Annotated in this window: 150 protein-coding genes, 1 tRNA gene and 1 pseudogene (1 of these 152 only partly in view); 98 read left to right on the forward strand and 54 right to left on the reverse strand. The window is 69.6% G+C overall.

The genetic code is table 11. The features are described 5' to 3' along the window. Nucleotides 1-604: the 3' portion of an alpha/beta hydrolase gene (locus BLP95_RS07830; protein ID WP_089677974.1), read on the forward strand. 296 nt of this gene lie to the left of the window's left edge; 604 of the gene's 900 nt are visible here — the last part of the coding sequence; the start codon falls outside the window, past its left edge; the stop codon is at nucleotides 602-604. A gap of 134 nt (nucleotides 605-738) precedes the next feature. Here BLP95_RS07830 and BLP95_RS07835 read toward each other — a convergent pair whose 3' ends face one another. The 5 genes from BLP95_RS07835 to BLP95_RS07855 are packed head-to-tail and all read right to left on the reverse strand — an operon-like array spanning nucleotide 739 to nucleotide 5295. After that, nucleotides 739-1419: an ABC transporter ATP-binding protein gene (locus BLP95_RS07835; RefSeq protein ID WP_089677976.1), complete on the reverse strand. Its 681-nt coding sequence runs from the start codon at nucleotides 1417-1419 to the stop codon at nucleotides 739-741. Between the two features lies 1 nt (nucleotide 1420). Continuing rightward, nucleotides 1421-2164: an ABC transporter ATP-binding protein gene (locus tag BLP95_RS07840; protein WP_089677979.1), complete on the reverse strand. Its 744-nt coding sequence runs from the start codon at nucleotides 2162-2164 to the stop codon at nucleotides 1421-1423. Continuing rightward, nucleotides 2157-3176 carry a branched-chain amino acid ABC transporter permease gene (locus BLP95_RS07845; RefSeq protein WP_089677981.1) on the reverse strand — a complete coding sequence of 340 codons (1020 nt, stop codon included), beginning with the start codon at nucleotides 3174-3176 and terminating at the stop codon, nucleotides 2157-2159. Before BLP95_RS07845 ends, BLP95_RS07840 begins: the two co-directional genes overlap by 8 nt. Beyond that, nucleotides 3169-4089, reverse strand: coding sequence for a branched-chain amino acid ABC transporter permease (locus BLP95_RS07850; RefSeq protein WP_089677983.1), 921 nt, complete (start codon nucleotides 4087-4089; stop codon nucleotides 3169-3171). The genes BLP95_RS07845 and BLP95_RS07850 overlap by 8 nt, the downstream gene beginning before the upstream one ends. 60 nt (nucleotides 4090-4149) lie before the next feature. Next, complete coding sequence (locus tag BLP95_RS07855; RefSeq protein WP_089677985.1) at nucleotides 4150-5295, reverse strand: ABC transporter substrate-binding protein; 1146 nt, start codon at nucleotides 5293-5295, stop codon at nucleotides 4150-4152. A 229-nt stretch (nucleotides 5296-5524) separates the two neighbouring features. On the opposite strand from BLP95_RS07855, the gene rsd reads away from it, so the two are divergent. After that, nucleotides 5525-6025, forward strand: coding sequence for a sigma D regulator (rsd, locus tag BLP95_RS07860; protein ID WP_089677987.1), 501 nt, complete (start codon nucleotides 5525-5527; stop codon nucleotides 6023-6025). A gap of 101 nt (nucleotides 6026-6126) precedes the next feature. Here rsd and BLP95_RS07865 read toward each other — a convergent pair whose 3' ends face one another. Continuing rightward, a complete protein-coding gene (locus BLP95_RS07865) occupies nucleotides 6127-9189 on the reverse strand; it encodes an efflux RND transporter permease subunit (protein ID WP_089677989.1) in 3063 nt (1020 codons plus the stop codon). A gap of 1 nt (nucleotide 9190) precedes the next feature. Then, nucleotides 9191-10330: an efflux RND transporter periplasmic adaptor subunit gene (locus BLP95_RS07870; RefSeq protein ID WP_089677992.1), complete on the reverse strand. Its 1140-nt coding sequence runs from the start codon at nucleotides 10328-10330 to the stop codon at nucleotides 9191-9193. A 404-nt stretch (nucleotides 10331-10734) separates the two neighbouring features. Here BLP95_RS07870 and BLP95_RS07875 point away from each other — a divergent pair, with 404 nt between their 5' ends. Beyond that, complete coding sequence (locus BLP95_RS07875; RefSeq protein WP_089677993.1) at nucleotides 10735-11712, forward strand: malate dehydrogenase; 978 nt, start codon at nucleotides 10735-10737, stop codon at nucleotides 11710-11712. 149 nt (nucleotides 11713-11861) lie between these two features. Here BLP95_RS07875 and BLP95_RS07880 read toward each other — a convergent pair whose 3' ends face one another. Further along, nucleotides 11862-12518 (reverse strand): histidinol-phosphatase, encoded by a 657-nt coding sequence (locus tag BLP95_RS07880; protein WP_089677995.1) that lies wholly within the window; start codon nucleotides 12516-12518, stop codon nucleotides 11862-11864. A gap of 161 nt (nucleotides 12519-12679) precedes the next feature. On the opposite strand from BLP95_RS07880, the gene BLP95_RS07885 reads away from it, so the two are divergent. Next, a complete protein-coding gene (locus tag BLP95_RS07885) occupies nucleotides 12680-13171 on the forward strand; it encodes an RNA pyrophosphohydrolase (RefSeq protein ID WP_023005566.1) in 492 nt (163 codons plus the stop codon). A gap of 136 nt (nucleotides 13172-13307) precedes the next feature. Beyond that, nucleotides 13308-15566 (forward strand): phosphoenolpyruvate--protein phosphotransferase, encoded by a 2259-nt coding sequence (gene ptsP / locus BLP95_RS07890; protein WP_089678000.1) that lies wholly within the window; start codon nucleotides 13308-13310, stop codon nucleotides 15564-15566. On the opposite strand, the gene BLP95_RS07895 is transcribed toward ptsP, so the two are convergent. Then, on the reverse strand, nucleotides 15556-16317 hold the full coding sequence (locus BLP95_RS07895; RefSeq protein WP_089678002.1) for an NRDE family protein: 762 nt from the start codon (nucleotides 16315-16317) through the stop codon (nucleotides 15556-15558). The genes ptsP and BLP95_RS07895 overlap by 11 nt on opposite strands. Nucleotides 16318-16425: 108 nt before the next feature. Between BLP95_RS07895 and BLP95_RS07900 the strand changes: the two genes are divergently transcribed. From BLP95_RS07900 to BLP95_RS07935, 8 genes are all read left to right on the forward strand, one after another. Then, entirely contained in the window at nucleotides 16426-17412 is a 987-nt protein-coding gene (locus BLP95_RS07900) for a response regulator (protein WP_089678004.1), read from the forward strand. Continuing rightward, nucleotides 17409-18203: a sulfite exporter TauE/SafE family protein gene (locus BLP95_RS07905; RefSeq protein WP_089678005.1), complete on the forward strand. Its 795-nt coding sequence runs from the start codon at nucleotides 17409-17411 to the stop codon at nucleotides 18201-18203. The genes BLP95_RS07900 and BLP95_RS07905 overlap by 4 nt, the downstream gene beginning before the upstream one ends. Nucleotides 18204-18212: 9 nt before the next feature. Next, on the forward strand, nucleotides 18213-19010 hold the full coding sequence (gene lgt / locus BLP95_RS07910; protein WP_089678007.1) for a prolipoprotein diacylglyceryl transferase: 798 nt from the start codon (nucleotides 18213-18215) through the stop codon (nucleotides 19008-19010). A 111-nt stretch (nucleotides 19011-19121) separates the two neighbouring features. Next, nucleotides 19122-19895 carry a thymidylate synthase gene (locus BLP95_RS07915; RefSeq protein ID WP_245678717.1) on the forward strand — a complete coding sequence of 258 codons (774 nt, stop codon included), beginning with the start codon at nucleotides 19122-19124 and terminating at the stop codon, nucleotides 19893-19895. After that, the gene (locus BLP95_RS07920) at nucleotides 19892-20434 is read left to right on the forward strand and encodes a dihydrofolate reductase (protein ID WP_089678011.1); all 543 of its coding nucleotides are present in this window, start codon (nucleotides 19892-19894) and stop codon (nucleotides 20432-20434) included. Before BLP95_RS07915 ends, BLP95_RS07920 begins: the two co-directional genes overlap by 4 nt. Before the next feature lie 103 nt (nucleotides 20435-20537). After that, complete coding sequence (locus BLP95_RS07925; protein ID WP_245678711.1) at nucleotides 20538-21620, forward strand: ProQ/FINO family protein; 1083 nt, start codon at nucleotides 20538-20540, stop codon at nucleotides 21618-21620. A gap of 399 nt (nucleotides 21621-22019) precedes the next feature. Next, the gene (locus BLP95_RS07930) at nucleotides 22020-23171 is read left to right on the forward strand and encodes a porin (protein WP_089678015.1); all 1152 of its coding nucleotides are present in this window, start codon (nucleotides 22020-22022) and stop codon (nucleotides 23169-23171) included. A 102-nt stretch (nucleotides 23172-23273) separates the two neighbouring features. Beyond that, entirely contained in the window at nucleotides 23274-24323 is a 1050-nt protein-coding gene (locus BLP95_RS07935) for a hypothetical protein (RefSeq protein WP_089678017.1), read from the forward strand. A gap of 138 nt (nucleotides 24324-24461) precedes the next feature. Here BLP95_RS07935 and BLP95_RS07940 read toward each other — a convergent pair whose 3' ends face one another. Both BLP95_RS07940 and BLP95_RS07945 read right to left on the reverse strand, forming a co-directional pair. Then, complete coding sequence (locus BLP95_RS07940) at nucleotides 24462-25637, reverse strand: hypothetical protein (RefSeq protein ID WP_089678020.1); 1176 nt, start codon at nucleotides 25635-25637, stop codon at nucleotides 24462-24464. A 388-nt stretch (nucleotides 25638-26025) separates the two neighbouring features. Beyond that, nucleotides 26026-27177, reverse strand: a complete 1152-nt coding sequence (locus tag BLP95_RS07945; RefSeq protein ID WP_089678022.1) for a DcaP family trimeric outer membrane transporter — start codon at nucleotides 27175-27177, stop codon at nucleotides 26026-26028. A 445-nt stretch (nucleotides 27178-27622) separates the two neighbouring features. On the opposite strand from BLP95_RS07945, the gene BLP95_RS07950 reads away from it, so the two are divergent. From BLP95_RS07950 to BLP95_RS07975, 6 genes are all read left to right on the forward strand, one after another. Beyond that, the gene (locus tag BLP95_RS07950; RefSeq protein ID WP_089678024.1) at nucleotides 27623-28963 is read left to right on the forward strand and encodes a tyrosine-type recombinase/integrase; all 1341 of its coding nucleotides are present in this window, start codon (nucleotides 27623-27625) and stop codon (nucleotides 28961-28963) included. A gap of 190 nt (nucleotides 28964-29153) precedes the next feature. After that, entirely contained in the window at nucleotides 29154-29351 is a 198-nt protein-coding gene (locus BLP95_RS07955; protein ID WP_089678027.1) for a helix-turn-helix transcriptional regulator, read from the forward strand. Continuing rightward, on the forward strand, nucleotides 29348-29710 hold the full coding sequence (locus BLP95_RS07960; protein WP_089678029.1) for a hypothetical protein: 363 nt from the start codon (nucleotides 29348-29350) through the stop codon (nucleotides 29708-29710). The genes BLP95_RS07955 and BLP95_RS07960 overlap by 4 nt, the downstream gene beginning before the upstream one ends. Nucleotides 29711-29916: 206 nt before the next feature. Continuing rightward, nucleotides 29917-30204, forward strand: coding sequence for a hypothetical protein (locus BLP95_RS07965; protein WP_089678031.1), 288 nt, complete (start codon nucleotides 29917-29919; stop codon nucleotides 30202-30204). Continuing rightward, the gene (locus tag BLP95_RS07970; RefSeq protein WP_089678033.1) at nucleotides 30201-32390 is read left to right on the forward strand and encodes a helicase RepA family protein; all 2190 of its coding nucleotides are present in this window, start codon (nucleotides 30201-30203) and stop codon (nucleotides 32388-32390) included. The genes BLP95_RS07965 and BLP95_RS07970 overlap by 4 nt, the downstream gene beginning before the upstream one ends. A gap of 478 nt (nucleotides 32391-32868) precedes the next feature. Beyond that, nucleotides 32869-33096 (forward strand): hypothetical protein, encoded by a 228-nt coding sequence (locus BLP95_RS07975; RefSeq protein WP_089678035.1) that lies wholly within the window; start codon nucleotides 32869-32871, stop codon nucleotides 33094-33096. 14 nt (nucleotides 33097-33110) lie between these two features. On the opposite strand, the gene BLP95_RS07980 is transcribed toward BLP95_RS07975, so the two are convergent. Continuing rightward, complete coding sequence (locus BLP95_RS07980; RefSeq protein WP_089678037.1) at nucleotides 33111-33320, reverse strand: hypothetical protein; 210 nt, start codon at nucleotides 33318-33320, stop codon at nucleotides 33111-33113. Between the two features lie 179 nt (nucleotides 33321-33499). Here BLP95_RS07980 and BLP95_RS16830 point away from each other — a divergent pair, with 179 nt between their 5' ends. Both BLP95_RS16830 and BLP95_RS07985 read left to right on the forward strand, forming a co-directional pair. Continuing rightward, nucleotides 33500-33667, forward strand: coding sequence for a hypothetical protein (locus tag BLP95_RS16830; protein ID WP_176760248.1), 168 nt, complete (start codon nucleotides 33500-33502; stop codon nucleotides 33665-33667). Continuing rightward, nucleotides 33664-34680 (forward strand): hypothetical protein, encoded by a 1017-nt coding sequence (locus BLP95_RS07985; protein WP_089678038.1) that lies wholly within the window; start codon nucleotides 33664-33666, stop codon nucleotides 34678-34680. Before BLP95_RS16830 ends, BLP95_RS07985 begins: the two co-directional genes overlap by 4 nt. Nucleotides 34681-34917: 237 nt before the next feature. Here the strand turns inward: BLP95_RS07985 and BLP95_RS07990 are convergent. Continuing rightward, nucleotides 34918-34994 (reverse strand) — tRNA-Arg (locus BLP95_RS07990). A 175-nt stretch (nucleotides 34995-35169) separates the two neighbouring features. Between BLP95_RS07990 and BLP95_RS07995 the strand changes: the two genes are divergently transcribed. Further along, a complete protein-coding gene (locus BLP95_RS07995) occupies nucleotides 35170-37188 on the forward strand; it encodes a TonB-dependent receptor domain-containing protein (protein WP_176760249.1) in 2019 nt (672 codons plus the stop codon). A gap of 114 nt (nucleotides 37189-37302) precedes the next feature. On the opposite strand, the pseudogene BLP95_RS17250 reads toward BLP95_RS07995, so the two are convergent. Further along, nucleotides 37303-39241: pseudogene (locus BLP95_RS17250) on the reverse strand (FUSC family protein). A gap of 157 nt (nucleotides 39242-39398) precedes the next feature. Between BLP95_RS17250 and BLP95_RS08005 the strand changes: the two are divergent. Beyond that, nucleotides 39399-40226: a methyltransferase domain-containing protein gene (locus BLP95_RS08005; RefSeq protein ID WP_089678042.1), complete on the forward strand. Its 828-nt coding sequence runs from the start codon at nucleotides 39399-39401 to the stop codon at nucleotides 40224-40226. Beyond that, nucleotides 40226-41281 carry a methyltransferase gene (locus BLP95_RS08010; protein WP_089678044.1) on the forward strand — a complete coding sequence of 352 codons (1056 nt, stop codon included), beginning with the start codon at nucleotides 40226-40228 and terminating at the stop codon, nucleotides 41279-41281. The genes BLP95_RS08005 and BLP95_RS08010 overlap by 1 nt, the downstream gene beginning before the upstream one ends. Nucleotides 41282-41293: 12 nt before the next feature. On the opposite strand, the gene greB is transcribed toward BLP95_RS08010, so the two are convergent. Next, entirely contained in the window at nucleotides 41294-41833 is a 540-nt protein-coding gene (gene greB / locus BLP95_RS08015) for a transcription elongation factor GreB (protein WP_089678046.1), read from the reverse strand. Nucleotides 41834-41971: 138 nt separating this feature from the next. On the opposite strand from greB, the gene BLP95_RS08020 reads away from it, so the two are divergent. The 7 genes from BLP95_RS08020 (at nucleotide 41972) to BLP95_RS08050 (ending at nucleotide 48002) form a co-directional block, all read left to right on the forward strand. Beyond that, nucleotides 41972-42619: a tetratricopeptide repeat protein gene (locus BLP95_RS08020; RefSeq protein WP_089678048.1), complete on the forward strand. Its 648-nt coding sequence runs from the start codon at nucleotides 41972-41974 to the stop codon at nucleotides 42617-42619. 71 nt (nucleotides 42620-42690) lie between these two features. Continuing rightward, a complete protein-coding gene (locus BLP95_RS08025; RefSeq protein ID WP_089678051.1) occupies nucleotides 42691-43332 on the forward strand; it encodes an NUDIX domain-containing protein in 642 nt (213 codons plus the stop codon). Nucleotide 43333: 1 nt separating this feature from the next. Next, the gene (locus BLP95_RS08030) at nucleotides 43334-43783 is read left to right on the forward strand and encodes a DUF1249 domain-containing protein (protein WP_089678053.1); all 450 of its coding nucleotides are present in this window, start codon (nucleotides 43334-43336) and stop codon (nucleotides 43781-43783) included. Nucleotides 43784-43787: 4 nt separating this feature from the next. After that, nucleotides 43788-44531 (forward strand): phosphodiesterase, encoded by a 744-nt coding sequence (locus BLP95_RS08035; RefSeq protein WP_089678055.1) that lies wholly within the window; start codon nucleotides 43788-43790, stop codon nucleotides 44529-44531. Between the two features lie 96 nt (nucleotides 44532-44627). After that, nucleotides 44628-45599, forward strand: a complete 972-nt coding sequence (gene cysD / locus BLP95_RS08040; RefSeq protein WP_089678057.1) for a sulfate adenylyltransferase subunit CysD — start codon at nucleotides 44628-44630, stop codon at nucleotides 45597-45599. A gap of 164 nt (nucleotides 45600-45763) precedes the next feature. Continuing rightward, nucleotides 45764-47188 carry a sulfate adenylyltransferase subunit CysN gene (gene cysN / locus BLP95_RS08045; RefSeq protein WP_089678059.1) on the forward strand — a complete coding sequence of 475 codons (1425 nt, stop codon included), beginning with the start codon at nucleotides 45764-45766 and terminating at the stop codon, nucleotides 47186-47188. A gap of 139 nt (nucleotides 47189-47327) precedes the next feature. Continuing rightward, nucleotides 47328-48002, forward strand: a complete 675-nt coding sequence (locus BLP95_RS08050; protein WP_089678061.1) for a zinc metallopeptidase — start codon at nucleotides 47328-47330, stop codon at nucleotides 48000-48002. On the opposite strand, the gene cmoB is transcribed toward BLP95_RS08050, so the two are convergent. Together cmoB and cmoA are read right to left on the reverse strand one after the other, a co-directional pair. Next, on the reverse strand, nucleotides 47999-48991 hold the full coding sequence (gene cmoB, locus BLP95_RS08055; protein WP_089678063.1) for a tRNA 5-methoxyuridine(34)/uridine 5-oxyacetic acid(34) synthase CmoB: 993 nt from the start codon (nucleotides 48989-48991) through the stop codon (nucleotides 47999-48001). The genes BLP95_RS08050 and cmoB overlap by 4 nt on opposite strands. Nucleotides 48992-48994: 3 nt before the next feature. Next, the gene (gene cmoA, locus BLP95_RS08060; RefSeq protein ID WP_089678065.1) at nucleotides 48995-49789 is read right to left on the reverse strand and encodes a carboxy-S-adenosyl-L-methionine synthase CmoA; all 795 of its coding nucleotides are present in this window, start codon (nucleotides 49787-49789) and stop codon (nucleotides 48995-48997) included. A gap of 92 nt (nucleotides 49790-49881) precedes the next feature. Between cmoA and pgi the strand changes: the two genes are divergently transcribed. The 7 genes from pgi (at nucleotide 49882) to leuA (ending at nucleotide 60727) form a co-directional block, all read left to right on the forward strand. Further along, complete coding sequence (gene pgi / locus BLP95_RS08065; RefSeq protein WP_089678067.1) at nucleotides 49882-51546, forward strand: glucose-6-phosphate isomerase; 1665 nt, start codon at nucleotides 49882-49884, stop codon at nucleotides 51544-51546. A 28-nt stretch (nucleotides 51547-51574) separates the two neighbouring features. Continuing rightward, nucleotides 51575-52222: a YqiA/YcfP family alpha/beta fold hydrolase gene (locus BLP95_RS08070; protein ID WP_089678069.1), complete on the forward strand. Its 648-nt coding sequence runs from the start codon at nucleotides 51575-51577 to the stop codon at nucleotides 52220-52222. Further along, nucleotides 52219-54099, forward strand: a complete 1881-nt coding sequence (gene parE, locus BLP95_RS08075) for a DNA topoisomerase IV subunit B (protein WP_089678071.1) — start codon at nucleotides 52219-52221, stop codon at nucleotides 54097-54099. The genes BLP95_RS08070 and parE overlap by 4 nt, the downstream gene beginning before the upstream one ends. Nucleotides 54100-54313: 214 nt before the next feature. Next, nucleotides 54314-56575: a DNA topoisomerase IV subunit A gene (parC, locus tag BLP95_RS08080; RefSeq protein ID WP_089678073.1), complete on the forward strand. Its 2262-nt coding sequence runs from the start codon at nucleotides 54314-54316 to the stop codon at nucleotides 56573-56575. Between the two features lie 58 nt (nucleotides 56576-56633). Continuing rightward, on the forward strand, nucleotides 56634-57863 hold the full coding sequence (gene serB / locus BLP95_RS08085; protein WP_089678075.1) for a phosphoserine phosphatase SerB: 1230 nt from the start codon (nucleotides 56634-56636) through the stop codon (nucleotides 57861-57863). After that, nucleotides 57860-58684, forward strand: a complete 825-nt coding sequence (locus tag BLP95_RS08090) for an ion transporter (RefSeq protein ID WP_089678077.1) — start codon at nucleotides 57860-57862, stop codon at nucleotides 58682-58684. The genes serB and BLP95_RS08090 overlap by 4 nt, the downstream gene beginning before the upstream one ends. Nucleotides 58685-59020: 336 nt before the next feature. After that, the gene (leuA, locus tag BLP95_RS08095) at nucleotides 59021-60727 is read left to right on the forward strand and encodes a 2-isopropylmalate synthase (protein WP_089678079.1); all 1707 of its coding nucleotides are present in this window, start codon (nucleotides 59021-59023) and stop codon (nucleotides 60725-60727) included. 127 nt (nucleotides 60728-60854) lie between these two features. Here leuA and epmB read toward each other — a convergent pair whose 3' ends face one another. Continuing rightward, on the reverse strand, nucleotides 60855-61940 hold the full coding sequence (epmB, locus tag BLP95_RS08100; protein ID WP_089678081.1) for an EF-P beta-lysylation protein EpmB: 1086 nt from the start codon (nucleotides 61938-61940) through the stop codon (nucleotides 60855-60857). Between the two features lie 119 nt (nucleotides 61941-62059). On the opposite strand from epmB, the gene efp reads away from it, so the two are divergent. Together efp and epmA are read left to right on the forward strand one after the other, a co-directional pair. Further along, entirely contained in the window at nucleotides 62060-62626 is a 567-nt protein-coding gene (gene efp / locus BLP95_RS08105) for an elongation factor P (RefSeq protein ID WP_023005599.1), read from the forward strand. Between the two features lie 193 nt (nucleotides 62627-62819). Then, nucleotides 62820-63806 (forward strand): EF-P lysine aminoacylase EpmA, encoded by a 987-nt coding sequence (gene epmA, locus BLP95_RS08110; RefSeq protein WP_089678083.1) that lies wholly within the window; start codon nucleotides 62820-62822, stop codon nucleotides 63804-63806. Nucleotides 63807-63825: 19 nt separating this feature from the next. Here epmA and asd read toward each other — a convergent pair whose 3' ends face one another. The 3 genes from asd to rsgA form a co-directional block, all read right to left on the reverse strand. After that, entirely contained in the window at nucleotides 63826-64668 is an 843-nt protein-coding gene (gene asd, locus BLP95_RS08115; protein WP_089678085.1) for an archaetidylserine decarboxylase, read from the reverse strand. A gap of 39 nt (nucleotides 64669-64707) precedes the next feature. After that, nucleotides 64708-65538: a sulfurtransferase gene (locus tag BLP95_RS08120; protein WP_089678087.1), complete on the reverse strand. Its 831-nt coding sequence runs from the start codon at nucleotides 65536-65538 to the stop codon at nucleotides 64708-64710. A gap of 66 nt (nucleotides 65539-65604) precedes the next feature. Further along, entirely contained in the window at nucleotides 65605-66633 is a 1029-nt protein-coding gene (gene rsgA, locus BLP95_RS08125; RefSeq protein ID WP_089678089.1) for a small ribosomal subunit biogenesis GTPase RsgA, read from the reverse strand. A gap of 95 nt (nucleotides 66634-66728) precedes the next feature. Between rsgA and orn the strand changes: the two genes are divergently transcribed. Next, nucleotides 66729-67334: an oligoribonuclease gene (gene orn / locus BLP95_RS08130; RefSeq protein ID WP_089678091.1), complete on the forward strand. Its 606-nt coding sequence runs from the start codon at nucleotides 66729-66731 to the stop codon at nucleotides 67332-67334. Nucleotides 67335-67560: 226 nt separating this feature from the next. Here orn and queG read toward each other — a convergent pair whose 3' ends face one another. After that, nucleotides 67561-68664, reverse strand: coding sequence for a tRNA epoxyqueuosine(34) reductase QueG (queG, locus tag BLP95_RS08135; protein WP_089678093.1), 1104 nt, complete (start codon nucleotides 68662-68664; stop codon nucleotides 67561-67563). A gap of 137 nt (nucleotides 68665-68801) precedes the next feature. Here queG and BLP95_RS08140 point away from each other — a divergent pair, with 137 nt between their 5' ends. The 11 genes from BLP95_RS08140 to BLP95_RS08190 all read left to right on the forward strand — a co-directional run bounded on the left by BLP95_RS08140 (nucleotide 68802) and on the right by BLP95_RS08190 (nucleotide 81743). After that, nucleotides 68802-70334: an NAD(P)H-hydrate dehydratase gene (locus tag BLP95_RS08140; protein ID WP_089678095.1), complete on the forward strand. Its 1533-nt coding sequence runs from the start codon at nucleotides 68802-68804 to the stop codon at nucleotides 70332-70334. Beyond that, nucleotides 70315-70821 carry a tRNA (adenosine(37)-N6)-threonylcarbamoyltransferase complex ATPase subunit type 1 TsaE gene (gene tsaE, locus BLP95_RS08145; RefSeq protein WP_023005607.1) on the forward strand — a complete coding sequence of 169 codons (507 nt, stop codon included), beginning with the start codon at nucleotides 70315-70317 and terminating at the stop codon, nucleotides 70819-70821. Before BLP95_RS08140 ends, tsaE begins: the two co-directional genes overlap by 20 nt. Continuing rightward, nucleotides 70818-72260 (forward strand): N-acetylmuramoyl-L-alanine amidase, encoded by a 1443-nt coding sequence (locus tag BLP95_RS08150; RefSeq protein ID WP_089678098.1) that lies wholly within the window; start codon nucleotides 70818-70820, stop codon nucleotides 72258-72260. The genes tsaE and BLP95_RS08150 overlap by 4 nt, the downstream gene beginning before the upstream one ends. Before the next feature lie 23 nt (nucleotides 72261-72283). After that, nucleotides 72284-74221: a DNA mismatch repair endonuclease MutL gene (gene mutL, locus BLP95_RS08155; protein ID WP_023005609.1), complete on the forward strand. Its 1938-nt coding sequence runs from the start codon at nucleotides 72284-72286 to the stop codon at nucleotides 74219-74221. 4 nt (nucleotides 74222-74225) lie between these two features. Next, a complete protein-coding gene (miaA, locus tag BLP95_RS08160; RefSeq protein WP_089678100.1) occupies nucleotides 74226-75164 on the forward strand; it encodes a tRNA (adenosine(37)-N6)-dimethylallyltransferase MiaA in 939 nt (312 codons plus the stop codon). A 98-nt stretch (nucleotides 75165-75262) separates the two neighbouring features. Further along, nucleotides 75263-75511 carry an RNA chaperone Hfq gene (hfq, locus tag BLP95_RS08165; protein ID WP_023005611.1) on the forward strand — a complete coding sequence of 83 codons (249 nt, stop codon included), beginning with the start codon at nucleotides 75263-75265 and terminating at the stop codon, nucleotides 75509-75511. 8 nt (nucleotides 75512-75519) lie between these two features. After that, nucleotides 75520-76851, forward strand: coding sequence for a ribosome rescue GTPase HflX (gene hflX / locus BLP95_RS08170; protein WP_089678102.1), 1332 nt, complete (start codon nucleotides 75520-75522; stop codon nucleotides 76849-76851). Nucleotides 76852-76938: 87 nt separating this feature from the next. Beyond that, a complete protein-coding gene (hflK, locus tag BLP95_RS08175) occupies nucleotides 76939-78162 on the forward strand; it encodes an FtsH protease activity modulator HflK (protein ID WP_089678104.1) in 1224 nt (407 codons plus the stop codon). Beyond that, complete coding sequence (gene hflC / locus BLP95_RS08180) at nucleotides 78163-79047, forward strand: protease modulator HflC (RefSeq protein WP_089678106.1); 885 nt, start codon at nucleotides 78163-78165, stop codon at nucleotides 79045-79047. Nucleotides 79048-79210: 163 nt separating this feature from the next. After that, nucleotides 79211-80386 carry an ATP phosphoribosyltransferase regulatory subunit gene (locus BLP95_RS08185; protein WP_089678107.1) on the forward strand — a complete coding sequence of 392 codons (1176 nt, stop codon included), beginning with the start codon at nucleotides 79211-79213 and terminating at the stop codon, nucleotides 80384-80386. A gap of 61 nt (nucleotides 80387-80447) precedes the next feature. Continuing rightward, on the forward strand, nucleotides 80448-81743 hold the full coding sequence (locus BLP95_RS08190; RefSeq protein ID WP_089678112.1) for an adenylosuccinate synthase: 1296 nt from the start codon (nucleotides 80448-80450) through the stop codon (nucleotides 81741-81743). Between the two features lie 79 nt (nucleotides 81744-81822). Here the strand turns inward: BLP95_RS08190 and BLP95_RS08195 are convergent, their stop codons facing one another. The 8 genes from BLP95_RS08195 to BLP95_RS08230 form a co-directional block, all read right to left on the reverse strand. Beyond that, nucleotides 81823-84546, reverse strand: a complete 2724-nt coding sequence (locus BLP95_RS08195) for a tetratricopeptide repeat protein (RefSeq protein WP_089678114.1) — start codon at nucleotides 84544-84546, stop codon at nucleotides 81823-81825. 49 nt (nucleotides 84547-84595) lie between these two features. Then, nucleotides 84596-85849 (reverse strand): alginate lyase family protein, encoded by a 1254-nt coding sequence (locus tag BLP95_RS08200; protein WP_245678713.1) that lies wholly within the window; start codon nucleotides 85847-85849, stop codon nucleotides 84596-84598. Between the two features lie 38 nt (nucleotides 85850-85887). After that, nucleotides 85888-86775 carry a polysaccharide lyase gene (locus tag BLP95_RS08205; protein WP_089678116.1) on the reverse strand — a complete coding sequence of 296 codons (888 nt, stop codon included), beginning with the start codon at nucleotides 86773-86775 and terminating at the stop codon, nucleotides 85888-85890. A 58-nt stretch (nucleotides 86776-86833) separates the two neighbouring features. Further along, on the reverse strand, nucleotides 86834-88351 hold the full coding sequence (locus BLP95_RS08210) for a PilZ domain-containing protein (RefSeq protein ID WP_089678118.1): 1518 nt from the start codon (nucleotides 88349-88351) through the stop codon (nucleotides 86834-86836). Beyond that, nucleotides 88344-90302: a glycosyltransferase gene (locus BLP95_RS08215; protein WP_089678120.1), complete on the reverse strand. Its 1959-nt coding sequence runs from the start codon at nucleotides 90300-90302 to the stop codon at nucleotides 88344-88346. Before BLP95_RS08215 ends, BLP95_RS08210 begins: the two co-directional genes overlap by 8 nt. 12 nt (nucleotides 90303-90314) lie before the next feature. Further along, on the reverse strand, nucleotides 90315-91661 hold the full coding sequence (locus BLP95_RS08220; RefSeq protein ID WP_089678122.1) for a UDP-glucose dehydrogenase family protein: 1347 nt from the start codon (nucleotides 91659-91661) through the stop codon (nucleotides 90315-90317). Nucleotides 91662-91964: 303 nt separating this feature from the next. Then, complete coding sequence (gene cobO, locus BLP95_RS08225) at nucleotides 91965-92564, reverse strand: cob(I)yrinic acid a,c-diamide adenosyltransferase (protein ID WP_089678124.1); 600 nt, start codon at nucleotides 92562-92564, stop codon at nucleotides 91965-91967. 67 nt (nucleotides 92565-92631) lie between these two features. After that, complete coding sequence (locus tag BLP95_RS08230; protein ID WP_089678125.1) at nucleotides 92632-94128, reverse strand: RimK family protein; 1497 nt, start codon at nucleotides 94126-94128, stop codon at nucleotides 92632-92634. Between the two features lie 175 nt (nucleotides 94129-94303). On the opposite strand from BLP95_RS08230, the gene BLP95_RS08235 reads away from it, so the two are divergent. The 4 genes from BLP95_RS08235 to pepN all read left to right on the forward strand — a co-directional run bounded on the left by BLP95_RS08235 (nucleotide 94304) and on the right by pepN (nucleotide 98495). Continuing rightward, complete coding sequence (locus BLP95_RS08235) at nucleotides 94304-94789, forward strand: GNAT family N-acetyltransferase (RefSeq protein WP_023005621.1); 486 nt, start codon at nucleotides 94304-94306, stop codon at nucleotides 94787-94789. 48 nt (nucleotides 94790-94837) lie between these two features. Further along, a complete protein-coding gene (locus BLP95_RS08240; protein ID WP_023005622.1) occupies nucleotides 94838-95323 on the forward strand; it encodes a YajQ family cyclic di-GMP-binding protein in 486 nt (161 codons plus the stop codon). A 102-nt stretch (nucleotides 95324-95425) separates the two neighbouring features. After that, complete coding sequence (locus tag BLP95_RS08245; RefSeq protein ID WP_023005623.1) at nucleotides 95426-95797, forward strand: YbaN family protein; 372 nt, start codon at nucleotides 95426-95428, stop codon at nucleotides 95795-95797. Between the two features lie 67 nt (nucleotides 95798-95864). Next, on the forward strand, nucleotides 95865-98495 hold the full coding sequence (gene pepN, locus BLP95_RS08250; protein WP_089678127.1) for an aminopeptidase N: 2631 nt from the start codon (nucleotides 95865-95867) through the stop codon (nucleotides 98493-98495). Between the two features lie 213 nt (nucleotides 98496-98708). On the opposite strand, the gene BLP95_RS08255 is transcribed toward pepN, so the two are convergent. Both BLP95_RS08255 and BLP95_RS08260 read right to left on the reverse strand, forming a co-directional pair. Then, nucleotides 98709-98996, reverse strand: coding sequence for a hypothetical protein (locus BLP95_RS08255; RefSeq protein WP_089678129.1), 288 nt, complete (start codon nucleotides 98994-98996; stop codon nucleotides 98709-98711). Nucleotides 98997-99073: 77 nt separating this feature from the next. Further along, nucleotides 99074-100672: a cation:proton antiporter family protein gene (locus BLP95_RS08260; protein ID WP_176760251.1), complete on the reverse strand. Its 1599-nt coding sequence runs from the start codon at nucleotides 100670-100672 to the stop codon at nucleotides 99074-99076. Between the two features lie 216 nt (nucleotides 100673-100888). Between BLP95_RS08260 and BLP95_RS08265 the strand changes: the two genes are divergently transcribed. The 3 genes from BLP95_RS08265 to BLP95_RS08275 all read left to right on the forward strand — a co-directional run bounded on the left by BLP95_RS08265 (nucleotide 100889) and on the right by BLP95_RS08275 (nucleotide 104264). Beyond that, nucleotides 100889-101485 (forward strand): LemA family protein, encoded by a 597-nt coding sequence (locus BLP95_RS08265; RefSeq protein WP_089678132.1) that lies wholly within the window; start codon nucleotides 100889-100891, stop codon nucleotides 101483-101485. Between the two features lie 10 nt (nucleotides 101486-101495). After that, on the forward strand, nucleotides 101496-103424 hold the full coding sequence (locus BLP95_RS08270; RefSeq protein ID WP_089678134.1) for a M48 family metallopeptidase: 1929 nt from the start codon (nucleotides 101496-101498) through the stop codon (nucleotides 103422-103424). A 69-nt stretch (nucleotides 103425-103493) separates the two neighbouring features. After that, nucleotides 103494-104264, forward strand: a complete 771-nt coding sequence (locus tag BLP95_RS08275; protein ID WP_089678137.1) for a hypothetical protein — start codon at nucleotides 103494-103496, stop codon at nucleotides 104262-104264. Between the two features lie 122 nt (nucleotides 104265-104386). Here the strand turns inward: BLP95_RS08275 and BLP95_RS08280 are convergent, their stop codons facing one another. Then, the gene (locus tag BLP95_RS08280; RefSeq protein WP_023005630.1) at nucleotides 104387-104593 is read right to left on the reverse strand and encodes a cold-shock protein; all 207 of its coding nucleotides are present in this window, start codon (nucleotides 104591-104593) and stop codon (nucleotides 104387-104389) included. A 274-nt stretch (nucleotides 104594-104867) separates the two neighbouring features. Between BLP95_RS08280 and BLP95_RS08285 the strand changes: the two genes are divergently transcribed. Both BLP95_RS08285 and BLP95_RS08290 read left to right on the forward strand, forming a co-directional pair. Further along, nucleotides 104868-105284 (forward strand): NINE protein, encoded by a 417-nt coding sequence (locus tag BLP95_RS08285; protein WP_089678139.1) that lies wholly within the window; start codon nucleotides 104868-104870, stop codon nucleotides 105282-105284. Between the two features lie 4 nt (nucleotides 105285-105288). Next, nucleotides 105289-105933 (forward strand): LysE family translocator, encoded by a 645-nt coding sequence (locus BLP95_RS08290; protein WP_089678141.1) that lies wholly within the window; start codon nucleotides 105289-105291, stop codon nucleotides 105931-105933. Here BLP95_RS08290 and BLP95_RS08295 read toward each other — a convergent pair. Continuing rightward, nucleotides 105930-107894 carry a transglycosylase SLT domain-containing protein gene (locus BLP95_RS08295; RefSeq protein WP_089678143.1) on the reverse strand — a complete coding sequence of 655 codons (1965 nt, stop codon included), beginning with the start codon at nucleotides 107892-107894 and terminating at the stop codon, nucleotides 105930-105932. The two genes, BLP95_RS08290 and BLP95_RS08295, sit on opposite strands and share 4 nt — an antisense overlap. 175 nt (nucleotides 107895-108069) lie before the next feature. On the opposite strand from BLP95_RS08295, the gene BLP95_RS08300 reads away from it, so the two are divergent. From BLP95_RS08300 to sixA, 8 genes are all read left to right on the forward strand, one after another. After that, complete coding sequence (locus BLP95_RS08300) at nucleotides 108070-108414, forward strand: YkvA family protein (protein ID WP_089678145.1); 345 nt, start codon at nucleotides 108070-108072, stop codon at nucleotides 108412-108414. A gap of 40 nt (nucleotides 108415-108454) precedes the next feature. Beyond that, the gene (locus BLP95_RS08305) at nucleotides 108455-108958 is read left to right on the forward strand and encodes a PaaI family thioesterase (RefSeq protein WP_089678147.1); all 504 of its coding nucleotides are present in this window, start codon (nucleotides 108455-108457) and stop codon (nucleotides 108956-108958) included. Further along, a complete protein-coding gene (locus BLP95_RS08310; RefSeq protein ID WP_023005636.1) occupies nucleotides 108951-109421 on the forward strand; it encodes a PaaI family thioesterase in 471 nt (156 codons plus the stop codon). Before BLP95_RS08305 ends, BLP95_RS08310 begins: the two co-directional genes overlap by 8 nt. Nucleotides 109422-109517: 96 nt before the next feature. Further along, nucleotides 109518-111425, forward strand: a complete 1908-nt coding sequence (gene htpG, locus BLP95_RS08315) for a molecular chaperone HtpG (protein ID WP_089678149.1) — start codon at nucleotides 109518-109520, stop codon at nucleotides 111423-111425. A gap of 230 nt (nucleotides 111426-111655) precedes the next feature. Then, the gene (locus tag BLP95_RS08320) at nucleotides 111656-113227 is read left to right on the forward strand and encodes a Re/Si-specific NAD(P)(+) transhydrogenase subunit alpha (RefSeq protein WP_089678152.1); all 1572 of its coding nucleotides are present in this window, start codon (nucleotides 111656-111658) and stop codon (nucleotides 113225-113227) included. Nucleotides 113228-113243: 16 nt separating this feature from the next. Further along, nucleotides 113244-114686: an NAD(P)(+) transhydrogenase (Re/Si-specific) subunit beta gene (locus tag BLP95_RS08325; protein ID WP_089678154.1), complete on the forward strand. Its 1443-nt coding sequence runs from the start codon at nucleotides 113244-113246 to the stop codon at nucleotides 114684-114686. Between the two features lie 111 nt (nucleotides 114687-114797). After that, a complete protein-coding gene (locus tag BLP95_RS08330) occupies nucleotides 114798-115877 on the forward strand; it encodes an NAD(P)H-dependent glycerol-3-phosphate dehydrogenase (protein WP_089678156.1) in 1080 nt (359 codons plus the stop codon). Continuing rightward, complete coding sequence (gene sixA / locus BLP95_RS08335; protein ID WP_089678158.1) at nucleotides 115870-116346, forward strand: phosphohistidine phosphatase SixA; 477 nt, start codon at nucleotides 115870-115872, stop codon at nucleotides 116344-116346. Before BLP95_RS08330 ends, sixA begins: the two co-directional genes overlap by 8 nt. A 76-nt stretch (nucleotides 116347-116422) precedes the next feature. On the opposite strand, the gene BLP95_RS08340 is transcribed toward sixA, so the two are convergent. Then, a complete protein-coding gene (locus BLP95_RS08340; RefSeq protein ID WP_089678160.1) occupies nucleotides 116423-117370 on the reverse strand; it encodes an AEC family transporter in 948 nt (315 codons plus the stop codon). Nucleotides 117371-117569: 199 nt separating this feature from the next. Between BLP95_RS08340 and BLP95_RS08345 the strand changes: the two genes are divergently transcribed. Genes BLP95_RS08345 through BLP95_RS08355 form a run of 3 tightly spaced genes read left to right on the forward strand, consistent with a single transcriptional unit; the run spans nucleotide 117570 to nucleotide 120393 of the window. Further along, nucleotides 117570-118382, forward strand: a complete 813-nt coding sequence (locus BLP95_RS08345) for an alpha/beta fold hydrolase (RefSeq protein WP_089678163.1) — start codon at nucleotides 117570-117572, stop codon at nucleotides 118380-118382. Next, nucleotides 118379-119293, forward strand: coding sequence for an alpha/beta fold hydrolase (locus BLP95_RS08350; protein WP_089678165.1), 915 nt, complete (start codon nucleotides 118379-118381; stop codon nucleotides 119291-119293). Before BLP95_RS08345 ends, BLP95_RS08350 begins: the two co-directional genes overlap by 4 nt. A gap of 50 nt (nucleotides 119294-119343) precedes the next feature. Further along, a complete protein-coding gene (locus tag BLP95_RS08355; RefSeq protein WP_089678167.1) occupies nucleotides 119344-120393 on the forward strand; it encodes a patatin-like phospholipase family protein in 1050 nt (349 codons plus the stop codon). Nucleotides 120394-120406: 13 nt separating this feature from the next. On the opposite strand, the gene BLP95_RS08360 is transcribed toward BLP95_RS08355, so the two are convergent. Continuing rightward, nucleotides 120407-120979: a Smr/MutS family protein gene (locus BLP95_RS08360; protein ID WP_089678169.1), complete on the reverse strand. Its 573-nt coding sequence runs from the start codon at nucleotides 120977-120979 to the stop codon at nucleotides 120407-120409. Nucleotides 120980-121088: 109 nt separating this feature from the next. Here BLP95_RS08360 and prmB point away from each other — a divergent pair, with 109 nt between their 5' ends. From prmB to phaC, 5 genes are all read left to right on the forward strand, one after another. Continuing rightward, complete coding sequence (prmB, locus tag BLP95_RS08365; RefSeq protein WP_245678714.1) at nucleotides 121089-122042, forward strand: 50S ribosomal protein L3 N(5)-glutamine methyltransferase; 954 nt, start codon at nucleotides 121089-121091, stop codon at nucleotides 122040-122042. A 27-nt stretch (nucleotides 122043-122069) separates the two neighbouring features. Continuing rightward, nucleotides 122070-123155, forward strand: coding sequence for a chorismate synthase (gene aroC / locus BLP95_RS08370; protein ID WP_089678173.1), 1086 nt, complete (start codon nucleotides 122070-122072; stop codon nucleotides 123153-123155). A gap of 130 nt (nucleotides 123156-123285) precedes the next feature. Next, the gene (locus BLP95_RS08375; protein ID WP_089678175.1) at nucleotides 123286-123741 is read left to right on the forward strand and encodes a hypothetical protein; all 456 of its coding nucleotides are present in this window, start codon (nucleotides 123286-123288) and stop codon (nucleotides 123739-123741) included. 140 nt (nucleotides 123742-123881) lie between these two features. Then, a complete protein-coding gene (locus tag BLP95_RS08380) occupies nucleotides 123882-124331 on the forward strand; it encodes a phasin family protein (protein ID WP_023005651.1) in 450 nt (149 codons plus the stop codon). 123 nt (nucleotides 124332-124454) lie between these two features. Continuing rightward, the gene (gene phaC / locus BLP95_RS08385; RefSeq protein ID WP_089678177.1) at nucleotides 124455-126275 is read left to right on the forward strand and encodes a class I poly(R)-hydroxyalkanoic acid synthase; all 1821 of its coding nucleotides are present in this window, start codon (nucleotides 124455-124457) and stop codon (nucleotides 126273-126275) included. Nucleotides 126276-126397: 122 nt separating this feature from the next. Here phaC and lnt read toward each other — a convergent pair whose 3' ends face one another. The 5 genes from lnt to miaB form a co-directional block, all read right to left on the reverse strand. Continuing rightward, nucleotides 126398-127867 carry an apolipoprotein N-acyltransferase gene (lnt, locus tag BLP95_RS08390; protein WP_089678179.1) on the reverse strand — a complete coding sequence of 490 codons (1470 nt, stop codon included), beginning with the start codon at nucleotides 127865-127867 and terminating at the stop codon, nucleotides 126398-126400. 23 nt (nucleotides 127868-127890) lie between these two features. Next, nucleotides 127891-128769 carry a CorC family transporter gene (locus BLP95_RS08395; RefSeq protein ID WP_089678181.1) on the reverse strand — a complete coding sequence of 293 codons (879 nt, stop codon included), beginning with the start codon at nucleotides 128767-128769 and terminating at the stop codon, nucleotides 127891-127893. An 8-nt stretch (nucleotides 128770-128777) separates the two neighbouring features. After that, on the reverse strand, nucleotides 128778-129260 hold the full coding sequence (gene ybeY, locus BLP95_RS08400; RefSeq protein WP_089678183.1) for an rRNA maturation RNase YbeY: 483 nt from the start codon (nucleotides 129258-129260) through the stop codon (nucleotides 128778-128780). Continuing rightward, on the reverse strand, nucleotides 129257-130342 hold the full coding sequence (locus tag BLP95_RS08405; protein WP_089678185.1) for a PhoH family protein: 1086 nt from the start codon (nucleotides 130340-130342) through the stop codon (nucleotides 129257-129259). The genes ybeY and BLP95_RS08405 overlap by 4 nt, the downstream gene beginning before the upstream one ends. 341 nt (nucleotides 130343-130683) lie before the next feature. Then, entirely contained in the window at nucleotides 130684-132027 is a 1344-nt protein-coding gene (miaB, locus tag BLP95_RS08410) for a tRNA (N6-isopentenyl adenosine(37)-C2)-methylthiotransferase MiaB (protein WP_089678188.1), read from the reverse strand. A 436-nt stretch (nucleotides 132028-132463) separates the two neighbouring features. Between miaB and BLP95_RS08415 the strand changes: the two genes are divergently transcribed. Both BLP95_RS08415 and BLP95_RS08420 read left to right on the forward strand, forming a co-directional pair. Beyond that, the gene (locus BLP95_RS08415) at nucleotides 132464-133102 is read left to right on the forward strand and encodes a TIGR04211 family SH3 domain-containing protein (RefSeq protein WP_089678190.1); all 639 of its coding nucleotides are present in this window, start codon (nucleotides 132464-132466) and stop codon (nucleotides 133100-133102) included. A gap of 22 nt (nucleotides 133103-133124) precedes the next feature. Continuing rightward, on the forward strand, nucleotides 133125-133772 hold the full coding sequence (locus BLP95_RS08420) for a thiopurine S-methyltransferase (RefSeq protein ID WP_089678192.1): 648 nt from the start codon (nucleotides 133125-133127) through the stop codon (nucleotides 133770-133772). Between the two features lie 9 nt (nucleotides 133773-133781). Here BLP95_RS08420 and BLP95_RS08425 read toward each other — a convergent pair whose 3' ends face one another. Then, on the reverse strand, nucleotides 133782-134372 hold the full coding sequence (locus BLP95_RS08425) for a YajG family lipoprotein (RefSeq protein ID WP_089678194.1): 591 nt from the start codon (nucleotides 134370-134372) through the stop codon (nucleotides 133782-133784). Nucleotides 134373-134485: 113 nt separating this feature from the next. On the opposite strand from BLP95_RS08425, the gene BLP95_RS08430 reads away from it, so the two are divergent. Beyond that, nucleotides 134486-134911 (forward strand): GNAT family N-acetyltransferase, encoded by a 426-nt coding sequence (locus BLP95_RS08430; RefSeq protein ID WP_176760252.1) that lies wholly within the window; start codon nucleotides 134486-134488, stop codon nucleotides 134909-134911. 9 nt (nucleotides 134912-134920) lie between these two features. On the opposite strand, the gene BLP95_RS08435 is transcribed toward BLP95_RS08430, so the two are convergent. From BLP95_RS08435 to cysP, 4 genes are read right to left on the reverse strand one after another with little or no spacing between them, the layout of a single operon-like run. Then, nucleotides 134921-136024 carry a sulfate/molybdate ABC transporter ATP-binding protein gene (locus tag BLP95_RS08435; RefSeq protein WP_089678198.1) on the reverse strand — a complete coding sequence of 368 codons (1104 nt, stop codon included), beginning with the start codon at nucleotides 136022-136024 and terminating at the stop codon, nucleotides 134921-134923. Next, nucleotides 136021-136848 carry a sulfate ABC transporter permease subunit CysW gene (cysW, locus tag BLP95_RS08440; RefSeq protein WP_089678200.1) on the reverse strand — a complete coding sequence of 276 codons (828 nt, stop codon included), beginning with the start codon at nucleotides 136846-136848 and terminating at the stop codon, nucleotides 136021-136023. The genes BLP95_RS08435 and cysW overlap by 4 nt, the downstream gene beginning before the upstream one ends. Continuing rightward, nucleotides 136848-137717, reverse strand: a complete 870-nt coding sequence (gene cysT, locus BLP95_RS08445; protein WP_089678202.1) for a sulfate ABC transporter permease subunit CysT — start codon at nucleotides 137715-137717, stop codon at nucleotides 136848-136850. Before cysT ends, cysW begins: the two co-directional genes overlap by 1 nt. 18 nt (nucleotides 137718-137735) lie before the next feature. After that, complete coding sequence (gene cysP, locus BLP95_RS08450; protein WP_089678204.1) at nucleotides 137736-138746, reverse strand: thiosulfate ABC transporter substrate-binding protein CysP; 1011 nt, start codon at nucleotides 138744-138746, stop codon at nucleotides 137736-137738. A gap of 181 nt (nucleotides 138747-138927) precedes the next feature. On the opposite strand from cysP, the gene rpe reads away from it, so the two are divergent. Both rpe and BLP95_RS08460 read left to right on the forward strand, forming a co-directional pair. Then, nucleotides 138928-139629, forward strand: coding sequence for a ribulose-phosphate 3-epimerase (rpe, locus tag BLP95_RS08455; RefSeq protein WP_089678205.1), 702 nt, complete (start codon nucleotides 138928-138930; stop codon nucleotides 139627-139629). 4 nt (nucleotides 139630-139633) lie between these two features. After that, nucleotides 139634-139933 carry a GIY-YIG nuclease family protein gene (locus BLP95_RS08460; protein WP_245678715.1) on the forward strand — a complete coding sequence of 100 codons (300 nt, stop codon included), beginning with the start codon at nucleotides 139634-139636 and terminating at the stop codon, nucleotides 139931-139933. On the opposite strand, the gene BLP95_RS08465 is transcribed toward BLP95_RS08460, so the two are convergent. Further along, nucleotides 139934-141232: an NAD(P)/FAD-dependent oxidoreductase gene (locus BLP95_RS08465; protein WP_089678207.1), complete on the reverse strand. Its 1299-nt coding sequence runs from the start codon at nucleotides 141230-141232 to the stop codon at nucleotides 139934-139936. Between the two features lie 140 nt (nucleotides 141233-141372). Here BLP95_RS08465 and BLP95_RS08470 point away from each other — a divergent pair, with 140 nt between their 5' ends. From BLP95_RS08470 to trpC, 5 genes are all read left to right on the forward strand, one after another. Beyond that, nucleotides 141373-142104 carry a phosphoglycolate phosphatase gene (locus BLP95_RS08470; RefSeq protein ID WP_089678209.1) on the forward strand — a complete coding sequence of 244 codons (732 nt, stop codon included), beginning with the start codon at nucleotides 141373-141375 and terminating at the stop codon, nucleotides 142102-142104. A 252-nt stretch (nucleotides 142105-142356) separates the two neighbouring features. Further along, nucleotides 142357-143853, forward strand: coding sequence for an anthranilate synthase component I (gene trpE / locus BLP95_RS08475; protein WP_089678265.1), 1497 nt, complete (start codon nucleotides 142357-142359; stop codon nucleotides 143851-143853). Between the two features lie 16 nt (nucleotides 143854-143869). Beyond that, a complete protein-coding gene (locus BLP95_RS08480; RefSeq protein WP_023005672.1) occupies nucleotides 143870-144478 on the forward strand; it encodes an anthranilate synthase component II in 609 nt (202 codons plus the stop codon). Between the two features lie 16 nt (nucleotides 144479-144494). After that, nucleotides 144495-145514 carry an anthranilate phosphoribosyltransferase gene (gene trpD / locus BLP95_RS08485; RefSeq protein ID WP_089678267.1) on the forward strand — a complete coding sequence of 340 codons (1020 nt, stop codon included), beginning with the start codon at nucleotides 144495-144497 and terminating at the stop codon, nucleotides 145512-145514. A 25-nt stretch (nucleotides 145515-145539) separates the two neighbouring features. After that, nucleotides 145540-146343, forward strand: coding sequence for an indole-3-glycerol phosphate synthase TrpC (gene trpC, locus BLP95_RS08490; protein WP_089678211.1), 804 nt, complete (start codon nucleotides 145540-145542; stop codon nucleotides 146341-146343). A 71-nt stretch (nucleotides 146344-146414) separates the two neighbouring features. On the opposite strand, the gene BLP95_RS08495 is transcribed toward trpC, so the two are convergent. Continuing rightward, the gene (locus BLP95_RS08495) at nucleotides 146415-148496 is read right to left on the reverse strand and encodes a TonB-dependent receptor family protein (protein WP_089678214.1); all 2082 of its coding nucleotides are present in this window, start codon (nucleotides 148494-148496) and stop codon (nucleotides 146415-146417) included. A 289-nt stretch (nucleotides 148497-148785) separates the two neighbouring features. Between BLP95_RS08495 and BLP95_RS08500 the strand changes: the two genes are divergently transcribed. Both BLP95_RS08500 and BLP95_RS08505 read left to right on the forward strand, forming a co-directional pair. Beyond that, nucleotides 148786-150066: a PQQ-dependent sugar dehydrogenase gene (locus tag BLP95_RS08500; RefSeq protein ID WP_089678216.1), complete on the forward strand. Its 1281-nt coding sequence runs from the start codon at nucleotides 148786-148788 to the stop codon at nucleotides 150064-150066. A 49-nt stretch (nucleotides 150067-150115) separates the two neighbouring features. Next, on the forward strand, nucleotides 150116-150442 hold the full coding sequence (locus tag BLP95_RS08505; protein WP_089678218.1) for a c-type cytochrome: 327 nt from the start codon (nucleotides 150116-150118) through the stop codon (nucleotides 150440-150442). 79 nt (nucleotides 150443-150521) lie between these two features. Here BLP95_RS08505 and BLP95_RS16840 read toward each other — a convergent pair whose 3' ends face one another. From BLP95_RS16840 to BLP95_RS08515, 3 genes are all read right to left on the reverse strand, one after another. Beyond that, complete coding sequence (locus BLP95_RS16840) at nucleotides 150522-150674, reverse strand: hypothetical protein (protein WP_176760253.1); 153 nt, start codon at nucleotides 150672-150674, stop codon at nucleotides 150522-150524. Nucleotides 150675-150686: 12 nt separating this feature from the next. Then, nucleotides 150687-152486, reverse strand: a complete 1800-nt coding sequence (locus tag BLP95_RS08510; RefSeq protein ID WP_089678220.1) for a cation:proton antiporter — start codon at nucleotides 152484-152486, stop codon at nucleotides 150687-150689. A 116-nt stretch (nucleotides 152487-152602) separates the two neighbouring features. Further along, on the reverse strand, nucleotides 152603-155836 hold the full coding sequence (locus BLP95_RS08515; RefSeq protein WP_089678269.1) for an FAD-binding and (Fe-S)-binding domain-containing protein: 3234 nt from the start codon (nucleotides 155834-155836) through the stop codon (nucleotides 152603-152605). 173 nt (nucleotides 155837-156009) lie between these two features. Between BLP95_RS08515 and serS the strand changes: the two genes are divergently transcribed. Beyond that, nucleotides 156010-157287 carry a serine--tRNA ligase gene (gene serS, locus BLP95_RS08520; protein ID WP_089678221.1) on the forward strand — a complete coding sequence of 426 codons (1278 nt, stop codon included), beginning with the start codon at nucleotides 156010-156012 and terminating at the stop codon, nucleotides 157285-157287. Nucleotides 157288-157414: 127 nt separating this feature from the next. Next, nucleotides 157415-158515, forward strand: coding sequence for an AI-2E family transporter (locus BLP95_RS08525; protein WP_089678223.1), 1101 nt, complete (start codon nucleotides 157415-157417; stop codon nucleotides 158513-158515). A gap of 98 nt (nucleotides 158516-158613) precedes the next feature. Here BLP95_RS08525 and trxA read toward each other — a convergent pair whose 3' ends face one another. Next, the gene (gene trxA / locus BLP95_RS08530; RefSeq protein WP_089678225.1) at nucleotides 158614-158937 is read right to left on the reverse strand and encodes a thioredoxin; all 324 of its coding nucleotides are present in this window, start codon (nucleotides 158935-158937) and stop codon (nucleotides 158614-158616) included. A 244-nt stretch (nucleotides 158938-159181) separates the two neighbouring features. On the opposite strand from trxA, the gene cysB reads away from it, so the two are divergent. Next, nucleotides 159182-160153, forward strand: coding sequence for an HTH-type transcriptional regulator CysB (gene cysB, locus BLP95_RS08535; protein WP_023005680.1), 972 nt, complete (start codon nucleotides 159182-159184; stop codon nucleotides 160151-160153). Nucleotides 160154-160231: 78 nt separating this feature from the next. Here the strand turns inward: cysB and BLP95_RS08540 are convergent, their stop codons facing one another. Continuing rightward, a complete protein-coding gene (locus tag BLP95_RS08540; RefSeq protein WP_089678227.1) occupies nucleotides 160232-160852 on the reverse strand; it encodes a phosphoadenosine phosphosulfate reductase domain-containing protein in 621 nt (206 codons plus the stop codon). A gap of 119 nt (nucleotides 160853-160971) precedes the next feature. After that, nucleotides 160972-162351 carry an aminodeoxychorismate synthase component I gene (gene pabB / locus BLP95_RS08545; RefSeq protein ID WP_089678229.1) on the reverse strand — a complete coding sequence of 460 codons (1380 nt, stop codon included), beginning with the start codon at nucleotides 162349-162351 and terminating at the stop codon, nucleotides 160972-160974. 241 nt (nucleotides 162352-162592) lie between these two features. Between pabB and BLP95_RS08550 the strand changes: the two genes are divergently transcribed. The 6 genes from BLP95_RS08550 (at nucleotide 162593) to BLP95_RS08575 (ending at nucleotide 170787) form a co-directional block, all read left to right on the forward strand. Further along, on the forward strand, nucleotides 162593-163303 hold the full coding sequence (locus BLP95_RS08550; RefSeq protein ID WP_023005683.1) for a GntR family transcriptional regulator: 711 nt from the start codon (nucleotides 162593-162595) through the stop codon (nucleotides 163301-163303). Nucleotides 163304-163335: 32 nt separating this feature from the next. Further along, complete coding sequence (gene prpB / locus BLP95_RS08555) at nucleotides 163336-164241, forward strand: methylisocitrate lyase (protein WP_089678231.1); 906 nt, start codon at nucleotides 163336-163338, stop codon at nucleotides 164239-164241. 48 nt (nucleotides 164242-164289) lie between these two features. Further along, on the forward strand, nucleotides 164290-165417 hold the full coding sequence (gene prpC / locus BLP95_RS08560; RefSeq protein ID WP_089678233.1) for a bifunctional 2-methylcitrate synthase/citrate synthase: 1128 nt from the start codon (nucleotides 164290-164292) through the stop codon (nucleotides 165415-165417). A 2-nt stretch (nucleotides 165418-165419) separates the two neighbouring features. Next, a complete protein-coding gene (gene acnD, locus BLP95_RS08565) occupies nucleotides 165420-168035 on the forward strand; it encodes a Fe/S-dependent 2-methylisocitrate dehydratase AcnD (protein ID WP_089678235.1) in 2616 nt (871 codons plus the stop codon). Continuing rightward, entirely contained in the window at nucleotides 168032-169210 is a 1179-nt protein-coding gene (gene prpF / locus BLP95_RS08570) for a 2-methylaconitate cis-trans isomerase PrpF (RefSeq protein WP_089678237.1), read from the forward strand. Before acnD ends, prpF begins: the two co-directional genes overlap by 4 nt. A 95-nt stretch (nucleotides 169211-169305) precedes the next feature. Continuing rightward, a complete protein-coding gene (locus BLP95_RS08575; protein WP_089678239.1) occupies nucleotides 169306-170787 on the forward strand; it encodes a bifunctional 2-methylcitrate dehydratase/aconitate hydratase in 1482 nt (493 codons plus the stop codon). The last annotated feature ends 217 nt before the right edge of the window (nucleotides 170788-171004 follow it).

Below are 171004 nucleotides of genomic sequence, written 5' to 3' on the forward strand. Positions count from 1 at the left end.
CCTGGTGGCAAGCGGCATCGGCGTGGCGGTGGTCAACTACGCGCTCTGTCCCGGGGTGCGCTTCGCCGAGATCGTGCGCCAGGCCCGCGCCGCCCTGGCCTGGGCCTACCGCCATGCCGAGCGCCTCGGCTTCGACCCGGCGCAGATCAGCGTCTCGGGCCACTCCGCCGGCGGGCACCTGTGTGCCATGCTGCTGGCCACCGACTGGCAGGGCGACTACGGCCTGCCGGCAGACCCGATCCGGGGGGCGCTGTGTGTCAGCGGCCTCTATGACCTCGGTCCCTTCCCCTGGTCCTGGCTGCAGCCCAAGCTCAGGCTCGACGGCCGCGACGTGGCCGAGTTCAGCCCCGCCTTCCTGCCCTGCCGGTCACAGGCCAGGGTGAGCCTGGTGGCGGGCGGCGCGGAGTCTAGCGAGTTTGCCCGCCAGATGGCCGACTACGCCGCCCACCTGGACGAGCAGGGCGTCGAGGTCGAGCAGGCCCTGCTGCCCGGCGACGACCACTTCTCGATCCTCGAGCACTTCCTCGATGGCAGGCGCCTGGCCGCGACGGTCAAGGGTCTCCATGATCGGCAAGATACGAGCAGTAAGGGGCGCCGGGGATAGGCCGAAAGGGAGGTCCGAGGACCAAGGATGGCCGAGGTAGCGTACAGGGATGTATTTACAGCGCCTCCCTGACGGTCCGGCGCCCCGGGGCCTGTCGCCGGATCAGCCCCGACCAGAAAGCGGCATGCAAGCCATCACACCCCCAGGTAGCGGTCGCGCAGCGACGCGGTCAGCGCCTCGGCGGGTCCCGTCCAGGCGCTGACGCCCTTCTCCAGCAGCACGCAGCGGTCGGCCAGGGGCAGCAGCTCCGAGAGGCTCTTGTCGACGATCAGGATCGCCTGGCCCTGGGCCTTGAGGCGGCGGATCGCCTGCCAGATCTCCTGGCGGATCACCGGCGCCAGCCCCTCGGTGGCCTCGTCGAGCACCAGCAGGCGGGGGTTGGTCATCAGCGCCCGGCCGATGGCCAGCATCTGCTGCTCGCCGCCGGAGAGGGTGGCGGCGGCCTGGCGGTCGCGCTCGCCCAGGCGCGGGAAGAGCGCCTCCACCGCCGCGAGGGTCCACGCCCCGGGCCGGGCCGCCACCAGCAGGTTCTCGCGCACCGTCAGGTTGGGGAAGCAGCGCCGCCCCTCGGGCACCAGTCCCAGCCCCAGGCGGGCGATGCGGTGCGGGGGCAGGCGCATCAGCTCGCGCCCCGCGAAGGTGATGCGCCCCGCCCGCGGCGGCGTCAGGCCGAAGATCGAGCGGATGGTGGTGGTCTTGCCCATGCCGTTGCGCCCCATCAGCGCCACCAGCTCGCCGGCCCCCACCTCCAGGTCGACGCCGAACAGTGCCTGGGAGGGGCCATAGCAGGTCTCGATGGTTTCCACCTTGAGCATCTCAGTCTCCCAGATAGGCGTCGCGAACCTGCGGGTCGCGGCGGATGGTGTCGCCGTCGCCGTGGGCGATGATGCGCCCGGCCACCAGCACCGAGATGCGCTCGGCCAGGCGGAACACCGCCTCCATGTCGTGCTCGATCAGCAGGATCGGCACCTCCGCCTTGAGGCGCTCCAGCAGCTCGGTGAGGTGCGCTGAGCCCTCGGGGCCGAGCCCCGCCATGGGCTCGTCGAGCAGCAGCACCCGGGGCCTGAGGGCCAGGGCGCAGGCCACCTCCAGGGCGCGGCGCTCGCCGTGGGAGAGCTCGGCCACCGGCGTGGCGGCGCGGTGGCCGAGCCCCATGCGCTCGAGCGCCGCCATGGCCGGCTCGACCAGCCTTGGGTCGCGCGCCACCGGTTTCCAGAAGCGGAAGCTGTGGCCGGCCAGGGCCTGGACGGCGATCATCACGTTGCGGATCGCCGGCAGCGGCTCGGCCAGCGACGACACCTGGAAGCTGCGCCCCAGGCCGCGGCGAGCGCGGGCGGCGACGCTCTCGCCGGTGACGTCGACGCCGCCGAGCAGCACGCGTCCGGCATCGGGCCTGAGGCTGCCGGCGATCTGGGCGATCAGCGTCGACTTGCCGGCCCCGTTGGGGCCGATCAGGGCGTGGATCTCGCCGGGCCTCAGGGTCAGCGAGACATCGTCGGTGGCCGCCAGGGCGCCGAAGCGCTTGTGGAGCCCCTCCAGGGCCAGCACCGCCTCAGGCATGGGGCTCCCTCCCTGCCAGCCAGCCCATCACCCCCTGGCGGGCGAAGAGCACCACCCCGAGCAGCGTGAGGCCCAGGAACAGCTGCCAGTATTCGGTGAGCCCGCCCAGCAGGGTCTCCATGCCGATGAACAGCGCCGCCCCGACCAGGGGGCCGTAGAGGCGACCCACGCCGCCCAGGATGACGATCACCATCAGCTCGCCGGAGAGGTGCCAGCTGAGCATGCTGGGGCTGACGAAGCCGTTGAGGTCGGCGTAGAGGGCGCCGGCGAGCCCGGTGATCATCGCCGAGATGACGAAGGCCACCAGGCGGATGGGGGTGGGGCTGATGCCGGCAGTGGCCAGGCGGGTGTCGTTGAGGCGTGCCATGGTGAGTGCGGCGCCGAAGCGCGAGCCCATCAGCCGCGAGGTGAGTGCCATGGCGAGCACCAGGCCGACGAAGCAGATCAGGAAGAAGGTCAGCGGCTCCTGGGTATCGAGCCCCGGCAGCTGGTTGCGAAGATAGATCGGCAGGCCATCCTGGCCGCCGTAGGTGGGCCAGGAGTTGGCGAAGTAGTAGACCATCTGGGCGAATGCCAGGGTGATCATGATGAAGTAGACCCCGGAGGTGCGCAGCGACACCGCGCCGATGGCCAGCGCCAGCAGGCCGCAGGCGAGCATGGCGATGGGCCACAGCACCAGCAGGTTGTCGCTGCCCGGGATGCCGCCCAGGAAGGGCGTCATGTCGAAGGCGTGGAAGGCGCCGATGCCGGCCACGTAGCCGCCCAGGCCGAAGTAGGCGGCGTGGCCGAAGCTGATCATGCCGCCGTAGCCCAGCGCCAGGTTGAGCCCCACCGCGGCCATGGCGATCAGCGTCAGCCGCGAGGCCAGCGTCACGTAGTAGGGGTGGCCGGTGAGGTCGGCGGCCACCGGCAGTGCCAGCAGCAGGGCGAGCAGCAGCAGCTGCACCAGGCCCTGGCGGCCGAGGCGGCGCGAGGGCCGGCGAGCGGAGAGGGCTGGGGTCGGGTCAGTCATGGGCGGCGAAGAGTCCCCTGGGCTTGAAGGCGAGTATCACCGCCATGAGGATATAGATCAGCATCGAGGCCAGGGCGGCGCCGACGTCGGTGGCCTCCGCCGGGGGCAGCACGGCGCGGAAGGCCAGCGGCAGGAAGACCCGCCCCAGGGTGTCCACCACCCCCACCAGCACGGCGCCGAGCAGCGCCCCCTTGATGGAGCCGATGCCGCCGATCACGATCACCACGAAGGCCAGGATCAGCACCGGCTCCCCCATGCCCACCTGCACCGACTGCAGCGCCCCCACCAGGGCGCCGGCGAGGCCGGCGAGCCCCGCCCCCAGGGCGAACACCGCGGTATAGAGCCGCGAGATGTCGATGCCCAGCGCACCGATCATCTCGCGGTCGCTCTCCCCGGCGCGCACCCGCATGCCCAGCCGGGTGCGCGTGATCAGCCACCACAGCCCCACGGCCACTGCGATACCCACGCCGATGATCACCAGCCGGTAGAGGGGGTAGCGCGCCCCGCCGGGCAGCGGCACATGGCCGGCCAGCCACTCGGGGGTGTTGAGCCAAAGGGGCGAGGAACCGAACAGCCAGCGGGTGCCCTCGGAGAAGATCAGGATCAGCGCGAAGGTGGCCAGCACCTGGTCCAGGTGGGGGCGATGGTAGAGCCGGCGGATCACCACCAGCTCCACCACCGCGCCCACCGCGGCGGCTCCCGACAGGCCGGCCGCGAGGCCGAGCAGGAAGGAGCCGCTGGCGGCGGTGACCGCGGCGGTGAGGTAGGCCCCCACCATGTAGAAGGCGCCGTGGGCCAGGTTGATCAGCCCCATCACCCCGAACACCAGGGTCAGGCCGCTGGCCATCAGGAACAGCATGGTGCCCAGCTGCAGGCCGTTGATCAGTTGCTCGAGAAGCAGGGTCGCCGACACGTCACGCTTCCTTGGTCGGGGCGGGAGAGAGGGGCCGGGCGCTAAGGCCCGGCCACGGCGTCACATCTTGCAGTCGGGGTAGTAGATGTCCTGGATCTCCTCCACGGCGATGCCCAGCAGGCGGTTGGTGGGCTCGCCGTCCTCGCCCATGACCACCTCGCGCACGTAGACGTCCTGGATGGGGTGGTGGTTGGGGCCGAAGCGGAACTCGCCGCGTACCGAGTCGAAGTCGGCCTCGCGCAGCGCCTCGCGGAAGGCGTCCTGGTCATCGGGGTGGGCACTCTCCAGGGCGGCGAGGATCAGGTTGGCGGTGTCGAAGCCCTGGGCGGCGTAGAGGGTCGGCGTACGGCCATAGGCCTCGCGGAAGCTCTCCACGAAGGCGTGGTTGGTGGCGTTGTCGAGGTCGTGGGCCCACAGCGAGGTGTTGCGGGCCCCCACGGCGGCCTCGCCCACCGCCTTGATCAGCACCTCGTCGAAGGAGAAGGCGGCGCCGAACACCGGCAGCTCCACCCCCGAGCCGGCCCACTGCTTCATGAAGGAGATGCCCATGCCGCCGGGCAGGAAGAAGAACAGGCTGTCGGCGTCGCTGGCGCGGATCTGGGCGATCTCGGCGGCGTAGTCGGTCTGGCCCAGCTGGGTGTAGAGCTCGCCGGCCACCTCGCCCTCGAAGAGGTGCTTGAAGCCGGCCAGGGCGTCGGTGCCCGCCGGGTAGTTGGGGGCCAGGATGATCGGGTTCTGGTAGCCCTGCTCGCGCATCCAGGCGCCCATGGCGCCGTGGAGGTTGTCGTTCTGGTAGGCGACGTTGAAGTAGTTCTGGTGACACATCCGCCCGGCCAGGTCCGAGGGTCCGGCGTTGGGGGAGAGGTAGAAGGTCCCCTGGCGCACCACCGAGGGCACCACCGCCATGGCCAGGTTCGACCAGATGATGCCGGTCATGATGTCCACCCGGTCGCGCTGCAGGAACTCGTTGGCCAGGCTGCGCGCCAGGTCGGGCTTGCGGGCGTCGTCCTGCACCAGCACCTCGATATCCTCGCGGCCGGACTGCTCGATGGCCAGCAGGAAGGCGTCACGCACGTCGACCCCCAGGTGGGAGCCCCCGCCGGAGAGGGTGGTGATCATGCCGATCCTGACGTCTTCCTCGGCGTGTGCGGTGGCGATACCGGCGGCGAGCAGCAGGCCGGCGCCCAGGCGAGCAATCTGTTTCATCGAGCACCTCGGGGAGGGTGGGGTGTTGTTGGTGTGGCCATAGACTACCAAGGAAACGCCGCCGCCAGGGAAAGGAAAAGGCCCCGATGGTCCTCTTGACGCCGCGGCCTCTCCACGTTCGCGCCGGCAGGATTGACAGCCGTCGGCGGGGGCGCGACTCTGAGCCTCAACCGGGCGCGGGACGCCCCCGAATCCACTAGTCGGCTCGACCACACGAAGGGAGGCCCCCATGCTGGAAGACTGCAAGAGCGCCCTGGAGCGCTGGGGTGGCGTGCACAGGCTGATCGATCGCTGGCTCGACGAGCGCCGTGACCTGCTGGTCAACTTCGTCGAGCTCAAGGAGGCCTGCGACGCCGAGCTCGAGGCGGTGACCAAGGAGCGCATCGACGCCTTCAGCGAGCTGCTGATGGACTACATCAGCGCCGGGCACTTCGAGGTCTACCCCCAGCTGCGCGAGGAGGCGCGCGCCTTCGCGGACGAGGAGGCGTTGACCCTGGCCGACCGCCTGCTGCAGCGCCTGGAGATGTCCACCGAGCTGGTGCTGAACTTCGATGCCGACTACGCCAGCCCCGGCCGGGTGCGCCAGCACCTCGGCCGCCTGCCCGCCTGGCTGGAACGGCTGGCCCACGGCCTCACCGAGCGCTTCTCCCTGGAGGACGAGCTGATCGGGCGGATCCACGCCCGTCACGCGCCGGATGCGGCACGCGCCGAGCTGCGCTCGGAGCTGTAAGGGCCGGGCTTCGCCCGGCGCTGTAAGCTATACGCTGTAAGAAAACCCCATGTCGTGGTTTTTGGTGGCGATATCATGGCTTACGGCTTACGGCTTACGGCTTACGGCTTACGGCTCCTCCGGGGGTCCAGTACCAGCATGCAGGGGGTCAGAAGCAGGGTCAGGCCGGTGGCGAAGGTCAGGCCGCCGGCGATGGCGCTGGAGAGCTGGGTCCACCACTGGGTGGAGGGGGCACCGACCCCCAGGCTCGGCTCGAGCAGGTTGATGTTGACCCCCAGCACCATGGGCGTGAGGCCCAGCACCGTGGTCACCGCGGTGAGCAGCACCGGTCGGAAGCGCAGGCAGCCCGCCTCCAGCGCCGCCTCGAAGGGGGCCAGGCCCTCGCCACGCAGCTGGTTGTAGGTGTCGATCAGCACGATGTTGTTGTTCACCACGATCCCCGCCAGGGCGATGATGCCCATCCCCACCATCACGATGCCGAAGGGCTGGGCGTTGGCCAGCAGCCCCAGCAGCACCCCCGCGGTGGAGAAGACGATCGCCGAGAGCACCAGCCCCGCCTGGTAGAAGCTGTTGAACTGCGTCACCAGGATCACCGCCATCAGGCCGATGGCCACCAGGAAGGCGCTGGCCAGGAAGCGGCTCGCCTCCTGCTGGTCCTGCTGCTCGCCGGCCACGTTAACCTGCACCCCCTCGGGCGGCTCGCCCGCCGCCTCCAGCAAGGCGCGCAGCCGCTCGTCGGCGTTGAAGCCCTCCTCGACATCGGCCTCCAGGGTGATGGCGCGGCGCCCGTCGATGCGGTGCAGGGTGCCCACCTTGGGCGCCGGCTCGACGCTGACGAAGTGCGACAGCGGTACCCGGCCCCGCGAGGTGGAGAGGCTCAGCTGCCCCAGCTGGTCCAGGGTGCGGTCGCCCTTAGGCAGGCGCACCCGGATGTCGACCTCGTCGTCGACCCCCTCGGGACGGTAGCTGGCCACCTGCACCCCGGTGGTGAGGAGCTGCACCGCGCTGCCTACGCTAGTGACGTCGGCCCCGAAGCGACTCGCCGCCTCGCGGTCGACGATCACCCGCCACTCCACCCCCGGCAGGCTGCGGTTGTCCTCCACGTCGCGAAAGCCCGGAAGCTCGGCCATCACCTCGCGCAACCGGTCCACCGCGCGTTCGGCCTGATCGGGCGTGCGGCCGCCGATCTCCAGCGCGATGGGCTTGCCCTCGCCGGGGCCCATCTGCTGCTCGCGGAACTCCAGCACCAGGCCGGGCAGGTCGGCGGTGCGGCTGCGCATGGCGGCGAAGATCTCGGTCAGCGGCCTGCGCCGGTGCCAGTCGATCAGCTGGAACTGCAGCACGCCGATGACGTCGGCGCCCAGCTGCTCGCTGGGGGTGGCGAAGGAGCGTGCGTAGAGCGCCTCCACCTCGGGCATGCCCGCCAGGCGCGCCTCCACACGGCGCACCATGGCGTCCTTCTCCTCGATGGAGAAGTCGCCGCGGGTGCGCACCATCACCTGGGCGGTGTCGGGCTCGACGCTGGGGAAGAACTCCACGCCGTGGTTGAAGCGCGCGTAGGCGGTGTAGATCAGCGCCATCAGCGAGAGGGCGAAGAGCAGCGTCAGTGCCGGGTGGGCGAGCAGGCGCGCGAGCGCCCCGCGATAGAGCCGGCCCACCGCGGTGGCCTCCACCGCCGCCGCACTCGGGGCGGCGTGGCGGGCGCCGAACACGCTGCCCAGGGTGGGCAGGAAGAGCAGTGCCATGGCCAGGGAGGCGAGCAGGCAGATGATCACCGTGGCCGGCAGGTACTTCATGAACTCGCCCACCATGCCCGGCCAGAACAGCAGCGGCACGAACACCGCCAGGGTGGTGGCGGTGGAGGCGATCACCGGCCAGCTCATGCGGGTGGCCGCCTCCAGCCACGCCTGGCGGGGCGTCATGCCCTGGTGCAGGTTCCGGTCGGCCAGCTCGCTGACCACGATGGCGCCGTCCACCAGCATGCCGGCGACGAGAATGAGCGCGAACAGCACCACGATGTTGAGGGTGTAGCCCACCGCCCAGATCATCAGGATGCCGGAGAGGAAGGCGCCGGGGATGGTCAGCCCCACCATCAGCGCGCTTCTCACCCCCATGGCCGCCAGGATCACGATCAGCACCAGCACCACCGCGGTGACCACGTTGTTCAGCAGTTCCGAGAGCATGTCTTCGACGAACTCGGACTGGTCGGTGATGGTGGTGACCTTGAGGCCCTCGGGGAGCATCCCGGCGGCCTGGTCGAAGAGCGCCTCGACCTGCGCCACGGTGGCGATGATGTTGGCCCCGGCGCGCTTGGAGACCTCCAGCACCAGCGCCGGCTGGCCGTCGATGCGCGCATACCCCTCGGGATCCTTGAAGGTGGGGCGGATCACGGCCACGTCGCCGAAGGTGACCACCCGGTCGCCGTCCACCTTCACCGGCATGGCCATCACGTCCTCCAGGGTCTCGATCACCCCGGGCACCTTCACCCCCAGGCGGCCGGCGCCGGTATCCAGGCTGCCGGCGGCCACCAGGCGGTTGTTGCGGCTGACCAGGTTGAAGAGGGTGTCGAAGTCGACGCCGTAGCTCGACAGCACCAGCGGGTCCACCACGATCTCCAGGAGCTCCTCGCGGTCGCCGCCGATGTCCACCTCGAGCACCTCGGCGATGCCCTCGATCTCGTCCTGGATGCGTCGCGCGATGGCCACCCGCCGGGCCTCCTCGACGGGCCCGGAGAGGCCGATGGAGAGCACCGGGAACTCGCTGACGTTGACCTCCACCACCCGCGGCTCCTCCGCCTCGCTGGGCAGCTCGGCCTTGGCGATGTCGACCTTCTCGCGCACGTCGGAGAGCGCCTGGTCGGCATCGAAGCCGGCGTCGAACTCCAGGGTGATGGAGGCGTGGCCCTCGCTCGACTGAGCGGTCATCTTGCGCAGCCCCTCGATGGTGCGCAGCTCTTGCTCCATGGGGCGCACCAGCAGCCGCTCGCCATCCTCGGGGCTGACCCCCTCCAGGCTCATGGCCACGTAGATCATGGGGATGGCGACGTCGGGGTTGGCCTCCTTGGGGATCGCCTGCCAGGCGCCGAGCCCGGCCAGCAGCAGGCCCACCAGCAGCATCAGGGTGGTGCGGGCGTGGGACTGGGCGGCCGCGATCAGCCGACGCATCTCAGGGGGCCTCCGCGTCGGCGGCGCCGAACGGCGCGGCGGGCGTGGCGTCGCTCGCCTCGTCCTCCTCGGCCGGCACCGGCTCGACCCGCTCGCCGACTCCCACCAGGCCGGCGCCCAGGGGGATCAGCCGCACCGGATCGGGCAGGCCGGTGACTCGGGCCTCCTCCAGGCCGGCGTCCACCAGGGTCACCGGGCTCTCCACCACGCGGTCGTCGGCGTCCAGGTGCCTAACCGCGAGCCCGCCCGCGTCGTCCAGCACCAGCAGGGCAGGGGAGAGGCGGTGGACCCGGCGCTCGGGGAGGGCGATCGCCAGGGTGGCGGAGGCGCCGGCCAGGCGGCGGCGCTCGGGGTTGTCGGCGCTGACCTCGACCCGGAAGCTGCGCGTCGCCTCCTCGGCCTGGCGCGCCACCAGGCTCACCCTGCCGGAAAGCCGCGAGCCGTCCAGCAGCTGCAGCTCGGCGGGGAGTCCCTCGGCGAGGGCCAGGGCGTCACGCTGGGGCGCCCAGGCCACGGCGGTCAGCCTGGAGTCGTCCACCAGTCGCCCCCAGCTCTCGCCTACCTGCACAAGGTCGCCCGTCTCCACCTCGAGGCGGTCCAGGGTGCCGGCGAAGGGCGCCTGCGGGCGTGTGTCGCCGAGCTGGCGCTCCAGGGCGGCGAGCTCGGCCTCGGCCCGGCTGACGCCCGCCTGCAGGCGCAGGTACTCGGGGCGCGAGATCAGCTCGCGGCGGCGCAGCGACTCGGCGCCGGCGAGCTCCGCCCGGGCCAGGGTCAGGTCGTCCCGTGCCTGGGCCAGGCGTTGGGGTAGCTCGTCCTGGGCCAGTTCCAGCAGCACATCGCCGGCCTCCACACGGCTGCCCTCGGCCACCGGCAGTGCCGCCACCCGGCCGGTCTGGCGCGCGCGCAGCTCCACCACCCGCTGGGCAGCCAGCTCCCCCTGAAGGGTCAGGGTCGGGGCGTAAGGCTCGGCGTGGCGCGTCGCGACCTCCACCCGCGGAGGCTGCTCCTCGGCGGCGGGCGTGGCCTCGGGTGGCTCGGCCCGGAAGCCCTGGATATCGCCGAGCAGCAGCCAGGCCAGCAGCAGGATGACCAGTCCGATGGCGAGCAGCGGTGGCAGGGGCGGGAGGCGACGGCGGGGCATGCGGCGTGATCCATCAGCAGGGCATGAAGGCGCCAGCATACTATTCCCGGCCGGCATCCTCATACAGCCGTTTGTCGTCGCACCCCTCACCCTATCCCCTTTACCCCTGACGGCACTAGAAGATGGAAACACTGCTCAAGGCTTTCCCGGCGACAGGCCTTCGAGGGGGCGCTGTGAACCCGTCCCTGGGCGCTACCGATGCCATCCCTGGCATAGGACCCCCTCTTCGACCTGTCCCCGGCGCCTTTCGCTATCGCTGCATGGCTAACTCCGATAGCCCGGCTTCACCCCTATGTAGAATTGAGTTTTGTGCAATGCACGAATACCATCTTGGCGGTTTGCACGGCGGTCCGGCTGGACCGCCCATCGGTGACAACGACGCGTTGACAACCCAAGGAGCCCCCATGAAAGCCCCCGTTCGCATTGCCATCACCGGCGCCGCCGGCCAGATCAGCTACTCCCTGGCGTTCCGCATCGCCTCCGGCGACATGCTGGGCAAGGACCAGCCGGTCATCCTGCAGCTGCTCGAGATCACCCCGGCCATGGACGCCCTGAACGGCGTGGTCATGGAGCTCAACGACTGTGCCTTCCCGCTGGTCCAGGACATCGTCGCCACCGACGATGCCAACGTGGCCTTCAAGGACGCCGACTTCGCCCTGCTGGTGGGCGCACGTCCGCGCGGCCCGGGCATGGAGCGCAAGGACCTGCTGGAAGCCAACGCGGCGATCTTCTCCGCCCAGGGCAAGGCGCTGAACGACAACGCCAGCCGCGACGTCAAGGTGCTGGTGGTGGGCAACCCGGCCAACACCAACGCCCTGATCGCCTCCTGCAACGCGCCGGACCTGGACGCGGGCCAGTTCACCGCCATGACCCGCCTGGACCACAACCGCGCCCTGACCCAGCTGGCCCAGAAGACCGGCAAGCACGTCACCGACGTCGAGAGCATGATCATCTGGGGCAACCACAGCGCCACCCAGTATCCCGACATCGCCCACTGCAAGGTGGATGGCAAGCCGGCACCCGAGCTGGTCGAGCGTGACTGGTACGAGAACGACTTCATCCCCACCGTCCAGCAGCGCGGCGCGGCGATCATCAAGGCCCGTGGCGCCTCCTCCGCGGCCTCCGCGGCCTCGTCTGCCATCGACCATATGCGCGACTGGGCGCTGGGCACCGACGGCAAGATCGTCAGCATGGCGATCCCCGCCGACGGCAGCTACGGCATCGAGCCGGGCATCATCTACTCCTACCCGGTGACCTGCCAGGGCGGCAAGTACGAGATCGTCCAGGGCCTCGAGCTCGACGACTTCAGCAAGCAGAAGATGAAGGCTACCGAAGACGAGCTGCGCGAGGAGCGCGCCGCGGTCGAGCACCTGCTGGGTTAAACCCCAGCTGTAAGCCGTAAGCGTTAAGCCGTAAGAAAACCCCGCCAGGCCATGCCTGAGCGGGGTTTTTCATGTTCTCAAGGCACGAAGCGCCTTTACTTACAGCTTACGGCGTATAGCTTACAGCGCTGAGCTGGCCGAAGGCCGGCTCAGTCCCTCAGGCTGATGATGCGCCAGCCGCGGGCCTCGGCCACCTCGCGCAGGCTGGGGTCGGGGTCCACCGCCACCGGGTACGCCACGAGCTCCAGTAGTGCCAGGTCGTTGTGGGAGTCGCTGTAGAACCAGGCGTCATCCAGGGTGTGCTCCTTGTCGGCGAGCCACGCCTCCAGCCGCACCACCTTGCCCTCGCGGTAGCTGGGCGTGCCGCTGACGCGCCCGGTATAGCGGCCGTCGACGATCTCGGGCTCCACGGCGATCAGGTCGTCCACCCCCAGGCGCTCGGCGATGGGGCCGGTGATGAAGCGGTTGGTGGCGGTGACGATCAGCAGGGTATCGCCGCGGGTGCGGTGGCGGGCCAGCAGCTCCTCGCCCTTGGCCAGGATATGCGGCTCGATCTTGCTGGCCATGAACTGCTGGTGCCAGGCGGCGAGCTGCTCAGGGCTGTTCTCGGCCAGCGGGCGGAGCGCCACCTCGAGGAAGGCATGGATGTCCAGGGTGCCGGCCTCGTAGTCTGCCAGGAAGCGGTCGTTGGCCTCGCGGTAGGCCACCGGGTCGACGGCGCCCTGCTCGAGCAGGAACTCGCCCCAGGCATGGTCGCTGTCGATCGACAGCAGGGTGTTGTCCAGGTCGAAGATGGCCAGGCTCACGGCGACTCCAGGGTTGCGATGACGGATGAAGGAAGGTGGCGAAAGCCGGCGATTATGGCAGATGCCGTGGCCCCCTGCATCCTGCGCCGGAAGGCGTATTGATGCGCTTCGCGCCCTTGTGGAAGAATGGCGGTAATACTGTTTCAGACAAGGTGAAGTCCGTGATCGACGCTGACGGCTTTCGCCCCAACGTTGGCATCATCATCGCCAACGACGCGGGGCAGCTGCTCTGGGCGCGTCGGGTAGGGCAGAACGCATGGCAGTTTCCCCAGGGAGGCATCAAGGCGAGCGAGACACCCAAACAGGCGCTTTTTCGAGAGCTGCATGAGGAGATCGGCCTGACCGCCGATGACGTCGAGATACTCGCCTGTACCCGGGGCTGGCTGCGCTACCGCCTGCCGCGACGCATGATACGCACGCATTCCCGGCCGGTATGCATCGGCCAGAAGCAGAAGTGGTTCCTGCTGCGGATCCGGTGCCAGGAGAGCCGCATCTGCATGGACCTCTCCGGCAAGCCGGAATTCGACGGCTGGCGCTGGGTCAGCTACTGGTACCCGCTAGGGCAGGTGGTGCCCTTCAAGCGCGAGGTCTACCGGCGCGCCCTGAAGGAGCTCTCGCCCCGGGCCCAGCGCCTGGCGCTGGGCCATGGCTGAGCCCGACACGCCGTCGGGCCGAACCCCGGCCGGGTGAGGGAGTCACATGGCCGGGCACGGCGTTTCCGTCGTGGCCTCTGCCGCTACCACCACGCCGCACAACACACGTCGCATAACAACAGGAAAAACGCGCGCCATGCTCGAGGTCCTGCGCCGCATCATCCAGGAAGTCAACGGGGCCCGCAGCCTGGAGGCGGCGCTCTCCACCATGGTGCGTCGCATTCGCAAGGCGATGCAGACCGATGTCTGCTCCTTCTACCTGTTCGACGAGGAGCTCGATCGCCTGGTGCTGATGGAGACCATCGGCCTGCGCGCCCAGGCGGTGGGCCAGGTGGCCCTGCCCATCGGCGAGGGGCTGGTGGGCCTGGTGGCCCGCCGCGAGGAGCCCCTCAACCTCGAGGATGCCCAGGCGCACCCCCACTTCCGCTACTTCGAGTCCACCGGCGAGGAGCGCTACTCCAGCTTCCTCGGCGTGCCCATCATCCACCAGCGTCGCATGCTCGGGGTGCTGGTGGTGCAGCAGGCCGAGAAGCGTCGCTACGGCGAGGAGGATGAGGCCTTCCTGGTGACCATGGCGGCGCAGCTGGCCGGGGTGCTGGCCCACGCCCTGGCCACCGGCAACCTGACCCGCCCGAGCCTCGAGGGGCAGGTGCGTTTCAAGGGGGTGGCCGCCTCGCCGGGCATGGCCATCGGCGAGGCGGTGGTGATCGCCCCGCCCGCCGACCTCGACAGTGTGCCGGACCTGATCCCCACCGACGTCGACTACGAGATCGCCCGCCTCAAGGAGGCGATCGGTCGCGTGCGCGAGGAGATCCGCGCCGCCGGCGAGCGCCTGGCCAACCGCATCTCCGCCCAGGAGCTGGCGCTGTTCGAGGTCTACCAGCAGATGCTCAGCGAGGCGGCGCTCTCCCAGGAGGTGGAGAAGCGCATCCGCGAGGGGCAGTGGGCGCCGGGGGCCCTGGCCGACGTGGTCAAGCGCCACGTGCAGTACCTCGAACGGGTCGACGATGACTATCTGCGTGAGCGCTCCGCCGACGTGCGCGACCTGGGCCGCCGGGTGCTGGCCCACCTCCAGGAGGAGACCCCCCAGACCCCGGACGTCTATCCCGAGCGCACCATCCTGGTGGGTGACGAGCTCAGCGTGGCGCTGCTTGGCGAGGTGCCGCGGGACAGGCTCGTCGGCCTGGTCTCTGTGCGCGGCTCCAGCACCTCCCATGTGGCGATCCTGGCTCGCGCCATGGGCATCCCCACGGTGCTGGGCATGGTCGACCTGCCGCTGCCGCGCCTCTCCGGCGCGCGGGTGATCCTCGATGGCCACCGCGGCCGCCTCTTCGTCCGCCCCGGCCCGGAGCTGCTGACCCACTACGAGGGGCTGATCGCTGAGGAGCAGGCGCTCGCCGAGGTGCTCGAGCACGAGCAGCACCTGCCCAGCCGTACCCCGGACGGCCACGACATGCCGCTGATGGTCAACACCGGCCTGGCGGTGGATGCGGTGGCTCAGCTCAAGCCGCGCATCAGCGGGGTGGGGCTCTACCGCACCGAGGTGCCCTTCATGGTCACCGAGCGCTTCCCCGGCGAGCAGGAGCAGACCCGCCTCTACCGCGACCAGCTGGAGAGCTTCTCACCGCTGCCGGTGGTGATGCGTACCCTGGACATCGGGGGCGACAAGGACCTGCCCTACTTCCCCATTGAGGAGGCCAACCCCTTCCTCGGCTGGCGCGGCATCCGCGTGACCCTGGACCATCCCGAGGTGCTGATGGTGCAGCTGCGCGCCATGCTGCGCGCCTCCCAGGGGCTCGACAACCTCCAGGTGCTGCTGCCCATGGTCACCAACGTCGATGAGGTCGACGCCGCCCAGCGCCTGCTGGAGCGCGCCATCGTCGAGCTGGGCGAGGAGGGGGTGACGGTGCCGCGGCCGCGGGTGGGGGTGATGATCGAGGTGCCGGCGACCCTCTATCAGCTCGACGCCCTGGCGGCGCGGGCCGACTTCTTCTCGGTGGGCAGCAACGACCTGACCCAGTACCTGCTGGCGGTGGATCGCAACAACCCGCGGGTCGCCGACCTCTACGACGCCTGCCACCCGGCGGTGCTCTCCGCCATGGCGACCCTGGCCCGGGAATCGAAGCGGCTCGACATGCCGATCTCGGTGTGCGGCGAGCTCGCCGGCGACCCGGCCGGCGCCCTGCTGCTGATGGGCATGGGCTTCGATGCGCTCTCCATGAACGCCCCCAGCCTGCCCCGGGTGCGCGCCGCCATCCGTCGCGTCACCCGGGAGAGCGCCGAGGCGCTGGTCGCCCAGACCCTGCGCCTCGACTCCCCCGGCGAGGTGCGTCGCCACCTCGAGGCGCGCATGGCCGAGTGGGAGCTGGCCCACCTGTTGCCGCCTAGAGACTGAGCCGGGTCTCTCCGAGCGCGATTCCCCCCGGCCCGAAGCGTCGTTCGCCGATCTCCATGCGCCCGCTTTCATGCCAGCCGAGCCAGGTCATGGCGCGGGTGCCGTACTGCTCGCCGACGATGAAGGGAGAGGAGAGGGTGCGCTCCAGCGCCAGGCCGACGCCGGTGTCCGGCAGGGCGTGGTCGTCGGCGGGGTGCGGGTCGGCCAGGGGCGCCAGGGCATCCTCAGGCCAGCGGCCATGGCGCAGGGCGGCGCCGAGCCCCTGGCGGGCCTCGATCAGCTTGGGCCAGGGGGTGTCGAGGCTGGCGTTAGAGAGGCCATGGGTGCCGGGTGGCACCTCGTGCAGGGCCACGCCCTCACGCCCGCGGTGCAGGTGCCAGAGCCGCTCGCCGTCGCCGGCGAGCAGGTTGAAGCCGGCGTAGCGGAGCGCCTCGCCCCGTTCCAGGCGCGTCAGCCAGGCGGCCAGGTCGGGGTGGGTGAGGGCGTCATACACCAGGCCGCCGCGGCTGGGGGCGCCGTCCGGCACGCGCAGTTCGGGGTCGCGTACGTTGGTCACCGCGGCGAAGCGGCCGCGGCGATGCACCGCCAGCCAGGTGCCGCCGGCCTCCAGGTCGCGCCCGCCGATGATCTCGGGGGCGTCGTCCCAGGCGGCCAGGGGCGCGGCGGGGCGGGCGTGGAACTCGTCGCGGTTGGCCACCAGGCGCAGCGGCCAGGCGTCGCCGGGGCGATGGTCGAAGGCGATCAGGCACATGCGGCCAGCTTAGCGGCTCGTCCCCGGGCGGGGAAGGGCGCGCGATGACAGCGCGGGCGGGCCGGCGTACACTCGAGCTTCGACCTCGTTCACGGCCAAGGATGACGGATGCGAGACGAGCCTCGGCGCCCCCGGCGCCTGCCGCCCCTCATCGCGCTAGCCCTGCTGGTGCAACTGCTCCTACTACTGGCAGGGGCCTTCCTCATGCTGTTCTCTGCAGCCCCCGAGGGGTGGCTGATGGCGTTGCTGCTGGCCTCGAGCCTCAACGTGGTGCTGGTGGTGTTGCAGCCCTGTCGGCTGCCGCGCGGCGGTGACGAGGCGCTTGGTGCCCCCGGCGCGGGGCAGGCGCCGCCGCCGGTCGACGATGGCGCCGAGGAGGAGCGGCTGCGTCGCCAGGTGGCCGAGCTGCAGGAGAGCCTGGAGCAGCGCGAGAGTCGGGTCTCGCGCCTGGCCGCCGGCCGCGAGCGGGCCCGCGAGGAGTCGCGCCTCAAGTCCGACTACCTGACCCTGATGGGGCGTGAACTCCAGCGCCTGCGCCTGCGCCTGGACGAGCTCACCGCCGAGGGTGTGGCGACCCCCGAGGCGGGGCGCTGCATGGCCGACGAGCTGCGCGAGCGCCTGGCCGACCTCGGCGAGCTGCTCGAGGGGCTCGCCGGCGATGGCGAACCGGCCACGCCCGCGGCGGCCGGGCGGCACGGGCGGGTGCTGATCGTCGACGACGGCCCGGTCAACCTGATGCTGGCGCGCCAGGTGCTGGAGCGCGAGGGCCTCGAGGTCACCACCGCCACCTCCGGGGCCGAGGCGCTCGCCCTGCAGGCGAGCCAGCGCTTCGACCTGGTGCTGATGGATATCTTCATGGAGGGCATGGACGGCATGGAAGCGAGCCGGCGCTGGCGCGAGCAGGAGCGCGCGGGCCAGGTCGCCGCCGGCAGCGTGCTGGTGGCGCTGACCGCCAACGCCAGCGACGCCGACCGCCGTCGCTTCGCCGAGGCGGGCCTCGATGACTTCCTGGCCAAGCCCTATCGCCCCGACGAGCTGGTCGAGCGGGTGGCCCGCTGGCTGCCCGAGCGGCTGATGGAGCCCGGTTCCCCATGAGCATGCTGCTGCTCTTCCTCGGATATATGGCGCTGGGGGCGCTCGCCGGCACCATGGCCGGCCTGTTCGGCGTCGGTGGCGGGCTGATCATCGTGCCCGCGCTGGTGGCCGCCTTCGGCCTGCAGGGGGTGGCCCTCGAGGTCACCATGCACCTGGCGGTGGGTACGTCGCTTGCCACCATCGTGGTCACCGGGGCCTCCTCGGCCTGGGGGCACCACCACCGTGGCAGCATCCATCGCCAGTGGTTCCTGGCGTTGCTGCCCGGCCTGCTGGCGGGTGCGGTGGCCGGGGTCTTCATCGCCGACGGGCTCTCCGCCGGCAGCCTCGGCACCCTGTTCGGCGTCTTCGTGCTGGTGATGGCCGCGCGCATGGCGCTCTCCCGCGGGCCACGCCCCGGCAGCCAGGCGCCGGGGCGGGCGGTGATGGCCGCCGCCGGTGGGGTGATCGGCGGCGTCTCGGCGCTGTTCGGCATCGGCGGCGGCACCCTCTGCGTGCCCTGGTTGACCCGCTGCGGCGCCTCGCTGACCCAGGCCGTGGGCACCTCCGCCGCCTGCGGCGTGCCCATCGCCCTGTTCGGTGCCGCCACCTTCGCGGTGGTCGGCTGGGGCCACCCGCAGCTTCCCGCCGGCGCCACCGGCTTCGTGATGTGGCCCGCCCTGGTCGGCATCGTGCTGGCCAGCGTCCCCTGCGCGCGCTTTGGCGTGCGGCTCGCCCACCGCCTGCCGGCCAAGGTGCTGCGCCTGGCCTTCGCCGCCCTGCTGGCCGCCGTCGGCCTGACCTTCGTGATTTAAGGACTCCGCATGCTCAGCTATCCCGATATCGACCCCGTGGCGATCTCCCTCGGCCCCTTCCAGGTGCACTGGTACGGCCTGATGTACGTGGTGGGCTTCGTCGCCGCCTGGTGGCTGGGGCGGCGCCGTGCCTCGCGCATCGGGCTTTCCCGCGACGACATCGGCGACCTGCTGTTCTACGCGGCCCTGGGCGTGGTGCTGGGCGGCCGGCTGGGCTATGCGCTCTTCTATGGCCTCGACCAGTGGCTGGCCAACCCACTGTGGATTGTGCGGGTGTGGGATGGCGGCATGAGCTTCCACGGTGGCCTGCTCGGCGTGCTGGTGGCCGCCTGGTGGTTCGCCAGGAAGAAGCAACTCGCCTTCCTGACCCTTACCGACTTCGTCGCCCCGCTGGTGCCCATCGGCCTGGGCGCCGGGCGCATCGGCAACTTCATCAACCGCGAACTTCCCGGGAGAGTCACCGAGATGCCCTGGGGCATGCCGTTCCCCGGCCTCGGGCCCGAGCCGCGTCACCCCAGCTCGCTCTACGAGGCGCTGCTGGAGGGCGCGGTGCTGTTCGTGGTGCTGTGGTTCGTCACCGCCACCCCGCGCCGCCGTGGCCTGGCCTCGGGACTCTTCCTTGCACTCTATGGTGCCTTCCGCTTCCTGGTCGAGTTCTACCGCCTGCCGGATGCCCATATCGGCTACCTGGCCTTCGGCTGGTTCACCATGGGGATGCTGCTGACGCTGCCGATGATTGCCGGTGGCCTGGCGCTGATCGCCTGGTCGCGCTGCCAGCCCGTCGATGCCCGTATCGGCACCCCGTAGCAGCGCGATTTATCGCGCGATACGCTAGAATTCGCTCCCTGCATTCATCAGCCAGAGAACACCGTGACCGACGAAACCCTGCCCGCCCTGGAACAGCCCTACCTCGACCTGATGCGCCAGGTGCTCGACCATGGCGTCGAGCGTGACGACCGCACCGGGGTGGGCACGCGCTCGATCTTCGGCCACCAGATGCGCTTCGACCTGGCCCGCGGCTTCCCGCTGCTGACCACCAAGAAGCTGCACACCCGCTCGATCTTCCATGAACTGCTGTGGTTCCTGGCCGGTGATACCAATATCGCCTACCTCAAGGAGCATGGCGTGCGGATCTGGGACGAGTGGGCCGACGAGAACGGCGACCTCGGCCCGATCTACGGCTACCAGTGGCGTAGCTGGCCCGATCCGCGCGGCGGCCATGTCGACCAGATCGCGGGTCTGCTCGAACAGCTGCGGGTGAATCCCCGCTCGCGGCGGCTGATCGTCTCCGCCTGGAATCCCGCCCAGGTCGACGAGATGCAGTTGCCGCCGTGCCACTGCCTGTTCCAGTTCTACGTAGCCGAGGGGCGGCTCTCCTGCCAGCTCTACCAGCGCAGCGCCGATATCTTCCTGGGGGTACCCTTCAATATCGCCAGCTACGCGCTGCTGACCCAGATGATCGCCCAGGTGGCGGGCCTCGAGCCCGGCGAGTTCATCCACACCCTGGGTGATGCCCACCTCTACCTGAACCATCTGGAGCAGGCCGAGGAGCAGCTCGCCCGCACCCCTCGACCGGCCCCCCGGCTGGTGCTCGACCCGAGCATCGATGACCTGTTCGCCTTTGGCATCGAGCATATCGCCATCGAAGGCTACGATCCCCATCCGCATATCAAGGCCGAGGTGGCGGTATGAACCAGTCAGACCTCCTGAGCGATGACACCCTCGTTCCAGTGGCCATGATCGCCGCCATGGATCGTCGGCGGGTGATCGGCGTCGATAACCAGCTGCCCTGGTACCTGCCCGAGGACCTCAAGTTCTTCAAGCGCATGACCCAGGCCAAGCCGCTGGTGATGGGGCGCAAGACCTTCCAGTCCATCGGCCGGCCGCTGCCCGGGCGGCTCAATATCGTGGTCACCCGCGACACCGGGTTCGCCCACGACGGCGTGCGGGTCTGCCACGACCTGCCCTCCGCCCTGGTCCTGGCCGACCAGCAGGCGATCATCGATGGCGTCGAGGAGATCATGGTGATGGGCGGTGCCGACATCTACGCCCAGGCCCTGCCTCACGCCAGCCGCCTCTATCTCACCGAGGTGGATATCGAGGTGGAGGGCGACGCCCGCTTCCCGGAGATCGATCCCGCGGAGTGGGAGGAGGTCCAGCGCGTGCCGGGCACTCCCGCCGAGGGGCAGCCCGCCTACGACTTCGTCGAGTATCGTCGTCGCGAAGGTTAGCGCCGCGAGGATGTCGGCACCCGACGACATTTGTCATGGGCACGCATCTGGCACAGACTTGAAGGCGATGCCTGTATCACAGAGCTTGCGGGAGGAGACCGGTTTGGCCGAGCAACGCGTACACTCGCTGCTGGACGCCCTGGATGGGCGCACTCGATCGCTGCTGGAGCGCCTGACCCTCGAGCGCGAGGCGCGCCGCCACGCCGAGGCCGTGCAGGGCGAGCTGGCCCAGCGCCTCGCCGAACTGGAGCGGCAACTGGCCGAGGCCGAGGCCACACGCCTGGAACTCATTGAGGAGTGCCGCGAGCTCGACGAGCAGAACAGTGAGCTGGAGGCCCACAACCGCCATCTCCACGAACGCCTGGCCGCCGGCGAGCCCGCCGAGGGCGGTTTCCGCCCCGGGCGTCGCTCCCAGGGCCTCTCCGCGCTGATCGGCCGGCGGCCTGTGGCACGCCAGGAAGACGGTGGCGCATCGCAGATATCGCCGGATAAATCCGGCTCCTACGGCAGTCATGTTGCTGCTTCGGCTGCTGATGATGACGCGAGATATATCGCGACCGCATCGCCGGATAAATCCGGCTCCGATGTAGGAGCTCGATTTATCGAGCGATCAGCCAATTCAGGCGCCACCCAAAGCGAGGCTCCCTCTCCTCAGGCCCTGCTCGATGAATGGTATGCACGCTATCCCGCCGCCTTCTTCAAGGGCCATACTCGCCCGCTGATGGTCGGCATCCACGAGGTGCTGGCCAGCCGTGAGCCCTGGCCCGAGAAGCTGGTGCGCAGGGCGCTGGCCTGCTACGTCAACCTGCCACGCTATCTCAAGGCGGTGCGCGAGGATGCCGAGCGCATCGATCTCGACGGCCAGCCCGCCGGCAAGGTGGATGCCCAGTCGGCCGATCACGCCCACCGCAAGCTCGACCGCCTGCAGGGCGAGAAGCGGAACACTCAAGGTCGCAAGGCCCAGGGGCGTCAGAACGAGCGCCATAACACCAAGGGGCGCGGCAAGCCGGCCAGGGCAGGCTCTCAGGACCGAGCCCACGGCAAGCCGAAGGATGGCGCCAAGGGCAGGCCCTCGTCGCAGGGGCCGGGCACCAGCGCCGGGCCCGTCCGCGAGCGTGCCGAGCCGGCACCCGCCACCATGGAAGAGAAACTCTCGGCCCTGCTGGCCAAGCATAACGGCCGCTAACACCCTGCCAGGCAAGTCTTTTTTCAATCCTCAACGCTCGCCATGCCGTTATCGAACGGCGTTGGTGGTCGTTGACTTGTGTTCGTCATATCGGCAAGGCATGATGCAGCAACTGCCGTGAGGCGAGTGTTTGCGTAGGCAGGGGAAAGTTCCATGGGATGGGTTCATCGCGAAGGAAAACAGTGTTTTTTCTTCTTGCGTTCCCCCAGAACCCGGTATAAGGTTCCTCTTGCGAGCATTGGACTATAACAAGGCTTCGTCGAAGTCGGCTCGCATCGGCGCCCTCCGCGAGGAGTCCTGCCGCTACGAACCGGCGCAGACCGGCAAAGCCCGCCGAATCGCCCCAGAGCGGTCGGCATAAAACGATCGAAACAGACTGCTAGTCAAAGGAACGTCATCATGAAAAAGACACTGTTAGCGACTGCTATTGCTGCCTCCATGGCCGCCACCGGCGCCCAGGCCGCCACCGTCTATAACCAGGACGGCACCAAGCTGGATCTGTACGGCAACCTCCAGATTGCCTACAAGTCAATCGAGACTGCTCAAGCCGATGGCTCTGTCGACTCTGAAGGCGAAGTCTTCGATAACGGCTCCACCTTGGGTGTCTCCGGCGAGCACATGATCAACGAAGGTCTGGCCGGCTACTTCAAGTACGAGTTTGAAGGCGACGCAGACGAAGCCAAGAATAACGGTGGCCTGAACAGTGGTGACCAGGCTTATATGGGCCTGAAGGGCACCTTCGGTGATGTGCGCCTGGGTTCCTGGGATCCGCTGATCGACGACTGGATCCAGGATCCGATTACCAACAACGAGTACTTCGACGTCTCCGACTCCAATGGTCGTATCGTGGGCATCGAAAACACTCGTGAAGGCGACAAGCTCAGCTATATGTCTCCGGTGCTGAATGGTTTCCAGTTTGCCGTGGGCACTCAGTATGAAGGTGATGCCGAGGACAATGATGGTATTGAATCTATTTCCCCCTCTACCGGTGGCAGCGCAACTGTCACTCAGGATAGTGGCAGCAACGCGTCCTTCTTCGGTGGTGTGAAGTACACCGCTGGCGCCTTCTCCATCGCCGCGGTCTATGACAACCTCGACAACAACGACGGTAGCTTTAGCGGCACTGATAGCGATGGCAACGCCATCGGTGGTGACTTCGACGCCGGCGAGCAGTACGGTATTACCGCCCAGTACACCTGGAACACCCTGCGTGTTGCCGCCAAGCTCGAGCGTTTCGAGTCCGATAACGATCTGCTGGCAGACACCAACTACTATGGCCTGGGTGCGCGCTACGGCTACGGCATGGGCGACATCTACGGCGCCTACCAGTATGTCGACGTGGGCGGTGACAACTTCCTCGATACCGCCGACGATGCATTCACCAGCGGTGACTGGCCCAGCGAGCGCGAGGACGAGAGCTACAACGAGGTCGTGATCGGCGCCACTTACAACATCTCCGATGCCATGTACACCTTTATCGAGGGTGCCTGGTACGATCGCGAGAACGACGAAGACGACGGCGTTGCCGTTGGCGCGGTCTACATGTTCTAAACGTCTCGGTCGCAGGGTTTGACCCTGCCCCGATGGGTTTCGACATCGAAAGCCGATCCTCCGGGGTCGGCTTTTTTTATTCCACGTGATCAGCGAGGTTCCATGAACAAGCCTATCTTGACCGCAGGCCTGCTGACCCTGGGGCTCGCCCTGGCCGGTTCCCAGGCGCTGGCCAGCGAGATGCAGGATCGTTTCCGCGAGTCGGGCAAGCAGCTCGACCTGACCGGCTTCCTGCAGGCCGATAACGACGCCCGCAGCCGCAGCTTCCTCTACGGCGGCGTGCAGGAGCACGACTTCACCGTCAAGGAGGCCGGCAGCTACCGCTTCGAAAGTCGCGTGCCGACCGGTGAATCCGAGGAGTACCGCATCGAGGCACTGCTGCTCGATAAGCAGGGCAACGTGCTGGCCCGCAGTGAAGGGCTGGGCCAGGATGGTGGGCTGAGTTTCGAGCAGCGCCTGGAGCCCGGCGACTATGTGCTGCAGGTGCAGGGGCACAAGTTCGGCACCGTGCGGCGCGGCGGCAACAGCTTCTCGGTGAGTGTCTCCGGTGTGAATGTCGAGGAGGACGTCTCCGCCGGCGAGGGGATCGCCTTTACCGGCACCGGCCGAGAGGGAGGCCGTAGTGCCTTCGTGCGTCGTCCGGATGTGGTGGCCGCCATCGCCGCGCCTGCGGCCAGCGAGTACGCCGATGCGCCGCAGCCGGCCCAGGCGGATGCTCCGTCATCCGCAGCCGAGCCTGCCACGCCGGCAACGGAGGTAGCCGATAGCCAGGCAACCACTGCCGAGAGCGATGCTTCCGTGGCCTCAGCGCCCGAGCCCGACAAGGGTTTCGAGCGGATCGTCACCGATGTGAAGATCCGTGCCCGCGGCGAGGTTCTGAGCTTCGAGGTGCTGGAAGCGGGTACCGTGGCCATCGCGACCTCCACCTTCCCCGGTAACGAGGGCACCTACCGCATCGAGGCCGAGGTGGTGGACGAGCAGGGACGCGTGGTGGCACGCGATGCCGGTGAAGGCTTCGACGGTGACGTCGACCTGCGCACCGAGCTGGAACCGGGGCGTTACACCATCCGCGTCAACGGCCAGAAGTTCGGCTCGGCGATGAGTGGTGTCAACAACTACGAGCTCGAGGTACGGCAGCTGGATCGCCGCTAGGACTCGGCTCTAGGGTCCCGCATACCCCCATTCGATCGGGACCACCAAAAAGCGCCCCGGCCAGTCTCTGGTCGGGGCGCAATCGATCGAACCTTCTCTTCTGTTCAGGCCGTCATCATCGGGCCGTCATCCGACAGCTCAGAAGCTGTACTTGACCATGCCCTGCAGGCGTACCGCGTCGCCGTCGCGACCGTCGACCACCTCACGGGTATGGTAGGCGGCTTCGATGCCGTAGCTGACGCGCTGGATTGGCGACCAGATGTAGTTCAGGTGCACCGCCTCGAACTGCTCGTTGGCGCCTTCCACCCCGGCAATACCGGCATCGCGGGCATCATCCAGGTCCGCCTTGGATATGCCGTAGCCCAGGTTGATGGCGCCGGGGCCGACAGCCAGGCTCATGCCCACGTTGGCACCCCAGGCCTCGATGATCTCGATGCTGTCGCCATCCAGGTAGGCCGGCGCCGAGGGGTTGTTCTGCATATATTCGCCGATGCCGTCGCCCCAGGTCAGCGCGCCGCGCAGGGTCAGCGCCTCGGTGGCGGGATAGCGGGCCGCCAGGTTGAGGCCATAGCCGGTGGCGCTGTCATCGACGCCGTTGACCTCTTCGACTTCCAGCTGGCGGGCCATGGCGGAGGCAGAGTAGTGCAGTCCGGCGGCCTGGTTCTGATAGCGCAGGGTCAGATCGGGCAGGCCGGTCTTGGCGCCCTCATGCTCAGTGTAGATCCCGCGGTTGGGGTTGAAGCGGGCAGCGACGCCGTCCCGGTAGTCTTCCGGATCCGGGTTCTCCAGGGCGATATGCCAGTTGTTCAAGGAGTAGCGCAGCTGCGCCTTGCGGCCCACCTTGCTCTGGCCCGGCTGGGGCGCCAGGTCGATGGTCGGGGTCTTGCCCAGCAGGCTACCGAAGTTGGTCCAGGTCTTGCCCGCCGTGATGCCGTTCCAGCTGCCGAAGGCGTGGCGCAGGCGCAGGTCGCCGCCTTCCGGGGCGTTGTTGAACCAGTCCACTTCGACCATGGTGGTCAGGTTGCTGCCGCCCATGGGGGTGGCAGTCTTGAAGCCCAGGCGGCTCTCGTAGGCGTGCATGGTGGTATGGCCGTCGCTGCCTTCCTGACCGTCGATCAGGATGCGCGGACGGGCGGCGAGGTCGCCGAGTTCATTGTCGACGTCGTAGATCATGTCCAGCTTGGCGTAGCCGTAGACGCTGGCCTTGGTGTCGCCGACCTCGAAGTCGACGGCGTGGGAGGCCGAGGCGATGGCCAGCGCCAGGGTGCTGCCGGCGAGCAGCGTGGCGTGCTTGAGGCGGATGGGAGCAGTCATTGGCTTTTCCTTCTTGCGGGACGCCCATTGGGCGGAAGCGACTCGGCGACGCCTGCGGGTTCCCTTGATGATTCCGCTTGCCGCCGATGGTTGTCATGCTAACCACCCCGACGCTCTGGGCCCACAGTCGAGGCGCAGGAAAAGCTTGATATGAGTCAAGATGTAGAGGGATCTAGCGATTCAGTCTAAACAGGCAGATAATTCAGCTGAAACAAAAGATTAAGAAAGAATTAACGTCCTGTTTAGAGTCATCCTTGCGGCGGAAAGTTGCCGGCTGGGCGCAAAAAGCCCCGGCCACTGGCCGGGGCGTAAAGATCGAAGCATTCTGCTTGTACCGTCGGGTGCTATCGCCAGCATGGCGGGGCGGGCCCCGCCATCGGTCAGCTCCTTAGAAGCTGTACATCACCATACCCTGGAGGCGAGTGGCATCGCCATCGGCTCCACCTTTCTCTTCACGGCTCGCCCAGGCAGCTTCGATGCCGTAGCTGATGCGCTCTGCCGGTGACCAGATATAGTTCAGGTAGGCAGTCTCGAAGGTGTCATTCCCGCTGAGTTCCTCGTCATCGAGATCGACGGTAGAAACGTTATAGGAGGCGTTGATGGCACCCGGACCGGCCTTGATGCTGGCGCCGATGGTGCCGCCAGTGCTCTCCAGTGTCTCGAGATCGCCGTTGTCGGCCAGGTAGGCAGGTGATTTCTGGGGGCTGACGTTCATGTAGCCGCCGATGCCGTCGCCATGGGTCACGCCGGCGCGAAGGGTCACGGCCTCGGTGACATCCATGGCCGCTTCCAGGGCAACGCCCCAACCGAAGGCAGAATCGTCATCAACGGCAGCTGACGGGTAAGCCTCAGCATCATATTCGAGTTGACGCAGTACCGCAGAGGCCGAGTACTTGAAGGGGCCGGAGGTATCGGTATAGCGCGCGGTCACGTCCGGCAATTCACTCTTGGCGACATCTTCTTCGTCTTCAACAGTGTCAACCAATGCCGTTTCGGAGCCACCCAAGGTGTCCGGATCTTCGATGGACATGGAGAAGTTGCCAGTGGTGTAGCGCAGCTGCGGCTGGCGAGCCTGGTTGCCGACCCCGGGAGGACCAGTGAAGTCGATGGTCGGGGTGCCGGCGACAAAGCCGTAGAAGTTGGTCCAGAACTGGCCGGCCAGGATGCCGTTCCAGGAACCGTAGGCGTGACGCAGACGGAAGTTGTTGTCTGAGCCGTAGAAGTCACCCTCGATCTGGGTCACCAGATCGCTGCCAGAGACCGGGGTCACGGTCTTGAAGCCGATGCGGCTCTGGTAGGCGTGCATATTGAAGTGCCCGTCCTGACTCGGCGCGTCATCCAGTGCAATATTGCTATGGCCAATGGCGTTGCCCAGGTCGGCATCCACGTCATAGATAATATCCAGCTTGGCGTAGCCGTAGACGCTGGCCTTGGTGTCGCCGACCTCGAAATCCACGGCGTGGGAGGCGCTGGCCACTGCCAGTGCCAGGGCGGAAGCGGTGAGAACGGATGCCTGCTTCAACTTGTTATAGGTTGTCACGTGTGCTGTTCCTTGAATACTGGGGCCGCTGTCTGGGCCTTGTTGTTTGCTTACGCTGACGTAAAAGTCAGCCAAACGCTGACGTAAACGTCAGAGGCAACTTAACGAGACCCTGCGTTGATGACAACGCCATGAACGCTTGAGGCGACCAAAGTTGTAGGAACTTTCTGGCCGTGACTGCCGGGGATAGGAAGGCGGTGTGATATGGCGCCCCCATCAGGATTCGAACCTGAGACCTTCCCCTTAGGAGCACTACGATAGGCAGTTTCAGGGTATTTCACCAAGTTTCAATTCACTGGAAAATCCGTAAAAATTCAATATTTTGTGGCTATTTCTAGTCCTATGGTGTCTCGTCTAATATTATCCTATACTGGTTCGGTGTGGGGGCGTGTGTGGGGGCGAAAATCCCCCGCCCCCACACACGGATAACAGAGGACACGACGCCATGACCGCACGAAAACCCATCAGCACGGATCGTCAGGTTGCCGCCTTCGCTCCACCCGAGGGGCAGGACAAGGCCCGTTGTGCCGTCACCAACAAGGCGGCCGGGGGGCTGTCCCTGTATGTCCGTACCGACCGGCAGGCTAAGGCATGGGTCTACCGCTTCCGGCTGGGCGGCAAGCTAATCGAGATGACCCTGGGGCGCTATCCTGCAATGAAGCTGGCCATGGCCCGGGAAGCCCACGCGAGGGCCGCCGAGCTGGTAGAGCAGGGGATCGACCCCCGGAAGCACCGCGAGGCGGAGAAGGCGCGCAACGAAGCCGCCTGGACGATGGGGGAAGCGTTCGAGAGGTGGGCCGCGTTCTATGCGGAGGCGCCAACCAAAGGCGGCCACCCGCCGACCCCGCGGACCGTTGCCCAGCATAGGAGCCGCTGGCGCCTACACTTGGCCCCCCGCCTGGCCAAGTTCTACGTTCGAGACGTGACCCGCCGGCTACTCATCGAGGTCCTGGAGCACGCCGCTAGCGCGTCAAAGGAGGAGGCGCGAAAGTGTCTCAACCTGCTGCGGCAGATGCTGGACTATTGCGAGGACCGCGAGCAGATAGACGACAATCCTGCCGCCGGCCTGACCCCAGCAAAGATCAAGGCGCGACCCGGCAAGCCCCGAGACCGTCACCTTAGCCTGTCGGAGTTGCGTGCCCTTTGGCAGGCCATCGCAGACGCCCGCCACACCCCGGAGGGGCTGGCCGCTACTGCTGTCCTGAGCGCCAGCACTGCCAACGCGATCCGGTTATTGATCCTGACGGGGTGCCGCCGGACCGAGGTCGCCGCGATGCGCTGGGAGGAAGTGTCGCGGGATTCCTGGACGATTCCACCTGAGCGCGCCAAGTCTCGTCGGGCGCATCGTGTATACCTGGCCCCGCTGGCGCTGGAGATTCTGCGCGAACAGCGCCAGAACACCGCAAGCCCCTTCGTGTTCCCCAGCCTGACCGACCCGAACAAGCCGATCCACCCGGACAGCCTGAGCACGGCCGTTGCACGGTTGCAGGGGAGAAGTCGGAAAGAACACGACGAGACCGCCCCGCTGTACAGCCTGCCCCCGTTCACGACGCACGACCTCCGCCGGAGTGCCGCGACTCGCTGGACCGAGGACCTGCTGGTCGAGCCGTTGCTGGTCGAGCAGATGCTAGCGCACGCCCCGCCCAAGCTGGTCGCCACATACAACCATGCCGCCCGCTGGCCAGCGCAAAAGGATGTTTGGAAACGGTGGGCGGAGCTTGTCGCAGACCGGATCGCGTCTGACCCGGGGGAAAATGTGGTGGTGTTTCGCAAATCCGGGGCCTGACCCCGGCTCGGCTAACCCATTGCAGCCGCGACGATTTTTCGGGGAGAGTCAACCATAGGTTGACGCATACTATTGATTCGCAAAGGGATTTTAGTTTTATACGGGTTGCAGCCTTCCCCCATTGCTCCCTAACCTATCCCATGCAAGCCAAACCACGCTTGCTGTCGTGTGAAACGAAAGGGGATAGACGATGACTGACCACACCAAGGAACGCCCGTTCCTGACCGACCGGGAAACCGCCGACCGCTACCGCGTGAGCCCGTCAACCGTCTGGCGCTGGGTTCAGGCTGGCGCGTTCCCGAGGCCGTTGAAGCTGGGCGCGGGCTGCACCCGCTGGCGCCTGGAGGACCTGGAGGAGTTCGAGGCGTCCCGGGAGGTGCGGGCATGATGGACGTTAAGGCGAAGATCAGGGCGCGCAACGCCTTTATGGAGGAGCTGCTGGCGAAGCCGCGCGCCGAGTGGACTCCCGAGGACGAGGCGGACGCCGCCCTGCTGTTCGCGGACTCCCTCGCTCTCGATTTGCAGCACGCCAGCATTGTCGAGACGGGATCACCCGCCGAGGGGCGGAAGCTGGCCGATTTTGTTCAGCAGTGGGCCTGGTTCGTATCGCTGCCGGATGACAGCCGGGACAAGGCGCACGCCTGCGAGGCCGCAGTAGCGACGGCGCTGGGGCTGCTCAACTCCCCTACGTTCCGGGTTATCTCGAGCCCCTACGCGAAAACGCCCGGCACCACCCCGAGGGGCTAAACCGAGCGTTTTGGCGTGTTCTGACGGTTCAAGGCGTCGTGTCGGCAAACTCTCCGCCTTGACCTAAACCCGCGCCAGCACTGGCCACGGGATACCGAAAGCCTAACCCACGCCCGGCAGCCGTTCAACCAATAGTTGATAGCCTGTCGGGGGTGGGGGGCCCTAACCCCGGGCCGTGCTGGCGCCTCCAACCTGGAGGACCGGCAATGCCTACCATTGCACCCCCTTCACCCCGGCAGCGCCGCCTGCTGGAGGCCCTGGCCCGTGGCCCCATATCCCGGGAGGATGCCGACCGGATCGCCCCGGCCAGCAATGGCCCACACCATATCGGCACCCTTCGCCGCGCCTATGGGCTGTGGCTGCCCTGCGAGCGGGTCCCCTGCGTGACCATCGACGGGGAGCCGACTACCCGCGGGGTCTACCGGCCCACGCCTGCGGATCGCCGGAGGATCGCCCGGATTCTGTCCGCCATCGACACGGAGGGCGCCGCATGACCGCGACCGTCGTTCCCCTCCGCCCGGCAGGCATCGACCCGGATGCCCTGGGGCTGCCCCGGGCCTTCCTCGATGCCCGTTTTTGCTCAGGTGTGGGCCAGTATCATAGCCCCGACAACAAGCGCGACCCGCGCGCGCTGGAGACCATCACGGGCGCCGCCATCGTGGCGATGATGAACCGCCCCCAGCAGGTCCCGAAGGCCCGCGCCCGCTGGGTCATCCTCTCCGACCACCTGAGCCGCCGCGCCGAGGATCAGCGCCAGCATGGGCGCTTCTACGCCCTGTGGGCGGACCTGGACCGCGACCCGCCGACCTTGCAGGACGCCGCCGACCGCCTGGCCGCTGACCTGGCCGCCCCCGTGCTCGCCTATACCAGCGCCAGCGCCACACCCGACCGGCATAAGGCCCGGCTGGTGGTCCCCCTCGCCACCGCCTGCCCTGGCCACCGGCTCGAGGCGTGCCAGCGCATCCTGAATGACCGGCTCGAGGCGCTGGGGATCACCCCCGACCGGGCCACCGAGCGTGCAAATCAGGTTTGCTACCTGCCCAACCGTGGCGAGTTCTATGCCGCGACCGCCGGGGAGGACCTGCTGGCGTTGGGCGGGTTCGAGTGGGCGGAGACCTTCGTCGCGGAGCTGGCCGCCCACGACCGGGCCGAAGCCGAGGCCCTGGAGGCCCTGGAGCGCCGGCAGGCGGAGGCCCGAGCCAAGATGGCGGAGCGGCAGGCCACCGGGCAGGCTAGCCCCATCGCCGCTTATAACGCCGCCTTCCCGCTGCCGCTGGTCCTCGAGGCATACGGCTACACGCGCCACGGGGATCGCTGGTTGTCGCCGCTGTCGGAGTCCGGGGCGCCTGGCGTGACGACCACCGGGACCCGCTGGCATACCGCCCACGAAAGCGACCGGGATGCCGGGCTGCCGGAGTGGGGGGACGCCTTCGACCTTTACTCTCACTGGGCACACGACGGCGACCGGGATGCCGCCCTCCGGGCCGCGGGCGCGATGATGACCACGGACGACGGGCGCACCCTGACGGAGTTAAATCAGGACCGCTACCGGGAGGCCCGGCAGGGGGAGGCGCTGGACGCCCTCGAGGACCTGGGCGACCCGGAGGACGGGGAGCCCGGCACCCCGGGAGCCGAGGACAGGCGCCAGCGGGGAGCGTTTGGCTTCATTCATGCCGCCGAGCTGGTGGCCAACCTTCGCCCCCCGTCGTGGCTGCTGCGGGGCTATCTCGAGGCCGACTCGCTGGCGCTTGTCTACGGGGAGCCGGGCCACGGGAAGTCCTTCCTGGCTATCGACATGGCCGCCAGCATCGCCACCGGTACCCCCTGGCACGGGGCGGAGACCAAGCCGGGGGCCGTGTTCTATATCGCCGGGGAGGGCCGCAACGGGCTGTCGCGCCGCCTCAAGGCATGGGAGATGACACGCGGGGTTAGCCTGGCGGAGGGGGGCTTGTTCGTCTCGCAGCGGGCCGCGCCGCTGGATGACAAGGCGAGCGCCGCCGAGGTGCTGCGGGCGGTGGAAGACCTGGCCGCCGAGGCCGGGCAGGCCCCCGCCCTTATCGTGGTGGACACCCTGGCCCGTTGCTTCGGTGGCGATGAGAACAGCGCCACGGACATCGGCGCTTTCGTCGCCAACCTTGACGCCTTGCGCCACCGCTGGAACGCGACCGTGCTGACGATTCACCACAGCGGCAAGGACGCCGCACGGGGCGCCCGTGGATCGACGGCGCTGCGGGGGGCCGTCGACGCCGAATACAAGGTGGTCAAGGACGCCGCCGGGGTGGTGACCCTGGAGGCCGGCAAGATGAAGGACGCCGACCAGCCCGAGCGCCGGGCCTTCCGGCTGGCGTCTGTCGAGCTGCCGCTGGTGGATGACGACGGGGAGCCGGTCGTGTGTTGCGTGCCGGAGCCGACCGAGGCCCGGGTAGGCGGGCCGAAGCGCCCGACCGGGAAGCACCCCCGCCGCGTGCTCGAGGTGCTGGAGAACCTGGCCGCCTTCCCCGAGGACGGGGAGGCCCGGGAGGACGGTTGCCGGGTTCCCGCCGAGACCGTGCGCCGCGAGTTAGACAAGCAAGGCGTCGACCGCCGCCGGGTATCGGATGCGCTCAAGCGGTTAGCCGAGCTGGGGTGGCTTCTCACCGAGGATGATGGCGAAACCATCCACCTGCTGCACTCCCCCTGACCTGCCGGAAACCCGGTCCGACCTGCCGCCGGGTTGCCGCCCCTTATAGGGGGGGCGGCAAACCCGGCAAACGGTGCAAGGCGGACAAGGCGGACGAAAGGTGGACGAAAGGCGGACGATACCCGGACAAAATGTCCGGGTAACCAACCCGGCACCGCCTGGCTAGCCCCTCCCCGTAGCGGGTCCTTCCTGGCCGTGTCGCCGCCCGCGAGTGGCGCTGAGCGCGAGCAAAGAGAGTTCGGGATTTTTTCGGAGTTAACTCCGGGATCCCTCCGGGTTTACAGCACTCCCCGCCGAATCAGGAAAAAACCCAGATTCAGGGGCCAACCGCCGGTTGACGGTTGCCGCCCTGCGAATCAGGAAAAAACCGGGATTCAGTCACCTGGCGCACCAACCGCTGGTTGAAGGCGTTATTTGTGCGTGGCCCGGTTCCCCGGCTGCCGGGCGCGTGGCATACCTGACCTGACCGGGCGCCAGCATGGCCGCCCACCGCCACCACCTGGAGGAGATCAACGCGATGACCGACCACCACAGCACCATCACCCCCGACGCCGCCGAGCTGGTCCACTACCTGCGGGGCTATGTCGAGCGATACCAGCGCCAGCACGGGCGCCCACCTGCCGGGGTGGTGCTAGGCCGTGCAGAGTGGGAGGCCCTTGGCCGCCCGGAGATGGCCGCCGGGGTGCGGATCAAGCCGAGTGCATAGCCCCGCTGGGGGCGTTACGGATCGTCGGCGGGGTCACGCTTCGGCTTCGGGGTCAGTGTCTTACCAATATCGAGGACCGCGTTCATGGCCCAGCTAAAGCCCCCCGTCATGAGGGCGGCGACGATCCAGTGGCCGTCGAGGAGGATGGGCAGGGTGGTGTAAATCCATGCGAGGAACAAGAATCCGCCACCGACGGCAACGACAAACTCGGCAAAGTGTTTCATTAGTGGCCCTCCCCGGTTCTGTTCTCAACCAACCATAGGTTGACCCTTCGAGATACCGCCAACCGACCGCCCACCCGGGCACAGTCCCCGAGCCCCTGGACGGATCATGCCGCCGACCCGCTGTCACCTTCCTGACGACGCGCGCTGACAAGATCAGCCCGAATCAGGGGGGATCAGCCATGCCAGACCACCACCGCCGCCGAGGCAGACAGCAGCGACCCACCCGGCAGGACGAGGCCAATTATTGGCGCCTGCTGCGCGACCTGGCCGACCACGGGGACGCCCACGCCGCCGGGCTGCTGCTGATGCTGCGAGAGATACGCAACCTGAAAGAGGGCCGCACATGACCATCACCAACGCCGCCGACCTGGCTGCGACTATCATCCGGCAGGCCGAACGCCGCGACGCCATTGCCACCCGCTTGGCTAACCTGGCCGAGAGCGACACCCACGAGCGCCTGACCCACGCCGAGGCCGTGGAGCGTGACGCCGCCGAGAGGCTTTGGCGGGCCTTCGCGCCCTCCGAGCAATGGGCCAACGTCCCCGAGGTGGAGGAGGTGCGGGCCGCTGCCGAGCGCCGCACGCCCCGGGGGCTGGATAACCTCGGGACCGACCGGGATGCCCACTTCAACGGCTGCCGCGACCACCTGGAGCGCGCCACCGGCACCGTCGCCGAGCTGTCGGAGGCGTGGCAGGCGGAAGCCGAGGAGCGGGCCGCCCTCGAGGAGGAGCTGGCGGAGGTCAACGCCGCCGGCCATGGGGTGCCGACCACCCGTAAGGGGCTGGCCCGCCTGACCGACGCCATTGCCGGCCAGCGTGCCGAGCTGGCGCGGGTAAATCAGGCCCTTGCCGACCTAGAGACGGGCGAATCCGACGCCGGAGCCGCTGCCGCCGAGCTGGAGGCCGCCCAGCAGCGGGTAGACGACCTGGCCGCCGCCGAGGCCCTGGGGGAGGTCGATGAAGCCGAACAGCGGGCCGCCGCCACCGCCCTGACCAAAGCCCGGCAGCGGGCGGCAGGCCCCGGAGAATCGCGCAAGCTGGGCGAAGCAGCCCATCGGGGGCTCGAGCGGAAGGCGGAGGCGCTGGCCGCGGGTATCGACCACCTGGAGCACGCCGCCCGGGAGGTCGAGGCCGATGTCTGCCGGGATGAATGGGCGGAAGCCGAGCGCCGGTTGGTGGAGCTGCTGGAAGGGGAGGAGCTGGCCCACACCATGGAGCGGCTCAGGGAGGCCCGGGCCGCTTATAGCCGTGCGTGCCGGGCTGCCGACCGTGACACCCCCGCGACCGTGGGCGGGGATCGCCTCGAGATCAGCGGGCCGCTGTTGACCCATCACCGGATGCGCTGGCCCCTGCGGGTCTAGCGGTGCCTCCTCCCCGGGTATCGCGGGCCTTGTGCCACGGGGGAAGGGAGCAAAACGCCCGCCGCTGGTCTGCCCCGCTTGGCTCCTCCACGGGCGCCAGCACTCAAGGCCCTTCGGGGCCTTGTTTCGTTGGGGCCGCCCGGCCCATACCTTGCAGAGTGTGGGGGCGTGTGTGGGGGCGGGAGCGTGTTTTCAGTCGAGCCCCCTGCGGGGCTAACCGCAAGGCATTGATTTTCCTGGCGCCCCCATCAGGATTCGAACCTGAGACCTTCCCCTTAGGAGGGGGACGCTCTATCCAGCTGAGCTATAGGGGCGCTGCGGGGCAGCATTATAGGGAAACCGGCCGCCGAGGGGAACCGCTGGCGCCAGGGGCAGCCGCCTTCTTGACCTCGCTCACCGCTGCGGCAACCTGCCCCATACCGTGCCTCATAACAGCCATTTAATATTCCTGTTGCTTATAAACCTACATCAGCAATGAGCACGGGATCCATGACACGCCAACTACCTCGCCGCCTGCCGCTGGCGGCCTTCGTCGCCGCCGCGGCCTGGGGCTCTCTTGCCCAGGCACAGGACACCGAGACCCTCTCCACCATCGTGGTGGAGGGCACCCGGCAGGTGCCGGGTGAGCTGTCGCTCTCGCCTCAATCCTCGCCTGCGCCGGCGGCCGATGCCGGTGAATGGCTGCGGCGGCTCAATGGCGTCGAGGGCATTCGCATGGGCGGCCATGGCCTCGACCCGGTGATCCGCGGCCAGCAGGGCAACGCCCTGAATGTCCTGATCGACGGCGGCTATGTGTTCGGCGGCTGTCCCAATCGCATGGATCCGCCCACCGCCTATGCGCCGCTGCACAGCTTCGATCGCGTGACGGTCAGCAAGGGTGTGACCACCCTGCAGCATGGCGCCGGCGGCAGTGGCGGCACCGTGCTGTTCGAGCGCAGCGTGCCGGAGTTCGAGGGCGACGTGGTCGGCCAGCAGGGCAGCGTGGGTGCCAGCTATGATGACAACGGCGAGCGTGTCGGCATGTATGCCAACCTGGAGGCCGGCAACCGCCAGGGTTACCTGCGGGTGTTCGGCGAGCACCAGAACGTCAGCGACTATGAGGACGGCGACGGAAAGCGCATCCACAGCGGCTTCGAGACCACCAGCGGCGGCATCACCCTTGGGCTGACACCCAGCGAGAATACCGAGCTGGCTCTGGGCTACGAGGCGGTGCGCGAGCGCGACGTCAAGTTCGCAGGCGCCCGCATGGACTCCCCCGAGAGCGACAACGACACCCTGCGGCTGCGCCTCGACCATGCCTTCTCCGATAGCCTGCGCATGGAGAACCGGCTGCAGGTCACCACCATCGACCACGTGATGGACAACTACTCGCTGCGTGCCGAGCCGATGATGAGGATGCGCTCGCCCACCGAGTCCGACACCTTCACCTGGAAGAGCATGTTCGTGCAGCGGCTGGCCGACAGCGACCTGCGCTACGGGGTCAATGTGCTGCAGAACCAGCGCGACGCCGACATCATCAACGATTCCACCGGCAAGCTGATGTTCAACTCCTGGCCGGATGTGACCACCCGCCAGGCCGGCGCCTTCGCCGAGCTGGACCGCTACCTGGGCGAGCACACCGTGGTCAGTGGCGGCCTGCGCCTCGACTACTCCGAGGCCAGCGCCGATGCGGCCCATCAGGCCAGCGACAGCGGCGTGGTGGCGGCCGATCTCTATGCGCGCGAGTACGGGGTCGAGGGTGACCTGGACCATGACGCCTGGCTGGTGGGCGCCTTCCTGCGCGGCGAGCAGCGCCTGAGCGATACCGACAGCATCTTCGCCAGCGTGAGCCGCGCCGAGCGCGATGCCGATGCCACCGAGCGCTACTTCGCCAAGAGCGACTGGGTCGGCAATCCGTCGCTGGACCCGGAGGTGCATCACCAGCTGGATCTGGGGTTCGAGCGCCGTCTGGAGACCGCTGGCTTCGAGGTGGTGGCCTTCGCCGACCGCGTCGACGACTACATCTTCCGTGACAGGAATACGGCGGGTATCAGTACCTATCGCAACATCGACGCCACTCTCTATGGCCTGGAACTCTCCGGTGACCTGCGCTGGGCCCACCACTGGGAGACCCGTGGTCAGCTGAGCTGGGTGCGCGGCGACAACCTCGACGATGGCGGTGCCCTGTCGGATATCGCGCCGCTGCGTGGCCAGCTCTCCCAGTTCTACGTGGCCGATGCCTGGGAGGCGGGCCTGACCGCGCGCTTCTCCGACGATCAGGACCGCCTGGGGCCGGATGAGGTCGCTACCGCCGGTTACGTGGTGCTGGATGCCGAGGCCGCCTGGCAGTGGCAGGCGCTGACCCTGCGCGCCGGCGTCAGCAACCTGCTGGACAAGACCTACAGCGACTTCCTGAATCGCAACCGGGCCAGCAGCGATCCCTTCCTGAGCAGCGACCCCGAGAGCCTGGATCTGCCACTGAACGAGCCGGGGCGCAGCGTCTGGCTGGCGGTGGACTACGCCTTCTGACATCGACACCACGGACCGCACGGGCCCTTCGCCCGTACCCCCGGCATGCAGCGCCGCCCGCCTTCGCGGGCGGCGCTTGCCTGTGGGGCGTTCGGACGGGGCTTCCGGGCGCTGCTAGCGGGAAGCCGGTGTGGCCTGGTGGGCGCCCGAGCCGAAGAAACCCTGGTTCTCGCGCAGCAGTCCGGCGGCGTGGCGGGCCTGGCGGGCGAGCTCCACCCGCTGGCGGCGTGCCAGGGTGTGGGCCAGGCGCTCCAGTGCCGCGGCGGCTTCCTGCGGCGCCTGGCGCAGTCGGGCGACTCGTCGCAGGCTCGCGGCCAGGCGGCGCCGGGTGCCAGGGTCGCGCTCGTCGCTCGCGAAGCGGTGCAGTGCCTCGAGGGTCTCGCCGAGGGTCAGGACGGCCAGGCTGGCGTCGACCACCCGGTGGGTCGCGTCACCCTGCAGGTGGCTCCAGTGCACCAGGCGCATCACGCGGTGGTAGAGGCGGGCCTGCCACAGCGTTTCGCGCCGGCTGTCGCCGCGGGAGGCGAGGGCCTCCAGCTCGCTCAGCATCATCCTCTCCAGGTGGCGCCGGCGGCGTCGGGCGTTGGTGGGGAAGACCAGGCGGAAGGCGATCAGCGCCGCCAGCGGGCCCGCCACCACCGCCAGGGAGTGGCCGATGCTGCCGGTGAGCGGCAGGGCCGGCTGCGAGAGCAGCAGCAGGATCATCACGTAGTCCATGGAGCCGTTCTGGGTGCGGCGGTGTAAGAAGGGCACCACCGTCACCAGGATCAGCGGCAGCATCAGGGCGACCAGCTGCCACTCGGCGTCGGCCAGGGGCCACAGCAGCCAGCGCAGGGCCAGGGCGCACAGGGCGCCTGCCGCCTGCCAGGCGAGGATGCGGCGCATGATCCAGGCGGGGTTCTCGAAGGTGGAGAAGAGGGTCACCATCACCGAGGTGCCCAGCATCACGTAGGCACCGGCGGACCAGCCGGTGGCCACCCACACCAGGCCGATCAGCAGCAGCACGCCGGTGGTGCGCAGCATGGCGTGGCGGGCGTGGATCCAGTCGCGGTGGCGGGGTCACCTGGTGCCGGCTCGCCTCACGGTCGGTGCGGCCGGTGTCACGGAAGCGCTGACGCTGGGTCAGGGCGTCGGCCAGGCGCGCGAGCACCCTGGCCAGGGTGGGGTCCTGCGCCTCGGCGCGGTCCCGGGCACGGGCTAGATGGGCGGCGACCACCGGCAGGGGCTCGGCGTTGTCCATGGCGAGCGCCGCCTCGACCACGCCTGCACGAACGGCGCTTGCGGGGCGCTGGCCATGCTCGCGGCGGCGAACCCATAGCAGGGTGGCCGTCAGGGCGCCGAGGATGGCCCGTTGGGAGCGCGCGGAGTGTCGTGCCCGGCGCGAGCCGGCGGCGCTGGGCTCGAGCTCCGCCTCGAGCACGGCGATATCGGCGAGCAGCTCGTTGGGGGGCACGCCGGCAACGCGACGCCGCTCGCCCAGCCGTTCGGCCAGCAGGTGCAGCACCCGCGCTGTACTGCGTCGCCCGCGCTCCTCGAGCTCGCTGCGCCGTGCCCTCGGGGCGAGTGCCAGGCCTACCGCCAGCGCCATCACCACCCCCACCAGCACGGTCAGCAGGCGGTCGGCCCCCAGCGCCAGGATGTCCTGGCCGTCGGCGATCCCCAGCAGGGCGACCATGGAGGCGGAGTAGCCCGAGAGCAGCGTGGCGTAGGCGATCATGCTGTGCAGGGCGTTGCCGATGCCGGCGCACAGGCCGACCCAGAGCGCCAGGCCGATCACCAGCCAGGGCAGGCTGTCGCCGCTGGCCGCGAGCAGCGCCAGCCCCACCGTGGTGCCCACCAGGGTGCCCAGCATGCGGTAGAGGCTCTTCTCGACGAGCAGCTCACGCACCGGCTGGGAGGCGGCCCAGACGGTCATCGCCGACCACTGGGGGTGCTCCAGGCCGATCGCCCAGGCGACGATCAGGGCCAGGCAGGCGGCCAGGGCGGTGCGCAGGGAAAAGCGCAGGCGTTCCAGGTCGAAGCCGGCGGCGGAGAGCCGACGGGAGAGGGGCATGGGCGGTCCTCGTGGCGTGGTGGTCGAGATAATAAGGCGCAAAATGATTAGTCGACGATTTTATCACGCGCCCCCAAGGGTGGCGCAGGGTGGACGCGGACATGAGCCTGGCGTGGCTTGCGGGTAGAATGCCGGCATCTCCGTTCAAGGTAGCCCCATGACCACGCCCGCGTCCCCGTTCTCCGCCCATGGCGATCGCCACTTCGATGGCCTGGCCGACAAGTTCGCCGCGAGCCTCTACGGCGGCGCGCGGGGCGAGCTGCGCCTGGCGCTGCTCGATCGCCTGCTGCCGGAGATGCTCGCCCTCGAGGGCCAGCCCGTGCTCGACGTGGGCGGCGGCCTGGGGCAGCTGGCGGCGTGGTTCGCCGGGCGCGGCCACCCGGTGACCCTGGCCGAGCCCTCCGCCGAGATGCTGGCGCGAGCCCGGGAGGCGCTCCAGGAAACATCGGGTGAGTGCGAGGTCACCTTCCTGCCGGTGCCGCTGCAGGCGCTGCCCGAACAGGCCCCCGGCCCCTGGTCGCTGATCGCCTGCCATGCGGTGCTGGAGTGGCTGGGCGACCCGCGGGGTGCGCTTGCCACCCTGGCCGGGCTGCTGGCGCCGGGCGGCCAGCTCTCGCTGATGGTCTTCAATCGCGACGCGCTGCGCTTCTCCAACGTGATCAAGGGCAACCTGGAGAAGGCCCTGGCCGACCGCCTGGAGGGCAAGGGGCTGCGCCGGCGGCTGACGCCGATCTCGCCGCTGACCCATGCCCAGGTCATGGCCTGGTGCGACGCGCTGGGCCTGGAGGTCCGCGCCGTGGCCGGCGTGCGGGTCTTCCACGACTACCTGCGCCAGCCGCCGGAGCGCGACGACGAGCGCGACAGGCTGCTGGAACTCGAGTGGCGCTACTGTCGGGCCGAGCCCCACTGGCGGCTGGGCCGCTATCTGCTCTACACCCTGGTGCGCCCCGACGCATCGCCTTTCCCCGCCGAGGAGCCCCTGTGATGACATACCCGACCCCGCCTGCCGAGAGCCCGGTCTGCCAGCTGCTGGAGCGCCAGCCTGCCGACTATCGCGGCTGGTGGTGGGTGGCGCCACCCCATGATGCCTGGCTGGCCTCTGGGCAGGGCGTGGCGGTCAGCGCCGACCTGTCGGTGCGCCAGGCGTGGCAGGCCGCCGGTAGGCCGGCGCTCTCTCCCCTGGCCGCCGGGTTGCCGGCCGGCGAGGCCTCGCCACCCGGGGCGGTACTGTTCTGGCCCAAGAGCCATGCGCTGGGCGAGTGGTGGCTGCTGTGGCTCTGCGCCACCCTGCCGGAGGGCTCGCCCCTGCAGCTGGTGGGGGAGAACCAGGGGGGCATCAAGCGGGTACTCAAGGTGCTGGCCGCGCTGGGGCTGGGGTGTCGCAAGCTCGACAGCGCCCGGCGCTGCTCGCTGTTCGAGACGCGTCTCGGCCGCGTGGGCATCGACCCCGAGGCGGCCTGGACCTCCTTCGAGGTCGAGCTGGACGGCGAGCGGCTGGCCCTGGCGAGCCACCCCGGGGTATTCGGCCATGGCAAGCTGGATGACGGCACCCGGCTGCTGATCGAGACCCTGGCGGGGGAGGGAAGGTCGTTCGGCGATGTACTAGGCGATGTTCTCGATATGGGCTGCGGCGACGGCATCCTGGCCGCCTGGCTGGCGCGGCGCGGTGCCCGGGTGACCGCGGTGGACGTCAACGCCTTCGCGGTGGCGGCGACACGGCGCAGCCTGGCGGCCAACGGCCTTGCCGGCGAGGTCTTGCCTGGGGAAACGCTGGAGAGCGATGTCTTCTCGGCGCTGGGGGAGCGCACCTTCGAGGCCATCGTCAGCAACCCGCCGTTCCATCAGGAGCGCGCCATCGACTACGGCCCCGCGGCGCGGCTGATCGAGGAGGCCCCGGCGCATCTCAAGCCCGGCGGCCGGCTGATCATCGTCGCCAACGCCTTCCTGCCCTATCCGGATCGGCTGGAGCGCGCCTTCGGCGGCTTCGAGGTCCTCGCCGACGACCGCCGCTTCCGGGTCTATCGGGCCGTGAGGCGCTGAAAGGGCGGCCCCTCACTGCGTCGGGTCGCGGTATTCGATCTCGGTGATCACGTAGCTGGTCTCGCCACCCGGGGCGGCCACCGTCACCTCCTCGTCAAGGGGCTTGCCGAGCAGTGCCCTGGCCAGGGGCGAGTCGACGCTGATCCAGCGCTTGTCCGGGGCGATCTCGTCGTGGCCGACGATGCGGATCCTCATCTCCTCGCCTTCCTCGTCCTCCAGGGTGACGAAGGCGCCGAAGTAGACCCTGCCGGTATCCGCCGGCAGGCGGTCCACCACCGTCAGCTCGTCGAGGCGCTTGGTCAGGTAGCGGATGCGGGCGATGACCCGGTTGAGCTCCTTCTTGTTGTGGGTGTAGTCGGCGTTCTCGGAGCGGTCGCCGAGGGCGGCGGCCTCGCCCACCTTGGCGGAGAGGGCGGGGCGCTTGACCCGCGAGAGATGGTCGAGGATGCCGCGCAGCCGCTCGGCGCCCTCGGCGGTGATCAGGTGGCTCTTGGGTTCCTGGCGCGGGTCCTTGGCCGGGTCGCGCCAGCGGGTCATGTTACGGCCTTTCATACTCTTCCTTTTTGATCCGGGCTCTGGCGGCGAACATACGCCATGGCGGCCAGGCGGCCAAGTCGCTGGCGCATCATTCAAACGTTCGTTACATTCCGGGGCGGGAGCACAATACCAACACCCCGAAGGAGAGCCGATATGCCGCGTCGTCGTCTGCTGAATACCACCATGGGCCTGGGGTTGAGTCTCGGCCTTGCCGTCCTGCCGCTGGTCGCCGCCCACGCCTGGGAGGCCCGGGTGGAGGGCATGAAGAACCACTGGGAACGTCTGGTGACCGAGCAGCCCGAGGGCGAGCGCGAGGATGGCCTCGCGGCGCTGGCCGGCCAGGCCGAGCGGCTGGTGGAGGCCAACCCCGGCGAGGCGGTGCCGCTGGTGTGGCAGGGCATCATCGAGGCCTCCTGGGCCCGGGAGCGTGGCGGCCTGGGGGCGCTCTCCAGCGCCAAGCGTGCCCGGGAGGCGCTGGAGCGCGCCGTCGAGCTCGACCCCACGGGCCACCACGGCTCCGCCTACGTGACCCTGGGCGCCCTCTACGATCGGGTGCCGGGTGGTCTGCTGGGCTTCGGCGACAGCGAGGTCGCCGAGGCGATGTTCCAGCAGGCGCTGGCGATCCGCCCCGACGGCATCGATGTGCACTTCTACTACGCCGCCTTCCTCGAGGAGGAGGGCCGCCTGGAGGCCGCCCGCGAGCACGCCCGCCGTGCGGTGGAGGGGCAGGCGCGCCCTGGCCGCCAGGCTTCCGACGAGGCGCTGCGCGAGCAGGCCCGCGAGATGCTCGGCCGGCTCTGACACCCCTCACGCGGTTGGCATCCTCGTCCCGGGTCACGATAATGGGCGTCTTTGCGCCAGCGGAGACCGCCATGAGTGACACGCCAGAGGTGCCCGACCTGGCCGCGGCGGCGCCCTTCACCGCCGCGGACGTCGAGCTGCTGGAGCGGCGCTGCCTGCACCAGGGATTCTTCCGGCTCGACGCGCTGCACCTGCGCCATCGCCTGTTCGAGGGTGGCTGGAGCCAGCCCATGGTGCGCGAGGTGCACCATCGCCATGACGCCGTGGGGGTGCTGCTCTACGACCCCGAGCGCGACGCCGTGGCCCTGGTGGAGCAGTTCCGCGCCGGCGCCCTGGAGGACCCCGACTCGCCCTGGAAGCTCGAGGTGGTGGCGGGGCTCGTCGAGCGTGGCGAGAGCCCCGCCGAGGTGGCGCGCCGCGAGGCGCTGGAGGAGGCCGGCTGCGAGGTGGGTGAGCTGATTGCGCTTCACACCTACTACCCGAGCCCCGGTGCCTGCGACGAGCGGGTCACCCTCTACTGCGGCCTGATCGACAGCCGCGGCCTCGGCGGGGTGCATGGCCTCGACGAGGAGCACGAGGACATCCGCGTGCAGGTCCTGCCGTTTCTCCGCGCCTGGGAACTCCTGCAGGCGGGACGACTCGACAATGCCATGTGTCTGATCGCCTTCCACTGGCTGGCGGGCGAGCGGGCCTCATTGCGAGCAAGGAGGTAGCGTGCCGAATCGAAGCGCCTACGTGACCGACCTGAAGGGCCTGCAGGGCGAGTGCAGCGCCAACTACCTGCGCCTGACGCGCCTGCTGGGCGCCCTGGAGGCCGGCGAGACCCGCGAGGTGGAGCTGGTGAGCCACGGCCGCCGGGTGGGGGAGCTGTGCCTGAAGCTGCAGGAGCGCGCCCCCTACACCAGCATCGTGAGGGTCTCCCAGCGCGGCATCCTGGATGCCTACCTGGAGACGCCGCGCATGCGGGTGCATCTCTACCACGACGTGCGCATGGCCGAGGTCACCGATTTCCAGCGGCGCCGCCACTTCCACGGCCGCTACCGCTACCCCAACGCCCAGATGCACCAGCCCGACGAGAAGCTGCAGCTCAACCGCTTCCTCGGCGAGTGGCTGGAGCACGGCCTGGCCCATGGCCACTCCCTGGACCTGCCGGAGCTGCGCTGACGCCATGCCTCGCCTGATCCAGATCAGCGACTGCCACCTCCATGCCGACCCTGCGGCGCGCTCGCGCACCGGCGTGCCCTGCCGCCAGCTCGAGGCGGTGGTGGCGGCCGCCAACCGGGAGCGGCCGGATCGGGTGCTGGTCACCGGCGACATCAGCCACGACGACAGCGCCGCCTCCTATGCCCTGGCCGCCCGCCTGCTGGATCGCCTCGAGGCCCCCTGGGACTGGCTGCCGGGCAACCACGATGTGCTCGCCCCCATGGCAGCGACCCGCCCCTTGCCCGCGGAGCTGACCCTGGGGGCCTGGCGCCTGCTGCTGCTGGATACCCATGTCCCCGGTGCCGAGCATGGCGAGCTGGAGTCTCCTGCCCTCGAGGCCCTGGCCTCGCGCCTGGCCGCGGACCCGCGTCCGACCCTGATCGCCATGCACCATCCGCCCGTGGCGGTGGGCTCGGCCTGGCTCGATGCCATCGGCCTGCACCACGCCGAGGCCTTCTGGGCGACGCTCGCGCCCTTTCCCCAGGTGAAGGCGATCCTCTGCGGCCATGCCCACCAGGCCTTCGCCACTCGCCGCGCAGTGGGGGAGCGCTCCATACCGGTCTACGGCTGCCCCTCGGTCACCGACCCCTTCCTGCCCGGCAGCGAGACCTTCGCCGTGGACGCGGTCACCCGGCCCGGCCTCCGGGTCCTCGAACTGGGGGAGGGCGAGGTCGAGACCCGGGTAGAACGCGTCGATATCTCCAAATAAGTTATAAAAAGATAGATATTAATTCTTTTGGGTTATTATAGGCCCGGCGTTACCCTGCTGGCATCACGTACTCCACGTCATGCGAGGTAGCCGGCCATGACCCTGCTTCACGCCCCCCGACGCACGGCGTCGCTCCAGGCGAACGATGCCTCGGTCGCCGCCGATCCGCGGCGGCTGACCCACCTCAAGCAGCTCGAGGCGGAGTCGATCCATATCATCCGCGAGGTGGTCGCCGAGTTCGACAACCCGGTGATGCTCTACTCCATTGGCAAGGACTCCTCGGTGATGCTGCACCTGGCGCGCAAGGCCTTCTACCCCGGCCCGCCGCCCTTCCCGCTGCTGCACGTCAACACCACCTGGAAGTTTCGCGAGATGATCGCGTTCCGCGATGCGATGGCCGCGGAGTCCGGCATGGAGCTGATCGAGCACATCAACGAGGAGGGGCGGGCCGCCGGCATCAACCCCTTCGACCATGGCTCCAGCGGCTACACCGACGTGATGAAGACCCAGGCCCTCAAGCAGGCGCTGGACAAGTACGGCTTCGACGCCGCCTTCGGCGGGGCGCGCCGCGACGAGGAGGCCAGCCGCGCCAAGGAGCGGGTGTTCTCCTTCCGTGACAGGTTCCACCGCTGGGACCCCAAGAACCAGCGCCCCGAGCTGTGGAACCTCTACAACGCCCGGGTCAACAAGGGCGAGTCGATCCGTGCCTTCCCGCTCTCCAACTGGACCGAGCTGGACATCTGGCAGTACATCCACCTCGAGTCGATTCCCATCGTGCCGCTCTACTTCTCGGCGCCGCGTCCGGTGGTGGAGCGTGACGGCATGCTGGTGATGGTCGACGACGAGCGCCTGCCCCTCGAGGAGGGTGAGGTGCCCGAGGAGCGCTCCGTGCGCTTCCGCACCCTGGGCTGCTACCCGCTCACCGGGGCGGTGGAGTCTACCGCCGCCACCCTGCCCGAGATCATCCAGGAGATGCTGCTGACCCGCACCAGCGAGCGCAGCGGCCGCGCCATCGACCACGACCAGGCCGGCTCCATGGAGAGGAAGAAGCGCGAGGGCTATTTCTAGCCGCTGGCGAAACCTTGCTGCGCTCGGCCATACGGCGTTGAACAACGGCTCAAGATGCTCATTTATTACCGTAAACTCCGCTCTTTCGCCGCTGTTCGCCTTGTCTGGCCATTGCTCGCAGACGTTTCTCTCAGCGCCTGTTTACCGTTTTCCGGGGTATCGACATGGCTCATCAGTCAACGCTTATAGCGGACAACATCGAGCAGTACCTGCACGAGCACGAGAACAAGGACCTGCTGCGCTTCATCACCTGCGGCAGCGTCGACGACGGCAAGTCGACCCTGATCGGCCGGCTGCTGCACGACTCCAAGATGATCTTCGATGACCAGCTGGCGGCGATCACCCAGGCCTCGAAGAAGAGCGGCACCACCGGCGAGGCGGTGGACCTGGCGCTGCTGGTGGACGGCCTGCAGTCCGAGCGCGAGCAGGGCATCACCATCGACGTGGCCTACCGCTTCTTCTCCACCGACCGGCGCAAGTTCATCATCGCCGACACCCCGGGGCATGAGCAGTACACCCGCAACATGGCCACCGGCGCCTCCACGGCGAGCCTGGCGATCATCCTGATCGACGCGCGGCACGGCGTGCAGACCCAGACCCGCCGGCACAGCTTCATCGCCGACCTGCTGGGCATCCAGCACCTGGTGGTGGCGATCAACAAGATGGACCTGGTGGACTACTCCCGGGAGCGCTTCGAGGCGATCGTCGCCGAGTACCGGGAGCTCGCCGAGAAGCTCGATGCCCGCGATATCCGCTTCGTGCCGATCTCGGCGCTGGAGGGCGACAACGTGGTCAACCCAAGCCAGCACACGCCCTGGTACGAGGGACCGCCGCTGCTCGAGCTGCTGGAGACGGTGGAGGTGAGCCGCGACCGCAACCTCACCGACTTGCGCCTGCCGGTGCAGATCGTCAACCGGCCCGACCTGGACTTCCGTGGCTACGCCGGCACCCTGGAGGCGGGCCTGCTGCGTCCCGGCCAGGCGATCAAGGTGTTGCCCTCGGGCCAGCGCTCCCGGGTCGAGCGCATCGTCACCTGGGACGGCGACCTGGAGGAGGCCTTCCCCGGCCAGGCGATCACCGTGACCCTGGCCGACGAGATCGATATCTCTCGTGGCGACTGGATCGTCGCCGATGACGCCGAGGTGGCGCTCTCCCATGCCTTCGAGGCGGACATCGTGTGGATGCATGAGACGCCGCTGGTGCTGGGCCGTCAGGTCGACATCCGCCTGGCCGGCCGCTCGGTGGCGGGACAGGTGAGCGCCATCGACTTCCAGGTGGACGTCAACAGCCTGGCGCGGCACCCGGCCGAGCGCCTCGAGCTCAACGCCATCGCCCGCTGCCGGGTCGAGCTCACCGCCGAGGTGCCGCTGGACGAGTACGCCACGAGCCCTGGCACCGGCAGCTTCATCGTCATCGACCGACTCTCCAACGTCACGGTAGGGGCGGGCATGATCCGCAGCGTGGTCGAGGAGGACGCGCCGCGCGTCGGCGAGGTGGATTGGGCCGGCTTCGAGGTCGAGCTCAATGCCCTGGTGCGCAAGTATTTCCCCCACTGGGAGGCCAGGGACCTGCGCAAACTGCTCAAGTAGGCCGATTTCCTCGGCCCCCCACGACCCCGGCGACCTCGTCGCCGGGGTCGTTATCGTTTTGGGGCAGGACGTCCACCGACGAGGAAACCGGCTCTGGTAGGCTGTGTCCAATGCCTCATCCCCTTCGGAGCCGCCTTCGATGCTCGTGATCGCCGTCGTCCTGCTGCTGGCTATCTTTCTGTTGCCCAATGTCTGGGCCCGCTGGGTGCTCAGGCGTCACGCCCGTGGCCGCGACGACTATCCCGGCACCGGGGCGGAGCTGGCCGATCACCTGCTGCGCCGGCTGGGCATCGAGGGGGTCAGGGTGGAGCGCACCGGTCAGGGCGACCACTACGACCCCGAGGCGCGCCGGGTACGGCTCTCGCCGTCGGTGCATGATGGGCGCTCGCTCACCGCGGTGACGGTGGCGGCCCACGAGGTGGGCCACGCCATCCAGCATCACCACGGCTATGCGCCCTTGCTGGCCCGCTCTCGGCTGGTCGCGGTGGCGCAGAAGGCCGAGAGGCTCGGCGCGCTGCTGATGATGGCCGCCCCCTTCCTGTTCCTCCTCACCCGCCTGCCCGGCGGGCTGGCCATCGTGGTGGCGGCGGCGGTGGTGAGCTTCGGCACCGCCGCCCTGGTGCACCTGGTGACCCTGCCGGTGGAGTTCGACGCCAGCTTCCAGCGCGCCCTGCCGCTGCTCAAGGAGTACATCCCGCCCTACGACATGCCCGGCGCCCGCCATGTGCTCACCGCCTGCGCCTTCACCTATGTGGCGGCGTCGCTGGCCAGCATCCTCAACCTGGGCCGCTGGCTGGTGATTCTGAGGCGCTAGCGCGGCCGATTGGCGATGACCACCGCGCGGCGCGGGGCGGGATAGCCCTCACGGGTCCGCGTCGGATCCGCGGGGTCGAGGAAGTCGGCCAGGGACTGGAAGGTCATCCACTCGGTGGCGCGTTGCTCGTCCGTGGTGGTCTGCGCCTCGTCCACCACCCGCACGTTCTCGAACCCGCAGCGTTCTAGCCACCCGCAGAGGGCGGCGGAGGAGGGCAGGAAGAAGACGTTGGGCATGGCGGCGTAGCGCTCCCCCGGCAGCAGCACGGTGGTGTCGTCACCCTCCACCACCAGGGTCTCCAGCACCAGCTCGCCGCCGGGGCGCAGGGCGTCCCGGAGCTGCTGGAGATGCTCCAGGGGCGAGGGGCGATGGTAGAGCACCCCCATGGAGAACACCGTGTCGAAGAAGCCCAGCCCCTCGGGTACCGCCTCGATGCCCACCGGCAGGAAGTGGGTGCGATGGCCGTCGGCGTCACCGACGAAGTGACGCACCGCGCGGAACTGCCAGAAGAAGCGCGGCGAGGGGTCGATCACCAGCACGAAGGCGGCGCCGGCCCCGGCCATGCGCCAGCCGTGGTAGCCGCTGCCACCGCCCACGTCTAGCACCTTCCTGCCGGCGAGCGGGGCCAGGTGCGGCGCGACGCGCTGCCACTTCCAGTCGGAGCGCCATTCGGTGTCGATGTGGATGCCGGCGAGCGAGAAGGGCCCCTTGCGCCAGGGGGCGAGCTTGCGCAGCAGGTTCTCGGCCTGGCGGCGCCGACTGTCGGACAGTGCGACCTCGACGCTGATGGTGTCGGCCTCCAGCCGCACCCGGCGTTCGTCCGGCAGCGGGGGCAGCTTGGCCACCGCCTTCTCCCAGGCGGGCAGGTCGCCGAAGCGCCTGCGGTCGAGGCCGCTGGCGAGCTGCTCGGGCAGGCGCGCCAGCCAGGTCTCCAGGCCCTGGTCGAGGAGGGCACGGTAGAGGTCGCGGTGCTCGGCGGGGATCGGCATGGCTCAGGCCTCCCTCGGCGTCGACGGGGCGTCCTCGAAGGCGGCGTCCTTGAACGCCTCGCTCTTGAAGGCGACGACGGAGGCGAAGTTGAGCAGCTGGCACCAGGTGTAGCTGCGCGAGAAGCCGGCCCGGGCCAGGCGGGCGTGATGCGTCGCCAGGGTGTCGGGTACCAGTACGTTCTCCAGCGCCGTGCGCTTCTGGCTGATCTCCAGGTCGCTGTAGCCGTTGGCGCGCTTGAAGTCGTGGTAGCGCTCCACCAGCCAGGCGTTCTCCTGCTCGTCCTCGGCGCGGATCTTCTCGGAGAGCACCAGTACGCCGCCGGGCTCCAGGGCCGCGAAGAGCCGCGTCATCAGCGCCTCGCGGTCCTCCGGGGGCAGGAACTGCAGGGTGAAGTTGAGCACGATCATGCCGGCGGGGGCGTACTCCAGGGTGCGGATATCACCCTCGATCACCTCCATGGCATGCCCGGGACACTCGGCGGCCAGCGTCTCCCGGGCGCGGGCGACCATCGCGGGCGAGAGGTCCACGCCGGTGTAGCGGAAGGCATCGGGGGCCAGCCGGCCGGCCAGCGCCAGGCCGCCGGCGCCCAGCGAGCAGCCCAGGTCGTAGACCCGGGCGCCATGACGCAGGTGGCGGGCGGCGATCAGCCCCAGCATGCCCAGTATCTGGCCGTAGCCCGGCACCGAGCGCCGGATCATGTCGGGGAAGCAGGCCACGACCCGCTCGTCGAAGGAGAAGCGCGCCACCCGGTCGAGGGGTGTCGAAAAGATCGCGTCACGGTAAGATGCGTCACTCATCGTCGAGCCAGTCATGCAGGGAAATCCGTCATTCTACGTCGGGAAACAGGACGGTGCACGGTAGCCCGTCCCGCGGCGTCCAAGGAGGAACCATGATCGACCAGACCCCCGCCTGGCAGGTAGTGAAGGACCATGCCGAGACCCTGAAGCGTCACCACCTGCGCGAGTTGTTTGCGGCCGAAACCGATCGCCAGCCGCGCTTCACCCGCCGTGCCGCGGGCCTGACCCTCGACCTCTCCAAGCAGCGCTGGTCCGCCGAGACCCTCGCGTACCTGCTGGCGCTGGCCGAGGCCGCCGAGGTGCCGGACGCGATCCGTCGGCTGCTCGACGGCGAGCGGGTCAATGTCAGTGAGGACCGACCGGCGCTGCACACCGCCCTGCGCCTGCCCGCCGACGCCTCGCTGGTGGTGGAGGGCGAGGACCTGGTGCCGGGGGTGCACCGTACCCTGGACCGCATGGCCACCATGGTCGAGCGCTTCCACGCCGGCCAGTGGCGCGGCGCGACCGGCAAGGCGATCACCGACGTGGTCAACCTGGGGGTCGGCGGTTCGGACCTGGGACCGGTGATGGTGACCCACGCCCTGGCCGACTATCGTCCGCGGGAGGTCCACCCGGTCGAGGTGCACTTCGCCTCCACCATGGACGGCTCCCAGCTGGCCGACTACCTGGGCCGGCTCAGCCCCGAGACCACGCTCTTCGTGCTGTCGTCGAAGTCCTTCACCACCATCGATACCCTCTCCAACGCCAGCACCGCCCGCGACTGGCTGATGGCGCGCCTGGGAGGGGAGGAGGGCGTCGACGCGGAGCTGGTGATGCGCCAGCACTTCATCGGCGTCTCGGCGAGCCCCGGGAAGATGGCCGAGTGGGGCATCGCGGAGGCCCATCAGCTGGAGTTCTGGGAGTGGGTCGGCGGGCGCTACTCGCTGTGGGGCGCCATCGGCCTGCCCATCGCCCTGGTGGTGGGCATGGAGCACTTCCGTGCGCTGCTGGCCGGGGCCCACGCCATGGACGTCCACTTCCGCGAGGCGCCGCTGGCCGATAACCTGCCGGTGCTGCTGGCGCTGGCGGGGATCTGGAACGTCAACTTCCTGGATATCCGCGCCCACTCCATCCTGCCCTACGATGGCCGCCTGGAGTACTTCGCCGCCTACCTCGAGCAGCTGGAGATGGAGTCCAACGGCAAGTCGGTGGCCCACGACGGCCGCGAGGTGGGCTACGCCACCTGCCCGGTGCTGTGGGGGCAGCTCGGTCCCAACGCCCAGCACGCCTTCTACCAGCTGCTCCACCAGGGCACCCAGGCGGTGGAGTGCGACTTCATCGCCCCGCTGCGGCGCTACGACGACGTCGAGGACGCCGCCACCCGCACCCACCTCAAGGGACAGCATCGCCTGACGCTGGCCAACTGCTTCGCCCAGTCGCGGGTGCTGATGCTGGGCGACGACGCCATTCCCGACGACGGTCCGCGCCCCGGCCACAAGCGCTACCGCGGCAACCAGCCCTCCACCACCCTGCTGCTCGACGCGCTCACCCCGGCCACCCTGGGAGCGCTGATCGCGCTCTACGAGCATAAGGTGTTCGTCCAGGCGACCGTGTGGGGCATCAATCCCTTCGACCAGTGGGGCGTCGAGCTCGGCAAGAAGATCGCCGGCGAGACCCAGCGCATCCTCGAGAGCCACCAGGGCGTGGAGGCGATGGATGCTTCCACCCGGGCGCTGATCGAGGCGGCCTGGGCGGCCGAGGAGGAGACGCGGGCGTGATGCTGGCTATGCATACAGGGGGTGCGGTATGCTGAGCGCGCCATGGCGGACGCCGCCGGCCAGCGGCGTGCTCTACCTGCACGGCTTCAACAGCGGAGCCGACTCGCCCAAGGGTGTGCTGGTGCGCCAGGCCTGCGCGGCCCTGTCGCTGCCCTGCCTAACGCCGCAGCTGCCGCATCGGCCGCGTGAGGCGCTGGCGCTGGCCGAGGCGCGCCTGGCCGAGCTGGGGGAGCGCCCGCTTGTGGCGGGCAGCTCCATGGGAGGCTTCCTGGCCACCTGCCTGGCCGAACGCCACGGCCTTGCGGCCGTGGTGGTCAACCCGGCGGTGCGTCCGGCGGATCTGGTGGCCGAGTGGGTGGGGGAGCGCTTCGCCAACGACTACACCGGCGAGCGCTTCACCATCGAGGCGCAGCACCTGGCCGAGCTCGCGGCGCTGACGCCGGAGCGGCTTGCCGCGCCGGAGCGCTACCTGTTGCTGCTGGGCAGCGCCGACGAGGTGCTCGACCCGGGGCACGCCTTCCGGCTCTATCGCGGCGCCCGTACCCTGCTGCACCCCGGTGCCGACCACGCCTTCACGGTGCTCGCGCGGCACCTGCCGGCGCTGCTCGCCCACGGCGGTCATGCCCTGCCGCCGGCCTGGCAGGCCAGCCAACACAAGGAACCGGACGACACATGACGCAATACAGTGCCAGCTCCATCGAGGTGCTCTCCGGCCTCGAGCCGGTGCGCAAGCGCCCGGGGATGTACACCGACACCAGCCGGCCCAACCACCTTATCCAGGAGGTGGTCGACAACAGCGTCGACGAGGCGCTGGCCGGCCACGCCAGCCGCATCAGCGTGCGCCTGTTCGAGGATGGCGGCATCGAGGTGTCCGACGACGGCCGCGGCATGCCCATCGATATCCACCCCGAGCACGGCGTCTCCGGGGTGGAGCTGATCCTCACCCGGCTCCACGCCGGCGGCAAGTTCTCCAACGCCAGCTACCAGTTCTCCGGCGGCCTCCACGGGGTCGGGGTCTCGGTGGTCAATGCGCTCTCCAAGCGCCTCGAGGTGGAGGTGCTGCGCGACGGCAGCCGCCATGCCATCGCCTTCGAGCATGGCGAGCCGGTCTCCCCGCTGTCGGTGATCGGCAGCGTGGGCAAGCGCAACACCGGCACCGTGCTGCGCTTCTGGCCCGAGGCGAGCTACTTCGACAGTCCGCGGCTCGCCATCGGCCGCCTCAAGCACCTGCTGCGCGCCAAGGCGGTACTCTGCCCGGGCCTCGAGGTACGCCTGGTGGAGCCGGACGGCACCGAGAGCCGCTGGCAGTACGAGGACGGCCTGCGCGACTACCTGGCCCAGGCCACCGACGGCTATGAGGTGCTGCCGACCTCGCCCTTCATCGGCCACTTCGCCGACGCGGAGCACGGCGTGGACTGGGCGATCCAGTGGCTGCCGGAGGGCGGCGAGCCGCTGTTAGAGAGCTACGTCAACCTGATCCCCACCCCCCAGGGCGGCACCCACGTCAACGGGCTGCGTGCCGGCCTGCTCGACGCCCTGCGCGAGTTCTGCGAGTACCGCAGCCTGTTGCCGCGGGGGGTCAAGCTCACCGCCGAGGACCTCTGGGAGCGGGTCAGCTACGTGCTCTCGGTGAAGATGCTCGACCCCCAGTTCGCCGGCCAGACCAAGGAGCGGCTCTCCTCGCGCACCGTGGCGGGCTTCGTCTCGGGGGTGGTCAAGGACGCCTTCTCGCTGTGGCTGAACCACCATGTCGACCAGGCTGAGGCGCTCGCCGAGCTGGTCATCAGCGCCGCCCAGCGCCGCCAGAAGAGCTCGAAGAAGGTGGCGCGCAAGAAGGTCACCTCGGGACCGGCGCTACCCGGCAAGCTGGCCGACTGTTCCGGCCAGGACCCGGCCCAGAGCGAGCTCTTCCTGGTGGAGGGCGACTCCGCCGGCGGCAGCGCCAAGCAGGCGCGCAACCGCGAGAGCCAGGCGATCCTGCCGCTGCGCGGCAAGATCCTCAACACCTGGGAGGTGGAGAGCCACGATATCTACGGCTCCCAGGAGGTCCACGACATCGCCGTGGCCGTGGGCATGGAGCCGGGCAGCGACGACCTCTCCAAGCTGCGCTACCACAAGATCTGCATCCTCGCCGATGCCGACTCCGACGGCCTGCACATCGCCACCCTGCTGTGTGCGCTCTTCGTGCGCCACTTCCCGGCGCTGGTAGATGCCGGCCACGTCTATGTGGCGATGCCGCCCCTCTACCGCATCGACCTCGGCAAGGAGGTCCACTACGCCCTGGACGAGAGCGAGAAGTCGGCGATCCTGCGCCAGCTCGAGGGCAAGCGCGGCACCCCCAACGTGCAGCGCTTCAAGGGCCTGGGCGAGATGAGCCCGCTGCAGCTTCGCGAGACCACCATGGCGGTTGAGACCCGCCGCCTGGTGCAGCTCACCCGGGAGGCGGGCGACGGCACCATGGAGATGATGGACATGCTGCTGGCGCGCAAGCGTGCCGCCGACCGCAAGAGCTGGCTCGAGGACTACGGCAACCTGGCGGATATCGAGGTATAGCCACAAGCCACAAGCCACAAGCGCCAAGCGCCAAGGGCGAGCGGCGCCGGGGACAGGTCGGAGGGGAGGTCCTATGCCAGGGATGGCATCGGTAGCGCCCAGGGAAGGGTTCACAGCGCCTCCCCGATGGTCCGACACTTCGGGGCCTGTCGCCGGATCAGCCGCGAGGTAAGAAAGCCAACGATTTTGGACACCCTGATCAGGGGCATACCGTATGACCATGGATATCCAGGTGGCGGAGGGCGACGTCGAACGCCTCTCGCTGCGCGAATACACCGAGAAGGCGTACCTCGACTACTCGATGTACGTCATCCTCGACCGGGCGCTGCCCCATGTGGGCGACGGCATGAAGCCGGTGCAGCGGCGCATCGTCTATGCCATGCGCGAGCTCTCGCTCACCGCCAACGCCAAGCACAAGAAGTCGGCGCGCACCGTCGGCGACGTGCTGGGCAAGTTCCATCCCCACGGCGACAGCGCCTGCTACGAGGCGATGGTGCTGATGGCCCAGCCCTTCAGCTACCGCTACCCGCTGGTGGACGGCCAGGGCAACTGGGGCAGCCCCGACGACCCCAAGTCCTTCGCCGCCATGCGCTATACCGAGGCGCGGCTGTCGAAGTTCGCCGAGGTGCTGCTCGCCGAGCTGGGCCAGGGCACCGTGGACTGGACCCCCAACTTCGACGGCACCATGAACGAGCCGGTGGTGCTGCCGGCGCGCCTGCCCCATGTGCTGCTCAACGGCGGCACCGGCATCGCCGTGGGCATGGCGACAGACATACCGCCGCACAACGTGAACGAAGTGGTGGAGGCCACCTGCCACCTGCTGCGCCATCCCGAGGCCACCACCGCCGACCTGGTCCGACAGCTGCCGGCTCCCGACTTCCCCACCGAGGCGGAGATCATCACCCCCCGCTCGGACCTCCGGAAGCTCTACGAGAGCGGGCGCGGCTCGGTGAAGCTGCGCGCCCGCTACGGGCGCGAGGAGGGCAGCGTGGTGATCACCGCGCTGCCCTACCAGGTCAGCGGCGCCAAGGTGCTCGAGCAGATCGCCGCCCAGATGCAGGCCAAGAAGCTGCCCATGGTGGCCGACCTGCGCGACGAGTCGACCCACGAGGAGCCCACCCGCCTGGTGATCGAGCCGCGCTCCAACCGGGTCGACATCGAGGCGCTGATGGCGCACCTATTCGCCACCACCGACCTCGAGAAGAACATCCGCGTCAACATGAACGTGATCGGCCTCGATGGCCGGCCGCGGGTCATGCCGCTGCCCGAGCTGCTCGGTGAGTGGCTGCGTTTCCGCCGCGCCACGGTGCGTCGCCGCCTGGAGCATCGCCTGGGCAAGGTGGAGGATCGCCTGCACCTGCTCGAGGGCCTGCTGATCGCCTACCTCAACATCGACGAGGTGATCCGCATCATCCGCGAGGAGGACGAGCCCAAGCCCGCGCTGATGGCCGCCTTCGGTCTCTCCGACCGCCAGGCCGAGGCGATCCTGGAGCTGCGCCTGCGCCACCTGGCCAAGCTAGAGGAGATGAAGATCCGCGGCGAGCAGGAGGAGCTCGAGGCCGAGCGTGCCCGCCTGCAGGAGCTGCTCGGCAACGAGGCGGCGCTCACCGACCTGATCGAGGAGGAGCTGCGCGAGGCCGGCGAGAGCTATGGCGATGCGCGCCGCTCGCCCATCGTCGAGCGCGAGGAAGCCCGGGCGCTCTCCGAGGTGGAGCTGGTGGGCGCCGACCCCGTCACCGTGGTGCTCTCCGAGAAGGGCTGGATCCGCAGCGCCAAGGGGCACGAGATCGATCCCGCCGGGCTCTCCTACAAGGCCGGCGACCGCTTCGCCCTGGCCGCCCGCGGCAAGACCAACCAGCCGCTGGTGCTGCTCGACGACACCGGTCGCGCCTACACCCTGCAGGCCCACAACCTGCCCAGCGCCCGGGGGCAGGGCGAGCCCGTCACCAGCCGGGTCAACGTGGTGGCCGGCGCCCATATGGCAGGCGTCATGCTGGCGCCGCCGGCCACCCGCTACCTGCTCGCCTCCGACGGCGGCTACGGCTTCGTGGCCCGGCTCGAGGAGCTGATCGGCAAGAACAGGTCGGGCAAGGCGGTGCTGACGGTACCCAAGGGGTGCAACGTGCTGCCCCCGGTGGCGGTGCCGGAAGGGGAGGGGGCGCTGGTCGCCGCGGTCTCCAACGAGGGGCGATTGCTGCTCTTCCCGCTGGCGGACCTGCCCGAGATGGCCAAGGGCAAGGGCAACAAGATGCTCGATATCCCCGGCCCCCGGGCCGCGCGGCGCGAGGAGTTCGTGCGCGACCTGGTGGTGCTGCCGGAGGGCGCGGCGCTGGTGGTGCATGCCGGCAAGCGCCACCTGACCCTCAAGGCGGATGATCTGGCGTATTATCGCGGCGAGCGCGGCCGGCGCGGCAGCAAGCTGCCCCGCGGCCTGCAGAAGGTCGACAGGCTGGAAGCGTTGAACGGCGACACCTGACAAGAGGGTGCCTCGGCGCCGGGGCAGCCGCGGAAACGAGAGAGCTCCTGAGGTAACCATGACACGACGAATCCTGATCCGCGCCACCGGCGCGGCGCGGCCGGGCCAGCTGGCCGGCCTGGGCCGGGCCCTGGCCGCCAGCGGCGCGCGGCTGCTGGACATCAACCAGAGCGTGACCTTCGGCATGCTCTCCCTGGAGGCCCTGGTGGGGCTCGAGCATGAGGCCGACCTCGAGGCGGCGCTGGCAGCGGCGGGGGACGAGCTGGGCCTCGACGTCCAGGCGATCCAGGTCGCCGCCGAGGACTACCAGCGCTGGAGCGTGCAGGCCAGCCAGCCGCGGCTGATCCTGACCCTGCTGGCGCCGCACCTGCCCGCCGGCATCCTGGCCGAGGTGGGCGCGCTTACCGCCGAGCACGGCCTGACCGTGGAGCTGATCCACCGCCTCTCCGGCCGCGAGCCGCTGGACGGCGGCGTGCCCGGCGAGCACGACGCCATCCAGGGCGCCTGCGTGGAGTGCTGGCTGCGCGGCGAGGAGGTCGACCTCGATGCCCTGCGCGAGAAGGCCCTGGCGCTGGGCGCCATGCACGGCGTCGACATCGCCATCCAGGAGGACTCCATCTGGCGCCGCCATCGCCGCCTGGTCTGCTTCGACATGGACTCCACCCTGATCAAGGCCGAGGTGATCGACGAGCTGGCGCGCCGCCACGGTGTCCATGACGAGGTGGCCGCGGTCACCGAGCGCGCCATGCGCGGCGAGCTCGACTTCCAGCAGAGCTTCCGCGAGCGCATGGCGAAGCTCAAGGGGCTCGACGAGGCGGTGCTGGCCGAGATCGCCGAGGAGCTGCCGCTGATGGACGGCGTCGAGCGCCTGATGGCCCAGCTCAAGCGCCTGGGCTATCGCACGGCGATCCTCTCCGGCGGCTTCACCTACTTCGCCCGCCACCTGCAGGAGCGGCTCGGCTTCGACGAGATCCACGCCAACGAGCTTGTGATCGAGAACGGCAAGGTGACCGGCGAGGTCGCCGAGCCGATCCTCGATGCCGACCGCAAGGCGCTGCTGCTGCGCGAGATCGCCAGCCGCGAGGGACTGGCCATGGAGCAGACCATCGCCGTGGGCGACGGCGCCAACGACCTCAAGATGCTGGCCGCCGCCGGCCTCGGCATCGCCTTTCGCGCCAAGCCGCTGGTGCGCGCCCAGGCGCGCCACGCCATCTCCACGCTGGGGCTCGACGCCGTGCTCTACCTGATCGGCTATCGCCAGGGTGACCTGGAGGAGCCGGCGTCGTGAGTGCGGGCTTCGAGGCCTGGCGCGACCGCTTCGAGCGGCTGCGCGCCAACAAGCTGTTCGAGACCGCTGTCATCGCCATCATCATCCTCTCGGCGCTGCTGATCGGCGCCAAGACCTACGAGGAGACCAGCCGCTTCCAGCAGTGGCTGCTGGTCCTGGATGTGGCAGTGACGGTGTTCTTCCTGGTGGAGATCCTGATCCGCATGGCCGCGGAGAAGCGCCTGCGGGACTTCTTCCGCCGCGGCTGGAACATCTTCGACTTCCTGATCGTCACCGCCAGCCTGATCCCGCTGGACGACTCGGAGATGGTGCTGCTGGCACGGCTGCTGCGCATCTTCCGGGTGCTGCGCCTGGTGTCGATGATCCCCGAGCTGCGCCTGCTGATGGCGGCGCTGGTCAAGTCGATCCCGCGCATGGGCTATGTGGCGTTGCTGATGTTCATCATCTTCTACATCTATGCGGCCATCGGCAGCTTCCTGTTCGCCGACATCGACGACTTCCTGTGGGGCAATATCTCCATTGCCATGCTCACGCTGTTCCGCGTCGCCACCTTCGAGGACTGGACCGACGTGATGTACGCCACCCAGGAGGTGTATGCCTGGAGCTGGATCTACTACCTGACCTTCATCTTCCTCACCGCCTTCATCTTCCTCAACATGATGATCGGCATCGTGCTCGACGTGATGCAGAAGGAGAGCGTGCAGATGGAGATCGAGACCGGCGAGGGCGAGGCCGCCGAGCTCCACGGCCTGCGCGACGACGTGCGCGAGCTGCGCGAGCAGCTCTCGCGCATGGAGACGCTGCTGGAACGGCGGAGTTGACAACGTCGCCCAGGCCTGATTTTCTAGTGGGCATGAACCTGACCGCGTACGACCTCGACCTACGACTACTAGCGCTGGCCTGAGCGCTGGCGGTGCCGTCTGCACCGCCGAGTCATCGCTCCCCCGCGGAGCCCCGGTCGTCAAGAGGTCGTACCATGTCATCCATCCCCGTCGTCACAGCTTGTTTCCAGGTCGCACCGGTTTCGCCCCAGTGGGGCGCTGCCTGTTGCCCTGTGATCATTCATGCAGCGCCCCGACCGGCTCCCCGCCGTCGGGGCGCTGCCGTTTCCGAACGCCAGCCCGCCTGACGCCCCGACTCCAGAGGAGAACGCCGCCATGATGCTCGACAATCCCGCCGCCAAGTATCGCCCCTTCGTCGCCGTGGACCTGCCCGACCGCCAGTGGCCCAATCGCCGCATCGAGCAGCCGCCGATCTGGACTAGCGTCGACCTGCGCGACGGCAACCAGTCGCTGATCGACCCGATGGACCAGGAGCGCAAGCAGCGCCTCTTCGATCTGCTGGTGAAGATCGGCTTCAAGGAGATCGAGGTGGGCTTCCCCTCCGCCTCCCAGACCGACTACGACTTCGTGCGCTCGCTGATCGAGAACGACAAGATCCCGGACGACGTCACCATCCAGGTGCTGACCCAGGCCCGTGATCACCTGATCGACCGCACCTTCGAGGCGCTCCAGGGGGTGAAGAGCGCCATCGTGCACGTCTACAACGCCACCGACCCGATGTTCCGCCGGGTGGTGTTCGGGGTCGACAAGCCCGAGTGCATCCAGATCGCCGTGGAGGCCACCGCGCGCATCCGCCAGCGCATGGAGGAGGCGCCGCAGACGAACTGGACCTTCCAGTACTCACCGGAGCTCTTCACCACCACCGAGATGGAGTTCGCCAAGGAGATCGTCGAGGCGGTGATGGATACCTTCGGTGCCAGCACCGAGAAGAAAATGATCGTCAACCTGCCGGCCACGGTGGAGGTCGCCACCCCCAACAACTACGCCGACCAGATCGAGTGGTTCTGTCGCCATGTCAAGGACCGCGACGCCCTGATCGTCAGCGTGCATCCCCACAACGACCGCGGCACCGGCGTGGCCGCCGCCGAGATGACCCTGATGGCCGGCGCCGATCGTGTCGAGGGCACCCTGTTCGGCAACGGCGAGCGCACCGGCAACGTGGACCTCGTCACCCTGGCGATGAACATGTACACCCAGGGCGTGCATCCGGGGCTCGACTTCTCCAACATCACGCCGGTCATGCGCGAGGTGGAGTACTGCAACCAGCTGCCGGTGCACCCGCGCCACCCCTACGTGGGTGACCTGGTGTTCACCGCCTTCTCCGGCTCCCACCAGGACGCCATCAAGAAGGGCATGGCCGAGCGTCGCGCCCACCCGGAGGCCGTCTGGGACGTGCCCTACCTGCCCATCGACCCGCTCGACGTGGGCCGCAGCTACGAGGCGGTGATCCGCGTCAACAGCCAGTCCGGCAAGGGCGGGGTCTCCTACCTGCTCGAGCAGGAGCACGGCATCGAGCTGCCGCGCCGCCTCTCCATCGAGTTCAGCCAGGTGGTGCAGGAGGTGGCCGACCGCACGGGCAAGGAGATCACCTCGCAGATGATCTACCAGGCCTTCGCCGACGAGTACCTCGAGCAGACCTCGCCCTTCGGCCTGGTCAGCCACCGCCTCTCCTCGGAGCCCGACAGCCCCACCGTGACCCTGGAGGCGACCATCGAGGAGCGCGGCGAGCGGCGTACCCTCAGCGGCCAGGGCAACGGCCCGCTGGCGGCCTTCATCAAGGCGCTGGCCGCCGCCGGCCATGACGTGGAGATCATCGACTACCACGAGCACTCCCGTGGCCAGGGCTCGGATGCCGAGGCGATCGCCTACGTGGAGGTGCGCATCGACGGCGAGGCGGTGTTCGGCGTGGGCAGCGACGAGAGCATCACCAGCGCCTCCATGAAGGCGGTGATGAGCGCCATCAACCGCAAACTCTCCACCCAGGCGCCGGCGGCCAATGTGACTGCCGCGTCACTGGCTTAACGCCGTTTCTGTAGGAGGGCAGCTCTGCTGCGCGACTGGCGCCGCAGGCGCCATGGCGGTGTTGACCAGGCTGAGCGGGTCGCCGCCGGGGAGGCCTTAGGCCTCCATCGCCCAATAAATTGGCCTCCTACAGCGGCGTCTTGCTCCCTTCGCCGGGGATCTCCCTGACCAGCCGCGGCATCAGGAAGCCCGGCAGCTCCTCCCTGAGGCCCGCGACCAGCTCGCGGGCCTCATCGTCGGGGACGTCGAAGTGGGCCGCGCCCGCCACCGGGTCGAGCACGTGGAGGTAGTAGGGCAGCACGCCGGCGTCGAAGAGCCGCTCTGAGAGCGCAGCCAGGGCCGCCACCGAGGCGTTGACCCCGCGCAGCAGCACGCTCTGGTTGAGGAGTGTCACGCCCGCCGCCTTGAGCCGCGCGCAGGCGGCGATCACGGCGTCGTCGATCTCCTGTTCGTGGTTGATATGCAGCACCACCACCTTCTGCAGGCGGGTGGCGGAGAGCCAGGCGAGCAGGGCGTCGTCGACCCGGTCGGGGATCACCACCGGCAGCCGGGTATGGATCCGCAGCCGTTTCAGGTGGGGAATCTCACCCAGGCGCTCCACCAGCCAGCTCAGCCGGCGGTCGCTGGCGGCCAGCGGGTCGCCGCCGGAGAGGATCGCTTCGCGGATGGTGGCATCACCGCGCAGCGTCTCGAGACTCGCCTCCCACTGGGCCGTGGAGGGGGAGTTCTCGGCATAGGGGAAGTGGCGCCGGAAGCAGTAGCGGCAGTTGACCGCACAGGTCGGGCTCGCGATCAGCAGCACCCGACCGGCGTACTTGTGGATCAGCCCCTTCGCCGGCGTATGCGCGGCCTCCTCCAGCGGGTCGGCGACATAGCCCGGTACGGGCCGGGCCTCCGCGTTCAGCGGCAGCACTTGGCGCAGCAGGGGATCGTCGGGGTCCCCCGGGCGCATGCGCGAGAGGAAGGCCTCGGGCACGCGCACCTCGAACAGCGCATGACCCGCCTCGGCCCCGGGCAGCCAGCGCTCGTTCAGCCCCAGGCGGCGGCATAGTTCGCGCGGGTCGCGGATGGCGCCGGCCAGCTGGGCCTGCCAGGCGGGCGGCGTAGGGCTCCATCCTCTACCTGTCCCTGGCGCCTCTCGCTGCGAGCCGTTCTGGCGGCTTTCTTCGCTTTCGTCTTGACGCTGCAAAGGGATGGGGCTTCGGGTTATCATGCGGCACACCAGTCGATACGGGCGAGGCGGTCGCCAGGACGCACCGCCTCGTCGAGAGTCGTTTCCCAGCGCGCCGCCGGGGTCACCGGGGGCGCGCTCGAATATACGAGTGAGTGAAGATGGCGAGCTATTCTACCAACGAATTCAAGGGCGGTCTGAAGGTGATGCTCGACGGCGATCCCTGCGCGATCGTCGAGAACGAGTTCGTCAAGCCCGGCAAGGGCCAGGCGTTCAACCGCGTCAAGCTGCGCAACCTGATGACCGGCCGGGTCTGGGAGCGCACCTTCAAGTCCGGTGAGAGCCTGGAAGGGGCCGACGTCCTCGACCTGGACATGGAGTACCTCTATAACGACGGCGAGATGTGGTACTTCATGAAGACCGACGGCTCCTTCGAGCAGTACCCGGTGGAGAAGAAGGCCCTGGGCGACACCGAGAAGTGGCTCAAGGAGCAGGTGGTCTACACCGTCACCCTGTGGAACGACAACGCCATCAGCGTGACCCCGCCCAACTTCATCGAGCTCGAGGTCACTGAGACCGATCCCGGCCTCAAGGGCGACACCGCCCAGGGCGGCTCCAAGCCGGCGACCCTCTCCTCCGGCGCCGTGGTCCGCGTGCCGCTGTTCATCAACGAGGGCGAGGTGCTCAAGGTGGATACGCGGTCCGGCGAGTACGTCTCCCGCGCCTGATTGCATTTAGCTACGCGCTGAAAGCGGCGCCGGGGACAGGTCGAAGCGGAGGTCCTATGCCAGGGATGGCATCGGTAGCGCCCAGGGATGGGTTTACAGCGCCTCCGCGTAGGCCTGTCGCCGGATAAGCCGCGGATCTGCCCTATTAAGGCCACGCTTCGGCGTGGCCTTGGCGATTCTGGAGACCCTGAAGATGATCGATGACTGGCGCCCCACGGCGACCATCGCGACCCTGCGCGAGCGGGCGCGACTGCTGGGCGAGGTGCGCGCCTTCTTCGCCGAGCGGGACGTGCTGGAGGTGGAGACCCCGGTGCTGGGCCACGGCGGCAGTACCGACCTGCACCTGGCCTCGCTCTCGGTGGAGGCGACCACGCCGGCCGGCCGTGAACGGCTGTGGCTGCAGACCTCGCCGGAGTTCGCCATGAAGCGCCTGCTGGCGGCGGGTAGCGGGCCGATCTTCCAGCTGGCGCGCTGCTTCCGTGATGGCGAGGTGGGGCGGCGCCACAACCTCGAGTTCACCATGCTGGAGTGGTATCGCCCGGGCATGAGGCTCGAGGCGCTGATCGAGGAGACGGCGGCGCTGGTGCACCGGGTGCTGGACCGAAAGCCGGGGGAGGCGCCGGGAGCGCTGCGGCGTCGCCGCTATCGTGACCTGTTCCGGGAGGCGCTGGCCATCGACCCCTTCGGCGTGCCTCTCGACACGCTGCGCCGTCTGGCGGCGAAGCAGGGCGGCCTGGCCATGGACGACGCCCCCCGCGACGACTGCCTCGACCTGCTGATGAGCCTGGTGATCGAGCCGCAGCTGGGCCGCGAGGGCATCGACGTGGTGGTGGACTATCCGGCGAGCCAGGCGGCGCTGGCGCGGCGCCACCGCGACCCGGAGGATGGCGAGTGGGTCGCCTCACGCTTCGAGCTCTACCTGGCGGGGCTGGAGCTCGCCAACGGCTACGACGAGCTCACCGATGCCGCCGAGCAGGCGGCGCGTTTTGATGAGGACAACGCCGCCCGGCGGGCGGCGGAGCTTGTCGAGGTGGAGGTGGACGCCCGCCTGCTGGCAGCACTCGAGCATGGCATGCCGGCGGGCAGCGGCGTGGCACTGGGCATCGACCGGTTGATCCAGTTGGCGCTGGGCCACGAGAGCGTGGCGGAGGTGATGGCCTTCGCCACCCCGCGCTGCTAGGGCCGGGACAGCGCGGGGACTATTTCGCCAGTTCCCCCAGCGACTGCCCCATCTGCACCTTGTCGCCGGCCTCGATACCGTCGGCGAAGGACAGCGGCTCGGCGAAGGCCATCACCACGGTGGAGCCGAGCTTGAAGCGGCCCATTTCCTGACCCTTCTCGAGCCGCACCGGGGTGTCGAAGCGCAGGCGCTGCACCTCGCCCCGGGGCAGCGGGGTGATCTGCCCCGCCCATACCGTCTCGATGGCGGCGACGATCATCGCCCCCACCAGCACCAGCGCCATGGGCCCGTGTTCGGTGTCGAAGTGGCACACCAGCCGCTCGTTGCGGGCGAACAGGTTAGGGACATGCGCGGTGGTGGCGGCATTGACCGAGAACAGCCGCCCCGGCACATAGACCATCTCGGTCAGGGTACCGGCAAAGGGCATGTGCACCCGGTGGTAGTCGCTGGGAGAGAGGTAGACGGTGGCGAAGCTGCCGCCGAGGAAGTGACGGGCGGCGTCGCCGTCGCCCCCCAGCAGCTCCATGGCCGAGAAGCGGTGCCCCTTGGCCTGCAGCAGCTGGCCGGCCTCGATGGCGCCGAACTGCGAGAGCCGCCCGTCCGCGGGGCTCACCACCCCCTCACCGATGGGGCGCGCGTCCGTCTTGAGGGCGCGGGTGAAGAAGTCGTTGAAGGTGGCGTAGGCGGTCGGGTCCGGCTCGGCGGCCTCCGCCATGTCGACCCCGAAGCGGCGGATGAAGGCGCGCACCAGGGCGTTGCGCAGCGCGGGCTGGCGACACTCGGCGAGCCGCCCCACCAGCCGCGACAGCAGGTGGTGGGGCAGGGGGTACTGGATCAGGGAAAACAGCTTGGCGAGGGACAAGGCACGAGGTCTCTGAGGGGAATCGGGGGTAATGGCGGCTTACTTCTCGATCGGGGTATCGTCGCGGTTGCCCCACTCCTTCCAGGAGCCGGCGTAGCCGCGGATCCTCTCGAAGCCGAGCGCCCGGCCCACCAGCCAGGTAAAGCCGCTGCGATGGTGGCTCTGGCAGTGGGTCACCACCTCCATGTCCGGGGTCAGGCCCAGGGCCTCAAGCTCGGTGATCAGTTCGGCGTAGTCACGGATGCGCAGGCCACGCTCGCGGTCCATGGCCTCGGTCCACTCCAGGTTCACCGCGCCCGGCACATGGCCGAGGCGGCGGTTGTCGCCCTTCTCGCCGCGGTACTCGGCCGGGGAGCGGGCGTCCCACACCGCGAAGCCCTTCTCGCCCAGGCGCTCGGCCAGCTCGACACGGTCGATCAGCACCTCGGGGTGGAGGAGCTCCGCCCGGTAGTCGCTGGGGGTGGGCCGGCTGGGCTCGCTTGTCACCGGCTGACCCACCTGGCGCCAGGCATGGATGCCGCCGTTGAGGTAGGAGTAGCGGGTATGGCCGATCAACTCCAGGGTCCACAGCAGGCGACCCGCCCAGCCGCCGCCCTCGTCGTCGTAGGCGACCACATGGGTGTCGCGGGTCAGGCCCAGCTCGCTGAACAGCGCCGAGAGCTGCTCGACGCTGGGCTCGAGGCAGGGCACCTCGCCCTCGCCGCGCATCAGCCGCGCCTTGTCCAGGAACACCGCGCCGGGCACATGACCCTCGGCGTAGCTCTCGGCCTTGAGGGGCACGTCGACGATCAGCAGCGACGGTTCGTCGAGGTGCTCGGCGAGCTGTTCCGGCTCGACGATCAGCGGCAGCAGGTTGGCTTCGGAACTCATGGGGCTCTCCTTGCTTGTTCTGGATCGGGCGTGTTCTGGATCGGGCTTGTCAGAGCTTGGCCTGGCTTATGCCAGCGAGTCGAGGATACGCCGGTAGCTGGCGAAGCGCTCGGGGTGGATCTCGTCGCGTTCCACCGCCTCGAGCAGGGCGCAGCCGGGCTCGTGACGGTGGCGACAGTCGCGGAAGCGGCAGTGGCCGAGGTGGGGGCGAAACTCGATGAACCCCTCGGTGACTTGCCGCTCGTCCAGGTGGGTCAGGCCGAACTCGCGGATCCCGGGGGAGTCGATCAGCTCGGCGCCCTCGGCCTCCGGCAGGCGGTAGAGCCGTGCGGTGGTGGTGGTGTGGGTGCCCTTGCGCGACTCCTTGGACAGCGCACCGATGCGAAGTTCCTCGTCGGGGAGCAGGCGGTCGATCAGCGAGGACTTGCCCACGCCGCTCTGCCCCACGAACACCGAGGTGCGTCCGGCCAGGCGCGCCAGCAGCGCCGAGAGGCCATCCTCGCGCTCGGTGGTGGTGGCCACCACCGGGTAGCCCAGCGCGGCGTAGCGCTTCAGCAGCAGCCTCAGCTCGCCGCCCCCCTCGGGCAGCAGGTCGACCTTGTTGAGCACCAGCACCGGCGGGATGCCGGTGGCCTCGGCGGCTACCAGGTAGCGGTCGATCAGGTTGGGGTGGGGCTCGGGCTCCACGGCGAAGACGATCAGCAGCTGGTCGATGTTGGCGGCCACCGGCTTGAGCTGGCCGCGGGCGTCGGGACGCTCCAGCACGCTTTCGCGCTCGCCCCGGGCCACCACCACGCCCTCCACGGTGCGCCCCTCGACATCCTCGCGGCCGCGCCATACCACCCGGTCGCCGGTCACCAGGCCCTCGAGGTTGGCACGCAGGTGGCAGCGCACGGCGCCGCCGTCGTCATCCGGGCGCACCTCCAGGGTGCGGCCGAAGTGGGCGACCACCCGTCCCGTCCGCTCGGGGCCATATTCGCCGGCGGCCAGCTTCTCGCTATCCTGCTCGTCCTTCCGCGCGGCGCGCTCGGCACGCTCGGCCTGGATCTTCTCGACGCGCCAGCGCTGCTGGCGGCTCAGCTTGCGTTTGCTCATGGGCCCCTGAAGCTCGGTACAATGTCGGCATTGTACTCATCCATGACACCGGCTGTCGCGACGTTGCGCGCCGGCCCCGCAGGAGACGATTCCCCATGAGCGCGACCACCCCCGCCAAGGACGACACGCCCGATCCCCGCCAGCAGCGCCTGGTGTGGATCGACCTGGAGATGACCGGGCTGGACCCGGAGAAGGAGCGCATCATCGAGGTGGCCACCCTGGTCACCGACGCCGAGCTCAACGTCGTCGCCGAGGGGCCGGTGATCGCCGTGCGCCAGCCCGACGCCCTGCTCGACGCCATGGACGCCTGGTGCACCAGGACCCACGGCGAGTCGGGGCTGACCGCCCGGGTCAAGGCGAGCGATGTCGACACCGCCGAGGCGGAGCGGCGTACCCTCGCGTTCCTGCGCGAGCATGTGGCGCCCGGCAGCTCCCCCATGTGCGGCAACAGCGTGCACCAGGATCGCCGCTTCCTGGAGCGCGAGATGCCGGCGCTGCTGGCCTTCTTCCACTACCGCAACCTGGACGTCTCGACCCTCAAGGAGCTGGCCAAGCGCTGGAACCCTGGCGCCATGGCCGGCTTCCAGAAGCGCAACGTGCACCTGGCCATGGACGACATCAAGGAGTCCATCGCCGAGCTGGCCCACTACCGTGAGACCTTCCTGCGCCTGCCGGGAGCGCAGAGCGACGAGGAGGAGTAGGCCTGGTTGGGACAAGCGCGGCCTTTCCCGGCGGCGGGTCCGATCGGGGGCGCTGTGAACCCATCCATGGGCGCTACCTCGGCCCTGCGGCGCTCTCGCGTCCCGCTCCGCTTGCAGGCCCTGTGCTGGCCATCCCTGGCCAGCCCGTTCGGAGCAGTGCTCCTCACCCCTGGTCCTCGGACCCCCTCCGGACCAGCCCCCGGCGCCGCTCGCTACCGGGGTCTTCTCAAGCGCTAGTGATGATGTTCTGGCGCTTCTCCCGCTGCCTGTCCAGCGCCCAGCGCACATGCTCGCGCACCAGCTCGGAGGGGTAGGCCAGCCGCGCGCGCAGCGCGGCCTCCACCGCCTCGCTCCAAGGGGCGTTGCCGAGCCCCACGGCGAGGTTGCGCAGCCAGCGCTCGTAGCCGATGCGGCGGATCGGGCTGCCGGCGGTCTTCTCCAGGAACTCCTCCTCGCCCCAGGCGAACAGCGCCAGCAGGCTCGCCCGGTCCAGGGCGTGTCGCGGGGTGAAGTCCGCCTCGCCGGTGGGCGAGGCGAAGCGGGTGAAGGGGCAGACCAGCTGGCAGTCGTCACAGCCGAACACCCTGTTGCCCATCGCTTCGCGGTAGCGTTCGGGAATCGCCCCGTGCAGCTCGATGGTGAGGTAGGAGATGCAGGCCCGGGCATCCACCACCCGGTCCGCGACGATGGCGTCGGTGGGGCAGGCCGTACGGCAGGCGCTGCAGCTGCCGCAGTGCTCCCCCTCGAAGGGCGGGTCCACCGGCAGCGGCAGGTCGGTGTAGAGCTCGCCCAGGAAGAACCAGGAGCCGGCCCTGGGGTGGAGCAGCATGGCGTTCTTGCCGACCCAGCCGAGCCCCGCCTTGCGCGCCAGGGCCCGCTCCATCACCGGCGCCGAGTCGACGAAGGCGCGGTAGCCGAAGGGGCCCACCTCGGCCTCCAGGCGCTTGGCCAGGGCCGCCAGGCGCTTGCGCATCAGCTTGTGGTAGTCGCGGCCGGTGGCGTAGCGCGAGACGAAGGCGGTCTGGGGCCTCGCCAGGGTCTCGAGGGTCTCCACCTCCGCGGGCAGGTAGTCCAGGCGCACGCTGATCACCCGGATCGTGCCCGGCACCAGCTCCTGCGGCCGGGTGCGCTTGCTGCCGTGCTTGGCCATGAAGCCCATCTCGCCGTGATGGCCCGCCGCCAGCCAGCGCGCCAGGCGTGCCTCGTCCTCGGCCAGGTCGACGTCGGTGATGCCCAGCTGCTGGAAACCGAGCTCGTGGGCCCAGCCGCGCAGGCGCTCGGCCAGGGCATGCGGATCGGGGGCGTCGTCGAGGGCGGACGGGGAGGACATGATCGCGGAAACACCGTGCAGGGGGCCGGCGCCACTTGGCGACGGCCGCGGAGGCTTTACACTGTTCGATAAATGCCTTGCCTGCATTCCTATCGAACCCTCGCCATGGTAAAGCATCGCGACCCGGGAGACACCGCATGGCCGACGCCACCCGCACTGCCGAACCGCTTCACCCGCTCTACCGCGCCGAACAGGTGCGTGAGCTCGACCGCCGTACCATCGAGAAAGGGGTGGCGGGCTTCGCCCTGATGCAGCGCGCCAGTGCCGCCGCCTGGCAGGCGCTGCGCGCGCGCTGGCCAGAGGCGCGCTCGCTCACGGTGCTGTGCGGGGCCGGCAACAACGGTGGCGACGGCCATGTGCTCGCCGCCCTGGCCGCCGCCGAGGGGCTCGCCGTGCAGCGTATCCTGCTCAAGGAGATCGAGGCGCTCTCGGGCGACGCCCGTCGCGCCGCCGACATGGCCACCGCGGCCGGCGTCGGCGCCGTGCCCTGGACGACCAGCATGGCCTTGGAGGGGGACGTGCTGGTGGACGCCCTGCTGGGCACCGGGCTCTCCGGCGAGGTGCGCGGCGCCTTCCGCGAGGCGATCGCTGCGATAAACGCAAGCGACAGGCCCGTACTGGCCATCGACATCCCCTCGGGCCTGCATGCCGACACCGGTGCGGTGCTGGGCGAGGCGGTCAGGGCGAGTGCCACCGTGACCTTCATCGGCGACAAGCTGGGGCTCCACACCGGCGCCGCCGGCGACCATGTGGGCGAGCCTCTCTTCCGCGCCCTCGGCGTGGACGCGGCGGCCGAGGCCGACCTGGTCCCGGCGGCCGAGCGGCTGGAGGTGGGCCTGATCGAGGCCTGGCTGGCGCCGCGTGCCCGCACCGCCCACAAGGGCGACTGCGGCCATGTGCTGATCCTGGGCGGGGCGCCCGGCTTCGGCGGGGCGGCGCTGCTCGCCGCCGAGGCCTGCGCCCGGCTGGGGGCCGGCAAGGTGAGCCTGGCCACCGCGCCCGAGCATGTCACGGCGAGCCTGGTGCGCCGCCCGGAGGTGATGGTCCATGGCGTGCGCGGTGCCGCCGACCTCGGCGCGCTGCCCGACCAGGCCGACGTCCTGGCGGTGGGGCCGGGCCTGGGGCAGGGCAGCTGGGGGCAGGGGGTGCTGCAGGCGGCGCTCGCGGCGGGCAAGCCCCTGGTGGTGGATGCCGATGGCCTCAACCTGCTGGCATCACGCTTCGCGGGCCCCGCCCGCGACGACTGGATCCTGACCCCGCACCCCGGTGAGGCGGCCCGTCTGCTGGGGTGCAGTGCGGCCGAGGTGGAGGCGGACCGTCCCGCGGCGGCACTCGCGCTGCGCGATCGCTACGGTGGCGTGGTGATCCTCAAGGGCGCCGGCAGCCTGGTGGCGGGGCCTTCGGGGCTCGCCGTCTGTGCCTGTGGCAACCCGGGCATGGCCAGCGGTGGCATGGGCGATGCGCTGACCGGCATGGTCGCGGCGCTGCTCGCCCAGGGGCTCCCTGCCGAGCGGGCGGCACGCCTCGGCGTGCTGGTGCACGCCCGCGCCGCCGACCTGGCCGCCGCGGCGGGCGGGGAGCGTGGTCTGCTGGCCGGCGATCTGGCATCCTATGCGCGAATTCTGGTCAACCCGACGGCGGGCGAGGGCGATGCGGTTGCGACTCGATGATGAAGCCTCCCAGGTGGCCCTGGGCGAGTGCCTGGGGCGTGCCCTGGGCGGACGCGGGCGGGTCCACCTGGAAGGCGAGCTGGGGGCCGGCAAGACCACCCTGACGCGCGGCGTGCTGCGCGCCTATGGTCACCGTGGTGCGGTGAAGAGCCCCACCTACACCCTGGTGGAGCCCTACACCCTGGATGGCGTACGCATCTACCACTTCGACCTCTATCGCCTGGGCGACCCCGAGGAGCTGGAGTTCATCGGCGGCCGGGACCTGCTCGGCGATGACGCCCTGAGCCTGATCGAGTGGCCCGGCCGCGGCGAGGGGTGGCTGCCGCCCCCCGACCTGTGCGTCTCGCTGCGCGTGCTCGGCACCGGGCGCGAGGCTCGGCTCGAGGCCGTGAGCGACCATGGCCGCGCGGCGCTGGCACGCCTCGCCGAGGAGCCGCGCCTGGTGACCTGGCGAGCCAGGGATGGCGAAGGCGAGGCTGGGGCATGAGGCGAGTGGCCGCACGACTGCTGGGCGGGCTGCTGCTGGCGCTGGTCTCCCTGGGCGCCGCGGCGGGGGAGGTCGAGAACCTGCGCCTGTGGGCGGCCCCCGATCACGCCCGCCTGGTGTTCGACCTCGCCACGCCGACCCGCGCCGAGGTCTTCTCCCTCGACAACCCCCGGCGCCTGGTGATCGACCTCGACGACAGCCGCATGAAGGCCGATGTCGAGGGGCTCGACCTCACCGGCAGCGCCATCGGCCGCATCCGCACCGGGGTCCGTGACGGCAACGGGCTGCGCGTGGTGCTGGAGCTCGAGCGCGAGGTCGAGCCGCGTCACTTCACCCTGCAGCCCAACGACCAGTACGGCCATCGCCTGGTGGTGGACCTGGAGTACCCCGGGGAGAGCGCGGTGGAGGATCCCATCGACCCCATCGAGGCGATGATCCGCGAGCAGGAGATCGCCGCCAAGCGGGCCCAGGCCCAGGCCGACCTCGGTGGTTCCGTGGTGGCGCCCGAGCCCGAGAGCGCGGTGCAGCGTGCCCAGCCCCACCCCAGGCGTGACATCATCATCGCCATCGACGCCGGCCACGGCGGCGAGGACCCGGGTGCCATCGGCCCCTCGGGGACCCGCGAGAAGGACGTGGTGCTGGGCATCGCCAAGCGCCTGCAGGAGCGGGTCAACGGCACCGAGGGGTTCCGCGCGGTGATGATCCGCGACAGCGACTACTATGTCGGCCTGCGCCAACGCACCCGCATCGCCCGGGAGCAGAAGGCGGACTTCTTCGTCTCCATCCATGCCGACGCCTTCACCAGCTCGCGGCCCAATGGCAGCTCGGTCTATGCGCTCTCCCAGCGCGGCGCCACCTCCGAGACCGCCCAGTGGCTGGCCGAGAGCGAGAACCGCGCCGACCTGATCGGCGGGGTGGACGGCAGCCTGTCGCTCAGGGACAAGGACGAGGTGCTGCGCGGGGTGCTGCTGGACCTGACCATGACCGCCACCCTCAACGACTCCCTGGCCATCGGCGGGCAGGTGCTCGACCGCCTGGGCGGCGTCAACCGCCTGCACAAGTCGCGGGTCGAGCAGGCCGGCTTCGTGGTGCTTAAGTCCCCCGATATCCCCTCGCTGCTGGTGGAGACCGGCTTCATCTCCAACCCCGACGAGGAGCGCCGACTGCGCGACCCCGGCCACCAGCAGGGGCTGGCCCGGGCGATCTTCGCCGGCATCGAGGCGCACTTCCGCACCAACCCGCCGCCGGCCAGCCTGCTGGCCTGGCAGCGCGACCACGGGCGCAGCACCGCGGGCAACGAGTACCGCATCCAGCCCGGCGACACCCTCTCGGAGATCGCCGCCCGTCACGATGTCCCGGTGCGCCGCCTCAAGCAGGCCAACGAGCTCAACGGTGACGTCATCCGGGTGGGGCAGGTGCTGCGCATCCCCCGTTCCTGAACGTCCATCCTGCGTGGAGTGATATGTCACAACAGCGTCGTATCCGGGTCCTGGACCCGCGTCTCGCCAACCAGATCGCCGCCGGCGAGGTGGTGGAGCGCCCCGCCTCGGTGGTCAAGGAGCTGGTGGAGAACGCCATCGATGCCGGCGGCTCGCGCATCGAGGTGGAGCTGGAGGCGGGCGGCGCACGGCTGATCCGGGTGCGCGACGACGGCGGTGGCATCGGCGAGGAGGACCTGCCGCTGGCCCTGTCGCGCCACGCCACCAGCAAGATCGTCTCGCTGGAGGAGCTGGAGGGGGTGGCGAGCCTCGGCTTTCGTGGCGAGGCGCTCGCCTCGATCAGCTCGGTGTCGCGCCTGGAGCTGACCTCCAACGTCGACAAGGACCCCACCGCCGGCTGGCGGGTGGTGGCCGAGGGGCGCCAGATGGCGCCGCGGGTCAGCCCGGCACCGCACCCCCGGGGGACCTCGGTGACGGTGCGCGACCTGTTCTTCAATACCCCGGCGCGGCGCAAGTTCCTGCGCACCGAGAAGACCGAGTTCGGTCACGTGGAGGAGGCCTTCCGCCGCCAGGCGCTCTCCCGCTATGACATCGGCTGGACCCTGCGCCATAACCAGAAGACCATCCACCAGCTGCGCGCGGGGGTCGACCCCGCCAGCCGCGAGCGGCGCATCGCCGCGCTGCTGGGCAAGGCCTTCCTCGAGCATGCCCTGCACCTGGACATCGAGGCCTCGGGCCTGCGCCTGTGGGGCTGGGTCGGCCTGCCCACCCACTCCCGGGCCCAGGCCGACCAGCAGTACTTCTTCGTCAATGGCCGGGTGGTGCGCGACCGCCTGGTGGCCCACGCCGTGCGCCAGGCCTACCGCGATGTGCTCTTCCACGGCCGCCACCCGGTATTCGTCCTCTACCTGGAGGTCGACCCCGCGGTGGTGGACGTCAACGTCCACCCCACCAAGCACGAGGTGCGCTTCCGCGACGGCCGCCTGGTCCACGACTTCCTCTTCTCCAGCCTGCACCGGGCGCTGGGCGAGGCCCGCGCCGGGCAGGCCGGCGCCGCCGCCGAGGAGGAGGGGCCCGAGGAGGGCGAGTCGGCATCTGCCGAGGCCCCCGCGGGCGTCGCCGAGGCCGCCGGGCGCTGGCAGCAGCAGCCCATGGCGCTGCCGGGGCGCGACGAGGGGAGCAAGGTGACCCCGGACCGGGTGCGGGCCTTCATGGAGGGGTATCGCAGCCTGCACCCGGAGCACGAGGAGAGCCTGCTCACCCCCCAGCCCGCGGCGCCCGGGGCCGGCGGGGCCGCCGCCGGCCTGGCGCTCGCCGAGCGCCAGGCGACGCAGGCCCGGCGCCGCGAGTCGCTGCCCGAGGCGGACGACACTCGGGCGCCACCGCTGGGCTACGCCATCGCCCAGCTGCACGGGGTCTATATCCTCGCCCAGAGCGAGCGCGGCCTGATCCTGGTGGACATGCACGCCGCCCACGAGCGTATCGTCTACGAGCGCATGAAGACCCAGGTGCACGGCGGACGGCTCCAGGCCCAGCCGCTGCTGGTGCCGGTGTCGCTGGCCGCCAGCCCCGCCGAGGTCGCCACCGCCGAGGCGGAGCACGAGGCCTTCGCCCGCCTGGGGGTGGAACTCGACGTCGCCGGCCCCGAGACGCTGCTGGTGCGCCAGGTGCCGGCGCTTTTGAGTGATGCCGACGTCGAGCCGCTGGTGCGCGAGATGCTCGCCGACCTCGAGCGCTACGGCCGCTCCGACCGCCTCGAGGCGCATATCAACGAGCTGCTCTCCACCATGGCCTGCCACGGCAGCGTGCGCGCCAACCGCCGCCTGACCGTGGAGGAGATGAACGCCCTGCTGCGCGACATGGAGCGCACCGAGCGCAGCGGCCAGTGCAACCACGGCCGACCGACCTGGACCGAGATGAGCATGAGGGAGCTGGACCGCCTCTTCATGAGAGGGCAGTAGACCCATGCCCGATACGCGCCCCCCCGCCATCCTGCTGATGGGCCCCACCGCCGCCGGCAAGACCGACCTGGCCATCGCGCTCCATGAACGCCTGGGGGTCGAGCTGATCAGCGTCGACTCCGCCATGGTCTACCGCGGCATGGACATCGGCAGCGCCAAGCCCTCCGCCGAGGAGCTGGCCCGGGCGCCGCACCGGCTGATCGACATCCGCGACCCCGCCGAGCCCTACTCGGCGGCCGACTTCCGCGAGGACGCCCTGCGCGAGATGCGCGAGATCAGCGCCGCCGGGCGGGTGCCGCTGCTGGTGGGCGGCACCATGATGTACCTGAAGCAGCTGCTCCACGGGGTCGCCAACCTGCCGAGCGCCGACCCGGTGGTGCGCGCCGGGCTCGAGGCCGAGCTCGAATCCCGTGGCCTGGCCGCCCTGCACGCCGAGCTCGGGCGCGTCGATCCCGCCTCTGCGGCGCGCATCCACCCCAACGACCCCCAGCGGCTGCTGCGGGCGCTGGAGGTGTTTCGCCTCAGCGGTCGCCCACTCAGCGAGCTATGGGCCGAGCAGCGCCCGGAAACCTTTCCCTGGCGCACGCTGTCGATAGGGCTCGCGCCGGCCGATCGGGCCGTGCTGCACGAGCGCATCGCCGCGCGCTTCCGGGCCATGCTCGCCCAGGGCCTGGTCGAGGAGGTCGCGGCGCTCAGGGCCCGCGGCGATCTCGACGCCTCGCTGCCCGCGATGAAGAGCGTGGGCTACCGTCAGGTGTGGGAGTACCTTGACGGCGAGGTCGACCGGGCCGGGCTCGAGCGGCGCGGCATCGTCGCCACCCGGCAGCTGGCCAAGCGCCAGCTGACCTGGATGCGCGGCTGGGAGGCGCTGCACTGGGTCGACCCCCTGGTCGGCGATCCCCTGGCCGAGGTGCTGAAATTGGTGCGCCAATTCGGCACTTAGCGTAAGATACGGTGTTCGGCAGGCCGCTGGCCGGGCCCCGCGACGGGCCCCAGAATCCCAACAACCCAACCCCCAGAGACAATTCCAGGGAGAGCAACATGTCCAAAGGGCAGTCCCTTCAAGATCCGTACCTGAACATCCTGCGCAAGGAGCGCATCCCGGTATCGATCTTCCTGGTGAACGGCATCAAGCTGCAGGGCCAGATCGAGTCGTTCGACCAGTTCGTGATCCTGCTGCGCAACACCGTCAGCCAGATGGTCTACAAGCACGCCATCTCCACCGTGGTGCCGTCGCGCAACGTGCGTCTGCCGGCCCAGGACCCTGCCGCCGCGCAGGAAGGCCAGTGAGGTAGTGATTGTTTTTTGAACGTCCCGACGCCGGAGAGACGGCGGTACTCGTCCATGTCGACTTCCAGGACGAGCAGGAGCGCGAGGATCCGGGCGAGTTCCTGGAACTGGTGCGCTCCGCGGGGGCCGAGCCGGCCACCCTGCTGACCGGCAGCCGCCACCGGCCGGACCCGCGCACCTTCGTGGGCTCCGGCAAGGTGGAGGAGCTGCGTGAGGCGCTGGCGGTGCATGGCGCCGAGCTGGTCATCTTCAACCATGCCCTGAGCCCCTCCCAGGAGCGCAACCTCGAGCGCACGCTCAAGTGTCGCGTGCTCGACCGTACCGGCCTGATCCTCGACATCTTCGCCCAGCGGGCGCGGACCCACGAGGGCAAGCTGCAGGTGGAGCTCGCTCAGCTGGAGTACATGTCGACCCGCCTGGTGCGCGGCTGGACCCACCTGGAGCGCCAGAAGGGCGGCATCGGCCTGCGCGGTCCCGGCGAGACCCAGCTCGAGACCGACCGCCGCCTGCTGCGCGGGCGCATCAAGGCGATCCACCGTCGCCTCGACAAGGTACGCGGCCAGCGCGAGCAGAACCGCCGCTCCCGCGCCCGGGCCGAGATCCCCAGCGTCTCGCTGGTGGGTTACACCAACGCCGGCAAGTCAACGCTGTTCAACGCCCTGACCGCATCCAGGGTCTATGCGGCCGACCAGCTCTTCGCTACCCTCGACCCGACGCTGCGGCGCCTGGAGATCGAGGACGTGGGGCCGGTGGTGATGGCCGACACCGTGGGCTTCATCCGCCACCTGCCGCACAAGCTGGTGGAGGCCTTCCAGGCCACCCTGCAGGAGGCCGCCGAGGCCACCCTGCTGGTGCATGTCATCGACGCCGCCGACCCCGACCGCGACCTCAACGTGGAGCAGGTGGAGACGGTGCTCGACGAGATCGGCGCCCTGGAGGTGCCGACGCTCAAGGTGATGAACAAGATCGACCTCCTCGACAGCGCCCCGCGCATCGAGCGCGACGGCGAGGGGCGACCCGAGGTGGTCTGGCTCTCGGCCCGCGAGGGGCGGGGGCTGGAGCTGCTCGAGCAGGCCTTGGCCGAGCGCCTGGCCGAGGATGTCATCGATTTCCCGCTGACCCTGGCCCCCGAGCAGGGCCGGCTGCGCGCCGCCCTGCACGAGCTCGGCGCCGTGCGCGAGGAGCGCTTCGACGACGACGGCCGGATCCGCCTGCAGGTGCGTCTGCCGCGCCGCGACTTCCTGCAGCTGATGGCGCGACTGGGCGAGCGTGCCGAGGATTACCTGCCCGCGGCGCTGCAGGCGCGCGAGGCCTGGGAAGAGGCCTCCGGCCCGGGCTAGCGGGGCAGTAACGGGACACACAGGATCGCAACCGAGGCCCGGGCCGCCAGGCGTGGCCGGGGCAGCAACGCAGAGTGGAGAGGACCTATGGCCTGGAATGAGCCTGGTGGTGGTGGCAACCAGCACGACCCCTGGAGCGGGGGCGGTGGCCGCCGCGGAGGCGGTGGCAGCGGTGGCGGCGGCAACCAGCCGCCGGACCTGGACGAGGCCCTGAAGAAGTTTCAGGACAAGCTCAACGGCATGCTCGGTGGCCGCGGCGGCAAGAAGGGCGGCGGCGGTGGCGGCAACAAGGGCGGCGGCAAGCCCCGCAACGCCTTCACCCTGCCGGGCCTGCTGATCGTGGTGGCGCTGGCCATCTGGGCCGCCTCGGGCTTCTACCTGGTCGACCAGTCCGAGCGCGGCGTGGTGCTGCGCTTCGGCAAGTTCCAGGAGGTGGTCAGCCCGGGCCTGCAGTGGAACCCGCCGCTGATCGATGACGTGCGCATGGTCAACGTCACCCGGGTGCGCTCGCTGACCCAGACCCAGTCGATGCTGACCCGCGACGAGAACATCGTCGAGGTCGAGATCTCGGCCCAGTACCAGGTCGCACAGCCGCGCGACTTCGTGCTCAACGTGCGCAACCCGCAGCTCTCCATCGAGAACGCCCTGGACAGCGCCCTGCGCCACGTGGTCGGCGGCACCGACATGATCGACATCCTGACCTCGGGGCGTGAGATCCTCGGCAGCTCCGTGGCCAGCCGCCTGCAGTCCTACCTAGACAGCTACGGCACCGGCATCCGGCTGCAGACCATCAACATCGAGTCCACCTCGGCGCCGGCGCCGGTCATCGACGCCTTCGACGACGTGATCCGCGCCCGCGAGGATCGCCAGCGCACCATCAACCAGGGCATGGCCTACGCCAACGCCATCATTCCCGAGGCCCAGGGCCAGGCGCAGCGCATCGTCGAGCAGGGCCAGGGCTACCGCGAGTCGGTGGTCGCCGAGGCGCGCGGTCAAACCAACCGCTTCAACTCGCTGCTCGGCGAGTACCAGGACTCCCCGGAGGTCATGCGCCAGCGCCTCTACCTCGACGCCATCGCCGAGGTGTTCGGCAAGACGCCGAAGGTGCTGGTCGACGTGGCCGAGGATGCGCCGCTGATGTACCTGCCCCTCGACCAGATGGGCGGCGGCAGCGGCTCCCCCCGGCAGCAGGGCGAACAGGGCGAGCTCGACCCGCGGGTGCTCGAGCGCCTGCGCAGCAGCAGCGAGGGCGGCAGCGCCTCCTCGAGCAACAGCAGCAACACCGGTGGTATCCGCAGGGAGGGCCGCTAAATGATCAACAATCGTTCCCTGCTCATCGTCGGCGGCCTGGCCGCCGTGGCCTGGCTGGCCAGCAACAGCCTCTACGTGGTCGACGAGACCGAGCGCGCCGTCAAGCTGCGCTTCGGCGAGATCATCGAGGAGAACATCCAGCCCGGCCTGCACGTGAAGGTGCCGATCACCCAGACGGTGCGCAAGTTCGACACCCGGGTGCTGACCCTGGACACCGATCCCAGCCGCTACCTGACCCTGGAGCAGAAGGCGGTGATCGTCGACTCCTACGTCAAGTGGCAGGTGGTCAACCCGACCAAGTACTACGAGGCCACCTCCGGCGACGAGATGATGGCGGTGCGCCTGATCCAGCCGCGGGTCGACGAGAGCCTGCGTAACGAGTTCGGTCGCCTCAACCTGCAGCAGATCATCGCCGAGCGTCGCGACGACCTGATGACCGGGCCCACCGAGGACCTCGACGCGCTGCTGCGCGACGAGCTCGGGGTGGCGATCCTCGACGTGCGGGTCAAGCGCATCGACCTGCCCGACGACGTCTCCTCGGCGGTCTACGAGCGCATGCGCTCCGAGCGTGAGCGCGAGGCCCGCGAGTGGCGTGCCCAGGGCCAGGAGGAGGCCGAGCGCATCCGTGCCAACGCCGACCGTCGCCGCCAGGTGCTGCTGGCCCAGGCCAACGAGCGCGCCGAGACCCTGCGCGGTGAGGGCGACGCCGAGGCGGCCGCGCTCTATGACCAGGCCTACTCCCAGGATCCCGAGTTCTTCGCCTTCTGGCGCAGCCTCCAGGCGTACCGGGACAGCTTCGAGGGCGACCGCGACATGCTGGTGCTCGACCCCTCCAGCGACTTCTTCCGCTACCTGAAGAGCGCCATGCCCTCCGGCGAGGAGTGATGGCCAGACGCGCCGGGGTTCATCCCCGGCGCAAACGTGGTAGACTCCTGCAACCGGGCGTGGCCCGGTTTTTTTGTGGCCGCCCCCCGCCGCGGCGCGCGCCCGAACTCTCGGCCGGAGCGTCCGTTTCCTGGCCATTTCACTGCCTTGCAGGAAGATTCACATGACCATCGCTGACCGCTGGCTGCTGCCCGACGGCATGGACGAGGTACTGCCGCCCCAGGCGAGCCGCATGGAGGAGCTGCGCCGCGCGCTGCTCGACCTCTATCATCGCTGGGGCTACGACCAGGTGATGCCCCCCACCGCGGAGTTCCTCGACTCCCTGCTCACCGGCACCGGCTCGGACCTGGCGCTGCAGACCGTCAAGCTCACCGACCAGCTCACCGGTCGCATGATGGGCATCAGCGCCGACGTTACCCCCCAGGTGGCGCGCATGGACGCCCACTCCCTCAAGCGCCAGGGCCCGGTGCGGCTGTGCTACTGCACCAATGTGCTGCGCGCCACCCCGGACCAGCATCAGGGCGGACGCAGCCCGGTGCAGGTGGGGGTCGAGCTGTTCGGCCACGCCGGCCTCGAGGCCGACCTGGAGATCCTCAACCTGGCGCTGGCCTCGCTGACCGTCGCCGGCGCCGAGGAGCTCCACCTGGCGCTGGGCCACATCGGTATCTACCGCAGCCTGGTGGAGGCCGCCGGGCTCGACGCCGACGCCGAGCGTGCGATGTTCGAGGCCCTCGAACTGAAGTCGCCGGGCGAGCTCGCGGCGCGGGTCGCCGAGAGCGTGGCGGATCCGACGCTGGCCGAGATGTTCATGGCGCTGGGACGCCTGCACGGCGGCGTGGAGGTGCTCGACGAGGCCCGCGAGGCCTTCGCCGAGGCACCCGCCCCGGTGGCCGCGGCGCTGGAGCAGCTGCGCGCCCTGCTGCGTGGCGTGCTGGCCGCCCACCCCGAGGTGGCCCTCTACCTCGACCTGGGGGAGCTGCGCGGCTACGCCTACCACACCGGCATGATGTTCGCCGTCCATGTGCCCGGCTATGGCCAGGCGCTGGCCAAGGGCGGGCGCTATGATGACACCGGGCGCGCCTTCGGCCGCGCCCGCCCGGCCACCGGCTTCTCCATGGACCTCAAGCAGCTGGCCACGCTGTCGCCGGCCGAGCCGCCCCGCGACGGCATCTGGGCGCCGGCGGAGGGCGAGGGGCTGGCGGAGGCCGTGGTGGCGCTGCGCGCCGAGGGCGAGCGCGTGGTGCAGGCGCTGCCCGGGCAGCGCACCGGCCCCATGGAGCACCGCTGCGACCGTGAGCTGGTGCAGGCCGCTGGCCGCTGGCAGGCCGTGACACTGTAGACTGGGTTACCACCTTGGCGCGACGGCCCGCCGCCGCGCGGCAACGAGAGACGAGAGAGCAATGGGCAAGAACGTAGTCGTACTGGGCACCCAGTGGGGTGACGAGGGCAAGGGCAAGGTCGTCGACCTGCTCACCGAATCCGCCGACGCGGTGGTGCGCTTCCAGGGCGGTCACAACGCCGGCCACACCCTGGTGATCGACGGCGAGAAGACCGTCCTCCACCTGATCCCCTCCGGCATCCTCCGCCAGGACAAGATGTGCGTCATCGGCAACGGCGTGGTGCTGTCCCCCGAGGCGCTGATCAAGGAGATTCGCGAGCTGGAGGCCAAGGGCGTGCCGGTACGCGAGCGCCTGCGCCTGTCGCCGGCGTGTCCGCTGATCCTGCCCTACCATGTGCGCCTCGACCAGGCCCGCGAGAAGGCTCGCGGCGTGGCCAAGATCGGCACCACCGGGCGCGGCATCGGCCCGGCCTACGAGGACAAGGTGGCGCGTCGTGGCCTGCGCCTGGGCGACATGCTGCATCGCGAGCGCTTCGCCTCCAAGCTCGGCGAGGTGCTGGACTACCACAACTTCGTGCTGGTCAACTACCACGGCGAGGCGCCGGTGGACTTCCAGGAGGTCCTCGACGGCGCCATGCAGATGGCCGAGGAGCTGCGCCCCATGGTGGCCGACACCGTGAGCCTGGTGCACGGCGTGCGCCGCAACGGCGAAAACATCCTCTTCGAGGGCGCCCAGGGCTCGCTGCTGGACATCGACCACGGCACCTACCCCTATGTCACCAGCTCCAACACCACCGCCGGCGGCACCGCCACCGGCTCCGGTGTGGGGCCGCTCTACCTCGACTACGTGCTGGGCATCACCAAGGCCTACACCACCCGGGTCGGCTCCGGTCCCTTCCCCACCGAGCTGTTCGATGACCATGGTCGCCACCTGGCCGAGAAGGGCCACGAGTTCGGTGCCACCACCGGGCGGCCACGCCGCTGTGGCTGGTTCGACGCCGTGGCCCTGCGTCACGCGGTGCAGATCAACTCGGTCTCCGGCCTCTGCCTGACCAAGCTCGACGTGCTCGACGGCCTGGAGAACATTCGCGTCTGCGTCGGCTACCGCAGCAAGGATGGCGAGGTGCTCGACACCCCGGTGGACTCCGAGGGCTACGAGGCCATCGAGCCGGTCTACGAGGACCTGCCGGGCTGGAGCGAATCCACCCTGGGGGTGCGTCGGGTCGAGGACCTGCCGGCCAACGCACGCGCCTACATCAGCTTCCTGGAGGAGAGGGTGGGGACCTCCATCGACATCATCTCCACCGGCCCCGACCGCAACGAGACCATCGTGCTGCGCAACCCCTTCGAGGGCTGAGCGCTGTCTCCACCGCCCGGAAGCAGGAAGGCCGGCCCCCTCGGGGGCCGGCCTTCGCGTTGCGGGGAGCGCTGGCGGATCACTCCGCCGCCGCCACCTCCAGGGCCTCGGCGGCACTCTCGTCGGAGAGCAGCTCGTGGAGGGTCTGCACCGCCATGCCGCTGTCGCCCTGCATGACGCTATCGAGCCACACCAGGGCCTGCTCGCGACTGGCATTCTCCAGGCCGTTGGCCGCCAGGTAGGCCTTGGCCAGCGCCAGGCGGGCGCTGGGGTGGCCCTGCTCGGCCGCCTTCAGCAGGTAGTCGGCGCCCTGGCGGACGTCCTGTTCGAGGTTCTCGCCGCGGATGTACTCCCGGCCCAGGGTGGCCATGGCCCCGGGATGGCCCTGCTGGGCGGCCTCCTGCAGCAGCGCCTTGCCGCGCTCACCGTCTCGGGGAATACCGTTCTCGCCGCGCAGCAGCGCGCGGCCCAGGTTGGCCCGTGAGGCGAGGTCACCGCTCTCGGCGGCGCGCTCCAGCCACTTGCGGGCCTGCTCGGGATCGGCCGCCACCCCCAGGCCCTCCTGATAGGCGACCCCGAGCTCACGGGCCGCGTGGGGGTTGCCCGCCTCGGCAAGGGGGCGCAGGTAGCCGATGGCGCGCTCGGCGTCGGCCTCGACGGGGCCACCCTTCAGGTAGGCCTGGCCGAGGGTCAGGCGTGCCCCCTGGTGGCCGGCGTCGGCGGCGGCCTGCAGCAGCGACAGGGCGCGCCTGGGCTCGCCGTCGAGCAGCATCTCGCCGAGCTCGGCACGTGCCCCGATGTGGCCGGCGTTCGCCGCCTGCTCGAGCCAGCGGCGGGCGGCCCGAGGGTTGGCCTGCACGCCCCGGCCGTCGAGGAAGGCACGGCCCAGGTCGGCCATGGCCCCGGGGTGACCCTGCTCGGCGGCGGCGATCAGCGCGTTGATGTCGCCGCGAGCCCCCTTCCTGCGGTTGACCCCGGTCATGACCTCCTCGGCGCCCGTGTGCCCGGCCTCCCGTGCCCGCGTCACCCAGCGGGTGGCCTCGTCGAGATCCCGGCCGACCCCCTCGCCGTCGCGGTAGGCACGCCCCAGCACCAGCATGGCGTTGGCGTCGCCCTGGCGTGCCGCCCTCTCGAGCAGGGCTCGACCACGCTCGGCGTTCTCCGGCAGCGGCCCCCTCAGGTAGGCCTCGCCAAGCACCGCCATGGCGGTGTCATCGCCGGCCTCCAGCGCCTCCTCCAGCAGCGACTCGGCGCGGCTGGGGTGGAAGGGCAGGGGCCCCTGCTCCTGGAGGTGGGCCTCGCCGAGCAGGCGCAGCGCCGCTGGCTGGCCCTGTTGTGCGGCGTCGCGCAGCAGGCCCTCGGCGCGGCGTCCATCCTGGGGGACACCGCGGCCCTCCAGGTAGGCGGCGCCCAGCTGCTGGGTGGCCCAGGGGTGACCCAGCTCGTGGGCGTGCTTCAGGTAGTCGATGGCGAGATAGGGCTGGCTGGGCACCAGCTCGCCGGCGAGGTAGAGGTCACCCAGCCGGGCCATCGCCAGGGCGTGGTCCTGCTCGGCGGCGCGCTCGAGCAGGGCGATGCCGCGCTCGACCTCGGGCGGGGTGAAGCGAGGCGGGTCGGCGAGGCCGGCGGAGGGGGCGTCGGGACTCGCGGCATTGTCGCGAGGCGTCCCCATGGCCTGCGCCCGCCGACGGGCCTCGGCCACCAGCGTGGTGCCGAGGGCCTCCATGGCGTCGATATCCCCGGCCTCCACGGCCTGCTCGAGCCAGCGCTTGCCGGCCGTCGGCCGTGTGGGCGCCCGTTCGGGATCGACCAGTATCCTGCCCAGCTGGGTCATGGCATCGACATCACCGCGTTCCGCGGCCTCCTCGAGCATCCTGATGCCTTGTCGGGTCTCTCCGGCGTCCAGCAGGGCACTCCCGGCATTGCCCAGTGCATCCTTGTCGCCGGCCTCGGCCGCCTGACGCAGCCAATGCAAACGCTGTGCGGGCTGGTCGCCGAGCAGGCCGTCGGGCGCATGCAGACCCGCCAATTGTCGCATGGCCGTGGTCTCGCCGGCTGCGGCGCGCTTGCGCAGTGCCTCGGCGTAGCGCCGGGCGTAGTCCATGGCACGTTCGGGCTTTTCGTCGAGCCAGCCACCGGGGGCATGGGCCTCCGCCAGCGCCTTGAGCGCCTCCTCCTGGCCCTGCTCGGCCTCGATGGCATAGAGCTTGGCCGCACGTTCCGGGTTGGCCGACACCCCGTCGCCGCCTTCCCGCAATAGTGCCGCGAGCATCACCCGCTCGTCGCGGCCCACTTCCTCTTCCACCGCCAGGCGCAGCAGGTGGTAGGCAAGCAGGTCATTGCGCTCGACGCCGTCGCCCTCACGATAGAGCTTCGCCAGGTTGAGGGCGGCATGGCCACGGATATAGGAAGGAGTGCGTACCGCCAGGGCGTAGTGCTCGGCCGCCTGGGCAGGGTCCCGTTCCATGGCCTTTCCCTGGTCATAGAGCTTGCCCAGCTCGTAGTGCCCCTGGGGAAATCCCTGGTTGGCAAGGCCGGTGAGTAGCCGGATGGCCTCACGGGGGTTGCCGGCAGCGATCGCCTCGTCGGCCTTCTTGACGAGCTGTTTGTGCCTCCACTCGAGGTTGCGTGGCTGGCCATCCTCGAACCAGGCCTGGTAGGGCTCGGACAGGGGGGCGGTGGCCTGGGGGGCGCTATCGGTGACGGCGCATCCCGTGAGCAGCACCAGCAGGCTGGCCGAGGCCATCAGGCGCAGTCCCCTGGCATGCGGGAGGGTGGGGAGGTCGGTCGGGGTGGTGTTCATGGGGTTGGGTCCTCGCGGTGATCGTTGGATGACGGCTGACAGTGGGGCATCACTCCTGCCCCATCCCCTTGAAGGCGGTGGTCTCCTGTTTCTCCTCGTCGAGGACGACATGCCGCTGGGCGTCGGGATCCATGAAGTAGAGGGTGATGTAGCCGCCGGCACTGCGGTTGTAGAGGGGGCGTACCCGGCGGATGAAGTCCTCGACGCGGGGGTCATCGAAGCGCTTCAGGTAGATCTCCATCCAGGTGAAGTACTGGGGGTCCTTGAGAAAGCCGGTGTACTGCTCGAGGGGGGCGACATCGCCCAGGGCGGCGGGGTCATCGAGGATCGCGAAGAGGAAGTCGACGGCGTCATGGATGCTACGGCCGTCGACCTCGAGCTCGAAGATGTCGTAGCCCTGGCGGGCGATGACCTGCATGTTGGTGATCAGGTAGAGCAGGCCATAGTTCTGGTAGTGGGTGGCGCGCCGCCCCCGGGAGACCTCCAGCGGAAAGGCGCCCTCCTCGGTCATATCGTGCAGCGCGGCATGGATGGCGCTGACCCCGAAGCGGAACAGCTCGTCGTCCTCGGTGAGCACGCCGACCATGCTGGCGTAGAGCGCCCGGCGGTAGAAGTGGTTGTTGCAGCAGCTGTTGCCCACGCCGCCGGGGATATCGGCGTGCTGGTGGGCCAGGCCGTTGAGCCATGTCTCGACGCGCTCGCGCTCCTCCTGCATGCCTTCCACGAAGGGGCGCACGGTGGCGTAGGCCATGGCGGCGGCGAAGATCATCGACTCGGTGGCGAACCACGCCTGGGGCTCGACGGAGTCGTAGTAGAAGTCGGTCAGCGCCTCCTGCTGGGCCCAATGGTCGAGGAAGCGAACCAGGCACTCGGCGTAGTAGTCGTCGCCGCTGGCGACGAAGCTGCCGGCCAGCATCGAGACGTTGTCCTCGAACTGGAACAGCGGCTCCGAGGCGAGCTCCCATGCCTCCGGATTGGGGTAGTAGCCGGGGACCCGCAACTGGGTGGTGATGGGCTCGTACGCCATGAGCTGCTGGCAGCTCGGCCCCCGGGAGAGGTCGTCGAGCTCCTGGAGCAGGATGGCGTTGTCGGTGTCGGCGAGCTCCTCCATACGGGCCGCCACGTCGAAGTAGCCGGCGTCGGGGGCGGTGACGCGATACTCCGAGAGGTCCAGCGCCTCGCGCTCCTCGATGGTGAGGATGTCCATCTCCTGGGCGCCTGCGCCGCCCGACAGCCCGGCGAACAGCAGGATCAGGGTGGCGGCGAGGGGCCGGTGGGGCAGTCCGGAACGGGCCTGGGACATGGCGGGTGTCACTCCTTGTGAGGTGGGATACGCCCCGCTTAGGGCGAGGGGGCGTAGAAGCGAAAGGCGGCGAAGTCGGCATGCTGGTCGACCGGGGTGCGCCAGGCCTTGCCGTTGCCGCCGAAGAAGGTCGAGAACATCAGGCCATCGATGGTCACCTCATCGGTGGTGCGGTAGACGATCTCGCCCTGCTCGAGCACCGGCGCGCCGTCGATCCACACCCGGGCCAGGCCGTCGGCCTCACCGGGCGTGTTGAGCACCAGCTCCTGCTCGATGGTGACCCACTCGCCGGTGGGGAAGCTCCACAGCCCGCGGCCCACGGAGGCGCCGAATTCCTCGTCCTGGCTGGCCACGTACTCGTAGAGCTCGCCCTGGCCGGCCTCGCGCCACATGAAGCGCATCGAGAAGCCGCTCTCGCCGTCGACCTCGTCGCCGCCGCTGGGGGCGTCGCCGCCGTAGAGGCCCGGCAGCTTGCCGCCCTTGACGAAGTCGAACCCCGGCTCGAAGCGCACCTGGTAGGTGAGGCAGGCCCGTTCGGCTCCGGCCAGGCCCGCCGGGTCGGCATAGAAGCCGGCACCGCCCTTCTCGGTGTCGCCGGGGGAGGAGGTGCCCTCAGGGTAGTGGACGCGCAGGCCCGGCTTGCCTAGGCCGGTCGCGTCGGCGTCGAGCAGCTCGACGTTCTTCTCGACCCCCCAGTCACGGGTGGTGCCGAAGCCCTGGCGCACCCCCGTCCGGGCCTCCTCGGCGGAGAGGTCCGGCTGCGGGGAGGCCACCAGTGGATAGCGCGCCGAACAGGGTTCGACTCGCGGATAGGAGAGGGTCGGCGCCTCGTCCTGCTGCGCCGAGGCGCCCGCCGAGGCGAGGCCCGACAGCAGGGCGGTGAGGAGCAGTGTCAGTCGCCGGGAATCGGTTGATGTCATGCGCATGGCGTCTCCTTGACGCAGGGCCGCGGCGCCGAGGCGTCGCGGCGTCGGTGGCTTTGGATCACCCCGCCTCGCGGGTTTCTTCCTCCTGGGTGGCGGCACGGTAGACGCGCTCGCCGAGCTGGATCACGGCCCGCATGCCCTGCCACACCCACTCGGCGGTGGCACCCAGCAGCGGGGCCTCGGTGAAGCGCACATCCACCGGCTTGCCGACGCTCTCCGCCGGCAGGTCCTTCTCGGGCACCAGCAGCACGCTGGCCACGTTCTGCTGCTGGCGGACCCAGCTGGGGAAGCCGGCGCGCGGCTGGCGCTCGACATCGAGCGCCACGTTGCGCACCCGGGCGCGGATTGGGGTCGAGGCGTTGGGCAGCGAGACGTAGGCCGTCTGGTTGGGCTCGATGCGCTCGATGTCGTCCATGTGGACCAGCGCCTCGACCATGACATCGTCCTCGCCGGTGCGGATCAGGGTCATGATCCGCTCGCTCTCGTTGACGTAGGTGCCGTCGGCGCTGGAGAGCGCCCAGGCCACCAGGCACTCGCAGGGGCTGTAGATGTCGTTGCTGGCCTGGCGCGCCTCCAGGGCGGTGATGCGGGAGCTCTCCAGATCGCGTGCCGTCTCGAACTGCTCGATGCGTGCCTGGGCGATCTCCGGCGATACCGTCTCGAAGCTCATCGCCTCGCCGCTCTCGGGACGCGCGGAGCTGGCGATGCTGACCTGGCCGCCGCCGGCCGATTCCAGGTGCTCCTTCAGGTTGGCGATCAGCTGCTCGTTGTAGTTCAGCGAGGCCCGGGAGAGGATCAGCTCCGACTTCAGGTCGCTGTTGGCGATGCTGGTCAGCGCCTGGTCGCGCTCGACCCGGTCGCCGGCCTGCAGGTCGTGGGCCTCGAGGATGCCGGGGCCCGGGGCACGGATATCGATCCGTGGCGCGGTGACCGCGGCGAAGCTCGGTTCGATCAGCATGAAGTTGCGGTAGGCCGTCGCCGCGGCCGCGATCGCGAGCACGCCGATGGCGGCGAACAGCAGCAGGTAGCGTCCCCGCGGCTTGGGCGGGCGCGACGGCGGCAGGGGCGAGTTGTGGGTCGCCTGGCGCTTGCGCGGGGTCTGGGGATCCTCGCCCTCCATCAGCGACTCGATGCTGGGCTGGCGCCCGGTCAGGCAGCTGCGAACCACCTGACGCAGCAGTTCGCGATGGGGTGGCTCGATATCCGTGATCTCGAAGCCGTTGACGTGGTGTCTCCCGCCCTGCTCGGCGGTGGCATGGCGGCATTCGGCGCGCACCGGCACGATCAGCTCGCTGGCCCCGGCGGTCAGCAGCAGCGAGGCCGAGAGGCGCTCGCCCGGGTGCAGCGGCCGTGAGGTGCGAACCGCGAAGCCGCCCACCGAGACATCGGCACCGGGGAGCTCCTGGCCATCCTCGAGGCGGACCCGGAAAGGCGGCGAGACGCGGATGAAGCGGCGTTCGTCGCGTCGCTCGTGGTAGATTCTCTCGTGATGGCGTCCCTCGCCTCGATGGGCGATGGGGCCCAGGCGCGGCTCGTTGCGGTCGATGCCGTTCATGTCGGGATGATGATCAGACATCCTTTGCCTTCTCCTTGCTCTGTTGTTTGGCCGACGCCAGGGTGTCGCCGGAACGGCCGGCATCCACCCGGATCCGCAGGCCCTTCAGACGTATCGAGTGGTGCGTCAGTGTCAGGGTGCAGCCGGCTGGCTGCGGGCAGGCCGCCGCCTCGGCGATGGGCCGTCCGCGGCCGTCGCTCAGGTGGCTGGCCAGCGCGGAACTGACGATCAGGCGGGTGGTGCCCCCCGTGGCGCCCAGCAGGTGGCCCGCCCGGGGACGGTCCAGCCCCTCGAGCGCCTCCAGCAGGCCGTCGTCGAGGCGGAAGTCGCCGGCCGGCAGCTGCACGCTGCCGCCCTCCGGGGCATCGGCGATGGCCAGCGACAGCCAGCGTTCGTCCACCCGTGACGCTGACGCCGGGCTGCCGTCGGTGAGGATGGCCAGCGAGGTGCGGTCCGGGGGCTGCAGGACGCCGGTGGCGAGGATCAGCACGTAGAGCAGCACGCCGTAGGCGAAGGCGTGCAGCACATGGCCCATGCGCCGCTGGCGCTTCACGGCCGCCGGGTCGTCGGGCTCGCCAGCGGAGATGCCCTGGCGCGACCACTTCTGGCGGTTGAAGCGGAAGCTGACATAGGTCTTGAGCAGCGCACCCCACACCTGGTTGTAGTAGATCAGGGGCACCCACAGCAGGCTGAAGCGCCCGTGCTGCCAGGCCAGGATCAGCGTCACGATGCCGCGGGTGAAGAGGATCCACAGGGCGTAGGCGAAGATGAACGAGGGGCGGATGAACAGGGTCACCAGCAGGGCCACCGTGGGGCCGATCAGGGTGGTCCACATGGAGAGTCGCTGGTCGACCAGGCTCCACCAGGTGAACAGGCCCATGGGTCTTGGTCCCAGGGCGATGGCCCGGTTGCTGGTGCGCAGCATGTTGCCGTACCAGCGACGCATCAGGTCGGTGGTCGACGTGAAGAAGCGCCTGCGGTCGGGCAGCTCCTCGAACCCCGAGACATGCACATCCGGGATGTAGAGCATCCGCCAGCCGTTCTTCAGCAACCAGTACCAGGTCGACTTGTCGTCGCCGGAGAGGAACTTGAAGGTGCCGAAGCGCCAGTGGTCGACGTGGTCGTTCTCCACCAGCTCGATGAAGTCGGGCTGGGTCGCCAGTTCGGTCCGGAAGGCGCTGTAGCGGCCGGTCAGCACCAGCAGGCGGCGGGAGACCGACATCGAGCTCATCACCAGGTGGCGCTGGGCATAGCGGATGTCGTACCACTCCTTGGTGGCATCGCCTCCGGTGACGATGGCGCTGTTGTTGGTGGTCAGGGCCCCCAGGTCCTCCTGGACGCCGAAGAACGACAGCGAGCGCGACAGGGTGCCCGGCTCGAGGCGGATATCGCCGTCCATGGAGACCAGCAGGGCGCCCGGCGTCGGCATGCGCCGCGAGATGGCGCGCAGCACCTCGGCCATGGCCGAGCGCTTGCCGTCACCCTTCTGGAACATGTAGCGCAGCTCGATGTTCTCCGGCCAGCCGTTGTCGTCCATGACGTGTGTGATGATGTCCACGTCGGTGCGGTCCGACAGCGAGGCGAAGATGGTGGTGGGCACGCCGTAGTCGGCGACCTCGCGGACCAGGGCATCGTAGACCCGGAAGCTGACCTCGGGCTCGATGCGGAAGGAGGTGCACAGCACATAGAGCTCCGGGGGGAGGCCCTGCTCCCCCTGGGCATCCGCCTCGGCCCGCAGGCGCGGGAAGATCCGGCGGTTGTACCACACCGAACGCACGGCCTGGATCAGCCACCAGCTGTAGCGCCAGATGCCCACGGCCCCGACGGCGAAGAAGAAGCTCTTCGACTCGGCGGAGAACACCTCCAGCGGCAGGCCATCGACCACCAGGATCAGCAGGGCGATTCCGAGGAGGAAGGTCGTGACCTCCGTCACCTTGCTGGCGACGGAGCGATCGTCAGGTCGGTTCGACATCTCGACGCCCCCTCAGGCGAGCACGGGACGCACGGAGTCACCCCGGCCGATGGCGTAGTAGGCGAGGCCGGCGGCCTTGACCGACTCGGGGGGGAAGAGATTGCGGCCGTCGACCACCACCGGCTCACGCAGGGTGGCCCGCAGCGCCTCGAAGTCGACGGTGCGGAAGGCCTTCCATTCGGTGCAGATGACCAGGGCATCGGCCCCCTCGAGGGCCTCGTCGCGATAGCCGGCGAGCACCAGGTCGTCACGCTCGCCGTAGAGCCGGCGACACTCGTCGGCGGCCTCGGGATCGAAGGCCTGGACCCGGGCACCGGCCTCCCACAGCGCCTCCATCAGCGCCCGGCTGGGGGCCTCGCGCATGTCATCGGTGTTGGGCTTGAAGGCCAGGCCCCACAGCGCGATGGTCCTGCCGGTCAGCTGGCCGTGGAAGGCCTGGCAGAGCATCTCGAACAGGCGGCTCTTCTGGCGCGCATTGACGCGCTCCACGGCGGCGATCATCTCGGCGGGGTGGCCGACATGCTCGGCGGTATGCGCCAGCGCCTTGACGTCCTTGGGGAAGCAGGAGCCGCCGTAGCCGCAACCGGGGTAGATGAAGTGGTAGCCGATGCGCGGGTCGCTGCCGATGCCGTGGCGGACCTCCTCGATGTCGGCGCCCAGGCGTTCGGCGAGGTTGGCGATCTCGTTGATGAAGCTGATCTTGGTGGCGAGCATGGCGTTGGCCGCATACTTGGTCAGCTCGGCGCTGCGCACCCCCATGAACATCAGCTTGTCGCGGTTGCGGTTGTAGGGGCCGTAGCACTCGCGCATGGCGCTGCGCACGCGCTCCGACTCGGTGCCCACCACGATTCGGGAGCCGCGCGAGAAGTCCTCGATCGCGGCGCCTTCCTTGAGGAATTCGGGGTTGGAGCAGACATCGAAGGGGAGCTGCAGGCGGCGGCCATCGAGCTCGGCGGCGATCACGCGTTCCACCTTGCTGGCGGTGCCCACCGGCACCGTCGACTTGTCGACGATGATGCGGTACTGGGTCATGTGGCGGCCGATGGTTTCGGCCACCTTGAGCACATGGCGCAGGTCCGCGCTGCCGTCCTCGTCCGAAGGGGTGCCCACGGCGATGAACTGCAGCAGGCCGAAGGCCACGGCCTCGACGGCATCGGTGGTGAAGCGCAGGCGTCCGGCCGCCCGGTTCTGGCGGATCAGCGCCTCCAGGCCGGGCTCATAGATCGGTACCTCGCCCTCGTTGAGGCGCGCGATCTTGTCGGCGTCGACGTCGACGCAGAGGACGTCATGTCCCACGTCGGCCAGGCAGGCGCCGGTCACCAGGCCCACGTATCCGGAACCGAAGATGGTAATCCGCATGGTCGTCATTGCTCCTTGCTGAGGGCCCACCCGCAGGTATCAGGCGCGGGAAGGGCGGGTCGTCGGGGCGTGCGACCATCCACAGGAGCAATTATCGGGCCAGGTTCTTATATTCCTTTTAATATCAACTGGTTGTGTTATCCAGGTCGGCGTCGCCGTCGCCGGGCCGGGGCCGAGGCGTCGCCATGCCGCTACAATACTCGCCAGCCCAGGGAAAGTTCTTTTATTTCATATGGATAGAGTGTTGCCAGCCGGCAACGGCGCCCTCGAGAATTCTTTCAAACTATTGAATTGATGGATATTTCAGTAGTCGATGCCGCGACGTGCCTGGAGGCCGGCGTTGAAGGCATGGCGCACCTCCTGCATCTCGGTGACGGTGTCGGCCATGGCCAGCAGGTCGCGATGGGCGTTGCGCCCGGTGACGATCACCGTCTGCTCGGCGGGACGGTTCTCGATGGCGCGCCGGACCGTGTCGATGTCCAGGTAGCCGAACTTGAGCATGTAGGTGATCTCGTCGAGCACCACCAGGTAGACCCCGGGGTCGGCCAGCATGCGCTCGGCGTCGGCCCACACCTCGCGGCAGGCGGCGGTGTCCGCCTCGCGGTTCTGGGTCTCCCAGGTAAAGCCGGTGCCCATGATGGCGACCTCGAGGTTGGGGTCCTCCACCAGCCGCTCGCGCTCGCCACACTCCCACTGGCCCTTGATGAACTGCACCACCCCGACCCGGTAGCCATAGCCCAGGGCGCGGGTGACGGTGCCCCAGGCGGCGGTGGTCTTGCCCTTGCCGTTGCCGGTGAAGACCAGCAGCAGGCCGCGCTGCTCGGTGGCGGCGGCCACCTTCTCGTCGACCCGGGACTTGAGTTTCTGCATCGCCTGGCGGTGGCGGGTATCGCGATCGTTCATCCTGGCTCCGTGTTCTGTACAAGGCTTGTCTAGGAAGGCGCCAGCATACGCGAGCCGGTGCCGCGCGTCAGCTCCCCTGGCGCACCTGCGCCTCCAGGCGTGACAGGAACACCCCCATGATGCGCTCATAGAGGCCGCGGCCCAGCACGCTGTCCTCGATTCCGGCGTCGATGTTGGGGTTGTCGTTGACCTCGATCACCACCACCCGCTCGCCGGCCTGCTTGAGGTCGACCCCGTAGAGGCCGTCGCCGATCAGTCGGCACGCCTTGAGCGCCGCCTTGATCACCGCCGGTGGCACCTCCTCGGGGGCGTGGGTGGTGAAGCCGCCGCTCTTCACCCGGCCACCGGAGTGGTCGTAGATCTGCCAGTGGCCGCGGGCCATGTAGTAGCGGCTGGCGAACAGCACCTGGCCATCCAGCACCCCGATGCGCCAGTCGTACTCGGTGGGCAGCCACTCCTGCACCAGCAGCAGGGCGGAGTCGCGGAACAGCCGCGCCGCCTCACGCTCCAGGGCCTCCAGGCTCTCCACCTTGACCACGCCCCGGGAGAAGGCACCGTCGGGCACCTTGAGCACCAGCGGGAAGCCCAGATGGCCGACGCGCTCGGCCAGGGGGCCGCGGTCGCCACGCCGCAGCAGGGCGCCATCCGGCGCCGGCACGCCGCGGGCCCGCAGCAGGGCGTGCAGGTAGACCTTGTTGGTGCAGCGCAGGATGTCCCGGGGGGCGTCGATCACCACCAGTCCCTCGTGCTCGGCGCGGCGCGCCATGCGATAGGTGTGGTGGTCCAGGGCGGTGGTCTCGCGGATGAACAGGGCGTCGAACTCGGCCAGGCGTCCGGCATCCTTGCGGGTGATCAGCGAGACGTCGATGCCGAGCCGGCGCCCGGCGCGGATGAAGGCCTTGAGGGCCCCGCGGTTGCTGGGCGGCAGCGCCTCGGTCGGTTCCACCAGCATCGCCAGGTCGAAGCGATAGCGGCGCCGCGCGCGCGGCGTGCGCCACACCTGGCGCGAGTGGCGGTTCAAGGCGGCGGCGAAGGCGTCCTGCTCCTCGCCCACCAGGTCGCGCAGGGTCAGCGGCCGCAGGCGCGCCAGCCGCCACTGGTCGTGGCGACGCACCAGCCTGGCCTCCAGCAGCGGGCAGGGCAGTCGCTCGAAGAGCTTGCGCGCCAGGCGCTCGAGGCCCGGCTCGCGACACTCGCCGAACATCACCCTCAGGGTGAGGGTATCGCCGGCCAGGCGCTCGTGGCGGGCCAGGTCACCGAGCAGCGGGGCCAGGGTGTCCAGCTGCAGGTCGATCAGTGCCTTGCGCGACAGCTCGTTGAGGGTCTCCACCGTGGGCAGCACCCGCTGGCCGCGGGCCTGGGCCAGCAGCGAGACGTAGTAGCCGGTGCCCAGGTAGTCGAGCTCGCCGCACAGGTTGATCACGTGGGTGGTGCGCTCGCCCTCGGCGGCGGCGCGGTGGCGTGGGTCCAGCGAGAGGTACGCCTCGGCGGTGATCAGGTCCTCGCTGGGGTAGTAGGGCTGCCAGTCGGCGAGGCGGTCGACGACGATACGCAAGGGGCACATGGGCGTGGGCTACCGGTCGATGGGGGAGGGCGGCGCGCGGCCGGACAGCGGCCAGCATGCTATCGCCGCACGGTGGCGACAAGCGCCTTCGTGGGTGAAAAGATTTCATGCTGTCGCCCGGGTGACAGCGATCCTGGGTGCCACCAGAATCGGCGTGTTCCATGCGGAGTACCCGATGACCGTTCAGCTGCGCCGGGCCACCGGCCATGATCTCGATGCCCTCTACCGGCTGGAGGAGAGCGCCTTCAGCGGCGACCGCTTCAGCCGCCGCCAGCTCTGGCACCTGCTCAACCGCGCCCACGCCGAGACCTGGGTGCTGGAGCGCGACGCCGAGGCCCTCAGCCCGGCTCGGCTGCTGGGCTACGGCACCCTGCTGTTCCGCCACGGCAGCGACCGGGCGCGGCTCTACTCCTTCGGCATCCACCCCGACGCCCGCGGCGCTGGCCTGGGGCGCCGGCTGCTCGAGGCGCTGGAGGCGGCCGCCGTGGCCCGCGGCAGCGCCCGACTGGGCCTGGAGGTGCGGGTCGACAACCGCGTGGCCCTAGCCCTCTACCGGCGCATGGGCTTCCGGCTCGAGCGCTGGCTGCCGGAGTACTACGAGGACGGCTGCGCCGCCTGGCAGATGGTCAAGGCGCTGGAGGCGGCGGCGGCCGCGCCCTGATAGAATCGCGCCATCCCTAACCCCCTATCGACAGACCCAGGAGCCGTCATGCCCTCCTTCGATATCGTCTCCGAGTTCGACAAGCACGAGGCCAGCAACGCCGTCGACCAGGCCAACCGCGAGATCCAGTCGCGCTTCGACTTCAAGGGCGTCGACGCCGGCTTCACCCTGGAGGGCGACACCGTCAGCCTCGAGGCCGAGGTGGACTTCCAGCTCAAGCAGATGCTCGACGTGCTGCGCGGAAAGCTGATCGGCCGCGGCATCGATGCCCGCTGCCTCGACGTCCAGGAGCCGGTGCTCTCCGGGGTGCGCGCCCGCCAGCAGGCCCACCTCAAGCAGGGCCTGGAGCAGAAGGAGGCCAAGGACATCGTCAAGCGCATCAAGGACTCCAAGCTCAAGGTGCAGGCCCAGATCCAGGGCGAGAAGGTGCGCGTCACCGGCAAGAAGCGCGACGACCTCCAGGCGGTGATGGCGCTGCTGCGCGGCGAGCAGGGCCCCGACCTGCCGCTGCAGTTCGACAACTTCCGCGACTGATCCCGCCTCGGGCCCGCGGCTAAGGGCCCCATAGCCAGCCCCGATTGGCATGCCGGGCCCGCCTGCGCTTCAATGAAGAGATCGTCGGTAAGGGAGCGCCGGATGTCCGAGCTCAAACGCCTCGTCTACCTCGCCATCGCCGGCGTCGGCTTCGCGCTGGGGGTGGTGGGTGTGTTCGTGCCGCTGATGCCCACCACCTGCTTCATGCTGCTGGCGGTGTGGGCCGCCACCAGGAGCTCGCCGCGCCTGGCCGGCTGGATCCGCGCCCACCCGCGCTTCGGCCCCGCGGTGCTGGCCTGGGAGGGCGAGCGAGCCATCCCGCGCCATGCCAAGCGGCTCGCCGCCGCCATGCTGGCGCTGTCGATGCTGGTGCTGGCGCTCACCGTGAGCCTGCTGTGGCTTAAGCTCGCCCTGATCGCCGGCCTCGCCCTGCTCGGGGCCTGGATCGTCACCCGGCCGGAGCCGGCAGTGTGACGGGCGCTTTGAGGTCGGGGGGCGCGGCGCCGTACAATGGTCGCAATTCTCGACAGGAGCACCCCGCATGTCCGACCCCCAGGCGACCTACCTGAGCGACTACCGTCCCCCTGCCTACCGCGTCACCCACACCGAGCTCACCTTCGACCTCGACCCCGCCGCCACCCGGGTCAAGGCGCGCCTGCACCTCGAGCGTCACCCCGAGCGCACGGCCGGCGAGCCGCTGATGCTCGACGGCGAGGGCCTGACCCTGGAGGCGATCGCCCTCGACGGCGAGCCCCTGGAGGCGGACGAGTACAGCCAGGACGAGGCGAGCCTGACGGTGCATCGGGTGCCCGAGCGCTTCCACCTGGACACCGAGGTGACCATCGCGCCCGAGGCCAACACCGCCCTGGAGGGGCTCTACCTCTCCAGCGGCATGTACTGCACCCAGTGCGAGGCGGAGGGCTTCCGGCGCATCACCTTCTACCCGGACCGCCCCGACGTCATGGCCACCTTCGCCACCACGGTGATCGGCGGGCCCGGCGAGCCGGTGCTGCTCTCCAACGGCAACCCGGTGGAGCGCGGCGAGCTGCCGAATGGGCGCCACTTCGTCACCTGGGAGGACCCACACCCCAAGCCCAGCTACCTGTTCGCGCTGGTGGCCGGCGACCTGAAGAAGGTCGAGGACGCCTTCACCACCGCCAGCGGTCGCGAGGTGACCCTGCAGATCTGGGTGGAGGAGGAGAACCTCGACAAGACCGACCACGCCATGGCCTCGCTGAAGCGCGCCATGCGCTGGGACGAGGAGGCCTACGGCCGCGAGTACGACCTCGACCTGTTCATGATCGTGGCGGTCAACGACTTCAACATGGGCGCCATGGAGAACAAGGGGCTCAACATCTTCAACTCGGCGGCGGTGCTGACCCATCCCCACACCGCCACCGATGCCGCCTTCCAGCGGGTCGAGAGCATCGTCGCCCACGAGTACTTCCACAACTGGTCCGGCAACCGCGTCACCTGCCGCGACTGGTTCCAGCTCTCCCTCAAGGAGGGTTTCACCGTCTATCGTGACCAGTGCTTCTCCGCCGACACCAACTCCCCGGCGGTCAAGCGCATCGAGGACGTCTCCTTCTTCCGCACCGCCCAGTTCGCCGAGGATGCCGGCCCCACCGCACACCCGGTGCGTCCCGACCACTACATCGAGATCGGCAACTTCTACACCCTGACCATCTACGAGAAGGGCGCCGAGGTGGTGCGCATGCTGGCCAACCTGGTGGGGGAGGAGGCCTTCCGCCGCGGTAGCGACCGCTACTTCGAACGCTTCGACGGCCAGGCGGTGACCATCGAGGACTTCGTCGACTGCATGGCCGAGGCCTCGGGCCTGGATCTTTCCCAGTTCCTGCGCTGGTACTCCCAGGCCGGCACCCCGGAGATCGACGCCTTCGGCGAGTATGACTATGCCAAGGCCGAGTACCGCCTGATCCTGCGTCAGCGCACCCCGGCGACCCCCGACCAGCCCGACAAGCAGCCGCTGCACATCCCGGTGCGCCTGGGCCTCGTCGGCACCAAGAGCGGCCGCGACCTGCCGCTGACCCTGGAGGGCGAGGCGCTGGGCAGCGACGCCGTGATCCACCTGCGCGAGGCGGAGCAGGAGTTCCTGTTCACCGATGTTAGCGAGGCGCCGGTGCCCTCGCTGCTGCGCGGCTTCTCGGCGCCGGTGAAGCTGCGCTTCCCCTACGGCCGCGAGGACCTCGCCTTCCTGCTGGCCAACGACGGCGATGGCTTCAACCGCTGGGACGCCGGCCAGCGCCTGGCCATGCTGGCCCTGGACGACCTCATCGCCGCCCACCGTAACGGGGTGGAGAAGGTGATGGACCCGCGGGTGATCGAGGCCTTCCGTGGCCTGCTGGAGGGGGAGCCCGAGGATCGCGCGGTGCTCGCCGAGATGCTCACCCTGCCCAGCGAGGCCTATATCGCCGAGCAGCAGCCGCTGGTGGACGTCGACGCCATCCACGCCGCCCGGGAGTTCATGCGCCAGGGGCTGGCCATGGCGCTGCGCGACGACTTCCTGCGGGTCTATCGCGAGAACCAGAGCGACGCGGCCTACGCCCCGACCCCGGAACAGATCGCCCGGCGCAGCCTCAAGAACGTGGCGCTGGCCTATCTCATGGCCATCGAGGACGAGGATGGCGTGGCCCTGGCCCGGGAGCAGTTCGCGGCCGACCACAACATGACCGACGTGCGCCATGCCCTGACCCTGCTCACCCACAGCAGCCGCGACGAGCTCAGCGAACCGGCGCTCAAGGCCTTCGGCGAGAAGTGGGCTCACGATCCCCTGGTGATGGACCAGTGGTTCGCCATCCAGGTGACCCGCCCGCAGGCCGACGTGCTGGAACGCGTCAGGTTCCTGATGGAGCACCCGGCCTTCTCGCTGAAGAACCCCAACAAGGTGCGCGCCCTGATCGGCACCTTCGCCGGCCAGAACCGGGTCAACTTCCACCGCCTGGACGGCGCGGGCTACCGCCTGCTGGCCGACACCGTGATTGAACTCAATCGCCTCAATCCCGAGATCGCCGCGCGGCTGGTCACCCCGCTGACCCGCTGGGCGCGCTTCGACGAGTCGCGCCAGGAACTCATGAAGGCCGAGCTCGAGCGCATCCGTGCCGAGGAGCTCTCGCCGAACGTCTACGAGGTGGTGGAAAAGGCCCTGGCCTGATGAGGAAAGGGGGATTTCCTGCTGCGCTTGAAATCCTGGCCGCCGGCGGTGCCGGTGCGCCGGCCCGGTCGTCTCCTCATGTAGCAGGCTACACTCCGGCAGCTGCGCTCCGGCTGCGGCCAGCCTATCTTAGCTCGCGACGGAAATTCCACCTTCCCTTTATCGTTAAAAAGCGCCGCCCCTCGGGGCGGCGCTTTCACGTCGGGATGGCGGTCAATATATGAGCCAGCTCAACACCACGAAGCCCAGCAGCAGCCAGACCAGGGTGGCGACGATGGCACGGCGGGTGAGGGCGCGGAACGCCTTCCACAGCATCCACAGGCCGACCACCAGGATCAGCAGGCTGACGATGGAGGTGGAGATGCCCAGCGAACCGGCCAGCCCCTGAAGAAAGCCGCGGGCGGAGTCGCCGATGTTGGCGAAGAAGCCGGTCAGCAGGTCGACGACGAAGCGGATGACCTCGCCGAGCGTCCTGCCGATCCAGGTGAAGAACTCTTCCATGTGCGTAGTCCCTGACGTGTCGCGTAGCCGCTAACGGTAACCACCCCTGCCACGCTTGTCATCATCGGTTCGGGGCCTCAGCCGAGGTGGCTGGAGACCGGCTCGATGCCTGACTCCTCGGCGGCACTGTCCGCCAGGGCTCGGCCCGCCTCGTCATAGACGTGGAACACCGCGCTGGCACCCAGCTCCCGGATCGGCTCGATCTCTTCCGGGAACTCGACCACGGCGGTGATCTTGCCCGGGAACTGGCGCGAGCGCAGCTGCTTGAGGGCGAAGAGGTTACCCGCATGGTGAGGCATGGCCAGTACCACCATGTGCACGCCGGGTGACATCAGCAGCTTGTCCCAGAAGTCGGAATCCAGCGCATCGCCCTCCACGGCATTGAAGCCGCGGCTGGAAAGCATCTTGATGCTGGCCGGGTTGCTGTCGATACCCAACACGCGCAGGCCATACTGCTTCTGCAGGCGGCGATAGACGCTGCGGCCGATGCGCCCCATGCCCAGCACCACGGCCTCGGCATCCCCCACCTCGATGGGGCGGTCGCTGGGGGAAAGCTCCCCGCGTTGTCGCTTGGGCAGGCGCGGCTCCAGCCAGCGATAGATGCCCTCGCTGACGGCATTGAGCATCGCCGAGAGGCCGAAGCTCAGCGCCACGGCCAGCGAGATCACGATCAGCCAGTCCTCCCCGAGTAGTCCTCCCGAGACGGCGATGGCGCCCACGATCAACCCGAACTCGGAGTAGTTGGAGAGGCTCAGGGTCGCCAGGATCGAGGTGCGGTTACGCATCGGGAAGCGCATGAACACCAGCTGGTAGAGCAGGCTCTTGAGGGGCAGCAGTGCCAGCAGCAGCAGTGCCATGCTCAGGTGGCTGAGCTCGGGCATGGCGGTGAGGCCGATACCCAGGAAGAACCCCACCAGCAGAAGCTCCTTGATGTTGAACATGGACCGCGCCAGGGTCTGGGCGGCGGGATGGGGCGCCAGCAGCAGGCCGATGATCAGGGCGCCGAGATCCCCCTTGACCCCGAGCGCCTCGAACAGGGAGTAGCCTAGTACCAGGGCGAGCAGCATCCCGAAGAGGATCTGCATCTCGCCATGGCCAAGGCGGTCGAGCAGTTGGCGCAGCAGCGGAGCGAGGGGGATCAGCAGTACCAGGCCCAGCGCCCAGACGCTGGGCAGCTTGCCGGTGGAGGCAGTGATGAACAGCACCGCGAAGATGTCCTGCATGATCAGCACGCCGATGGCGAGCCGGCCATAGGCGGTCTGGGTCTCGCTGCGCTTCTCCAGCACCTTGATCACGAACACCGTGCTGGAGAAGGAGAGGGCGAAGCCCAGCAGCAGCAGTGTCTGCCACTGGCTGTCGGCCAGCAGGCTCAGTCCCCAGCCCTTGAGCAGCGCCAGCAGGCCGAAGAACAGCAGCGACGAGCCCAGCATGTGCAGGGTGGCGCCGCCCCAGACATCTCCGCGCAGCAGGGTGCGCACGTCGAGTTTCAGGCCGATGGTGAACAGCAGCAGGGTGACCCCGATGTCGGAGATCAGGTCGAGCAGGGGCGTCCTGTCGAAGCCCAGGGCGTTGAGGAGGAAACCGGCGACCAGGAAGCCGACCAGTGGCGGCAGTCGGATGGCGATGGCGCCGAGGCCGCCGACGAAGGCGGCAAGGAGAAAGGCCGGTTCGATCATTCACGCTCCCTGTTCGATGGATCGGACATGCCCCACAGTTTACGGGAGCCGGCGGTGGAATGGCATGATTCGACGCCAGCCTGCCCTGGCGGTGTGACGCCGCCGAGACGGGACGGGCCTCGCCTTGCCGGTGTCGTCAGTCTGCCGGCGAGCGGCTAAGGTTAAGCGAGGGTGCCGCAGTCGGCGCCTGTCCCTTCACTCCCGGTCGAGGATGCCATGGACCTCTCGCTGATCCTGCCCATCGTGCTGCTGGTCGCCCTGCTGATCTATGCGGTCAGCATCTACAACCGCCTGGTGGCGCTGAAGAACCGCTTCCAGAACGCCTTCGCCCAGATCGAGGTGCAGCTCAAGCGGCGCCACGACCTGATCCCCAACCTGGTGGAGACCGCCCGCGCCTACATGGCCCACGAGCGCGAGACCCTCAGCGCGGTCACCGAGGCGCGCAACGCCGCCGAGGTGGGCCTCAAGCACGCCGCCGCCGCCCCCGGCAATGCCGCCGCCATGGCCGAGCTGGCCGGTGCCGAGGGGGCGCTGGGCGCCGCCCTGGGGCGCCTCAACGTGGTGATGGAGGCCTATCCGGACCTCAAGGCCTCGGAGAACATGCAGCAGCTCTCCGAGACCCTGACCAGTACCGAGAACCGCGTCGCCTTCGCGCGCCAGGCCTTCAACGACGCCGTCATGCAGTACAACACCTACAAGCAGCGCTTCCCGCCGGTGATCCTGGCGGCCTCCTTCGGCCACCGCGACGACGCCGCGCTGCTCGAGTTCGAGGACAGCGCCGAGATCCAGGCCGCGCCGCGCGTCAGCTTCTGAGGCTCGCGCCATGGACTTCTTCACCGCCCAGGATCGCGCCCGGCGCCTCTCCGGCCGGCTGGTCCTGCTGCTGCTGCTCGCCGTGGTGGCCCTGGTGGTGCTGACCTGCGTGCTGGTGGCGGTGACGGTGGTGGTGCTGAACCCGGAGCGGATGGGGGCCGGCGACCCGCTGACGGCGGCGCTGGAGCCGCGCCTCTTCGCCATGGTGGCGGGCGGCGTGGTGGCGGTGGTGGTGCTCGGCGGCCTGGTGCGCCATCTGCAGCTGCGTGCCGGGGGCTCGGCGGTGGCCGAGGCGCTGGGCGGGCGGCCGCTGGCGCTGGACACCCGCGACGAGGGCGAGCGGCGGCTGCTGCATGTGGTGGAGGAGATGGCGATCGCCTCGGGGCTGCCGGTGCCTGCCGTCTACCTGCTCGAGGACGCCGCCATCAACGCCTTCGCCGCGGGGCACGACAGCCACGATGCGGTGATCGGCGTGACCCGCGGGGCCATCGAGCACCTCGACCGCGACCAGCTGCAGGGCGTCATCGCCCACGAGTTCAGTCATATCCTGCACGGTGACATGCGCCTCAACCTGCGCCTGGTGGCGCTGCTCCACGGCATCCTGGTGATCGGCCTGGCGGGACGCTTCCTGCTGCGCGGCATGGCCGGGGGGCGCCGCCGGCGGGGCTCGCGCCGCGGCGGCGGCCACCTGGCGCTGCTCGGCCTCGGCGTGGGGCTGATGGCGGTGGGCTATGCCGGCACCCTGTGTGGCAACCTGATCAAGGCCGCGGTGAGCCGCCAGCGCGAGTTCCTCGCCGACGCCAGCGCGGTGCAGTACACCCGCAACCCCGAGGGCATCGGCGGCGCCCTCAAGACCCTGGCCGCCTACCGCCTGGGCTCGCGGCTGATGGCCAGCCATGCCGCCGAGTTCAGCCACCTCTACTTCGGCAGCGGCGTGCGCCACTTCAGCCGCCTCACCGCCACCCACCCGCCGCTGGAGGCGCGCATCCGCCGGGTGCTGCCGCGCTGGGACGGTCGGTTGCCCGAGCCCTTCGCCCCGACGCCCAGGGCCACTCCTGCCTCGCCCGCTGCCACCCAGGCGCCGGCTTCCTCCGCCAGCCCGGCCAGCCCCGCCGACGGAGCGGAGCTGGCCGGCGCCGCCCTGGGCAGCGTGGCGGCGGCCAGCATCGGTCGCCCCGACGAGGCGTCGCTGGCCCGGGCGCGGCGACGCCTGGCGGGGCTCGAGGCGCGCCTGCTCGATGCCGCCCACGAGCCCTTCGCGGCCCGGGCGCTGGTCTACGCCATCCTGATGGGCGTCGAGCCGGCCAGCCGCGAGGCCCAGCGGGCGGTGCTGGGGCGCCAGGCGCTGCCCGAGGTGGTGGCCGAACTCGATGCCCTGGCCGAGCCCCTGGCCCGGCTCTCGCCTGGCGACCGGCTGCCGCTGATCGAGCTCTCGTTGCCGGCGCTGCGCGCCCTGAGCCCGGCCCAGGGGGCGCGCTTTCGCACCTGCCTGGATGGCCTGATGGCCGCCGAGACGGCGCCCGGCGCCCTGCAGTGGGCCCTGCATCGCCTGGTGCGTGCCGGGCTCGACGGCGAGCGGCGTGCGCTGCGCGACCGCCGGCTGGCCGACCTGGGTGGCCCGCTGTCGCGGCTGCTCTCCGCCCTGGCGCTGGCGGGTCACCCCGAGCCCGAGGCGGCGCGGGAGGCCCTGGCCGGCGTGTCCGCGGCGCTGGGCGTGCCCCTGGACTTCGTCGCCGAACCGGCGACGGCCGCGGAGCTGGAGTGGGCGCTCTCGCGGCTGGCACGGCTGCGCGACGCCGATCGCGCGCCGCTGGTCGCCGCCATGGTGTGCTGCGTGGCGCATGACGGCCGGGTCGCCCCCGAGGAGGCCGAGCTGCTGCGCGCGGTGGCCTGGAGCCTGGGCTGCCCGCTGCCGCTGGGCGAGCTCGACGCGGCCTGAGCGGGCGACTTGCGAGGCACGAGGCGCTCTGCTGCAATGTGCCCCCTTGAACACGCAGATGGAGTCGCCATGAGCACCCAACCCTGGAAACCGACCCTAGTGGCGCTGCTGCTGGCGCTGGGCCTGGCCGGCTGCGGCAACGGCGACGATCCCGCCCCCGAGGCCTTGTCAGGCGCCGAGGAGAATGTTGAGGAGAGTGCCGAGGCCGCGCCGGCGGAGCCGATGCCCGAGACGCCCGAGTCGCCCGAAGAGGCGACCGAGACGGAGGGGGTGGCCGAGGACGCCGGGGGAGCGGATGCCGCCATGCCTGAGGGGGCCGCCGCGGCGGGAGAGGGCGTGCCGGCCGATGCCGAGGCACCCGCCTCCGCGGCGCCTGCCGGCGAGCCGGTGGAAGCCGATGCCGAGACGACCCTGGGGGCCTCGCCCGAGGCGACCCTGGAGCGGCAGGGAACCCTGACCGGCGAGGCGACCCGCGAGGACGTGGATGCCATCATCGAGGAGACCGAGAAGCGCTTCGAGGAGGCCCGCCAGCGCATCGACCAGCAGTTCGAGCAGGCCGAGCAGGAGGCCGTGGTGCCGGAGCCAATGGAAGGCGAGGCGGAGGTCGGAATCGACATCGACACCGCCCTCGACGAGGAGCCGCTGAGCGGTGAGGCGACGGGCGATGCCGAGGTCGACGCCTTCCTCGAAGAGCAGGAACGCCGCTTCGAGGCGGCCCAGCGCGAACTGGAGCAGCAGTTCGAGGCGATGGAGCAGGAGGTGCCCGAGTTCGGCGACGATCAGGCTACACCCTGGGAGGAGGCGTCCGTGCCGGGCGAGGAGGCGACGCCCGAGGAGTGAGCGGTCGTAGGCTTCCGGCAGCACGACCCATGGCACCCAACGCGACGGGCCCACCGCCAGGGTGGGCCCGTCTCTTTCAGCGGCGGCTCAGCAGCAGTGCTGTCGCCGCGTCCGGCAATGCCTCAGTCGGCGGGCCGGATGTTGGAGGCCTGAAGGCCCTTCTTGCCCTGAGTCACTTCGAAGGTGACCTTCTGGCCGTCCTGCAGGGATTTGAAGCCTTCAGCCTGAATCTCGGAGAAGTGCGCGAACAGGTCATCGCCGCCGTCGTCCGGGGAGATGAAGCCGTAACCCTTGGTGTCGTTGAACCACTTGACAGTGCCAGTTGCCATTTGTCGATTTCCTTAACTTGCTAGATAGTGTTGCCGGCGCGGGCGTGACGTCACGCCGTTGCCGCGGTGCCTGGCGGGAAAAGAAGGAAGCGTGTTCAACTGACATCGTTCCATCCGGGACCAGCGCATCGTCTGCGGCGCCTCGGCTTACCGGCCTGGGTGCCCGCGGTGGGGCGCCGGGAGCCGCTACCGAGCCCGCAAGGTCACTCTAGTTGGAAACCCCGGAAGCGTCCAGCACGCCCGGCCACCTCCCTTCACCCGTTTCGAGATCGACATGACCCATACCGACATCGCCCCTCGCGACACCCACAGCAAGCTGCTCGGCTACCTGCTCTGGCTGTTCGGCTTCCTGGGGGCCCACCGCTTCTACTACGGCAAGCCGGTGACCGGCACCCTATGGTTCTTCACCCTCGGCCTGCTGGGCATCGGCTGGCTGATCGACCTCTTCCTGATCCCTTCCATGGATCGCCAGGCGGACCTGCGCTTCACCGCCGGGCCTATCAACTACTCCCTGGCCTGGCTGCTGCTGACCTTCCTCGGGGTGTTCGGCCTGCACCGCTTCTACCAGGGCAAGTGGCTCACCGGGATCCTCTACCTGCTCACCTTCGGCCTGCTGGGGCTGGGGGTGCTGTACGACTTCTGGACCCTCAACGACCAGATCTCGATGCGCCACGCGCGCCGGGCGGGCTAGCGCCATGCTGGTCGATGCGCAGTTCTGGCCCTTCCTGGTGGCGATCACCCTGCTCTCCATCACCCCGGGAGTGGACACCCTGCTGGTGATCCGCAACACCGCCCGCGGCGGGGTGCGCGACGGGGTGCTCACCAGCCTGGCGATCTGCTGCGGGCTCTTCGTGCACGCCGCGGTCTCGGCGCTGGGGATCTCGCTGATCCTGCTGCAGTCGGCCTGGGCCTTCGGCGTGCTCAAGCTGGCGGGGGCCGCCTACCTGATCTGGCTGGGGCTCCAGGCGCTCCTCGCGGCGCGGCGCGGCCAGGGGCTGCCGGTAGCCGGGGTAAGCGGGGCACGCCAGACGGTGCCCGTCTGGCGGCCGCTGCGCGAGGGGCTGCTCTCCAATGTGCTCAACCCCAAGACGGTGGTCTTCTACATGGCCTTCCTGCCGCAGTTCATCGCCCCCGGCGACCCGGCACTGGCCAAGTCGCTGTTCCTGGCCGGGGTGCACTTCGTGATCGCCAACCTCTGGCAGGTGGGGGTGGCGCTGATGGTGGGCGGCGCCGGCCGGCTGCTGGCCAGCGCCGCCTTCGCCCGCTGGCTCAACGGCGTGACCGGCGCCGTGCTCATCGCCTTCGGCATCAAGCTGGCGCTGGAACGCCAGCCCGGCTAGTTGCGGGCCAGCAGCGAGCCGTCGTAGCGCACCGCCTTCTCGGCGTCGCTGAGCATCGAGACCCCCGTGCTGTCGCCGCCGTTGGCCAGGCTCTCGAAGATCGCCCGGTAGGTGAGTACCGCCTTGACGTAGCGGCGGGTCTCGCGGAAGGGGATGCGCTCGACGAAGAGGTCGAACTCGCTGCCGGCACTCTCCTCGAGCCAGCGGTCCACGCGGCCGGGGCCGGCGTTGTAGGCCGCCGCCGCGGCCAGGCGGTTGCCCCGGTAGCGTTCCAGCATGTCGCGGATGTAGGTGCTGCCCAGGCGAATGTTGAGCTCGGGGTCGAGCACGCCGTAGGGGCCGGGGTCGCCGATGCCGAGCTGGCGGGCCAGCTGGGTGGCGGTGCCGGGCATCACCTGCATCAGGCCGCGGGCGCCGGCCGGCGAGAGCGCCTCAGGGTTGTAGGCGCTCTCGCGCCGGGCGATGCCCATCAGCAGGTAGGGGTCGACCCCGGTCATCCGCCCCCAGTGCAGGAAGTGCTCGCGGTAGGCCTCGGGGAAGCGCCACGCCAGGGCGTCCCACAGCTGGCCGGCGATGGTGGTCTGCACCAGCTTGGCGTGCCAGCCGCGGCGGGCGGCGTAGTCGCCCAGGGCGCGAACCTCGCGCGGGCCGGCGCGGCGCACCGCGGCGTACCACTCGCTGGCGGCGAGTCCCGGCTCGCCGATGCGCATCAGCGCCTCGGTGCGCCGCACCACCGGCCAGTCGGCCACCTCGCGACGCTCGGCCTCACCGATGGCGTTGCGCTCGAGGTTGAGGGCGTAGGGCTGGCCCAGGCGGTCGGCGGCGGCGAAGCCGAAGAAGCTGCGCTCTTCGGCCGCCCGGGCGTAGGCCGCCCGCGCCTCGGTGTCGCGCCCCAGCTGCTCCTGAGCGCGGGCCGCCCAGTAGTGCCAGCGGGCGTCATCGCGGGTCTCGGCATCCATCTCGGCGAGCCACGCCAGTACCCCGCGCCAGTCGCGCTCGGCAAGGGCGGTGCGCACGCGAAGCTCGAGGAGCTCCGGGTCGGGAAGCTGGGGGAGGGCTGCATCCACCCAGGCGCGGTTCTCGCGCACCTCGCGCACCAGCGAGTAGAAGATCAGGTCGCGCTCGATGGCCTGGCGATGCTCGGGCGCGATCGCCAGCTGCGGGGCGATCTGGCGCCAGGCCGCCAGGGCCTGTTCGGTGTCGGCGCGCACATAGCCGTGCAGGGCGGCGGCGAAGAAGGGGCCGCTGGCCGCACAGTCGGGGCCCAGGCAGCGGGGCACCTGGGTCACCGTGGCGAACGACTGCTGCACCCTGTCGACGGCGGCGAGGGCGCCCTGCCAGCGGCTGCCCAGCAGCCGTCCCAGGTAGCGTGCCAGGCCGCTCTCTCCGGCCTGCCAGGCGAGCATCTGGCGCTCCCAGATCTCCGTCTCACCGATCTCTCCACGGGAGCGCAGGGTATCGAAGAGGGTGTCACAGGCGTCGGGCTGGGAGCGCCCGACTCGCCACAGCTCACGCCCGCCCTCGGCGGCCGTGGCGGGGTCGCGGTCGAGCAGGGCGGTGTAGTAGTAGCAGCGACGCGCGGTGCCCTCCGGCTCGCCGTCGGCCACCGTCAGCAGGTGCGCGCGACGCCCGGCCTGGCCGTACTGGGCGATGGCCTGGCCGCGCAGCCACTCGGCCAGGGGCGAGTCGGCGTGGCGGTCGATGAAGTCGAGCACCTCGCCGGGGGCGACCTCGGGGAGGCGGTCGCGCAGGCGATGGTAGGCTACGTAGCCGGCCAGCGCGTGGTCGCGGATGGCGGCCTGGTCGACCGCCGGCCAGTCGCCGGCCCGGGCGGCCGCCAGGGCCTCGCGCATGGCGCGGTCATCGGCCTGGGCGGCCTGGGACGGCCCGGCCAGCGGCAGGCAGGCCAGGGCGGCGACGGCCAGGCCGCGCCAGGAGAGCAGGGTGGGGCGCAGGAACATGGCGAAGCCTCCAGCAGAACGTTGCGCGATGCCTCATCCTCGCCCAGGCGCGGGGCGGTGGGATAGTGTCGCCCGGTCACGACAGGCCCCAAGGGGGTCGCGGCGGGCGCGGATCGCCTGTGGTACCTTGCTGCCTTGATAGCGGAGTTCGCCGCGACGGACAAGGAGAAGGCCCATGGCGCAGAAGGGTGGCAACCTGAAGACGCGGCTGCGGCGCCGCTCCCGTGTGGTGGCGCAGATCGCCCGGGCACTGCGGCTGTTCGTGCCGATGCTCAGGGACGTGCTGCGTGGGCGCTACCGCCCGGTGCCCTGGCCGGCCATGCTGTGGATGCTCGCGGCGCTGGTCTACCTGGTCTCGCCGCTGGACCTGATCCCCGACGTCCTGGTGCTGGTGGGGGTGCTCGACGACGCGGTGATCGTCGGCTGGCTGCTGACCCGAGTCGACGCCGCCCTGGCTCCCTATCGTTCCTGGCGCGAGGGCGGGGTGGACGCGAACGAGGACGACGCCTCCACGACCTGATACGATCGTTTGATCGACCCGCGAGACGAGCCCGACCCGCATGACGTTCCCCACCGATGCCTCGCCCGACGCCGCCGACTGGCGGCGTGCCCTGACCCGCTTCGTCACGGTGATCCCCCATACCCGGGAGCTGGGCCTCGAGGTGCTCGCCGCCGGCCCCGAGGGGGTGCGCATGCGCCTGCCCTGGCACACGGACCTCACCGGCGACGCCGTGCGCGGCCTGGTGCATGGCGGCGTGCTGACCATGCTGCTGGATACCGCCTGCGGTTCGGCGGTGCTGCCGGCCCTTCCCGCCCCCGAGGTGTGTCCGACCCTGGACCTGCGCGTCGACCACTATCGCCCGGCGCTGGCCGGCGAGCCGCTGGAGGTGGAGGCCTGGACCCGACGGGTCACCGCCTCCATCGTCTTCACCGAGGGGCGCGTCTGGCAGGCGGGGCACGGCGACGTCGCCCGGGCCGTCGGCAACTTCGTGCGCCTGGGGCCACGCAACACCCCGCCCGGCTTCGCCGCGGCGCTGTTCGCCGAGGAGGACGCCCATGCCTGAGGGCTTCCATCGCGCCGCCTGGCTGGCGCGCACCCGTGACGACCGTGACCTGGCCGCCTGGCTGGCGCTGATCCCCTACGCCCGGCGCATCGGCGTCAGCGCCGAGCCCGATCCCACGGGCGACGGCCTGCGCTACCGTCTCGAGCCGCACCCGGGCAACGTCGGCAACGTCATGCTGCCGGCGCTGCACGGCGGCGTGGTGGCGGCCTTCATGGAGACCGCCGCGACCCTCGACCTGATGCTGGCCACCCGCGAGCCGCGGCTGCCGCGGGTGGTGGACCTCTCCATCGACTACCTGCGCGCCGCGCGCCTCGCGCCCACCTTCGCCCGCTGCGAGCTGCTGCGCGAGGGGCGCCGGCTGGCCAACGTCACGGTCAGCGCCTGGCAGGCGCGTGAGACGGCTCCGGTGGCCACCGCGCGACTGCACTTCGTGCTGGGTGAGCCCGACGCCGAGGATCGCTGAGCCTCCCCGCGCCTTGAAAAGCGTCGCGGGACCCCCATATCGATTGCCGGTTACGAACATGCCGTCATGTCGAGAAGAGAGAGGGGTTCACGCCACATGACCACCGCGACGCACCACGAGGAGACCCTCGGCTTCCAGACCGAGGTGAAGCAGCTGCTCCACCTGATGATCCACTCCCTGTACTCCAACCGGGAGATCTTCCTGCGCGAGCTGATCTCCAACGCCGCCGACGCCTGCGACAAGCTGCGCTACGCGGCGCTGGACGATGACGCCCTCTACGAGGGAGACAGCGAGCTGCGCATCGAGATCGAGCACGACGCCGAGGCGGGCACCGTCACCGTGCGCGACAACGGCATCGGCATGAGCCGCGACGAGGTGATCAGTAACCTCGGCACCATCGCCCGCTCCGGCACCGCCGAGTTCCTCAAGCAGCTCTCCGGGGAGCAGCAGAAGGACGCCCGCCTGATCGGCCAGTTCGGGGTGGGCTTCTACTCCGGCTTCATCGTCGCCGACGAGGTCACGGTACGCACCCGCAAGGCGGGCAGCGACCACGCCGAGGGCGTCGAGTGGCGCTCGAAGGGCGAGGGCGAGTTCACCGTCGCCGATGTCGAGCGCGAGGCCCACGGCACCGAGATCGTGCTGCACCTCAAGGCCGATGCCCAGGAGTTCGCCGACGACTTCCGCCTGCAGAGCCTGGTGCGCAAGTACTCCGACCATATCGAGGTGCCGGTGCGCATGCCCAAGGTCGAGAAGGCCCGCGACGAGGAGGGCAACGAGATCGAGGGCAGCGAGACGGTCACCTGGGAGACCGTCAACGAGGCCACCGCGCTGTGGGTGCGCCCCAAGGGCGAGATCTCCGACGAGGAGTACAAGGCCTTCTACAAGCACGTGGCCCACGACTTCTCGGACCCGCTGACCTGGAGCCACAACAAGGTCGAGGGCAAGCTCGAGTACACCAGTCTGCTCTACGTGCCGGGCCGCGCGCCCTTCGACCTCTATGAGCGCGACGGCGCCCGGGGCGTGAAGCTTTACGTGCAGCGCGTCTTCATCATGGACGACGCGGAGCAGTTCCTACCGCTCTACCTGCGCTTCATCAAGGGCGTGCTGGATACCCGCGACCTGTCGCTCAACGTCTCCCGCGAGCTGCTGCAGCAGGACCCCCAGGTCGAGAAGATCAAGTCCGCGCTGACCAAGCGGGCGCTGGACATGCTCAAGAAGCTGGCCAAGGACCAGGAGGCCTACCAGACCTTCTGGAACACCTTCGGCAGCGTGCTCAAGGAGGGGCCGGCGGAGGACTTCGCCAACCGCGAGAAGATCGCCGGCCTGCTGCGCTTCTCCACTACCCACACCGACAGCGCCACCCAGGACCAGTCCCTGGCCGACTACGTCGAGCGCATGCCGGAGGGGCAGCAGAAGATCTACTACATCGTCGCCGACGGCTTCAATGCGGCGAAGTCCAGCCCGCACCTGGAGATCTTCCGCAAGAAGGGCATCGAGGTGCTGCTGCTGCACGACCGCATCGACGAGTGGCTGATGAGCCACCTCCACGAGTACGACGGCAAGAGCTTCGTCGATGTCGCCAAGGGCGAGCTCGACCTCGGCGAGATCGAGGGCGAGGAGGAGAAGAAGGCCCAGGAGGAGACCGCCAAGGCCAAGGAGGATCTGGTCAAGCGGGTCCGCGAGGCGCTGGGCGAGAGCGTCCAGGAGGTCAAGGTGACCCACCGTCTCACCGATTCGCCGGCCTGCGTGGTGCTGCCCGAGCACGAGATGGGCTTCCAGATGCGCCGCCTCATGGAGGCCGCCGGCCAGAAGGTGCCGGAGGTCAAGCCGATCCTCGAGCTCAACCCCGAGCACGCGCTGGTGGCGCGCCTGGAGCAGACCGAGGGCGAGGGCTTCGCCGACCTGGCCCATGTGCTGCTCGACCAGGCGATCATCGCCGAGGGCGGTCACCTCGATGACCCGGCCGTCTACGTCAAGCGCCTCAACGCCCTGCTGAGCGCCTGACCCCACCGCGTCACCTTCTCCGCTGCAGGCCGCCTTCGGGCGGCCTGCGCGCCTTTGTCCCTTGCCTTCCTGCCTCCCGCGGCGCACCGTTGTCGAGACGTTTCTGCCCCGGATGCTTGCCTTTTCATCGCCTTCGACGCATTTTCGACGGTTGTGCAATGCGGCATTGTCCGGTATGAATATCCGGTCTGACCTATGCAAGAATTCAATAACCAACCGGGAGATCCAACGTGAAGATTGGTGCACCCAGGGAGCTCGCCAAGGGCGAGGCGCGTGTGGCGCTGACCCCTGACAGCGCGCAGTTCATCCAGAAGCTTGGACATGACTGCCTGATCGAGAGCGGTGCCGGCGTGGCCGCCGGCTTCGACGACCAGGCCTATCGCGACGCCGGCGTCAGCGTGGTCGACGGCGCCGAGGCGCTGTGGAGCGAGGCCGAGGTGGTGATCAAGGTCCGTGAGCCCGAGGACGCGGAGGTCAAGCACCTGCGCCAGGGGCAGACCCTGATCAGCTTCTTCTGGCCGGCCCAGAACGAGGAGCTGCTGGAGAAGTGCCGTGCCCAGGGCGCCACCGTGGTGGCCATGGACATGGTGCCGCGCATCTCGCGGGCCCAGAAGATGGACGCCCTCTCCTCCATGGCCAACATCGCCGGCTATCGCGCGGTGATCGAGGCGGGCAACAACTTCGGACGCTTCTTCACCGGCCAGGTGACCGCCGCCGGCAAGGTGCCGCCGGCCAAGGTACTGGTGGTGGGTGCCGGCGTGGCGGGCCTCGCCGCCATCGGCACCGCCACCAGCCTGGGTGCAGTGGTGCGCGCCTTCGACGTGCGTCCCGAGGTGGCCGAGCAGATCGAGTCCATGGGTGCCGAGTTCCTGTTCCTCGACTTCGAGGAGAGCCAGGATGGCGCCGAGACCGGCGGCTATGCCGCGCCCTCCAGCCCCGAGTTCCGCGAGAAGCAGCTGGAGTGCTTCCGCGAGCAGGCACCGGACGTGGACATCGTCATCACCACCGCGCTGATTCCCGGCCGCCCCGCGCCCAAGCTGTGGCTCGAGGACATGGTCAAGGCCATGAAGCCCGGCTCGGTGATCGTCGACCTGGCGGCCGAGAAGGGCGGCAACTGCGACCTCACGGTGCCCGACGAGAAGGTGGTGACCGACAACGGCGTGACCGTGGTCGGCTACACCGACTTCCCGTCGCGCATGGCGACCCAGTCGTCGCTGCTCTACGCCACCAATATCCGCCACATGCTCACCGACCTGACGCCGGAGAAGGATGGCCAGATCGTCCACGACATGGAGGACGACGTCATCCGCGGCGCCACGGTGACCCATCAGGGCGAGGTCACCTTCCCGCCGCCGCCGCCCAAGGTGAAGGCGATCGCCGCGGCGAAGCCCAAGCCCAAGGAGAAGGAGCCGACCCCCGAGGAGAAGAAGGCCGCCGAGCACGCCGCCTTCAAGGCCCAGACCAAGCGCCAGGTGACCCTGCTCGGCGTCGGCGGCGCGCTGATGCTGCTGCTCGGCCAGGTGGCCCCGCCCTCCTTCATGCAGCACTTCATCGTCTTCGCCCTGGCCTGCTTCGTCGGCTTCCAGGTGATCTGGGGGGTCAGCCACTCCCTGCACACGCCGCTGATGGCGGTGACCAACGCCATCTCCGGGATCATCATCCTGGGCGCGATCCTGCAGATCGGCTCGGGCAACGGCCTGGTGACCCTGATGGCGGCCATCTCGGTGCTGGTGGCGACCATCAATATCGTGGGCGGCTTCCTGGTGACACGCCGGATGCTGGCCATGTTCCAGAAATCATGAACCGCGGAGACAACCCATGCTGAGTCAAGGATTCGTGTCTGCCGCGGCGATCGCGGCAAGTGTGCTGTTCATCCTCTCCTTGGGGGGGCTGAGCAATCAGGAAAAGGCCAAGCGGGCGGTGTGGTACGGCATCGTCGGTATGGCGGTGGCGGTGTTCTTCACCGCCTTCGGCCCGGGCATCGGCGCCTACGGCTGGATGATCCCGATGATGATCATCGGCGCCGGCATCGGCGTCTATGTGGCCAAGAAGGTCGACATGACCGAGATGCCGCAGCTGGTGGCGGCGCTGCACAGCTTCGTCGGCCTGGCGGCGGTGTTCGTCGGCTGGAGCGCCGACCTCGAGCGGCGTCGCGTGCTCGCCGCGCGTGCCGTCGAGGCGAGCACCGACCAGTTCTCCGCCTTCGCCGCCCTGGTGGCGACCAAGGCACCGGACGAGCTGATGTTCCTGCAGATCGAGGTGGTGCTGGGCGTGTTCATCGGCGCGGTGACCTTCACCGGCTCGGTGATCGCCTTCGGCAAGCTGGCCGGCAAGGTGGACGGCAAGCCGAAGCAGCTGCCCGGCGGGCATATGCTCAACGCCGGCGCAGCGGCGCTGTCGCTGCTGCTGGCCATCCTCTACCTCAACGGTGCCGGCTTCTGGACCCTGCTGCTGATCGCCGCCCTGGCGTTCTTCATCGGCTACCACCTGATCATGGGCATCGGCGGCGCCGACATGCCGGTGGTGGTGTCGATGCTCAACAGCTACTCCGGCTGGGCCGCGGCGGCCATCGGCTTCACCCTCTCCAACGACCTGCTGATCGTCACCGGCGCCCTGGTGGGCTCCTCCGGTGCCATCCTGTCGTACATCATGTGCAAGGCGATGAACCGCAACTTCCTCAACGTCATCCTCGGCGGCTTCGGCGGCAGCCAGGGCCCGGCGGCGGAGATCGAGGGGGAGCAGGTGGCCATCGACGCCGGTGGCGTGGCCAGCGCCCTCAACGACGCCGACAGCGTGATCATCGTGCCGGGCTACGGCATGGCGGTGGCCCAGGCGCAGAACGCGGTCAGCGAGCTGACCCGCAAGCTGCGCAGTGCCGGCAAGGAGGTGCGCTTCGGCATCCACCCGGTGGCGGGTCGCCTGCCCGGCCACATGAACGTGCTGCTGGCCGAGGCCAAGGTGCCCTACGACATCGTGCTGGAGATGGACGAGATCAACGACGACTTCGCCACCACCGACGTGGTGATCGTCATCGGCTCCAACGATATCGTCAACCCGGCCGCCCAGGAGGATCCCAACAGCCCCATCGCCGGCATGCCGGTGCTGAAGGTGTGGGAGGCCAAGCAGGTGTTCGTCTGCAAGCGTGGCCAGGGTACCGGCTACTCCGGCATCGAGAACCCGCTGTTCTTCAAGGAGAACACCCGGATGTTCTACGGCGATGCCCGGGAGAGCATCGACTCGCTGCTGCCGCAGATCGACTGAGCCGGCCAACCGCCCGGGCCGAGGCCCGGGCGCTGTCGCCTCGAGACGCCCCCTTCGTGGGGCGTTTTTCGTTACACTGCGCCCATCGATTCCGACCGACACGGGGCGACCATGACCGACCAACCCCTGCGCGTGGCGGTGCTCGGCGGCGGCAGCTTCGGCACCGCGCTGGCCAGCATCGCCGCCGACAACGGCGCCCGGGTGCGCCAGTGGCTGCGCGACCCGGCGCTGGCCGAGCAGATCAACCGCGAGCACGTCAACGGCCGCTACCTGCCCGACTACGCCATCAACCCTGCGGTGGTTGCCGCCACCGGGATGGCCGAGGTGCTCGAGGGCGCCGACCTGGTGCTGGTGGCGATCCCCTCCAAGGCGTTCCGCGAGGTGGTGCGCCAGGCGCGCCCCTTCCTCGCCCCGCAGCAGATCCTGGTGACCACCACCAAGGGCATCCAGGAGGAGGGCTTCAAGCTGATGAGCCAGATCCTCGAGGAGGAGACCGGCTTCGCCCATATCGGCGTGATCTCCGGGCCCAACCTCGCCTCCGAGGTGGCCGACAAACAGCTGACCGCCACGGTGATCGCCAGCGACGACCCCGAGACCCGCACCCGGGTGCAGACGGCACTGGGCTGCGACTACTTTCGGGTCTACGCCAGCAACGACCGCTACGGGGTGGAGCTCGGCGGGGCGCTCAAGAACATCTACGCCATCGCCGCCGGCATGGCCGCCGCGCTGGGCATGGGCGAGAACACCCGCAGCATGCTGATGACCCGGGCGCTGGCCGAGATGAGCCGCTTCGCCGTGGCCCAGGGCGCCAACCCCATGACCTTCCTGGGACTGGCCGGGGTTGGGGACCTCATCGTTACCTGCTCCTCGCGGCTGTCGCGCAACTACCGGGTCGGCTACGCCCTGGGCGAGGGCAAGTCCCTCGACGAGGCGGTGGAGGCCCTGGGTCAGGTGGCCGAGGGGGTCAACACCGTGCGCCTGGTCCGCGACAAGGCGCGTGCCGAGGGCATCTACATGCCGCTGGCCGAGGGGCTCTACCAGGTGCTCTTCAAGGGCGTGCCGGCCAAGGAGATGGCGAAGATGCTGATGCTGGGCGAGCAGAGCAGCGACGTGGAGTTCGTGCTGGCCCGGGAGGATGTCCAGCGCGCCCATCGCGAGCGTGCCGGTGAAACGGGAGGCGAGCATGGCTGAGCGGCTCTGGCTCATGCGCCACGGCGAGGCCGCCCCGGGCGCCCCGGACCGCGAGCGAGCGCTCACCGACCACGGCCGGGAGGAGGCGGGGCGCATGGCGGCCTGGCTGGCCGGCCAGCATGGAGTGGGTGAGGCGCGCCTGCTGGCGAGCCCCTACCGCCGCGCCCTTCAGAGCGCCGCGGCGCTGGCCGAGGCGCTCGAGGTGGAGATCGAGCCCCTCGCCCTGATCACGCCGGACGACGCCCCCGAGGCGGTGAGCGACTGGCTGCTCGAACAGCCGGCGGGGCGGCCGCTGATCCTGGTCAGCCATATGCCGCTGGTGGGGGCGCTGACCGGGCTGCTGGTGGAGGGACGGACGGACCGTGGCCTCGGCTTCCCCACCGCCGCTGTGGCGGAACTCGAGGCCGAGGTGTGGGCGGCAGGCTGTGCCCGCCTGGCACGCTTTGTCAGCCCTGCCGATCTCGGCTGAGCCAGGATCAGGACCGTACGCGAGGGCGCTGGGGGCAAGCCGAAGAGGAGATACCGCCTCTCCTGACCAGCCGCCGCTAGATCAGTCCGATCACCTGCAGCCCGAAGGCCCCCAGGGTGAGGGTGACGCTGGCCATCAGGGTGGTCAGGGCGATGATGTTGGCGGTGAGCACGGCGTTGCCGCCCATCGCCTTGGCCATCACGAAGGCCGCCGCCGCGGTGGGGCTGGCGAAGAACAGGAACATCACCCCCAGCTCGCGCCCCTCGAAGCCCGCCAGCCAGGCCGCGCCGGTGGAGAGGGCCGGCAGCGCCACCATCTTCATCAGGCTGGCGCTGAGCGCCGTGATGCCGGAGGCCTGCAGGGCGCCGAAGGAGAGGGTGGCGCCGATGCAGATCAGCGCCAGCGGCAGGGTCAGGGAGGCGAAGTAGTCGCCCGAGGTGAGCAGCCAGCCGGGCAGTGGCGGGGCCAGCAGCGCCACCGGCACCGCCGCCACCACCGCCAGGATCAGGGGGTTCCTCACGATATGGGCGAGGATGTCGCGCCAGTCGACCCGGGCCTCGTCGCGATAGGCGGCCAGCGCCACCACCGAGAAGGCGTTGTAGGTGAGGATCACCACCCCCAGCAGCAGGCCGCCGGCGGAGAGGCCGTAGTCGCCGTACATGCCGGCGGCCAGCGCCAAGCCGACGATGCCGCAGTTGCCACGGAAGGCCCCCTGGATATAGCTGCCGCGGTCGGCGCGGGGCACGCGCAGCGCCGCCCAGCCCCACACCGCCAGGAAGCCGCCCAGGGTGATCAGGGCGAAGGCGACCAGCAGCCGGGGGTTGAGGGTGGCCGCCAGGTCGGCACGGATGATGCTGAGGAAGATCAGGGTGGGCAGTGTCGCCTTGAACACCAGCTGGGAGGCGGTGGTGACGAAGGCGGCGTCGATCCAGCGGGCGCGCTTGAGCCCCAGCCCGATGAAGACCATGGCGAAGACCGGCAGGGTGATCTCCAGGGTGGAGCGGAACAGGGCCAGCGCATCCATCAGCGCGCCAGCCAGAAGCCGACCACCACGGCGGCCAGCACGGTGGCGAAGAACAGACGGTTGCGGGTGCGGGTATCACGGGGCTTGCGGGCGTTCACGGCGGCTCCGGGGCTGGGTGACTTGGCGAACCATGGTAATCCCGTTAGCCTGCTACCACCAGGCGCCCCGCGCCGCCCCGACTCCCGGACCAGGATCCCCGATGACCGCCGCCGAGACCGACCGCCCCACGCTGCTGTTCGCCCACGCCAACGGCTTCCCCGGGGTCTGTTACCGCAGCTTCCTGGCGCCGCTGGGGGAGCGCTTCACCCTGCACCCCCTGGACCGCCTGGGCCATCATCCCGACTTCCCGGTGGGGCACAACTGGCTGGCGCTGCGCGACGAGCTGCTCCATGCTCTGGAGGCCTTCGAGACCCCGGTGATCGGCGTGGGCCACTCCATGGGCGGGGTGCTGATGGCGATGGCCGCCGAGGCGGCCCCCGAGCGCTTCCGCTGCGTGGTGATGCTCGACCCGCCGCTGATGCTGGGGCTCGATGCCTGGGCCATGAAGAGCGCCAAGCGCCTGGGACTGGTGGACCGCGTCACCCCCGCCGGGCGCAGCCTGGGGCGGCGCACCACCTGGCCGGATCGCGAGGCGATGCGCCACTACCTGCGCCGCCGCGGGCTCTTCCGGCGCTTCACCGAGCAGGCCCTGGACGACTACGTGGAAGGCGGCACCCGCCTGCTCGATGACGGCCGCGCGGTGCTGGTCTATGACCCGGCCATCGAGGTGGAGATCTTTCGCCACCTGCCCGACCATCTGGGGGACCTGCCGCGCCGGCTGCGGGTGCCCCACGCGGTGCTCGCCGGCGAGGACTCCGACCTGCTGACCCCGCGGCGGCGCCGGCGCCTGACCCGCCACGGGGTGCGGGTGCGCCTGGTGCCCGGCAGCCACATGTTCCCCATGGAGCACCCCGACGCGGCCCGCCAGGGCTTGCTCGGGGTGCTCGACGAGCTGATCGGGGTGGCGCCATGATGGCTCCCGCCTCGCTGCGCCTGGCCAATGACCGCCTGGCGGCCCTGGCCTGGGGCGACCCCGGGGCGCCCACCTGGCTGGCGCTGCATGGCTGGCTCGACAACGCGGCGAGCTTCTCGCGCCTCGCCCCGCGGCTGGTGGCGCGCCTGGGCATCCGTGTCGTGGCCATCGACTTCGCCGGCCATGGCCACTCCGCCCACTCGCCGGGCGACTACGCCATCTGGGACTACTGCGACGACGTCCTCGACGCCGTCGAGGCGCTGGGCCTCGATGCGCCCACCCTGCTGGCCCACTCCATGGGTGCCGGGGTGGCCTGCCTGGTCGCCGCGGCGCTGCCCGAACGGGTGGGGCGGCTGGCGCTGATCGACGGCCTGGGGGCGGTGACCACCCCCGCCGACCAGGCCCCGCGGCAGCTGCGACGGGGCCTGCTGGGCCACCGCCGCCCGCCCTCCCGTGGGCCGCGCTATGCTGACGAGGAGAGCGCCGTGGCCGCGCGCGCCAGGGGCGGCGCGACCCCGGTAGAGGCCGCCAGCATCCGACCGGTGGTGGCGCGCAACCTGCGCCTCCTGGCGGACGGAGTTCTGGGCTGGCGCAGCGACCCCCGGCTGGTGCGCCCCTCCCCGGTGCGCCTGACCCCGGCCCAGGTGGCGGCCTGCCTGGCGGCGATCGCCTGTCCCGCGCTGCTGGTCGAAGGGGAGGACGGCATCCTCGGCGAGAGCGAGCGGGCACGTGCCGCCCGCGCGGCGCTGCCGGGGCTCGAGCGCCGGGTGTTGCCGGGCGGGCACCACCTGCACCTGGAGCCCGGTGCGGTGGCGGCGGTGGCCGAGGCCATCGCCGCCTGGGCCGAGGGTACGGGTGGGGTGGCGTTCCCGGCGGAGGCGGAACGACGCAGCGACGAGGTGGGCGGATGAGCAGGAGAAGCAGGCGACAGCGCGGAGAGACTGGCGAGGGAGGCCGGGTCATGAACGACGACAGGCGAGGCGCCTCACGGGAGAAGCGGGTGGCGCTGGTGCTCGGCAGCGGCGGGGCGCGCGGCTATGCCCATATCGGCGTGATCGAGGAGCTCGAGCGGCGCGGCTACCAGGTGGTGGCGGTCTCGGGGTGCTCCATGGGCGCCCTGGTGGGCGGGGTCTACGCCGCCGGCCAGCTGGAGGCCTACCGCGACTGGGTCTGCCGGCTCGACTACTTCGACGTGCTGCGCCTGGTGGACATCACCTGGAGCCCCATGGGCGCCATGAAGGCCAGCAAGGTGATGGCCAAGCTGGAGAGCCTGGTGGGGGACACCCGCATCGAGGACCTGGCGATCCCGGTCACCACCGTGGCCACCGACCTGACCCGCCAGCGCGAGGTGTGGTTCCAGAGCGGACCGCTGCTGGAGGCGATCCGCGCCTCCATCGCCGTGCCCGGGGTGATCACCCCCGTCCACCGCGGTGACCAGGTGCTGGTGGACGGCGGCCTGCTCAACCCGCTGCCGATCATGCCCACCCTGGCCGCCCGCGCCGACCTGGTGCTGGCGGTCAACGTCACCGCCCATAGCCCGCGCCCGGTGACCCTGGAGGAGCTTCTGCCACCGGAGGCGGCCCGGGAGGAGCGTGAGCGGGAGGCCGCCCGCGACGCCTCCTCGGGCGTGGACTTCGCCGGCTGGGTCGAGGGGGTGAGGAGCGCCGCCGGGCGCTGGATCGACGGCCTGGGCGGGCGCGAGACCGAGGAGGCAGCGGGCGACGCGGAGAGCGATCGCCGCCGCCAGTGGGGGCGCCTCGACACCGTGCTCGCCTCCTTCGACATCACCCAGGCGGCGTTGGCCAAGTACAAGGTGGCGGGGCACCCGCCGGACGTGCTGATCGAGGTGCCCAAGACGGTGTGCGGTGCCTACGAGTTCCACCGCGCCGAGGCGTTGATCACCCTGGGCCGCCAGCTGGCGGTGGAGGCGCTGGACCGCTTCGAGGGGCGCCACCAGCCGGGCTGGGGCAGCCGCGCCATCGTGGTGGAGCCGGAGGCGCCGGAGGCCTAGGAGGAGTGAGGGATCAGGGTGTGCCGCGCCGGCGCAGCAGCACGTAGACGGCGCCGGTACCGCCGTCGGCATCGGTGGCCGAGCAGAAGGCCAGCACCCCCGGCCATTCGCGCAGCCAGGCGTTGACGTGGCTCTTGATCACCGGGTAGTTGCCGTCGACTCCCCATGCCTTGCCGTGTACCACCAGCAGGCAGCGGCGTCCCTCGGCGCCGGCGTCGCGCAGGAAGCTCTCGAGCTCGGCCCGCGCCTCGTCCAGGGTGTAGCCATGCAGGTCCAGCCCCGCCTCCCAGGCCAGCTCGCCGCGCTTCAGGCGGCTACGCTCCCGCCAGGGGAGGTCGGGCAGGAAGAATTCCAGATACTCCGAGGGGCGCACCGCCTCGACACGGCCGTCGGAGGTGCGGCCCGTGCTGCTCTCCTCGCCGGCGGCCTGGGCGGCGGCGCGGCGCGCGGCGGCGGCCGGGTCCTCGCGGCGGGGGCGGCCGGGGTCGGCGCGGTTGCGGGCGATGCGGCGCACCCCGGCCTCGCGCAGGGCCTGGCGGAAGGCGCTGATCTCGTCGTCGTCCGGGCGGTGGCAGTCTCGGCTCATGGGAGTCGGGTCGGTTGGCGTGGGCGCCCAGTATACCCGGCGCGGCGTGGCTGTGAACCGGCGCGCCGGGTTACAATCGCGGCTTTCCCCACGATGTTCAGGTGCTCCCTTGGCCGACCCGCACGCCCCCCGCGCGACCTCCTCCCTCGCCCTCGATGACGACCGCCTGGTCGCCGAGCTGTTCACCCTGCGCGATTGCCTGCGCTGGGCGGCCAGCGAGTTCCACCTCGCCGGGCTGTTCCACGGCCATGGCACCGAGTCGCCCTGGGACGAGGCGGTGGCGCTGACCCTGGGGGCCCTGCACCTGCCCTGGAACGTCGACCCGGCGGTACTCGACGCGCGCCTGCTGCCCATGGAGCGTGAGCGCATCGTGGCCCTGGTGCGGGCCCGCATCACGACCCGCCGGCCGCTGCCCTACCTGCTCGGCGAGGCGTGGTTCGCCGGCCTGCCCTTCGACGTCGACGAGCGGGTGCTGATCCCGCGCTCGCCCATCGCCGAGCTGGTGGAGTCGGGCTTCGCCGCCTGGTTCCCCGAGGAGCCGCCGGCGCGGGTGCTCGACCTGTGCACCGGCTCGGGCTGCATCGGTATCGCCACCGCGCTTCACCTGCCTACCTGCGAGGTGGACCTCTCCGACATCAGCGAGGAGGCGCTGGCGGTGGCGCGGCGCAACATCGGCCGCCACGACGTCGGCGAGCGGGTGCGCGCGGTACACTCGGACCTCTTCGCGGCGCTGCCGGGGCGCTATGACTTGATCGTCTCCAACCCGCCCTATGTCGACGCCCGTGACCTCGCCACCATGCCCGCCGAGTTCCGCCACGAGCCGGCCCTGGCGCTGGGGGCCGGCGACGACGGCCTGGCGATCGTGCGCCGCATCCTGCGCGAGGCCCGCGCCCACCTGAACGACCACGGCGTGCTGATCGTCGAGGTGGGCAACTCCGACCACCACCTGGAGGCCGCCTTCCCCGAGGTGTCCTTCCTGTGGCTCGACTTCGAGCGCGGCGGCCAGGGCGTCTTCGCCCTCACCGCCGAGGAACTCGACGCCCATGCGGCGTCCTTCGCCTGATCCCCGCCCCCTCAAGGAGACGCGCCCATGTCCGGCAACACCTTCGGCAAGCTGTTCACCGTCACCACCTTCGGCGAGAGCCATGGCCCGGCGCTGGGCGCCATCGTCGACGGCTGCCCGCCGGGGCTGCCGCTGTCCGAGGAGGACCTGCAGCGTGACCTCGACCGCCGCCGGCCGGGCACCTCGCGCCACACCACCCAGCGCCGCGAGCCCGACCGGGTGAGGATCCTCTCCGGAGTCTTCGAGGGGGTGACCACCGGCACCTCGATCGGCCTTGTGATCGAGAACACCGACCAGCGCTCCAAGGACTACTCGAAGATCAAGGACCAGTTCCGCCCGGCCCACGCCGACTACAGCTACCACCACAAGTACGGCATCCGCGACTACCGCGGCGGTGGGCGCTCCAGCGCCCGGGAGACCGCCATGCGGGTGGCCGCCGGGGCGATCGCCAAGAAGTACCTGGCGGCCCAGGGCATCGTGGTGCGCGGCTATATGAGCCAGCTCGGCCCCATCGCCATCGACTTCCGGGAGTGGGAGGCGGTGGACGCCAATCCCTTCTTCTGCCCCGACCCCGACCGCGTGCCGGAGCTCGAGGCCTACATGGACCAGCTGCGCCGCGACCAGGATTCGGTGGGCGCGCGGATCACCGTGGTCGCCGAGGGGGTGCCGCCGGGCCTCGGCGAACCGGTGTTCGACCGCCTCGATGCCGAGCTGGCCCACGGCCTGATGAGCATCAACGCGGTCAAGGGGGTGGAGATCGGCGACGGCTTCGCCAGCGTGGCCAGCCGCGGCAGCGAGCACCGTGACGAGATGACCCCCGCGGGCTTCCTCTCCAACCACGCCGGCGGGGTGCTGGGGGGCATCTCCAGCGGCCAGGCGATCATCGCCCACCTGGCGCTCAAGCCCACCTCCAGCATCACCACGCCCGGGCGCAGCATCGACGTCCACGGCAACCCGGTGGAGGTAGTCACCCGGGGGCGCCACGACCCCTGCGTGGGCATCCGCGCCACCCCCATCGCCGAGGCGATGATGGCGCTGACCCTGATGGACCACCTGCTGCGCCATCGCGCCCAGAACGCCGAGGTGCGGGTGGAGACCCCGGTGCTGCGCTGACGGCGTCCCGACGTCTTGAGGGTGGCGTGGTGACAGCGAAGGGCGACGGCGCCGGACGCCACCCTCGTTGAGGGATGGCGCCGGCGGCCTGCTACACTGCGGACTGGACCCCAAGGACAAGGCCGCCACCATGAAGATCAACGTCGAGTTCGACCTCACCCCCGACGAGTTCCGCCAGGCGCTGGGCCTGCCCGACGTGGCCGGTTTCCAGAAGGACTTGCTGGATCGCATCCAGCGGCAGATGGAATCCGGTGTCGAGGGCTACGATCCCATGAGCCTGATGCAGCCCTTCCTGCAGCAGTCCGGCATGGGGCAGGGGCTGACCCAGGGGCTCTCCCAGGGCCTCTCCCAGGGGCTCTCCAGCTTCGGCACCTACCAGCAGATGATGCTCGACATGCTCAAGCAGGCCGGCCAGTCGGCCGCCCAGGGTCGCGATGCCTCGGGCGGTGAGGTGAGCGAGTCCGGCGCCTCGGCGGGGACGAAGGCCGCGGGCACTGCCTCGGCCAGCTCCTCCCGCAAGGCCGGCACCTCCAGCCAGAAGAAGGGCACCGCCAGTGCTCGGTCACGCACCAAGCGGGAGGAGTAAGCTCGCCGCCGTCGCCTTTCATCGTCTTGCCGCTGTCTTGTAGCTCTCTTGCAACATGGGCGCTGGCAGACTAGGCTTTGTGCAGTGCAACATGGCGGGTGCAACACCCGCCAGGCGAAACCATCACGGGAGGATTCCCCATGCAGGACAAGATGATCGAAAACTTCAACGAGCAGACCCGCAAGTTCTTCGAGCCGATGCGCAAGCTCAACTCCCTGATGCTGGACAACATGGAGAAGCTCTCGCAGTACCAGATGGAGTCCATGAAGCGCTACAGCCAGATGGGCACCGAGCGGCTGCGCGACGCCAGCGAGGTCAAGGACGCCGACAGCCTGCGTGACTTCGGCACACGCCAGGCCGAGATGATGAACCAGCTCTCCGAGCAGATGATGGAGGACGCCAAGGCGCTCTCCGAGATGAGCATGGAGTTCAAGGCCGAGATGGAGAAGCTCTTCACCGAGCAGGCCAAGGCCCTGGGTGAGGCCCAGCAGGGCGCCGCCGCCCAGGCGCAGGGCGCGGCGGCCAAGGCCGAGAAGAGCGAGCAGCCGGCCAAGGCGCAGTCCTCGCGCGGCGGCAGCACCAAGAGCTGAGGCGCCGGCATCCTGCCCGCCTGCCATCGCAGGTCACCGATCGAACCGCCGCCCTCCCCAGGAGGGCGGCGACGCATGCTGTCTGACGTCGGCTCGGCATAGCCGACGCACCGGGAGGGTTCAATGCAGCCAGGGGTTCAAGCACCGACACAGGCCGAGCTGGAGGCGTGGAACGCCCAGCTCCAGCAGATCGGCGAGGAGTATCGTCACCTGATGGGCGACCTGCTGGAGCGCATGGTGCCCAGCGATGCCGCCGACTCCGTCTATGAGGACATGCGTTCAAGCTTCCAGGCGGCGGCCGAGTCGCTGATGGGCAACCCGCCCCAGCTGTGGCAGACCCAGGCGCGGCTGCTGCAGGACCAGGTCCAGCTGTGGCAGAACGGCCTGCGCGCCATGGCCGGCGAGCCGGTGGAGCCGCTGGTCACGCCGGCCAAGGGCGATCGGCGCTTCAAGGACGAGGCCTGGACCCAGGACCCCTACTACCTGGCGATCATGCAGCAGTACCTGCTCTTCTCGCGGCTGGTGGAGGAGCTGATCGACGGCCTCGAGCTGCCGGCGGAACAGAAGCGACGCCTCGACTTCTATGCCCGCCAGCTGGTCAACGCCATGTCGCCCACCAACTTCGTCACCACCAACCCGGAGGTGATGCGCCGGACCATGGAGACCCAGGGCCAGAACCTGGTTGACGGCCTGGCCCGGCTGCGCCAGGACCTCGCCAACTCCGCCGAGGGGCTCAACGTCACCATGACCGACCGCAGCGCCTTCGAGGTGGGCCGCAACATCGCCGTCACCCCGGGCTCGGTGGTCTTCGAGAACGAGCTGATCCAGCTGATCCAGTACGCCCCCACCACCGAGCAGGTCTACAAGACCCCGCTGCTGGTGGTGCCGCCCTGGATCAACAAGTACTACATCCTCGACCTGCGCGAGGATAACTCCTTCGTGAAGTGGCTAGTGGGGCAGGGGCACACAGTGTTCCTGATCTCCTGGCGCAACCCCGGGCCCGAGCAGCGCGACCTGACCTGGGCCGACTACATGCAGCTGGGACCCATCGATGCCATGGCGGCGATCGAGCAGGCCACCGGCGAGAAGTCGGTCAACTTACTCAGCTACTGCGTGGGCGGGACCCTGGCGGCCTCCACCGTGGCCTACCTGACCAGCACTCGCCGCGGGCGCAAGGTGAAGTCGGTCACCTACATGACCACGCTGCAGGACTTCCGCGATCCCGGCGAGATCGGCGTCTTCCTCAACGAGCCCGTGCTGCAGGGCATCGAGGCCAAGATGGCGCGCGATGGCTACCTGGATGGCCGGGTGATGGCCTTCAGCTTCAACCTGCTGCGCGAGAACGACCTCTTCTGGTCCTTCTATATCAGCAACTACCTGAAGGGCGACGTGCCGGCACCCTTCGACCTGCTCTACTGGAACACCGACGGCACCAACCTGCCGGCGGCCACCCACGGCTGGTACCTGCGCCACATGTACATGGAGAACCGCCTGGTCCAGCCCGGCGGCATCGAGCTCGACGGCGTCAAGATCGACCTGCGCAAGGTCTCCACGCCGAGCTACTTCCTCTCCACCCGGGAGGATCATATCGCCCGCTGGAACAGCACCTACTACGGCGCCCTGCTGCCCAAGGGGCCGGTCAAGTTCGTGCTGGGTGGCTCGGGCCATATCGCCGGGGTGGTCAACCCGCCGCACAAGAACAAGTACGGCTACTGGACCAACGACGCGCTGCCCGAGACCCACGAGGCATGGCTCGAGGGGGCCGAGCAGCATGAGGGCTCCTGGTGGCCCCACTGGCAGGCGTGGATGACCGACAACGGCTACGCCGACCCCGAGAAGCTGGTGCCGGCCCGCCAGCCCGGCGACGGCGAGCTGGATATCCTCGAGCCGGCCCCGGGGCGCTACGTCAAGATGACCATCCCCGAGGTGCTGGGCGAGAAGTAAGCGCCAAGCCGGTCGGTGACGGGCGGCAGGGCCAAGGTAGAAAACCAACCCCCCCGTCGGATCGGATCCGACGGGGGTTTCTTGTGGGCACAGCCTAGGTAGATTTGGCCGCTTGGCCGCTCTCAACTCTGTATGCGACGCCGCCGCAGGCCCGGCAGCACCATCAGCGCGGCGAGCAGCCAGGCGGGCCAGCTGCCGGTGCGGGTGAAGGGCGTCAGGCCCGTCATGGGCTGTACCTCGCCGGCGAGGCTTGCCATCTCGAACTGCGGGGCGCGCGCTATCACCTCGCCGCGCGCGTCGATGAGGGCTGTGACACCGTTGCTGGTGGCGCGCATCAGGTAGCGGCCGTTCTCCAGGGCGCGCAGCCGTGCCATCTGCAGGTGCTGCAGCGGGCCGATGGAGCGCCCGAACCAGGTATCGTTGGAGACAGTCAGCAAGAGCTCGCTGTGGCGTGCCTGGGCGGCCACCTGGTCGGCGTAGATGATCTCGTAGCAGATGGCGTTGCCGATGGCGGTGCCGCCCACGACGATCGGCCCCTGCCCCTCGGGCCCCGGAGTCATCGCCGGCATGGGCAGGTCGAAGAAGGCGATGGTGCCGGCGAGCAGCGGTTCCAGCGGCAGGTACTCGCCGAAGGGCACCAGGTGGCGCTTGCGGTACGCGCCCTCGACGTCGCCCAGGCCGATCACGCTGTTGTAGTAGAGTCCCTCGCCGTCGCGCTGCAGGATGCCGGTGAGCAGCGCGGTCCGCGGGGCCAGGTTGGATTGCACCCGCTCGAGGATCGGGCGCGCCTCGCGCTCGAACATCGGCAGCGCCGCCTCGGGCCAGACGATCAGGTCCAGGTCGTCGGGCTGGGCGCGGGTGAGCTCGGCGTAGCGGTTGGCCGCCTCGCGCTGCCCCTCGGCGCTCCACTTGATGGTCTGGTCGAGGTTGCCCTGCAGCAGGGCGACTCGCAGCGGTTCACCGGTGGGCTGGGTCCACTGGGCGGGCAGCGCCAGGGGCAGTAGCCACACTGCGGCCAGCGGCACGGCGGTCCAGGCACGCCGGCGCAGCAGCTCGACACCCAGGGTGCCGGTGAGCGCGGTGAGCAGCGAGAGCAGGTAGACCCCGCCCACCGGCGCCCAGGGGGCCAGCGGGGAGTCGACCTGGGAGGTGCCCAGCAGCAGCCAGGGGAAGCCGGTGAACAGCCAGGTGCGCAGCCACTCGCCCAGCACCCAGGCGCCGGCGAAGCTGAGCCAGGCAAGCCTGGGCCCGGTGAGGCGGCGGTAGGCCCACAGGGTCACGGCGGGGAACAGCGAGAGGCCGGCCACGAACAGGGCGGTGAGTGCCAGCGCCAGGGGCACGCCGGTGTAGCCGTAGTCGTGGATCGACACGAAGACCCAGGAGGCACCGGCGCCGAACAGGCCGAGGCCGTAGCAGGCGCCGCGCAGGGCGGCCTGGCCGGGAGAGAGGGCGCTCAGGCCCGTATAGAGCAGACCCGCGGCCACCGGGCCCAGCCACCAGAGCTGGAAGGGGGCGGCGGAGAGGGTGGTGAACACACCCGCCGCCAGGGCCAGCAGACAGCCCAGGGCGGGGGAGAGGCGAAACGCCGGCATGGGAGCCCTCCGTGGCGATGGCGTCAGTCGTTGGCGTCGGGCTCGTCGGCCTCGCAGCGTTCGGCCTCGAGCAGGCGGATGCGCCGGTTGTCGGCGTTGAGCACGGTGAAGCGCCAGCCGCCGATCACGGTGTGCTCGCCGCGGGCGGGCAGGTGGCCGAAGCGCTGCATCACCAGGCCCCCCAGGGTATCGAACTCCTCGTCGGAGAAGCGGGTCTCGAAGCGCTCGTTGAAGTCCTCGATGGGGGTGAGGGCGCGGATCGCGAAGCGCCCTCCCTCCAGCTCGCGGATATCCTCCTCCTCGTCGGCGTCGTGCTCGTCCTCGATCTCGCCGACGATCTCCTCGAGGATATCCTCGATGGTGACGATGCCGGCGGTGCCGCCGTACTCGTCCACCACGATCGCCATGTGGTTGTGGGTGCTCTGGAACTCCTTGAGCAGGCTGTTGAGGCGCTTGGACTCCGGCACGAAGAGCGCCGGGCGCACCACCTCCTCCAGGCGGAAGGGGCGGCCATTCTGCTGGCCGCCGCGCAGCAGCGGCAGCAGGTCCTTGGCCAGCAGGATGCCCTTGACCTCGTCGAGGTTCTCGCCGATCACCGGGTAGCGGGAGTGGCCGGTCTCCAGGATCACCGGCAGGTACTCCTCCAGCGGCTGGTCCAGGGCGATGGCGGTGACCTGGGAGCGCGGGATCAGCACCTCGCGGACCTGCTGGTCGCTGATCTGCAGGGCGCCCTCGATGATCATCATGGCGTCCTGCTCGAGCTTGAGGCGGCTGGCCGCCTGGCGCAGGAACTCCAGCAGCTCGTCCCGGGAGCTGGGCTCGTCGCTGTCGCCGGTGAGGGCGTTGAGCAGCTTCTCGAACCAGGACCGGTGGTCCTGGCTACTCGATCGGTCTTCGCTCATGGGTCGGGTCACTCCTCCTCGCTGTCGGGCGCCGTTCGATAGGGGTCGGCGATCCCCAGTCCGTCCAGTATCTCGCGCTCGAGCGCCTCCATGGACTCGGCCTCGTCGTCCTCGAGATGGTCATGGCCGAGCAGGTGCAGGGTACCGTGCACCACCATGTGAGCGTAGTGATCTCCGAGGGGCTTGTCCTGCTCGGCGGCCTCGGCCACCACCACCGGGTGGCAGACCACCAGGTCGCCGAGCAGCGGCAGGGCCACGCCGGGCGGGCACTCGAAGGGGAAGGAGAGCACGTTGGTGGGCCTGTCGCGGCCGCGGTAGTCGCGGTTGAGCGCGCGGCTCTCCTCGGTGTCCACCAGGCGCACGGTGAGCTCGATGCGCGTCTCCTCGGGGTGGCGGGCGAGCACCGCCCCCACCCAACGCTCGAGGTCGGCCTGGCTGGGCAGCCCCTCGGCCTCGATCGCCGCCTGGCGGTCGACATGGGCAGGGGTCATGAGTCGTCTCGCTCGCGGTCGCGGCGCTCCAGGCGCTCCTGGCGCAGCGCCTCGCGCTCCTGATCGCGGGCCTCCTTGCGGGCGCGCTCGGCAGCCTCCTGCTCGGCCTCGAAGCTGTCGTAGGCCTCGATGATGCGCTGCACCAGCGGGTGGCGCACCACGTCCTTGGCGGCGAAGTGGGTGACACCGATGCCGGGAGTGCCCTTGAGCACCTCGAGCACCTGGATCAGCCCCGAGCTCTGGCCGCGGGGCAGGTCGACCTGGGTGACGTCGCCGGTGATCACCGCGGTGGAGCCGAAGCCGATGCGGGTCAGGAACATCTTCATCTGCTCGCGGGTGGTGTTCTGGCTCTCGTCGAGGATGATGAAGGCGTTGTTCAGGGTGCGTCCGCGCATGTAGGCGAGCGGGGCGATCTCGATCACCTGGCGCTCGATCAGCTTGGCCACCTGCTCGAAGCCGATCATCTCGTAGAGGGCGTCGTAGAGCGGGCGCAGGTAGGGGTCGATCTTCTGGGCCAGGTCGCCGGGCAGGAAGCCGAGCTTCTCGCCGGCCTCCACCGCCGGGCGCACCAGCAGGATGCGACGCACCTCCTGCTGGTTGAGGGCCTCCACCGCGGCGGCCACGGCCAGGTAGGTCTTGCCGGTACCCGCCGGCCCGATGCCGAAGTTGATGTCGTGGGCGCGGATGCTCTGCACATAGCCCTGCTGGTTGAGGCCGCGGGGCTTGATCAGGGTGCGCGGGGTGCGGATCAGCACCTCGCCCTCGTCGGCGCCACCCTCGTCCTCCTCGAGGGCCTCGAGGCCCGACTCCTGGAGGAAGAGGTGCACGGTGTCCGGAGCGAGGTCGCTGGCCTCGGTCTCGCGGTAGAGGTGCTCCAGCAGGTTGGCGGCGGCCTTGACCCGGTGGATGGGCCCGGCCAGCTGGAAGATGTTGCCGCGGTTGCGCAGGGTGATGCCCAGCCGCGACTCCACCAGCTTGAGGTGCTCGTCGCGCTGGCCGCACAGGGTGGCCAGGCGGCGGGGGTCGTTGGGTTCGAGGGTCAGGGTGATGATGCGGTTGGCCTGGGAGGCTGGCTGGCTCAAGGCGGGCGGGTCCCCTGGATGGTGAATGGTTGGGCTCAGCTTACTGCCCCGGCGATTGCCGGGGCAATGTGTGAAGGGCTATCGCGTCCGGAATGTGGTTCTCGCGCCCAGGGGCGCCGGCGGGGGCAGACCGAAGAGGACGTCCCACGCCAGGGGTGAGAAGCACTGCTTCGAACGGGCTGGCCATGGATGGCCAGCACCGGTCCTGCAAGTGAAGCAGGACGCGAGAGCGAAGCAGGGCGTCGGTAGCGTCCAGGGAATGGTTCACAGCGCCTCATGGTCGGTCCGGCGTCCCGGGGTCTACCGCCGGATCAGCCCCGGCAGCAAGACTCCTGCCTATGTCAGTAGATCGCCGGGGAGGCAAGCTCGCCGCGCAGCGAGTTGGGCAATGCCTCGCTGATCTCCACGTCGACGAAGACACCAATCAGCTCGGTGGGGTTGGGGGCGCGGAAGTTGACCACCCGGTTGTTCTCGGTGCGCCCCGAGAGCTGGCCCGGGTCCCGAGGCGCGAAGCCGGTGACCAGGATACGCTGGGTGGTGCCCACCATGCGCCGGCTGATCTGCATGGTCTGCTGGTTGATGCGCTCCTGGAGGATCGCCAGGCGCTGCTTCTTGGTCGCCTCCGGGGTGTCATCCTCGAGGCTGGCCGCCGGGGTGCCCGGGCGGGCCGAGTAGACGAAGCTGAAGGAGTGGTCGAAGCCGATGCGATGGATCAGGTCCATGGTGGCCTCGAAGTCGGCCTCGGTCTCGCCGGGGAAGCCGACGATGAAGTCCGAGGAGAAGCTGATGTCGGGACGCAGCGCACGGATGCGCTCCAGCTTGTCGACATACTCCTCCACGCCGTGGCCACGCTTCATGGCGGCGAGCACCCGGTCGGAGCCGGCCTGCACCGGCAGGTGCAGGTGGCTGACCAGCTCCGGGATCTCGCCATAGGCCTCGATGAGGCTGTCGGAGAACTCCACCGGGTGAGAGGTGGTGAAACGAATGCGGTCGATTCCCTCCACCGCGGCCACGCAGGCGATCAGCTCGGCCAGGTCGATCTCGTCGCCCAGCCGGTTCTCGCCGCGGTAGGCATTGACGTTCTGGCCCAGCAGGTTGATCTCGCGCACGCCCTGGTCGGCCAGGTGGATCACCTCGTCCATCACCGCCTCGAAGGGGCGCGAGACCTCCTCGCCGCGGGTGTAGGGCACCACGCAGAAGGTGCAGTACTTGGAGCACCCCTCCATCACCGAGACGAAGGCGGTGGCGCCGTCGGAGCTCGGCTTGGGCAGGTGGTCGAACTTCTCGATCTCCGGGAAGGTGACATCCACCACCGAGATCTGGCTCTGCTGGCGCGAGTCGAGCATGGCCGGCACCCGGTGCAGGGTCTGGGGGCCGAACACCATGTCGACGTGGGGCGCGCGCTTGCGCAGCGCCTCGCCCTCCTGGCTGGCCACGCAGCCACCCACCCCGATCACCAGGTCGGGGTTGGCCTCCTTGAGCTTCTTCCAGCGGCCGAGCTGGTGGAAGACCTTCTCCTGGGCCTTCTCGCGGATCGAGCAGGTATTGAGCAGGATGACGTCCGCCTCGCGCTCGTCGTCGGTAAGCTCGAGGCGGTGGGATTCGCCGAGCAGATCCGCCATGCGGGCGGAATCGTACTCGTTCATCTGGCAGCCGTGCGTCTTGATGAAGAGTTTCTTCGCCATAAGAATTGGGTCGTGGCGCCAGGCGCCCGACGTCTGTCACCGGTGGATTCGGGAATGGTCGACGCTCGCGACGGCGAGCCGCCGGCGGCGGGGTGGCGTTGGCCCTGGCCATGAATCGACGGGAAGGGCCAATGGAAAACAGGCCATTATTATACGGGTCGCGCCGGCCGGGAGCCAGCCTGGCTGCCGGGCGAGTGTGCTACCCTGAGCCACCTGCGGGACCCGTCGCTGGTCAGGAAGTGACCAGTCACGCCGAGCGCCCATGGGGTGCCGCCGCCGCGACGCTTTCCCACGGTTGTCCCGACGGTTGTCCACAGCAGCTGTGAACAAGCATCGCGGTGCCGCGGGCAGGAGGCCCGCGGCACCCACGCATCGCGCAGAACCCGAGCCATCATGCGGACTGCATCCGCCAGGACTTTTCAGCCAGGACCACGGCATGACGACACACCACATCACATCGCGACTCGGCCTGGGGCTGCTGCTGGGCCTGCTGGCCCTGCCGCTCTCGGCCCAGGAGGATCAGCAGGCGGGCGACACCGTCTGGGTCTCCGATGCCCTTACCACCTATGTGCGCAGCGGCCCCACCGACGGCTACCGTATCGTCGGCACCCTGACCGCCGGCGAGCCCGTCGAGCGCCTCGAGACCTCCGGCGACTACACCCGGGTGCGCGGCCCCGGCGGCGACGTCGTCTGGGTGCCCAGCGGCCAGCTTCAGGAGGCCCCCAGCGCCCAGGTGCGCCTGCCCGAGCTCCAGCAGCGCGTCGCCGAGCTGGAGGCCGAGCTCGAGGGGATCAACGCGACCTGGGAGGAGCGTATCGCGACGCTGCGCGAGACCCTGGAGGTGCGCGATGCGCGTATCGCCGAGCTGGAGGCGCGTAACCACGAGCTGGACGGCGAGGCGACAAGCTCCCGCGAGGCCGTGCGTGACCTCCAGGCGCGCCTGGATACCCGCGAGGAGGACCTGCTGCTGCGCTACTTCATGTATGGCGGCGGCGTGGCCGGCGCCGGCCTGCTGGTGGGGCTGGTCATCCCCCACCTGCCGCGCCGCCGCCGCAAGCGCGATCGCTGGTTCTGAGCCCATGAAGGAAGAACCGGAGATGGAGAACGCGTGGCTGGCCCGCTGGCGGGAGGGGCGCATCGGCTTCCACCGAGACGCCCCACATCCGGCGCTGCGACGCCACTGGCCGGGCCTCGCGGTGCCCGCCGGCACCAAGGTGCTGGTGCCGCTGTGTGGCAAGAGCCTCGACATGCGCTGGCTGGCCCGGCAGGGCCATCCGGTGCTGGGGATCGAGCTCGCCCCCGAGGCGGTCGAGCAGTTCCTGGCCGAGGGCGGCGAGCCGGTGTCGCGCTACCGTCAGGCGGGCTTCGAGGTGTGTCGCCAGGGTAGCGTCGAGCTGTGGCGCGGCGATGTCTTCCACTTCCATATCGAGCAGGCGGCGGAGATCGGTGCCTTCTACGATCGCGCCGCGCTGATCGCCCTGCCGCCGGCGACCCGCCAGCGCTACGCCTTCCACCTGGCCCAGCTGATTCCCCCGGGGGCGCGAGGGCTGCTGGTCGCGCTCACCCGAGCCCCCGGCGAGGAGCAGGCCGGACCGCCCTTCCACGTATCGGAGGCGGAGGTACGCGAGCTCTTCGCTCCCAACTTCCGGCTTACCCTGCTAGCGCGCGGCGAGCCGGAGGCGGGCAGCGGCTTCCGGGAGCACGTCTGGGCGCTGGTGCGCCGCGGGCCCCTGGACGAGGCCTGACGCCGCGACTCAGCGGGCCAGCAGGCGTCCCAGTTCGGGATCGCGGAAGGCGCGGTCGAGGCCGTCCTCGAGCAGTGCCTCGATCATCCGGGTGTTGGCCTCCTGGTCCGGGCGCAGGGCATAGCCCTGGGTGCGGCGCGAGGTGTAGGTTCCGGTGTAGGTGTTGCCGCCGTTGATCGCCTCGGCGACGAACACCGCCTCCATCCGCGCCTCACCGATCACCGGCTGGCTGTCGCCGCGCCCGTAGCCCAGGTGGGCCAGGGTCAGGGTCAGGCTGGGCCGCCCCTCGGCGGGCTCGGTGGTGGGGGTGAAGCCCATCTCGCGCAGGGCCCGCTCGGCCTCGCGCTGCAGACGGGGTACCAGCTGGTGGGCGTAGACGGTGATGGTGGCGGTGGACATGGCGCTGCCGCCGCGGGTGCCGATCACCTCGCCGTCGCGCCCATCGACGGCGACCACCGTCACCGTCTGGCCGCTGCCGGTCTGGGGCACGGCCGCGCTGCGCCTGGGGTCGACGTCGAGGGTCTGGGGGGCGGCGCAGCCGGCCAGCCAGCCGGCGGCCAGCAGGGCGAAGGGCAGGGCGAGGAAGCGACGACGCTGCATGGCGGGACTCCCGTGTCGAGGATGTGGGACGCCAGTATAGCCGGCGGGGTCGTCGGCCGGTACGCCGGCGGTGGCTCGGTTACACTGTCGGCATGTGCCGAAGGAGTCGTGCCATGATCCGCACCGCCACCGCCGAGGATATTCCCCGGCTCACCGACATCTGGCGGCGTGCCGCGACGCGCGCCCACCCCTTCATCCCCGCCGGGTTCTGGGCCTCCCGTGCCGAGGCCATGGCACGGCGGCTGGCCGTGGCCGAGGAGCTGGAGGTGCTGGAGGTGGAGGGACGGGCGATCGGCTTCGCCGCCCTGGACGGCGACCACCTCGAGGCGCTCTACATCGACCCCGAGGTGCAGAGCTACGGCCACGGTTCACGGCTGATGGCCCACGCCATGGCGCGGCATGCCCGGCTCACCCTGTGTGTCTACTCGCGCAACGTGCGCGCGGTCTCCTTCTACCACCGGCTGGGCTTTCACGCCGTGGACCAGCGCCGCGAGCCCGAGGCCGGCGAGGAGGAGACCCTGATGTGCTGGGAGCGCTGAGGCCGCGCCTCAGGCCGCCGCCGCGCGCGCCGGGGCGGCTGGCTGGGGACGACCATCCGCGGTGAAGCGGTGCCAGCGGCGCGGCACCGCGAAGAGGCGCTGGCCGCGGGTCAGGCCCAGGCGCTCGTAGTCGGCGTGGCGCAGCGTGGCCAGCCACGGTTCGGCCATCCAGTCGGCGGCCAGCTCCACCCGCACCTCGGCGCCCACCGGGGAGACGGCGGTGACCGTCGCCGGCAGGTGCGCCTCCGGGCTCGGCGTCTCGGCCAGGCGCACCTCGTGGGGACGCAGCAGCAGGCGCTCACGCCCCTCGGGCAGCGAGGTCCGAAGGCGTGCCGCGCCGCAGGTCAGCACCCCGTCGCGAACCTCGCCCTCCAGGTGATTGACGTCGCCCAGGAACTCGAAGACGAAGCGGTTGGCCGGCGCGTGGTAGAGGGCGTCTGGGGTGTCGATCTGCTCGATGCGGCCGTGGCTCATCACCGCCACGCGGTCGGAGAGTTCCAGCGCCTCCTCCTGGTCGTGGGTCACGAACAGGCTGGTGAAGCCCAGCTCGTCGTGGAGCTGGCGCAGCCAGCGCCGCAGCTCCTGGCGCACCTTGGCGTCCAGGGCGCCGAAGGGCTCGTCGAGCAGCAGCACCTCGGGACGCAGGGCCAGCGCCCGGGCCAGGGAGACGCGCTGCTGCTGGCCGCCGGAGAGCTGGGCAGGGTAGCGCTCGGCGAAGCGCTCGAGCTGCACCATCTCCAGCAGGCGATAGACCCGGGCGCGGATCTCGCCGCTGGAGGGGCGTTCGCGGCGCGGCAGCACGGTGAGGCCGAAGGCGACGTTGTCGAACACCGTCATATGGCGGAACAGCGCATAGTGCTGGAAGACGAAGCCGATGCGCCGGTCGCGCACGTGCACGTCGGTGACGTCGCGGTCGCCGAACAGGATGCGCCCGGCGGGGTCGCGGTCCGGGCGCTCGAGGCCGGCGATGATGCGCAAGAGGGTGGTCTTGCCCGAGCCCGAGGGGCCCAGCAGGCCCACCAACTCGCCCTCGGCGACCTCCAGGTTGACCGGTTCCAGGGCGCGCCCGGCACGACCATAGTGCTTGGCGATATCGCTCAGGCGGATGCTCATGGGGAAACCTCCTGGCGCGCGGTGCGCCATTCCAGGCCGGCCTTGGCGGCCAGGGTGAACAGGGCGAGCAGGGCCAGCAGGGCGGCGCTGGCGAAGGCGCCCACGGTGTTGTAGTCCTGATAGAGCTGCTCGAGGTGAAGCGGCAGGGTCATGGTCTCGCCGCGGATCGCCCCGGAAACCACCGAGACGGCGCCGAACTCGCCTACCGCCCGGGCGTTGGTGAGGATCACCCCATAGAGCAGCGCCCAGCGGATGTTGGGCAGGGTGACCCGGCGGAACAGGGTCCATCCCGAGGCGCCCAGGGTCACGGCCGCCTCCTCTTCCCGGGAGCCCTGGGCCTGCATCAGCGGGATCAGCTCGCGGGCGACGAAGGGGCTGGTGACGAAGATCGTCACCATCAGGATGCCCGGCCAGGCGAACATCAGCTGGATGTCGTGGGCGTCCAGCCAGCCGCCAATCCAGCCGTTGCGGCCGTAGAGCAGCAGGTAGACCAGCCCCGCCACCACCGGCGAGACGGCGAAGGGGATGTCGATCAGGGTCTGCAGCAGGCGCCGCCCCGGGAAGTCGAAGCGGGTCACCAGCCAGGCCAGCGCCACCCCAAACACCAGGCAGATGGGGATGGTCAGCACGGTGACGAACAGCGTCAGGCCGATCGCCGCCAGGGTGTAGTCGTCGCTGACGTTGGTCCAGAACACCGCCACCCCCTCGGCGAAGGCCTGGGCGAAGATCGCCACCAGCGGCAGCAGCAGGAAGAGCCCGGCCAGCAACAGGGCGACGGCGATCAGGCCGCGCCGCACCGCCGGGGCATCACCGATCCGTTGCATCAGCCGCGTCCTCCATGCAGTTTGCGGATGAAGCGCCCCTGCCAGACGTTGATCGCCAGCAGCAGCGCCAGCGACACCGCCAGCACCACCGAGGCGATGGCCGAGGCGCCGGCATAGTCATACTCCTGCAGCTTGACGAAGATCATCAGCGAGGTGATCTCGGTCTCGAAGGGGGCGTTGCCGGCGATGAAGATGATGGCGCCGAACTCGCCCAGGGAGCGCACGAAGGCGAGCCCGGTGCCGGTGACCAGTGCCGGCCACAGGTAGGGCAGCAGCACCCGCCGAAAGCCGGTGGCGTCGCCGGCGCCCAGGGTCATGGCGGCCTCGTCCACCTCGGGGGGCAGGTCCTCGAGCACCGGCTGCACTGTGCGCACCACGAAGGGGATGCTGGTAAAGGCCATGGCCAGGGCGATGCCCACCCAGGTGTAGGCGACCTGCAGGCCCAGCGGCTCGAGCAGGGCGCCGACCCAGCCGTTGCCGGCGTAGAGGGTGGCAAGCGTGATGCCCGCCACCGCGGTGGGCAGGGCGAAGGGCAGGTCCATCAGGGCGTCGAGCAGGCGCTTGCCCGGGAAGTCGTAGCGCACCAGCACCCAGGCCATCAGCAGGCCGAAGGCGGCGTTGGCCAGCGCCGCCACGGCGGCGGCGCCGATCGTCACCGTGTAGCTGGCCACCACCCGGCTATCGCTGACGATCGCCCAGTACTCCGCCAGGCTCAGCCCCTTGAGCTGGCCCACCAGCCCGGTCATCGGCAGCAGCAGCACCAGCGACACGAAGGTCAGGCTGATGCCCAGCGACAGGCCGAAGCCGGGCAGCACCCGCTGCGTGCGGGCGGGGAGGGGCAGGGCCAGGCGTGCGGCGCGTTGACTCATGGTGATGGCTCCGCGCGCCTAGCGGCGCTGCAACTGGTCCAGGAGGCCGCCGCTGGCGAAGTGGGTCTCCATGGCCGCGTCCCAGCCGCCGAAGACCTCTTCCACCTTCAGCAGCTCGGTCTCGGGGAACTGCTCGGCGAACTCCTCGACCACCGCTTCGTCGTGCACGCGGTAGTTGAAGCCGGCCAGCAGGCGCTGGGTCTCCTCCGCGTAGAGGTACTCCAGGTAGGCCCGGGCCAGCTCCTGGTTGCCGTTGCGCTCGGCGTTCTCCTCGACCACGGCCACCGGGAACTCGGCCAGGATGCTGACCGGCGGCACGATCACCTCGTAGTCGTCGCTGCCGTACTCGCCGCGGATGTTGTTGACCTCGGACTCGAAGCTGATCAGCACGTCGCCGATGCCGCGCTCGATGAAGCTGGTGGTGGCGCCACGGCCGCCGGTGTCGAACACCACCACGTTGCCGAGGAAGTCGCGCATGAAGGCCTGGATCTGCTCCTCGTCGCCGTCGAACTGATGCTCGGCGAAGCCCCAGGCGGCCAGGTAGGTGTAGCGGCCGTTGCCGGAGGTCTTGGGGTTGGGGAAGACGATCTCCACGCCCTCGTCGTCCAGGTCCTCCCAGCCGTCGATGCCCTTGGGGTTACCCTTGCGCACCAGGAAGGCGGTGGTGGAGTAGTAGGGCGAGGCGTTGTTGGGCAGCGCCTGCTGCCAATCCTCGGCCACCAGGCCGTCGTCGGCCAGCACCTGGACGTCGGTGACCTGGTTGAAGGTGACCACATCGGCGCGCAGCCCCTGCAGGATGGAGCGCGCCTGGGCGGAGGAGCCGCCGTGGGACTGCTGAATGGCGATCTCCTCGCCCTGGGTCTCCTGCCAGTGGGCGATAAACTCGGGGTTGATCGCGGCGAACAGCTCGCGGGCGATGTCGTAGGAGGAGTTGAGCAGCTCGCGCTCGGCCGCCATCGCCGGGGCGGCCAGGCCGGCCCCCAGGGCGATGGCGAGCAGCGGGCGAGCGAGACGGGGATGGCGGATCATGGCGTGACTCCAGGAGGTGTGAATGACGTTGCGAGAAGAGTAGGCCGGCGCAAAAGTAATTACAATGGTATTTTTTATTCGATTATAGAATATTTGGCTGCGCCCCCGGCATCCCCGCCTGCCGCCGGGGGCGGGGTCTGCTAGAATGCGCCCTCTCGCCAGCGACCTCGGACTCCCCGCCATGACCGATGCCACCCGCGACTTCCTGATCGCCCCCTCCATCCTCTCCGCCGACTTCGCGCGGCTGGGCCAGGAGGTGGACGACGTGCTGGCCTCCGGCGCCGACATCGTCCACTTCGACGTGATGGACAACCACTACGTGCCCAACCTCACCATCGGGCCCATGGTCTGCCAGGCGCTGCGCCACCACGGCGTCACCGCGCCCATCGACGTGCACCTGATGGTGCGGCCGGTGGACCGCCTGATCGGCGACTTCATCGACGCCGGCGCCAGCATCATCACCTTCCACCCCGAGGCCTCGGACCATATCGATCGCTCCCTGCAGCTGATCCGCGACGGCGGTTGCCGGGCCGGCCTGGTGTTCAACCCGGCCACCCCGCTCAGCTACCTCGACTACGTGATGGACAAGGTCGACATGGTGTTGCTGATGAGCGTCAACCCCGGCTTCGGGGGCCAGTCGTTCATCCCCGCGACCCTGGACAAGCTGCGCGAGGCACGCCGGCGCATCGATGCCTCCGGTCGCGATATCCGTCTGGAGGTGGATGGCGGCGTCAAGGTGGACAACATCGCCGAGATCGCCCGGGCGGGGGCCGACACCTTCGTCGCCGGCTCGGCGGTGTTCAAGGCGAGCAACGCGGCCGACCCCCACCGCTACGACGGCGTGATCCGGGAGTTCCGCGAGCAACTGGCCGGCGCGCGCTGAGGCCGTGAGCGAGCGCGCCCTGTCCAAGGCGCCCGTGCCGGCGCGCGAGGAGCGGCTCTGGCACCTCTATGTGCTGGAGACGGCAAGCGGGGCGCTCTACACCGGGATCACCACCGACGTGGCCCGGCGCCTGGCCGAGCACGCCGCCGGACGCGGCGCCAAGGCGCTGCGTGGCAAGGGCCCTCTCATCCTGCGCCACAGCGAACCGGTGGGCGAGCATGGCGAGGCGCTGCGCCGCGAGGCCGAGATCAAGCGCCTCGGCGCTGCCGCCAAGCGGGCCTGGCTGGCCCGGGTCCAGCGCTGACTAATGCAGCTTCATGCGCGGGCGGATGAAGCGGTTGAGGCCGTCGACCAGGATGGTCACCGCGGTCTTGAGGCTGCCGTGGATGGCACGCTGGTGCATGCGGTAGAGCGAGGCGTAGAAGAACTTCGCCAGGTGCCCCTCGACGAACAGGCTGCGCGCCGAGGCGCCGCGCATCAGGCTGCCGATCGCCTCGAAGTGGGCCAGCGAGATCAGTGAGCCGCGATCGCGGAACGTGAAGTCCTTGAGCGGCCGGCCGTCGAGGCTGGCGCGCAGGTTGCGGTAGAGCAGCGAGGCCTGCTGGTGGGCGGCCTGGGCGCGCGGCGGCACCGGCTTGCCGTCCGCCTGGGGACAGCTGGCGCAGTCGCCGAAGGCGAAGATGGCCGGGTCATCGTGGCTCTGCAGGGTGGGGTGGACCTTGACCTGGTGGTTGCGCTCGGTGGAAAGGCCCAGCGTGGAGAGGAAGGGCGGGGCCTTGATGCCCGCTGCCCAGACGCTGAGGTCGGTGGCGATGCGCGTGCCGTCGGCGGTGGTGAAGCCGGTGGCGTCCACGTCGGTCACCCGGGTCTCCAGGTGGATCGTTACGCCGAGCTTCTCGAGCTCGGCGTGCACCGCCCGCGAGATGCGCTCCGGCAGCGCCGGCAGCAGCCTCGGGGCCGCCTCCAGCAGGTGCACCGAGAGCTGGCCGGCGTCCAGGCGGGTGAAGCCGTAGCTGTGCAGCATGCGCGAGGCGTCGAAGAGCTCGGCGGCGAGCTCCACCCCGGTGGCCCCGGCGCCGACGATGCCTACGGTGAGGTGGGAGTGGTCGCGCCGCTCGGGGTCGCTGAAGCGCAGGAAGGTGTTGAGCATGTCGCGCCGGAAGGCCTCGGCCTGCTCCGGGCTGTCGAGGAAGTGGCAGTGCTCGGCGACCCCGGGGGTGCCGAAGTCGTTGCTGACGCTGCCCAGCGCCAGCACCAGCCGGTCGTACTCGAGGGTGCGGGGCGGCAGCACCTCCTGGCCCTCGTCGTCGAGCACCGCGTCCAGCGTCAGCCGCTTGCCCTCGCGGTCCAGGTCGCACAGGGTGCCGCGCTGGAAGCGGTAGCCGTTGGCGCGGGCGTGGCCCTGGTAGGAGACCTCGTCGAGCCCCGAGTCCAGGGCGCCGGTGGCCACCTCGTGGAGCAGCGGCTTCCAGATGTGGGTGGGGTTGCGGTCGACCAGCACGACCTCGGCGCGGCCACGCCGGCCGAGGCGGCGCCCGAGGCGGGTGACCAGTTCGAGGCCGCCGGCGCCGCCGCCGACCACCACGATACGGGGAGCTGCCATGAGTGACTCCTGGAAAAGGTGAGGGTATGGGGGAGACGTCGCCCCAGCATAGCGGCCCCCATGGCGGCTGCCTACGTGACCGGCTCGAGAGGCAGGCCGGCTCTTGATAGGTTTCCATACTGAAAAGGAGAGCAGTGACGATGCATCGCATGCTGGAGGGGATCGCCCTGGTGGCCTTCGACCTGGACGGCACCCTGATCGACTCGGTGCCCGACCTGGCCATCGCCGTGGACGCCGCCCTGGGCGAGCTGGGCCTGCCCGCCGCCGGTGAGGCGCGGGTGCGTGACTGGGTGGGCAATGGTTCGCGGGTATTGATGGAGCGCGCGTTAATAAATGCACCCCCTCTGCGATCCGTCGCCGGCACCTCGCCTGGTGCGGCCTCATCTGGTGGCGCTGTACCAGTGGATGCCGAAGAAGTGGATAGCACCCTGCTGGAGCGCGCCCATGCGGCCTTCCTTGCGCACTACGGCCGCGACCCCGGTGCCCACACCCGGCTCTATCCCGGGGCGCGGGAGTGCCTCGATGCCCTGCGAGCGCGCGGCCTGCCGCTGGCCCTGGTGACCAACAAGCCCCACGCCTTCATCGCTCCGCTGCTGGAGGGGCTGGGGCTCGCCGAGCACTTCGCGCTCTGCCTGGGTGGCGACAGCCTCCCCGAGAAGAAGCCCCATCCGGCGCCGCTGCAGCATGTGGCGGCTCACTTCGGGGTGGCGCCGCAGGCCTGCCTGATGGTCGGCGACTCGCGCCACGACATCGCCGCCGGCAGGGCGGCGGGCTTTCGCACCCTGGCGGTGCCCTACGGCTACAACCATGGCGAGCCGGTGCGCGAGAGCGGCCCGGACGGCGTGGTTGAATCGCTGGCGGAACTCGTTTAACGTGAGTTCGGCTCATGCTATAAGCGCGGCCCAATCAATACGTTATTGCGATAGACGCGGACACCACCCCGATGATCAGCCGCCCCCTGCCGGACCCCCTCATGCCCGGCGGCGTGCTTCTCCACGCCGCCCGCTACCTGCCCCGCTCGCCCGTCCGCGGCGGCTGGCGATGGTGACGCTCGCCCCGCGAGTCTGCCTCGGCGCCACCGCGCCCACCTTCGCCAACTCCCTTTCCCGAGGACACCGGGCATGATGACCCCCGAACGTTTCCGCGAGCTGGCCGACGCCGGCTACAACCGTATTCCGGTCACCCGCGAGGTGCTGGCCGACCTCGACACGCCGCTCTCCACCTACCTGAAGCTCGCCAACGCGCCCTGGACCTTCCTGCTCGAATCCGTGCAGGGCGGCGAGAAGTGGGGGCGCTACTCCATCATCGGCCTGCCCAGCCGCGAGCGCATCGAGGTGCGCGGCTTCAGCATCAGCCATATCGTCGACGGCGAGCTCCATGGCGCCGCCGAGGTGGAGGACCCGCTGGCGTGGATCGAGCAGTTCCAGGCCCGCTTCAAGGTGCCGCGCCTGGACGACCAGCCGCGCTTCGACGGCGGGCTGGTGGGCTACTTCGGCTATGACACCATCCGCTACATCGAGCCGCGCCTGCGCAGCGAGGCGGCCGCGGCCAAGCCCGACCCGCTGGGCGTCCCGGACATCCTGCTGATGGTGGCCGACGACCTGGTGGTGTTCGACAACCTCTCCGGGCGGCTGACGCTGTGGACCCACGCCAACCCCGCCGAGACCGGCGCCTACGCCGCCGCGGTGGAGCGCCTGGAGGCGCTGGAGATCCGCCTGCGCAGCGCCACCCTCAACACCGTGAGCCCCGGCACCGGCAGCGCCGCGGTGGAGGAGGGCGACTTCACCTCCGGCTTCACCGAGGCGGGCTTCAAGGCCGCGGTGGAGACCATCAAGGAGTACGTGCTGGCCGGCGACGTCATGCAGTGCGTGCCCTCCCAGCGCATGTCGATCCCCTACCGGGCCGCCCCCCTGGACCTCTACCGCGCCCTGCGCAGCCTCAATCCCTCGCCCTACATGTTCTACCTCGACCTGGGCGACCACCAGGTGGCCGGCTCCTCGCCGGAGATCCTCACCCGGCTGGAGGAGGGCGAGGTGACGGTGCGGCCCATCGCCGGCACCCGCAAGCGCGGCCGCACCGAGGCCGAGGACCAGGCGCTGGAGGAGGAGCTGCTGGCCGATCCCAAGGAGCGCGCCGAGCACCTGATGCTGATCGACCTTGGGCGCAACGACGTCGGCCGCATCAGCGAGACCGGCTCGGTGAAGGTCACCGAGGAGATGGTGGTGGAGCGCTACTCCCACGTCATGCACATCGTCTCCAACGTCACCGGCCGCCTGAAGCCCGGGCTCACCGCCATGGACGCCCTGCGCGCCACCTTCCCGGCGGGCACCGTCTCCGGGGCCCCCAAGATCCGCGCGCTGGAGATCATCGACGAGCTGGAGCCGGTCAAGCGCGGCATCTACTCCGGGGCGGTGGGCTATCTCTCCTGGCACGGCAACCTCGACACCGCCATCGCCATCCGCACCGCGGTGATCAAGGATGGCCAGCTCCATGTCCAGGCGGGCGCCGGCATCGTCGCCGACTCGGTGCCCGAGCAGGAGTGGCAGGAGACCCTCAACAAGGGGCGGGCGCTGTTCCGCGCCGTGGCCATGGCCGAGCGCGGCCTGGACAACCTCGAATAAGGCGCCGGAGAGAGCCATGAATGTCTGCATGATCGACAACTACGACAGCTTCACCTTCAACGTGGTGCAGTACCTGGGGGAGCTGGGCGCCGAGGTGACCACCTACCGCAACGACGCCATCACCCTGGCCGAGATCGAGGCCATGGCCCCGAGCCACCTGGTGATCTCCCCCGGGCCCTGCACCCCGGACCAGGCCGGCATCTCGCTGGCGGCCATCCGCCACTTCGCCGGCCGGCTGCCGATACTGGGCATCTGCCTGGGCCACCAGGCGATCGGCCAGGTCTACGGCGGCGAGGTGGTGCGCGCCCCCCAGGTGATGCACGGCAAGACCTCGGCCATCCGCCACACCGGCCAGGGGGTGTTCGAGGGCCTCGAGGATCCCCTGGAGGTGACCCGCTACCACTCGCTGGTGGTGGCCCGGGAGACCCTCCCCGACTGCCTGGAGATCACCGCCTGGACCGATGACGACGACGTCACCCCGGGGCTGATCATGGGGCTGCGCCACCGCGAGCTCGACGTCGAGGGCGTGCAGTTCCACCCCGAGTCGATCCTCAGCCGCCAGGGCCACGACCTGCTGGCCAACTTCCTCAAGCGCCGCGCGCCGGCGCCGCTGGGCCAAGCCTGACGCAAGGAGACCCATGATGCAGATGCGAGATGCCCTCGGCGCCCTGATGCGCCGCGAGAACCTCGGCTTCGCCGCGACCCACGAGATCATGCGCCAGATTATGACCGGGGAAGCCAGTGACCCGCAGATCGCCGCCTTCCTGATGGGCATGGCGATGAAGGGCGAGACTGCCGAGGAGATCAGCGCCGCCGCCCAGGTGATGCGCGAGCTGATGAAGCCGGTCCACCTCGGCGCCGACAACGTGGTCGACATCGTCGGCACCGGCGGCGACGGCGCCAACCTGTTCAACGTCTCCACCGCCTCAAGCTTCGTGGTCGCCGCCGCCGGCGGCCACGTCGCCAAGCACGGCAACCGCGGGGTGTCGTCGTCGTCGGGCAGCGCCGATCTCTTCTCGGTGGCCGGCATCCACCTCGACCTGGATGCCGAGCAGGTGGCGCGCTGCATCGAGCAGGTGGGTGTGGGCTTCATGTTCGCCCCCAACCACCACCCGGCGATGCGCTACGCCGTGGCGCCGCGCCGCGAGATGGGCGTGCGCACCCTGTTCAACATCCTCGGCCCGCTGACCAACCCCGCCGGCGCCCCCAACCAGGTGCTCGGCGTCTATGCCCCGGAGCTGGTGCCGCTGATGGCCGACGTGCTGCGCCGCCTGGGCAGCCGCCACGTGCTGGTGGTGCATGCCGAGGATGGCCTGGACGAGATCTCCCTGGCCCAGCCGACCCTGGTGGCCGAGCTCCGGGAGGGCGAGATCCATGAGTACGTGATCACCCCGGAGGCGCTCGGCGTCAAGCGCCAGCCCCTGGACCCGCTGCGGGTCGCCTCCGCCGAGGAAAGCCTGCGCCTGGTGGAGCAGGCCCTGGTGGGCGAGGGGCCGGCGGCGGACATCGTCGCGCTCAATGCCGGCGCGGCCCTCTATGCCGCGGACGTCGCCGACAGCCTCGAGGAGGGGGTGGCCCTGGCCCAGGACGCCCAGGCCTCCAAGCTGCCCCTGGAGAAGCTCAGGGAGCTGGCCAACTTCACCCGCGTCTTCCTGCAGTGAGCACCCATCGACTAGGAGTTACCCCATGAGCGGTTTCGCCCCCCCGACCATCCTGACTCGCATCCTCCAGCGCAAGGAGGAGGAGGTCGCCGAACGCCGCCGTGCGGTCTCCGAGGCCGAGCTGCTGCGCCTGGCCGCCGAGCAGGGGGCACCCCGGGGCTTCAACGCGGCGCTGGCGCGGCGCATCGCCCAGGGCGATCCGGCGGTGATCGCTGAGGTCAAGAAGGCCTCCCCCTCCCGGGGTGTGATCCGTGAGGACTTCCGCCCCGGCGAGATCGCCGCCAGCTACACCGAGGGCGGCGCCGCCTGCCTCTCGGTGCTCACCGACGCCGACTTCTTCCAGGGCCATGAGGACTACCTGATCGAGGCCCGCGACGCCTGCGCGCTGCCGGTGATCCGCAAGGACTTCATCACCCACGGTTACCAGGTGAGCGAGGCCCGCGCCATCGGCGCCGACTGCATCCTGCTGATCGTCGCCGCCCTGGAGGATGCGCAGATGGCCGAGCTGCATCGCCAGGCCATCGAGCTCGGCATGGACGTGCTGGTGGAGGTCCACGACGCCCACGAGCTTGAGCGGGCGCTGGCCCTGGACCTCGACCTGGTGGGCATCAACAACCGCGACCTGCACACCTTCGAGACCCGCCTGGACACCACCCTGGAGCTGCTGCCGCGCATTCCCGGCGGAGTCACGGTGGTCACCGAGTCCGGCATCCACACCCCCGGCGACGTGCTGCGCATGCGCGAGCACGACGTCAACGCCTTCCTGGTCGGCGAGGCCTTCATGCGCGAGGCCGACCCCGGTCAGGCGCTCCGGCGGCTGTTCTTCTAGGCGCTTCAGGCCACGTAACATGCCAGCGGGCAGCCCTAGGGCTGCCCGCTGGCGTAACGAGACCTGACCGACTAGAAACTCAGCTCCAGGCCGGCGTAGAAGGTGCGTCCTGCGGCGGGTTCGTAGTAACGCCCCCCGAAGGCATTGATGCGCACATTCTCGTAGTAGGCCTCGTCGAGCAGGTTGCGGATGCCCAGGTTGGCGCTCAGGTGGGTAGCCCCGTCGCCGAGTCGCCAGCCGTCGCCGGCCTTGAGGTTGAACAGCCAGTGGTCGTCGATCGTTACCTCGTTGGCGTTGTCGGCGTAGTAGTCGCCGGTGTACTGGGCCTCGAGGCTGGCGAAACGGTCCCCGTTGCCGTACCAGGTCAGGGCGTTGTGCCACACCTGCCTCGGCTGCCCCGGGAGGCGGTTGTCGCTGAAGTCGTTGCTGCCGTCGTCGAACCTGTCGAACCGGTAGTCGGCCAGCGTCAGGGCACTGGTCAGCCGCCAGGCCAGGGAGAAGCTCCAGTCCACGCCCAGTTCGATGCCGTCGCGGGAGGTCTTGCCGGCGTTCTCGTAGTAGGTACGGCCGTCGGTGGCCTCGTAGGCGATCAGCTCGTCATCGACGTCGACCGAGAAGGCGACCAGCTCATAGCGCAGGCCGTTGCCGAAGATGCCACGCAGGCCGACCTCGCGGTTCAGTGCCTTCTGGGGCTGGACCTCGGGATTGAAGCCGCCACGTCCGTCGTCACGGGCGAATTCCGTGAAGGTAGGCGTCTCGAAGGCATTGCCGAGCGTGGCATATACCTGATGGTCGGGGTGGTAGCGATAGCTCAGTCCTAGGCTGCCGGTCCATTCGCGGAAGGTGCGCTCGCCGCTGTCATCACGACCGTCATCGAAGTAGCGGTCATCGATGGTCATGCGGACCTGGTCGTGACGCAGCCCGGCGCTCAGGTCGAGTGCGTCGGTCAGCCCCAGCTCGGTCTGCAGGAAGACACCGGCGGAGGTGGCGTTTTGCTGTTCGTCGGCGGTGATGCCGGTGACCCTGCCCTGGGCATCCACCGAGCGACGGCCGCGGTCGTCCTCCTGGCGGGCCAGGTCGACCCCGGTGACATAACGCAGCGGTAGGTCTCCCAGGGTGGCCGCACCGGTATAGTCGGCGCCGCCGCCGTAGTAGTTCCGCTCATAGTCGATCAGGCTGCTGCCCGGGAAGGGCAACTGCTGCTCGAAGTCGCGACGGCTGACGAAGCCACGGACATTGACCTCGCCCCCCAGGGCGTCGCGGTCCTCGTAGTGCAACCCGACCAGCTGCTGTGCCACCTCCTGTCCCGAGTCGAGCTCGATGGCGATGTCACGGGCCTGGCGAGGATCCTCGGCGACCTCGTCCAGGGTCAGGGCGCTGGGATCCTCGGCGGTCGGCATGTCGAGGACATTGACCAGGGCCGAGAGGGTCCGGTCATCATCCAGGCGGTAGCCGAGCCGGGCATTGAGCAGCCGCTTCTCCACCCGGCTCTGCTCCCGGTAGCCGTCGAAGTCCAGCGCCGACACGCTGACGCTGTGCACCCAGTTGCCGGATTCCCCGCCACTGCGCACGGCGAGCTTGCGGAAGTCGTCGCTGCCCCCCTGCAGGCGAACGCTGGGCGAGCGACGCACCTCGCTGCCGTCGCCGGTGGTGATGTCGATCACCCCACCCGCGGCGTTGCCGTAGAGCACCGAGGAGGGGCCGCGGATCACCTCGATGCGCTCGGCGCTGTCGAGGTCCACCGCATCGATCTGGGCCTGGCCATCGGGCAGGGTGTAGGGGATGCCATCGACGCGGATATGCAGGCCGCGGATGCCGAAGGTCCCGCGCGCGCCGAAGCCCCGGCTGGAAATGCGCTGCCCCTGGGCGAAGTTGTCGCGGTTCTGCAGGAAGACCCCGGGCACCCCGTCCAGGGCCTCGTCCAGCCGCACGCCCTGCTGGCCCTGATGGATCTCCTCCTGGCCCAGGGTCGAGACGGCAGCCGGGGTGTCATAGAGGCTTCGCGTCAGCCGTGGTGCGCTGATGGTGATGGTGGGCAGCTGGCGAGTCGCCGCGTCATCGCCAGCCGGCTCGTTGCCCTCCTGAGCCATGGTCTGGGCAGAAGCGGCGGCCACCCCTCCCAGCAACACCAGCAGCGAAACCCCCTTGTTCATGGCGCGTGTCCTTCTGCCTGACGGATTATTGTTGTTGTGGCGATTGTCTCCCGCAGGCGGGTGACGAGATGCCAGAGCACAGTGTAGCGACCTCGGGCATTTTCGTTGGCAGGAAAACGGCCTGGCTTTAAACGCTGGGTGGGGCGGATGATCGCGTGAAGGATTCAGCAGCTCGCGGTGTTGCATCTCGATGGGCATGGATTGGTCTGACAACTTGACGTCATCCCGACCGCCACCTTAACTCATCACCTGTCGGCCTTATGAGAGACCGGCGCAACAGGAGATGATAATGAACAACAAGTTCCTCACTATCGGGCTCGCGACAGGGGCCCTCACCATTCCCTACGCCAGTCTTCAGGCTCAACAGCAGGGGGAGGTGCTGGAAAAGCTGTCGAGTTTCCAGAGCACCGGCACCACCGAGTTCACCGTGATAGACCAGGATACCGACGGCGCCGATGCGATTCGCCGCACCCTTGAGCGTATCGAGCTTCCCGAAGGGTTCCGGATCGATCTCTATGCGCTGGTTCCCGATGCACGCCATATGGCGGTGGGGCCCCAGGGCGTGGTGACCTTCGTCGGCACCCGCAAGACCGAGATCTGGGCGGTGACGGATCGCGACAAGGACCGCGTGGCCGACGAGGTCAAGAACTTCGCGCCGTCACTGGTCAAGGCCATCCCCAATGGCCCCTGCTTTTCGCCGGACGGCATGCTCTATGTTGCCGAGCAGAATCGGGTGCTGGCCTATCCGGCCGCCGAGTTCTTCTACGAGAGCCCCGACGTGGTGGCCGTACCGGTCGTGCCAGGGGGCGAGCTGATTCCGGAGGAGCATGTCAGCTACAACCATACCGCGCGAGTCTGTGATGTCGGCCCCGATGGCAAGCTCTACATCTCCCTCGGCCAGCCCTATAACGTTCCGCCTGAGGAGCATCTGGCGACCTTCGAGGAGGTCGGTATCGGCGGCATCATTCGCATGGATCAGGACGGCAGCAACCGCGAGGTGTACACCTACGGCGTGCGTAATTCGGTCGGCCACGACTTCCATCCCGAGACCGGAAATCTCTGGTTTACCGACAATCAGGTAGACGGAATGGGCGACGATATTCCGCCCGGCGAGATCAACCGGCAGACCGAGAAGGGACAGAACTTCGGCTTCCCCTGGTATGGCGGTGGTGACGTGCGCACGCATGAATATGAGGGCCATGAGGTGCCGGACGATGTGGTCTTCCCGGTGGTCGAGACGGTGGCCCACGCGGCGGATCTGGGCATGATCTTCTACACCGGGAGCATGTTCCCTGAAGCCTACCAGGGAGGGATCTTCTCTGCACAACACGGCTCCTGGAACCGTACCGAGCCGGTGGGGGCCCGTGTGATGTTCACCCCGGTGGATGCCGAGGGGAACGTCACCGGTGAGACGGTACCTTTCGCCGAGGGGTGGCTGGACGAGAACGGTGAGTATCTGGGACGACCGGTAGATGTCGCACAACTCCGTGACGGCTCGCTGCTGGTCTCCGATGATCTGGCCGGCGCGGTCTATCGCATCTCCTACAGTGACTCCAGCAGCAATGAGTGACGCTGGTCGCGCCGGTGAGGGAGCCACCGGTGCCACTCGAGGAGCCGCGATGAACCTTCTTCGTCACCTGTTGTTGGGGGCATTCCTGCTGGTGTGGGCCTCGGCGGTGCACGCCGCCGATCCGGCGCAAGGCCGCGAACTGGCGAGCCAGTGCCGTACCTGTCACGGCATCGATGGTGTCGCCAAGATTCCGATTGCTCCCCATCTGGCAGGAGAGAGCCGCATCTACCTGGAGACCCAGCTCAAGGCGTTTCGCAGCGGCAAGCGCGAACACGAGATGATGTCCGTGATCGCGAAGGACCTGAGCGATGAGGAGATCTCCCATCTCGCCGCCTGGTACGAGTCGATAGAGTTCAGTGTCACCCTGCCCGAGTAGCCCATACTCGTCATCCATCCATCCATCCATCCATCCATCCATCCATCCATCCATCTATACCCATCCTGCCGCCCGGTTCTCACCGGGCGGCGTTGTTTTCCGGATGATGTCTGTCGGTAGAGGAGACGCCTGGCTTATCGATGGAGGAGCCACCAGAGTCCGAGATCATGACGCCGACCACCAGTACCGCGGCCACGAGGATCAGGCCAACCAGGATCAGCGTGCGTTGCATGGCGGTCTCCCTTCAGAACGCCGGCGACGTCGGGTCGATCAGGCAGATGACCGTCTCGCCGGGCTGCGGGTCGAGCTCGGCACGGTCGCTGGCCACCCGCACATGCCCCTTGGCGTCGAGGCAGAAGAGCGCCAGTAGACGGCCGTCGTGGTCGCGGCGGTAGTCGGCGAAGTCGTGGTCCTCGTGCAGGCGCGCCACGCGCACCTCGGCGCCGCGGGCGATGCGGCTGGCCAGGTCGGCCCAGCTGACCTTCTCGCCGAACAGGCGCGGCAGCTCGGCGAGGTCCTGGGGGCGCTGGCGCTCGGCCTGGTCGTCGCGCCTGGCCTCGAGGCGGAACACCCGGCCCGGCTCGAACTGGGCCGCGAAGTGCAGGGCGGCCAGGTCGTTGGCCTCGCGGTAGGGCGAGAGCGGCAGGAAGTGACCCAGGCCGGTCAGCTCCAGGTGGGTCTCGGCGTGTTCGGAGTGGGGCTTGCCGTAGTAGACCGGCAGCCCCGCCATGCGCGCCTCCTCCAGCGCCTCGCGGTCGGTATCGGCCAGGCGCACCGGCAGCTCGGCCTGCTTGAGCGCCAGGCCGATGGCGCGGGCCACCGGGTTGGCACCCAGGATCAGGAAGCCGCTGGGCGGTGGGGTCATCACCCCCAGCGCCCGGGCGAGGGGGCGCGACAGCAGGCTCTGGATCACCACGGTGGCGATGATCACCAGGAAGGTGACCGGTACCAGCATCTCGGCGCCCTCCACCCCTTCCGCCTCCAGCTTGAGGGCGAACAGCGAGGCCACCGCCGCGGCGACGATGCCGCGCGGGGAGATCCAGGCCACCAGCGCCTTCTCCTTCAGGTCGAGGCCGCTGCCCAGGGTGCAGGCCGCCACCGCCAGCGGACGGGCGACCAGCATCAGCACGGCGAGGTAGGCCCAGGCCGGCCAGCCCAGCAGGGCGAGCTGGTCGAGTCGCAGCCGCGCGGCAAGGAGGATGAAGAGCCCCGAGATCAGCAGGATCGTCAGGGTCTCCTTGAACTCGATGATCGGCTCGGTGGGCACCCGCTTCATGTTGGCCAGCCAGGCCCCCATCACGGTGACGGTGAGCAGCCCCGATTCGTGGAACAGCTGGTTGGAGAGGGTGAAGAGCACCAGCATCACCATCAGGGTGCCGAAGCTGTGCAGCTGGCGCGGCAGCCAGTGGTGGCGCAGCACGCAACCCCACAGGTAGCCGCCGGCACCGCCCAGGCCGAAGCCGATGGCCAGGGTCAGGGCGAACAGCGCCAGGGTGTGGGCGAAGGCATTGCCGGCGCTGCCCAGCGCCACGAACTCGTAGACCAGCACCGCGCCGATGGCCCCCACCGGGTCGATCAGGATCCCCTCCCAGCGCAGGATGCGGGAGAGCGACTCCCTGGCGCGCAGGGTCTTGAGCAGCGGCAGCACCACCGTGGGGCCGGTGACTACCAGCAGGGCGCCGAGCACGCTGGCCATGCCCCAGGGAAGGTCGAGCAGCCAGTGGGCGGCCAGGGCGCTGACCACGGCGGTGATCAGCGCCCCCCAGGTCACCAGGCGGCGCACCGTATGGCCGTGGCCGCGCAGCTCGCCGAGGTTGAGGGTCAGGCTGCCCTCGAAGAGGATCACCGCGACGGCCAGCGAGACCAGCGGGAAGAGCAGGTCGCCGAGCAGGGCGTCGGGATCGAGCAGGCCGCTGACCGGGCCCACCAGGATGCCGGTGACTAGCAGCGGCAGAATGGCCGGGACCCTGAGGCGCCAGGCCAGCCACTGGCAGGCGAGCGACAGCAGGCCGATGCCGGTGATCAGTACCGCGGGGCTCTCCATGGCGTGGCTCCTGGCGGGGGGTCCAGTGTGCAGATTAGCCACTGCCGATGGGATCCGCTATACGCATGCGCCCCCGGGACCACCTGCGAGGCCTCGGCGGCCCCCTCGGCCTGGTGTTACCCCTGCCGCTTGAGCTCGGCCAGCAGCGCCTGCAGCGGGTGGGGCAGGGCGGCCTCGGAGAGGCGCTTCACCTGGCTGCGGCAGGAGTAGCCGGTGGCCAGCAGCCGCCCGGCGTTGGCCGTGTCCTCCACCACCGGCTGCCACGACTGGGCGTAGATGGTCTTCGAGGTCTCGAGGTTTCTGGCCTCGTGGCCATAGGTGCCGGACATGCCGCAGCAGCCGGTGGCCACCAGGTCGAGCTCCAGGCCGAAGGCGGCGAACACCTGCTGCCAGGCCTTGGGGCTGCCCGGGGCCGTGGTGGCCTCGGTGCAGTGGGAGAGCAGCCGGTACCCGGGGTCCTCGAGGGTCAGGCCCCTGGGGGCCAGGGTGCCGGCGCGGCTCACCAGCCACTCCTGGAGCAGTCGCACCTCGGGCACGGCATCGGGACCCAGCGTCTTCACGTACTCCTGGCGGTAGGTGAGGGTCATGGCCGGGTCGATGCCCACCAGCGGCACCCCGAACTCGGCCAGGGCGCGCAGGCGCCGCGCCTGCTTCTCGGCGGTACGCGCGAAGGCCCCCAGGAAGCCCTGCACGTTGAGCGGCTTGCCGTTGGGGGAGAAGGGCGCCACGAAGACGCGCACGTCGAGGCGGCTGAGCAGCTCGACGATATCCATCACCAGCCTGGCCTCGAAGTGGCTGGTGAAGGCGTCCTGGACGATCACCACGCTGTTGGCCCTCTGGGCCTGGGTCAGCAGGCCCAGGGAGGTGGGCGTGGCCTCACTCACGCCCCAGGCGGCCAGGGTCTTCTTCAGGCTGGCGCGGGAGAGTCGCGGGCTGTCCACCATGCCCACGGGGCCGGCAAGCAGGCGCGTCACCAGCCGGTTGCCGAGGGCGGCGTTGTAGAGCGGCGCGACCCGGGTGAGGGCGGGCAGCAGGAACTCCAGACCGCCGACCAGGTAGTCCCGCGGCGGGCGCAGGTAGCGGCCGTGATAGGCCTCCAGGAACTGCGCGCGGGAGTCGGGCACGTTGACCTTGACCGGGCACTGGCCGGCGCAGGACTTGCAGGCCAGGCAGCCTGCCATGGCGTCGTAGACCTCGTGGGAGAAGTCCGCCTCGCGGCCGCGGCGCAGGGTGTTGAGGGTGCGCCCAGGAAGGCGCTTCACGACGCCCCACGCGCCCTCGGCGCGGCGCGCACGCGCCTCCTCGATCAGGTCGACCCCCGCCTCGCCCTGCAGGCGCAGCCACTCGCGCACCAGGCTGGCGCGCCCCTTGGGGGAGTGGACCCGGTCGCGGGTCGCCTTCCAGGAGGGGCACATGGCGTCGTTGGGGTCGTAGTTGTAGCAGGCGCCGTTGCCGTTGCAGTAGACGGTGGCGGCATGGGCCTGCCACACCCGCTCGTCGATGGTGCGATCGAACTGGCCGCGGGTGGGCACGCCGTCGATGGTCAGCAGGCCCGGGTCGACCAGCGTGACCGTCTCCGCCTGGTCGGCGGCGCTGGCTGGCGCGGTCGCTCCCGCGGCATCGGGCGGGATAGACCCCGTCCCCGCGGCGTCGGGCGGGATAGACCCTTTACCCGCGGCATCGGGCGGGATAGAGAGCGGTGTCGCGATCTTGCCCGGATTGAGCTGGTTGTGGGGATCGAAGGCCGCCTTGACCCGCTGCAGGCTGGGGTAAAGCTCGCCGAAGAAGCGGGGCGCGTACTCCGAGCGCACCCCCTTGCCGTGCTCGCCCCACAGCAGGCCGCCGTAGCGACCGGTGAGGTCGGCTACCGCGTCGGAGACCTCGCGGATCAGCCGCTCCTGGGCCGGGTCCTTCATGTCGAGGGCGGGGCGCACGTGGAGCACCCCGGCATCCACATGGCCGAACATGCCGTACTCGAGGCCGCGGGCGTCGAGCAGGGCGCGGAACTCGGCGATGTAGTCGGCGAGCCGGTCCGGCGGCACCGCGGTGTCCTCGACGAAGGGGAGGGGGCGGCGCTCGCCGCTGACATTGCCCAGCAGGCCCACGGCGCGCTTGCGCATGGCGTAGACGCGCTGGATGGCGGCGCGCCCCTCCGCCAGGGTGAAGCCCAGGCGCTCGACGCCGCGGTCGCTCTCCAAGTGGCGGCAGAAGGCGGCCACGCGCTCCGCCAGCCGCTCGGGGTCGTCGTCGTTGAACTCCACCAGGTTGATGCCGCGCACCGGGGTGTCGCCCTCGGGGAAAAACTCGGCGACGCTGTCCCAGACGAAGTCCTGCATGGCCAGCATCAGCACCTTGTCGTCCACCGTCTCGATGGAGGTAGGCTGCGCCTGTGGCTGATCTTTTGAAGAGCCGTCGCTCCCCATCAGCGCCTTGGCGTCGGCCAGGGCATCCATGAAGCCGGGATAGCGCACGTTGACCAGGGTCGAGTGCTTCGGGATCGGCAGCACCTTGAGCACCGCCTCGTCGAGCAGTCCCAGCGAGCCCTCGGCACCGCACAGCAGGCTGTTAAGGTCGAGCCTGCCTTCCGCCGTTCTCAGGTGCGCCAGGTCGTAGCCGGTCAGGCAGCGGTTGAGGGGCGGGAAGGTCGCGGCGATCCGCTCGGCCTGGGTGTCGATGATCTCCCGGGCGGTACGTACGACGCGGCCGGTGGCGTCGTCGCGCGCGCACAACGTTTCCAGCTCGTCCTCGTCCAGCGGCCGGCTCACCAGGCGCTCGCCGCCCAGCAGCAGTGTGGAGAGCTCGAGCACGTGATCGCGGGTCTTGCCGTACTCGCAGCTGCCCTGGCCGCTGGCATCGGTGCTGATCATGCCGCCGATGGTGGCGCGGTTGGAGGTGGAGAGCTCCGGCGCGAAGAACAGCCCATGGGGCTTCAGGGCCGCGTTGAGCTGGTCCTTGACCACGCCGGCCTGGACCCGCACCCGGCGATGCTCGACATCGATCTCCAGGATCCGGTTCATGTGCCGGGAGACGTCCACCACCAGGCCGTCGGTGAGCGACTGGCCGTTGGTACCGGTACCGCCACCGCGGGGGGTGAGCACCACCCGGCGGTGCTCCACCTGGCCGGCCAGGTGGGCGATGCGCTGAAGGTCCTCGCCGTGGCGGGGGTAGAGCACCGCCTGGGGCAGGCGCTGGTAGAGGGAGTTGTCGGTGGCCAGCACCGTGCGGGCGGCGTAGTCGGGGGCGATCTCGCCCTCGAAGCCGGCGGCCTTGAGGGCCTCGAGGAAGCGCAGGTAGGGCGCGTCGGGGCTCGGCGCGGTGGCGGCGTCGGCGGTATCCAGTCGTGCGATCATCGGCATCAGCATGGGCAGGCGTGGGGGCATTACTGTACCGCGCGCCGCCGGGAGGCGCATCCCGCCGCGGGCCTGCGTGGCGCGGCTTTCGCCTTTTGCCTACAATGGGCCGCCTGTCAGCGCCGCGCCCCGCGCGGCCACGCTCCTTCACCGACTGCAACGGACCGGATGCCATGCTCGATCCCAAACTGCTGCGCAGCGACCTCGAGACGGTCGCCCAACGACTCGCCAAGCGGGGCTTCGCCCTGGACGTCGACCGCCTCTCGGCGCTGGAGTCCCGGCGCCGCGAGCTGCAGGCCGAGACCGAGTCGCTGCAGGCCGAGCGCAACAGTCGCTCCAAGGCGATCGGCAAGGCCAAGGCGGCGGGGGAGGATATCCAGCCGCTGCTCGACGAGGTGAGCGACCTGGGCGACCGCCTGGACGCCGCCAAGGCGCGCCTTGGCGAGGTGCAGGGCGAGTGGGACGAGGCGGTGAGCGGCATTCCCAACCTGCCCCACGAGAGCGTGCCCGAGGGCCGGGACGAGAGCGATAACGTCGAGCTGCACCGCTGGGGCACCCCGCGGGCGTTCGACTTCCCGGTGCGCGACCATGTCGACCTCGGCGAGCTCGACGGCGGCCTCGACTTCGACCTGGCGGCCAAGCTCACCGGGGCACGCTTTGCGGTGATGCGCGGGCCCATGGCACGGCTGCACCGCGCCCTGACCCAGTTCATGCTCGATACCCAGACCGAGGCGCATGGCTACCAGGAGTGCTACGTCCCCTACATGGTCAACGAGGCCTCGCTGCGCGGCACCGGCCAGCTGCCCAAGTTCGGCGAGGACCTGTTCCGGCTGGACGACGAGCGCGGCTACCACCTGATCCCCACCGCCGAGGTGCCGCTGACCAACTTCGCCCGGGACGAGATCCTCGACTACCAGGCGCTGCCGCTCAGGCTCACCGCCCACACCCCGTGCTTTCGCAGCGAGGCGGGCTCCCATGGCCGCGATACCCGCGGCATGATCCGCCAGCACCAGTTCGACAAGGTGGAGATGGTGCAGCTGGTCGACCCGGCCACCAGCTATGCGGCGCTGGAGGAGATGCGCGGCCATGCCGAGGCGATCCTCCAGGCGCTGGCGCTGCCCTACCGGGTGGTGACGCTGTGCACCGGCGACATGGGCTTCGGCGCCGCCAAGACCTATGACCTGGAGGTGTGGATCCCGAGCCAGGAGACCTACCGCGAGATCTCCTCGGTCTCCAACTGCGAGGACTTCCAGGCGCGGCGCATGCAGGCGCGCTTCCGCCATCCGGAGCAGAAGAAGCCACAGCTGCTGCACACCCTCAACGGCTCGGGCCTGGCGGTGGGTCGCTGCCTGGTGGCGGTGCTGGAGAACTACCAGAACGCCGACGGTTCCATCAGCGTGCCCGAGGTGCTGCGCCCCTACCTGGGCGGACGGGAGACGCTGGGACGCTAGGCGCCTGGCCACCCCGCTGCTGCGAACCCCCGCCCCGGCGGGGGTTCGTCGTCTGGGCGGCGTGGATGATTGTGGCGGTGTGCCCGCGAGGGCATGATGGAAACCTGATACGGAGAGGGAGGTCCGGATGGCGGACGGCAACGGCGATGCCTCGGGCATCATACCGCTGAACCTGGTGCTGGCGCTGGCGGCGCTAGTGGTGATCGTGGCCGGCATGACGGCGGGGGCGAGCCTGCTGGTGCCGTTGCTGCTGGCCGCCATCATCGCGGTGATCTGCACCGCGCCGGTGCTGTGGCTCAACCGCCTGGGACTCAGGCTGAACCTGGCGGTATGGCTGACCCTGGTGGTCATTGGCGGGGTGATCACCCTGCTGGGGCTGCTGCTGGTCAACAGCTTCAATACCTTCGTGGAGGCGCTGCCGGGCATCGAGCAGAAGCTCTACGACTACTACCTGGGGCTGCTGGATGGCCTGGCGCGCCTGGGGCTGGCGATCGACACCGACCGCCTGGCCGAACTGCTGGATGCCGAGCAACTGGGCAACTGGATCCCCGCGGTGATCGGCGAGGTCGGCAACCTGCTGATGCAGAGCGTGGTGGTAGGCCTGCTGGCGGTGTTCATGCTGTTCGAGACGCTGACCTTCCGCGACAAGCTGGCCCGTGCCCTGGCCAATCCGGCGCCGAGCCTGGAGCGCTTCAGCGAGTTCAGCCTGACCCTCAAGCGCTACCTGGCGGTGAAGACGGTGGTCAGCCTGGTCACCGGTATCCTGGTGTGGGTCGCCTGCCTGCTGGTGGGGGTGGACTTCCCGCTGCTGTGGGCGGTGCTCGCCTTCGTGCTCAACTACATTCCCAACATCGGTTCGGCGATCGCCGCGGTGCCGCCGGTGCTGCTGCTGCTGGTCTCCCCGGATGGCGGGCTCTTCGATGCGCTGCTGCTCTCCGGCGCCTACCTGGGCATCAACTTCCTGCTCGGCAACATCGTCGAGCCGCGCATGATGGGCAAGGCGCTGGGGCTCTCCACCTTCGTCGCCTTCCTGTCGCTGGTGGTGTGGGGGTGGATCTTCGGGGCGGTGGGCATGCTGCTCTCGGTGGTGCTGACCATGACCCTGAAGATCGCCCTGGACAGCCATCCCGAGACGCGCTGGATCGCCCATCTGCTGGGCCCGGGGGACGAGCCGTCGCTGACCGAGGCCACCCGGCGCCCCTCGCGGCGGGGCAACAGGGAAGAGTGACCCAGGGTCCCTGAACGACATCGCCCCGGCCGAGGCCGGGGCGATGTGCGGATGCTGAAGGCGTTGCCTGGCGTGCAGGCCGTCGCTTATGGCGTCGCTCAGACGTTCTGGTCGATGAACTGCGACAGCTGCGACTTGGACTGCGCGCCCACCAGGGAGGCGACCTTGGTGCCGGACTTGAACAGCATCACGGTGGGCACACCGCGCACGCCCTGCTCGGCGGCGATCTCGGGGGCGTCATCGACGTTGATGCTGACGACCTTGAGGTTGCCGCTGCGCTCCTCGGCGACCTCGTCGACCACCGGTGCCATTACCTTGCAGGGGCCGCACCAGGGCGCCCAGAACTTGAGCAAGACCGGGGTGTCGGCCTTGAGGACTTCCTGCTCGAAGTTCGCATTGGTGACATCGACGTTATTGGCCATGGGGTTCTCCAGTTTCGTTGCGCTGCGTCGAGCGGGTCGGGTTGGCAGGCGACGGGGGCGGTGTCGCCTGCCCGGGCGGACGATGTTAGCGGTCGACCGGGGTGCTGGCAAATCGGGATGGGGCGCGCGCCGCTTGTGCGGACTCCGGGCTATTATGCTATAAAGGAATGAATAAGCCTTTTTATATATCATGGGCGTGGTGACCGGTTCGGCGCTGCGCCGACGCGGCATGGAGAGGGACGCGATGAAACTGCAGCAGCTGCGCTACATCTGGGAGGTGACGCGCCACAACCTCAACGTCTCGGCCACCGCCCAGAGCCTGTTCACCTCCCAGCCGGGCATCTCCAAGCAGATCCGGCTACTCGAGGACGAGCTGGGGGTCGAGATCTTCGCCCGCAGCGGCAAGCACCTCACCCGGGTGACCCCGGCGGGCCAGGCGATCGTCGAGTTGGCCGGCGAGGTGCTCAGGCTCACCGACAACATCAAGGAGGTGGCCCAGGAGTTCAGCGACGAGCGCCGCGGCAGCCTCGCGGTGGCCACCACCCACACCCAGGCGCGCTACGCGCTGCCGCCGGTGATCCGCGACTTCACCCGCAAGTACCCCGAGGTGGCCCTGCACATGCAGCAGGGCACGCCCAAGCAGATCGCCCAGATGGTCAGCGACGGCCAGGCCGACTTCGCCATCGCCACCGAGTCGCTGGAGCTTTTCAACGACCTGGTGCTGCTGCCCTGCTACCGCTGGAACCGCTGCATCCTGGTGCCCCAGGGGCACCCGCTGGCGGAGGAGGGGGAGCTGACCCTGGAGGCGATCGCCCGCCATCCGTTGGTGACCTACGTGTTCGGCTTTACCGGGCGCTCCCAGCTCGATGACGCCTTCCGTGCCCGCGGGCTGACCCCCAACGTGGTGCTCACCGCCGCCGACGCCGACGTGATCAAGACCTATGTGCGCCTCGGCCTCGGGGTGGGCATCGTCGCCCATATGGCGGTGGACCCCGAGCAGGACACCGACCTGGTGGCGCTGGACGCCGGCCACCTCTTCGAGAGCTCCACCACCAAGATCGGCATCCGTCGCGGCACCTTCATGCGTGGCTACATGTACGACTTCCTGCAGGGCTTCGCGCCCCACCTGGACCGCGAGCTGGTCGACGCCGCCCTGGCCGCCGGGCCGCGCCACGAGCGTGCCCTGTTCGAGGGCATCGAGCTGCCGCTGCGCTGATCCCGCGCCTCGGCGATAAACGACGCCGCCGCCTCCCGGGCAGCCGGGGGCGGCGGCGGCGTCATGACTGGCTCGGGGTCAGTGCTGCAGGTGCAGGCCGCACTCGCGCTTGGCCTCGACCTTGGTGGGGTCGAAGTAGTCGAACTCGTTGGGCAGGTCGTGGCGCTGCAGGTAGGCGTGAAGCTCCCTGGCCGTCCAGTGCAGCAGCGGTGCCACCTTGAGCAGGCCATCGGCGTTGCGGCTGGCCGGGGCCATGCGTGAGCGCTCCGGGGTGTCCTCGGCGCGCAGGGCGGTGAACCAGACGTCCGGTGCCATCTCGGTCAGGGCGCGCTCGAAGGGCTCGATTTTCACCTCCTGGGTGAAGGCGGCGTGGCGCGGGTCGTCGATGCCGGGGAAGGGACCCTCCAGCGCCTCGCGGTGGGCGCGGCTGCGCTTCGGCAGGTAGCTGACCAGGTTGAGGTCGAGGCGCTTCACCAGGGCATCCGCGAAGCGATAGGTGGCCTCGGTGTTGTAGCCGTGGTCCATCCATACCACCGGGATGTCCGGCCGCTGGCGGCTCACCATATGCAGGATGACCGCCTCGAAGGGGCGGAAGTTGGTGGTGCAGATGGGACGGCTGCCCTGGGTGAGGGCCCAGCGCACCAGCGCCTCGGGGTCCTGGCCGAGGTCACGGTTGATGATCTCCAGTGACTCGCTCATGGCGATGCTCCGGTAGGGATGATGCCGCTACCCTAGCGAAGGGCTTGGCGGGGTGCCCAATACCGATTTCTTGCTTCAATATGTCAATAAAGGAATAAGAGGTCTTGTTCCTTATGCCTTTATTGGCCTCCCTCCCGATCTCCCGGCGCCGCGAGGGCCGCCATCAGGTGGCGGATCTTGTCCAGCGTCTCGCGGTACTCCGCCTCGCCGTCGGAGTCGGCCACTAGGCCGCCGCCGCCCCACAGGTGCAGTCGCCCGGCGTCGGCCACGGCGGTGCGGATGGCGATGGAGGTGTCCATGCGCCCGCGCCGGTCCACGTAGCCGAGGCTCCCGCAGTAGACGCCCCGACGGCTCGGCTCCAGCTCGTCGATGATCTGCATGGCCCGCACCTTGGGGGCGCCGGTGATAGAGCCGCCGGGAAAGGCGCCGGCCAGCAGGTCCAGCGGCGTGCGACCGGCGGCCAGGGTGCCGGTGACCACGCTGACAAGATGGTGGACGTTGGCGTAGCTCTCCAGGCCGCAGAGCTGTGGCACCCGCACGCTGCCGGGCCGGCACACCCGGCCCAGGTCGTTGCGCAGCAGGTCGACGATCATCACGTTCTCGGCGCGATCCTTGGCGCTCGCCTGAAGATCGCTGGCCAGGCGGCGGTCCGCTTCGGGGTCGGCGCCCCGCGGCCGGGTGCCCTTGATGGGGCGCGTCTCCACCCGGCCGTCGCGGCACTCGAGGAAGCGCTCCGGGGAGAGCGACAGGATCGCCTGCTCACCCGCGGGACCCGGCCAGGCCAGGTAGCCCGCGAAGGGGGTCGGGGTGGCCGCGCGCAGCCGCCGGTAGGCGGCCCACAGGTCGCCCGCGTAGGGGGCGCTGAAGCGCTGGGCCAGGTTGACCTGGTAGCAGTCGCCGGCGCGGATGTAGCGCTGCACCGCCTGGAAGCGCGCCAGGTAGCCCGCACGGTACAGCTCGGCGGCGAAGGGGGCCGCGAGCCGGAAGGGGGGCTCGGGGGCCGGCTCGGCCGCCAGCCAGGCCTGCGCCTGGCGGCGGCGCTCGGCGGTGGCCACCAGCCAGGCCTCGCCACGCCGGTGATCCTGGATCAGCGCCCAGTCGTAGAGGCCCACCCGGCTGGCGGGCAGGTCGACGGCAGGACGCGAGCGCTCGCCCACCGGCTCCAGGGCGTAGCCCAGGTCGTAGCTCCAGTGGCCGATCAGCCCGCCCAGGAAGGGCAGCTCGCTGGTCGGCACCTCGCCAGGCAGTCGCTCGAGCAGCGCCTGCTGGGCGGCGAAGGGGGAGAGCCCCTCGAGCCCTGGCACGCCCGCCACGCGGCCGTCGCCCTCCACCGTCAGCACCGCCAGGGGGTCGCTGGTGAGGATGTCGTAACGGCCGCCCGGCGCCGCGGGGCGCCCGCTGTCCAGCAGCGCGGCGCCCGGGCGGCGGCGCAGCCGCGCGAAGGCATCCAGCGGGGTGGGGCGGTAGGGGTAGGGGGTGATCTCGAGCGTGGCGGTCATCGGCTGGCCTGCGGCGGGCCCTGGCTGGCGTCGGGGCGCCCATTCTAGGCGCCGTGGACGCCGCTGTCCTCGTCGACGCCGGCTGGCGTTCTCAACGCCGTTGGGGGTATTGTCGACATCTCCGGTGGTGAGCGTCAGGTTGTCTACAACCAAAGGCGTACCGCTCCCGACCTGGTGCCGTATTGACCCGCCGACGGGCAATGGCTACTCTTCCCTCACTCACTAATTGTCGACAATCATCATGAGCTCAGCCGAAGTCGAAACCGCCAACCCCGAGGTGCGCACCCTGGCCGAACGCGTCTTCCAGCAGCTGCAGGATGCCATCGTCCGCGGCGAGATGGCGCCGGGCAGCAAGATCACCGAGCCCGGCCTGTCGCGCACCTACGGCATCTCCCGCGGGCCGCTGCGCGAGGCGATGCGTCGCCTGGAGGCGCACCGGCTGATCGAGCGCGTGCCCCACGTCGGTGCCAGGGTGGTCAAGCTCTCCATGAAGGAGCTGCTGGAGCTGTTCGATGTCCGCGAGGCGCTGGAGAGCATGGCCGCGCGGCTGGCCGCCGAGCACATGACCGCCGAGGAGATCGCCGGGCTGCGCGAGGTACTCGCGGTCCACGAGCGCCAGAGTGACCTCAAGAGTGGCGAGGCCTACTACCAGCGCGAGGGCGATCTGGACTTCCACTACCGCATCGTCCAGGGCAGCCACAACCGCATGCTGGTGACCATGCTGTGCGACGACCTCTACTACCTGGTGCGGCTCTATCGCACCCAGTTCAGCGCCAGCGGCACGCGCCCGCAGCGCGCCTTCGTCGAGCACCACCGCATCGTCGATGCCATCGAGGCCGGCGACGCCGAGCTGGCCGAGCTGCTGATGCGCCGCCACGTCAGCGCCTCCCGGGCCAACGTGGTCGACCGTTACGCCGCCACCCTCAAGGAGCGGGAAGAGACCACCGCCTGAGCCCACCACCGGATACCACCAGGAGAACCACCATGACCCAGCAGACCCCCGGCGCCCGCTTCCGCGCCGCCCTCGAGGCCAACCGCCCGCTGCCCATCGTCGGCACCATCAACGCCTACACCGCCATGATGGCCGAGCGCGTGGGCCATCAGGCCATCTACCTCTCCGGTGGCGGTGTGGCCAACGCCTCCTTCGGCCTGCCGGACCTGGGCATGACCACCATGAACGACGTGGTCGAGGACGCCCACCGCATCTGCGGCGCCACCGACCTGCCGCTGCTGGTGGATATCGATACCGGCTGGGGCGGGGCCTTCAACATCGCCCGCACCGTCAAGGAGATGCAGCGCGCCGGCGTGGCCGCCGTGCACCTCGAGGACCAGGTGGCCCAGAAGCGCTGCGGGCACCGCCCCAACAAGGCCATCGTCTCCCAGCAGGAGATGGTGGACCGCGTCAAGGCCGCCGCCGACGCGCGCATCGATCCGGACTTCTACCTGATCGCGCGCACCGACGCCTTCCAGAAGGATGGCCTGGACGCCGCCATCGAGCGCTCCCGCGCCTGCATCGAGGCCGGCGCCGATGCCATCTTCGCCGAGGCGGTGCACACCCTGGACGACTATCGGGCGTTCTGCGAGCAGGTCGATGCGCCGATACTGGCCAACATCACCGAGTTCGGCGCCACCCCGCTGTTCACCCAGGCCGAGCTCGCCGAGGTGGGCTGTCGCATGGTGCTCTACCCGCTCTCCGCCTTCCGCGCCATGAACGCGGCGGCGCTCAAGGTCTACCAGAGCATCCATGACAACGGTCACCAGAAGGACGTGGTCGACCTCATGCAGACCCGCGACGAGCTCTACGACTTCCTGAACTACCACAGCTTCGAGCAGAAGCTCGATGCGCTCTTTGCCGAGACCGAGCTTGCCGAGAAGGGCAGCGGCGCCTGAGGCGAGTTCGCTCACGTCATAACGGATATCTTCAAGAGGAGAGAGATCATGGCAGAGAAACCCATCGGCGGCGCCGGCCTGCGTGGCCAGAGTGCCGGTACCACCGCCCTGTGCACCGTCGGCAAGACCGGCTCCGGCCTGACCTATCGCGGCTTCGACATCAAGGAGCTGGCCGAGAAGGCGAAGTTCGAGGAGGTCGCCTACCTGCTGCTCAAGGGCAAGCTGCCCAACCAGGCCGAGCTCGACGCCTACATCACCAAGCTCAAGGGCCTGCGTGGCTTGCCGGATGCGCTCAAGACCGTGCTCGAGCAGATCCCCAGGGACGCCCATCCCATGGACGTGATGCGCACCGGCGCCTCCATGCTGGGCAACCTGGAGACCGAGGAGAGCTTCGATGAGCAGCAGGACGTCTCCGACCGCCTGCTCGCTGTGCTGCCCTCGATCATCTGCTACTGGTATCGCTTCAGCCACGACGGCGTGCGCATCGAGACCGAGACCGACGACGCCTCCATCGGCGGCCACTTCCTGCACATGCTGCGTGGCGAGCCGGCCTCCGAGCTGCACGCCCGGGTGATGAACGTCTCGCTGATCCTCTACGCGGAGCACGAGTTCAACGCCTCCACCTTCACCGCCCGCGTCTGCGCCTCCACGCTCTCCGACATGCACTCCTGCGTGACCGGCGCCATCGGCTCACTGCGCGGCCCGCTGCATGGCGGTGCCAACGAGGCGGCCATGGACATGATCGAGGACTGGAAGTCCGCCGACGAGGCCGAGCGCGAGATCATGGCCATGCTCGAGCGCAAGGACAAGATCATGGGCTTCGGCCACGCGATCTATCGCGAGTCCGACCCGCGCAACGCCATCATCAAGGAGTGGTCGAAGAAGCTCGCCGAGGACGTCGGCGACAGCGTGCTGTACCCGGTCTCCGAGCGCGTCGAGGCGGTGATGTGGCGGGAGAAGAAACTGTTCTGCAACGCCGACTTCTTCCACGCCAGCGCCTACCACTTCATGGACATCCCCACCAAGCTGTTCACGCCGATCTTCGTCTGCTCGCGCGTCACCGGCTGGTGCGCCCATGTCTTCGAGCAGCGCGCCAACAACCGCATCATACGCCCCAGCGCCGACTACGTCGGTCCGGAGAAGAGCGAGTGGGTGCCGATCGAGGATCGGAGTTGAGTATGAACACCGACTACCGCAAGCCGCTTCCCGGCACCGAGCTGGACTACTTTGACGCGCGGGCGGCCGTCGAGGCGATCCAGCCCGGTGCCTATGACACCCTTCCCTACACCTCCCGGGTGCTCGCCGAGCAGCTGGTGCGTCGCTGCGAGCCCGAGCTGCTCACCGATGCCCTGAAACAGCTGGTCGAGCGTCGCCGCGACCTGGACTTCCCCTGGTACCCGGCGCGGGTGGTGTGCCACGACATCCTCGGCCAGACCGCGCTGGTCGACCTCGCCGGCCTGCGTGACGCCATCGCCGAGCAGGGCGGTGACCCGTCCAAGGTCAATCCGGTGGTGCCGACTCAGCTGATCGTCGACCACTCCCTGGCCGTGGAGCACGCCGGCTTCGAGCAGGACGCCTTCGAGAAGAACCGCGCCATCGAGGACCGTCGCAACGAGGACCGCTTCCACTTCATCGAGTGGACCAAGACCGCCTTCGAGAACGTCGACGTCATCCCCGCCGGCAACGGCATCATGCACCAGATCAACCTGGAGAAGATGTCGCCTGTGGTGCAGGCGCGCGACGGTGTCGCCTTCCCCGACACCTGCGTGGGCACCGATAGCCACACCCCGCATATCGATTGCCTGGGCGTGATCGCCATCGGCGTCGGCGGGCTGGAGGCCGAGACCGTGATGCTGGGCCGCCCCTCCATGATGCGCCTGCCCGACATCGTCGGCGTGGAGCTGACCGGCAAGCGCCAGCCGGGCATCACCGCCACCGATATCGTGCTGGCGATCACCGAGTTCCTGCGCAAGGAGCGCGTGGTGGGGGCCTATCTCGAGTTCTTCGGCGAGGGGGCCAGGAGCCTGACCATCGGCGACCGTGCCACCATCTCCAACATGACCCCGGAGTACGGTGCCACCGCGGCGATGTTCTACATCGACGAGCAGACCCTGGACTACCTGACCCTCACCGGCCGCGAGCCGGAGCAGGTCGCGCTGGTGGAGAAGTACGCCAAGCAGACCGGGCTGTGGGCGGACGACCTGGCCGGTGCCAAGTACGAGCGGGTGCTGACCTTCGACCTCTCGAGCGTCGAGCGCAACCTGGCCGGCCCCTCCAACCCGCACCGGCGCCTGCCCACCAGCGCCCTGCATGACCGTGGCATCGCCGTGGACTATGACAAGGCCCAGGCGGAGGAGAAGGCGGGCCACATGCCCGATGGCGCGGTGATCATCGCCGCCATCACCAGCTGCACCAACACCTCCAACCCGCGCAACGTGGTCGCCGCGGGCCTGCTGGCCAAGAAGGCCAACGCGCTCGGCCTGGTACGCAAGCCCTGGGTGAAGAGCTCCTTCGCGCCGGGGTCGAAGGTCGCGCGGCTCTATCTCGAGGAGGCGGGCCTGTTGCCGGAGCTCGAGAAGCTCGGCTTCGGCATCGTGGCCTACGCCTGCACCACCTGTAACGGCATGTCCGGCGCGCTGGACCCGAAGATCCAGCAGGAGATCATCGACCGCGACCTCTATGCCACCGCGGTGCTCTCCGGCAACCGCAACTTCGACGGGCGCATCCACCCCTACGCCAAGCAGGCCTTCCTGGCCTCGCCGCCGCTGGTGGTGGCCTACGCCATCGCCGGCACCGTGCGCTTCGACATCGAGAAGGACGTGCTGGGCACCGATGCCGACGGCAACCCGGTGACCCTCAAGGACCTGTGGCCCACCGACGAGGAGATCGATGCCATCGTCGGCGAGTTCGTCAAGCCGGAGCAGTTCAAGCAGGTCTACATCCCGATGTTCGACCTGGATGCCGCGGAGAAGGCCGAGAGCCCGCTCTACGACTGGCGCCCGCAGAGCACCTATATCCGTCGTCCGCCCTACTGGGAGGGCACCATGGCGGCCGAGCGTGCGCTGAAGGGCATGCGGCCGCTGGCGATCCTGCCGGACAACATCACCACCGACCACCTGTCGCCGTCCAACGCCATCATGATGGACAGCGCGGCGGGGGAGTACCTGCACAAGATGGGCCTGCCGGAGGAGGACTTCAATTCCTACGCCACCCACCGTGGCGACCACCTCACCGCCCAGCGTGCGACGCTGGCCAACCCCAAGCTGTTCAACGAGATGGTGCGCGACGACCAGGGCGAGGTGGTGCAGGGCTCGCTGGCGCGGGTCGAGCCCGAGGGCCAGGTGATGCGCATGTGGGAAGCCATCGAGACCTACATGAACCGTCGCCAGCCGCTGATCATCGTCGCCGGTGCCGACTACGGCCAGGGCTCCTCCCGTGACTGGGCGGCCAAGGGCGTGGCGCTGGCCGGGGTCGAGGCGATCGTCGCCGAGGGCTTCGAACGCATCCACCGCACCAACCTGATCGGCATGGGCGTGATGCCGCTGCAGTTCCAGGAGGGCACCACCCGCCATACCCTGCAGCTCGACGGCACCGAGACCTACGACGTCGAGGGCAAGCCGGCCCCGGGCGCGACCCTCGAGCTGGTGATCCACCGCAAGACCGGCGAGGTCGACCGCGTGCCGGTGACCTGCCGCCTGGATACCGCGGAGGAGGTCACCGTCTACTCCGCCGGTGGCGTGCTGCAGCGTTTCGCCAAGGACTTCCTGGAGTCCTCGGAGGTAGCAAGCGCATGAGTCAGGTTCCTCAGATCCGGATCCCCGCCACCTATATGCGTGGCGGGACCAGCAAGGGCGTCTTCTTCCGGCTCGACGACCTGCCCGAGGCGGCCCGGGTGCCCGGCGAGGCCCGCGACCGCCTGCTGATGCGGGTGATCGGCAGCCCCGACCCCTACCAGAAGCAGATCGACGGCATGGGCGGGGCCACCTCCAGCACCAGCAAGACGGTGATCCTGTCGAGGAGCGAGAGCCCCGACCATGACGTGGATTACCTGTTCGGCCAGGTGGCCATCGACAAGGCCTTCGTCGACTGGAGCGGCAACTGCGGCAACCTCTCCGCGGCGGTGGGGCCCTTCGCGATCAGCAACGGCCTGGTGGATCCCTCGCGTATCCCGCACAACGGCGAGGCCGAGGTGCGCATCTGGCAGGCCAATATCGGCAAGACCATCGTCTCGCGGGTGCCGATCACCGATGGCCAGGTGCAGGAGACCGGTGACTTCGAGCTGGACGGGGTGACCTTCCCGGCGGCCGAGGTGCCGGTGGCCTTCAAGGATCCCGCCGACGGCGAGGGCGCCATCTTCCCCACCGGCAACCTGGTCGATGATCTCGAGGTACCCGGTGTCGGAACCTTCAAGGCCACGCTGATCAATGCCGGCATACCCACCGTCTTCCTGAATGCCGCCGAACTCGGCTATAGCGGCACCGAGCTGCAGGAGGCGATCAACGGCGATGCCGAGGCCCTGGCGCGCTTCGAGACGATCCGCGCCCACGGGGCGGTGAAGATGGGGTTGATCCAGGACGTCGCCGAGGCGGCGGGCCGCCAGCACACCCCCAAGGTGGCCTTCGTGGCCCCGCCGGCGAGCTACACCGCCTCCAGCGGCAAGCGGGTCGAGGCCGGCGAGATCGACCTGCTGGTGCGGGCGCTCTCCATGGGCAAGCTGCACCACGCCATGATGGGCACCGCGGCGGTGGCCATCGCCTCCGCCGCGGCCATCGAGGGCACCCTGGTCAACCTGGCTGCCGGCGGTGGCAAGCGCAACGCCGTCACCTTCGGTCACCCCTCGGGCAGCCTGCGGGTCGGCGCCGAGGCGAGCCTGGTGGAGGGGCGCTGGGTGATCGACGAGGCGGTGATGAGCCGCAGCGCCCGGGTGCTGATGGAGGGCTTCGTGCGCATCCCCGGCGACAGCTTCTGAGCCATCACCGGGTGAAGACAGGGCGCCTCGGGTCGAAAGGCCCGAGGCGTCTTCTATAGTGGAGGTAGTCAATGCCGATGCCGAAGGAGGGCGCGATGAGTACCGTGGAAGCCAATGTGCGGCCGGATTACGACGCCGAGCTGCAGAGGATCGCCGACTATGTGCTGGGCTACCGCATCGAGAGCGCCGAGGCCTGGAACACCGCGCGGCTCTGTCTGATGGATACCCTGGGCTGCGGCTTGCTGGCGCTGCGCTTCCCGGAGTGCACCAAGCATCTGGGGCCGCTGGTGGAGGGCACCGTGGTGCCCCATGGCGCGAGGGTGCCCGGTACGCCCTTCCGCCTCGACCCGGTGAAGGCGGCCTGGGACATCGGCGCCATCGTGCGCTGGCTCGACTACAACGACACCTGGCTGGCCGCCGAGTGGGGGCACCCCTCCGACAATCTGGGGGGCATCCTCGCCGTGGCCGATCATCTCTCCCAGCGACGGGTCGCCCGGGGCGAGGCGCCGCTTACGATGCGTGACGTGCTCGAGGCGATGATCATGGCCCACGAGATCCAGGGGGTGCTGGCGCTGGAGAACAGCTTCAATCGGGTCGGCCTGGACCATGTGCTGCTGGTCAAGGTGGCCTCGACCGCCGTGGTCGCCAGGCTGATGGGCGCCGATCGCGAGCAGCTGCTCGCCGCGCTCTCCCACGCCTGGGTCGATGGCCAGAGCCTGCGCACCTATCGCCACGCCCCCAATGCCGGCTCGCGCAAGAGCTGGGCGGCGGGGGATGCCACCTCCCGGGCGGTGCGCCTGGCCGATATCGCCCTGCGTGGCGAGATGGGGATTCCCGGGGCGCTCACCGCGCCCCAGTGGGGCTTCTACGATGTCGCCTTCAGCCACACCAACCGTGACCTGGCCCTCAAGCCGGAGGCGGAGCGGCACCTGCGCTTCCAGCGCGGCTTCGGCAGCTACGTGATGGAGAACATCCTCTTCAAGCTCTCCTTCCCGGCGGAGTTCCACGCCCAGACTGCCTGCGAGGCGGCGGTGACGCTGCACCCGCAGGTCAGGGGGCGGGTGGACGAGATCGAGCGGGTGGTCATCACCACCCACGAGTCGGCGATCCGCATCATCTCCAAGGAGGGCGAACTGGCCAACCCCGCCGATCGCGACCACTGCCTGCAGTACATGACCGCGGTGCCGCTGATCCTCGGCGAGCTGAATGCCGAACACTACGAGGACGACTTCCACGCCGCGCATCCCGAGATCGATGCGCTGCGGGCGAAGATGGAGGTGGTCGAGGAGCCGCGCTATACCCGCGACTACCTGGACCCCGACAAGCGCTCCATCGCCAACGCCGTTCAGGTCTTCTTCGCCGACGGCAGTGCTACCGACCCGGTGGCGGTGGAGTACCCCATCGGCCATCGGCGCCGTCGCGAGGAGGGGGTGCCGGTGCTGGAAGAGAAGTTCCGGCGCCATCTCGAGACGCGCTTCCCGCGCGGTCACAGCGCGAGGATCCTGGCGCTGTGCCAGGACCCGGCGGCGCTCGAGGCCACGGCGGTGGATCGCTTCATGGACCTGTTCATGATCTGAGGCATCGCGCAGCGTGCCGATACCCCGGCGAATCGCCTCTGCCATGGAGGAGGCAGGGCTCGTGCCTCCGGCGCTTGACCGGGCCATGGCGTGCGGCGTCTCGCTGGACTACATTTTTCTTCACGAAGGCCTTGCACGGTCCCCGGGAAATCCGTAAAGTACGCATCCGCTGCCGGCGACGGGCCAACGTTGCTAGCGGTGGAAGTGGCAGAAGTGA

It is taken from the genome of Halomonas shengliensis (assembly GCF_900104135.1).
Lineage (GTDB): Bacteria > Pseudomonadota > Gammaproteobacteria > Pseudomonadales > Halomonadaceae > Halomonas > Halomonas shengliensis.

Bases quoted from the DNA above. Each gene is read 5' to 3' on its own strand.
- BLP95_RS07835 (WP_089677976.1), bottom strand. From the start codon at position 1,419: ATGCTCAAGGTGGAAACCATCGAGACCTGCTATGGCCCCTCCCAGGCA.
- BLP95_RS07840 (WP_089677979.1), bottom strand. From the start codon at position 2,164: ATGCCTGAGGCGGTGCTGGCCCTGGAGGGGCTCCACAAGCGCTTCGGC.
- BLP95_RS07845 (WP_089677981.1), bottom strand. From the start codon at position 3,176: ATGACTGACCCGACCCCAGCCCTCTCCGCTCGCCGGCCCTCGCGCCGC.
- BLP95_RS07855 (WP_089677985.1), bottom strand. From the start codon at position 5,295: ATGAAACAGATTGCTCGCCTGGGCGCCGGCCTGCTGCTCGCCGCCGGT.
- rsd (WP_089677987.1), top strand. From the start codon at position 5,525: ATGCTGGAAGACTGCAAGAGCGCCCTGGAGCGCTGGGGTGGCGTGCAC.
- BLP95_RS07865 (WP_089677989.1), bottom strand. From the start codon at position 9,189: ATGCGTCGGCTGATCGCGGCCGCCCAGTCCCACGCCCGCACCACCCTG.
- BLP95_RS07870 (WP_089677992.1), bottom strand. From the start codon at position 10,330: ATGCCCCGCCGTCGCCTCCCGCCCCTGCCACCGCTGCTCGCCATCGGA.
- BLP95_RS07875 (WP_089677993.1), top strand. From the start codon at position 10,735: ATGAAAGCCCCCGTTCGCATTGCCATCACCGGCGCCGCCGGCCAGATC.
- ptsP (WP_089678000.1), top strand. From the start codon at position 13,308: ATGCTCGAGGTCCTGCGCCGCATCATCCAGGAAGTCAACGGGGCCCGC.
- BLP95_RS07895 (WP_089678002.1), bottom strand. From the start codon at position 16,317: ATGTGCCTGATCGCCTTCGACCATCGCCCCGGCGACGCCTGGCCGCTG.
- BLP95_RS07900 (WP_089678004.1), top strand. From the start codon at position 16,426: ATGCGAGACGAGCCTCGGCGCCCCCGGCGCCTGCCGCCCCTCATCGCG.
- BLP95_RS07905 (WP_089678005.1), top strand. From the start codon at position 17,409: ATGAGCATGCTGCTGCTCTTCCTCGGATATATGGCGCTGGGGGCGCTC.
- lgt (WP_089678007.1), top strand. From the start codon at position 18,213: ATGCTCAGCTATCCCGATATCGACCCCGTGGCGATCTCCCTCGGCCCC.
- BLP95_RS07915 (WP_245678717.1), top strand. From the start codon at position 19,122: ATGCGCCAGGTGCTCGACCATGGCGTCGAGCGTGACGACCGCACCGGG.
- BLP95_RS07920 (WP_089678011.1), top strand. From the start codon at position 19,892: ATGAACCAGTCAGACCTCCTGAGCGATGACACCCTCGTTCCAGTGGCC.
- BLP95_RS07930 (WP_089678015.1), top strand. From the start codon at position 22,020: ATGAAAAAGACACTGTTAGCGACTGCTATTGCTGCCTCCATGGCCGCC.
- BLP95_RS07935 (WP_089678017.1), top strand. From the start codon at position 23,274: ATGAACAAGCCTATCTTGACCGCAGGCCTGCTGACCCTGGGGCTCGCC.
- BLP95_RS07940 (WP_089678020.1), bottom strand. From the start codon at position 25,637: ATGACTGCTCCCATCCGCCTCAAGCACGCCACGCTGCTCGCCGGCAGC.
- BLP95_RS07950 (WP_089678024.1), top strand. From the start codon at position 27,623: ATGACCGCACGAAAACCCATCAGCACGGATCGTCAGGTTGCCGCCTTC.
- BLP95_RS07955 (WP_089678027.1), top strand. From the start codon at position 29,154: ATGACTGACCACACCAAGGAACGCCCGTTCCTGACCGACCGGGAAACC.
- BLP95_RS07960 (WP_089678029.1), top strand. From the start codon at position 29,348: ATGATGGACGTTAAGGCGAAGATCAGGGCGCGCAACGCCTTTATGGAG.
- BLP95_RS07965 (WP_089678031.1), top strand. From the start codon at position 29,917: ATGCCTACCATTGCACCCCCTTCACCCCGGCAGCGCCGCCTGCTGGAG.
- BLP95_RS07970 (WP_089678033.1), top strand. From the start codon at position 30,201: ATGACCGCGACCGTCGTTCCCCTCCGCCCGGCAGGCATCGACCCGGAT.
- BLP95_RS07975 (WP_089678035.1), top strand. From the start codon at position 32,869: ATGGCCGCCCACCGCCACCACCTGGAGGAGATCAACGCGATGACCGAC.
- BLP95_RS07980 (WP_089678037.1), bottom strand. From the start codon at position 33,320: ATGAAACACTTTGCCGAGTTTGTCGTTGCCGTCGGTGGCGGATTCTTG.
- BLP95_RS16830 (WP_176760248.1), top strand. From the start codon at position 33,500: ATGCCAGACCACCACCGCCGCCGAGGCAGACAGCAGCGACCCACCCGG.
- BLP95_RS07985 (WP_089678038.1), top strand. From the start codon at position 33,664: ATGACCATCACCAACGCCGCCGACCTGGCTGCGACTATCATCCGGCAG.
- BLP95_RS07995 (WP_176760249.1), top strand. From the start codon at position 35,170: ATGACACGCCAACTACCTCGCCGCCTGCCGCTGGCGGCCTTCGTCGCC.
- BLP95_RS08005 (WP_089678042.1), top strand. From the start codon at position 39,399: ATGACCACGCCCGCGTCCCCGTTCTCCGCCCATGGCGATCGCCACTTC.
- BLP95_RS08010 (WP_089678044.1), top strand. From the start codon at position 40,226: ATGACATACCCGACCCCGCCTGCCGAGAGCCCGGTCTGCCAGCTGCTG.
- greB (WP_089678046.1), bottom strand. From the start codon at position 41,833: ATGAAAGGCCGTAACATGACCCGCTGGCGCGACCCGGCCAAGGACCCG.
- BLP95_RS08020 (WP_089678048.1), top strand. From the start codon at position 41,972: ATGCCGCGTCGTCGTCTGCTGAATACCACCATGGGCCTGGGGTTGAGT.
- BLP95_RS08025 (WP_089678051.1), top strand. From the start codon at position 42,691: ATGAGTGACACGCCAGAGGTGCCCGACCTGGCCGCGGCGGCGCCCTTC.
- BLP95_RS08035 (WP_089678055.1), top strand. From the start codon at position 43,788: ATGCCTCGCCTGATCCAGATCAGCGACTGCCACCTCCATGCCGACCCT.
- cysD (WP_089678057.1), top strand. From the start codon at position 44,628: ATGACCCTGCTTCACGCCCCCCGACGCACGGCGTCGCTCCAGGCGAAC.
- cysN (WP_089678059.1), top strand. From the start codon at position 45,764: ATGGCTCATCAGTCAACGCTTATAGCGGACAACATCGAGCAGTACCTG.
- BLP95_RS08050 (WP_089678061.1), top strand. From the start codon at position 47,328: ATGCTCGTGATCGCCGTCGTCCTGCTGCTGGCTATCTTTCTGTTGCCC.
- cmoB (WP_089678063.1), bottom strand. From the start codon at position 48,991: ATGCCGATCCCCGCCGAGCACCGCGACCTCTACCGTGCCCTCCTCGAC.
- cmoA (WP_089678065.1), bottom strand. From the start codon at position 49,789: ATGAGTGACGCATCTTACCGTGACGCGATCTTTTCGACACCCCTCGAC.
- pgi (WP_089678067.1), top strand. From the start codon at position 49,882: ATGATCGACCAGACCCCCGCCTGGCAGGTAGTGAAGGACCATGCCGAG.
- BLP95_RS08070 (WP_089678069.1), top strand. From the start codon at position 51,575: ATGCTGAGCGCGCCATGGCGGACGCCGCCGGCCAGCGGCGTGCTCTAC.
- parE (WP_089678071.1), top strand. From the start codon at position 52,219: ATGACGCAATACAGTGCCAGCTCCATCGAGGTGCTCTCCGGCCTCGAG.
- parC (WP_089678073.1), top strand. From the start codon at position 54,314: ATGACCATGGATATCCAGGTGGCGGAGGGCGACGTCGAACGCCTCTCG.
- serB (WP_089678075.1), top strand. From the start codon at position 56,634: ATGACACGACGAATCCTGATCCGCGCCACCGGCGCGGCGCGGCCGGGC.
- leuA (WP_089678079.1), top strand. From the start codon at position 59,021: ATGATGCTCGACAATCCCGCCGCCAAGTATCGCCCCTTCGTCGCCGTG.
- epmB (WP_089678081.1), bottom strand. From the start codon at position 61,940: ATGATAACCCGAAGCCCCATCCCTTTGCAGCGTCAAGACGAAAGCGAA.
- efp (WP_023005599.1), top strand. From the start codon at position 62,060: ATGGCGAGCTATTCTACCAACGAATTCAAGGGCGGTCTGAAGGTGATG.
- epmA (WP_089678083.1), top strand. From the start codon at position 62,820: ATGATCGATGACTGGCGCCCCACGGCGACCATCGCGACCCTGCGCGAG.
- BLP95_RS08120 (WP_089678087.1), bottom strand. From the start codon at position 65,538: ATGAGTTCCGAAGCCAACCTGCTGCCGCTGATCGTCGAGCCGGAACAG.
- rsgA (WP_089678089.1), bottom strand. From the start codon at position 66,633: ATGAGCAAACGCAAGCTGAGCCGCCAGCAGCGCTGGCGCGTCGAGAAG.
- orn (WP_089678091.1), top strand. From the start codon at position 66,729: ATGAGCGCGACCACCCCCGCCAAGGACGACACGCCCGATCCCCGCCAG.
- queG (WP_089678093.1), bottom strand. From the start codon at position 68,664: ATGTCCTCCCCGTCCGCCCTCGACGACGCCCCCGATCCGCATGCCCTG.
- BLP95_RS08140 (WP_089678095.1), top strand. From the start codon at position 68,802: ATGGCCGACGCCACCCGCACTGCCGAACCGCTTCACCCGCTCTACCGC.
- tsaE (WP_023005607.1), top strand. From the start codon at position 70,315: ATGCGGTTGCGACTCGATGATGAAGCCTCCCAGGTGGCCCTGGGCGAG.
- BLP95_RS08150 (WP_089678098.1), top strand. From the start codon at position 70,818: ATGAGGCGAGTGGCCGCACGACTGCTGGGCGGGCTGCTGCTGGCGCTG.
- mutL (WP_023005609.1), top strand. From the start codon at position 72,284: ATGTCACAACAGCGTCGTATCCGGGTCCTGGACCCGCGTCTCGCCAAC.
- miaA (WP_089678100.1), top strand. From the start codon at position 74,226: ATGCCCGATACGCGCCCCCCCGCCATCCTGCTGATGGGCCCCACCGCC.
- hfq (WP_023005611.1), top strand. From the start codon at position 75,263: ATGTCCAAAGGGCAGTCCCTTCAAGATCCGTACCTGAACATCCTGCGC.
- hflK (WP_089678104.1), top strand. From the start codon at position 76,939: ATGGCCTGGAATGAGCCTGGTGGTGGTGGCAACCAGCACGACCCCTGG.
- hflC (WP_089678106.1), top strand. From the start codon at position 78,163: ATGATCAACAATCGTTCCCTGCTCATCGTCGGCGGCCTGGCCGCCGTG.
- BLP95_RS08185 (WP_089678107.1), top strand. From the start codon at position 79,211: ATGACCATCGCTGACCGCTGGCTGCTGCCCGACGGCATGGACGAGGTA.
- BLP95_RS08190 (WP_089678112.1), top strand. From the start codon at position 80,448: ATGGGCAAGAACGTAGTCGTACTGGGCACCCAGTGGGGTGACGAGGGC.
- BLP95_RS08195 (WP_089678114.1), bottom strand. From the start codon at position 84,546: ATGAACACCACCCCGACCGACCTCCCCACCCTCCCGCATGCCAGGGGA.
- BLP95_RS08200 (WP_245678713.1), bottom strand. From the start codon at position 85,849: ATGTCCCAGGCCCGTTCCGGACTGCCCCACCGGCCCCTCGCCGCCACC.
- BLP95_RS08205 (WP_089678116.1), bottom strand. From the start codon at position 86,775: ATGCGCATGACATCAACCGATTCCCGGCGACTGACACTGCTCCTCACC.
- BLP95_RS08210 (WP_089678118.1), bottom strand. From the start codon at position 88,351: ATGTCTGATCATCATCCCGACATGAACGGCATCGACCGCAACGAGCCG.
- BLP95_RS08215 (WP_089678120.1), bottom strand. From the start codon at position 90,302: ATGTCGAACCGACCTGACGATCGCTCCGTCGCCAGCAAGGTGACGGAG.
- BLP95_RS08220 (WP_089678122.1), bottom strand. From the start codon at position 91,661: ATGCGGATTACCATCTTCGGTTCCGGATACGTGGGCCTGGTGACCGGC.
- cobO (WP_089678124.1), bottom strand. From the start codon at position 92,564: ATGAACGATCGCGATACCCGCCACCGCCAGGCGATGCAGAAACTCAAG.
- BLP95_RS08230 (WP_089678125.1), bottom strand. From the start codon at position 94,128: ATGTGCCCCTTGCGTATCGTCGTCGACCGCCTCGCCGACTGGCAGCCC.
- BLP95_RS08235 (WP_023005621.1), top strand. From the start codon at position 94,304: ATGACCGTTCAGCTGCGCCGGGCCACCGGCCATGATCTCGATGCCCTC.
- BLP95_RS08240 (WP_023005622.1), top strand. From the start codon at position 94,838: ATGCCCTCCTTCGATATCGTCTCCGAGTTCGACAAGCACGAGGCCAGC.
- BLP95_RS08245 (WP_023005623.1), top strand. From the start codon at position 95,426: ATGTCCGAGCTCAAACGCCTCGTCTACCTCGCCATCGCCGGCGTCGGC.
- pepN (WP_089678127.1), top strand. From the start codon at position 95,865: ATGTCCGACCCCCAGGCGACCTACCTGAGCGACTACCGTCCCCCTGCC.
- BLP95_RS08255 (WP_089678129.1), bottom strand. From the start codon at position 98,996: ATGGAAGAGTTCTTCACCTGGATCGGCAGGACGCTCGGCGAGGTCATC.
- BLP95_RS08260 (WP_176760251.1), bottom strand. From the start codon at position 100,672: ATGATCGAACCGGCCTTTCTCCTTGCCGCCTTCGTCGGCGGCCTCGGC.
- BLP95_RS08265 (WP_089678132.1), top strand. From the start codon at position 100,889: ATGGACCTCTCGCTGATCCTGCCCATCGTGCTGCTGGTCGCCCTGCTG.
- BLP95_RS08270 (WP_089678134.1), top strand. From the start codon at position 101,496: ATGGACTTCTTCACCGCCCAGGATCGCGCCCGGCGCCTCTCCGGCCGG.
- BLP95_RS08275 (WP_089678137.1), top strand. From the start codon at position 103,494: ATGAGCACCCAACCCTGGAAACCGACCCTAGTGGCGCTGCTGCTGGCG.
- BLP95_RS08280 (WP_023005630.1), bottom strand. From the start codon at position 104,593: ATGGCAACTGGCACTGTCAAGTGGTTCAACGACACCAAGGGTTACGGC.
- BLP95_RS08285 (WP_089678139.1), top strand. From the start codon at position 104,868: ATGACCCATACCGACATCGCCCCTCGCGACACCCACAGCAAGCTGCTC.
- BLP95_RS08290 (WP_089678141.1), top strand. From the start codon at position 105,289: ATGCTGGTCGATGCGCAGTTCTGGCCCTTCCTGGTGGCGATCACCCTG.
- BLP95_RS08295 (WP_089678143.1), bottom strand. From the start codon at position 107,894: ATGTTCCTGCGCCCCACCCTGCTCTCCTGGCGCGGCCTGGCCGTCGCC.
- BLP95_RS08300 (WP_089678145.1), top strand. From the start codon at position 108,070: ATGGCGCAGAAGGGTGGCAACCTGAAGACGCGGCTGCGGCGCCGCTCC.
- BLP95_RS08305 (WP_089678147.1), top strand. From the start codon at position 108,455: ATGACGTTCCCCACCGATGCCTCGCCCGACGCCGCCGACTGGCGGCGT.
- BLP95_RS08310 (WP_023005636.1), top strand. From the start codon at position 108,951: ATGCCTGAGGGCTTCCATCGCGCCGCCTGGCTGGCGCGCACCCGTGAC.
- htpG (WP_089678149.1), top strand. From the start codon at position 109,518: ATGACCACCGCGACGCACCACGAGGAGACCCTCGGCTTCCAGACCGAG.
- BLP95_RS08325 (WP_089678154.1), top strand. From the start codon at position 113,244: ATGCTGAGTCAAGGATTCGTGTCTGCCGCGGCGATCGCGGCAAGTGTG.
- BLP95_RS08330 (WP_089678156.1), top strand. From the start codon at position 114,798: ATGACCGACCAACCCCTGCGCGTGGCGGTGCTCGGCGGCGGCAGCTTC.
- sixA (WP_089678158.1), top strand. From the start codon at position 115,870: ATGGCTGAGCGGCTCTGGCTCATGCGCCACGGCGAGGCCGCCCCGGGC.
- BLP95_RS08340 (WP_089678160.1), bottom strand. From the start codon at position 117,370: ATGGATGCGCTGGCCCTGTTCCGCTCCACCCTGGAGATCACCCTGCCG.
- BLP95_RS08345 (WP_089678163.1), top strand. From the start codon at position 117,570: ATGACCGCCGCCGAGACCGACCGCCCCACGCTGCTGTTCGCCCACGCC.
- BLP95_RS08350 (WP_089678165.1), top strand. From the start codon at position 118,379: ATGATGGCTCCCGCCTCGCTGCGCCTGGCCAATGACCGCCTGGCGGCC.
- BLP95_RS08355 (WP_089678167.1), top strand. From the start codon at position 119,344: ATGAACGACGACAGGCGAGGCGCCTCACGGGAGAAGCGGGTGGCGCTG.
- BLP95_RS08360 (WP_089678169.1), bottom strand. From the start codon at position 120,979: ATGAGCCGAGACTGCCACCGCCCGGACGACGACGAGATCAGCGCCTTC.
- aroC (WP_089678173.1), top strand. From the start codon at position 122,070: ATGTCCGGCAACACCTTCGGCAAGCTGTTCACCGTCACCACCTTCGGC.
- BLP95_RS08375 (WP_089678175.1), top strand. From the start codon at position 123,286: ATGAAGATCAACGTCGAGTTCGACCTCACCCCCGACGAGTTCCGCCAG.
- BLP95_RS08380 (WP_023005651.1), top strand. From the start codon at position 123,882: ATGCAGGACAAGATGATCGAAAACTTCAACGAGCAGACCCGCAAGTTC.
- phaC (WP_089678177.1), top strand. From the start codon at position 124,455: ATGCAGCCAGGGGTTCAAGCACCGACACAGGCCGAGCTGGAGGCGTGG.
- lnt (WP_089678179.1), bottom strand. From the start codon at position 127,867: ATGCCGGCGTTTCGCCTCTCCCCCGCCCTGGGCTGTCTGCTGGCCCTG.
- BLP95_RS08395 (WP_089678181.1), bottom strand. From the start codon at position 128,769: ATGAGCGAAGACCGATCGAGTAGCCAGGACCACCGGTCCTGGTTCGAG.
- ybeY (WP_089678183.1), bottom strand. From the start codon at position 129,260: ATGACCCCTGCCCATGTCGACCGCCAGGCGGCGATCGAGGCCGAGGGG.
- miaB (WP_089678188.1), bottom strand. From the start codon at position 132,027: ATGGCGAAGAAACTCTTCATCAAGACGCACGGCTGCCAGATGAACGAG.
- BLP95_RS08415 (WP_089678190.1), top strand. From the start codon at position 132,464: ATGACGACACACCACATCACATCGCGACTCGGCCTGGGGCTGCTGCTG.
- BLP95_RS08420 (WP_089678192.1), top strand. From the start codon at position 133,125: ATGGAGAACGCGTGGCTGGCCCGCTGGCGGGAGGGGCGCATCGGCTTC.
- BLP95_RS08425 (WP_089678194.1), bottom strand. From the start codon at position 134,372: ATGCAGCGTCGTCGCTTCCTCGCCCTGCCCTTCGCCCTGCTGGCCGCC.
- BLP95_RS08430 (WP_176760252.1), top strand. From the start codon at position 134,486: ATGATCCGCACCGCCACCGCCGAGGATATTCCCCGGCTCACCGACATC.
- BLP95_RS08435 (WP_089678198.1), bottom strand. From the start codon at position 136,024: ATGAGCATCCGCCTGAGCGATATCGCCAAGCACTATGGTCGTGCCGGG.
- cysW (WP_089678200.1), bottom strand. From the start codon at position 136,848: ATGCAACGGATCGGTGATGCCCCGGCGGTGCGGCGCGGCCTGATCGCC.
- cysT (WP_089678202.1), bottom strand. From the start codon at position 137,717: ATGAGTCAACGCGCCGCACGCCTGGCCCTGCCCCTCCCCGCCCGCACG.
- cysP (WP_089678204.1), bottom strand. From the start codon at position 138,746: ATGATCCGCCATCCCCGTCTCGCTCGCCCGCTGCTCGCCATCGCCCTG.
- rpe (WP_089678205.1), top strand. From the start codon at position 138,928: ATGACCGATGCCACCCGCGACTTCCTGATCGCCCCCTCCATCCTCTCC.
- BLP95_RS08465 (WP_089678207.1), bottom strand. From the start codon at position 141,232: ATGGCAGCTCCCCGTATCGTGGTGGTCGGCGGCGGCGCCGGCGGCCTC.
- BLP95_RS08470 (WP_089678209.1), top strand. From the start codon at position 141,373: ATGCATCGCATGCTGGAGGGGATCGCCCTGGTGGCCTTCGACCTGGAC.
- trpE (WP_089678265.1), top strand. From the start codon at position 142,357: ATGACCCCCGAACGTTTCCGCGAGCTGGCCGACGCCGGCTACAACCGT.
- BLP95_RS08480 (WP_023005672.1), top strand. From the start codon at position 143,870: ATGAATGTCTGCATGATCGACAACTACGACAGCTTCACCTTCAACGTG.
- trpD (WP_089678267.1), top strand. From the start codon at position 144,495: ATGCAGATGCGAGATGCCCTCGGCGCCCTGATGCGCCGCGAGAACCTC.
- trpC (WP_089678211.1), top strand. From the start codon at position 145,540: ATGAGCGGTTTCGCCCCCCCGACCATCCTGACTCGCATCCTCCAGCGC.
- BLP95_RS08495 (WP_089678214.1), bottom strand. From the start codon at position 148,496: ATGAACAAGGGGGTTTCGCTGCTGGTGTTGCTGGGAGGGGTGGCCGCC.
- BLP95_RS08500 (WP_089678216.1), top strand. From the start codon at position 148,786: ATGAACAACAAGTTCCTCACTATCGGGCTCGCGACAGGGGCCCTCACC.
- BLP95_RS08505 (WP_089678218.1), top strand. From the start codon at position 150,116: ATGAACCTTCTTCGTCACCTGTTGTTGGGGGCATTCCTGCTGGTGTGG.
- BLP95_RS16840 (WP_176760253.1), bottom strand. From the start codon at position 150,674: ATGCAACGCACGCTGATCCTGGTTGGCCTGATCCTCGTGGCCGCGGTA.
- BLP95_RS08510 (WP_089678220.1), bottom strand. From the start codon at position 152,486: ATGGAGAGCCCCGCGGTACTGATCACCGGCATCGGCCTGCTGTCGCTC.
- BLP95_RS08515 (WP_089678269.1), bottom strand. From the start codon at position 155,836: ATGATCGCACGACTGGATACCGCCGACGCCGCCACCGCGCCGAGCCCC.
- serS (WP_089678221.1), top strand. From the start codon at position 156,010: ATGCTCGATCCCAAACTGCTGCGCAGCGACCTCGAGACGGTCGCCCAA.
- BLP95_RS08525 (WP_089678223.1), top strand. From the start codon at position 157,415: ATGGCGGACGGCAACGGCGATGCCTCGGGCATCATACCGCTGAACCTG.
- trxA (WP_089678225.1), bottom strand. From the start codon at position 158,937: ATGGCCAATAACGTCGATGTCACCAATGCGAACTTCGAGCAGGAAGTC.
- cysB (WP_023005680.1), top strand. From the start codon at position 159,182: ATGAAACTGCAGCAGCTGCGCTACATCTGGGAGGTGACGCGCCACAAC.
- BLP95_RS08540 (WP_089678227.1), bottom strand. From the start codon at position 160,852: ATGAGCGAGTCACTGGAGATCATCAACCGTGACCTCGGCCAGGACCCC.
- pabB (WP_089678229.1), bottom strand. From the start codon at position 162,351: ATGACCGCCACGCTCGAGATCACCCCCTACCCCTACCGCCCCACCCCG.
- BLP95_RS08550 (WP_023005683.1), top strand. From the start codon at position 162,593: ATGAGCTCAGCCGAAGTCGAAACCGCCAACCCCGAGGTGCGCACCCTG.
- prpB (WP_089678231.1), top strand. From the start codon at position 163,336: ATGACCCAGCAGACCCCCGGCGCCCGCTTCCGCGCCGCCCTCGAGGCC.
- prpC (WP_089678233.1), top strand. From the start codon at position 164,290: ATGGCAGAGAAACCCATCGGCGGCGCCGGCCTGCGTGGCCAGAGTGCC.
- acnD (WP_089678235.1), top strand. From the start codon at position 165,420: ATGAACACCGACTACCGCAAGCCGCTTCCCGGCACCGAGCTGGACTAC.
- prpF (WP_089678237.1), top strand. From the start codon at position 168,032: ATGAGTCAGGTTCCTCAGATCCGGATCCCCGCCACCTATATGCGTGGC.
- BLP95_RS08575 (WP_089678239.1), top strand. From the start codon at position 169,306: ATGAGTACCGTGGAAGCCAATGTGCGGCCGGATTACGACGCCGAGCTG.